We start from the raw sequence: 230686 nt of genomic DNA, 5'->3' as shown, positions 1-230686 counted from the left end.
GATGGTCGTCCTGGTCGACGAGCGTCCGGAAGAGGTCACCGACATGCAGCGGTCGGTGAAGGGCGAGGTCATCTCCTCGACCTTCGACCGTCCGGCCGAGGACCACACCACGGTCGCCGAGCTCGCCATCGAGCGCGCCAAGCGTCTCGTGGAGCTGGGTCACGACGTCGTCGTGCTGCTCGACTCGATCACGCGTCTGGGCCGTGCGTACAACCTCGCCGCCCCCGCCTCCGGCCGCATCCTGTCCGGTGGTGTCGACTCGACCGCGCTGTACCCGCCGAAGCGGTTCTTCGGCGCGGCGCGCAACATCGAGGACGGCGGTTCGCTGACGATCCTGGCCACCGCGCTCGTCGACACCGGCTCGCGCATGGACGAGGTCATCTTCGAGGAGTTCAAGGGCACCGGCAACGCCGAGCTCAAGCTCGACCGGAAGCTCGCCGACAAGCGCATCTTCCCGGCGGTGGACGTCGACGCGTCCGGTACCCGTAAGGAAGAGATCCTGCTCGGCAGCGACGAGCTCGCGATCACCTGGAAGCTGCGTCGCGTGCTGCACGCGCTCGACCAGCAGCAGGCGATCGAGCTGCTGCTCGACAAGATGAAGCAGACGAAGTCGAACGCGGAGTTCCTTCTGCAGATCCAGAAGACGACGCCGTCGCCGGGCAACGGCAACGACTGAGCCCCGCACGAACGGTTCACGCACGACTGAGGGCCGCCCCCGATCCGGGGGCGGCCCTTCGTGCCGTCCGGCTCCGGATCGGTCACCGGCGTCCGGCCCGGCGGTTCGCGAACGGATGCGTGCGATCGCGCGCGTACGGCCAACACGGCCCGCGAGGCGGCGACTTGAGCGGTCGGCAGGGTGTCCTGGGCGGCGCGCACACCCTCATGGGCACGGGAGCTCCCGGAGCACGCTCGGACGTGGGCGAGGCGCAACGCGTACGGGGGAGCGCCGGAGCACGTGACACGAGAGCGAGGGCGGACGGGCGGCGAGCGACCGGATGCGCGGGGACACCGGCGCGGGCACCGGGTGCGTGCGTGCGTACGCACTGGGCGTACACATAGGGCGGGCGTACGGCTTCCGGCCCCGTGAGGCCGCCCGGCGGAGCACCGCCCTCCTTCCCGGGGCACGGGCGGGGCACGGGCGGGGCACGGGCTTCGTACCCGGTGTAGCGGCCAAGGCCCGCGGCGAGACCTTCGCCACAAGGATCACGGTCCGTGCCGGTTTCGAGCGGTGCCGCGTCCTCGGCCGAAAGAGCAGGTGAGCGCGGTTCCGCCGGGCCCGCGCCGGGCGTCCCGGGCGGGCGTCGTGGCAGGTGGGGGGCGCGCCGCGCTGTGCAACCCTTTCCCGAGTTTCCCCGTCTGACGGTAGGGAGTGACCATGGAGAAGTACGTGTCACGACCGCGGACGGGCCTGGCCCTGACAGACAGGGGTAAGCGACAGCACGAGGACTGAGGGAGCACATGCCTGCCGAGAGCACGCCGGGACCCGGGACACCGGACGAGTCCGGCACGAGCCGCCGACGCCACCGCGCGAAGGGCACGCGTCGCAAGGCCCGGGGCACGCGTCGCAAGGCCCTGCTCATCACGGCGTGGACCGCCGCGGGCATCGTCGTGCTGGGGGGCACCGGCGTCGGGATCCTGTACTTCAAGCTCAACGACAACCTCAAGACCGTCGACATCAACCAGGCCCTCGGTTCGGACCGGCCCATGAAGACCGACAACGGTTCCGAGAACATCCTGGTACTGGGGTCCGACACGCGGTCCGGCGGCAACAAGAAGCTAGGTGGGGGCGTCGACGACGGCAGCGCCCGCTCGGACACGGCGATGGTCGTGCACGTGTACAAGGGCCACAAGAAGGCCAGCGTGGTCTCCATACCCCGCGACACCCTCGTCCGGCGCCCCTCCTGCACCGACGACAAGGGTGTCACCCACGACGCCGCGACCGGCGTGATGTTCAACTCCGCGTACTCCACCGGCGGCGCCACCTGCGCCGTGAAGACCGTCGAGTCCCTGTCCGGCATCCGCATGGACCACTACGTCGAGGTCGACTTCAGCGGCTTCCAGAAGCTCATCGACGATCTGGGCGGCGTCTCGGTCACCACGACCAAGGACATCAAGGACCCCGACAGCCATCTGGACCTCACGGCCGGCCCGCACAAGCTCGACGGACGGCAGGCGCTCGGCCTGGTCCGTACCCGGCACGGCGTCGGCGACGGCTCCGACCTCGGCCGCATCCAGCTCCAGCAGGCGTTCATCAAGGCCCTGGTCGACCAGGTCAAGCACCTCGGCGTGCTGACCAGCCCCGCGAAGCTCTACCGGCTCGCCGACACCGCCACCAAGACCGTGACCACCGACTCCGACATCGGATCGGTCAAGGACCTCGCGTCCTTCGCGAGCGGCCTCAAGGGTATCGGCTCGTCGCACATGAACATGGTGACGATGCCGGTCCAGTACGACACCGCGGACGCCAACCGCGTGCTGGTCGACGAGGCCAGGTCCGCACAGGTCTGGAACGCCCTCAAGGCCGACCGGGCGATCCCGCGGGCGGCCACCCAGGGCACCGCCACGGGCACCGCGAAAGGCGTCGTGAACGGCTCCTGAGCCCCGTACGCGGCCCCCGCGGCCGGCGTCGCAGCTCCCCTGCGCGAGCCCGAGCGCAACCCTGCACGAGGGCACCGGGCGGCCCGTACACACGCCCGGGAATAGACAGCCCGTCCCCCCGGTTTTGGGGGATGCGCCCAGTCCTGGCAGACTGGTACGTCGGCTCCGGTTCACGCTCCCGCATCCCGCGGCGGCGACCCGGCGCCCTCCCGAAACTAGGAGACACCTTGAAGCGCGAGATCCACCCCGAGTACGTCGAGACGCAGGTCAGCTGCACCTGTGGCGCGTCGTTCACCACCCGCAGCACGATCGAGTCCGGCACCATCCGGGCCGAGGTCTGCTCCGAGTGCCACCCGTTCTACACGGGCAAGCAGAAGATCCTCGACACCGGTGGCCGCGTGGCCCGCTTCGAGGCCCGCTTCGGCAAGGCCGCCGCTGCCAAGAAGTAGCGAGCCCACAGCGCCGGTCTCCGGCGTCCCCGGCACGGGGGCGCCGGGACCGGCGCTTTGCGGTGCAGCCCCTTCCCCCGGTCTCCCGGCCCCGTCCGGACCCGGGAGACCCCCACGCCGTACCTACGTCCCCGAGCCCGTCACGGAGCGGGGGACAGCCCATTGGAGCCGGAGATGTTCGAGGCGGTCGAGGAACTCATCGGTGAGCACGCCGATCTGGAGAAGAAGCTCGCTGACCCGTCGGTCCACGCCGACCAGGCCAACGCGCGCAAGCTGAACAAGCGCTACGCCGAGCTGACCCCGATCGTCGCGACGTACCGCTCCTGGAAGCAGACCGGGGACGACATCGGGACCGCGAAGGAGTTCGCGGCCGACGACCCCGACTTCGCCGCCGAGGTCAAGGAGCTGGAGAAGCAGCGCGAGGAGCTCACCGAGAAGCTCCGGCTGCTGCTGGTCCCGCGCGACCCCAGCGACGACAAGGACGTCATCCTGGAGATCAAGGCGGGCGCCGGCGGCGACGAGTCCGCCCTCTTCGCCGGCGACCTGCTGCGCATGTACCTGCGCTACGCGGAGCGCGTCGGCTGGAAGACCGAGATCATCGACTCCACCGAGTCCGAGCTCGGCGGCTACAAGGACGTCCAGGTCGCGGTGAAGACCAAGGGCGGCCAGGGTGCCACCGAGCCCGGGCAGGGCGTCTGGGCGCGCCTGAAGTACGAGGGAGGCGTGCACCGCGTGCAGCGCGTGCCGTCCACCGAGTCGCAGGGCCGCATCCACACCTCCGCGGCCGGCGTGCTGGTCACCCCGGAGGCCGAGGAGGTCGACGTCGAGATCCACGCGAACGACCTGCGCATCGACGTCTACCGCTCCTCGGGACCCGGCGGCCAGTCCGTGAACACGACCGACTCCGCGGTGCGCATCACGCACATTCCCACCGGAGTCGTCGCCTCCTGCCAGAACGAGAAGAGCCAGCTGCAGAACAAGGAGCAGGCGATGCGTATCCTGCGCTCCAGGCTCCTCGCGGCGGCGCAGGAGGAAGCGGAACGGGAGGCCGCGGACGCCCGCCGCAGCCAGGTCCGCACCGTCGACCGCTCCGAGAAGATCCGTACGTACAACTTCCCGGAGAACCGCATCTCGGACCACCGCGTCGGATTCAAGGCGTACAACTTGGACCAGGTCCTCGACGGCGACCTCGACGCGATGATCCAGGCCTGCGTCGACGCGGACTCGGCGGCCAAACTCGCCGCCGCGTAAGAAGCTCACGACACCAGCTCAGCCCCGGAGGACCAGCGTGCAGCAACATCTTGGGGGGCGACCCCCAAACCCCCGCGGCGTGCTGCTCGCGGAAGTGGCCCAGGCCACCCAGCGGCTGGCCGACGCCGGCGTGCCCTCACCGCGCAACGACGCGGAGGAGCTCGCCGCCTTCGTGCACGGCGTGAAGCGGGGCGAGCTGCACACCGTCAAGGACGCGGACTTCGACGCCCGCTACTGGGAGGTGATCGCGCGCCGGGAGGCCCGCGAGCCGCTCCAGCACATCACCGGGCACGCCTACTTCCGCTACCTGGAGCTCCAGGTCGGCCCCGGCGTCTTCGTGCCCCGCCCGGAGACCGAGTCCGTGGTCGGCTGGGCCATAGACGCCGTACGCGCCATGGATGTCGTCGAACCGCTGATCGTCGACCTCTGCACCGGCTCGGGCGCGATCGCGCTGGCCCTCGCGCAGGAGGTGCCGCGCTCCCGCGTGCACGCCGTGGAGCTGTCCGAGGACGCCCTGCGGTGGACGCGCAAGAACGTCGAGGGGTCCAGGGTCGACCTGCGCCAGGGAGACGCCCTGGAGGCCTTCCGCGACCTCGACGGACAGGTCGACCTGGTGATCTCCAACCCGCCGTACATCCCCCTCACCGAGTGGGAGTACGTGGCACCGGAGGCCCGGGACCACGATCCCGAACTCGCCCTGTTCTCCGGCGAGGACGGACTCGACCTCATCCGCGGCATCGAGCGCACCGCGCACCGGCTGCTGCGTCCCGGCGGCGTCGTCGTCGTCGAGCACGCGGACACCCAGGGCGGACAGGTGCCGTGGATCTTCACCGAGGAGCGGGGCTGGGCCGACGCGGCCGACCACCCGGACCTCAACAACCGGCCGCGGTTCGCGACCGCCCGCAAGGCGATGCCGTGATGACGCGCATCCCGTCCCCCAGCCAGCAGTACGTGTACGAGGAGGCCCGCTAAATGGCACGGCGATACGACACCAACGACGCGACCGACCGCACGACCGGTCTGCGTGAGGCCGCGTCCGCCGTCCGCCGTGGCGAGCTGGTGGTCCTCCCGACGGACACGGTCTACGGGATCGGTGCCGACGCGTTCACCTCGGAGGCCGTCGCCGATCTGCTCGACGCCAAGGGCCGCGGCCGCAACATGCCCACCCCTGTCCTCATCGGCTCCCCGAACACCCTGCACGGGCTCGTCACGGACTTCTCCGAGATGGCCTGGGAGCTCGTCGACGCGTTCTGGCCCGGCGCCCTGACGCTGGTCGCCCGTCACCAGCCGTCCCTCCAGTGGGACCTGGGGGACACCCGGGGCACGGTGGCCGTCCGCATGCCGCTGCACCCGGTCGCCATCGAACTGCTCACCGAGGTCGGCCCGATGGCCGTGTCCTCCGCGAACCTCACCGGCCACCCGGCGCCGGAGACGTGCGACGCCGCGCAGGACATGCTCGGCGACTCCGTCTCCGTCTACCTGGACGGCGGCCCGACCCCCGGCAACGTGCCCTCCTCGATCGTGGACGTGACCGGCAAGGTGCCCCTGCTGCTGCGCGCCGGGGCGCTGTCGGCCGAGGAGTTGCGGAAGGTCGTACCCGACCTCGAGGTGGCGAATTGACCGCCCCCGCCTCCTCCCGGCCCCCGGCCCCCCTCGACCAGGGGGCACCCCCATGCGTGGCATAGGCATGGGGAGCGCGGGGTCCAACGGTGTGCCCGGGGGGTCCTTCCGCATCCTCCACGTCAGCACCGGCAACGTGTGCCGCTCGCCGATCACCGAGCGGCTGACCCGCCATGCCCTCGCGCACCGCCTCGGCGACCCCCTGTGGGGCGGCCTGATCGTGGAGAGCGCGGGCACCTGGGGGCACGAGGGCGCGCCCATGGAGGCCAACGCCGAGACGGTCCTCGCGGACTTCGGCGCGGACGCCACCGGCTTCGTCGGCCGCGAGCTCCTCGACGACCACGTCATCAGGGCCGACCTGGTCCTGACGGCCACCCGCGACCACCGCGCCCAGGTCATCTCGATGGGCCACTCGGCCGGACTGCGCACCTTCACGCTGAAGGAGTTCACCCGGCTCGTGCGGGCCATAGACCCCGCGACGCTGCCCCCGCTGGAGGACGGCGTGGTCGAACGCGCCCGCGCCCTGGTGCGGGCCGCCGCGGCCCTGCGCGGCTGGCTGCTGGCCCCCACGGCGGAGGCGGACGAGGTGTACGACCCCTACGGCGCGCCGCTGCCGTTCTTCCGGTCCATCGGGGACGAGATCAACGAGGCGCTCGACCCGGTCGTGACGGCGCTGACGGGCGTACGGGCGAGCGCCTGACGACGGGTGCGGGACACGGGCCCGGCACACGGCCGGCCGCCCGGCCCGCGCGGGGGCCGCGGAGGCGGGGACGGGCCGAGACCGGGCGGTCCCCGGATCGCGGTTCTACATTGGACGTAGCGCATCTCGCCGCCCAGGACGTGGCGCACCCCTGCCGAGGTCCGGAGACCACCATGCCGGTCACACACACGCTGGAAGCGGATGTCCTGCGGCGCCAGGACCCGGAGCTCGCCGAGATCCTGCACGGGGAGCTGGTGCGGCAGTCGACGTCGCTGCAGCTGATCGCGGCCGAGAACTTCACCTCGCCGGCCGTGCTGGCCGCCCTCGGGTCGCCGCTCGCCAACAAGTACGCCGAGGGGTATCCCGGCGCCCGGCACCACGGCGGGTGCGAGATCGTGGACGTCGCCGAACGGGTGGCCGTAGAGCGTGCCAGGGCGCTTTTCGGCGCCGATCACGCGAACGTGCAGTCCCACTCCGGATCGTCCGCGGTGCTGGCCGCGTACGCCGCCCTGCTGCGCCCCGGGGACACCGTGCTCGCCATGGGGCTGCCCTTCGGCGGCCATCTCACGCACGGGTCGCCCGCGAACTTCTCCGGCCGCTGGTTCGACTTCGTCGGCTACGGAGTGGAGCCGGAGTCCGGGCGGATCGACTACGCGCAGGTGCGGGCGCTGGCGCGGGCGCACCGGCCCAAGGCCGTCGTCTGCGGCTCCATCTCGTATCCGCGGCACATCGACTACGCGCTCTTCCGGGAGATCGCCGACGAGGTGGGCGCCTATCTCATCGCCGACGCGGCCCATCCCATCGGGCTGGTCGCCGGGGGAGCGGCGCCGAGCCCCGTGCCGTACGCCGACGTGGTCTGCGCGACGACGCACAAGGTGCTGCGGGGGCCGCGCGGCGGCATGATCCTGTGCGGCGCGGAACTGGCCGAGCGCGTCGACCGTGCCGTGTTCCCGTTCACCCAGGGCGGCGCGCAGATGCACACGATCGCGGCCAAGGCCGTCGCGTTCGGCGAGGCCGGGACGCCCGCGTTCACGGCCTACGCCCATCAGGTGGTCGCCAACGCGCGGGCCCTGGCCGGGCGGCTGGCCGCGGAGGGTCTCGCCCTGACCACGGGCGGCACCGACACGCACATGCTGACCGCCGACCCTGCGCCGTTCGGCCTCGACGGACGCACCGCGCGCGGCAGGCTCGCCGCCGCCGGAATGGTCCTCGACACCTGCGCGCTGCCCTACGGGGAGACGCGCGGTCTGCGGCTCGGCACCGCGGCGATGACCACGCAGGGCATGGGCGAGGTGGAGATGGCGCAGGTCGCGGCGGTGCTCGCGGCGGTGCTGAGGGGTGGGAAGGACAGCAGGACCGCACGTGAAGAAGTACGGGAGCTCGCCGGAAGATTTCCGCCCTATCCGGACCTCTGAGGGGTACACGCACTCGTGTGCACAGCCGTTCGTGCAACCATCGTCGCTACCCGGAAGTCCCCAACCGTATGCGCGCATCGCTAGGGTGTGGGGCTGAGATGGCCTGCGAGACCTGTGGGGAAGCCCGTGCGTGAATATCTGCTGACGCTCTGTGTCACGGCCGCGGTGACGTATCTGCTGACCGGGCCGGTACGGAAGTTCGCGATCGTGGCCGGAGCCATGCCGCAGATCCGGGCGCGGGACGTGCACCGGGAACCCACGCCGCGGCTCGGCGGCATCGCGATGTTCTTCGGTCTGTGCGCCGGTCTGCTGGTCGCCGACCATCTGACGAACCTCAACGCGGTCTTCTCGAACTCCAACGAACCGCGGGCGCTGCTCTCCGGAGCGGCGCTGATCTGGCTGATCGGCGTACTGGACGACAAGTTCGAGATCGACGCCCTGATCAAGCTGGGCGGTCAGATGATCGCCGCGGGCGTGATGGTCATGCAGGGTCTGACGATCCTGTGGCTGCCGATCCCGGGTGTCGGCCTGGTGGCGCTCACCCAGTGGCAGGGCACCCTGCTGACGGTGGCGCTGGTGGTCATCACGATCAACGCCGTGAACTTCGTCGACGGCCTCGACGGTCTCGCCGCCGGCATGGTCTGCATCGCCTCCGCCGCGTTCTTCCTGTACGCCTACCGGATCTGGTACAGCTACGGCATCGAGGCCGCGGCCCCGGCCACGCTGTTCGCGGCGATCCTGATGGGCATGTGCCTGGGCTTCCTGCCGCACAACATGCACCCGGCGCGGATCTTCATGGGGGACTCCGGCTCGATGCTGATCGGCCTGGTGCTGGCGGCCGGCGCGATCTCCATCACCGGGCAGATCGACCCCGACGTGATGAACCTCTTCACCGGCTCACCGCGCAACACCGTGCACCAGACGGTGCCCGTCTTCATCCCGCTGCTGCTGCCGCTGACGATCATCGCCATCCCGGCCGCGGACCTCGTGCTCGCCATCGTGCGGCGCACCTGGCGCGGACAGTCGCCGTTCGCCGCCGACCGGGGGCACCTGCACCACCGTCTGCTGGAGGTCGGCCACTCGCACAGCAGGGCCGTGCTGATCATGTACTTCTGGTCGGCCCTCATCGCCTTCGGCGCCCTCGCCTACTCGGTGAACTCGGGAGCCATGTGGAGCGTGCTGGGGATCGCCGCGCTCAGCGCGGTCGGGCTGGTGCTGCTCCTGCTGCCGCGCTTCACCCCGCGCGCGCCGCGCTGGGCCGAGCACCTCGTGCCGCCGCGCTACCGGCGTCGTCGCGCCGCCGCCTCGGCACTCGCGGCCGAGGGGGCGGACGGGGTCGGCGAGCCCGCGGCGCCCGGCACCGAGGCCGCGCGGGAGGACATCGACCGGACGCAGCGCGCCCCGGTCGTCGTCGGAGTCTCAGGAGTCAACGGGGCGACCGCAATTGGCACCCGCGCGCGGGTCCTGGACCGGCCCGGAGCCGAAAGTTCACGCTGACGCAAAGTAAGAATTCGGCAAGAGCCGCCAATGGCAAACCGCGGCAATACCAGACAAGTTGCCCTTGTTTTTGCACAGACGCGCAGTTTCACTCTCATGTGTGACAGCGAGCACACCATCTAGGTAAAGACCGCATCAAATAGTTTGTGATACGGTTCACGAGAACCCGGGCTGGAGCTGAAGGGCCGCATTGAGACGGCCCCTTGGCGTGAGGATCTCTCTCGACCCGGGACTACGCTCGTCCATGACGACACCCTGCCCCCTGAGCCAGCGGAGCTGCCGCCATGCCGTCCAATGACGCCCGGATCCTCCTTCAGGCCGCCGTGCCCACCGTTGCCGTCGGCGCGATCGCCGCCGTGGTCAGCGGCGTGGTCGCGGGTGGCAAGGGAGCGCTCGGGGCGGTCGTCGCGACGCTGGTCGTGATCCTGTTCATGGGGATCGGGCTCTACGTTCTGCAGCGCACCGCGAAATCGCTTCCGCACCTGTTCCAGGCGATGGGCCTGCTGCTCTACACGGCACAGATTCTTCTGCTGTTCATCTTCGTCGCCGCGTTCAAGAACACGACGCTGTTCAACCCCAAGGCCTTCGCGATCACCCTGGTCGCCGCCACGCTCGCGTGGATCGGCGCACAGGCCCGTGCCCAGATGAAGGCCAGGATCCTCTACGTCGAACCCGACTCCGCGAAGGGCGACAAGCCCGAAAAAACGGGGCACTCGTCGTGAGGGGTAGGGCCGGGAAAAGTGCCTGTAGGAGATCCTGCTATCGTCCGGTGCCAACTGCGGCATCGCGGGCGCGGGCATCTGAGCTGACGCCTGCTCAATCGCGAGGCTTGATGCCCCACAGCCGCCCCCCCATCCGTAACACCAGTCCAGTGCCGAACCGCGGCTGTGCGCCGCGCCGACACAACGAGGTTGCCGTACCTATGCGCCACGCTGAAGGAGCCCGCGGTGAGTGCTGACCCGACGCAGGTGCTCGCCTTCGAGACCGACTGCCACATCTTCGACGGCTGTGGCTTCCCGGCTCCCGGCCTGCACTCGTTCCTGTTCAAGCCCCTCTTGGGCGACGGGGACAGCAACTTGTACTTCAACAAGACGATGCTGCTGGCGCTGCTCGGCTCGATCATCATCGTCGGCTTCTTCTGGGCGGCCTTCCGCAAGCCGAAGGTCGTCCCGGGCAAGCTCCAGATGGTCGCCGAGACGGGGTACGACTTCGTCCGGCGCGGCATCGTCTACGAGACCCTCGGCAAGAAGGAAGGCGAGAAGTACGTACCGCTCGTCGTCTCGCTCTTCTTCTTCGTCTGGATGATGAACCTCTGGTCGATCGTGCCGATCGCCCAGTTCCCGGTCACGTCGATCATCTCGTACCCCTTGGTACTCGCCCTGATCGTCTACGTCCTGTGGGTCTCGCTGACCTTCAAGCGGCACGGCTTCGTCGGCGCCTTCAAGAACTTCACGGGATACGACAAGTCGCTCGGCCCCGTGCTGCCGCTGGCCATGCTCATCGAGTTCTTCTCGAACCTGATCGTCAGGCCCTTCACGCACGCGGTGCGACTCTTCGCGAACATGTTCGCCGGCCACACGCTGCTGCTGCTGTTCACGATCGCGAGCTGGTACCTGCTCAACGGCATCGGGATCGCCTACGCGGGCGTCTCGTTCATCATGGTCCTCGTCATGACGGCCTTCGAGCTGTTCATCCAGGCCCTGCAGGCGTACGTGTTCGTGCTGCTGACCTGCTCCTTCATCCAGGGCGCGCTGGCCGAGCACCACTGAGCGCCTCCCCTCTCGACCCCGCAGTCGTCCGGTGGCCAACCCCCACCGGTCCGTAAAGAAAAGGAAGAACTGGCATGTCCCAGACCCTTGCCGCTGTCTCCGGCTCGCTCGGCTCGATCGGTTACGGCCTCGCGGCCATCGGCCCCGGCGTCGGCGTCGGCATCATCTTCGGTAACGGCACCCAGGCGCTCGCCCGTCAGCCTGAGGCCGCCGGTCTGATCCGCGCCAACCAGATCCTCGGCTTCGCCTTCTGTGAGGCGCTCGCCCTCATCGGTCTGGTCATGCCGTTCGTCTACGGCGTGTGACGTCGGATTCACGTCAGCCCACTAGACGAAAGGCACTGATATGAGCCAGCTGCTCATTCTGGCGGCCGAGCAGGAGAACCCGCTCATCCCGCCGATCCCTGAGCTTGTCATCGGCCTGATCGCCTTCGTCATCGTCTTCGGCTTCCTCGCCAAGAAGCTCCTTCCGAACATCAACAAGGTTCTGGACGAGCGCCGCGAGGCCATCGAGGGCGGTATCGAGAAGGCCGAGGCCGCTCAGACCGAGGCCCAGAGCGTGCTGGAGCAGTACAAGGCCCAGCTCGCCGAAGCCCGGCACGAGGCCGCGCGGCTGCGCCAGGAGGCGCAGGAGCAGGGCGCCACGCTCATCGCCGAGATGCGTGCGGAAGGCCAGCGGCAGCGTGAGGAGATCATCGCCGCCGGTCACTCGCAGATCGAGGCGGACCGCAAGGCCGCGTCGCAGGCGCTGCGTCAGGACGTGGGCAAGCTCGCCACCGACCTGGCCGGCAAGCTCGTCGGCGAGTCCCTCGAGGACCACGCCCGGCAGAGCCGCGTCATCGACCGCTTCCTCGACGGCCTCGACGAGGCCGCTGCGAAGGCCGAGGCGACTCGATGACAGCGCACGGAGCGAGCCGCGAGGCATTCGCTGCAGCCCGTGAGCGTCTCGACGCGCTGACGGACTCGACGTCCGTGGACGCGGCCCGGCTCGGCGACGAGCTGGCCGGTGTCACCGCACTGCTCGACCGCGAGGTGTCGCTGCGTCGGGTCCTGACCGACCCGGCGCAGCCCGGTGAGGCCAAGGCCGAGCTGGCCCAGCGCCTGCTGGGCGGGCAGGTCGGCGGCCCCGCCGCGGACCTGGTGGCCGGCCTGGTGCGCTCGCGCTGGTCGCAGTCGCGCAACCTGGTGGACACGCTGGAGGAGCTGGCGAACATCGCCGACCTCACGGCTGCCCAGCGGGCGAACAGGCTCGACGACGTCGAGGACGAGCTGTTCCGGTTCGGCCGGATCGTCTCCTCCAACACCGGGCTTCGTGCCGCGCTGACCGACCGCGCCGCGTCGAAGGCGGCCAAGAGCGAGCTGCTGCGCAGCCTGCTCGGCGGCCGTGCGGACGCGACCACCGAGCGTCTGGTGACGCGCCTTGTGACCGCGCCGCGTGGACGTAGCCTGGAGGCGGGACTCGAGTCCCTGTCCAAGCTCGCCGCCGAGCGCCGGGACCGCATGGTCGCCGTCGTCACCTCGGCGGTCCCGCTGAGCGACGGCCAGAAGCAGCGCCTCGGCGCCGCGCTGGCGAGGCTCTACGGGCACTCGATGCACCTCAACCTCGACGTGGACCCCGAGGTCCTCGGCGGGATCCGGGTGCAGGTCGGTGACGAGATCATCAACGGCGCGATCGCGGACCGGCTCGACGACGCCGGCCGCCGCATGGCCGGCTAGCAGCAACTCCATATACGCAACACGTTGTACTTACGGCCCTGGTTGGGCCGTGCAGAGGATTCCTGGGGGCTGACCCCAGACCCCCAAGAACACTTCGGGCCCAACAAGGAGAGCAGGGAACCCAGATGGCGGAGCTCACGATCCGGCCGGAGGAGATCCGGGACGCGCTGGAGAACTTTGTCCAGTCGTACCAGCCGGACGCGGCCTCGCGCGAGGAGGTCGGTACGGTCACCGTCGCCGGCGACGGTATCGCCAAGATCGAGGGTCTTCCCTCGGCCATGGCGAACGAGCTGCTGAAGTTCGAGGACGGGACCCTCGGTCTCGCGCTGAACCTGGAAGAGCGCGAGATCGGTGCGGTCGTCCTCGGCGAGTTCAGCGGCATCGAAGAGGGCCAGCCGGTGCACCGCACCGGTGAGGTGCTGTCCGTCGCCGTGGGCGAGGGCTACCTCGGCCGCGTCGTCGACCCGCTCGGCAACCCGATCGACGGCCTCGGCGAGATCGAGACCGTCGGCCGCCGCGCCCTCGAGCTGCAGGCCCCCACGGTCATGGACCGCAAGTCGGTCCACGAGCCGATGGAGACCGGCTACAAGGCCGTCGACGCGATGACCCCGGTCGGCCGCGGCCAGCGTCAGCTGATCATCGGCGACCGCCAGACCGGCAAGACCGCCCTGGCCGTCGACACGATCATCAACCAGCGCGACAACTGGCGCTCGGGCGACCCGAAGAAGCAGGTCCGCTGCATCTACGTCGCCATCGGTCAGAAGGGCTCCACCATCGCCTCCGTGCGAGGTGCCCTGGAAGAGGCCGGCGCGCTCGAGTACACGACCATCGTCGCCGCCCCGGCGTCCGACCCGGCCGGCTTCAAGTACCTGGCGCCGTACACCGGTTCGGCCATCGGCCAGCACTGGATGTACGACGGCAAGCACGTCCTCATCATCTTCGACGACCTCTCGAAGCAGGCCGACGCCTACCGCGCCGTGTCCCTGCTGCTGCGCCGCCCGCCGGGGCGCGAGGCCTACCCCGGCGACGTCTTCTACCTGCACTCCCGTCTCCTGGAGCGCTGCGCGAAGCTCTCCGACGAGATGGGCGCCGGTTCGATGACGGGCCTGCCGATCGTCGAGACCAAGGCGAACGACGTGTCGGCGTTCATCCCGACCAACGTCATCTCCATCACCGACGGCCAGTGCTTCCTGGAGTCCGACCTGTTCAACGCCGGTCAGCGTCCGGCCCTGAACGTCGGTATCTCGGTCTCCCGCGTCGGTGGCTCCGCCCAGCACAAGGCGATGAAGCAGGTCTCAGGCCGGCTCCGTCTCGACCTCGCCCAGTACCGCGAGCTGGAGGCGTTCGCCGCCTTCGGTTCCGACCTGGACGCCGCGTCGAAGTCGCAGCTGGAGCGCGGTCAGCGTCTGGTCGAGCTGCTCAAGCAGCCGCAGTACCAGCCGATGCCGACCGAGGACCAGGTCGTCTCCGTGTGGGCCGGTACCACCGGCAAGATGGACGACGTGCCGGTCACCGACGTCCGCCGCTTCGAGAAGGAGCTCCTGGAGTTCCTGCACCGCAAGGAGCAGGGCCTCATGACCTCCATCAAGGAGGGCGGCAAGATGTCGGACGACACGCTCACCGCCGTCGCCGACGCCATCGCGGACTTCAAGAAGCAGTTCGAGACCTCGGACGGGAAGCTTCTCGGCGAGGACGCTCCGGCCGCCGCCAAGTGACGTAAGGAAGGGACCTGACTCATGGGAGCCCAGCTCCGGGTCTACAAGCGTCGCATCCGATCCGTCACCGCGACCAAGAAGATCACCAAGGCGATGGAGATGATCGCCGCCTCGCGCGTCGTCAAGGCGCAGCGCAAGGTGGCGGCCTCCGCGCCGTACGCGACCGAGCTCACCCGCGCGGTCACGGCGGTCGGTACCGGGTCGAACACCAAACACCCGCTGACCACGGAGGCGGAGACGGCGACCCGTTCCGCGGTGCTGCTCCTCACGAGCGACCGCGGACTGGCCGGCGCCTTCAACTCCAACGCCATCAAGGCGGCGGAGCTGCTGACCGCCCGTCTCGAGGCCGAGGGCAAGCAGGTCGACACGTACATCGTCGGCCGCCGCGGTCTCGCCCACTACAACTTCCGCGAGCGCAAGGTCGCGGAGTCGTGGTCGGGATTCACCGACGAGCCCACCTACGCGGACGCGAAGAAGGTCGCGGGTCCGCTCATCGAGGCCATCGAGAAGGAGACGGCGGACGGCGGCGTGGACGAACTCCACATCGTCTACACCGAGTTCGTCTCGATGATGACGCAGACGGCGATCGACAGCCGGCTGCTTCCGCTGCGCCTCGAAGAGGTGGCGGAGGAGTCGTCCAGCACGGGCGAGATCCTTCCGCTGTACGAGTTCGAGCCATCGGCGGAGGACGTCCTCGACGCCCTGCTGCCGCGCTACGTCGAGAGCCGTATCTACAACGCGCTGCTCCAGTCGGCTGCCTCCAAGCACGCCGCCACGCGCCGCGCGATGAAGTCGGCGACCGACAACGCGGGAGACCTGATCACCACGCTCTCCCGCCTTGCCAATGCGGCCCGCCAGGCCGAAATCACCCAGGAAATCAGCGAGATCGTCGGCGGCTCCGCAGCCCTTGCCGACGCGACCGCGGGGAGTGACAAGTAATGACGACGACTTCTGAGACGGCCGTTGCCACGGGCCGCGTCGCCCGGGTCATCGGCCCGGTCGTCGACGTGGAGTTCCCCGTCGACGCGATGCCGGACATCTACAACGCCCTTCACGTCGAGGTGGCCGACCCGGCCAACGCCGGCGAGAAGAAGACGCTGACCCTCGAGGTCGCCCAGCACCTGGGCGACGGTCTGGTCCGCACGATCTCGATGCAGCCCACCGACGGTCTGGTCCGCCAGGCCCCGGTCACCGACAGCGGTACCGGCATCACGGTCCCGGTCGGCGACTTCACCAAGGGCAAGGTGTTCAACACCCTCGGTGAGGTGCTGAACGTCGACGAGAAGTACTCGGGCGAGCGCTGGTCCATCCACCGCAAGGCCCCGCGCTTCGACGAGCTCGAGTCGAAGACCGAGATGTTCGAGACCGGCGTCAAGGTCATCGACCTTCTCACCCCGTACGTCAAGGGTGGAAAGATCGGTCTGTTCGGTGGTGCCGGTGTCGGCAAGACGGTGCTCATCCAGGAGATGATCTACCGCGTCGCCAACAACCACGACGGTGTCTCCGTGTTCGCCGGTGTCGGCGAGCGCACCCGTGAGGGCAACGACCTCATCGAGGAGATGTCGGACTCGGGCGTCATCGACAAGACCGCCCTTGTCTTCGGCCAGATGGACGAGCCCCCGGGCACCCGTCTGCGCGTGGCCCTCGCGGGTCTGACCATGGCGGAGTACTTCCGCGATGTGCAGAAGCAGGACGTGCTGTTCTTCATCGACAACATCTTCCGCTTCACGCAGGCCGGTTCCGAGGTCTCGACCCTGCTCGGCCGCATGCCCTCCGCGGTGGGCTACCAGCCGAACCTGGCCGACGAGATGGGTCTCCTCCAGGAGCGCATCACCTCGACCCGCGGTCACTCGATCACCTCGATGCAGGCGATCTACGTCCCCGCGGACGACCTGACCGACCCGGCCCCGGCCACCACGTTCGCCCACCTCGACGCGACGACGGTTCTCTCCCGTCCGATCTCCGAGAAGGGCATCTACCCGGCCGTGGACCCGCTGGACTCCACGTCCCGCATCCTGGACCCGCGCTACATCGCGGCGGACCACTACGCCGCCGCCATGCGGGTGAAGTCGGTCCTCCAGAAGTACAAGGACCTCCAGGACATCATCGCGATCCTCGGTATCGACGAGCTGGGCGAGGAGGACAAGCTCACCGTCCACCGTGCCCGTCGCGTGGAGCGCTTCCTGTCCCAGAACACCCACGTCGCCAAGCAGTTCACCGGCGTCGACGGGTCGGACGTCCCGCTGGACGAGTCGATCGCGGCCTTCAACGCGATCATCGACGGTGAGTACGACCACTTCCCCGAGCAGGCGTTCTTCCTCTGCGGTGGTATCGAGGACCTGAAGGCCAACGCCAAGGAGCTCGGCGTCTCCTGAACCTCGTGTTCATGAGTGAGGGGGGCGGGGCCGCACCTCGCGGGGTGTGTCCCGTCCCCCTCCGTACGCCCATTAGACTTTGACCCAACACCCGGCGGCAACGGCCGGGTGGTGACCCGAGGAGCCCACCTTGGCTGCTGAGCTGCATGTCGAGCTCGTCGCCGCGGACCGCAGTGTCTGGTCCGGCGAGGCCACCCTGGTCGTCGCGCGTACCACGTCCGGCGACATCGGCGTCATGCCCGGTCACCAGCCGCTTCTCGGTGTGCTGGAGTCGGGCCCGGTGACCATCCGTACGAGTGAGGGTGGAACGGTCGTCGCCGCGGTGCACGGCGGTTTCATCTCGTTCGCGGACAACAAGCTGTCGCTGCTGGCCGAGATCGCCGAGCTGTCGGACGAGATCGACGTCCAGCGCGTGGAGCGGGAGCTCGAGCGCGCCAAGGCGGAGGGTGATGCCTCCGCCGAGCGTCGGGCGGATGTCCGACTCCGGGCGGTGTCGGCGCGCTGACCTGGCGGCACCTCCCGGGCCCTTAGGGTACTGGGGGAGTGTCGTGTGATGCTTTGCCTCAGCCGCGGCTGGGACCGGAATCTTCCGGCCCCGGCCGCGGCTGAGGCGAATGCGGAGGTTTTTTCTTTTCCGTTACCTAGGAGACGAGGAGGTCGGTGTCGATGGTCCTCGCTCTGACTGTGTGCGGATTGGTAGTGGCCCTCGTGGTGGTGGGGCTGTTCGTCTTCGGCCTCCGCCGCCGGCTCATCCAGCGTTCCGGCGGCACCTTCGACTGCAGCCTGCGCTGGGACGTGCCCGAGAAGAGCGACACCAGCGGCAAGGGCTGGGGCTACGGCGTCGCCCGCTACAACGGCGACCGCATCGAGTGGTACCGGGTCTTCTCGTACTCACCCCGCCCGCGCCGGACGCTGGAGCGTTCGGCGATCGAGGTGGCGGGCCGGCGCGCTCCGGACGGTGAGGAGGAGCTCGCGCTGCTCTCCGACGCGATCATCCTGGCCTGTGTGCACCGCGGCACCCGGCTGGAACTGGCGATGAGCGAGGACGCGCTGACCGGTTTCCTCGCGTGGCTGGAGGCAGCCCCGCCCGGTCAGCGCGTCAACGTCGCCTGAGTCCTTCGTAAGGGTTTACGACAGTCCGCCGCTGAGGGCGCTCACCAGCTCACCGTTGCTGGTGTCGCCGCTGAACTCCCAGAAGAACGCGCCGCCGAGGCCCTGGCCCTTGGCCCACGACATCTTCGAGCCGATGGTGGCCGGGGTGTCGTACGACCACCAGTTGTTGCCGCAGAAGGCGTACGCCGTGCCGGCGACGGTGCCGGTGGAGGGGCAGGACGTCTTGAGGACCTTGTAGTCCTCGATGCCCTGCTCATAGGTTCCCGCCGCGGGACCGGTCGCCGTGCCGCCCGGCGCGACCTGGGTGACACCCGTCCAGCCGCGGCCGTAGAAGCCGATACCGATGAGCAGCTTGCTCGCGGGCACGCCCTTCGCCTTGAACTTGGCGATCGCGTCGGCCGTGGTGAAGCCGGGCGTGGGAATGCCGCTGTACGAGGTGAGCGGGGAGTGCGGGGCGGTCGGCCCCTGGGCGTTGAACGCGCCGAAGAAGTCGTACGACATCACGTTGTACCAGTCGACGTACTGCGAGGCGCCCGCGTAGTCGGCGGCGTCGATCTTGCCGCCGGAGGTGCCGTCGGCGGTGGTGGCCGCGGTGACCAGGTTGCTCGTCCCGAACTTGGCGCGCAGGGCCTGCATCAGGTTCTTGTAGGCTGCGGCGCCGCTGGTGTCACAGGACAGACCGCAGGCGTTCGGGTACTCCCAGTCGATGTCGATGCCGTCGAAGACGTCGGCCCAGCGCGGGTCCTCGACCAGGTTGTAGCAGGAGTTCGCGAAGGCGGTCGGGTTGGCCGCCGCCTGGGCGAAGCCGCCGGACCAGGTCCAGCCGCCGAAGGACCACAGGATCTTGATGTTCGGGTACTTGGCCTTCAGCTCGCGCAGCTGGTTGAAGTTGCCGCGCAGCGGCTGGTCCCAGGTGTCGGCGACGCCGCTGACCGACTGGTCGGCGGTGAAGGCCTTGTCGTAGTCGGCGTAGGAGTCGCCGATCGCGCACTGCCCGTTGGTGACGTTGCCGAAGGCGTAGTTGATGTGTGTGATCTTGGCGGCCGAGCCGGACGTCACCAGGTTCTTGACGTTGTAGTTGCGGCCGTAGATGCCCCACTCGGTGAAGTAGCCGAGCTTGACGGCCTTGCCGGTGGGCGGCGGGGTGGTGGTGCCACCGGTGGTGTGCACCGAGACCGCGCCGCTGACCGGGCCGGTCTGGTCGGCGGTGTCACGGGCCTGGACGGTGTACGAGTAGTCGGTGCCGGCGGTCAGGCCGGTGTCCGTGTAGGTCGTACCGGTCACGGTGGCGACTTTGGCGCCGCCGCGCAGGACGTCGTAGTTCTTGACGCCGTTGTCGTCGGTGGCCGCGCTCCAGGACAGCTTCACCGAGGTGTCGGTGAGGGCGGAGGTGGTGGGGGTGCCGGGCGCCGAGGGCGGGTTGTCGCCGGGGACGGTGGTCCCTCCGTCACAACTGCCGCCGTTGAGGGTGCAGTTGGAGGGGGAGCCGGAGCCTGCACCGTTGAAGCCGAAGGTGACGGAGGCGCCCGCCGCGAGGGTGCCGTTGTACGACTTGTTCTTGGCGGTCCAGTGGGTGCCGGAGTTGGTGACGTCGGCGTCCCAGGCCGAGGTGACGGACGTGCCGGAGGGGAAGTCCCACTGGATCGTCCAGGAGCTCAGGGCCGTGGTGCCGGTGTTCTTGACGGTCCACTGGCCACCGAAGCCCGTACCCCAGTCCTGGGTCTTGGTGTAGGTGGCGGTGGCGGAGCCGGCCGCGGAGGCGGGGCTCGCGAGGCCGACGAGGGCGGCGAGGGGGAGGAGCAGGGTGGTGAGACCTGCCAGGGTTTTCTGTCGGGCTCTGTGCCGGAAGCGCATGATGCCTCTCCTCGGGGGTGTCGTGGGCATGACTGAGCGCAGTGCGGTGAGGATAGAAAGGTCTGGACCATAGGTCAATAGGTCTGGACCAGTGACCATGGTGTCGCGCCGGAGCCCAACTCCCGCCACGGAAAAGCGGCTTGGGCCCGGTGGTCAGCCACCGGGCCCAAGCCGCTTCGTCGGACCGGAGCGCGTCAGCGCTCCCCGCCGGGTACCCACAGGACGTCGCCGGTCGCCTTGTTGGCGGTCCGGGCCAGGATGAAGAGCAGGTCGGAGAGGCGGTTGAGGTAGGTGGCCGTCAGCGGGTTCATGAGGTCGCCGTGCACCTCCAGGGCGGCCCAGGTCGAGCGCTCGGCCCGCCGCACCACCGTGCACGCCTGGTGCAGCAGCGCCGCTCCGGGTGAGCCGCCGGGCAGGATGAAGGAGCGGAGCTTCTCCAGTTCGTCGTTGAAGCGGTCGCAGTCCGCCTCCAGCCGGTCGATGTAGAACTGCTCGACGCGCAGCGGCGGGTAGGCGGGGTTCTCGACGACGGGGGTCGACAGGTCGGCGCCGACGTCGAACAGGTCGTTCTGCACCCGGGTGAGGACGGTGACGACGTCCTCGCCGAGCCCGCCGAGCGCGATCGCCGTACCGAGCACCGCGTTCGCCTCGTTGGCGTCCGCGTACGCCGAGATCCGCAGATCCGTCTTGGGGACCCGGCTCATGTCCCCGAGGGCGGTGGTGCCCTGGTCGCCGGTCCTGGTGTAGATGCGCGTCAGATTGACCATGGGGTCAGCGTAGTTAGGCCCCGGCCCTGGGGAAGGCAGGTGTGCCCGTCGTCACGGAGGGCGCGGCGGGACCGTGCCGGCGAGGGGCGCGAGGCCACCGGGCGGCGCGGTGGGCCGAGGAGGCGCTCGCCGGACCCGCCGCCGGACCGTCCGGCGGGCGGTGGGCGGCGAGGTGAAGGCCGGCCGGAATGCGGACGAAGCGCTCCGCGGGACGGTCGTCCTTCCCCGCCGGAGCCGGGACCTGTTGGGCGGGAAGGCGCCCAACTGCGGGATGCGCGAGGCGGGGTGAGCCATCCGGTGTGATGTCCGTCAGATGAGACGTGACGCGCATTACTTACCGGTCACACGGGCCCTCACGGGCGCTAGGGTCCGCCCAGAGGCAGACATTTACAGCGCGTCAGGGGAGTCGCACAGTGGCACGTAAGCTCGCCGTCATCGGAGCCGGCCTGATGGGGTCCGGCATCGCCCAGGTGTCCGCGCAGGCGGGCTGGGACGTCGTTCTGCGCGACGTCACCGACGAGGCGCTGAAGCGTGGCACGGACGGTATCAAGGCCTCCTACGACAGGTTCGTGAGCAAGGGGAAGCTGGAGGCGCACGACGCCGACGCCGCGCTCGCCCGGATCACCCCGACGACCGACCTCGACGCCGCCGCCGACGCGGACGTCGTGGTCGAGGCGGTCTTCGAGAAGCTCGAGGTCAAGCACGAGATCTTCCGGACCCTGGACAAGATCGTCCGCCCGGACGCCGTCCTCGCCTCCAACACCTCCGCGATCCCGATCACCAAGATCGCGGCGGCCACCGAGCACCCGGAGCGGGTCGTCGGTGTCCACTTCTTCTCGCCGGTGCCGATGATGCAGCTGTGCGAACTGGTGCGCGGTTACAAGACGAGCGACGAGACCCTCGCCACCGCGAAGGAGTTCGCCAGAGTCCGTCGGCAAGACCTGCATCGTCGTCAACCGTGATGTGGCCGGCTTCGTGACGACCCGTCTGATCTCGGCTCTCGTGGTCGAGGCCACCAAGCTGTACGAGTCCGGCGTGGCGAGCGCCGAGGACATCGACCTCGCCTGCAAGCTGGGCTTCGGACACGCCATGGGTCCGCTCGCCACGGCCGATCTGACCGGCGTCGACATCCTGCTCCACGCCACCGGAAACATCTACACCGAGACCCAGGACGAGAAGTTCGCCCCGCCGGAGCTGATGCGCCGGATGGTTGACGCCGGTGACATCGGGCGCAAGAGCGGGCAGGGCTTCTACAAGCACTGAAACCGCGTGCGCCTCTGGAGCATCACCCCATGAGGTGAATTCGGTATCGGTTCGCTTACAGACGGCAACCTCTGAGCCCTCAGGGCAGTCAGACGGTGCACACGGAAGACGCAGGCTGACGCAGCGTACGAGACGCACTCCCGGGGAGCGCATATGTACATCAGGGGCGACCACGCCGAGGTGGTCGTCGGGGGCCGCCTCGACGTACGCAGCGCGGCGGACGCCCGTACGGTCCTGCACTCGGCCGTCGACGACGGAACCGGCGACCTGGTGCTGGACCTGTCCGGGCTGGACTCCTGGGACGCCACCGGACTCGGTGTCATCATGGGCGCCCACCGGCGGGCCGGGCGGTGCGGCCGCCGGCTCGTGCTGCGCGGCGTGCCACCGCAGATGCAGCGTCTGCTGGTGGCCACCCGGCTGCACCGGATCCTCGCGATCGAGGGCGGCATCGGGGTCGAGTCCCTGCCCCGGGTGTGACCGGCGGCGGTTCCCTCCGCGGCCCGGGCGCGCCCCGGCGTGCGGGCCCCCGCGCGCACGCCCCGGGCGACGTACCACCTGAGCGGCGTACGAAACGTACGACGCGCACAATCCTCATGAAGCTGTGACGTCTCGGGCCGCGCGGTACCCCGGCTGTTCCTGGATACTGTGCGAAGGTTTAGGGTTCGGCTGCCCGCCGCCCGAAACCCTGAGAGCGGGCACCGGACCAGAAGCGACAGCGCGGTGCACGGCCGGGAGGGGCTCGGCACACGACGCTTTTGGGGGGCTTGGAACATGGACCCGAACACCCGGGGACCCGAGGAGTACGTCCATGGCGACGACGGTCGGGCGCCTCGCCCGCGCCCGCCGCGCGACCCGCTCGCCGCGGACCTGAGCCAGCACACACCCGCACTGGTCCGTACGGTCCAGCTGGTCTCGGGCGACTTCCTGCTCACCGTCAATCCCGTCGACGGCAGCGAGATAAAGACCTGCCCGCCCGACGAGCGTCCGCAGCGCCCGGTCAAGTTCACCGCCGCGGAACGCGCCGAACTGGGCCGTGCGGCCCAGCCGCCCGTACCGGCGGGCCCGGCCCAGCCCCGGCTGCCTCTCCTGGAGCGCCAGGAGGAACGCGAAAAGCTGGTCCGCCTGCTGGCCCGCGGACGCTCCGTGCGCCTCACCGGCCCCGCCGGCTCCGGCCGCACCAGCCTGCTCGACGCCGTCGCCGAGGACTGCGCGGACCTCGCGCCCGACGGCGTCGTCCGCCTCTCCGGCTACCGGCGCGGTGCGAACGACCTCCTGCACGACCTCTTCGCCGCCGTGTACCGCGCGCCGCTGCACCGGCTGCCACAGGAAGAGCTCGGCGAACTCGTCCACACCATCGGCGCGGTCGTCGTCCTCGACGACGCGGAGATCGGCGGCGCCGCGCTGGAGGAGCTCCTCGACGCCACACCCGAGTGCGCCTTCCTCGTCGCCACCACCCCCGACGTCCCCGCGTCCTCCGCCGACTCCGTCCTCGAAGAGGTGGACCTCGGCGGTCTCGGGCGGGCCGGCGGTCTGGAACTGCTGGAGCGGGCCGTCGGACGCCCGCTCACCGAGGAGGAGTCGAACTGGGCGGGCGACCTCTGGTTCGAGTCCGAGGGACTTCCCCTGCGCTTCATGCAGGCCGGTGCCCTGCTGCGGCAGCGCGACCAGCTGAGCGCCGATCCGAGCGCCTTCGACGCGTACGGCTACTTCGAGGACACCCCGCCCGACGCGGCCCCGGACGGCGACGGCGACGGCGACGACGGCGGTACCGCGATACCGCTGCCCTCGCTCGGCGAGGGCGCCGCACCCGCCTCACTGCTCGCGTCCCGGCTCAGCGAGTCGGCCCGCGCCACCCTGCGCTTCGCCGTCGCCCTGGGGGGCGAGGTGCCGCACCAGGCGCACCTGCCCGCCCTCATGGGCGACACCCACGCCGACGCCGCGCTCGCCGAACTGGCGAGCTGCTCGCTGGTCTCCCCGGTCGGCCCCCGCTACCGGCTCGCCGCCGGTGTGCAGGCCCAGCTGGAGACCGCCGGATACGCCGACGACATCGACGAGCAGGCCCGTGCCGCGGCCCAGCACTACACCTGGTGGGCCGGCCACCCCTCGGTCACCCCGGAGCGGGTCTGCGCCGAGGCCGACGCCGTGCTCGCCGCGCTCGGGGTGCTGGTCCCGCTCAGCACGGCCCCGGCCGAAGAGGGGGACGAGAACCCCGCGGTGCTGCTGGCCCGTACGGCCGCGCCCGCGTTCGCCGCCGGGCTGCACTGGAGCGCCTGGGAGCGGGCCCTGCGAGCCGGTGCCGAAGCCGCCCAGCTCTCCGGAGAGGTCGGTGAACAAGCCTACTTCCACCACGAGTTGGGCATCCTCGCGCTCTGCGGCGGCCAGCTGGACCGGGCCCGCGCCGAGCTGGAGGCCTCCATCGGGCTGCGCGGCGTCCTCGCGGACAAGCGGGGCACCGTGGCGGGCCGCCGTGCCCTCGCCCTGGTCGCCGACCGCTCGGGCGAGGTGCTGCCCGTCCTGGGGGTGACGGCGGCCGAGGAGGTGCCCGACGCGCGCCACGAGGAGTCGCCCCGGCCGCCCGGCGGGGTGCCCGCCGCGTTCCCCGCGGTGGCGCTGTCCGATCCGTACGGCGATACCTCGACGCTGATCGGTCACCGGCCGCAGCCGGGTCCCGACAAGCGCGTCGGGCTCGGCGGCCGACTCGTGAGCGGTGCCCGGCGCAATCTGGTCGCGGCGGGCGCGGGCGCGCTCCTGGTGGCCGTGCTCGGCACGGTGGTGACCCTCGGCGCGACCTCGGACAACAACAGCGACACCCCGTCCGAGAAGGTCGGCGTGAACCCCTCGGTGACCCAGAGTTCCGACGACGACGCCGGCGCGGACACGGCGAAGAAGGGCGGCAACGACGGCGGGAGCGCTTCCGGCGCGGTGAGCACACCGACCGATCCCGGTCCCGACGGCACGTACGGGACCTCGGACGACCCGACGCCGCCGGCCGACGGGAAGCCGTCGGACGACCCGAGCGGCACGCACGGGTCGGGCGCCGGACCCTCGAAGTCGCCGTCCAAGTCACCCTCGAAATCGCCCACGACCAAGCCGCCGACGCACTCGTCGAAGCCGTCCGCGAGTTCTTCCCCGACGAAGTCGTCGACTCCGTCGGCCACGCCCTCGGACAGCACCTCCCCGTCGATGTCGCCGTCCACCTCGGACACCGCGAGCGGTCCCGCCTCCGGCGCCCCGGTGAGCAGCGCCACCGTCGGCGCCCCGGTGAGCGGTTCCGCGGGTGTGCCGGGGGACGGCGACGCCGGGTTCCCGAGCGGCGGGGTGATCTGAGGCAGGGAACGGCACGGAGGGCCGGGTCCGTCCGCGGACCCGGCCCTCCGTCGTTCGTCCGTGCGCGCCCTGCGGGCGTCGGCGGGCGTCAGAACAGGCGCAGTTTGTCGTCCTCGATGCCCCGCAGCGCGTCGTAGTCCAGGACGGTGCAGCCGATGCCGCGGTCGGTGGCGAGGACGCGGGCCTGCGGCTTGATCTCCTGGGCGGCGAAGATGCCGCGGACCGGCGCGAGGTGCGGGTCCCGGTTGAGGAGTTCGAGGTAGCGGGTGAGCTGCTCCACGCCGTCGATCTCACCGCGGCGCTTGATCTCGATGGCGACGGTGCCGCCCTCGGCGTCGCGGCACAGGATGTCGACGGGGCCGATGGCCGTCATGTACTCGCGGCGGATGAGCGTGTAGCCCTCGCCGAGGGTGTCGATGCGGTCCGCGAGGAGCTCCTGGAGGTGCGCTTCCACGCCGTCCTTGATCAGGCCGGGATCCACGCCGAGCTCGTGCGAGGAGTCGTGGAGGATTTCCTCCATCGTGATGATCAGTTTCTCGCCCGCCTTGTTGATGACGGTCCAGACGCCCTCCTCCTCGCCCGCGCCCTCCTTCAACGTGCAGGGCGGCGACATCCAGTTGAGGGGCTTGTAGGCGCGGTCGTCCGCGTGGATGGAGACGCTGCCGTCCGCCTTCACCAGGATGAGACGGGGTGCCGACGGGAGATGGGCGGTGAGCCGGCCCGCGTAGTCGACGGAGCAGCGGGCAATGACGAGACGCATGGTCGGCAACGCTACTCGACGGGCGTGGGTCCACGCGATTCGCCCTGGAAGACGCCTGTTCGGTGGTGGCTGATTGTGTGCCTAGAGGGAGTTCACTTTGTGCGCATTCTCCTGGTGCCGTCACCGCCCGTTGCTTACCGTATAAACGGGAGGTCGCGATGCGTGTACTCAGCGTGTTGGAGATCGCGAGTTCCCTCATCTGTCCGGCAACCCCCGCGCTCTGGGGGTGCGAGAGGAGAACCCATGTCGCTCGACGTCTCACCGGCCCTACTCGAAAAGGCCGAGCGAGGCGAGGTCGACGAAGCTGAATTCGTCGACTGCGTCCGGACCTCCCTGCCCTACGCATGGGAGATGATCAGCTCCCTGGTGGCTCAGCTGAAGGTGGACGGCGGCAACTTCGCCGACAACCAGACGCCTCCGCCGGACGAGCAGGCACGTGGCCAGCTGCTGCGTGCGCTCGCGAGTGACGCGATACGCGGCGCGCTGCAGCGGCACTTCGGTGTGCGGCTGGCCTTCCAGAACTGCCACCGGGTGGCGGTGTTCCCGCTGGACGCCTCAGTGGACGACACGCTGGCACGCTTCACCTCGGTGCGCAGTCAGGTGCTGAACCAGTCACCGGAGTTCCGCGACTGCTGACGCCTTGAAGCCGCACTGCTTGCCGCTCCGTACGCGGGAGGTGCATCTGTACCGGGGCGGCAAGCTTCCCGCGCGCGAGGTTCAGCCGAGGTGCGGGAGCACCTCGGCACCGAGCCTGCGCACGTTCTCCTCCGTGGCCGCCAGATCCCCCGACCCCTCGACGAGCAGGGCGAAGCGGGAGATGCCGGTCCGCTCCGCGGTCGCCGCGAGCCGGTCCGCGCACAGCCGGGGGGTGCCCACCGGGTGCAGCCCGCAGAGCAGTTCGGTGTACGCGTGCGGGTCCCGCATCGAGCGCGCGCGGCCGTCGACCGTCACATGGGCGTCCAGTCCCTGCTTCAGCCAGCCCGGCATCGCCTTCAGGAGCGTCTCCACGGCGTCGGTGCGGCGGTCCGCGATCTGGCAGACGCCGGCGGACACATGGGCCGCGGTCCGGATCTCGTCCGCGGGGCGTCCCGCCACACGCGCGTACTGCCGCCACAGGGTCACCATTTCGGCCTTCTCCTCGTCACCGATGTGCATGCCGAGGAGCATCGGCAGTCCCCGCTCGGCGGCCAGCCGCACGCTCGCCGGTGAGGTGCAGGCGACCACGACCTCGGGACCGGGGGAGCAGCTCAGTGCCTCCGAGGGCCGGGGGACGACGGGGACCTCGCGGAAGGAGAACCGCTCGCCGCGGGCCTCCACGGACGGCTCGCGCAACCAGCGCACCAGCAGATCGAGTGATTCGGGGAACCCCTTCTCGTACGCCTCCAGGCCCGCGCCGAAGACCTCCAGGTCGACCCAGGGACCGCCGCGGCCCACGCCCAGCGAGAAGCGGCCGCCGGAGGTCATGTGCAGCAGCGCGGCCTGCTCGCCGAGCGCCACCGGGTGGACGGTGGGCAGTACGCTCACCGCTGTGCCGACCCGGATACGGCTGGTGCGGCCGAGCAGCAGGGCGGCGAGGGTGACGGCCGACGGGCACGTCCCGTACGGCACGAAGTGGTGCTCGGCCAGCCACACCGCGTCGAGCCCGGCCGCCTCCGCGACCTCCGCCGTCCGTACCGCCCGGTGCAGCGCCTCTCCCTGGCCCTGTCCGGGGAACTGGGCCGCCAGTACAAAACTTCCCACGTGCATGGTGCTTCCTGCTTCCTCGGCTCCGACGCGGAGCTCCCCCGACCGGCATAACCGTCCGACACGTGCCGAGGACACGGCTTGTCGGAGAGATTTCAGGATTGTCTGCAGAATGCTCCGACGGGAGGGCGATCCGGGCCGGTTGGTGAGGTACGCCTACCCCCGTAGGCGCCGCGTAGGCTGGATGAGGTCCCTGCCCCCTGTACAGCTCCGTGAGGTGTCCTGTGTCCCCGCGTCGCAACCGCTCCAAGGGTTTTGACCCCTCCGGCCGGAGCGCGGAGGACGACCGTGCCGGGCGGTACGGCGGCTGGCAGGCCACGGAGAGCTGGCAGGGCGATGAGTGGTGCGTGCGTCATGTGGCGGGCGCCAGCGCGGAGGGCAAGACCTACCGCTGCCCGGGCTGCGACCAGATGATCCCCTCCGGGCTCCCGCACGTGGTGGCCTGGCCCGAGCACTCGGGCGTGGACGAGCGACGGCACTGGCACAAGGCCTGCTGGAACGCGAAGGACCGCCGCACCACACGCGTGCAGCGGTCCCGTAACTCGCCCAGGTTCTAGGCCGCGTCCGCAAAGTCGCGTCTGCCCGGCGACGCCTGGCACGTACTCTCGCCGCACCGGGCGAAGTCCCGAGTACGTCCAGTACGAGGGCCTGCGCCCGGCACGCCGAGAGCACGCACCAGACGCCGCCGGGCCCGCCCTCCGGGCGGACGACGCGACTTCGCGGACACGGCCTGGGCGACTTCACACGTCGCGGCGCTCCAGCAGGACGAACGCGGCGACGATCGCCGCCGCCGTCACCCCGACGAGCAGGCCGAGTTGCGCGCCGCCGGTGCCGTGGTCGCTGTCCAGCTCGAAGATCCTGGCGAGGGCGTTGGGAGCGTTGTACTCCTGCATCTTCTCGCCGATCGTGCGCATGCTGTCGGACATCATCAGGAACGCGGGCATGATCGCGGGCACCAGGACGACGCCGAGCATCGTGGTGATCGCCCCCGCCGAGTGCCGGAGCATCGAGCCCACCGCGAGCGCGAGGACGCCGAGCAGGGAGACGTAGAGCGCGCCCTTGAGGACCGTGCCGCCCCAGGGGACGTCCGAGGCGTCACTGTGCATCCCCGAGGTGATCAGGCCGACCAGGCCGATCGCGAAGGCCGAGACGGCGAAGGCCACGACGAAGAAGATGATCAGTTTGGCGGCGAGCACCCGGTGGCGCTGCGGCGAGGCCGTGAAGGTGGTCCGGATCATGCCCGTGCCGTACTCGGACGAGACCACCAGGACGCCGAGCGTGATCAGGCAGATCTGTCCGAGGATCAGGCCGAAGAAGGCCGGGATCGTGTACGGCACGTCGCCGAAGTCGGAGTCCCTGGTCTGGGCGGCGACCAGGAAGCCGATGCCGATGACCAGGAGCAGGAAGATGCCGAGCGTCCACAACGTGGAGCGCACCGACCTGATCTTCGTCCACTCGGAGGTGAGCGCGTGCCCGAGGTGGGTGCGGGTGACCGGGATCGGCGAGGTGTACGACGCGCCCGGCGCCCCCTGCCAGTGGGGGGCAGCGGCGGTCGGCTGCGGCATCGGCGGCTGGGGCGTGCTCATCGGGCGTCCTCGGGCTTGGTGAGGTCGGGGGCGGGCGCGGCGGGGGCCGCGGGCGGCTGCGCCGGGGCCTGCGGCGCGGGCTGGGCGTACGGATTGGCGTCCGCGCCGCCAGGGGCGGGCGGAGCGCCGTAGGGACCCTGGCCGGCGGCCGGGCCGCCGGGAGCGCCGTACGGGCCCGCCTGGGGCGCTCCGGGGGGCATCGCGAAGGGCTGCCCGCCCTGCTGGGGCGGCGGAGGCGCGTACCAGCCCGGCTGACCCTGGCCCGGAACCGGCAGCTGCGGCGGCGGCATCGCGCCGGGCGGCAGCTCCTGCTGGAGTCCGGCCCGCTGGTCGATCGTCGAGCGGTAGTCGACGGCGCCCTGCGTCATCCGCATGTACGCCTCCTCCAGCGAGGCCTGGTGCGGCGACAGCTCCCACAGGCGGACGTCGGCGGCGTGCGCGAGGTCGCTGATGCGGGGCAGCGGCAGCCCGGTGACCCGCAGGCCGCCGTCCTGCTCGGGCAGGACCTGGCCGCCCGCCTCGGTCAGCGCGGCCGTCAGCTTCTCGCGCTGCTGCGGCTCCGAGTCCGGGGTGCGGACCCGGGCGAAGTCGGCCGAGTTGTGGGAGATGAAGTCCTTGATGTTCTGGTCGGCGAGCAGTTGGCCGCGGCCGATCACGATCAGGTGGTCGGCGGTCAGCGCCATCTCGCTCATCAGGTGCGAGGAGACGAAGACCGTACGGCCCTCCGCCGCGAGCGCCTTCATGAGGTTGCGGACCCAGAGGATGCCCTCGGGGTCGAGGCCGTTGACGGGTTCGTCGAAGAGCAGCACCTGCGGGTCGCCGAGGAGCGCGGCGGCGATGCCGAGCCGCTGGCCCATGCCGAGCGAGAAGCCCTTGGAGCGCTTCCTGGCCACGTCCTGCAGACCGACCACGCCGAGCACCTCGTCCACCCGGCGGGCCGGGATGCCCGACAGCTGGGCGAGGCAGAGCAGGTGGTTGCGGGCGTGCCGGCCGCCGTGCACGGCCTTGGCGTCGAGGAGCGCGCCGACCTGGCGGGGCGCGTTGGGCAGCTTGCGGTACGGGAAGCCGCCGATCGTCACCTGGCCCGAGGAGGGGTTGTCGAGGCCGAGGATCATCCGCATCGTCGTCGACTTGCCGGAGCCGTTGGGCCCGAGGAAGCCGGTGACGGCGCCCGGCCGCACCTGGAAGGAAAGGTTGTACACGGCCGTCTTGGCGCCGTAGCGCTTCGTCAGGCCGACTGCCTCGATCATGCTCCGCACCCATCGAAAGGTTCAGGACGTCGGGGCGCACGCCCCCGTAAGGGTTAGGAGGATATCGGGGCGCTGACGGTTCCGCTCAAGAGAAAGTAAAACCGTGCAGGTCACGCGGGGGAGGGGCGGGGCGGGGACGACGGGGTGATCCACTTCCGGCCCGCGGCCATTGTCAGGTACCCGTCGTCCCAGGTCAGGCCGGAAACCGGCCGGGCGGTGAGGCGGGGACGGCGGCCGCGCGCCTCCGCTCCGGGGCGGGGCGCGACGGCCGGCGGACGGCGGAGGCGTCGGCCCCGGTGTTCCCGTGAGGCGTCAGCCCCGGGCCGGCAGCGAGTCGTCCAGGGGCGGCAGGTCGTCGTACAGGCGCAGTTCCGCCGCGTCGTCGACGTACGGGAGGAAGTCCGTCTGCGGCAGGACCCAGCCCTCCTCACCGAAGACGAGCGTGCCCCGCTCGCGCAGCGCGCGGTCGGCTCCGGCCCGTCGTACCCAGGAGGCCGGGTCGGGCCCGAGCAGGTCCCGCAGCCGGGCGGAGTCCGTGAGCAGCGCGGCGAGCAGCTCCGCCTGGTCGCCGCCGCCCTGCCGCGGCCGTCCGGTGACGGGGTCCGCCAGCACGCCGTGTGCGCTGAAGTAGATGTACGCGCCGCCGAGCCGCTCCCCGGACGGCATGGTCATCTCGAACGCGTCGCCCGGCAGTATCGCGCGCCGGTAGTCGGGGAACTCGGTGTCGTCGACCGCCTTGAGCTGCGTCGGGTCCAGCCAGGTGACGACCAGGGTGGTCGCCGCGCCCCGGTCGACGTACGGCGTCCCCGCCACGTAACCCGCCGGACTGATGTGCCCGGAGCACCCCACCCCGATGCCGCGCACCCGCACCGGCACCATCGGCACGGCCGCCGGGATGCCGAGCCGGGTGAGCTTGTGGGCGACCTGACCGGGGGAGGCGTTCGAACCGACCGCGATCACCGGATGGCGGTTGCCGGTGCCGGCCTGGCCGAGGTCGGCCAGCGCCTCGTCCAGCCGCTGCTGGGCCTCGCGCTCCTCCACGTACCACTCGCCGAGCCGCAGCGGCCGCACGTCGAGCTGGAGCAGCTCGCCGCCGGTCAGCAGGGAGGGCTCGGGGGTGGGCCGGCCCGGATAGGTGAGCGGCTGCTTGGCCGGCACGTCGTCCAGGCCCAGCGCCTGGAGGCTTCGGTCCTTCGTCGTCACGGTGACGCCCTTCGGGGGTGGTCGCGCGATACGGGCACAGCCTTTCACGCGAGATGTACCCGGGACGGAGCCCGCTCTCGCCCGCCGCGGCAGGGTTGGCCGGAACGGACACCGGGAATCATGCCGTCCCATTCTACGAGTGGGCGCGAAGTCGGTTACGGGGGCTGCGAGTTGAGGCGCACGAGGCAAGGGGCGGACAGCGGGGCGGCGGCAGGACGGGGCCGGACGCATCCGCGCTTCCGAACGTCCGTTCGCTGGTGGATCGCCGGACGGACCGTCCACGCGCTGCTGCTGATGACGCTGGGCGCGCTCGCCGGGCTCTCCGTCGTCATCGCGACGGCCTGGACCCTGACCGAGCACTCCGCGCGGTCGATGGCGGAGCGGTTCTCGAACGGGGAGCGGCTGCTCGATCTCAGCCTCGCGGTGCTGCGCGCCAGCGTCGGCACGGACAGTCTGTCGCCCGAACCCGACAGCACCGCACATCAACTGCTCGCCACGGTCGCCTCCGTCACCGGCGCCCTGGTGCCCGCGGTGCTGCTCGGCATCGTGCTGATCAAGATGTTCGCGCTGCGGCCCTTCGTCTGGCGGCAGCGGGCGAGCATCTCGCACGCCTGGACCGCCGACTTCCCGGGCTACTCGCGGCGCCACGCGGACAGCGAGGACGCGATCATCGCCGTCCGCTTCTACAACCGCTTCGACAACCTGTCCGTCGTGGATCTGCGCGCCCGTGCCCATCTGCGCTATCTGGAGCGCTCCCCGCACGACGGCAGTCTGGTCATCTACAAGCAGTGGCTGAAGGTCCTGGACGCCCAGGGGGAGCCCGCCGACGAGCGGTACTGGCTCGCGGTCGAGCGCGGGGCGCCGTTCACCGTGTGGATACCGGTCCAGGCGCCGGTGCCGGAACTGCCCTTCAGGAACATCCAGGGCAAGGACCTCACGGGTTCGCACGGGGTGAAGCTGCTGGTGCGGCTGACCGCGCGGACGGTGGGTCTGGGCACCGAGGTCGCCGACGAGCGCTGGTTCGACCTGGAGGCGGGCGACTTCGAACTGGGCCGCTTCGTGCCGCTCCAGCCCGACGCCGACAGGGACGTGTGGCGGTGGGAGGGCTGGACGGACTTCGACGGGCTGATCCCGGGGCCGTCGCCGTCGGGCGACGATGACGTCACACGCCCCGTCGCCTGACCGTCCGCGAGCCCGCCTCCCGGGCCGCCCCTGTCCGCCGGACCGCCCGCCCGTCCCGGACCGGCGGCGTGTCCGGCCGTGACCGCCCGCCCGTCCCGCCCGGCCTACGCGTCCCGCCTCTTGAGGACCGCGTAGCCGCCCAGGAGCGCCGCGGCCACCCACAGCACCATGATCGCGAGGCCGCCCCAGGGACCGTACGGGGTGTCGTCGCCGATCGGGGTGACCACCCGCATGATCTTGCTGCCGGCCTGGTCGGGCAGATAGCGGCCGATCTTCTTGGTCGCGGAGACCGCGCCGAGGATGTTGGAGATCAGGAAGAAGAACGGCATCAGGATGCCGAGCGAGAGCATCGGGCTGCGCAGCATCGTCGCGACGCCCATCGAGAACACCGCGATGAGCGTCATGTACAGCCCGCCGCCGATCACCGCGCGCAGCACCCCGTGGTCGCCGATCGACGCCCGGTGCGTGCCGAGCGTCGCCTGGCCGAGGAAGAACGCGACGAAGCTGGTGACGATGCCGACCACGAAGGCGAGCACGGTCGCCACCGCGACCTTGCTGACGAGGAACGTGGCGCGCTGCGGGACGGCCGCGAGCGAGGTGCGGATCATGCCGGTGCTGTACTCGTTGCCGACCACGAGCACGCCGAACACGATCATCGCGAGCTGACCGAGGCTCATCCCGGCGAAGCTGATGTAGGTCGGGTCGAAGGAGAGCCGGTCCTTCGTGTTCATCTTGTCGAACTCGTTCTTGGACAGCAGCGAGATCAGGATGCCGAGCGCGACCGTGACGACGGCGGCGAGACCGAGTGTCCAGACCGTGGACGCAACGGACCGGATCTTGGTCCACTCGGACCTGAGGACCTGGGAGGCCGCCATGCTCAGGATTCCTTCCGCCAGTCGCCGCCCCATTCGCGGGGCGGGGTGTCGGAGTGCGCGTGGTATTCCACCGACTCCGCGGTCAGCTGCATGAAGGCCTCCTCCAGGGAGGCCTGCTGGGGACTCAGCTCGTGCAGCACGAGCTGGTGACGCGCGGCCAGCTCACCGATCTGCTCGGACTTGCCGCCGTCCACCTCCAGGGCGCCGCTGCCGCTCTCCACGACGGTGATCCCGGCCTCGTGCAGCGCATCGAGCAGCCGTTCGCGCTGCGGGGTGCGGATCCTGACGTAAGACCGGGAGTTGCGCTGGATGAAGTCGGCCATGGACGTGTCGGCCAGCAGCCGGCCCTGTCCGATGACGACGAGATGGTCGGCGGTGAGCGCCATCTCGCTCATCAGGTGGCTGGACACGAAGACGGTCCGCCCCTGGGCGGCCAATGACTTCATCAGGTTGCGGATCCAGTGGATGCCCTCGGGGTCGAGGCCGTTGACCGGCTCGTCGAACATCAGGATGCGCGGGTCGCCGAGGAGCGCGCCCGCGATGCCGAGCCGCTGGCCCATGCCGAGCGAGAAACCCTTGGCCTTCTTCCGCGCCACCGCGGTGAGTCCCACCGTGTCGAGGACCTCGTCCACCCGGGCCCTCGGGATGCCGTTGCTCTGGGCCAGACAGAGCAGGTGGTTGAAGGCGCTGCGGCCCCCGTGCATGGCCTTGGCGTCGAGCAGGGCGCCGATGTACTTCAGCGGGTCCTTGAGATGGTCGTAGTGCTGTCCGTCGATCCGTACGTCACCCGCGGTGGGCCGGTCGAGCCCGAGCATCATCCGCATGGTGGTCGACTTGCCGGCGCCGTTGGGCCCGAGGAACCCCGTCACGATGCCCGGTCTGACGGTGAAGGACAGCTGATCGACCGCCACCTTCTCGCCGTACCGCTTGGTCAGCCCCTCGAGCTCGATCATGCGGCCACGGTAGGGCGGCGCCCAGGGCCGCGCTACTCGGGCGAGCGGGTCTTTGCCGCTTGTTCACCGGGGTTCACGGCGTCGCCGCCGGGGCGTGCGGCGCGGTTCGCCGAGCCCGGTGCGCCGTGCCCGAGCCGCCGCCTCCGATGCGCCGTGCCCGAGTCGCCGAGCCCGGTGCGCCGTGCGCGCGTCGCCGTGCCCGTGGCGCGCGCCGCACACGGCTGCGGCCCGCACCCGAGGAGGGCGCGGGCCGCAGCCGCGAGCGGGAACGGGTTACCGGGACTGCTGGGCCGGCACCCCGCGCGAGATCGGCTCGTCCTCGGCCGGCGTGCTCGCGGCGGCCACCGCGGCGCCCGTGAGCGTCGCGAGCATCTCGCGGACGTTCGTGAGCTGGGCGTTGATGGAGTCGCGACGGTTCGTCAGCGCCGCCAGCTCGCGCTCGGACTCCGAGCGGATCCGGTCGGCCTTGGCGTTCGCGTCGGCCACGATGTCCTCGGCCTGGCGCTGGGCCGTCTCCACCGTCTGGCGGGCGCGGCGCTCGGCGTCCGTGCGCAGCTTCTCGGCCTCCAGGCGGAGCTGCTCCGCGCGGTGCTCGATCTCCGCGAGACGCTTCTCTGCCTTGGCCTGACGCGAGGCCAGGTCCCGCTCGGACTGCTCGCGGCGCTTGGCGAGGTTCGTCTCGAAGTCGGCGGCGGCCTGCGCGGCCTTGGCGCGGGTCTCCTCGAAGAGGGCGTCGGCCTCCTCGCGCTTGGACTGGGCGTCCTTCTGCGCCTCCTGGCGCAGCTGAGAGGCGTCGCTCTTGGCCTTCTCGACGATCCGGACGCCTTCGTCCTCCGCCTTGGACTTGCGGTCCGCAGCGAACGATTCTGCATCGTTGCGGACCTGCTGGGCGGCCGACTCGGCGAGCTCACGGTGCTGCTCGGACGCGCGACGCGCCTCGTCGCGCAGATCCTTCGCCTCCTCCTCGGCGAGGCGGAGGATCTTCTCGACCCGCGCGCCGAGACCCGCGTACGACGGCTCGGCGTCGGTGACCTGGGCCTGGGCGTTCTGCGTTTCGAGGTGGAGCTCCTCGATGCGCTTCTCGAGAGCGGTGATACGGGCCAGAGCGCTGTCACGGTCGGAGACGAGCTTCGAAATGCGTTCGTCCACCTGAGCGCGGTCGTACCCACGCCGCACAAGCTCGAAGCCGTAGGGGGAAGTGTCGCTCATGGGGTTCCTGTCGAATGAGACCGGTGAGGTGATAGGGGGAATCCTAGGGGCCAAAGCGGTGTGTCATCGAGCGGATACGTGTTTGATCTGGAGAATGACACTCCTTTTGGGTGGCCGGCCGTCAGAGCGCTTGCCAGAGTCCGCACCAAAGGTCCGTAAAGGTGCGGAATGGGATCTTCTGGCCGGCGCCCGGCCGCTAACTCTCTGACGACTTGCCACCCGAACGGGTCCCTCCGGCGGTGGCGCCCGCCTTGACCCCACCGTCCTTGCCGCCCGACGGGGTCTCGAAGGACTCCAACGCCTCCAGGACGTCCTGGACACGCGAGATCTCGGCGTTGATGTCCGAGCGCCGGCGCACCAGCACCTCCAGCTCGTGCTTGCCCTCCTCGACCGCCTGCCGCGCCTCCCGGATCGCCTCGGCCTTGATCTCCGTCGCCTCGGCGACGAGCGAGGTCTTCTTCTGCTCGGCCTCCTTGAGGAGCCCCTCGGCCTTCTTGACGGCCGCGATGCGCACCTTGCTCGCCTCGGAGTTGGCCTCCGCGACCAGGTCCTTCGCCTTCGCCTCGGCCTCGGCGAGCTGGTCCTCGGCCGCCTTCACGAGCGCGTCGCAGCGCTCGCCGGCGTTCTTCATCGTCTCGGCCGACTCACGGCGGGCCCGCTCGTGCAGCTCCTCGATCTCGGAGGTGACCCGGTCCCGCAGCTCCTCCGCCCGCTCCCTTATGGCGGTCGCGTCCCGGCGCGCGCCGACCAGCAGCTCGTCCGCGTCCGTACGGGCCCGCTCCACAAGGGAGTTGCCCTCCACGGTCGCCTCGGAGACCAGCCGCTCGGCCTCGTTGCGGGCGGCGCCCACCATCGTGTCGGCCTGGCCCTCGGCGTCCGCCGTGGTCTTCTGCGCGCTCTGCTGGGCCTCCGCCAGCAGCTTGTCGGCCTCCGACGCCGTCTCCGAGATGAGCGTGTCGACCTGCTCGGCCGCCTCGGAGCGCCGCTTGTTGGCCTCCTGGCGCGCCGCGTCCAGCGTCCGGTCGGCCTCCTCGCGCGCGGCCGAGGTGAGCCGCTCCGCCTCCGCCTCCGCCTCGGACTTGACCCGCGCGGACTCGGTACGGATCCGCTCGGCGTGCTGCTGCGCGGAACCCACCGTGTCGGCGGCCTCCGCGCGCAGCCGCTCCGCGTCACCGGTCGCCTCGGAGACCAACTGGTCGGCCTTGGCGGTGGATTCGGCGCGGACCCGTTCGGCCTCCGCGTTCGTCTCGTTCGTCAGCCGCTCCGCCTCGGAACGCGCCTCGTTGATGAGGGTGTCCGCCTGCGTGGCAGCGTCCGAACGGATGCGGTTCGCGTCCTCCCGGGCCTCCGCGCGGGTGCGCGAGGCGTCCTGGTCGGCGCCCGCGAGGGCGTCCGACACCTCGGTGCGCACCCGCTGGGCGTGGTCGGAAGCCTCCGAGCGCAGCCGCTCGGACTCGGCGATCGCCTCCGAAACCGTGCGCTCCGCAAGGGACTTGGCGGCCTCCGTCTCCTCGGCCGCCTCCCGCCGCAGACGCCCGGCGTCCTCGGAGGCGCGCTCCCGCTCCGCGTACGCGTCGGCGCGGACCCGGTCCGCCTCCTCCTGCGCCTCGGTGCGGGTACGGTCCGCCGCGTGCTCGGCGGCGGAGCGCAGACCGGAGATTTCCTCCTGGGCCTGCTCGTGCAGCCCGGCCACGGCGTCGCGGACCTGCTGCGCGGTCTGTTCGGCGTTCGAGACCATCTCGGTCGCGCGCCGGTCGGCCTCCTCGACCAGCCGTACGGCCTCGGCCTGGGCCTCCTCCACACGGTTGCGCGCGGAGGCGAGGAGCTCCTCGCTCTGCTCGCGGGCCCGCTCGCGCTCCTGGTCGGCCTCCTGGCGTGCCGAACCGAGGAGTTCCTCGGCCTCACGGCGACGCCGGACGGCCTCCTCCTGGGCGGCGGCCAGGGTCTCGGCGCCCTCCGTCGCGAGCCGCTCGGCCGCGGCCTGGGCCTCCGCCCGCACCCGGTCGGCGCTGTCCTGGGCCTCCGACTTCAGCCGCTCGGCCTCCGCCGCGGCCTCCGAACGCAGCCGGACGGCGATGTTCTCGCCCTCGGCCCGCGAGGCCGACGCGTCCGCGGCGGCCTCGTCACGCAGCCGGACCGCCTCCGCCTCGGCCTGCGCCTGCAGCGTACGGATCCGCTCGGCGGCCTCGGCGCGCAGCCGCTCCGTCTCCTCGACGGCCTCGCGGCGGATCCGCTCGGCCTCCGCCCGCGCGTCGCTCAGCGCCTGCTCGGCCGAGGCGAGCCGCTGCTCGGCCTCGGTGTGCAGCCGGGTCAGCTCCTCGGCGGCCTCCGTCCGGCGGGCCGCGATGGCCAGCTCGGCGTCCTCGCGCGCCACCTCGGCGGCCCGCTCCGCCTCCGCCTTGATCGTCTCGGCCAGCTCGACGGCCTCGGCGCGGTTGTTCTCGGCCTCCTTGCGGGTGCGCTCCAGCGTCTCCTCGGCCTGCCGGCGCAGCGTCGTGGCGCGCTCGATGGCCTCGGTGCGCACGCGCTCGCTGTCGGTCGTCGCGGTCGTGCGGAGCTCGTCGGCGTCCGCCTTGGCCTTCGCGAGCAGTTCCTCGGCGGTCTTGGCCGCCTCCTCGATCTGCTGGACGGCCTCGCGCCGGGCCTCGCTGCGGATGCGTTCGCCCTCGGCGTTCGCGTCGGCACGCAGCTGCTCGGCCTCACCGCGCAGCCGGCGCGCCTCCTCCTGCAGCTCGACGGTCTTGGCGCGGTACTCCTTGGTGTCGTCCTTCGCGCTGCCCTTGAGCTGCTCGGCGATGTCGTGCGCCTCGCCGCGCAGCCGGTCCGCCTCGGCCTCGGCCTCGGTGCGGATCCGCTCCGCCTCGTCGGCCGCCGCCTTCGTGGTCTTCCGGGCGTCCTCGGACGCCTTGTTGAGTACGTCCTCGGCGGTACGGGCCGCCTTGGACAGCTGCGAGGCGGTCTCCTCGGCGGTGAGGCTGCGGGCGTTCTCCTCGGCCTCCGCGACGATCTTCTCGGCCTTGGCGCGGGCCTCCGCGACCACCTGCTCGGCCTCGGACCTGGTGGTCTCGGCCTCCTTGGTCGCCTCGCTGACCAGCCGGGCGACCTGCTCCTTCGCCGTACGGGTGCGCTGTTCGTTGGTCGACTCGGCGCCGGCCAGGGCCTTCGCCGCGGTGTCCTTCGCCTCGGCGACGACCTTGTCCGCCTCGGCCCGCGCCTCGCGCAGCGCCGTCTCGGCGGCCGTCATCCGCTGCTCGGCGGCCCGGCTCAACTCGGTGGCCTGACGGCGGGCGCTGTCCGACTCGGTCGCCGTGGAGCTGCGCAGCTGCTCGGCGTGCTCGGTGGCCTCCTGGGCCTGGGTGGACGCGGCGTTCAGCAGCCGTTCGGCGTCCGTGCGGGCCCGGCGCAGCAGCGCCTCGGCCTCGCCGCGGGCCGACTCGGCGTCGTTCGTCAGCCGCTGGCGGGCCTCGGCCGCGATCCGCTCCGCCTCCGCGCGGGCGGCGCTCAGCGCCTGGTCGGCCTCCACCCGCGACTCGTCGAGGAGGCGGCGGGCCTGCTGCTCGCTGCGGGCGCGCAACTGCTCGGCCCAGGCCACGTTCTCGTTGACGTGCGACTCGACGGTCTGGCGGCGCTCGGCCAGCTCCTGGTCGAGCTGCTGGCGGCGTGCGACGGCCTCGGCGTGCAGCTCGGCCTGCAGGCGGGCGGCCTGTTCGGCGTGCTCCTGGAGGATGCGCTGCGTCTGCGCCCGGGCCTGGCTCATCTCGCGCTCGGCATCGGCGCGCAGTTGATCAGCCTGGATCTGGGCATTACGGAGCAACTGCTCGGCCTGGTAGCCGAGGTCGCCGCCGCTGTCGTAGGCAGGCCGGGTCGCCAGACTGCGGCGCGCCTCGTGCAGCTTGGCGCGCAGCACCTCGACCTGATAGCCGAGGTCCTCGGCGTGCTGGACGGCCTTCTCCCGCTCGGTCTTCAGCCGTTCCATCTCGGCCTCGAACCGAGAGAGGTGGTCGACGTCAGCCGCCGGCTCTCGCTCCTGGCGTTCGTAGCCCCGCACTGCGCGGTCCCATCCGTCCCCTGGTCGCAAGTCTCTCCAAACGAGCCCCGTCCATCCGCCGAACGGTGCCCCCGGGGAATGGTGTCAGATCAACAGCGGAGCACGGGCTGCTGCCCCGACGCTCGTCCCCCGAAAACCTGGACCCCGGCCCTCGGCCGCGCCGTCGTCACGGCGGCACGACCTCGGAGCCCGTCGCCGGACGGGCCCCGGGCCGCCCCGAAACGGCGACGGCCGCCCCCAACCCTACCGGCCCAGATATACGGAGGTCAGTGCTCAGGTGACTCAACAGCCGCCGAAGTGACCAGTTCTGTCAGGACACCGTGGCAATCCTTGGGGTGCAGGAAGGTGATTCGTGACCCCATGGAGCCGCGTCGCGGCTCGTCGTAGAGGACGCGTACGCCTTTGTCCCTGATGTCGCCCGCGTCGGTGTCGACGTCCGCGGTGCCGAAGGCGATGTGATGGACGCCCTCGCCGTTCTTCGCCAGCCACTTCCCGACGGCCGAGTCCTCGCGGGTCGGCTCCAGCAGCTGGAGGTAGGAGGCGCCGCCGTCGGACGTCTCGTTGATCTTGAGCATGGCCTCGCGCACGCCCTGCTCCTCGTTGACCTCGGAGTGGAAGACTTCGAAGCCGTACGTCGCCCGGTAGAACTCGACGGTCTTGTCGAGGTCGAAACAGGCGATCCCGATGTGGTCGATTCGCGTCAGCATGGAGCCAGTGCAGCGCTCCCGCGGCGGTTACGCAACGTGCGCGCGATCACACCGACAGCCGGATGACGGGTGGCGTACCGCTCAGTACATTCAAGTAAACCCTCGTTCACTCCTCAGCTGTGCAAGCTGGAAGGGGATCGCACCTCATGTCTGGAACGAACAGCACGACCTCCGTGATCGTCGCGGGTGCCCGCACCCCGATGGGACGGTTGCTCGGCTCGCTGAAGTCCTTCTCCGGAGCCGACCTCGGAGGATTCGCGATCAAGGCCGCCCTCGACCGTGCGGGGATCGGCGGCGACCAGGTGCAGTACGTGATCATGGGCCAGGTGCTGCAGGCCGGGGCGGGGCAGATCCCGGCGCGGCAGGCGGCCGTCAAGGCGGGCATCCCGATGAGCGTCCCGGCGCTCACCATCAACAAGGTGTGTCTGTCCGGCCTGGACGCGATCGCCCTCGCGGACCAGCTGATCCGGGCCGGCGAGTTCGACGTCGTGGTCGCGGGCGGCCAGGAGTCGATGACCAACGCCCCCCACCTGCTCCCGAAGTCCCGCGAGGGCTTCAAGTACGGCGCCATCGAGATGCTCGACGCCATGGCGTACGACGGTCTGACGGACGCCTTCGAGAACATCGCCATGGGCGAGTCCACGGAGAAGCACAACACGCGCCTCGGCATCGCCCGTCCGGAGCAGGACGAGATCGCCGCCCTGTCGCACCAGCGCGCGGCCGCCGCCCAGAAGAACGGCGTCTTCGAGGCGGAGATCACCCCCGTGGAGATCCCGCAGCGCAAGGGCGAGCCCGTCGTCTTCAGCAAGGACGAGGGCATCCGCGCCGAGACCACGGCGGAGTCGCTCGGCAAGCTGCGTCCCGCGTTCACCCGGGACGGCACGATCACGGCCGGTTCGTCCTCGCAGATCTCGGACGGCGCGGCGGCCGTGGTCGTGATGAGCAAGGCGAAGGCGCAGGAGCTCGGCCTGGAGTGGATCGCCGAGATCGGCGCGCACGGGAACGTGGCCGGGCCGGACAACTCTTTGCAGTCGCAGCCGTCGAACGCGATCCTGCACGCCCTGAAGAAGGAGGGCCTGGACGTCTCGGACCTCGACCTGATCGAGATCAACGAGGCGTTCGCGGCGGTCGCCGTGCAGTCGATGAAGGACCTCGGGGTGTCCACGGAGAAGGTGAACGTCAACGGCGGCGCGATCGCCCTGGGCCACCCGATCGGCATGTCCGGCGCCCGTCTGGTGCTGCACCTGGCGCTGGAGCTCAAGCGGCGCGGCGGCGGCGTGGGAGCGGCGGCGCTGTGCGGCGGCGGCGGTCAGGGTGACGCGCTGATCGTGCGGGTACCCACGGCCTAGGACCTCGCCGCGCGGACGCGGCCGCGGTGTCTCGTACGACTCTGAACGGAGCTGTGATGCAGGACGTCTCCTCACTGGTGGCCCAGGCCAGGGAAGGCCGGCCGCGGGCCGTGGCCCGGCTGATCTCCCTGGTGGAGGGGGCGTCCCCGCAGCTGCGGGAGGTGATGGCGGCGCTGGCTCCGCTGGCCGGTGGAGCGTACGTGGTCGGGCTCACGGGATCGCCCGGTGTCGGCAAGTCGACGTCGACCTCCGCGCTGGTGACCGCCTACCGGCGGCAGGGCAGGCGGGTCGGCGTCCTGGCCGTCGACCCCTCGTCCCCGTTCTCCGGGGGCGCGCTTCTCGGCGACCGGGTCCGGATGTCCGAGCACGCCTCGGACCCCGGCGTGTACATCCGCTCGATGGCGACCCGCGGTCACCTCGGCGGACTGGCCTGGGCCGCCCCCCAGGCGATCCGCGTCCTCGACGCGGCGGGCTGCGACGTGATCCTGGTCGAGACCGTCGGGGTGGGGCAGTCGGAGGTGGAGATCGCGTCCCGGGCGGACACCTCGGTCGTCCTGCTCGCCCCGGGCATGGGGGACGGCATCCAGGCGGCGAAGGCCGGAATCCTGGAGATCGGCGACGTGTACGTGGTCAACAAGGCCGACCGGGACGGCGCCGACGCGACCGCGCGCGAGCTGAACCACATGCTCGGCCTGGGCGAGTCCCGCGGGCCGGGGGACTGGCGTCCGCCGATCGTCAAGACGGTCGCGGCGCGCGGCGAGGGCATCGACGAGGTCGTCGAGGCCCTGGAGAAGCACCGCGCCTGGATGGAGGAGCACGGCGTCCTCGCCGAGCGCCGGCTCGCGCGGGCCTCCCAGGAGGTCGAGACGATCGCGGTCACGGCCCTGCGCCGCCGCATCGGCGACCTGCACGGCGACCGCCGCCTCAGCGCGCTGGCGGAACGGATCGTCGCCGGCGAGCTCGACCCCTACCGGGCCGCCGACACCCTGGTCGAGGGCCTGACGGAGACCTGACGGGGCCTGGCGGAGGCCCGGCGGGGCTTGTCGGAGGCCCGAGGGGGTCCGGCGGAAGCCAGGGGCCCGTCGGCCCGGCGAGTTCCCCGACCCGGCGGGCCGTCCGTCTCGGCCCGTCCGGAGCACTGCGACCGGTCCGTCCCGTCGCGCTCGGGGCGGGTGGTTCCCGCTCTCGTGCACGCGTGACCGCTGCGTTCCGCGCGGGGGGCGCCTTGCTCCGGACGAGTGATCGCCGCACCCTTCCCTGACCGGGACCGGGACCGGGACCGGGACAGGAACCGGGACGGACGGCGGGGACGGAGGGCCGTACGGGCCCCCGTACGGAACCTCGCGGGGCCCGTACGGGGTGGTCCGTGGAGTCGGTCAGTCGTCGTCTCCGCGGCCCCGGTGCCCCGGCTCCGTGCGGGAGGAGACGACCTTTCCGTCGCCCGCGTCGACACGCACCTCGTACCAGGTGCCACCGTTCGAGAGGATCTCGACCTCCCACACCGGGGCGGAGCGGTCGTCGTCCAGGTCGGCGGAGGCGGCGGTGCCCGGTGTGTGGCGCAGCGCTGTGGCGAGGGCTCCGGCCGCCGTCACCCGGGCGGACCTCAGCCGTGCGGCGTCGTCGCCGTGATCGTCCGGGCCGGCGGTGTGCCGGCCCGTTCGGGTGCGGTCGTCCGGGTGAGGGTGGTCGTCCGTGCGGGCGGGAGCATCCGTCCGCGTCCGGTCGTCCGTCCGGGTGTCGCCGCCGTGGCGTACGTGGCCCGCGCCGTCGTCGTCCGCCGTGCGCGCCGGTGACCGGGGGACCCGCTCGGTGCCGTCGTCCGTGACGGCGAGGGCGGTGGCCGTGCCGCCGCCGATCAGAGCCGCGGCCGCCACGGCGGCGATGACGATGTTGCGCTTCATGTCGGTTCCTCCTGATGGTCCGGACCGCTCCGAGGGAGCTCGGAGCGGGATCCGAGCGAGACCGGCCCAAGTCGTGCGTCGCGTCGGTGCGTTGCCGGCGGGAACCACTGTCGGCGCGGGTCGCTGAACGCAGCCTGAAGCCACCTGAAGACTTCTTCAGGTTCGGTTTGGGACGCTGGGCGCATGCGCCTGTTGATCGTGGAGGACGAGAAGCGGCTCGCCCTGTCGCTCGCCAAGGGACTGACGGCCGAGGGGTACGCCGTGGACGTCGTCCACGACGGAGCCGAGGGACTGCACCGGGCGAGCGAGGGGGCCTACGACCTCGTCGTCCTCGACATCATGCTGCCCGGCATGAACGGCTATCGCGTCTGTGCCGCGCTGCGCGCCGCCGGGCACGACGTGCCGATCCTGATGCTCACGGCGAAGGACGGCGAGTACGACGAGGCGGAGGGGCTGGACACGGGCGCCGACGACTACCTGACCAAGCCGTTCTCGTACGTGGTGCTGGTGGCCCGGGTGAAGGCGCTGCTGCGGCGTGGGCGGGCCGCCCATCCCCCGGTGCGGGTCCTGGGCGAGCTGACGGTCGACACCGCGGCCCGGCGCGTCTTCCGCGGCGCGGACGAGGTCGCCCTCACGGCCAAGGAGTTCTCGGTCCTGGAGCAGCTGGTGCTGCGGGCCGGACAGGTCGTCTCGAAGGCCGAGATACTCGAACACGTCTGGGACTTCGCCTACGACGGGGACCCGAACATCGTCGAGGTGTACGTGAGCACCCTGCGGCGCAAGCTCGGGGCGGCGTTCATCCGGACCGTGCGCGGGGCCGGCTACCGGCTGGAGGCGCGATGAGCCGGCTCTTCGGATCCGTCCGGGCCAGGGCCACGCTCGCCGCGACCGTCGTGGTGGCCATCGCGCTCGTGGCGGCGGGCACCGCCGTCCTGCTGTCCCTGCGGTCCAACCTGAACGACCAGGCCGGCACGGAGGCCGAGCGCAGCGCCCGCGAGGTCGCGGCCGACCTGTCCGGCGGGGCGTCGTACGACCGGCTGCGGCTGGACGACGACCAGCGTCCCGTCCAGGTGGTGGACGCCGCGGGCGTCCTGGTCGCCGCCAGCGAGGATCTGCGGCGGATCAGCGGCACGGGCACCGACGTGGTGAAGCCGCGGCCGACGGACGCGGCCGGCGGCGGCGCCTCGGCGGACGACCACGGCGGCGACCGCGGTGACGACGACGGCGGTGACGACAAGGGCGGTGACGACAAGGGCGGTGACGACCGTGGGAAGGACGGCCGGGGCCGCGGCGGAGGTGAGGACGACGACTACGCGTCGCTCCGCCCCGGCCAGATCGGCGCCGAGGTGAGCTTCGCCGACGGCTCGGCCACGCTCGACGGGGACACCGCGGACTACCGGTTCGCCGCCGTCGAGGTGAGTGTGCAGAGCAAGGGCGCGCTGACCGTGTACGCGGGAGCCCCGCTGGCCGCCGAACAGGCCGCCGTGCGCACGGCCCTGACGGTCATGCTGACCGGACTCCCGCTGCTGCTCGCCGTGGTGGCCGCCGTGACCTGGCGGGTCACCCGGCGGGCGCTGCGGCCCGTCGAGGGGATCCGGAGCGAGATGGCCGCCATCACGGCCTCCGAGGACCTGGCACGGCGCGTTCCCGTGCCGGACACCCAGGACGAGGTCGCCGGCCTGGCACGGACCACCAACGAGACGCTGGCCGCCCTGGAGACGTCCGTCGAACGGCAGCGCCGGTTCGTCGCCGACGCCTCGCACGAACTGCGCAGCCCCATCGCCTCCCTGCGCACCCAGCTCGAAGTGGGCGCCGCCCACCCGGAGTTGCTGGACGTGACGGGGGCCGTCGAGGACACCGTGCGGCTGCAGCGGCTCGCGGCCGACCTGTTGCTGCTGGCCCGGCTGGACACGGGGGAGCGGCCCTCGGGCACCCGCTTCGACCTGGCGGCACTCGCCCGGGAGGAGGTGTCCCGGCGACCGGGGGCGACAGCGCACTGCGCGAGCGCCGAAGTTGTCGGCTCCCGCGGCCAGTTGGCGCGGCTGCTCGGCAATCTGCTGGACAACGCCCGGCGGCACGCCCGCAGCCGGGTCGCGGTCACCGTGCGGACCGACGGCCCGTGGGCCGTCCTGGAGGTCGCCGACGACGGAGCGGGCGTGCCCGCTGCCGAGCGCGAGCGGATCTTCGAGCGGTTCGTGCGGCTCGACGAGGCCCGCAGCCGGGACGACGGCGGGGCGGGTCTGGGCCTCGCCATCGCCCGTGACGTGGCGCGGCGCCACGGCGGCACGCTCACCGCGGGCGAGGCCGCGGAGGGCGGAGCACTCTTCACGCTCCGGCTCCCCGCACCCGCCTGACCCGCGGAGCGCCCGTCAGGGTTTGCCGCGTTGCCCCCGCAAGTGCTCGGCGATGGGCTGCAGCGACTTGTGCAGTTCCTCCAGCGCCTCGGGGGAGAGCAGGTCCATGAAGTGTCTGCGGACGGACGCCACGTGGTGCGGGGCGACCTTCTTCATCGTCTCCAGGCCGTGCTCCGTGAGGACGGCGTACAGACCCCGGCGGTCGGACTCGCAGTTCTCCCGCCTGACCAGGTCCGCGTTCTCCATGCGGGTGATCTGGTGCGAGAGGCGGCTCTTCGACTGGAGGGTGGCGGCGGCGAGGTCACTCATCCGCAGCCTCACGCCCTCCGACTCGGAGAGGTTCACCAGGATCTCGTAGTCGTTCATCGTCAGCCCGAACGGCTGAAGGTCCCTCTCGAGCTGGTACGTCAACAGCCTGTTGACCTCCAGGTGGGTGCGCCAGGCGCACTGCTCCGCATCGGTCAGCCAGCGCGTGGCCGTCTCGGTCTCCATGAATGAAGTCTACCTAAAATGTTGAAATGCGAACTAGTGAGGGTGGTGTGACGGTGCGCACGCGTTCGATGTCACACTCCGCAGACTACCGCTCACAGCCCGAAGCGACGCTGGAGGTCTCCGAGCTGTCCGGGAAGGCGCGGTGTGCCGGCCTGCTGGCCGTGCTGGCCGTGCTGACCGGGTGTCCCGCCGGCGCCGGGCACTCCCGGCTCGTGCGGAACGGCCCCGGTGGCCTGCTCGGCCATCAGGATCTCCGTGGACTGGAGCAGTACCGTGCCGGCTCCCACGAACTCGAACTGGTGCTCCTCCCCGGAGGCCCCGCCCAGGCCCGTCAGTGCACGTAGACCGCCCATGACGCCCGTCAGGTACCCGTGGTCGTAGTGATGACACGGGGACGGACAGTCGGCCCAGCCCACCAGCGCCTGCGGGTCCACCCGGATCGGGGGTTCCATGAACACCACCGGCCCGTTCGACGCGGCCACGAACTTTCCGGTTCCGATGAGCGTCAGAAAGCCCGGCACGATCGACTGCTTGAGTGCCAGACTTGGCTGAAAAGCGAGCAGGTTGCCGCTGCGAATGGTCAGGTTGCCGTCATCCAGGTCGTACGAATTCACGTCGAAGGCCCGGTCGGCGAGGAGCATCTTGCCCGAACCCTCGGCCACCACCCAGTCGCTCGCGTGCAGAGGCGAATGGAACGACGTACGGACGAGTCGGTCGAGCCGGCCGTGTCCGACGCCGTTGAACTCCATCGAGCCGTAGTAGGCGATCATCTTCCCCTTCTGCAGGAACCACTGGCTCCCCTTGAGCTCCACGCAGAAGGTGTACTTGTTGACGTTGTCGTCGACCGGCAGCGTCATGGGGTCGTGGACCGTGGGTCCGCCAGGAGTCCCGTACGCGCTCACAGCTTCTCCTCCGAGGCCTGGACGTACACCGCACCACTGCCGCTCAGCTCCAGCTGGAACGCCTCGCCCGAGCCGCGGCCCACCATGTCGCGCCAGCCGAGCGCCGTGGACAGCTTGTTGCGTACGTCACCGTGGTGCGCCACGTACGCCTGCGGGTCGACATGAACCGGGCGCTGCGGGGTGATCGGCACCTCGATGACCCCGCCGTGCGCCATCACGGCCACCGCGCCGTGTCCCTTGAGGGTCGTGGTGAACAGGCCCTGGCCCGTGACCTGGCCGCGGACCATGCCCATGACCCCGCCCTGCGAGCCGAGGAACATCGTGCCCTGCTGGAGCGTGCCGTCGAAGGCCAGCAGCCGGTCCGCCTCGACGTAGAGCGTGTCGCCGGCGAGGGTGATCACCTGGATGTGGTGGCCGCCGTGCCCGAACAGGACCGTGCCGCTGCCCTCGACGGTCATCAGCGGGGTGGCCTCGTTCGCGACCCGGCGGCCGATCATCGACATGACGCCGCCCTGACCGCCCTGGATGTTGGGGGTGAAGGAAACCTCGCCCTTGTAGGCGAGCATCGCGCCGCGCTGGCTGTACAGGCGCTGGCCCGGCAGGACCGTGGCCTCGATCATCTTGGAGTTCACTTCGCGGAACGGCATGTCAGAGGTCCCCCGCGATCGTGTTGCGCTCACTGGGCTGAACGTAGACCAGGCCGTCGCCCTCGAAGCGGATCTGGAAGGCCTCGCCGCCGCCCTCGCCCATGAACGTGCGGAACGTCACACCGGCCTGGAAGGACTGTCTGACGTTGCCCTGGTGCGCGATGTACGCCCCCGGGTCCACCGTCAGCGGGTACTGCGAGCTGACCCTCAGCACCACGGCCGGCCCGTCGGACATGATCGCCGCCTGCCCGTGCCCCTCGACGGTGGTGGTGAACAGACCGTTGCCCTGGGAGGCGCCGCGCAGTCCCGTGAAGGACGTGCCGGTGCGCAGCCCGGCGTCGGTCGCGAGGAGGTTGCTGGACTCGACGTACAGCTTGTCGCCCTGGAGGCTCACCAGGTTGATCTCGCTCGCCCGGTCCGCGAACCAGCAGGTCCCGTGCCCCTTCACCTCCATCATCGTCATCTGCTCACCGGTCAGGCGCCGCGTCACCATCCCGCGGATCCCCTCACCTCCACCGCTCAGCTTCTTGAAGGCCATCTGACCGTCGTACGCGACCATCGAGCCGTTCTTCGCCTTCACGGCGTCCCCGGTCATGTCGACGGCCAGCACCTTGCTGCCTTGAAGTCGGAACATCGCCACAGTTGTGACGGTAGCGGCAGGGTGCGGGGGCGGACAGGGTCCACGGGTGGATCTCACCCCTGAACGGTCCCCTGAGGGGTGGACGGGACCTCCCGCGGGGCGGCCGGGCGGGACGCCCCCGGGCGGACGGGAGGGGCGGACGCCGGGCGGGCCCGGGGCCCGCGGCCCGGCACCCCCCGGCCGGGGCGCGGGGCCCCGGATGCCACAATGGCGGAGGCCTTGTGCTTGCGTTCACAAAGCTCGGGGCCGGACGACCGACGACCCTCCCCCTGATCCCACCGAAGGTGACCCGTGGACATGAAGACCGCCACCGCCCTCCGCCGCCTGCGCCTGGTCTCGGCCCCCGAGGCCGTCTCCTTCCTGCTGCTGCTCGTCTGCTCGGTGCTGAAGCGGACCACGGACTTCAACGCCGTGCCCGTCATGGGCGCGATCCACGGGGTGCTCTTCATCCTCTACGTGATCTTCTGGGCGGACGCCTGGAACCGCGCCCGGTGGAGCGCCGGGACCGGGATCCTCTACTTCGTCCTCTCGGTGCTGCCCACCGGCGGCTTCTTCGCCGAGCGCAAGCTGCGGCGCGAGACCGAGGACGCGGTCATCGCCTCCCGCGCCCGCCGCGAGGGAGTCGTGGGGTCGTCATGATCGTCGCCTTCTCCGTGACACCGCTCGGCGTCGGCGAGGACGTGGGGGAGTACGTCGCCGAGGCCGTCCGGGTCGTCCGGGCGTCGGGACTGCCGAACCGCACCGACGCCATGTTCACCTCGCTGGAGGGGGAGTGGGACGAGGTGATGGACGTGGTCAAGCGCGCGGTCGCCGCCGTCGAGGCCCGGGCGCCGCGCGTCTCCGTCGTCCTCAAGGCGGACATCCGCCCCGGGGTGACCGACGGTCTGACGTCCAAGGTGGAGACGGTGGAGCGCCACCTGTCCGCCTGAGGGCGGCCCCCGACGGCGCCGAACACCCGGGAGCCCCGGTCCGGTCATCGGACCGGGGCTCCACGGTGTCGCCGTCCGCCAGGGCCCCGTCGCGGGCGGCCTCGCCGCACGGGAACGTGTGCGCGACCGAAAGGCGAGACGGGGCAGACCACGATATGACCGGCGGGTAAGGTCTCATGCCGTGCCGAAGCCGCTCAGCCTTGCCTTCGATCCCATCGCCCGCGCCGACGAACTCTGGAAACAACGCTGGGGATCGGTGCCGTCCATGGCCGCGATCACCTCGATCATGCGCGCGCACCAGATCCTGCTCGCCGAGGTCGACGCGGTCGTCAAGCCGTACGGGCTGACCTTCGCGCGCTACGAGGCACTGGTGCTGCTCACCTTCTCCAAGGCCGGCGAACTGCCGATGTCCAAGATCGGCGAGCGGCTGATGGTCCACCCCACCTCCGTCACGAACACCGTGGACCGCCTGGTGCGCTCCGGGCTCGTCGACAAGCGCCCCAACCCCAACGACGGGCGCGGCACGCTCGCCTCCATCACCGCGAAGGGCCGCGAGGTGTGCGACGCGGCGACCCGCGACCTGATGGAGATGGACTTCGGGCTCGGCGCGTACGACGCCGAGGAGTGCGGGGAGATCTTCGCGATGCTGCGGCCGCTGAGGGTCTCGGCGCACGACTTCGACGACGAGTAGGGGCGCGCGAAGATCGCGCAAAAGGGGCCGTTACGCTCGTAGCCATGAAGAAGAGCGTGCTGACCCGCTACCGCGTGATGGCCTACGTCACCGGTGTGCTGCTGGTCCTGCTGACCCTCGGTGTGATCGCCAAGTACGTGCTCGACATGAACGGTGCCGTGGACTTCACCCGCGTCGTCGCCATCGCGCACGGCTGGCTGTACGTCGTGTACCTCGTGTTCGCCTTCGACCTGGGCGCCAAGGCGAAGTGGCCCGTCGGCAAGCAGCTGTGGGTGCTGCTGGCCGGGACGATCCCGACGGCGGCGTTCTTCGTGGAGCGCAAGGTCAGCCGCGAGCTGGAGTCGAAGATCACGGACGACGCCCCCGTGGTCGCCAAGGCCTAGGACCCCCGCCCGTCACGCCGCCCGTGACGCCCGGGTCACCAGGGACCTCCGCCGCCACCGGCCCCCCGTACCGCCGTCGGGGTGGTCCGTGGCGGTTTCCCATCGACATTTACTAGGACGTCCTAGTAAATTTGTCCGCATGGACGCTGACGCCATCGAAGAGGGCCGCCGACGCTGGCAGGCCCGGTACGACGCCTCGCGCAAGCGCGACGCGGACTTCACCACGCTCTCCGGAGACCCCGTCGAGCCCGTGTACGGGCCCCGGCCCGGGGACACGTACGACGGCTTCGAGCGGATCGGATGGCCCGGCGAATACCCCTTCACCCGCGGGCTCCACCCGACCGGCTACCGGGGGCGTACGTGGACGATCCGCCAGTTCGCCGGATTCGGCAACGCGGAACAGACCAACGAGCGGTACAAGATGATCCTCGCCGCGGGCGGCGGCGGTCTCTCGGTCGCCTTCGACATGCCGACCCTCATGGGGCGCGACTCCGACGACCCCCGGGCCCTCGGCGAGGTCGGGCACTGCGGGGTCGCGATCGACTCCGCCGCCGACATGGAGGTCCTGTTCAAGGACATCCCGCTCGGTGACGTCACCACGTCGATGACGATCAGCGGGCCGGCCGTGCCCGTCTTCTGCATGTACCTGGTCGCCGCCGAGCGCCAGGGCGTGGACCCCGCCGTCCTGAACGGCACGCTCCAGACCGACATCTTCAAGGAGTACATCGCCCAGAAGGAGTGGCTCTTCGAGCCCGAGCCGCACCTGCGTCTCATCGGTGACCTGATGGAGCACTGCGCCTCGAAGATCCCCGCCTACAAGCCGCTCTCCGTCTCCGGGTACCACATCCGGGAAGCGGGTGCCACGGCCGCGCAGGAGCTCGCCTACACGCTGGCGGACGGCTTCGGATACGTGGAGCTCGGCCTCTCGCGCGGCCTGGACGTGGACGTCTTCGCCCCCGGCCTCTCCTTCTTCTTCGACGCGCATCTCGATTTCTTCGAGGAGATCGCCAAGTTCCGCGCGGCCCGGCGGATCTGGGCGCGGTGGATGCGGGACGTGTACGGCGCGAAGTCCGACAAGGCGCAGTGGCTGCGTTTCCACACCCAGACGGCCGGTGTCTCGCTGACGGCCCAGCAGCCGTACAACAACGTGGTCCGCACGGCGGTCGAGGCGCTCGCCGCGGTGCTGGGCGGCACGAACTCGCTCCACACCAACGCCCTGGACGAGACGCTCGCGCTGCCGTCCGAGCAGGCCGCGGAGATCGCGCTGCGGACCCAGCAGGTGCTGATGGAAGAGACCGGCGTCGCCAACGTCGCCGACCCGCTGGGCGGTTCCTGGTACATCGAGCAGCTCACGGACCGGATCGAGGCCGACGCGGAGAAGATCTTCGAGCAGATCAAGGAGCGGGGGCTGCGGGCGCACCCCGACGGCCGGCACCCGATCGGCCCGGTCACCTCCGGCATCCTGCGGGGGATCGAGGACGGCTGGTTCACCGGCGAGATCGCCGAGTCCGCGTTCCAGTACCAGCGATCCCTGGAGAAGGGTGACAAGCGGGTGGTCGGTGTCAACGTCCACCACGGCTCCGTGACCGGCGACCTGGAGATCCTGCGGGTCAGCCACGAGGTCGAGCGCGAGCAGGTACGCGAGTTGGGGTCGCGTCGCGGCACGCGGGACGACGCGCGGGTGCGGGGCGCGCTGGAGGCGATGCTCGCCGCCGCGCGGGACGGGTCCAACGTGATCGTGCCGATGCTGGAGGCGGTACGGGCGGAGGCGACGCTGGGTGAGATCTGCGGGGTCCTCCGGGACGAGTGGGGGGTGTACACGGAGCCGCCGGGCTTCTGAACCCGGTTTCCTCCCGCGCCCGTCGTCCGAAGGGCGCGTCCTCGAACGCCGGACGGGCTGACCTGCCCGGCCGGCGTTCGAGGACGAGGCCGTTCAGGCGGACGGGGGTCCGGGGGCGGAGCCCCCGGGAACGGACGGGTCGGGCAGGGGCGGCGGGGGCGAACCCCTCGGGTCAGGGCGCGTCCGTCGCGCCCGCCAGGCCCAGCAGCAGGACACGGGTGAACGCCCGCACCCACTCCTCGTCCGCCGGCTCCGCACTGACGAGCGTGCGATGCACCACCGCCCCCGCGACCACGTCGAAGATGAGGTCCGCGGTCCGCGCGTACGCCTCGGGATCGGACTCCGGCGGCAGTTCGCCGCGCGCGGTGGCCCGCGCCCTCCCCTCCAGCACGAGCCGCTTCTGCCGGTCGACGATGGACGTGCGGATCCGCTCCCGCAGGGGCTCGTCGCGGGTGGACTCCGCCACGACCGCCATCAGCGCGGTCTTCGTCTCGGGCCGGTCCAGGATCGCCGCGAACTGCAGCACCACGCCCTCGATGTCCGCCGCCAGGCTGCCGCGGTCGGGCAGCTCCAGCTCGTCGAAGAGCACGGCGACCGCGTCGACCACGAGCTCGTTCTTGCCCGCCCAGCGCCGGTAGAGGGTCGTCTTGGCGACCCCGGCCCGGGTCGCCACGTCCCCCAATGTCAGCTTGGACCAGCCCAGTTCGACCAGCGCCGCCCGCGTCGCCTCCAGGATCGCGGCGTCCGCGGCAGCGCTGCGCGGACGCCCCGTACGGGGGACGGAAGAGCGACTCTGCATGTCAGGACCATATCCGCCGTTGTGGGCGGGCAAATCCGGCGGTTGTGTGAAGCCGTGAGGGAGATCACCGGCGGAAGGGGGACGGATGCGCCCCCGGACAGTTACGCTACGACCCGTAGCGAAAGCTGCGGACGACGCTCGTACACCGTGACCCGTGCACGGGCGGCAACCACAGGCGCCGGGTGGGGACCCGGCGCGAGCGGCGGGGAGCAGGACGCCGGACGGCACGGAGCGGGGCGCCGTGAGTCCGGCTTTCACAGCGTTTTTCACACGTGCGCGAGGAAGGGGGAGGATGTACTCATGCAGCCACGGAACATGTCCATGAGCGGAGTCGTCGACCTCGCCGCGGTGAAGGCGGCCCAGGAGGCCAAGGTGAAGGCCGAGCAGGCGCGCGCCGAAGCGGCCAGGCAGGGCGGCGGAGGCGGGGCCGTGTCCCCCGCCAGTCTCGTCATCGATGTCGACGAGGCCGGATTCGAGCGTGATGTCCTGCAGCGGTCCACCGAGGTTCCGGTCGTCATCGACTTCTGGGCCGAGTGGTGCGAGCCCTGCAAGCAGTTGAGCCCGGTGCTGGAGCGGCTCGCCGTCGAGTACGCCGGCCGGTTCGTCCTCGCCAAGATCGACGTCGACGCCAACCAGATGCTGATGCAGCAGTTCGGGATCCAGGGGATCCCGGCCGTCTTCGCCGTGGTCGCGGGACAGGCACTGCCGCTCTTCCAGGGAGCCGCCGCCGAGGCGCAGATCCGGGGGACCCTGGACCAGCTCGTGCAGGTGGCCGAGGAGCGCTTCGGCCTCACCGGTCTCGTCGTCGACCAGGACGCCGCGCCCGGCGCCGACCCGGTGGAGCACGAGGAGCCGGCCGGACCGTACGACGCGCTCCTCGAAGCGGCCGTGCAGGCCCTGGACGCCGGTGACTTCGACGGCGCCGTGCGGGCCTACCGGAACGTGCTGAGCGACGACCCGGGCAACACGGAGGCCCGGCTGGGCCTAGCCCAGGCCGAGTTGCTGCAGCGCGTGCAGGGCGCCGACCCGGCGAAGGTGCGCGAGACCGCCGCGGAGAAGCCCAAGGACGCACAGGCGCAGATCGCCGCCGCCGACCTGGACCTCGTGGGCGGTCATGTCGAGGACGCGTTCGGGCGGCTCATCGACACGGTGCAGCGCACGGCGGGCGACGACCGCGACGCCGTACGGGTGCGGTTGCTTGAGCTCTTCGAGGTCGTGGGCGCCGACGACCCGCGCGTGATCGCGGCGCGCCGGGCTCTGGCCAGGGCCCTGTTCTGACCTGTTCCTAAACGCCGGGCCTTGTGATGCCCAGGTGAAAGATTGGCCAGTAAGGCCTACAAGCGGCCGCGTTTTACCAAAACTTGGTAAACGCGGCCGCTGTTACTTGGAGTAAGTCGGGGGCGTTGATCTGTCGGATTCCGTCCGTGGATCAACCTTTTTGTCATCCACCTCAGTGCCACCCTGAGTCGCCGATCGATGCCGACGGGTCGTTGTTCGGTTATCCGGCCGTTACTAGCGAGTAACGAACCCCCTTGTGCGGGCGGCGAGAATGCACCACGATCGGCGACGCTCGGTCCATTCCCCTCCTCCGACAACCAGTCGGGTCAAGGGGTTTTGTGGGTCCCCACCGGGTAGGGGCGGCGACAGTGGCGCCGCCTCTTGGGCAGGGGGGTCTTCGCCGGTCGGCGGAGCCTGTCCAGCAGGTTGTGCGTGATGTGTGTCAGGCGCGACCAGTGGTTGTCGCTCGGGGGTGATCGCCGGTGTGATCGGGCGCGGTTGGCGCCCGGTGAGTACGGGCGCTCTCCTTTCCGAGGACGTAGCACTTCTCCCATCCCTGCCCGGCTGAGCCGCCGACATGGGTGTCAGTGAGGGCCAGGAGATGTACGTCCGAGAAGGAGGAAATATGGAGTCCCAGGTGCGTGGCGGGACCAGATGGAAGCGGTTCGCCGTCGTGATGGTGCCCAGCGTGGCCGCCACGGCAGCGATAGGTGTGGCCCTCGCGCAGGGCGCTCTCGCCGCGTCGTTCAGCGTCTCCGGCCAGTCGTTCAAGGTGACGGCGGACCGGCTCGACGGTACGGGCTTCGCGCAGTACGGGGCGATTGACTCGGGTTACACCCTCGACGGCCAGAAGACGGCTCACCCCGTCGCGGTCTCGGCGTTCAAGTCCGCGTCGATCACCAACATGTGCCAGTCCGTGGTCACCCCGAACATCCCGCTGCTCGGGTCCGTCAGCCTGATCCTGAAGGCGGGCGGCGGCGACAAGCCGGTCGAGGCCGAGAACCTGTACATCGACGTCGAGGACCTCTCGGCCGATGCCACGTTCCGCGGTATCGACATCGGCGTCGCCGCCAAGGACGCCAGCAAGGGTCCGGGCATCGCCAAGGGCGACCAGGCGAACCCGTACGGATTCGCGCAGCAGGCCGACTCGGCCACGCTGACCAACGTGAAGCAGACGGCGTGGGCGACCACCGCCGGCACGTTCAAGCTCAGTGGCCTGAAGATGTCGCTGTCGACGGGTACCAAGGAGTGCTACTAGGCACTCGGGGGGCGGGCGGGGGAGCCGGCAGCTGCCCCGCCCGCCCCACCCCTTTCCGCAGTATGTGAATTTTCACAGCAAGCAGTTCCAGGGAGCCGTTTTCCATGAGCGCCGAGTCACCCGGGCAGAGCGAGCACTATCTCCAAGTCTTCCGGCGGAACTTCCGGTCCTGGAGGGGCGAACGCCCGTTCTGGGCCGGCCTGTTCGTCCTGCTCGGCGGTTTCCCCATCGCCTACTTCCCGTACGCGAACCTCCAGATAGGCCATCTGACGCTGGCCATGGCCACCACGGCCGGGGCCGGCTCCCTGATCATCGGTGTGCTGCTCGGCGTGCTGGGCGTCAGCCTCTGGTTCCAGCGGCACGTACGGACCTTCGCCGGTGTCGCCGCGATCCTGCTGGCGCTGGTTTCCATCCCGGTGGCCAACCTCGGCGGCTTCCTCATCGGCTTCCTGCTCGCGATGGTCGGCGGAGCGATGGCGGTCTCCTGGGCGCCGGGCGACTCCGGCGAGGAGAAGCGCCGGTCCACGTACAAGAGCGAGGGCGGCGCCCCGGGCGCCTCCGACACCCCGAACACCCCGCACGCGCCGCAGGCCCCGGAAACCACCGGCACCCCGGACGGCGCGGACAGCGCGGGCCCCGCGGCAGCCGACGAGACGGGCGGCGAGCCGAGGGGCCTGTCAGGAATGAGCTCCGCCTACGGGGCGAACGGGAGGCACAGTGCCGGCTGACGAGGCGACCCGAGGGACGGAAGCGGACGAGTCCCGGGTGAGAACCGGACCGCGCCACGCGGCCCCCAGGAAGCCCCTGTTCACCAGATTCCATGTTCCCGCGGGCAAAGCCGTGGCCATCGCGGCCATGCCGACCGCCGTCCTCATGGGCATGGGCTTCACCCCCACCCTGGCACAGGCGGACGACCACGCGTCGTCCAAGAGCCTGACGGTGGACGAATACCAGAAGTGCGTCGAGGCCGTCGGCGGTTCCACGGACGGCAAGGACGGCAAGGACGCCTCGGCCACGCCGACGCCCTCCGCCTCCTCCTCGGCGAGCTCGACCCCGTCGCCCGGCAAGACGGAACCCGCCCCCTCGGCGAGCACGTCGCCGGACAAGACCTCTTCGTCGGATTCAGGTTCCGACGACAAGGCCGGGTCCGACCCGACGCCCTCGGCGAGCAAGTCGGCGCAGAGCGGCGGTGACAGCGCCGGTGGTGACGACAAGGCCGCCGCGGCCCCGTCGGCCTCGGCGGACGACGGTGGGCTCCTGGGCGCCGTCGGCGACGCGATCAAGGGCGTCCTCACCGGCGGCAGCGGCGGCTCCACCGCGAGCTCCACCCCCACGCCGTCCGCCACCCCGTCCGCGTCCGCCTCGACGGCTCCGGCCGGGGGGAGCACGGACAAGGGCGCGTCCGGCACCGTCAAGGACACCGCGGGCAAGGTCACCGACACGGTCAAGAAGGCCGTGAAGGACACCAAGGACATCACGGACACGGCGACCAAGGCGGCCGGCGACACCACGAAGGCGGTCGAGGACGCCGCCGACGCGGCCACCTCGTCCCCGAGCCCGTCCGCGAGTTCCACCACGGACCCCTCGGACTGTCCGGTCGCCACGGACGCGGAGGGCGGTGTCGACAACCCCGTGACGCTGCCCGACGATCCCTGGTACCTGAGCGCCAGCTCCCTGCTGCTCAAGGGCGCCGACTACCAGGGCGTGGTCAAGGTGAAGACCGCCGACGGCACGGTCAAGCGGGTCCTCAAGTACGTGATCTCCGACGGTACGGACATCGGCGACCTGCACCAGACGGTCGACGACAAGCAGTCCGGCAAGACGTACCACGTGCAGGCGGGCAAGGGGACGACGTCCACCATCCGTGACGGCAAGACGGTCATGTACACGGAGAGCATCTCCGGGAACCTGCTCGGCCTGATACCGATCACGTTCGACCCGGACAACCCGCCGCCGCTGAACATCCCGCTGATCTACTTCACCAAGGTGAAGGTCGTGCAGGCAGGGCAGTTCGGCGGAACGCTGACCATCCCCGGGCTGCACCAGTACACCAGCTGAACCGCCCCGGCGCGCGGGTCCCCGGACCCGCCCACGAACCCTTCCGGGAGCCGCACACACCGAGGGCGCCCCCTGTCACAGGAGGCGCCCTCGGTGGTGTACGCAAGCCGTGGGTCAGGCGGTGCGGCCGCTCTCGCCCAGGTGGTGCACGCGGACCATGTTGGTGGTGCCGGGGACGCCGGGGGGCGAGCCTGCGGTCATCACGACGATGTCGCCCTCGTTGAACCGCTTGAGCTTCTGCAGCTCGTGGTCGACCAGGTCCACCATCTCGTCGGTGCTGTTGACGAACGGCACCACGTGGGACTCGACGCCCCAGCTGAGCGTGAGCTGGTTGCGGGTGCCCTCGTCGGTGGTGAAGGCCAGGATCGGCTGGGACGCGCGGTAGCGGGAGAGCCGGCGCGCGGTGTCACCGGACTTCGTGAAGGCGACCAGACCCCTGCCGCCGAGGAAGTCGGCGATCTCGCAGGCGGCACGGGCGACCGAACCACCCTGCGTGCGCGGCTTCTTGCCGGGGACCAGGGGCTGCAGGCCCTTGGAGAGCAGCTCCTCCTCCGCCGCCACGACGATCTTCGACATCGTCTTGACCGTCTCGATCGGGTACGCGCCCACGGACGACTCGGCGGACAGCATGACCGCGTCGGCGCCGTCGAGGATCGCGTTGGCCACGTCGGACGCCTCGGCGCGGGTCGGACGGGAGTTGGTGATCATCGACTCCATCATCTGGGTCGCGACGATCACCGGCTTGGCGTTGCGGCGGCAGAGTTCCACCAGGCGCTTCTGCACCATCGGGACCTTCTCCAGCGGGTATTCGACCGCCAGGTCGCCACGGGCCACCATGACGGCGTCGAACGCCGCGACGACCGCCTCCATGTTGGCGACCGCCTGCGGCTTCTCCACCTTGGCGATGACGGGGACGCGGCGGCCCTCCTCGTCCATCACCTTGTGGACGTCGTTCACGTCGTCGGCGTCGCGCACGAACGAGAGGGCGACCATGTCGCAGCCCATCCGCAGGGCGAAGCGCAGGTCCTCGACGTCCTTCTCGGACAGTGCCGGCACGTTCACGGCGGTGCCGGGCAGGTTGATGCCCTTGTGGTCCGAGATGACGCCGCCCTCGATGACGACCGTCTTGACCCGGGGGCCCTCGACCTCGACGACCTTCAGCTCGACGTTGCCGTCGTTGATGAGGATCTGGTCGCCCTTGGCGACGTCGCCGGGCAGGCCCTTGTAGGTCGTGCCGCAGATCTGCCTGTCGCCGGGCACGTCCTCGGTGGTGATGGTGAACTCGTCACCGCGCACCAGCTCGACGGGTCCCTCGGCGAAGGTCTCCAGGCGGATCTTCGGGCCCTGGAGGTCGGCGAGGACGCCGATCGCCCTGCCGGTCTCGGCCGAGGCCGCCCGGACGCGGTCGTAGCGGCCCTGGTGCTCGGCGTGCGAGCCGTGGCTGAAGTTGAAGCGGGCCACGTTCATGCCGGCTTCGATCAGCGCGACGAGCTGCTCGTGGGAGTCGACCGCGGGGCCGAGAGTACAGACGATTTTCGAACGGCGCATGGGGCGATCCTATCGGTTTGTTTCGCTACGGAATATTCCGTCTGGCGGAAGATACAAAGGGGCGCGATGCCGCTCAGGTGAGGTCGTGGGGCGCGCCCACGAGTGCGTAGGTCTGCGTGGCGATCTCCAGTTCCTCGTCGGTCGGCACCACGGCGACCGCGACCCGTGCGCCCTCGGGCGAGATGATTCTGGCCTCGTCCCCTCGAGCCGCGTTCAGGTCGGCGTCGACCGCCGGGCCGAGCCCCTCCAGACCGGCGACCGCGGCCTCCCGCACCGCGGCGGCGTTCTCGCCGACCCCCGCGGTGAAGGCGATCGCGTCCACCCGGCCCAGTACCGCGTAGTAGGCGCCGATGTACTTCTTCAGACGGTGGATGTAGATGTCGAAGGCGAGCCGCGCCCGCTCGTCCCCCTCGTCGACACGGCGTCGGATCTCCCGCATGTCGTTGTCGCCGCACAGGCCGGTCAGACCGCTCCTCTTGTTGAGCAAAGTGTCGATCTCGTCCGTGGACATTCCCCCAACGCGCGCCAAATGGAGGATGACCGCGGGATCCACGTCGCCGGACCGGGTCCCCATCACGAGCCCCTCCAGCGGAGTGAGCCCCATGGAGGTGTCCACGCAGCGTCCGCCGCGCACCGCGGAGGCGGAGGCCCCGTTGCCCAGGTGGAGCACGATGACGTTCACGTCCTCGGGCGCCCTGCCGAGGAGCTTCGCGGTCTGCCGGGACACGTAGGCGTGCGAGGTGCCGTGGAAGCCGTAGCGCCGGATGCGGTACTCGTCGGCGGTCCGCACGTCGATCGCGTAGCGCGCGGCCGACTCCGGCATCGTGGTGTGGAAGGCGGTGTCGAAGACGGCGACCTGGGGAAGGTCGGGGCGCAGCGCCCGTGCCGTACGGATACCGGTCAGGTTGGCCGGGTTGTGCAGCGGGGCGAGCGGGACCAGCCGCTCGATCTCCGCGAGCACGGCGTCGTCGACGACCGCCGGTTCGGTGAAGGAGCTCCCGCCGTGCACCACCCGGTGGCCGATCGCGGCCAGCTCGGGGGAGTCCAGGCCGAGTCCGTCCCGGCCGAGCTCCTCGGCGACGGCCTTCAGCGCGGCGGCGTGATCGGCCACGGGGCCGGTCGTCTCCCGGGTCCCGCCCGTGAGGACCGTGTGCTTCAGCCGGGACGTCCGCTCGCCGATGCGCTCGACGAGGCCCGTGGCGAGACGGCTGCTGTCCCGCATGTCGAGGAGCTGGTACTTCAGCGACGAGGAGCCGGAGTTGAGGACGAGGACTCGGGTGGCGGTCACTGCGGGGATGCCTTCTGGGTCGGGGGCGTTGGCGGGTCGGGTGCCGGCTCCGCGGTCGTCGCCGGGGCCGGGGGCCGGGCCGCCGCGGGCGGGCCGGCCCGGCCCGCCCGGTGCGGCGGTCATCCGCCGGCCGGGGTCTGGGCCTGGATCGCCGTGATGGCGACCGTGTTGACGATGTCCTGCACGAGCGCGCCGCGCGAGAGGTCGTTGACGGGCTTGCGCAGGCCCTGCAGGACCGGGCCGACCGCGATCGCGCCGGCCGAGCGCTGCACGGCCTTGTAGGTGTTGTTGCCGGTGTTGAGGTCGGGGAAGATCAGTACGGAGGCCTGTCCGGCGACGTCGGACTCGGGCAGCTTGGTCGCGGCGACGGAGGGCTCGACGGCGGCGTCGTACTGGATCGGCCCCTCGATCTTCAGGTCGTCGCGCCGCAGCCGGACCAGGTCCGTGGCCTCGCGCACCTTGTCGACGTCGGCGCCCGAACCGGAGGTGCCCGTCGAGTAGGACAGCATCGCGATCCGGGGTTCGACACCGAACCGCTCGGCGGTGGCCGCCGACTGGATGGCGATGTCGCACAGCTGCTCGGCGTCCGGGTCGGGGTTGACCGCGCAGTCGCCGTACACGAGGACCTTGTCGGCGAGACACATGAAGAAGACCGACGAGACGATCTTCGTGTCCGCCCGGGTCTTGATGATCTCGAAGGCGGGCCGGATGGTGGCGGCGGTGGAGTGCACGGAGCCGGACACCATGCCGTCGGCGAGTCCCTCCTCCACCATCAGCGTCCCGAAGTAGTTGACGTCGGCGACGACGTCGTGGGCCAGCTCGACCGTGACGCCCCGGTGGGCGCGCAGGGCGGCGTACCGCTCGGCGAAGCGGCCGCGCAGCTCGGAGGTGGCCGGGTCGACGAGCCGGCAGCCGGTCAGGTCGATGCCCAGGTCGGCGGCCTTCTTGCGGATCTGGTCGACCGGTCCGAGCAGGGTCAGGTCGCACACGCGCCGGCGCAGCAGCACCTCGGCCGCGTGCAGGACGCGGGTCTCCGTCCCCTCGGGAAGGACCACCCGCCGCCGGTCGGCGCGGGCCTGTTCGAGGAGCTTGTGCTCGAACATCATCGGGGTCACGCGGTCGCTGCTCGGGGCCGAGACCCGCCTGAGCAGATCGGCGGTGTCCACGTACCGCTCGAAGAGGCCGAGCGCCGTCTCCGCCTTGCGGGGCGTGGCGGCGTTCAGCTTCCCCTCCAGGGAGAAGAGCTCGGCCGCGGTGGGGAAGGAGGTCCCGGCGACCGAGATCACCGGGGTGCCGGGGGCGAGACGGGCGGCGAGCGTGAGGACCTCGTCGCTGGGCCGCTCGTTCAGGGTCAGCAGGACCCCGGCTATCGGCGGAGTGCCCGCGCTGTGCGCGGCGAGCGCGCCGACGACCAGGTCGGCACGGTCGCCGGGGGTGACCACGAGACAGCCCGGGGTGAGGGCGTTGAGGAAGTTCGGCAGCATGGCGCCGCCGAAGACGAAGTCGAGCGCGTCACGGGAGAGCCCGGCGTCGTCGCCGAGGAGCACCGTGCCGCCGAGGGTGTGGGTGATCTGGGCGAGGGTCGGTGCGGAGAGGGCGGGCTCGTCCGGGAGGACGTAACACGGCACGGGGAGGCGGGAGTCGAGCCGTTCGCCGAGCGCGGCGCGGTCGGCCGGGGCCACCCGGTTCACGACCATGGCGAGCACGTCGCAGCCGAGGCCGTCGTAGGCGCGGTACGCGTTGCGGGTCTCGGCGCGCACGGACTCGGCGGTCTGGCCGCGGCCGCCGACGACGGGGATCACGGAGGCGCCGAACTCGTTGGCGAGCCGGGCGTTCAGTGCGAGCTCGTCCGGGAACTGGGTGTCGGCGTAGTCGGTGCCCAGCACCAGGACGACGTCGTAGTCGCGCGCGACCAGGTGGAAGCGGTCGACGAGGGTGGAGACCAGTTCGTCCGTGCCCTGCTCGGCCTGGAGCGCGGACGCCTCGTGGTAGTCCATGCCGTAGACGGTCGCCGGGTCCTGGGCGAGCCGGTAGCGGGCCCGCAGCAGTTCGAAGAGCCGGTCGGGGCCGTCGTGGACGAGGGGGCGGAAGACGCCCACCCGGTCGACCTGGCGGGTCAGGAGCTCCATGACGCCCAGCTCGACCACCTGGCGTCCGTCGCCGCGGTCGATCCCGGTCACGTAGACACTGCGGGTCACGCGTGCTCTCCATCCATGGCGTGGGGTGTTCGGTGCCGTGAGGTGTTCTGGCGGGGGCTCGTGGCTCGGGGTGCCGTTTTCGGGCTCGGTGAGAAGCCCACCTGGGTGGGCGGAGCCTTCTTGACAATACCCCCGCGGGTGGATAAGGCGCCCGTCAGGGCGGACTTCCTGACGAGGACCGACGGAGGCCTGACCGAGCCTGACCTGGCGCTGACCGGGGCCTGACCGAGCCTGACCGAGCCTGACTGAGGTCCGACCCGCGCTGACCGGGAACGGGGCGAGAATGGGACGCGGGGTGCCGAGGGGGGACACCGGGCGGAATCGGCGACGGTCCGGGGGTCGTGAAACAATCGGACCGGCTCACACGAACCAGCAGCGAGCAGGAGACACAGCACGATGCGTATCGGAGTTCTCACCGCAGGCGGCGACTGCCCGGGCCTGAACGCAGTGATCCGGTCGGTCGTGCACCGAGCGGTCACCACCTTCGGCGACGAGGTCATCGGATTCGAGGACGGGTACGCGGGGCTGCTCGACGGCCGCTACCGCTCCCTCGACCTGAACGACGTCAACGGCATCCTCGCCCTCGGCGGCACCATTCTCGGCTCCTCCCGGCTGCAGCGCGACCGGCTCCGCGAGGCCTGCGAGAACGCGCAGGACATGGCGCGCGAGTTCGGTATCGACGTGCTGATCCCGATCGGCGGCGAGGGCACGCTGACGGCGGCGCGGATGCTGTCGGACGCGGGTCTGCCGGTGGTCGGCGTCCCGAAGACGATCGACAACGACATCTCCTCCACGGACCGCACCTTCGGTTTCGACACCGCGGTGGGCGTCGCCACCGAGGCCATGGACCGCCTGAAGACGACCGCCGAGTCGCACCAGCGGGTGATGGTCGTCGAGGTCATGGGCCGGCACGCGGGCTGGATCGCCCTGGAGTCCGGCATGGCCGCCGGGGCCCACGGGATCTGCCTGCCCGAGCGCCCCTTCGACCCGGCCGCCGTCGTCGCGATGGTCGAGGAGCGCTTCGCCCGCGGCAAGAAGTTCGCGGTCATCTGCGTCGCCGAGGGTGCCCACCCCGTCGAGGGCAGCATGGACTACGGGCACGGCGCGATCGACCAGTTCGGCCACGAGCGGTTCCAGGGCATCGGCACGGCGCTGGCGTACGAGCTGGAGCGGCGCCTCGGCAAGGAGTCCAAGCCGGTCATCCTCGGCCATGTGCAGCGCGGCGGCACCCCGACCGCCTACGACCGGGTCCTCGCGACGCGGTTCGGCTGGCACGCGGTGGAGGCCGCCCACCGGGGCGACTTCGGCCGGATGACGGCGCTGCGCGGCACCGACGTGCTCATGGTGCCGCTCGCGGAGGCCGTGACGGAGCTGAAGACGGTCCCGAAGGACCGGATGGACGAGGCGGAGTCGGTCTTCTAGAGGCGGCGCGTCCGCGCCGGGGTGCCGGACACACCCCCGTCCGCGCCCGTCACCCTGGGCCCGGACACTCCCCACCGTCCGCGCCCGGCACCCCGGGCCCACGGCTTCCGGCCCGGCGTCCGCGGGTCCGGCGCGTTCCGGTGCGCCGGCCGCACCGGCACCCGAGGGGCGGCACCCCAGGGGGTCGCGCCCGCCCGCGGGGACGAGCCGGGCGCACCTCGGCCGTCGGCCCGAGTGACCGGTCCGCTCCCCGGCCGGACGACCGGGTGCGCCGATGCACTGATGGGCAGATGGCCCGGTCGGGGGGCGCGGGCCTGGAGCCGCCGCGTCGGCAGCCCGCCGCGGAGCCGTCGACGCGTCGGTCGAGCCGACAGCCCGACCGGTGCGCGGTGCGCGGTGCGCGGCAGCCGGCTCTCCGTGGACGCGACGGTCCGGGCGGCCGGGCCGTGCGCAGGACCGTCCGTCCCGGCATCGCCGTCGCACCGGGTCCACCCCCGGAGGGCTCAGTACGCGGCTCTCTGGACCGTCGACCAGAAGTGGTCGACGATCCGGTCGAGGAAGTCCTGGCCCACGTCCTCGGCCTCCGCCGCGGCCGTGCCCGCCGCCCAGCTCAGGGTGGCGGTCATCTGCCCCTGGTACTCCTGGAACAGTTCCTGGAGGACGTCCTCCAGGAGGCGCCGGTCGAGCGGGACCGTCTTCCCCACCGGACGGGAGTACGCCTGCCAGCGGGTCGTCACCGCGCTCCGCAGCAGCTCGGCGAGCCTGTCGTCGCGCCCCGTGACGGTGACGAAGTCCCGCAGGGACAGTTCGAGCACGTCGGCGAGGGCGGCGGACTGCCGTTCGTTGCCGCGCCACTCACCGCTCTCCTCCATCCCCTGGTAGGCGAGGAGCTCGACCCCGACGGCACGGGCCATGTCCTCCTGCGCGAGACCGCGCGCGACGCGGTGTTCGCGCAGGGTCCGGGGCGCGCCGATGATCTCTCCCGGTGAGCACCACAACACCCCGGCGAGCGCGGTGAGTTCCGGCCCGCTCGGGGTGGTGGTCCCGCGTTCCCAGGCGGCGACGAGATCGGGTGTGACGTACGGCATCCCGTACGAGGCCCGCATTCCGTAGGCGACGTGCTCGGGCCTCATGCCGAGTGCCGTCCTCAGCCTGCGGGCGGCCTGGGCGTCGAAGGGCGGTGTGGGCTGTTGGGCCTGCGGTCGCTGCACGGGCACAAACTAGGCGGGCCGGGGCAGCGCTGACTACATTCCGTCCAGCCACAATCACACATTGTAGGAACCTACGGTTTCGCCCGGCATATACCGTGAGGGCTTGACGTGGCACCGGTCCCGGGGCGTCCGCTCAGCCCTTCACCGCCCCGCCCAGCGCGAACCCTCCTCCCAGTCGCCGCGCCACCAGGACGTACAGCAGGATCACCGGCGTCGAGTAGATGACCGAGAACGCCGCGAGCTGTCCGTAGACCACCGTCCCCCGGTTCCCGAAGAAGTCGTTGATGCTGACCGACGCGGGCATCTGGTCCGGTGTCAGCAGCAGCATGAACGGGACGAAGAAGTTCCCCCACATCATCACGAACGAGAAGACCGTCACCACCGCCACCCCGGGACCCATCAGCGGCAGCACGATCCGGACCAGGGACTGCAGCGACGACGCGCCGTCCGTCCACGCCGCCTCCTCGAGCTCCTTCGGCACCCCGTCCATGAAGTTCTTCATCAGCCATATGGCGAAGGGGAGTTGGGAGGCGGCGAAGAAGAAGACGGTGCCCTGCACGGTGTCGATGAGGTTCACCCGCACGAACAGCGCGTAGACCGGAACCATGATCGCCGTGATGGGCAGGCAGGTCGCGAACAGGATGGTCAGCAGGAAGGGGCGGTTGAGGCGGGACCGGAACCGTGAGAGCGGATACGCCGCCAGAGCCGCGCAGACCACCGTCAGTGCGGTGCCCCCGCCGCACAGGACCAGGCTGTTCAGCAGTGGCGTGAAGGTGATGTCCGGCTTCAGCACCGCGTCGAAGTTGTCCAGGGTGAGGCCGTCCGGCACCCGCACCCGCAGGTCCGCGTGCGCGTCCAGCGACGACAGCACCACCCAGGCCAGCGGCAGGACGAACGCCGCGGCCACGAAGAGGAGTCCCGCGTCCGCCGCCAGCCGCCTCCCCGCCCGGCGGGACCTGAGCCCGGTCCCCGTCAGCAGAGCCATCTCAGACCTCCGTCCGCAGGAGCCGCATGTAGACCACGGAGAACAGCGCCCCGACCACCAGCAGCAGCAACGCGACCGCCGTCCCGTACCCGATCATGCTCTTCTGGAACGCCTGCTCGTACATGAACAGGGGAAGGGTCTGGCTCCGGTTGCCCGGGCCGCCCCGGGTCATCACCCAGATCAGCCCGAACACCGAGAGCGTCTGGAGGGTGTTGAGCATCAGGTTCGTGCCGATCGACCGGCGGATCATCGGGAGCGTGATGTGCCACATCCGGCGCCAGCCGCCCGCACCGTCGACCTCCGCCGCCTCCGTGATCTCCTTCGGGATCTCGTTCAGGGCAGCCGAGTAGACCAGCATCGAGAAGGCCGTGCCCCGCCACACGTTGGCGAACGACACCGCGAGGATCGGCAGGGTGAACAGCCAGTTCTGGGTGGGGAGATGCAACCAGTCCAGGATCGCGTTCAGGGTGCCCTCCCGCCGGAAGAACGCGTACAGCAGGAACCCCGCCACCACCTCCGGCAGCACCCACGCCGTGATCACGATCCCGCCCACCAGCGTCCGTACCGGCTTGGACGCGCGCTGCATCAGCGCGGCCAGTGTCAGTCCGAGCGTGTTCTGGCCGACGAGCGACGACAGCACGGTGAACACCAGCGTCAGCCACACCGCGTTCAGGAACGCCTCGTCCTTGAACGCCGCCCGGAAGTTGTCGAAACCGACGAACGAGGAGTGCGCCTGCCCCGTCAACTGGAGGTCGGTGAAGGCGATGTACGCGCAGTAGACGATCGGCCCCGCGAGGAAGAGGAGCAGCAGGACCACGGCCGGTACGACGGGCAGCCCACGGGCCAGGAGCCGGGCGCGCCCCGGGCGCCGCGACGAGACCGCCGTCGCGGCGACCGGGGTGGCGGGTGCCGCCCTCGTGCCCACACTCACTTGCGCACCACCTGGCCGTCGGTGGCCGTCTTCAGCTCCTCGTCGTAGCCGCTCGCCGCCTTGTCCACCGAGCTGTCACCGGTGGTCACGCCCTCCATGGCCTCCTGGACGGCGGTCGAGACCTTGGGGTACGCGGGGTACGCCGGGCGGTAGTGCGTGCTCGCGACCAGGTCCGTGAAGAACTTGATGCCGGGCTGCGCCTGTACGTACGCCGGGTCGGACGCCACGTCCTTGCGCACCGCGATACCGGAGTTGGCGATGTACCACTTCTGCGCGTTCGCCTTGGTCTGCATCGTCTCGACGAACTTGAAGGCGAGGTCGGGGTTGCCGGCCTTGGACGGGATGGCCCAGGTCCAGCCGCCCGACATGCTCACCTTGCCGGGCGCCTGGCCGTGCTGGGTCGGCATGTAGGCGAGGCCGAGCTTCTGCGACCACTCGGGCCACTCGTGTCCCGCGCCCTGCTGCCAGTCCTGCGGGAGCCAGCTGCCGTCCAGGTTGATGCCGATCTTGCCCTTGGGCAGCAGTTCACCGCGGACGGTGGTGCCGTAGTTCGGGTCGAGGGCGTCCGAGACGTCGGGGCCCAGCTTCTCCTTGTAGACCGTCTCCACGAAGGTGAGCGCGTCCTTGAAGGCCTGGCTGCCCGTGATCCACTTCTTCGATCCCGCGTCGTACATCGGGTCGGTCTTCCCGTCGCCCGTGCCGTAGAGCAGCATCTCGAAGCCCTGCATGGTGGCCGCCTCGCCCGCGGGTTTGCCCGTGTAGACGTTGAGCGGGACGACGCCCGGGACCTTCCGCTTGATGGTGCGGGCCGCGCTCAGCACCTCGTCCCAGCTCTTCGGCTGCCAGTCGGCCGGCAGCCCCGCCTTCTGGAAGACGCCCTTGTCGAACCAGAGTCCGCGGGTGTCCGTGCCGTCCGGGACGCCGTACGTCTTCCCGTCCTGCGCCTTGGCCGCGGACTTCGCCGTGTCGATGAACTGGTCCCAGTCCGGCCATTTGTCGAGGTAGGCGTCCAGGGGCTTCAAGTACCCGCTGGTGATGTCGGAGTTGATGAGGAAGGTGTCCTCGTAGACCAGGTCGGGCGCCGTCTTCGGCGACCTCAGCATCTGCTGGAGCTTGGTGTAGTACTCGGAGTCGGGCGCCTTGATCGGGACGAGCTCCACCTTCTTGCCGGGGTTCGCCTTCTCGAACTCCTTCTTCATCTGGCCCAGATAGGTGTCCATGACGCGGATCGAGTTGTCCGTGGACTGCTTGAAGGAGATCCTCACGGTGTCCGGACTGCTTCCGGAGCCCGAACCGCAGGCGCTGAGCGCGGTCGCGGTGAGCAGAGTGGCGAGGAGAAGTGGGGTGGCGGTAGGGCGCACGGGCACGACCTCCTACTGGCCGACGTCGTCGGTGGCCGGGGTTGTCTGCCCGGTGAACCTAAGAGCGTGGACTAGTCCAGGTCAATGACCTTGCACCGCCTTGCGACCGAACCCGCCCCGGGAAAAACCCTGTTGAAGACCGCATACGGAACTATCCCTTCACCCAGCGGTACTGCAGCTCGGGCCGGCCGACCTGTCCGTACTGCGGGGCGCGGGCCGCGCGTCCGGCGTCCACCAGGTGCTCCAGATAGCGCCGCGCGGTGATCCGCGAGATGCCCACGACCTCGGCGACGCCGGCCGCGGTGAGGCCTCCGGCGCAGTCCCGCAGGGTGCGGGTGACGCGCTCCAGGGTCGGCGCGCTCAGTCCCTTGGGCAGCGCCGCCGGACCCGGGGCGCGCAGGGTGGCGAGCGCGCGGTCCACCTCGTCCTGGCCGCTCGCCTCGCCCGCCGCGGCGCGGAACTCGGCGTAGCGGACGAGGCGGTCGCGCAACGTCGCGAAGGTGAAGGGTTTCAGGACGTACTGGACGACCCCGAGCGAGACCCCCTCCCTGACGACCGTGAGATCCCGCGCGGAGGTCACCGCGATCACGTCCGCGTGATGGCCGGCCGCGCGCAGCGAGCGGGCGAGCTGCAGACCGTGCACGTCGGGCAGGTGCAGATCGAGGAGCAGCAGGTCCACCGGCGTGCGGTCCAGGGCGCGGCGTGCCTCGGCGCCGGTGTGGGCCCTGCCGACCGCCGTGAAGCCGGGGACGCGCCCGACGTACATGACGTGCGCGTCGGCGGCCACCGGGTCGTCCTCGACGACGAGGACGCGGATGGGCTGGGGGTCGGTCATGCGTCGCCTCCGGGCAGGGCGTGCTGGACGGGTGCCGGGGTGTGGTCTCCGGGGGCGGCGGACCCGGACGCGGCCGTCCCGTCGCCGGCGGCCGGGGCGGTCGGGGTGGTCAGGGCGGTCGTGGGCAGCGGCAGCCGGACCTCGAACTCCGCCCCGCCGCCCGCCGCCTCGGTCACCGTCAGGGTGCCGTCGTGGCGGCCCACCGCCTGGCGTACGAGGGCCAGGCCCAGCCCGCGGCCGGCGGGTCCCGCCGGTTTCGTCGACCAGCCGCGCCGGAAGACGGCCTCCGCGTGGGCCGGATCCACCCCGGCCCCGGTATCCGCGACCCGCAGCACCAGGCCGGAGCCGTCGGTGAAGGCGGTGACGGTCACCCGGGCCCGCACCGTGCCCTGGGCCGCGTCCATCGCGTTGTCGATCAGGTTGCCGAGGACCGTCACCAGGTCGCGGGCGGGCAGGCCGGCCGGCAGCAGACCGTCGTCGATGCCGCTCTGCTCCGAGATCACCAGCTCCACGCCGCGCTCGTTGGCCTGGGCCGCCTTGCCCAGCAACAGGGCCGCGAGCACCGGTTCGCTGACCGCCGAGATCACCTCGTCGGTGAGCGTCTGGGCCAGCTCCAGTTCGGCCGTGGCGAAGTCGACGGCCTCCTCGGAGCGCCCCAGCTCGATCAGCGAGACCACCGTGTGCAGACGGTTGGCGGCCTCGTGGGCCTGCGAGCGCAGGGCCTGGGTGAAGCCGCGCTCGGAGTCGAGTTCGCCGGTCAGCGCCTGGAGTTCGGTGACGTCGCGCAGGGTGACCACGCTGCCGCGGCGCTCGCCGCCGGTGACCGGGGAGGTGTTGACGACCAGCACCCGGGAGTCCGTGAGGTGCACCTCGTCCACCCGGGGCTCGGCCGACAGCAGGGCACCGGTCAGGGGGGCGGGGAGACCGAGGTCGGCCACGGACCGGCCGACCGCCTCGTCCCCCACGCCCAGCAGTTCCCGCCCGCCGTCGTTCATCAGCGCCACCCGGTACTGGCCGTCCAGCATCAGCAGTCCCTCGCGCACGGCGTGCAGCGCCGCCTGGTGGTAGTCGTGCATACGGCTCAGTTCGGCCGCGTTCAGGCCGTGCGTCGAGCGGCGCAGCCGGGCGTTGATGACATGGGTGCCGATGCCGCCGAGGACGAGGGCGCCGCCCGCGACGCCGAGCAGGGCGGTCACCTGGTCCTGGACGCGCTGGGTGATCGCCTCGACCTTGATGCCCGCGCTGACCAGGCCGACGAGGTGGCCGTTGTCCAGGACCGGGGTGACGGCGCGTACCGACGGGCCGAGGGTGCCCGTGTAGGTCTCGGTGAAGGACTTGCCGCGCAGGGCGGGGCCGATGTGACCGAGGAAGTGCTGCCCTATCAGCCCCTCGTCGGGGTGCGTCCAGCGGATGCCCCGCGGGTTCATGATCGTCACGAAGTCCACCCCGGTGTCGCGCTGCACCTGGAGGGCGTACGGCTGCAGGGGCCCCGTCGGATCGGTGGTGCGGATCGCCTCGCGCACGGAGGGGGCGTCGGCGACCGAGCGCGCCACGGCCATCGCGTGGCGGCCCGCGGCCTCCTCGGCCTGGCTGCGGTCGCTGACGTAGCTGAACAGCGCGTATCCGGCCACGAGCACCGCGATGAGCACGGCCTGCATGGCGAAGAGCTGGCCGGCCAGGCTGCGGGGTCTCGGGACGCGGGGGAGGCGCATGGCGTCAGTCTGCCTCGCCGGATAAGCGTGAACTAAATGAACGGAAGGGTGACCGCCCTCACACACCGGGAGATAGTCACCGCATCCCCCGGGCGCGCGCCCCCCGGTTCTCCCGGAAGGCGTGTCTCCCGATTCCCCGGACGTGAGCCGCACGCCGGATGATGCCGACGACGTCGTCAAGGAGGGCAGCCGTGGCCAGCACCCCAACGGCACCTGCCGCACCCGCCGCCAAGCGGGACCGCACCCACTATCTCTACATCGCGGTGATCATCGCGGTCGCCCTCGGAATCGCGGTCGGGTTCGCCGCGCCGGACTTCGCCAAGGAGCTCAAGCCGATCGGCACGGGCTTCGTCGCCCTGATCAAGATGATGATCTCGCCGATCATCTTCTGCACGATCGTGCTCGGGGTCGGCTCGGTGCGGAAGGCGGCCAAGGTCGGCAAGGTCGGCGGTCTCGCGCTCGGCTACTTCGTCTGCATGTCGTTCGTGGCCCTCGCCATCGGCCTGGTGGTCGGCAACATCATCCACCCCGGCAGCGGAATGCATCTGACCGAGGCCGTGAAGGGGGTCGGGCACACGCAGGCCGAGGCCGCCGCCGAGGGCCCGGTCGACTTCATCCTCGGCATCATCCCGACCACCTTCGTCTCGGCCTTCACCGAGGGCCAGGTCCTCCAGACGCTGCTGATCGCGCTGCTCGCGGGCTTCGCGCTGCAGGCCATGGGACGCGCCGGCCAGCCCGTGCTGCGCGGTGTCGAGCACATCCAGAAGCTCGTCTTCCGCATCCTCGGCATGATCATGTGGGCCGCGCCCGTGGGTGCCTTCGGCGCCATGGCGGCCGTCATCGGCGAGACCGGCATGGACGCGCTGAAGGCGCTGGGCACGATCATGCTCGGCTTCTACATCACCTGCGCCCTCTTCGTGGTGATCGTCCTCGGCACGCTGACGAAGCTGGTGGCCGGGATCAACGTCTTCCAGCTGCTGAAGTACCTGGGCCGGGAGTTCCTGCTGATCGTCTCCACCTCGTCCTCCGAGTCCGCGCTGCCGCGGCTGATCGCGAAGATGGAGCACCTGGGCGTCAGCCGCCCGGTCGTCGGCATCACCGTGCCGACCGGCTACTCCTTCAACCTCGACGGCACGATGATCTACCTGACGATGGCCTCGCTGTTCATCGCCGACGCGATGGACCAGCCGATGAGCATCGGCCAGCAGATCGGGCTGCTGCTCTTCATGATGGTCGCCTCGAAGGGCGCGGCGGGTGTCTCCGGTTCCGGTATCGCCGTACTGGCCAGCGGTCTGCAGTCGCACAAGCCGGCGCTGGTGGACGGTGTCGGCCTGATCATCGGCATCGACCGCTTCATGAGCGAGGCGCGCGCCGTCACCAACTTCGCGGGCAACGCGGTGGCCACCCTGCTGATCGGCACCTGGACCGGCGAGGTCGACAAGGAGCGCGTGACCCGGGTCCTCGCCGGGGAGCTGCCCTTCGACGAGCGGACGCTGCTGGACGACTCCGGTGAGGACGCGGACACCGCCGCGGGACTGCCCGAGCAGGGCGGCGACAAGGAGCTGGCCAAGGCCTGACACGGCCGTGCGCCGCACGCGCCGGCGCCGGTCTCCCCACGACGGGGCGCTCCACCCCGCGGGACGCTCGCCCTGACCGGGCGTCTCCCGGCCGGAACGGCGCCCTCAGGCCGCCGGGCGGCCGGGTCCTTCCCCCTGTAGACCCGGCCGGCCGGTGCCCCCGGCGAGGCAGCCCTCGGGCTGCCTCGCTCGCGTTCCCGGGTCCCGTCCGCGCACACGGACCGCCGTTCCCGCGCTCCGGCCCATGCCCCGGGCCGCCGCTTCCGTTCCCGTCCCCTTTCTCACCCCCGCCGCGCGCCGCCCCTCTTCACACGTCCACGCTCCCCGTTCGCTCCGCCGGACGCGCCTCCCGGGCGTCGCTCAGCTTCGCCACCAGGGTGGTGGCGCGGGCGGCGGGTACACCCGCCGTGGTCAGTACGGTGACGGCGGCGGAGCGGCCCGCCTCCGCCGGCCCGAGCAGGCCGTCGTTCACCGCCTCCATCAGCGCGAACAGCATCTGTTCGTGCACGTACGCCAGGGCCGGGGCGGGCAGCGGGGACTCGAACACGCCCTGTTCCAGACCGCGTCGGAGCACCTCCGCGCATGCCTCGCGCACCGGGGTGAGCCGCTCGCGGATGCCCTGCACCGTGACGCTGCGCTGGGCCAGCGCGACCAGCAGCCGGTAACGGTCGGCGATCTCCCAGACGGCGAGCGTCGAGCGGACCAGCGACTCCGCCGGGTCCTCGACGCCCTCCCGGCCCTCCGCGTGCGCGGCGGCCACCGCCTCCACGGCGCCGTCGGTCAGGGTGCTGACGAGTACCTCGCGGCTCGGGAAGTGCCCGTACACCGTGCGCCGTACGACGCCCGCGGCCCGTGCGATCTGGTCCATGGAGGCGTCCGGGTCGCGCAGCAGCTCGGCCAGCGCGACGTCGAGGATGCGGCGGCGGTTCGCGTCCGCCCGGCTGGCACTACCCGTGGTCATGGCTGTCATTCTGCACGCCTCGCGCGGTGCCCCGCCGCTCCTGCGCCGAAGGCGCCGGACGCCCCCGGCCCACTGATTTGCACAGTGGTGTGCATCGCCGTACATTGCACACTGTCGTGCATTTGCACGGCACTGTGCAAGTCGAGTGAGGAGAGGGCGGCCGTACCCATGCGTCTCGTCATCCATGAACCGGTCGAGCGGATGGACCGGCCCTACGCCCGGCGCTGGTGGGCGCTGCTGGTGCTCTGCCTGAGCCTGCTGATCATCGTGATGGCCAACACCGCCCTCACCGTCGCGGCCCCCGACATGACCCGGGACCTGGGTCTGTCCAGCGCCGACCTGCAGTGGGTCATCGACGGCTACACCGTCCCGTACGCCGCGCTGATGCTGCTGCTCGGCGCGATCGGCGACAAGTACAGCCGGCGCGGCGCGCTCGTGCTCGGGTTGATGGTGTTCGGCGGCGGCGCGGTGGCGGGCTCGCTCGTGGACAGCTCCGCGGGGGTCATCGCGGCCCGTGCCGTGATGGGGGTCGGCGCCGCGCTGATCATGCCCGCGACGCTCTCCCTGCTCGCCGCGACCTTCCCGCGCGCGGAGCGTGCCAAGGCGATCACCCTGTGGACGGCCACGGCCGGACTCGCCATCGCGGCCGGCCCCCTGGTCGCGGGCGCGCTGCTGCAGCACCACGGCTGGTCCGCCACCTTCCTGATCAACGTGCCGGTCGCCGTCGTCGCGATCGTCGGCGCCCTCGTCCTCGTACCGCCCTCCAGCGCCGCGCACCGGCACCGCGTCGACCACGTCGGCGGTCTGCTCTCGGTGGTCTGGATCGGCTCGCTGGTCTACATGATCATCGAGGGGCCGCACTTCGGATGGGGCGTCAGGGCCGTGACCGCCGCGGTCGTCGCGGGGCTCGGGCTGGTCGCGTTCGTGGTGTGGGAACTGCGTCATCCCCGCCCGGTCGTCGACGTGCGCCGGTTCGCCCACCGCCGGTTCGCGGGCTCGAACCTCGCCGTGGCGCTCTTCTTCCTCGCCGTCTTCGGGGCCTTCTACTACCTCACCCAGCACCTGCAGTTCGTGCTCGGGTACGACGCGCTGGACACCGGCGTCCGGATGCTGCCGCTCGCCGGCGCGGTCTTCGCCGGGTCGGCGCTGACCGGCTACCTCACCCCGCGCGTCGGCATGAGGGTCACGGTGACCGCGGGCATGGTCGGCGGTACGGCGGCCCTCGCGCTGCTCACCCGGGTGGACGCGGCATCGTCGTACGGCGACTTCGTCCTTCCTCTCGTCGTCCTCGGCCTCGCCATCGGGCTCGCGCTCTCGCCCTGCACGGACGCCATCATGGGCGCCTTCCCCGAGTCCGAACTCGGGGTCGGCGGCGCGGTCAACGACACCTCGCTGGAGCTCGGCGGTTCACTCGGCATCGCCCTCCTCGGTTCGGTGCTGGCCGGTTCGTACTCCTCGCACCTCGCGGAGGCGACCAAGGGCGGCGGGCTGCCGGCGGGCGCGCTGTCCACGGCGCAGGACTCGGTCGGCGCGGGATACGCGGTCGCCCGGGGCATCGGTGACAAGGCCCGGCAGCTCGGTGAGCAGGCGGCGCGGGCCGGGCATGCCGGGAACACCGAGAAGGCCGCGCAGCTGAAGGGGCAGTCCGACCAACTCGCCCATGGAGCACGGCAGATGGCGGACGCCGTCGGCTCGTCCTTCTCGGACGCCGTAGCGCACACCAGCCTGGTCGGCGCGGTGATCCTGGGCGTGGGGACGGTGCTGGTGGCGGTCCTGCTGCCGTGGAAGGAGCGCGTGACGGCGACGGGGACGGGGACGGACGAGGAGGACGCGGCGGCCGGGACCGATGCCGGGGCCCGGGCCGGGTCCGGGTCCGGGTCCGGGTCCCGCACCGGCTCCGGGGCCGGGACGGGCGTCGAGGGCGGGAGGAGTGCCGTCGCGCGCTGACCGCGGGCCACGACGGTGCCCGCGCAACCGTGACCCCCGGGCCTTCGTCTCGTAGAACATGCACTACCGTGCCGTGCCGGACCTACCGGCACGGCACGTGATGTTCTGCATGTTCTGCGGAGGGCACGGAGTATGAAGATCGACTGGGACCGGCGGACGTGCGCGCGTCGCGGCCATGCGACGTACGCGCCGGACGAGCCGGGGCTGCGCGAGCGGCTGCGCGCCGGGACCAGCCTCGGGGAGGCCTGGCGCTGTCTGCGCTGCGGCGACTTCGTGCTCGGCGCGCCGCACGGTGCGGGACCCGCGGAGGACGCGCCGCTCGTACCGCGCGGCAAGGTGCTGCGGGACCTGTTCATCCTGCGCTTCCTGGCCGTCGAACGGGCCGTGCGCGGGGTGTTCATCGTGCTGGTCGCGGTGGCGGTGTGGCGGTTCAGCAACAGCCAGGACTCGGTGCGCCGTCTCTTCGACGAGTACCTGAACGTCTTCCGGCCGGTCTTCAAGCACTTCCACTACGACCTCGACCACTCGCCGGTCGTCGGCACCATCCAGAAGACCTTCGGCTACAAGCACTCCACGCTGGTCCTGGTGGCCGCGCTGCTGCTGGCCTACGCGCTGATCGAGCTGGTCGAGGCGGGCGGCCTCTGGTACGCGAAGCGCTGGGCGGAGTACCTGACGGTGGTCGCCACCGCGGCCTTCCTCCCCCTGGAGGTCTACGAGCTCACCGAGCACGTGAGCTGGTTGAAGATCACCACTCTGGTCCTGAACGTCCTCGCGGTCCTCTACATCGCCCTCGCCAAACGGCTCTTCGGACTGCGCGGCGGACGCGCGGCGTTCGACGAGGAGCGGCAGAGCGCCTCGCTGCTGGAGGTCGAGGAGTCGGCGGGCGTGACCACGCCCGCGTGACGAGGCACGCCCGACGAGGCACGCCCGACGAGGCGCGTCCGGCCAGGCGCGTCCGGCCGTGCCCCCCTCGCGGTCACCGCCGGCCTTGCCTTGACGCCCGCGTCAAGGACTACGTTCGGGGCATGCGAATCGGCGAGCTGGCGGCGAGGGCCGGGACCACCACGCGCACTCTGCGGTACTACGAGTCGCGGGGGCTGCTGCCCGCGCGGCGCGCCGGCAACGGTTACCGCACCTACGACGAGGACGACCTCAAGCTGCTGCGGCAGATCAGGACGCTGCAGGACTTCGGGTTCGACCTGGAGGAGACGCGGCCGTTCGTGGAGTGCCTGCGGGCCGGGCATCCGGAGGGGGACTCCTGTCCCGCCTCGCTCGCGGTCTACCGCCGCAAGCTGGATGAACTCGACGCACTGATCGGTGAGTTGCGGGCGGTGCGGAGCGAGGTCGGCGCGCAGCTGGCGCGGGCCGAGCGGGCGCGCGACGAGCTGGCCGCCGACGCGGAGGCTCCGGGAGGCCCGGAGCCGGTGTGCGAACTGGGAGGGCGGACAAGGTGATCGATCTGGCCGGTGTGACGTCGGTGACGGACGCGGACTTCGAGGCGGAGGTGATCGGCGCGGAGCTGCCCGTGCTGGTGGAGTTCACCGCCGACTGGTGTCCGCCGTGCCGGCAGATGGGGCCGGTGCTGAGCGCTCTCGCGGCCGAGGAGGAGGGGCGGCTCAAGGTCGTCCAGTTGGACGTCGACATGAATCCGGAGACGACCAACGCCTACCGGGTGCTCTCGATGCCCACGTTCCTGGTGTTCCGCGACGGCGAGCCGGTGAAGTCGATGGTGGGCGCCCGGCCCCGGCGACGGCTGTCGGAGGAGCTGTCCGACGTGCTCTGAGCGGGCGTCCCGGACGCGGACGGCACAAAGAAAACCCCCGGGGAAATTGCACCCGGGGGTTTTCTTTGCGTATATTGAATGATTCGCGACTTGAATTTGTCGAGTCACGGAGAAGTTCACTGGGCACAGTATATCCGGGCGGGAGTGGAATTGTCAAACAGGGGCTCAAACGCAGAATTTCCCGATGTTGAATTGCAGCAGGAGCAGGAATTCATCGACGGGCTGTACGCGCGCGTCGACGTGCTGCGGGGCGACACCGAGGCCTCGGTCGGCGACGCGCTCGCGCAGGGGAACACGCCCATGCAGGCCAGGCTCGAACGCGATGTGCTCGTCGCCGAGCGTTCGGGGCTGCTGGCGGCACTCAACGCCGTCGACGGCTCGCTGTGCTTCGGCCGGATCGACCTGACCTCCGGCGTCAGCCACCACATCGGGCGCATCGGTGTCCGCGCCGACGACACCGAGCACACCCCCCTCCTCATCGACTGGCGGGCACCGGTCGCCCGCCCCTTCTACCTCGCCACCGGGCACACCCCGATGGACCTGCGCCGCCGCCGGCACATCAGTACCGAGGGGCGCCGGGTGACCGACGTGCACGACGAGATCCTCGACCTCGGGGACCACCGGCGCACCGGGCACGAGGACCCGACCGGCGACGCCGTCCTGCTCGCCGCGCTCAACTCGGCCCGCACCGGCCGGATGAGCGACATCGTGCAGACCATCCAGGCCGAGCAGGACCGGATCATCCGCGCTCCGCACCGGGGCGTCCTGGTGGTGGAGGGCGGACCGGGCACCGGCAAGACGGCCGTCGCGCTGCACCGGGCGGCCTTCCTGCTGTACGAGTACCGCGAGCTGCTCGCCAAGCGCGCCGTGCTGATCGTCGGCCCGAACCCGGCGTTCCTCGGCTACATCGGCGAGGTGCTGCCCTCGCTCGGCGAGACGGGCGTCCTGCTCGCGACCGTCGGTGAACTGTTCCCCGGGGTGAAGGCGACGGCCGCGGACACCCCGCGGGCCGCGGCCGTCAAGGGCCGGGCCGACATGGCCGAGGTGCTGGCCTCGGTGGTCCGCGACCGCCAGGAGCTGCCCGACCCCGTGATCGCGATCGAGCACGACCGCGACGTCCTGATGCTCGACGCCGGGCTCGTCGGGGTCGCCCGGGAGCGCACCCGTGAGGCCGGGCTGCCGCACAACGTGGCCCGCGAGTACTTCGAGGGCCACATCCTCAACACGCTCACCGACATGCTCGCCGAGCGCATCGGCACCGACCCCTTCGACGGGTCCAACCTGCTCGACCCGAGCGACATCACCCAGATCCGTGACGAACTCGCGGAGAACCCGGAGGTCTGGTCGGCCATCGACCAGCTGTGGCCGCGGCTGACCCCGCAGCGGCTGGTCGCCGACTTCCTCGCCGCGCCGGAGGGCCACGTCGGCGAGGAGGACGCCGAGGCGATCCGCCGTCCGGTCACCGGCGCGTGGACCGTCGCCGACGTCCCCCTTCTCGACGAGGCCGCCGAACTGCTGGGCGAGGACGACCGGGTCGCGCGGGCCGCGGCCGACCAGGAGCGCCGGACCCAGGTCGCCTACGCGCAGGGCGTGCTCGACGTGTCGTACGCCTCGCGGACGTACGAGTTCGAGGACAAGGACGAGGAGGACTCCGAGATCCTGTCCGCGCACAACATCATCGACGCCGAGCGGATGGCCGAGCGGCACGAGGAGGAGGACCACCGCAGCGCCGCCGAGCGGGCGGCGGCCGACCGGACCTGGGCGTTCGGCCACATCATCGTCGACGAGGCGCAGGAGCTCTCGCCGATGGCCTGGCGGCTGCTGATGCGGCGCAGTCCCACCCGGTCGATGACGCTGGTCGGCGACCCGGCGCAGACCGCCGAGGCGGCCGGGGTCGGGTCGTGGGAGCGGATCCTCGCGCCCTATGTCGAGGACCGCTGGGAGCACACCCGGCTCGCCGTCAACTACCGCACCCCGTCCGAGATCATGGAGGTCGCGGCGGCGGTGGTCCGCGCGGAGCACCCCGCCTTCGAACCGCCGAGTTCGGTGCGGACGACGGGTGTACGCCCCTGGGTCCGCGCCACCGACGACCTGCCCGGCGCGGTGGCGAAGGCGGTGGAGGAACTGACCCCGGCGGAGGGCCGCCTCGCGGTCGTCGCCCCGCGCGACCTGCACCCGGAACTGGCCGCCGGGCTGGAGGGCGTGAGCGTGGGCGGCGAGCCCGACCTGACCCGCACGGTGGTCCTGCTCGACCCCCGCCAGTCCAAGGGCCTGGAGTTCGACTCCGTGCTGGTGGTGGAGCCGGGACGGTACGGCACGAGCGACCTGTACGTGGCCCTGACCCGGGCCACGCAGCGCCTGGGCGTCCTGCACACCGGGGACCTCCCGGAGGCGCTGGCGAAGGCGTTCGGGTAGGCACGGTCCCGGTCCGGGGCCTGGAGGCGCGGGACGGCGGTCCCCTCCCGCCGCGCCGCCCCGCGCGGTGGAAGCGTCCGGTCTCCGGCCGCGCACGGCGGAGCCCTCCGGTCTCCGGTCCCGCGCCCGGCGGGAGCGGAGACCGGAGGGCCGGGCCGGGGCGGCTCCGTGCTCCGGAGACACGGCGTGCCGCGCCGGAGGGCGGGGCTCAGGCCGGCCGCAGCCAGACGGTGGCCAGCGGGGGGAGGGTCAGACGGATGCTGCCCGGGCGGCCGTGCCAGGGCTGCAGGTCCGGTTTGACGACGTCCGGGTTGGTGACGTCACTGCCGCCGTACCGGGCGCTGTCGGTGTTGAGGGTCTCCTGCCAGGCGGGCACGGAGTCGGGCACACCGAGGCGGTAGCCGTGACGGACGACCGGCGAGAGGTTGGAGACGGCGAGCACCGGGGTGCCCTCGGCGTCGAGCCGCAGGAACGCGAAGACGTTGTCCTCGGCCGCGTCGCCGACCACCCACTGGAAGCCGGACGGGTCGGTGTCCCGCTGCCAGAGCGCCGGTGTCCCCCGGTAGACGGCGTTGAGGTCGCGGACCAGGTCCCGGACGCCCCGGTGGTCGGCCTCGGCCGGGTAGGCGGGGTCGAGGAGCCACCAGTCCGGTCCGTGGGTCTCGGACCATTCGGCGCCCTGGGCGAACTCCTGTCCCATGAAGAGGAGTTGTTTGCCGGGGTGGGCCCACATGAAGCCGAGGTAGGCGCGGGTGGTGGCGCGTTGCTGCCACCAGTCGCCGGGCATCTTCGAGACGAGGGACTTCTTGCCGTGGACGACCTCGTCGTGGGAGATGGGCAGGACGTAGTTCTCGCTGTAGGCGTAGACCATCGAGAACGTCATCTCGTGGTGGTGGTACTTGCGGTGGACCGGCTCGTGCTGGACGTAGTCCAGTGAGTCGTGCATCCACCCCATGTTCCACTTCAGTCCGAAGCCGAGTCCGCCGAAGCCGCCGGGGCCGGAGTGGTGGGTGGCGCGGGTGACGCCGTCCCAGGCGGTGGATTCCTCGGCGATGGTGACGATGCCGGGGTTGCGGCGGTAGACGGTGGCGTTCATCTCCTGGAGGAAGGCGACGGCGTCGAGGTTCTCCCGGCCGCCGTGTTCGTTGGGGGTCCATCGGCCGGGTTCGCGGGAGTAGTCGAGGTAGAGCATGGAGGCGACGGCGTCGACGCGGAGTCCGTCGATGTGGAATTCCTGGCACCAGTAGACGGCGTTGGCGACGAGGAAGTTGCGGACCTCGCGGCGGCCGTAGTCGAATTCGAGGGTGCCCCAGTCGGGGTGGGCGGCGCGCTGGGGGTCGGCGTGTTCGTAGAGGGGGCGTCCGTCGAAGGCGGCGAGGGCCCATTCGTCGCGGGGGAAGTGGGCGGGGACCCAGTCCATGAGGACGCCGATGCCGGCCTGGTGGAGGGCGTCGACGAGGTGTTTGAAGTCGTCGGGGGTGCCGAGGCGGGCGGTGGGGGCGTAGAAGCCGGTGACCTGGTAGCCCCAGGAGCCGCCGAAGGGGTGTTCGGCGACGGGCATGAGTTCGACGTGGGTGAAGCCGAGGTCGGCGACGTAGGCGGGGAGCTGCTGAGCAAGTTGACGATACGTCAGGCCCGGTCGCCAGGACGCGAGATGCACCTCGTAGACGGAGAACGGCGCCTCGTGGGCAGGACGCCCGCCCCGCTCCGCCATCCACTCCTCGTCGTGCCAGGTGTGGTGCGAGGTGTGGACGATCGAGGAGGTCGCCGGGGGCACCTCGGTGCGCCGGGCCATGGGGTCGGCGCGCACGGTGCGGGTGCCGTCGGGGCGGGTGATCTCGAACTTGTAGAGCTCGCCCTCACCGATGCCGGGCACGAACAGCTCCCAGACGCCCGTGGCGCCGAGCGAGCGCATCGGAAACCCCGTGCCGTCCCAGAAGTTGAAGGTGCCGGCGAGCCTGACGCCCCGCGCGTTCGGCGCCCAGACGGTGAAGCGGGTGCCCGCCACGCCCTGGTGGACCATCGGCTCGGCGCCCAGCGCGCGCCAGAGCTGTTCGTGACGGCCCTCACCCAGCAGATGGAGGTCGAGCTCGCCGAGCGCCGGCAGGAAGCGGTAGGCGTCCTCGGTGTCCTGGACCGTCCCCTCGTACGCCACGAGGAGGCGGTAGGCGTCCGGGACCGCGCGCAGCGGCAGCAAGGCCGAGAAGAAGCCGTCACCGTCGTCGTGCAGCTCGGCACGCAGATCGTCGGTCACGACCGTCACGCCCAGGGCGTACGGCCGGAAGGCCAGGAACGCCACGCCGCCCGGCACCGGATGGGCGCCCAGCACCCCGTGCGGATCGTGGTGCGTGCCGGAGAGCAGCCGTTCCCGGTCGCCCGGACCGATCCCCGTGAACGCCGGGACGGCGGCGGTCCCGGACGCACCGTCAGGAGAACCGCCGTGCGCGGGAAGGGAACCGAGCGGGTCGTCAGCCGGCGTGACGGTGCCGGCGGGATCGGTGACGGGAGGGGCGTCGGCGGAGGCGGCGGCGGGAGCGGGGACGGGGGCGGTGAGGGGAGGGGCGTCGGTGGAGGCGGCGGGCGGGGCGCCGGTGGGCGCGGAGGCGGCCACGACGGGTGCCGGCGGCCGGTCGGCGGCGGCCGGCCGGGGATTCCCCCCGGCGGACTTCGGGCCCTTGCCCCCGGTGGGCTTCCGGTCGGCGGGCCTCTCGGAGACCTCGGGTGCCGGTTTCCCCTCGGCCGCCTTCCGGGCGGCCTTCCCGGCCGCCTTCTGCTGGGCCGCGGTCTTCTGGACCGCCGCCTTCTTGCCGCTGACCGGCTTCTTGGCACCGTTCTTCTTCGGACTGTCGTCGGACGGGGGGCGGGGCGTCACGGGCAGGGCCTCCTCGGCGAGGGTGATCGGGAAACGTCAGGGGGACGCGGCGAGCCGGCCCACCGCCGCCATCGGCACGGGCAGCCAGTCGGGCCGGTGCCGGGCCTCGTAGACGACCTCGTAGACCGCCTTGTCCGTCTCGTACGCGCGCAGCAGGACGGGGTCGGTGCGCGGATCGCGTCCGGCGGCCTCCGCGTAACCGGCGCAGAAGGCGGCCCGGCAGATGTCCGCCCAGTCGGAGACGGTGGGGGCGGGGCCGGCGGTCCGGGGATTAGAGCGGGCCGCGTAGTCGAAGGAGCGGAGCATCCCGGCCACGTCCCGCAGCGGTGGCTGCGGCATCCGGCGTTCGGCCAGCGGCTTGGACGGCTCGCCCTCGAAGTCTATGAGCGACCACTCGCCGGTGGGGGACCGCAGGCACTGGCCGAGGTGCAGATCCCCGTGGACGCGCTGCGCGGTCCAGGTCCGTCCCTCGGCGGCCAGGTCCCCCAGCGCCTCGAAGGCGGTCCGCAGACCGGGCGCGTAGGGGCGCAGCGCGGGCACCGCCTGGGCCGCCGCGGCCAGCCGCTCGGTCATCCCGTCGACAAGCAACTCCATCTGTACATGGCCCAGGGTGGTCGTGGGCAGCGCGCGGGCGAGCGCGGTGTGCACCTCGGCCGTGGCCCGGCCCAGGGCCCGCGCCTCGGCGCCGAAGTCCTCGCCCTTGGCCAGTCCGTGCAGCGCCAGCTCCCAGCCGTCCGTCGCGCCCCGGACGAAGGGCTGCAGCACGCCGAGGACGTAGGTCTCACCGGCCGCCGGATTCCGGGCGTCTCTGAGGTCCGCGGTCATCCACGCCGTGGGCGCGGGGACCCGGGGGCAGTTCTCCCGCGCGAGTACGCGCGGCAGTTCCAGGTCGGGGTTGACGCCGGGCACGATGCGGCGCAACAGCTTGAGGATGAACGTATCTCCATAGACGAGGGAGGAGTTGGACTGCTCGGAGGTCACCAGCCGGGGCGTCAGCCCGCTCGGGATCTGCTGACGGTGGTCGCGCTCGAAGCGGAGTTCGCCGATCCGGGCCCGGGTGCGCAGCGCCTCCAGGAGCACGTCGGCCGGGCGGGGGTCGTGCAGCGCCTCGTAGACGGTGCGCCCGGCCAGCGGGCCTTCCTCCACGTGCCCGATCAGCGCGGGCGCGAGATGCGGGGGCAGGGCCTCGCGCACGCCGATCAGCAACTGGTAGCAGTCGCCCTGCCGGGGGGTGGAGCCCTGGGCGGGGGTGGCCGGCTGGTGCGCCCGTACCAGGAGGTGGAGCAGGCCCAGCTGACCGGACGTCGGCAGTAACTCATTGGCCGTCACCAGGGAGAATCCGGTGACCGGGCGTCCCTTGCCCGCGAACCAGCGCTGGCGTGGCAGCCACTCCCGCAGCAGCGGGTCGAGCGACGCGAGCAGCTCGGGGCGTGCGACGGGTTCCGTGGCAGGGTGCGTGGCGGCTTCCGACATGGCGTCGCGTCCTTTCCCCAGGGACCGGGGGACGGGAGACCCGAGGACCCAGGGACCCGGAGTCCGGGCGAGTCGGGGGTGTTACTGATGGGTGCCCAGGGCGGGACGGGGGAAACCGCCCCGCCCCGCTTCTACACGGCGTCCTTGCGGAGCCGGAACCAGTAGAAGCCGTGACCTGCGAGGGTGAGGAGATAGGGGAGTTCACCGATGGCGGGGAAGCGGACGCCGCCGATGAGCTCGACGGGGTGGCGGCCGTTGAAGGCGCGGAGGTCGAGTTCGGTGGGCTGGGCGAAGCGCGAGAAGTTGTGCACGCACAGGACCAGGTCGTCCTCGTCGTCCTCCGTGGAGGGGGCCTCCCGCAGGAAGGCGAGGACGGCGGGGTTGGAGGAGGGGAGTTCGGTGTAGGAGCCGAGGCCGAAGGCCTTGTTCTGTTTGCGGATCTCGATCATGCGGCGGGTCCAGTGCAGCAGTGACGAGGGGGAGGACATGGACGCTTCGACGTTGGTGACCTGGTAGCCGTAGACGGGGTCCATGATCGTGGGGAGGAAGAGGCGGCCGGGGTCGCTGGAGGAGAATCCGGCGTTGCGGTCGGGGGTCCACTGCATGGGGGTGCGGACGGCGTCGCGGTCGCCGAGCCAGATGTTGTCGCCCATGCCGATCTCGTCGCCGTAGTAGAGGATCGGGCTGCCGGGCAGGGACAGGAGCAGGGCGGTGAAGAGTTCGATCTGGTTGCGGTCGTTGTCGAGGAGGGGGGCCAGGCGGCGGCGGATGCCGATGTTGGCGCGCATGCGCGGGTCCTTGGCGTACTCCGCGTACATGTAGTCGCGTTCTTCGTCGGTGACCATTTCGAGGGTGAGCTCGTCGTGGTTGCGCAGGAAGATGCCCCACTGGCAGTTGCTGGGGATCGCGGGGGTCTTGGCGAGGATCTCGGAGACGGGGTAGCGGGACTCGCGGCGTACGGCCATGAAGATGCGGGGCATGACGGGGAAGTGGAACGCCATGTGGCATTCGTCGCCGCCGGAGGGGAAGTCGCCGAAGTAGTCGACGACGTCCTCGGGCCACTGGTTCGCCTCGGCCAGCAGCACCGTGTCCGGGTAGTGCGTGTCGATCTCCTTGCGGACCCGCTTCAGGAACTCGTGCGTGGCAGGAAGGTTTTCGCAGTTCGTTCCCTCGACCTGGTACAGGTACGGGACCGCGTCCAGCCGGAAGCCGTCGATCCCCAGATCCAGCCAGAACCGCAGCGCGGAGACGATCTCTTCCTGCACGGCGGGGTTCTCGTAGTTGAGGTCGGGCTGGTGGGAGAAGAAGCGGTGCCAGTAGTACTGCTTGCGGACCGGGTCGAAGGTCCAGTTGGAGGCCTCGGTGTCGACGAAGATGATCCGGGCGTCCTGGTACTGCTTGTCGTCGTCGGCCCAGACGTAGTAGTCGCCGTAGGGTCCGTCGGGGTGGGCGCGGGACTCCTGGAACCACGGGTGCTGGTCGCTGGTGTGGTTCATGACGAAGTCGATGATGACGCGCATGCCGCGTTGGTGGGCGGCGTCGACGAACTCGACGAAGTCGGCGAGGTCGCCGAACTCGGGCAGGACGGCGGTGTAGTCGGAGACGTCGTAGCCGCCGTCGCGCAGGGGGGACTTGAAGAACGGGGGCAGCCAGAGGCAGTCGACGCCGAGCCATTGCAGGTAGTCGAGCTTGGCGGTGAGGCCCTTGAGGTCACCGACGCCGTCGCCGTTGCTGTCCTGGAAGGAGCGGACCAGGACCTCGTAGAAGACGGCGCGTTTGAACCATTCGGGGTCGCGGTCCTTGGCCGGAGTGTCCTCGAAGGTGTCCGGTACGGGCTCGTTGATGATCATGTGGTGGGTGACCCTCCGATGTGCGGTGAGGACGGTCGCAGGACGGTGAGGATGTGCGCGGGCCTGTGTCCCGGCTCGAGACGCACATAGTTGGCCCTGCCCCAGTGGTAGGTCTCGCCGGTGAGCTCGTCGCGCACCGGCACGGACTCGTGCCATTCCAGGCCGAGTTGCGGCATGTCCAACGAGACCGTGGCCTCCTGGGTGTGGTGGGGGTCGAGGTTGACCACCACCACAACCGTGTTCGATCCGCGGGTGTCCGTGACGGACTTCGAGTAGGCGATCACCGCCTCCTTGTCCGTGTGGTGGAAGTGCAGGTCGCGCAGTTGCCGCAGCGCCGGACTGCTCCGCCTGATCGCGTTGAGCGCACCCAGCAACGGCGCGATGCTATGTCCGTCACGCTCCGCCGACTCCCAGTCACGCGGACGCAGTTGGTACTTCTCCGAGTTCAGGTATTCTTCGCTCCCCTTGCGCAGCGGGGTGCTCTCGCACAGCTCGAAACCGCTGTAGACGCCCCAGGTCGGCGACAGCGTGGCGGCGAGCACCGCCCGCAGTTCGAAGGCCGGACGCCCGCCGAGCTGAAGGAACTCGTGCAGGATGTCGGGGGTGTTGACGAACAGGTTGGGCCGCATGGACGCGGCCGACTCGCCGGACAGCTCGGTGAGGTAGTCGGTCAGCTCCTGCTTGGTGTTGCGCCAGGTGAAGTACGTGTACGACTGCTGGAAGCCGATCGCCCCGAGGGTGCGCATCATCGCGGGCCGGGTGAACGCCTCGGCGAGGAAGATCACGTCCGGGTCCCCGCGGTTGATCTCGGCGATGACCTCCTCCCAGAAGGCGACCGGCTTGGTGTGCGGGTTGTCCACGCGGAAGATCCGGACCCCGTGGTCCATCCAGAAACGCAGCACCCGCAGCGTCTCCCGGACCAGTCCCGGCATGTCCTCGTCGAAGGCGATGGGGTAGATGTCCTGGTACTTCTTCGGCGGGTTCTCCGCGTACGCGATCGTGCCGTCGGCGCGGTGCCGGAACCACTCCGGGTGCTTCTCCACCCACGGATGGTCGGGGGAGCACTGGAGCGCGAAGTCGAGGGCGATCTCCAGGCGCAGGTCCGCCGCCCGGCGGACGAACGCGTCGAAGTCGTCGATGGTCCCGAGGTCGGGGTGGACCGCGTCGTGGCCGCCCTCGGGCGAGCCGATCGCCCAGGGCACCCCGACGTCCTGACGGCTCGCCGAGAGACTGTTGTCGGGTCCCTTGCGGAAGGTCGTCCCGATGGGATGGATCGGTGGCAGGTAGACGACGTCGAAGCCCATCTCCGCGATGGCGGGCAGGCGTTCGGCGGCGGTGCGGAAGGTGCCGTGCACCGGCGGGTCCAGCTGCCCGCTCTCCGAGCGCGGGAAGAACTCGTACCAGGACCCGAACAGCGCCCGCTCGCGCTCCACGAGCAGCGGCAACGGCTCGGAGGACGTCAGGAGTTCGCGCAGCGGATGGCGGGCGAGCAGCCGGTCCACCTCGGGGGTGCGGGCGGCGGCGAGGCGGGCCGCGGCGGACCTGCCGGTGTCACGCAGCGCGTCCGCCGCGGCGAGCACGACGTCTCTTCCGGCCCGGCCCGCGGGCACGTCGGCGGCCGCCCGCTCGTACAGTCGCGCGCCCTCCTCCAGCACCAGTTCGGTGTCGATGCCGGCGGGGATCTTGATTCCGGCGTGGTGGCGCCAGGTGGAGACCGGATCGCTCCACGCCTCCACGGTGTACGTCCAGCGGCCCGTCCGGTCCGCGGACACCGTGGCGCCCCAGCGGTCGGTGCCCGGGGCCAGCTCGCGCATCGGGGTCCAGGGCCCGGTCCGGCCGCGGGGATCCTTCAGGACGACGTTGGCGGCGACCGCGTCGTGGCCCTCGCGGAAGACCGTGGCGGAGATCTCGACGGCCTCGCCGACCACCGCCTTGGCCGGCCGACGGCCCTGGAGGACCAGGGGACGTACGTCGAGGACGGGGATGCGTCCGACGCCGGTACGGAGGTCCGCGGAGGGTTTCTCCGGGACACCGGGAACGGTGTCGGCCGCGCGTGGGGGTGATGTGTCGGAGTGGGTCGTCGAGGGTGGCGACGTGTGGTGCGTGGCGGGCATGACCGCTCCTGTCCGCGTCAACGTGGGTGGGCGGATGAGGGTGTGGGGAGGTGGGGCCTGCGGGCTGTACCGCAGGAGCCTTCCCACCCTGTTCGGGTGGGCAATCCGACGCTTTGTTAACTCCTTACGCCTGTGTCCGCGTACAGAACCGGCCGCGTCCGGCGTGGACGGGGCGGGTTCCCGTCTCCCCGGACGGGTCCCTAGGGACCGTCTACCCGCAGGAGCCTGTTGGGCGACCCCGGTCCTGCGCCGGCGACCTTTCCGGACACCGCGCGGCGCACGAGAGCCCTGCCCACCTGGGCCGGTGTCGCCCGGCGGTGGTCGGCCAGATAGAGCGCCGCGGCGCCCGCGACGTGCGGACTCGCCATCGACGTGCCGGAGAGGGTCGCCCTCCCGGTGTCGCTCCGGTAGGAGGCGGAGGTGATCGCCACGCCGGGGGCGAAGAGGTCGAGCGAGGCGCCGTAGTCGGAGAAACGCGCCCGGGTGTCGGTCCGGTCGACCGCGCCGACGGTGAGGGCCTGGGGGACGCGGGCGGGCGAACGCAGATCGGCCGGTTGTCCGCCGTTGCCCGCGGCGACCGCATAGGTCACACCGGAGGCGATGGAGTTGCGTACGGCCGCGTCCAGTTGGGCGTTGGCCTTTCCGCCCAGGCTCAGATTGGCGACCGCGGGCCGGTGCGCGTGCCGGGTCACCCAGTCGACACCCGCGATCACCTGCGCGGTGGTGCCGGAGCCGTCGTCGCCGAGCACCCGGACGGCGACGACCCGGGCCTTTCGCGCGACGCCGTACGCCGCCCCGGCGACGGTGGCCGCGACATGCGTGCCGTGCCCGTTGCCGTCGCCCGCGCTCCGGTCGTCCCCCACGAAGTCCCAGCCGTAGCGGGCCCGGCCGCCGAAGTCCCGGTGCGTGATCCGGACACCGGTGTCGATGACGTAGACGGTCACGCCCGCGCCGGCCGACGCCGGTGCGGCGTACCTGCGGTCGAGCGGCAGGCCGGACTGGTCGATCCGGTCCAGGCCCCAGGACGGCGGGTTCGTCCCGGCCCGGTCGAGCCGCACCCGGGTGTCCGGGACGACCGAGGCCACCCGGGGGTCCGCCGCGAGCCGGCGGGCCTGCCGTGCACCGGCCCGTACGGCGTAGCCGTTGAGCGCGGTGCCGTACGTGTGGCTGATTCTCGCTCCGTATTTCTCGGCGATCCCCTTCCCCTCGGGGGACGGAGCCCGGGTACTCACCCTGAGCGTCACGATGTAGCTTCCGGCGGCGGCACCGGAGGCGCCGACGCCGTCCGGCCGGTCCTCCGCCGCGGCGTGCGCCGGCGGTGCGACGGCCGGAAGCACCGCTGCCGTCACGGCCGCGACCAGGCCCCCGGCCCGGTGCGGACGCCGCTGTCTGGTCCGTGCCATGACGTGGGTTCCCCTCCTCGACTCGGTGTGCGCGGACCGGGCCGACCGCTGTGGGCCGCGGTCCGCCGCACGCCACCTGGCAGCCTCTCGTGCGGTGTGAAGCACCACAAGGCCGCCCATGAGTGCGGAATCGGCCATATCAGTCGTGGGGTACAGGTGAAGGTTGCGGAGAGTTCCCGCCGAATCCACCGGGATGCCCAAGGCCTTGTCAAGAGGACGTCCGGAGCCGGACCCCCGGGCCGTCCACGCCGGAGTTCCCCCCGTGCGCCGTAGTTGCGGAGGTGCTCTCGCCGCTAACGTCGTGGATGACGAAGGGCGCACAAGGACGTGCGTCCCTCGGCCGCGTACGTCCTGCCGTTTACGTCCTTCGTGAAGGTGGAACTCGTGAAGGCAATCCGCAGATTCACCGTCCGGCCCGTACTGCCCGAAGCCCTCCATCCGCTCAGCGACCTGGCGCGCAATCTGCGCTGGTCCTGGCATGCCGAGACCCGCGACCTCTTCCAGTCCGTCGACCCCGAGCACTGGTCCGCGTCGGACGGCGACCCCGTACGGCTGCTGGGTGGCGTGCCGCCCCGGCGGCTGGCGGAACTCGCGGAGGACCGCCGCTTCCTGCGCCGGCTCGCCGCGGTCGCCGACGACCTGCGGGACTATCTGACCGGAGAGCGCTGGTACCAGACCCAGTCGTCCGAACTCCCCGCCGCCATCGCCTACTTCTCACCCGAGTTCGGTATCACCGCCGCGCTCCCGCAGTACTCCGGGGGCCTCGGCATCCTCGCCGGCGACCATCTGAAGGCCGCGAGCGACCTCGGCGTACCCCTGATCGGGGTCGGACTGCTCTACCGGCACGGCTACTTCCGGCAGTCGCTGTCCCGGGACGGCTGGCAGCAGGAGCACTATCCGCTGCTGGACCCGAACGAACTCCCGCTGGTCCCGCTGCGCGAGACCGACGGCACCCCCGCCCAGGTGGCGCTGGCCCTTCCCGGCGGGCGGGCGCTGCGGGCGCGGATCTGGCTGGCCCAGGTCGGCCGGGTGCCCCTGCTGATGCTGGACTCCGACGTCGAGGAGAACGACTTCGGCGAGCGCGGGGTCACCGACCGGCTGTACGGCGGCGGCAGCGAACACCGCCTGCTCCAAGAGATGCTGCTCGGCATAGGCGGCGTGCGCGCCGTGCGGACGTACTGTCGCCTCACCGGCCACGCGGAGCCCGAGGTGTTCCACACCAACGAGGGCCACGCGGGCTTCCTCGGCCTGGAGCGGATCGCCGAACTCGCCGAGACCGGACTCGACTTCGACGCCTCGCTGGAGGCGGTGCGGGCCGGAACGGTCTTCACCACCCACACCCCCGTCCCGGCCGGCATAGACCGCTTCGACCGCGAACTGGTGGCGCACCACTTCGGCCCCGACGCCGAACTCCCCGGCATCGACGTCGAGCGGATCCTCGGCCTCGGCATGGAGACCTATCCGGGGGGCGAGCCGAACCTCTTCAACATGGCGGTGATGGGCCTCAGGCTGGGACAGCGCGCCAACGGCGTCTCCCTGCTGCACGGTCACGTCAGCCGGGAGATGTTCTCCGGTCTGTGGCCGGGATTCGACCCGGACGAGGTCCCGATCACCTCGGTGACCAACGGTGTGCACGCCCCGACCTGGGTGGCGCCGGAGGTCTTCAGGCTCGGCGCCCGGCAGATCGGCGCGCAGCGCACCGAGGACGCGCTCACGGTCGGCGGCTCGGACCGGTGGGACGCGGTGGCGGACATCGCCGACCAGGAGATCTGGGACCTTCGCCGGGTGCTGCGGGAACAACTGGTGGCCGAGGTCCGTGAACGGCTGCACGCCTCCTGGCGCCAGCGCGGCGCCGGGACCGCCGAACTCGGGTGGATCGACGGGGTGCTGGACCCCGACGTGCTGACCGTCGGCTTCGCGCGCCGCGTCCCCTCCTACAAACGGCTCACGCTGATGCTGCGGGACCGGGACCGGCTGATGGACCTGCTGCTGCACGCCGAGCGGCCGGTCCAGATCGTGGTGGCGGGCAAGGCGCACCCCGCGGACGACGGCGGCAAGCGCCTGGTGCAGGAACTGGTCCGGTTCGCGGACGACCCGCGGGTGCGCCACCGGATCGTGTTCCTGCCGGACTACGGCATGGCGATGGCGCAGAAGCTCTACCCGGGCTGCGACATCTGGCTCAACAACCCGCTGCGCCCGCTGGAGGCGTGCGGGACGAGCGGGATGAAGGCGGCGCTCAACGGCTGCCTCAACCTCTCGGTCCTGGACGGCTGGTGGGACGAGTGGTTCCGCCCGGACTTCGGCTGGGCGATCCCGACCGCCGACGGCACGGCGACCGACGACGACCGGCGCGACGACCTGGAGGCGGCCGCGCTCTACGACCTGCTGGAGAAGCGCGTCGCCCCCCGCTTCTACGAGCGGGGCCGGGGCGGTCTGCCGGACCGCTGGATCGAGATGGTCCGCCAGACGCTGACCCACCTCGGCCCGAAGGTCCTGGCCGGGCGGATGGTGCGCGAGTACGTGGAGCGCCTTTACACCCCCGCGGCCCGCTCGCACCGCGCGCTCTCCGCGGAGGCGGCGCGTGAGCTGGCGGCCTGGAAGGCCCGGGTCCGGGCCGCCTGGCCCCGGGTCGCGGTCGACCACGTGGAGGCATCCGCCGCCACGACCAGCGCCGAACTCGGCACCACCCTCACCCTGCGGGTCCGGGTCGCGCTCGCCGACCTGGCCCCCGACGACGTCGAGGTGCAGGCGGTCTCCGGGCGCGTCGACTCGCAGGACCGGATCGCGGACGCGACCTGTGTCCCGCTCAAGCCGGCGGGCGGCCCCGACCTGGAGGGGCGGTGGGTGTACGAGGGCCCGCTCTCGCTCGACCGCACGGGACCCTTCGGCTACACGGTCCGCATCCTGCCCACGCACCGGCTGCTCGCGTCGGGCGCCGAGGTGGGCGTCGTGGCGGTGCCCGCGGAGGAGGCGGGGGAGGCGGCCGGGGTCCTGATGCGCTGAGCCCGCGCGCACCGGGACCCGGGTCTCCGCGCCGCCGTCAGACCGGGTCGAGCCCCGCGCACAGGCGGCGCAGGGCCTGACCGCAGCGGCGCGCGTACGCGTGCTGGAGGCCGCGGGCCGCCGGCCCGGCCGCGCGGGTGTACCACTTGGCCGCACGGCTGAAGGCGGTCACGGTCAGCCAGACCGTGCCGTCGCCGGTGCGGTCGACCACGAAGGCCTCCTCGCCGCACTCGGGGTGGCCGGGCAGGGTGCCGTACGCCCAGCCGGCGCGGCGGTACTCCTCGACCGTCCAGACCACCCGGCAGGGGGCCTTGATCGGGCCGAGGCCGACGGTGACGTCGGTGCCGACGGCCGCCCGGTCGGTGGTGGCGGATATCGCCGCGCCGATCGCCCGGTGCATCGCCCAGGTCATGACGGCTTCGGAGGCGGCGCGGAAGACGTCCTCGCCCTCGCCGATACGGGTGCGGAGGTGGAGGGGCCGGAACCCCGGCGGGCAGCGGCCGTCGCGCGTCGCGCCCACGTCCTCGTAGGTGAAGGGAGTGTCCGGGGAGACCATGGGGGACAGCGTAGGGCGGTACCCGGAGCCGATCACTCCCCGGGTACCGCCCTGGCGTCTAACGGATCACTAGCTCACGTTGACCGCGGACCAGGCCGCGGCCACCGTCGCGTACTCCGTGCTGCCGGAGCCGTACAGCGCGGACGCCGCGGAGAGCGTCGCGGTGCGGGCCGCCTTGTAGTTCGTCGTCGAGGTCATGTACGTGGTCAGCGCCTTGTACCAGATCTGCAGCGCCTTGGCGCGGCCGATGCCGGTGACCGTGGAGCCGTTGGACGTCGGCGAGTTGTACGAGACGCCGTTGATGGTCTTGGCGCCGCTGCCCTCCGCGAGGAGGTAGAAGAAGTGGTTCGCGACGCCGGACGAGTAGTGCACGTCCTTGTTGCCGACCGTGGAGGACCAGGAGTCCGCCGAGCCGCCGTCCTTGCTGGGCTTGTCCATGTAGCGCAGCGGGGTGCCGTCGCCGTTGATGTTGATCTTCTCGCCGATGAGGTAGTCACCGGGGTCGGAGGCGTTGGCCGCGTAGAACTCGACGCCGGTGCCGAAGATGTCGGAGGTCGCCTCGTTCAGGCCGCCGGACTCGCCGGAGTAGTTGAGGCCCGCGGTGTTGGAGGTGACACCGTGGCTCATCTCGTGTCCGGCCACGTCCAGCGAGGTCAGCGGGTGGGTGTTCCCGGAGCCGTCGCCGTACGTCATGCAGAAGCAGCTGTCGTCCCAGAACGCGTTGACGTACGAGCTGCCGTAGTGGACCCGGGAGTAGGCGCCCACGCCGTTGTTCTTGATGCCGTTGCGGCCGAAGGTGTTCTTGTAGAAGTCCCAGGTCTCCTGGGCTCCGTACGCGGCGTCGGCGGCGGCCGTCTGGTCCGTGGTGGAGCTGGAGGCGGTGCCGGTGCCCCACACGTCGTCGGCGTCGGTGAACAGGGTGCCGGTGCCCGACGTGCCGTGCTTGAGGTTGTACGTCTTGTGGCCGCCGCGCGTGCCGTCCGTCAGGTTGTAGGTCGTGCCCGACTTGGTGGTGCTGAGCGTGACCGTGCCCGAGTAGAGGCTCTTGCCGGTGCCGGTCTCGATGCCCTGGTACTCGTAGAGCTTCTTGCCGGTGGCCGCGTCGGTGATGACGTGCAGCTCGTTCGGGGTGCCGTCGTCCTGGAGACCGCCGACGACCGTCTCGTAGGCGAGGGTCGGCCTGCCGGAGGCGGCCCAGATCACCTTGCGGGGGGCGCGGTCGGCGGTGGTCTGCGCGGAGCCGGCCGACTTCGCGGCGGTCAGCGCCTGCTTCTCCGCCTTCGCGGTGGTGACCTGCGGCTTCAGCGAGGCGACCTTGATGGCTGTCTGCACGGCCCGGGTGACGCCCTCGGTCCGGCCGGCCTTGGACTCGTGGACGACCAGGTCGCCGCCGAGGACCGGAAGGCCGTTGTACGTGCGCTCGTAGCGGGTGTGCACCGTGCCGTCGACGTCCTTGACGACGTCTCTGACGACCAGTTTCTCCTTGGCACCGAGGCCTATCTGCTGGGCGGTCTCGGGCGCGGCGGCGTCGGCCCGCTTGATCAGGCTGGTGCGCGCGGCGTCGGACAGCTGGACCGTGGCGCCGGGGAGGTTCGCCCGGCCGGCCGCGGCGAGCGGCTCGGACTGGGCGGAGGCACCGGTGGTCAGACCGGTGGTGAGCAGGGCTCCGGCGGCGACAGCGGTGGCGATGGCCAGGGTGGTGCGCTTGTGACGCGCGTAGAGGGGAGTCACGCAAGCTCCTTCTGTGGGGGCGTCCGGACGCCGTGGGGTGGCCTTCCGGACGATGGGAAGTTGCGGTGCGGGTGAGCCGTGCGGTGGAAGAGTGACATCCAGGGCGCGTACATGTCAGGAGTGCAAGCTCAGGTTGGCCGAAAAGCGTCCGTTGGATGAAGATCGCTGTACGTAATACGGACCCGATCACGGGTAAAGGGCGGGGCAACGCAAACTCCGGGCACCGTAAAGGGGGCGCCGCCCCGGGGGAGTTGATCCACCGGAGCGGCGCCCGTGGTTCGGTGCGTGTCCACCCGCGGTCTACGGGAAGGTCAGCTTCCAGCTGTTGATGTAGCCGGTGTCCTGCGCCGCCTGGTCCTGGACCTTCAACTTCCACGTACCGTTGGCGACTTCGGAGGACGCGTTGACCGTGTAGGTGGCCACCACGTTGTCCGCCGAGTCCGACGAGCTGAAGTTCTTCAGCCGGTACGTCGAGCCGTCCGGGGCCACCAGGTCGATGACCAGGTCACCGCGCCAGGTGTGCACGATGTTCACGTCGACCTGGAGGTTCGAGGGGGCGTTGCCGGTGCGGCCGGTGACGGCGATCGAGGAGGTGACCGCCGCTCCGTTGTCCGGAATTGATACGTCGGCCGTGTTCTCGAACGACGTACCGCCGCCACCGCCGCCGCCGGGGCGCGTGCCGACCTTCACGGCCGCCCAGGCGTTCGCGACCGCCGTGTACTCGGCGCTGGTGGTGCCGTACAGCTCACCGGCCGCCGCGAGCGTGCCGGTGCGGGCCGCCGCGTAGTTGGTGGTCGAGGTGAACTTGGTGGTGAGCGCCCGGTACCAGATCTGCAGGGCCTTGTCGCGGCCGATGCCGGTGACGGGCAGGCCGTCGCCGGTCGGCGAGTTGTAGCTGACGCCGTTGATCACCTTCGCGCCACTGCCCTCGGACAGCAGGTAGAAGAAGTGGTTGGCGACGCCCGAGGAGTAGTGGACGTCCAGGCCGCCGACGCTGGAGGACCAGTTGTCCGCCGAGCCGCCGTCCTTGCTGGGCTTGTCCATGTAGCGCAGCGGGGTGCCGTCGCCGTTGATGTCGATCTTCTCGCCGATGAGGTAGTCACCGGGGTCGGAGGCGTTGTTGGCGTAGAACTCGACGCCGGTGCCGAAGATGTCGGAGGTCGCCTCGTTCAGGCCGCCCGACTCACCGGTGTAGTTGAGGCCCGCGGTGTTGGAGGTGACGCCGTGGCTCATCTCGTGGCCCGCCACGTCCAGCGCCGTCAGCGGGTCCGCGTTGCCGGAGCCGTCGCCGTACGTCATGCAGAAGCAGCTGTCGTCCCAGAACGCGTTGACGTACGAGTTGCCGTAGTGGACCCGGGAGTAGGCGCCCACGCCGTTGTTCTTGATGCCGCTGCGGTTGAACGTGTTCTTGTAGAAGTCCCAGGTCTCCGCGGCGCCGTAGTGCGCGTCGGCGCCCGCCGTCGCGGCGTTGGAGATGGTGCCGTTGCCCCAGGTGTCGCTGGTCTGCGAGAACAGCGTGCCGGTGCCGGACGTACCCCGGTTCAGGTTGTACGTCTTGTGGCCGCCGCGCGCGCCGTCCGTCAGCGTGAAGTTGGAGCCCGACTGCGTCGTCGTCAGGGTCACCTGGCCGCTGTACTGGGTGTTGCCGACGCCGGTCTCGATGCCCTGGTACTCGTAGAGCTTCTTGCCGGTGGCCGCGTCGGTGATGACGTGCAGCTGGTTCGGGGTGCCGTCGTCCTGGAAGCCGCCGACGACCGTCTCGTAGGCGAGGGTCGGCCTGCCGTCCGCCGCCCAGATCACCTTGCGGGGCGCGCGATCGGCGGCGGTCTTCTTCGACCCGTCGGCCTTGGCGGCGGAGAGGGCCTGCCGCTCCGCGGTGCCGGCCGCGACCGAGGGGGTGAGGGAGGCGACCTTGATCGTGGCCGCCGTCGCCTTGATGACGCGCTCCGTCCGGCCGGACTTGGCGGTGTCGACGACCAGGTCGCCGCCGAGGACCGGGAGGCCGTCGTAGGTGCGCTCGTAGCGCGTGTGCACCGTGCCGTCCGCGTCCTTGATGACGTCACGGGCGACCAGCGACTCCTTGGCGCCGAGGCCGAGATCCTTGGCGGTGGTCACCCGGGCGGCGTCGGCGTCGCGGATCAGCTCGGCGCGCTGCGAGGGGGTGAGCTTCAGGGCGACGGCCCCGGGGTCGATCCGGCCCGGAACCGGCTTCTGGGGCGCGGCGTTCGCGGCGCCCGACTGGACCGCGGCGGCCAGCAGGGCGGAGACGCCGACGAGGGCGACGGCGGCGACACGGCGACGGGCGGTGTGGGAGGTGCGTCTGTGCGAGGACATGCTGCTCAACACTGACTCCTTCTGCGTGGCCACGGCTCGCGCGGCCAGTGGGGATCCGGGCGGTGGGTACCCGTCCGGGCAGAACAGGGCAGAACAGGGAAGAACGCAGAACCAGTTGCACGATGGACTTCGGTCGCGGCACGGCGAGGTCACTGTGAGGTTGCTGTGGAGCGACCGTGGGAAGAGTGGCAGGAGATCTCGCCCTCTGTCAGGACCGCATCAAGAACTTGGCCGGAATCGTCTCGTTCTCCGGTTGGTCATGTTCGGTATACGAACCCGTGCCCCGCCGTGCACCCGGACCGGCTCCGACCGCGCCGGAACGCCGGCCGGCGTGATCGCGTGCGAGGCCGTGGGGAACGTGGTGAACGGTCCCGTCCTGAGAGGGATTGGCGCGTTCGTGAAGCCGCTCCCCGTCAGACCGTGACGACGACCTTCGCGCGGGCGTGCTCCCCCTCCACGTAGCGGATCGCGTCGGGCACCTCGCCGAGCGACCCGTACGTCCGGTCGACGACCGGGGTCACCTTCCCGGATTCGACGAACTCCCGCAGCACGGCCAGGTTCGCCCCGCTCGGTGCCGCGAAGAACGTGAGCACCCGCTGGCCGACGAAGCGTGACAGCGCCCGCCCCTTGAGGATGAGACGCATCGGCCCGAGCAGACTGCCGCCCGCGGAGACACCCCCGCCGGACAGCAGGAGCGTGCCCGTGGGCGTGAGCGCGCGCCGCAGGTCCGTCAGCGAGCGGTTCGCGACCAGGTCGAACACGACGTCGTGACGCGTCCCCACGCGGGCGAAGTCCTCCCGGGTGTAGTCGACGACGCGGTCCGCGCCGAGCGAGCGGACCAGGTCCACGTTCCGTGTGCTGCACACGGCGGTCACGTCCGCGCCGTACGCCTTGGCGATCTGTACGGCGAAGGTCCCGACCCCGCCCGACGCGCCGTTGACCAGGACACGTTGTCCCGCCGTCACCCGTCCCAGGTCCCGCAGGCCGACGAGCGCCGTGTTCCCGGCGAGCGGCAGCGCGGCGGCCTGCTCGAAGCTCAGCCCGTCCGGTTTCACGGCCACCGCGTCCTGGTGGGCCACCACGTACTGGGCGAACGCGCCGTCGGTCTCCCCGAACACCTCGTCCCCGGGGCGCAGTCGCCGCACGTCCGCGCCGACCGCCTCCACCCGTCCGGCGAAGTCCCGGCCACGCACCGGGGTCCGCGGACGGCGGACACCGAAGGTCAGCCGCGCCAGATAGGGGTCGCCGCGCATGAGGTGCCAGTCGTAGGCGTTGACCGACACCGCGCTCACCCGGACGAGAACCTCGGCCGGGGCGGGCGCCGGTCTGTCCAGCTCCCGCAGCTCCAGCACGTCGGGGGAGCCGTACCGGTCCTGGGCGATCGCCTTCATCGGGCCTCCGTGACACACGGGAACGCGCGGAGTCGGTGCGAGGGGTCCGCCGGGCGGCCGGGCGCCCCCGCCCACGACGGTAGCCGAGCGGGAGGGGCAGGGGAATCGGGGTGGAGCCCGGGGCACCGGACGCCGGGGCCTCAGAGCAGGCCGAGCTCGCGGCGCCACCGCCACGCCAGCGTCAGACAGGCCCGGCCCGCGGGCAGGGTCGAGGCGTGTCCGGCGTAGCCGAGCACGTTCCCGGCGGTGAAGGGGACACCGCGGTACCCGTCGCCCGCCCGGGCGCCGACCACCAGCACGCCCTCCTCGTTGTGCTCGCCCATCCCCGCGAAGATCTCGTCGAAGGCCGCGGCGTCCCACACGCACACCAGGCAGATCTCCGGCTTCCAGGACAGCGGATCGAGACCGAGGCCGAGGAAGCGCACCCGGACGCGGCCGTCCCGCACCGCGCGTGCGAAGTGCGCGTACGGCAGGTCATGGGCGTAGTCCAGGGTGACCCCGCCGCCGCCGGTGGCGTCCGGGGCGGCCAGGAACTCCTCGGCGTACTCCCGCATGGTGTTGTGCCACAGGTCGAGGTCCGAGTGCCAGACCGGCAGGACGTCGGCGTGCGGCTGGAACTCACCGGCCGGGGCGACGTGGGTGGTGTCCATGGCCACGGCGACCCTGCCGGCGTCGCGCCGGTGCATGAAGAAGTAGGCCCCGCCGGTGCCGTCGCTCCCGCCGTCCGCGGCTCCGTCCGTGCCGCCGCTCCCGCCGTTCTCGACCCTGATCGTGAGGGTGCTCACCCCGGGCAGCGCCGCCCGGCCGTGCAGGGCGAAGGGACTGCCGAGCCCGCGCCGGAACGGGCCCCGCAACGGCGCGGAGGCGCCCTTGAGATGGCGCAGCGCCTCCTCGTAGGCGAGGGGTTCGGTGGTGTCGAGGCCGTCGAAGTAGCGGCCGAGCGCGAAGGCGAGGTCGAGTCCGTCCCCGGGCAGGCCCGCGGGCGGGGGCGTCACGTCGAGCAGCCGGTAGGACGTCCCGTTGAACCAGACGCCGGGCCGGTCGTACGCCTCGATCGCGGCCGAGTAGGTCGCCGCGCGGCGCGCCCCGGGCACCTGTGGCCAGTAGCGGACCAGGTCCGCGCGGCAGGAGCCGAGTTGCTCGTCCGGCCGGGACTCGCGGAGCGTCATCCGCACGGCGTCCAGGGGCAGCGGACGGTCCGGGATCCATCCGGGCCGGGTCAGCAGCACCAGTTCCCGGTCGGCGCGGTGAGCGGTCTGGGCCTCGGCGCACGCGGTGCTCAACTCGGCTCGGTGGCCTTTGAGATGACCGCGCACCCGGACGAACAGAGCGATGCCCTGCTCGCGGCCGGCCTGGCGCCGGGGCGCCCAGGCCAACCCCGCCGCGACGATTCCCACCAGCAGCCCCGCCACGGCGACGCCCGTCTCCAGTCCCATCTCTCCCCCTCCTGGTGCGGGCCGGTCATTCAACCAGGCCCGGACCGGCGGCCGTTGGGGAACGGCCCGGCCCCGGGGGTCCGGTGGTGCCGGTTCCGGTGGCGGTACGGGCGGCGACGGCGGGGTCGCTGTCGAGGCCCGCCGGGTCCGACGCCCGGCCGCCCGGCCGCCCGGCGGGTCCGGCGCCCGGCGGGTCCGGCGCCCGGCCGTCCAGCGGGTTCGGTCGTCCCGCCGTCCTGCCGGTCCCCGCCCTCTCACACGAGGCTGTCCCGCCACGCCCGGTGCAGGTCCGCGAACCGGCCCGTGGACGCCACGAGTTCGGCCGGAGTGCCGTCCTCGACGATCCGTCCGTGCTCCATGACCAGTACCCGATCGGCGATCTCCACCGTGGACAACCGGTGGGCGATGACCACCGCCGTCCGGCCGCGCAGGACCGTGAGCATCGCGCGCTGCACGGCCCGCTCGCCGGGGACGTCCAGCGAGCTGGTCGCCTCGTCGAGGATCAGGACGGCCGGATCGGCGAGCAACGCCCTTGCGAAAGCGACAAGTTGGCGCTGACCGGCGGAGATGCGGCCGCCCCGCTTGCGGACGTCCGTGTCGTATCCCTCGGGCAGCGCGCTGATGAAGTCGTGGGCGCCGATCGCCTTGGCGGCCCGCTCGATCTCCTCCCGGCTCGCGTCGGAGCGGCCGATCGCGATGTTCTCGGCGACCGTCCCGGAGAAGAGGAAGGCCTCCTGGGTCACCATCACCACTCCGCGCCGCAGCTCCGGCACGGACAGCTCGCGCAGGTCCACACCGTCGAGCAGCACCCGGCCGTCCGACGGGTCGTAGAAGCGGGCGAGCAGCTTGGCGAGCGTGGACTTGCCCGCGCCGGTCGAGCCGACGACGGCCACGGTCTGCCCCGCGGGGAGCGCCAGCGAGAAGGCGGGCAGCACCTCGCCGCCGGTCCGGTACGCGAAGCGGACGTCCTCGAAGGCGACCCCGCGGCCCGGCTGTCCGGAGGCGAGGGCGGGCAGCTGCCGCGGGGCGGCGGGTTCCGGCACGGAGGGCGTCTGCGCCAGCAGGCCCGCGATCTTCTCCAGGGAGGCCGCCGCGGACTGGTACGAGTTGAGGAACATGCCCAGCCGGTCGATCGGGTCGTAGAGGCGGCGCAGATACAGGACCGCTGCGGCCAGCACACCCAGCGCCAGCGACCCGGAGGCCACCCGGTACGCGCCCCACAGCACGATCGCCGCGACCGCCGTGTTGGCGACCAGACGCGAGCCGACGACATAGCGGGCCATCTCCAGCAGGGCGTCGCCGTTCGTGTGCTCGTGGCGCTTGTTCAGAACCCGGAACTCCGCGTCGTTGACCGCCTCGCGGCGGAACGCGCGGACCGGCCTGATGCCGTTCATCGTCTCCGCGAACTTCACGATGACGGCGGCGATCGCGGTCGAGCGGAGCCGGTAGATGCGGCCCGCCCGGCGCCGGTAGACCCGTACGAGGAGGTAGAGCGGGACGAAGGAGGCCACCGCCACCGCGCCGAGCCCGAGGTCCAGCCAGAGCAGCATCGCCGAGATGTAGACGAAGGACAGGATGACCGTGATCAGTTCCTGCAGGCCCTCGCTGAGCAGCTCACGCAGTGACTCGACGTCCGTCGTGGAGCGGGAGATCAGCCGGCCCGAGGTGTACCGCTCGTGGAAGTCGACACTGAGCGCCTGCGCGTGCCGGAAGATCCGGCCGCGCAGATCCAGCAGCACGTCCTGGTTGACGCGGGCGGAGGCGCCGATGAAGGCGTACTGGAGGCCGCCGGCGACCAGCGCGCACAGCAGGTACGCGGCACCCACCGCGACCAGCGGACCGTGGTCGCCCCGGCGCAGCGCCGGTACGGCCCGGTCGATGGCGTACGCGACGAGCAGCGGCCCCGCCTGCACGGCCGCCTGCTGGAGCAGCAGCAGGACGGCCGTCACCACGACGCGGGTGCGCAGCGGGGCGAGCAGGGAGCGCAGCAGGCCGGCGGTGGCGCCCGGGGGAGTGGGCAGGGTGTCCCGGTCGAAGGGGTCCTGGTGCGGTTCGGCCCGCCCCGCCGGGCCGCCGCTGCCGGGGTCCGTGCCGGATCCGGTGGCGGGTTCCTCGCGGGAGTCCCCGCCGGGTTCCCGGTCCGGCGCGGTGGTCGTGGGCGCCGTCATCGCTCGGTCTCCTCGTCGCCGGACATCAGATGGGCGTACTCGGCGTTCGTACGCAGCAGTTCGTGGTGGGTGCCGACCGCGGTGATGCGGCCGCCGGAGAGCAGGGCGACGCGGTCGGCGAGCAGCACCGTGGACGGGCGGTGGGCCACGATCAGGGCGGTCGTCTCGGCCAGGACGCGACGCAGCGCGGCCTCCACCGCGGCCTCGGTGTGGACGTCCAGCGCCGACAGGGGATCGTCCAGGACGAGGAACCGGGGGCGGCCGACCACCGCTCTCGCGAGGGCGAGGCGCTGGCGCTGGCCGCCGGACAGGCTCAGCCCCTGCTCGCCGACCTGTGTCGACGTGCCCTGCGGGAGGGCGTGCGCGAAGTCGGCCTGGGCGACGGCCAGGGCCCGCTCCAGATCGGCCACGCCGGCGGTGTCCTCCGCGCCCATCAGCACGTTCTCGCCGACACTCGCCGAGAAGAGCGTGGGTTCCTCGAAGGCGACCGCCACCCGGGTGCGGAGTTCCTCGCGGGGCATCGCGGTGATGTCCTCGCCGTCCAGCGTGATCCGCCCGGACGTCACCTCGTGCAGCCGGGGGACGAGCGCGGTGAGGGTGGTCTTGCCGGTACCGGTCGCGCCGACCAGGGCCATGGACTCGCCGGACCGGATGTGCAGGTCGACGCGGTCGAGGACGGGCGGGGAGTCCGCGGGGGCGTCCGGGTAGCGGAACCGGACGCCGTGGAACCGGAGTCCGCCGTCGCCCGGGGCCGTGTCCGCGCGGGCGAGGGCCTCCGGGTCCGCGCCCGCATCGGAAGCCGTGCCGGAAGCCGCATCGGAAGCCGTGCCGGAAGCCGCGTCCCGTCCGGTGGCGACGGCCGTGGCGGTGGCGGAGCGCTCGGCGGACTCGGAGTCCTCCGAGTCCGCCGAGTCCTCGGAGCACGCGGACGACTTCGGGGGTTTCGAGGACTCCGCCTCCGCGTCCATCACCTCGAAGTACCGCTCCGTGGCCGTCGCCGCCTCCTGGCTCATCGCGAGGAGGAAGCCGATGGAGTCGACGGGCCAGCGCAGGGCGAGGGCCGTGGAGAGGAAGGCGACCAGCGTGCCCGCGGAGAGACGGTCGTCGGCGACCTGCGTGGTGCCGAGGATCAGGGCGGCACCGATGGCGAGTTCGGGCAGGGTGACGATGACGGCCCAGATGGAGGCCAGCAGCCGGGCCTTGGCCAGCTCGGTGCCGCGCAGGGTGCGGGACAGCTCACGGAAGGCGCGGGCCTGGCTGCGATGACGCCCGAAGCCCTTGATGATGCGGATGCCGAGCACGCTCTCCTCGACGACCGTCGTCAGGTCGCCCACCTGGTCCTGGGCCCGCCGCGCGACCAGTGAGTAACGCCGCTCGAAGATCCAGCAGACGATCATGACGGGCAGCGCGGGGGCGAGCAGCACCAGCCCCAGGGTCCACTCCTGGTCGAGCATGATGAGGACGCCGACCAGGATGGTGACGCCGTTGACCAGGAGGAACGTCAGAGGGAAGGCGAGGAACTGGCGCAGCAGCATCAGGTCGGTGGTGCCCCGGGACAGCAACTGGCCGGACGCCCAGCGGTCGTGGAAGGCGACCGGGAGACGCTGCAGATGCCGGTAGAGGTCCGCCCGCATGTCCGCCTCGACCCCCGCCAGCGGGCGGGCCACCAGCCATCGCCGCAATCCGAACAGGACGGCCTCGGCGATCCCGAGCAGCAGGAGGTACAGCGCGCCTAGCCAGACGCCCGCCGGGTCGTGGTCGGTCACGGGACCGTCCACCATCCACTTCAGGACGAGCGGGATCACCAGCCCCGTACAGGACGCCACGACCGCGACCACGGCCGCGCCGAACAGCCGCGCACGCACCGGCCGTACGTACGGCCACAGGCGCAGCAGGCTGCTGACGGTCGAGTGTTCCCTGGTTCCGGCACGGTCCGTGGTCACTGCATCTGAAGTGGACATCAGGACCGAGCGTACGGACCGGCACTGACAGTGCCCACCGAGTTTTGGCCGGAGCTGAATCGTTCCACGGGGCGCGCGGGGTCGTAGGGCAGCATCGACCGATCGGCTGATGCCCCTTCGAGCGCGATGGACGATGTGGCCGTCCCGGCCCCGGCGGGATGCTCGGAGCATGTCAGTCATCGAAGTCAGCGCACTGCGCAAGTCCTACGGCGGGCGGGCCGTCGTCGACGGGGTCTCCTTCGCCGTCGAAGAGGGCGAGATCTTCGGGATCCTCGGCCCCAACGGTGCCGGCAAGACCACCACCGTCGAGTGCGTCGAGGGTCTGCGGATCCCCGACGCGGGCCGGGTGAGGGTCACCGGGCTCGACCCCGTCGCCGACCACGAGGCCGTCAGCCGGGTCCTGGGCGCCCAGCTCCAGGAGAGCGAACTGCAGGCCAAGCTCACGGTGCGCGAGGCGCTGGAGCTCTACGCCGCCTTCTACCCGCGCCCGGCCGACTGGCGTCCGCTCGCCGAGCGGCTCGGACTGACCGAGCGGCTCGGCGAGCGGTTCGGGAAACTCAGCGGGGGCCAGAAACAGCGGCTGTTCATCGCGCTCGCGCTGGTCGGCGACCCGCGGGTGGTCGTGCTGGACGAGCTGACCACCGGGCTGGACCCGCGGGCCCGTCGTGACACCTGGGAGCTCATCGAGGACGTCCGGGCCGGCGGAGTCACGGTCCTGCTGGTCACCCACTTCATGGAGGAGGCCCAGCGGCTGTGCGACCGGATCGCGGTCGTCGACCGGGGGCGGGTGGCCGCGCTCGACACCCCGGCCGGACTGATCCGGCGCGCGTCGCGTTCCACCGTCATCAGTTTCACTCCTTCGACGCCCCTGGACGAGCGGGAGGTCGCCGCACTGCCCCATCTCGCCTCCGTCGCGCACCAGGACGGCCGGATCACGCTCGGGGGCACCGACGAGACCGTCGACGCCGTCCTCACCCTGCTCGCCCGCCGTCACATCACCGCCCATCAACTCCGCGTCACCGACGCCACGTTGGACGACGCCTTCCTCGATCTGACGGGAGCGGAATCATGAGCAGGACGAGCAGGACGAGCAGGACGAGCAGGACGAGCAGGACGAGCAGGACGAGCGGAACGAGCGGAACGAGCGGGGGGAACGCGACGGGCGCCGGGAACCCGACGAGCCCGGGGAACACCACAGTCGACTCGACCGCCACGACCCTGACCAACGCCACGACAGCGGCGACCGTGACCGCCGCCACGACCGCCACGACCACGCGGCGTACGACCGCCGTGGCGGTGCTGCGGGCCGAGGCCCGCCTCTTCCGCCGCGAACCGGGCTCCCTCTTCTGGGTGATGGCCTTTCCCACCCTGCTCCTGGTGATCCTCGGCTCGATCCCCTCCTTCCGGACGGCGGACGACTCGCTGGGCGGCATCCGGCTGGTCGACGCGTACGTCCCGGTGACGGTGCTGATCGCGATGCTCATGGCGGGGGTGCAGTCCATGCCACCGGTGATCACCGGCTATCGCGAACGCGGCGTCCTGCGGCGGATGTCGACCACCCCCGTCCGCCCCGCCGCGCTCCTGTCGGCACAGATGGGCCTGCACGGGGCGGCGGCCCTGCTCTCCGCGCTGCTCTCGCTCGCGGTCGGGCGGCTGGCGTTCGAGGTCACCCTGCCGCGCCAGGAACTCGGCTACGCCGCGGCCCTGCTGCTCGCCGTCGCGAGCTCCCTCGCCCTCGGCGCCGTCGTCTCGGCGCTCTCCGCCACCTCCAAGATCGCGAACGCGGTGGGCTCCGCGGTGTTCTTCCCGATGATGTTCTGCGCGGGTGTCTGGCTGCCGGTGCAGTCCATGCCCCACGCGCTCGCCCGGGTCGTCGAGGCCACACCGTTCGGCGCCGCGGCCCGGGCGCTGGGCCGGGCCGCGGCGGGCGACTGGCCGGGCTGGTCCCACCTCGGCGTCCTCGCGGCGTGGACCGTGCTGCTGTCCGGCGCCGCCGCGCGCTGGTTCCGCTGGGAGTAGGGGAGAGGCCGTGCAGACTGGGGACATGAACGCCGCGGACCGCCAACTCGAACGCTGGCAGGACCAGTTCCACACCTGGGGTCCCTACGGCCTGCTCGGTGTGGGCACCCTCCTCGCGGTCACGACCAGCGACCTGACCGGGGGAACGGCCGCGTGGTGCACGGCCGGCGCGCTGGTCGCCGCCGCGCTGGTGCTCCAGGTGTGGCACGGTCCCCGGCGGGGCCGCCGCGTCCCGTCCCGCCGGGGGACCGTCTACTACGCCCTGCGCTGGGCGATCGCCTTCGCCCTCACCTGGCTGAACCCGTTCTTCGCCTTCTACGCCGTCGCCGGTTACTTCGACGCCGACGAGGTGATCCCCGGAACGCGCCGGCAGCGGCTCGGTCTGGTCGCCACGTCCGTCATGGTCGCGGGCTCGCAGTCCGGCGGCATGCCGATCCGCGGCGCGACCCAGTGGGCGGTGTTCGCCGGACTCCTGGTCGCCAACAACGTGTTGCTCATGATGGGCACCCGGATCGCCCAGCAGGAGGAGCAGCGCTCCCGGGACCGCGCCGTCACCATCACCGAACTGGAGCGCACCAACACCGCGTTGCAGCAGGCCCTCGACGAGAACGCCGCCCTGCACGCCCAACTCCTGCTGCAGGCGCGGGAGGCGGGCGTCGCCGACGAACGGCGCAGGCTGGCGGCCGAGATCCACGACACCATCGCCCAGGGCCTGACCGGCATCATCGCCCAGCTCCAGGTCGTCGCGAACACCCCCGACCCCGCGACGGCCCGCGAACACGTGGGGCGGGCCTCGGACCTGGCCCGCCAGAGCCTCGGCGAGGCGCGCCGCTCCGTGCACAATCTCGCCCCGGTCGCCCTGGAGCACGACGGACTCCCGGAGGCGCTGGACAAGACGGTCGCGGAATGGGGCCGACGTAACGGCGTACGTTCGGAGTTCACGCTCACCGGCACGGCGGAGCACCTGCACGGGGAGGTGTCGGCGACCCTGCTGCGCATCGCCCAGGAGGCCTTGTCGAACGCCTCGCGCCACGCCTGCGCGGGCCGCCTCGGCGTGACCCTCTCCTTCATGGGGGACGAGGTGACCCTGGACGTACGCGACGACGGCCGCGGCTTCGACCCGGTGGCCGTCCCCGCACGCACCGGCGGCGGCGGCTTCGGCCTCGACGGCATGCGGGCCCGCGCCGAGCGCATCGCCGGCTCGCTCACCGTCGAGTCGGAGCCCGGGCAGGGTACGGCGGTGTCGGCTCGCGTACCGTTGGTCCGCCATGAGTGACGACGCGATCACCCTTCTCATCGTCGACGACCATCCCGTCGTACGCGACGGGCTGCGCGGCATGTTCGAGTCCGCTCCGGGGTTCGCGGTCCTCGGTGAGGCGGCCGACGGGGTGGCGGCGCTCGCGCTGGCGCGGGACCTGGACCCGGACGTCGTCCTGATGGACCTGCGCATGCCGGGCGGTGACGGTGTCGCGGCCATCGCGGAGCTCACCCGCCGCGGTGCCCGCGCCAGGGTCCTCGTGCTGACCACGTACGACACCGACTCCGACACGCTGCCCGCGATCGAGGCGGGCGCGACGGGTTATCTGCTCAAGGACGCCCCGCGGGACGAGCTCTTCACCGCGGTGCGCGCGGCGGCGGAGGGCCGCACGGTGCTCTCCCCCGCGGTGGCCTCCCGGCTGGTCTCGGCGGTACGCGCCCCCACGGCCGCGCAGGGCCCCCTCTCGGCGCGCGAGCGCGAGGTGCTGGCGCTGGTCGCCAAGGGCACGCCGAACCGCGAGATCGCCCGCGCCCTGTTCATCAGCGAGGCCACGGTCAAGACCCATCTCACCCACCTGTACGCCAAACTGGGCGTCAACGACCGGGCGGCCGCGGTGGCGGTGGGTTACGACCGGGGCATCCTCGGCTGACCGCGCTCCGGCGGACGCCCCGCTCACGCCCCCCCGCGTCAGGCCACCACCCGCAGCAGCAGCACCGACCGGGCGGGCACCGTGATCGTCGCGCCCGCCCGGTGGATCACACCGGGAGAGGCGGCCTGCTCCTCCGCCGAGGTGTCGACCACGACCTCGTAGCGCCGTGCCCAGGGCGGTCCGGGCAGCACGAAGGACGCGGGCCGGTCCCCGGCGTGCAGCACCGCGAGGAAGCTGTCGTCCACCACGGGCGCCCCGCGTGCGTCCCGTCCGGGGATGTCCCGCCCCGACAGGTACATCCCCAGCGTCCCGGCCGGCGCGTACCAGTCGCGTTCCGTCATCTCCGTCCCGCGCGCGGTGAACCACGCCAGGTCCCGCAGCCCGTCCGCCGAGTGCGCCCGGCCGGAGAAGAACGCCCGCCGCCGCAGCACCGGATGCCGGTGCCGCAGCGCGATCAGCCGGGACGTCAGATCGAACAGGGCCCGCCAGCCCGGCTCCTCCAGCAGGCTCCAGTCCACCCAGCTGATCTCGTTGTCCTGGCAGTACGCGTTGTTGCTGCCGCGCTGGGTCCGCCCGAACTCGTCCCCGGCGACCAGCATGGGCACCCCGGTGGACAGCAGCAGCGTGGTCAGCAGGTTCCGCAGCTGGCGCCGCCGCAGCGCCCGTACGCGTTCCTCGTCCGTCTCCCCCTCCACCCCGCAGTTCCAGGCGCGGTTGTCGTCCGTGCCGTCCCGGTTCCCCTCCCCGTTGGCCTCGTTGTGCTTGCGCTCGTAGGAGACGAGGTCCCGCAGGGTGAAACCGTCGTGCGCGGTCACGAAGTTGACGGACGCGTACGGCCGCCGGCCGCCCCACGCGTACAGATCGCTCGACCCCGACAGCCGGTAACCGAGATCCCGCACGTCCGGCAGCGCCCCCCGCCAGAAGTCCCGGACCGCGTTGCGGTAGCGGTCGTTCCACTCCGTCCACAGCGGCGGGAAGGCCCCCACCTGGTAGCCGCCGGATCCGACGTCCCACGGCTCCGCGATGAGCTTCACCCGCCGCAGGACCGGGTCCTGCGCGATGACGGCCAGGAACGGCGACAGCATGTCCACGTCGTGCATGGAACGGGCCAGCGCCGCCGCCAGATCGAAACGGAAGCCGTCCACCCCCATCTCCGTCACCCAGTACCGCAGCGAGTCGGTGATCAGCCGCAGCACATGGGGCTGCACCACGTGCAGGGTGTTCCCGCAACCCGTGTAGTCCGCGTACCGGCGGGCGTCCGACTGGAGCCGGTAGTACCCCCGGTTGTCGATACCGCGCAGCGACAGCATCGGCCCCAGCTCGCCCGCCTCGGCGGTGTGGTTGTAGACCACGTCGAGGATCACCTCGATGCCGGCGGCGTGCAGCGCCCGCACCATCCGCTTGAACTCGCCGACCTGCCCGCCCGTCGTCCCGGAGGCGGCGTAGCCCGCGTGCGGCGCGAAGTAGCCGATCGAGTTGTAGCCCCAGTAGTTCTTCAGTCCCCGGCGCAGCAGATGGTCCTCGTGCGCGAACTGGTGCACCGGCAGCAGCTCCACGGCTGTGACCCCGAGCGCGACCAGGTGCTCGATCGCCGCCGGGTGCGCCAGCCCGGCGTAGGTGCCGCGCAGTTCCTCCGGGATCCCCGGGTGCAGACGGGTGAACCCCCGTACATGCAGCTCGTAGATGACCGAGTCCGCCCAGGGGGTCTTCGGGCGGTGGTCGTCCGACCAGTCGTCGTCGTCCTGGACGACGACGCCCTTGGGGACGTACGGCGCCGAGTCCCGGTCGTCCCGCACGGTGTCCGCGACCTGCTGCTGCGGCCAGTCGCGCACATGCCCGTAGACCTCGGGCGGCAGGCTGAAGTCGCCGTCCACGGCGCGGGCGTACGGGTCCAGGAGCAGCTTCGCCGGGTTCCAGCGGGCGCCGGTCCACGGGTCCCACCGGCCGTGCACGCGGTAGCCGTAGCGGCGGCCGGGCAGCACTCCGGGGACGAAGCCGTGCCAGATCTCGTGCGTCAGCTCGGTGAGCGGGACACGGGACTCGTGGGTCACGCCGTCCCGCTCGTCGAAGAGACAGAGGTCGACGGCCTCCGCCCCGCCCGCCCACAGCGCGAAATTGGTGCCCGCCACCCCGTCCGGTCCCACCCGGAAGCGGGCCCCGAGCGGGGTCGGCGCCCCGGGCCACACGGCCACGGCGGGGGCCGGACGCCGGGACCCGTTCAGCAGGGGCGCGGGCAGCACACCGTCGGGCAGCCGTCTCTCCCGCACCCCGCTCTCCGGCGCTGGTCCCCCGCGCACCTCGGTCCCGGACGCGTGCCCGTCCCGCACACCGCCCTCGGGCGCGCCTCCCTCCCGCGCTTCGCCGTCGGGCGCGCGCCCCTCCTGCACTGCCTCCTGCTCGGCTGCGCTCGACACCGTTCAGCCTCCCGCGGCTCGGTGGGCGGCCCGAAGAGGAGCGCACGGCGTCCCGGCCGCGGCTCCTCGTCGCGTCGTCCTCCCCACTGTTCTGCCCAGAGCTTGGCTCGCACTCACGTTTCCCCGGAGGTGCGCGGTCGTTGGGCCCGATGTACCGCACTCTCCGGGGGCGATCCGCTGCCCCCGGCCGGAAGGACACGAGGTTCGCGTGAGGCATACGACACTGGGCCCCTGGCGCGCGGGGGCCGCGCTGGCCGCCGCACTGACCTGGGCCGCACTGCTGGCCGGAGTCGCCGGCTGCACCTCCGGCACGATGGACGAGGTGCTCGGCAAGCCCCCCGCCGCCGAGGACGTCATCCAGGTGTCCCCGGCCGACGACAGCAAGAACGTACGACCGCGGCAGGAGCTGCGGGTACGGGTGGAGGACGGCCGGCTCGACTCCGTGCGGGTCGTCAAGGACCAGGACGCACAGCGGACCGCCGTCCCCGGACACCTCTCCGCGGACGGCCTGACCTGGCGGCCCGACGCGCCCCGGCTCGCGCTGGGCGCGCGGTACTCGGTGGACGCGGTGGCCCTCGACGGGCACGGGCGGCGTACGGCGCGGCACACGACCTTCACCACGTACGTCCCCGAGGAGCGGTTCATCGGCTATCTCACGCCCGAGAACCGGTCCACCGTCGGCACCGGAATGATCGTCTCGCTGGAGTTCAACCGGGAGATCCGCGACCGGGCCGCGGTCGAGCGCGCGATCCACGTACAGGCCAGCCCGGCCGTCGACATCCGCCCGCACTGGTTCGGCCGGGACCGCCTCGACTTCCGGCCCGAGACGTACTGGAAACCGGGCACGGAGGTGACGGTCGACCTGCGGCTGCGCGACGTGGAAGTGGCGCCGGGCGTCTACGGGCTCCAGTCGAGGACCTCCACGTTCACCGTCGGCCGCAGCCAGGTCTCGCTCGTCGACGCCGCCGACCACACCATGGAGGTCCGCCGCGACGGCGACCTCCTCACCACCGTGCCGATCACCGCGGGGTCGCCCGAGACCACCACCTACAACGGGAAGATGGTGGTCATGGAGATGCTGGAGACGACCCGGATGAACAGCCGCACGGTCGGGTTCGGCGGCGAGTACGACATCCCCGACGTCCCGCACGCGATGCGGCTCACCGACTCCGGGACCTTCCTGCACGGCAACTACTGGTCGGGCGACGTCTTCGGCTCCACCAACGTCAGTCACGGCTGCGTCGGTCTGCGGGACGTGAAGGGCGGCGGCTCGGACACCCCCGCGGGCTGGTTCTTCGACCGCAGCCTGATCGGCGACGTCGTCGAGGTCGTGCACAGCAAGGACAAGAAGGTCGCTCCGGACAACGGGCTCGGCGGCTGGAACATGGCCTGGACGCAGTGGAAGGCGGGCGGCGCGGCGAAGTAGCCGCCACGGGCGGCCGGCGGCCGGCGAGTCCCCGGCGGCCGGCGGGGCGCGGGTGCCCGGCGGGGGACGGCGGGACGCCGGAGCGTGAGCGGGTGGGGACAGTGGTGGCAGACGGGGACCCAGCGCGCCTTCGCTCGGGCGAAGTTGGGACTGAACAGTGACAATCCCAGGGATCCATCGCTTCTGACCGTGTGATTAATTAGCGCGATACGCGCGGGGAAGCGCTGGGGTGCGGGCCTGATCAGGCCGTGCGAGGGGAGAACGAACGTGAACGGGCGACCGATATCGGGGACGTCGGTTGGAGCGCGGTCCCGGGGGAGCAAGGGAGTCCTGGCGCTGCTGCTGGGCGTACTGCTGCTCGCCGTGACCGCCTGCGGCGGGGGAGGCTCGGACTCCGGGTCCGGCGACGGCAAGGGCAAGAGCACCGGCAGCTCCGGCAAGGCGGACACCAAGGCCTCGCAGGCCGTGGTGACCATCGCGCCGAAGGACGGCAGCGACGGGGTGGCCACCAGTGGGGCCCTCAAGGTGACCGCGGCCAAGGGCAAGCTGACCGACGTGAAGGTCGAGGACAGCAAGGGCAAGGCGGTGGACGGGGCGATCACCGGCGGCGGGACCACCTGGACGCCCGCGACCCACCTCGCCGCCGCGACCAAGTACAAGGTCCACGCGGTGGCCAAGGACACCGACGGCCGTGAGGCCGCCGAGGAGTCCGCGTTCACCACGCTGACTCCGAAGAACACCTTCGTGGGGCTCTTCACCCCCGAGGACGGCTCCAAGGTCGGCGTCGGGATGCCCTTCTCGGTCCGCTTCACCCGGGGCATCACGCACCCCGAGGACGTCGAGAAGGCGATCACCGTCAAGACCGAGCCGGCCGTGGACGTCCAGGGTCACTGGTTCGGCAACGACCGCCTCGACTTCCGTCCCGAGCAGTACTGGAAGGCCGGCACGAAGGTCACCGTCACGCTGAACCTCGACGGCGTCGAGGGCCGCCCCGGCGTCTACGGCAAGCAGGCCAAGACGGTGTCGTTCACGATCGGCCGGAGCCAGGTCTCCACCGTCGACGCGAAGACCCACAAGATGGTCGTCAAGCGCGACGGCAAGGTCATCAAGACCATCCCGATCACCACGGGCAAGCCGGGCTACGACACCTGGAACGGCCAGATGGTGATCAGCGAGCAGCTCCGGGTGACCCGGATGAACGGCGAGACGGTCGGCTACGGCGGCGAGTACGACATCAAGGACGTGCCGGACGCCCAGCGCCTGACCGACTCCGGCACCTTCATCCACGGCAACTACTGGGGCGGCGACGCCTTCGGCAACTACAACGCCAGCCACGGCTGCGTGGGCCTGCGCGACGTCCGCGGGGGCGGCGACCGCAACGCTCCCGCCGCCTGGTTCTTCGACCACTCGATCATCGGTGACGTGGTCGTCGTCAAGCGGTCCCACGACCGTACGGTCGCTCCGGACAACGGCCTCAACGGCTGGAACATGTCCTGGGAGAAGTGGACGGCCTGACGGTCCCCGTGGCCCTCGGCACGGGCCCGGTGCGCTGTGACCCAGCACACCGGGCCCGTTGTCGTTAGCGCGCGTTAACCTGCCTGCATGACTGTGCATCTCGAAGTGGCCGAAGGCGTCGGCACCCTCCGCCTGGACCGCCCTCCCATGAACGCGCTGGACGTCGCGACGCAGGACCGTCTCAAGGAGCTCGCCGAGGAGGTCACACGGCGTACGGACGTCCGCGCCGTGGTCATCCACGGCGGGGAGAAGGTGTTCGCGGCGGGCGCGGACATCAAGGAGATGCAGGCCATGGACCACGTGGCGATGATCGTCAGGTCCCGGGCCCTGCAGGACTCCTTCAGCGCCGTCGCCCGCATCCCCAAGCCCGTCGTCGCGGCGATCACCGGGTACGCGCTCGGCGGCGGCTGCGAGTTGGCGCTCTGCGCGGACTTCCGCATCGCCGCGGACGACGCGAAGCTCGGACAGCCGGAGATCCTGCTCGGGCTGATCCCGGGCGCCGGCGGCACCCAGCGTCTCTCCCGGCTGATCGGCCCCTCCAAGGCGAAGGACCTCATCTTCACCGGCCGGATGGTGAAGGCCGAGGAGGCGCTCTCGCTCGGGCTGGTGGACCGGATCGTCCCCGCCGCCGAGGTGTACACCGCCGCGCACACATGGGCCGCGAAGCTCGCGCAGGGGCCCGCGATCGCGCTGCGCGCCGCGAAGGAGTCCATCGACACGGGCCTGGAGACGGACCTGGAGACCGGACTCGCGGTCGAACGGAACTGGTTCGCAGGCCTGTTCGCGACGGAGGACCGTGAGCGCGGGATGCGCAGCTTCGTCGAGGAGGGGCCGGGCAAGGCGAAGTTCCTCTGACCGGACGCGTCCGGCCGCGCGGAGAATCACCCGTCGAATTCCGCTGATCCACTTGCAGTTGACTCGGTGTCTTACCCGGTGTCCCCCGAAGGGCTGGATTATGCGGTCCTTAAGCCAGCCTTAAGGCTGGCTTGCGGGGGGCCTGGGGAGATTGCCCCTCAGGGGTGAGTCGTAGCAGGTGGGGCGGGCTGTGGTGAACCCCGAACTGCCCCTGGCATATGCCGATCGGATGGTGCGGAACGAGCGCTTCCGGGGGGCGTATTCCTCCGGAACGGCCCCCGGGAGCGGCCTGGGCGGCCATGATGGGGGGCATGGCGGGGCTGGAGGGTATGGAACAGCCGCGGCGGCACGTGAGTGCGACCGCGGCGCGCTGGTCGCCTGCGGTCGAGGACGAACGGGCGCTGAAGGCGCTCGAGTTGTTCGGCAACCCGACGGAGGCGGAGGTGCCGCTGCCGTCCCGCCCCGAGTCCGCGGCCACCGCGCGCCGGCTCACCCAGGTCGTCGTCCTGCGCCACTGGGGACTCTCCCCGAAGATGACCGAGGACGCCGTCCTGCTCGTCTCCGAACTCGTCGGCAACGCCGTGCGGCACACCGGCGCCCGCGTCTTCGGACTGCGGATGCGACGGCGCCGCGGCTGGATCCGCATCGAGGTCCGCGACCCCTCCCGCGGGCTGCCCTGTCTGATGCCGGTCCAGGAGATGGACCTGAGCGGCCGGGGTCTCTTCCTCGTCGACAAGCTCTCCGACCGCTGGGGCGTCGACCTCCTGCCCCGCGGCAAGACGACCTGGTTCGAGATGCGCGTCGCCGACCGCTGACCGCACCCTCGCGACCCGCACCGCGTCCCGGTTCGGGGCGAGGGCCCGGTACGCGGTGCGCCCGGCCCCGTACTCCGTCGCGACCCGCACCCCGCCCATCGGTCCAATCGCCCGATTTCGCCCCGACACGCCCTTAAATGGTGCGAGTGACCACGCCCGACCGTCCCCCTCAGCACTCCACCGACGAGAGCGTCACGCGCACCGCGCCGGATCGGCGTGCGGCGCTGCGTTCGGGGGTCGCGCTCGCCGCCGGGACCCTCGCCGCCGGGAGTCTCACCGCGGCCTGCGCCACGTCCGGTGCCGCCGCCCACCCGCTCGCCGCGTCCCCTGCGTCCGGCACACCGTCGGCCGCCCACCCGGCCGCACGGCCCGCCGCCGCGGCGCCCCGGCGGTTCCCCGGCCAGCCCGCCGAGATCAGCCACGGCCCCCGCGACCGTCCCCGGGTCGCCCTCACCTTCCACGGTCAGGGCGATCCGGCCGTCGCCAGGACCCTGCTCGGCGAGGCCGAGAAGAACGGGGCCCGCGTCACGGTGCTCGCGGTCGGGACCTGGCTGGACGAACACCCGGACCTGGCCCGGCGCATCCTCGACGGCGGCCACGACCTCGGCAACCACACCCTGCGCCATCTCGACATCAACGCGATGTCCGAGAAGGAGGCCGACGCGGAGATCCGGGGCTGCGCGGAGCGCCTGCGCCGGCTGACCGGCTCGATCGGCACCTGGTTCCGTCCCTCCCGTACACCGCGTGCCTCCCCGGCCGTCGAACGGCTGGCCCGCGCCGCGGGCTACCCGCACGTCCTCTCGTACGACCTCGACTCGCTCGACTACACCTCGCCGGGCGCCGCCGCCGTCACCCGCCAGGTTCTCGGCGGCATCCGCAACGGATCCGTGGTGAGCCTGCACTTCGGATACGCGGACACGGTCGCCGCGCTTCCCGCCGTCCTGGAAGAACTCGGCCGTCGCGGTCTGCGCGCGGTCACCACCACGGAGCTGCTGAGCTGATGCACCGCAACCGCAACCACCTCCGGAGCGTCCTGATCGCGGGCGCCGTGCTCGCCGCCCTCGCGGGCTGCGGCGGCGGGTCCAGGGACCACGCGCACCCGGCCACCGGCACCCAGGCCGCCGTCCGTCCCGCCCAGCCGAAGAAGGCGGACGGCCTGCCCGGCATGCCGCCCGTGCTCGACCCGAAGGACGTGTACGCCGCCGACCGCGCGAACCAGCTGTCGCCGGCGGTCAAGGACTTCCCGTCCCGCGTCTACGTGCCCAACACCAACTCGAACACGGTCTCCGTCATCGACCCGGCGACCTACAAGGTCGTCAGGACGATCCGGGTCGGGGTGCAGCCCCAGCACGTCGTGCCGTCCTGGGACATGAAGACGCTCTGGGTCAACAACGACCGGGGCAACTCCCTCACCCCCATCGACCCGAAGACCGGCAGGGCCGGCAAGTCCGTCGCCGTGCACGACCCCTACAACCTGTACTTCACCCCGAACGGCAAGTACGCGATCGTCATGGCCTCCCTCGATCGCGAGCTGGTCTTCCGCGACGCGCACACCATGGAGGTCAAGAAGTCCGTACCGGTCAGCTGCTACGGCGTCAACCACGCCGACTTCTCGCCCGACGGCCGCTACTTCATCGTGTCGTGCGAGTTCAGCGGTGAACTGCTCAAGGTCGACACCGAGAGGATGAAGGTCGTCGCGCAGCAGAAGCTCCCCTACCGCGGCGCCATGCCGCAGGACGTGAAGATCTCCCCGGACGGCAAGAAGTTCTACATCGCCGACATGGTCGCCGACGGGGTGTGGGTGCTGGACGGGGACACGTTCGGCAAGCCGACGCTGCTGCACACCGGGAAGGGCTGCCACGGTCTGTACGTCAGCCGCGACTCCCGGGAGATGTACATCTCCAACCGGGGCGAGGGGACGATCTCCGTCTTCGACTTCGCCCAGGACAGACTGATCAGGAAGTGGCGTCTGCCCGGCGGTGGCAGCCCCGACATGGGCGGCGTCTCGGCCGACGGAAAGGTCCTGTGGCTGTCCGGGCGTTACAACTCCGAGGTGTACGCCATCGACACCGGCTCCGGGAAGCAGCTGGCCCGTATCCGGGTCGGCAGCGGACCGCACGGCCTGGCCGTCTACCCGCAGCCGGGCCGCTACTCGCTCGGTCACACCGGCATCTTCCGCTGACCCCGGCACCGCGGTGCCGGGCCCGCGCCGGGAGTTGCTCCTCCAGGCGCGGGCCAGGGATCCCGCCCGCACACCGCGCGGAGTCCGCGTGGGTGGTCGCCGCACTGCGCGGCCTGCGCGCCCGTTAATCTGACCTCCGTACACACGGCAGTAATGCACTACGAAGGGGCGGATCGGTGGCGGACATCGAGGAAGCACGCAAGCAGTTCGAGCGGATCGATACGGACGGTGACGGTTTCATCACCGCGGCCGAGTTCAAGAGCGCCCTCGCCCAGGGCGGTGACTGGAACGTCACCGAGTCGGTGGCGGAGGCCGTCATCGCCACCCGCGACCTCAACGGCGACAAGGTCCTCTCGTTCGACGAGTTCTGGACCCACCTGAACAAGTGACGCGCGCCGAGGGGCGCCCGCCGGTGATCCGGCGGGCGCCCCTTCGTCATGCCGCCCGGGCGATGCGCACGCTCCAGCGTCCGTCCCGCCGCTCCAGCGCCAGCGGCAGACCGAAGCAGGCGCCGAGCAGATCGCCGGTCAGTACGGAGTCGACCGGGCCCCGGGCGAGCTCGCGGCCGTCCCGCAGCAGGAGCGCGTGCGTGGTGCCCGCGGGCAGTTCCTCCAGGTGGTGGGTCACCAGGACCGTCGCCAGCCGCGGGTGGTCGCGGCGCAGGGCGTCCAGCGCTTCGAGCAGGCGCTCACGGCCCGGCAGGTCCAGGCCCGTCGCCGGTTCGTCGAGCAGCAGGAGACGGGGGTCGGGCATCAGCGCCCGCGCGATCAGGGCGCGGCCGCGTTCCCCCTGGGAGAGCGTGGGCCAGCGCGCCCCGGTGCGGCCCGCGAGCCCGAGCGTGTCGATGAGCCGGTCGGCACGGTGTCCCTGTTCCGGTGTCGGCGCCCAGCGCGGCTGCCGTTCTACGGAGTTCGTCAGACCGGTCAGGACGACATCGCGTACGGACAGGGGCGAGCGCAGCGGATGGCGGGGGTTGACATGACCGACGTACGCGCGCAGTTCCCGCAGGTCGACCGTGCCCAGCCGGCGGCCGAGCACCTCCACGCGGCCGCGGGTCGGATGGGCGACCGCGCCGAGCAGGCCGAGCAGTGTGGTCTTGCCGGCTCCGTTGGCTCCGAGCAGGGCCCAGTGCTCCCCGGCGCGGACGCTCAGCGACACCTCCTGGAGGAGGGGCACCCCCTCGCGGACCACGTGGACCTCGTGGGCGCGCAGCACCTCCGTCATCGGGCCTCCGCCCGGTGGGTCCCGCGGGTGATCCCCGGGCAGGCCGGCGGAGTCGGGAAGGGCATTTCCATGGCCCGTACACTAGTCACGGCTCCACTCCTCGGACAAGTACTCCTCAGACAAGTGAGCCTGAGGCGGGTGGGGTCCGGGTGCGCGCTGCCGTACGCTTCCGATCCCGTGCGGTCCCTTCGTCCCGGCAGGTGAATCACGGATGCCCCTCGACGCCGTCCGTCCCAGCCCCCTCGTCGAGCAGGCCGCGGCGCGGCTGCGCGAGCAGATCACAGGCGGGCACTGGCCCGTCGGCACGAAGCTGCCCGGGGAGACCACGCTCGCCGCCGAACTCGGGGTGGGCCGCTCCACGGTCCGTGAGGCGCTGCGCGCGCTGGCCGGCGCGGGACTCGTCCGGCCCCGGCAGGGCGCCGGTGTCTTCGTCATCGCCGCCGAGGCCGCGGAGGACTGGCCCACCCGGCTGCGCCGGGCCGCGGTGACGGACCTGTACGAGGTACGGATGCTGGTCGAGGTGCAGGCGGCCCGGCTGGCCGCGGAACGCCGTACCCCCGAGGACGTCACCGCGCTGGAGGACGCGCTGGCCGGCCGCCGGGCGGCGGCCGCGGGGGGCGACGCGGCCTTCGTCGACGCGGACATCGCCCTGCACGCGGCCGTGGTCGCCGCCGCCCACAACCCCGTACTCACCGATCTCTTCGCGGAGTTCACGCCCTCGTTGCGGGAGGGGCTGATCGAGATGCTGGCCCTGGCCGGGGTGCGCGCACACGACCCCGGCACCGGGGACGCGGCACACGCGGCGCTGGTACGGGCGGTCGCGGACGGGGACGGCGCGGCCGCGGGGGAGGTGCTCCGGGGAGATCTGGAGCGGACGTGGACCCTGCTGCGTGAGGGCGGCCGGGCCTAGCGGCTCGTCCGTGCCGCACGGGTGGGACCGCGGGGAACACTCACCCGGGTGCCGTACGTCTCCGGAATAGCCTCTCCCGATCCGGAGTTGATGCTCGCCATCAGGAGTATCAACCACTGAAGGGCCTGGCACTCATGAAGATCGGCATCATCGGCGCGGGCAACATCGGCGGCAACCTCACCCGGCGGCTCACCGCCCTCGGACACGACGTCTCCGTGGCCAACTCCCGCGGTCCCGAGACCCTGACCGCGCTGGCCGAGGAGACCGGGGCGACGCCCGTCACGGTCGGGGAGGCGGCGCGCGGTGCCGAGGTGGTCGTGGTCACGGTGCCGCTGAAGGCGGTGCCCGACCTGCCGTCCGGTGTGCTGGACGGCGCCGCCGACGGCGTGGCCGTCATCGACACCGGCAACTACTACCCGCAGCAGCGGGACGGCAGGATCGCCGAGATCGAGGACGGCGGACTGACCGAGAGCCGCTGGACGTCCCGGCACATCGGCCACCCCGTGGTGAAGGCGTTCAACGGTACCTACGCGCAGGACATCCTGGACCGGCACCGTCCGGCGGGCGACCCCGACCGCATGGCTCTCCCGGTGGCCGGCGACGACGAGGCCGCCAAGCGGGTCGTACGCGACCTCATCGACGAGCTCGGCTTCGACACGGTCGACGCGGGGAGCATCGACGAATCCTGGCGCCAGCAGCCCGGCACCCCGGTCTACGGCCTCCAGAAGGGCCTGAAGGCGGTGACCGAGGCACTGGCGGAGGCGTCCGCGGAGCGTCCGGCGGACTTCCGCGGCTGACGTACGCGCCCGTCCGCCGTCCGGTGCCGGTCCTCCGGTGCCGGGCGGCGCGCGGTGCCCGGACCGGGCGGGCACCCGCCGGTCAGTCGACGGTCGCCCACTCGCGCAGCGCCGTCCTGCTGGAGAACTGCGCGACGTCCTTGTCCACGGGGTCGTCGGTGTACTGGTGGAAACGCCACTTCGCCTTGATGCGGGGCTCGCCCGCGGTCACGTAGTCGGCGATCCACAGACCGTCTCCCGCGTACGAGGTGGTGTCCACGTTGAGCCAGAAGTTGCGGTTCGTGTAGAGCAGGACCCGGTGGTTCGGCCTCAACTCCTTGACCTTGCGCACGAAACGGTCCTTCTCCGCGTTGCTGGCGTGGGTGCCGTCGCCGGTGGTCTCCCAGTCGACGGCGAGCAGATCACCGGCCTTCTCGGGGGCTTTGGCGACGAAGTACTCGGCCTGGGCGGTGAGATCGCCGGGCCACAGGAAGTGGTAGAAGCCGACGACGCATCCGGCGTCACGGGCGGTCTTCACCTGGGCGGTCAGCTTGGGATTGACGTACGAACGGCCCTCGGTCGCCTTGACGAAGACGAAGGAGAGCCCGTCGGTGGAGTAGGCGGACGACTGATAGGCGCTGACGTCGATGCCGCGGAGCATGGAGCGACTCCTCCGTGCGTGGGGGGACGGTGCGAGCGATTGTGCCCCTGGGCGGGGGGTGGATTCCGGGTTTCACGGGTCTTGCGACCTCTCCGGGTGACGTTCCCCCACATCCCCGGTCCCACCCTCGAACGACCGGTCGACCCCCGCCGCGCGCCACCTGCGGGAGTCGGTCCGGACCGCCGGCGTGCACACCTGAACGGTGCACGGCGGCGGTCCGGCGACACTCCGTGGACCCGGGACCGGAACACCCGCGGGCCCCCACGCCCGCACCGGACGACCGGCCCTCACGTCGTGTCATGATCCTGCAACCCACCGCCATACGTGTCAACTGTTGTAGCCGTGTACGGCTGACGATGTGTCCGGTGCTCTGGCTGCCCGGTCCCCGCAAGGGCTAGGGTCTCGGACGTCGATCCGTAGCCAACGCCCCCACCCGAGCCCAGGAGACCTGCTGGTGAGTGAAGCGCGCCGGGGGCTCGCCGAAACCCTGAGCCACATCGATTCCCTCCTCGGGGACGGGCGGAGCCGTGAGGACGTGCTCGACGTCGGACGGCTCTCCCTCGACAGCGGTGTCCCGCGAGATGTCGTCGAGGCGCTCCTGGAGGGCGGGGAACCGCCGGCGGAGGACATCACCGACCGGATCGTCCGTCGCTTCGGTCATCTGCGGGAGACGCGACTCCGGCCGGACGGCTCGCGGCACTCCTACGAGGAGATCGCCGCCGCCTTCGGAGCCTCCCGGGCGTCCCTCTCGAACCTCGTCAACAGCCGCCGGAGGACGGCCGGACGGGGAGCGGAGCAGCGGCCGGGGCGCTCCGGCGGCCCACTGGCGTCCACCCAGGCGGGCATCGAGAAGTTCTATTTCGGGCAGCCCAACGGCTGGCTCTCCGCGGAGCCGGAGACCGCGCTCGACGACGCCCTCCAGCCCGTGCTGCGCGGCCTGGAGGAACAGGCCGCCGATCCGATGGCCCGCCTGCGCCACGCGCACGGTCTGCGCAGGCTCGCCGCGCGTGCACCCCAACTGGCCGAGGAGGAGATCCAGTTGGTGACCGACTGGATCGACACCATCCTGGAACGCAGAAGGGCACAGGACGCACAGGACGCACAGGGTGGGCAGGGCGTGCGGGGGCGGGGCGTGCAACGCGCGCAGGAGCAGGGCGCGCCGACGCCGGAGGCCGACGCGCCGCCCCGCGACGTGCGCTGACCGGCGGGCCCCAGGGGGGTGATCCACCGCGCAAGGGACGGCCAGACCGGCGCAAGTCCTCTTTGATCGGCACTTCGGGCCCAGCAACTTGTTGCGCCGGACAGAGCCTGATCTGGCCGCGGGGGCGGCTGGTTTGGCATATTTGCGTGCAGGGCGGCGGACTCCGGGCCCGGACGTGCACGCAGAGGTTCGCGGGGAGGACAGTGCGTACAGGCAGAGCCAGGGAGATGCGGCACCTGATCCGGCGGCTGACCGGCGGACTGGCCCTGCCCGTCCCCGCGGACCCCGACGCGCTCTTCGCCGCGCTGACGGCCAGGGTCGCCGAGATGAGAGGCCGTCAGATCGTGCTCCTCAAGGAGGAGTTCCCGCACGGCACGGCCACGGGCCTGTGGCTCGAACTGCCCGAGCAGGACGTCGTCGTGGTCGACCGGCGGGCCGCTCCCGTCCACCAGCTGGCGATCCTGTGCCACGAGATCTGGCACATGACCCAGGGCGACTGCGGGCACCACACGTCGGGGTCCCGGGTCGCCGCGCGGGTGCTGAGCGACCGGGCCGATCTGCCGCGGGCGGTGGGGGCCGTGGCCGCGCGCACCGAGTTCAACGAGCGTTCGGAACAGGACGCGGAGACCTTCGCCCTGCGGGCGGTGACGCGGCTGCGGGTCTGGCTCGAGGGAGAGGCCGACGGCCTCGCCACGGACCGGACCCGGATCGCCGGCCGGATCACCGCGTCCCTGGGACACCACCGGTCCAAGGGCTGAGCCGTGGGCGCCTCGACCTACTACATACCCGCGCTCGCCCTGTGGGCCGGACTCGCCTCCAAGCTGCCCGACCTGGTGAGGTCCTGGCGCGACCCGCTGGTCCGCTGGGTCTGCTGGGTGATCTTCCTCGGAGGCGCCGGCTTCGCCTTCGCCGCCCCGCCCACCGTCGCCGCCGTGAACAGGACGAGCGGCGTCCCGAACCTGGCCGCCCTCCTGGTCTACGCCGTCGTCAGCGCCTACAGCGCCTCCTGCCTCGTGCTCATCCTGCACTGGCGGGGTGGTCCGGCCGACCACGTGCGCCGGCTCGCGCGGCGCTGGCAGACCGGCTACGCCCTGGTGATCGTCCTGCTGGCCCTCCTCTTCGTGCGGGGCGGCGCCCCCGTCGAGCGGCGGACGGATTTCGACACCTACTACGCGACCACGCCGTGGACCGGGCAGATGATCGTGCTGTATCTGCTCGGCCACATGACCGCCGCGGTCGCCACCACGGTGCTGTGCTGGCGCTGGGCGATCCAGGTGCACGGATGGCTGCGGGCCGGCCTGTGGCTGCTCGTGGCCGGCTGGCTGCTGAACCTGTCCTTCAGCACGCTGAAGCTGACCGCGGTGGTGGCCCGGTGGGCGGGCCGGGACCTGGACGTGTTGAGCACCGTCCTGGCACCCGGCCTCGTGGGCCTCGCCGCCACCGTCGCCACCGTCGGCTTCACGCTGCCGCTGTACGGCCCGCGACTGGTCGCCGCCGGGCGGGCGGTGGTGACCCTGAGACGGCTCGGACCGCTGTGGCGCGAACTCAGCAGCGCCTCCCCCAGGCCGCTCGCCGCGCCGATCCCCTGGTACTCGTCCTGCGCCGTACGCCTCACCCGGCGTGAGGCGGGCATCCAGGACGGTCTGAACCTGGTCCGCCCGCACCTCGACGGGCGGGTCCGGGCCGACGCGCAGAGCACGGCCCGCGCCGCGGGGTACGGGGCGGAGGACGCCTTCCGCATCGGCCTCGCGGCGATGATCGCCGCCGCGGTCCGCGCCCATGTCGACCGCGCGCCCGCGGGCCGGACGGCCGGCGCCCAGGACAGCGCGGGCTTCGCGTCGCGTGCCACCCTGGTGGGCGTGGCGCGCGCGTTGCGCACGTCCCCGGTCGTCGGGGCGGCCCGCACCGCCGCCCCGGCGCCCGTGACGGCGGACGACGAGAGAACCCCCCGGTGACCCCCCGGCCCGTCACGTCCCCGCGGGGGTTGCCGCCCGCGGTGCCGCGGCCCGCGTCGCGGCCGCCCGGCGGCCGCCCGGAAGGCGGGCGGGGCTAGTGGACAGCGGTGTCGTCTTCTACGTCCCCGGCGTGCTGTTGCTGCTGGCCGGTGTGCTGAAGCTGTCGGGCGGCGACGGGGTCTGGCGCGATCCGCTGGTCGCCTCCAGCGCCGGCATCCTGCTCGTCGGCTCCGCGGTGTGCGTTCTGTCCGCCCCGCCCACGATCCGGTTCGTCAACGACGCGACGGGTGTCGCGAACTTCAGCGCTCCCCTGGTGTACACGGGGATGACGGCGCTCAGCGCGGGCTATCTGGTCCTGATGACCCGGTGGAGGGGCGGCCCGCCGGAGCGCCGGCGGCGTGCCGACCGCCTCGTGCTCGGGCTCTACGGGCCGGCCGTCGTCGGGATCTGGGTGCTGTTCGCCCTGGCCGACGTTCCGGTGGAACGGGCCCGGGACCTGGACACGTACTACGCGAACACGCCCTACATGCGCGAAATGATCCTGCTCTACCTGGTCGCGCACACGGCCGCCACCGGCGCCCTCGCGTCCATGGGCGTGGGCTGGCTGCGGGAGGTGCGCGGGGTGACCCGCACCGGACTGGTCCTGATCGTCGTCGGGCTGGCTTTCGACGCCTGCTACCAGATCGCCAAGTACACCGCCATGGCCGCCCGTTGGCAGGGCGTCGACTGGGATTTCCTGTCCACCGACGTCTCGCCCCCGCTGGTCATGCTCGCCGGGATCACCGTGGCCTGCGGCTTCGCCGTCCCCCGGGTCGCCCCGCCGGCGGCGGCCAATCTGCGCGCCTGGCGGCGCCACCGGCTCCTCAGGCCTCTGTGGACGGAGCTGCACGCGTTGCGCGGGCCGGCGGAGGGGGTCGTCCGCTGGTGGGATCCGCCCGTCGTGCGGCTGGCCCGTCAGGAGATCGCCATCTGGGACGGTGTGCTGGCCTGTTCGCCGTACCTCGACGATCACGTGCGCACGACCGCGTACGCCGAGGCCCTGGCCCAGCTCACCGCGGCCGGGCCCGCCGCCGGGAGAGCCCTCCCGGCGGCGTTCGCCCGAGCGGTCGGCGGCCGCTTCCGTACGGCACCGCGGGCGCCGTCGGCGGACGCGGACGCGGGGCCGCCCCCGCACGTCGTGGACCGGGCCGCGGTCGTGGCCGACGCGGCGATGCTGGCCGCCGGCGTACAGGCGTCCCGCGCGGGTGGCGCCGGGCCCCCGGCGCGGGTCGGGACGCTGCGGTCCGCGGAGACGCCGCATCAGATGGTCCGTCTGTCGGACGCGCTCTCGACGTCGCCGATCGTGGCGGAGGCCCGCCGGCGGGCGGGCGCCCGGACGGCCGCCGCCCATGACTGACGTGCGCGAGGGCGCCGCCGCACCCGGGGCGCCGCCCCGGCCGGTACCTCCCCGGGCCGGGTCCGCCCTACGGCTCCACCCGCCGAGGGCCACGGGACAGCACCCGGGCGGACCACCCCCGGGCGGACCGGCGCACCGCGCCGCCCGGCGGTGACCCCCGGCATCTCCGCCCACGGAAGATCGAAACGCCCCTCGGCGGGGAAGCCTTCGGCCGGACCTGTCCGCCGCACCGGTGCGGCTGGACCCGTCACACCCCGGTGAGCGGCCGGCCCCGGACCACTCCGCTCGCAGCCGCGACAGGGTGTCGCGCATGATGCGGGGTGGTGTGCGGCGGGCGAGGTCCGCCGTCCGCTCCGGCCCCGCGACAGAAGAGAGATCCGTACATGCCCGACAGCGCCGCTTCCCGCCGTACCGCCGTGGTCATCGGAGGGGGCATGACGGGCATGCTCGCGGCGGCCGTCCTCGCCGAGCACGCCGACGTCACCCTGGTCGAACGCGACGTCCTGCCGGACGGTCCGCACCCGCGCAAGGGGCTGCCGCAGGCCCGGCACGCCCACGTGCTGTGGTCCGGCGGGGTCAAGGCACTGGAGGAACTGCTGCCGGGGGTCGTCGACGAACTCGTCGGCCGGGGCGCCCGGCGAAGCCGGATCATGACCGACCTGGTCTCCAAGGCGCCGTCGGGCCAGTGGTTCCGCCGCTTCCACCACGCCCGCCACATCAGCCTCCTCTGCAGCCGGGATCTGCTCGACTCCGTGGTCCGTGCCCGGGTGCTGGCGGACCGGCGCGTCTCACTGCGGCAGCGCACCGAAGTCCTGTCCCTGGAGGGCGACTCCGGGCGGGTGTCCGGAGTCCGCATACGCACGGGGGACACCCATGCCACCCTCGCCGCCGATCTGGTCGTCGACGCCGGCGGCCGCGGCAGCCGGGCCCCCGCCTGGCTGCGGAGCCTGGGCCTCCCGCCCGTGGCCGAACGCACAGTCGACGCGGGCGTCGGCTACGCCAGCCGGATCTACCGAGCTCCGGGCACCACCGCCGACGGGTTCCCGATCGTCAACGTCCAGGCCGATCCGCGCCGGAACCCCGGCAGGGGCGGCATCATCACGCCCATCGAGGGCGGCCGCTGGCTGGTCACCCTCGCGGGGACCCGCGGCGGCCGGCCCAGCGCGAAGAACGAGGAGTTCGTCCCCTTCGCGCTCGGGCTGCCGCACCCCGTCATCGGCGAACTCCTCGCGGGGGCCGAGCCCGAGACGGACGTCGTCACCACCCGCAGCACGGCCAACAAGCGGCGCTACTACGAGAAGGCCGCCCGCTGGCCCGACGGGTTCGCCGTCCTCGGCGAGGCGGTCGCCGGTTACAACCCGGTCTACGGTCACGGACTGAGTGCCGCGGCGCAGAGCGTCGTCGCCCTGCGCGACGTCCTGCGACGCCACGGCCTTCTCGCTCCCGGCACGTCCCGGCGCATCCAGCGAGCCGCGGCCCGCCCGGTCGAGAACGCGTGGAACCTGGCGGTGGGCCAGGACGTGTTCTACCCGGGCGCCAGCGATCAGCCCCCCACCCGGCTGGAGAAGAACCTCGCGGCCTTCGTGGACAGGGCCGTCGACGCCGGCTCGCGCAACCCGCACGCCCTGCGCATCCTGCTGGACGTGATGAGCATGGAGAAACCCCCTGCCCGGCTGCTCATGCCCGACATGCTGGCCCTGGTCTACCTCGGCCGGAAGAAGCCCCCGCTGGACGGGCCGCCCCTGACCGAGCGCGAGCGCGCGGCCGCCACCGCCTGAGTCCGCCTTCCCGAGCGGCGCGGGACATCAGCCGACGGCCGGATTCCGGGGGGACCCTCTCAGCACTCGATGATGTTGACCGCGAGCCCGCCCCGCGCCGTCTCCTTGTACTTGACGCTCATGTCCGCGCCGGTCTCCTTCATGGTCTTGATGACCTTGTCGAGGGAGACCTTGTGGGAACCGTCCCCGCGCATCGCCATCTTCGCCGCGGTGACCGCCTTGACCGCGGCCATGCCGTTGCGCTCGATGCAGGGGATCTGGACCAGGCCGCCGACCGGGTCGCAGGTGAGGCCGAGGTTGTGCTCCATACCGATCTCGGCGGCGTTCTCGACCTGCTCGGGGGAGCCGCCCAGCACCTCGGCGAGGGCGCCCGCCGCCATCGAGCAGGCGGAGCCGACCTCGCCCTGGCAGCCGACCTCGGCGCCCGAGATGGACGCGTTCTCCTTGAAGAGCATGCCGATCGCGCCCGCGGCGAGCAGGAAGCGGACCACGCCGTCCTCGTCCGCGCCGGGGACGAAGTTGATGTAGTAGTGCAGCACCGCGGGGATGATGCCCGCGGCCCCGTTGGTGGGGGCGGTGACGACCCGGCCGCCGGCCGCGTTCTCCTCGTTGACCGCCATCGCGTAGAGGGTGATCCACTCCATGGCGTGGGCCAGCGGGTCGCCCTCGGCGCGCAGCTGGCGGGCCGAGACGGCGGCCCGGCGCCGTACCCGCAGACCGCCGGGGAGGATGCCCTCGCGGGACATGCCGCGCGAGACGCACGCCTGCATCACGCGCCAGATGGCGAGGAGGCCCTCGCGGATCTCCTCCTCGGTGCGCCAGGCCCGCTCGTTCTCCAGCATCAGGGCCGAGATCGACAGCCCGGTCTCCCGGGTCAGCCGCAGCAGCTCGTCGCCGGTGCGGAAGGGGTATTTCAGGACGGTGTCGTCCAGCTTGATGCGGTCCTCGCCCACCGCGTCCTCGTCGACCACGAAGCCGCCGCCGACGGAGTAGTACGTCTTCTCCAGCACGAGGTCGCCGGTGGCGCCGTACGCGAAGATCGTCATCCCGTTCGCGTGGTACGGGAGCGCCTTGCGCCGGTGCAGGACCAGGTCGTCGTCGAAGGAGAAGGGGATCTCGTGCTCGCCGAGCAGGCTGATGCGGCCCGAGGACCTGATCTCCTCGACGCGCTCGTCGGCGCCCTCGACGTCCACCGTCCGCGGCGAGGCGCCCTCCAGGCCGAGCAGCACCGCCTTCGGGGTGCCGTGACCGTGTCCGGTGGCGCCCAGCGAGCCGTACAGCTCCGCCCGGACCGAGGCCACGGCGGGCAGCAGGTCCTCGTTGCGCAGCCGGTGGGCGAACATACGTGCCGCGCGCATCGGGCCCACCGTGTGGGAGCTGGACGGGCCGATGCCGATCGAGAACAGGTCGAAGACCGAGATGGCCACGGGAACTCCTCGCAAACGGGGTGGTGCATGGGGTGGGCGCCGCACACACCTGTGATTCCAGTGTGCGCGGCGCCCCGGTGAATCGTACGTTCCGTGCGAACTACTTCAGGCCGGGGTACAGCGGGTGCTTGTCGGCCAGAGCGGACACCCGGGCCTTGAGGGCGTCCGCGTCGTAGACCGGCTTCAGCGCCTCGGCGATGATGTCCGCGACCTCGGCGAAGTCCTCGGCCTGGAAGCCGCGGGTGGCCAGGGCGGGCGTGCCGATGCGCAGACCCGAGGTCACCATCGGGGGCCGCGGGTCGTTCGGGATCGCGTTCCGGTTGACCGTGATGCCGAGCTCGTGCAGCCGGTCCTCGGCCTGCTGCCCGTCCAGCGCGGAGTTGCGCAGGTCGACCAGGACCAGGTGCACCTCCGTGCCGCCCGACAGGACCGAGACGCCGTGCTCGGTGACGTCGGCCCGCACCAGACGTTCGGCGAGGATCCGCGCACCGTCGAGCGTACGCTGCTGGCGCTCCTTGAAGTCGTCGGTGGCGGCGACCTTGAAGGAGACCGCCTTCGCGGCGATCACATGCTCCAGCGGACCGCCCTGCTGACCGGGGAAGACCGCGGAGTTGATCTTCTTGGCCAGTTCGGCGGTGGAGAGGATCACACCGCCGCGCGGGCCGCCCAGCGTCTTGTGGGTGGTCGTGGTGACGACGTGGGCGTGCGGCACCGGGTTCGGGTGCAGCCCCGCGGCCACCAGGCCGGCGAAGTGCGCCATGTCGACCATGAGGTACGCGCCGACCTCGTCGGCGATGCGGCGGAACTCGGCGAAGTCCAGCTGCCGCGGGTAGGCGGACCAGCCGGCCACGATCAGCTTCGGCCGGGACTCCTTGGCGAGGCGCTCGACCTCGGCCATGTCGACCTGACCCGACTCCTCGTCCACGTGGTACGCGACCACGTCGTAGAGCTTGCCGGAGAAGTTGATCTTCATGCCGTGGGTCAGGTGCCCGCCGTGCGCGAGGTTCAGGCCCATGATCGTGTCGCCCGGCTTGAGCAGCGCGAACATCGCGGCCGCGTTGGCCTGGGCGCCCGAGTGCGGCTGCACGTTCGCGTGCTCGGCGCCGAACAGCGCCTTGACCCGGTCGATGGCGATCTGCTCGACGACGTCCACGTGCTCGCAGCCGCCGTAGTAACGGCGGCCCGGGTAGCCCTCGGCGTACTTGTTGGTCAGGACCGAGCCCTGGGCCTCCATGACCGCGACCGGAGCGAAGTTCTCCGAGGCGATCATCTCCAGCGTGGACTGCTGGCGGTGCAGCTCGGCGTCGAGGGCGGCCGCGACGTCCGGGTCCAGCTCGTGCAGGGGCGTGTTCAGAAGCGACATGCGGTGGCTCCTCAGCCGGCGGTGAAGGCGGTGTACTCGTCGGCGGACATCAGGTCGTCCGGCTCGTCCGTGACGCGTACCTTGAACAGCCAGCCGCCCTCGAAGGGCGCGGAGTTGACCAGCGACGGGTCGTCCACGACGTCCTGGTTGGCCTCCACGATCTCGCCGGTGACCGGCGCGTACAGGTCGCTGACCGACTTGGTCGACTCCAGCTCGCCGCAGGACTCGCCCGCGGTCACCGTGTCACCGACCTCCGGAAGCTGGGCGTAGACGACATCGCCGAGCGCGTTGGCCGCGAACTCGGTGATGCCGACCGTCGAGACGCCGTCCTCGGCGGCCGACAGCCATTCGTGCTCCTTGCTGTAGCGCAGCTGCTGGGGGTTGCTCATGGCCTGAATTCTCCTGTACGCGGGGGAGTGCTGATGAACGGGTACGGACGGGGTGCGGGGTGTCCCGGGACGAGGGACGGCCAAGGGACAGGGGACAGGCCGCGACGGGGTACGTCACGCCGACGCGCCCGGACCCCGGCGGACCTACTTCTGACGCTTGTAGAACGGCAGGGCCACGACCTCGTACGGTTCGTGGCTGCCCCGGATGTCCACGCCGACACCGGACGTGCCCGGTGCGGCGTGCGCGGCGTCGACGTAGGCCATGGCGATCGGCCGGCCCAGCGTCGGGGAGGGAGCGCCGGACGTGACCTCGCCGACGGCCACGCCGTCCGCGACGACGGCGAACCCGGCGCGCGGGACCCGGCGGCCCTCGGCGACGAGCCCGACGAGCACCCGCGGGGGGTTCGCGGCGGCGCGTGCGGCGGCGGCCTCCAGGGCCTCACGGCCCACGAAGTCGCCCTCCTTCTCGAACTTGACGACCCGTCCGAGCCCCGCGTCGAAGGGGGTGAGCGAGGTGGTCAGCTCGTGCCCGTACAGCGGCATGCCCGCCTCCAGGCGCAGCGTGTCGCGGCAGGACAGACCGCACGGAACCAGCCCGGCGGGCGCGCCCGCCTCGGTCAGCGCCTGCCACAGCTTCTCGGCGTCGGACGGCGCCACGAAGAGCTCGAAGCCGTCCTCGCCCGTGTAGCCGGTGCGCGCGATCAGCGCCGGGACGCCCGCGACCGTCCCCGGCAGGCCCGCGTAGTACTTCAGGCCGTCCAGGTCGGCGTCGGTGAGCGACTTGAGGATGCCGGGGGACACGGGACCCTGGATCGCGAGCAGCGCGTAGGCGTCCCGGTCGTCGCGGACCTCGGCGTCGAATCCGGCGGCGCGCTCGGCCAGCGCGTCGAGGACGACCTGCGCGTTGGAGGCGTTGGCGACGACCATGTACTCGGTCTCGGCCAGCCGGTAGACGATCAGGTCGTCGAGGATGCCGCCGTCCGCCCGGCAGATCATGGTGTAGCGGGCGCGGCCCACGCCGACCGAGGCGATGTTGCCGACCAGCGCGTGGTTCAGCAGCGCGGCCGCCTGCGGGCCGGTGACCGTGATCTCGCCCATGTGCGAGAGGTCGAAGAGACCGGCCCGGGTACGGACGGCGACGTGCTCGTCGCGTTCCGAGCCGTACCGCAGGGGCATGTCCCAGCCCGCGAAGTCGGTCATCGTCGCGCCCAGCGAGCGATGCAGGGCATCGAGCGCGGTACGACGGGGTGCGTTACTGCTCATCGGTAGGGCTCCCAAGGCATGACGGCGAGGTCGTTCCTCCCCATCTGTCATCGGAACCTGAGAGGTTCATCACGACCCCGCGAACGGAGGTCACGACTTGCACCTTGGGTGGAGCCACCGGTCAGCGGCCCGCTTTTCAGATGTGCCTCGCCCGCGCGGTAACGGGGCCTGAGAGATTCAAGGGAGGGACTTGCTCCTTCGGCGTCCCGGCGGAACGTGCGTCACACGGAGGTGTGCACGTCACCGGGAACTCTCCCGCGCGGATTCAAGCGGCCGGTATGCAGTTGGCGGGCACATCATTGCACGCGCCGTCCGATGACGGCAGTCCGGATCTGTGACCGGCCTGTGGCAGTCCGAACACGGAAAACGGAACCACCGCGCATTACCTTCTCTTTACACTCGACGGGGATGGGACTCCACACCCAAGGGGAGGACGATCACGGTGAACAGGACCAGGGCGTACGCGGCGACCTCGGCGCTCGCGCTGCCGCGCCGGCCGGGAACCGCGGCGCGGGAGGCGTGCGGCGCGCTTCCGGCGGCCGTCGTGCGCGACCTCAGGGAGCGGGCCGGACACAGCCCGCACGGCCTGTACTTCGGCACGGCGGACCTGGTGGTGGTCACCGGACTGCCGGGCAGCGGCAAATCCACCCTGATGCGCCGCGCGGTCGCGGGCCGGCGCGTGGACTCCCAGGACACCCGCGACCGCTGGGAAGCCCGGCTGGCCCGCCGCCTCCCGTACGCGGTCTACCGCCCCCTCGTCCGTCTCGCGCACTACGCGGGCCTGCGCCGCACGCTGCGCTCCGGCACCGGCGTGGTCGTGCACGACTGCGGCACACAGGCCTGGGTGCGCCGCTGGCTCGCCAGGGAGGCCCGCCGTCGCGGCGGCACCCTGCACCTGCTGCTCCTCGACGTCACGCCCGGCACGGCGCTGGAGGGCCAGCGCGAGCGCGGCCGGGGCGTCTCGCGGTACGCGTTCGCGCGTCACCGGGGCGCGCTGAGCCGGCTCCTGCGCTCGGTCGAGCGGGGCGAACTGCCGGAAGGCTGCGGCTCGGCGGTGCTCCTCGACCGCACGGCTGCGAACGTGCTGCGCCGGATCGACTTCGGCGGCTGAGGGCCCGGCGGTGAGGGGGCGCGGCAGGCCGCGGACGCGTCGCGCCGGGGCGGCTCGTACGGGCGCGCGGGCCACCCCGGCGCAAGGGCGTACCGAAGCTCGTGCAGGAGAACGGGACATCGTCGTACGAGAGGGTCGTAGGCGCCCACTAACCTTTCCAGCCGGAACACCACAGCGGAACAGCGCACCAGCACACCAGGACACCGGAACACCGGAACACCGGATCAGCGGTTCACAGCAGGCGGTAGACAGATGGACTTCCCCGACTTCCCGGCACCAGCACACCCGCACCCCCACCCGCACGGCGGCTGGCCGGGCAACGAACTCGAGGAGGTGCTCTCCGCCTCCCTCGGGGTGCCCTCGGCGGGCGGCCGCATCGTCGAGGTCCTCGGCCGCAGCTTCGTCTGGGTGCCGCTGCCCAACGGCGGCGGTCCGCACGCCGGCCCCCTCGACCTGCCCACGCTGGAGATCGAGGGCCAGGCCTACGTGCCGGTCTTCAGCTCCGAGGAGCAGTTCCGCCAGGTCGTCGGCAGCCATCTGTCGTTCACCATCGCGCCCGCCGTCGAGTTCGCCCGCGGGCTCCCCCCGCAGGTCGGCGTCGCGATCAACCCGGGCGGCGTGGTGGGGGTCCCGCTGCCGCCCCTGGCGGTGGCCGAACTGTGCCGCGCCGGGCGCACCGCGCTGGACGGCCCGGCGAGCGGCGGCCGGGTGAAACTCTTCGAACCCGACTGGCAGGACGACCCGGTGGACTTCCTCGCCGCGGCCTCGGCGGAGTTCGCCGCGACCGGCGTGGTGCTGACCGCGCGCCGCTGTCTGGCCAGCATCGAGGGCGACGACCCGCTGATGTTCATCGGGGTCGAGGTGGTCGGCTGGGAGGGCGACGCGCAGACGCCGCCGCTGGAGGCGCTCGGCCGCGCCCTCGGCCGGGTGCCGGTGGACCGGCCGGTGAACATGGTGTTCCTCGACGTCGCGCAGGACCCGGTGGGGGAGTGGATGCGCGCGAACGTGCGCCCGTTCTACCAACAGGGCTACTGACGCGGCGGAGACCTCCCGTGCCGTGCGTCAAGTCGCTGTCAGGATCGCCGCTTAAGCTGGTTTCATGGCTCGGTCGGGGTGTGGACGCGGTGTCGACGGACCCCGGCCACCGGTGTCGGTGGCGTAATGAGTGAGTTCATCGTGATTTCTTCGCGAAGGGGCGATTGAGGGTGAGTGCGTCGGGCACGGCCGCGGCCGGGCAGGTCGAGCACATGCTGCGCCAGGTGACGCCCGGGCGTTTCGACGCCTACGAGGCGCTCCTTCGCGCGCTCGCGACCCCGTCGTCCGGCCAGGTGTGGATGCTCCTCTGGCACGGCCAGGGCGGCTCCCCCGACGCCCAGTACGGGAACATGGAGGTGGGCGGCTTCGGTTACGCGCCGTGCGTCACCTCCGCCCAGGAGCTCTCGGCCAGCGGCTGGAACAGGTCGTACGAGGTCGTCGACGGTCTCGACGTGGCCCGCACCCTCTACCCCGACCACTTCGGCCTGTGGCTCAATCCGCACGCCCCGGGCGGCGGGGTCGGCATCCCCTGGCTGGATCTGCGCCGAATCGCCGCCGGCCTGGAGCGACAGCCCGCGGGCCCGCTCAGACTCTCCGAACCCGGCATCGAGATCCCGCAGTTCTACGCCCTGCTCACGCAGAACGCGCATCGCACGCCCGCCGTCCGGTCGTTGCGGCGGACCTGGGTGCAGCCCGCGTTCGGGGCGCCTTATCTGGCCATCGGGCTCGACGTCTACGACACCTCGCCGGCCGCGGTCGACTCGGTGCGGGCGATGATGCAGCAGTCGATCGGCGCGGTCCCGGACGGGCTGCCCGTGTCGACCGTCGCGATGTCCGACGAGTACGACCCGGTGGCGATGTGGCTGCGCGCCAACGCGCGCCCGTTCTACGACCGCGAGGCCCACGCGGGCCAGGCGCAGGCGCCGGTGGCCGGCGGCTACGGGTACCCGCCGGCGCGGGGTGCCTACTGAGGACGTCTTCGGACGGACAGTGAAGGACTGTCACGGGTTCTTCACCGGAGATTCGGCATGTCTTCGCGCGTAGATGGCAAGGGATCGTCCGGTTAGCGCCCGTATTCGCCGGGACCGCACCAACTGCCCCGTGTCCGACACCCGTTACCCACCGTCCGGATAACGGAACACCTCGAATGGCATCACGTTTAGGCATCCATTCACCGTCAGGTCTGGCTACAGATCGCCGACGCGTTGAAGACTCCCGCTCCAGGGGGTTTAGCCCCTGTGTACGACGGACTGATCACGCCGCTACGAGCGGCACGTGTGGGCCGGCTACCGCCGGTTGAGAGGGGTCCCTGCCAGATGACGGCACCATTGCACGAGCCGACCGCGGAGGCGGCCCCGAGTGCGACCGAGGAAGCGGCGGCTGCCACCGCCGGCGAGAAGGTCGTGCAGGGACGTTCCCTGGGCCGGATCGCCTGGGAACGCCTGAAGAGGGACAAGCTCGCCCTGACCGGCGGCATCGTCGTGCTCGTCCTCATCGTGGTCGCCCTGCTCGCGCCAGTGATCACCCACTTGCTCGGCCAGGACCCGGACACCTTCAACGAGAAGCTGATCGACCCTCTGTTCGGCACTCCCACCGGGTCGTTGGGAGGTATCAGCGGTGACCACCTGCTGGGCGTCGAGCCCGTCAACGGCCGCGACATCCTCGCCCGCATCCTCTACGGTGCCCGCGTCTCGCTCCTCGTGGGCTTCCTCTCCGCGGTCGTCGCCGTCGTCCTCGGCACCGTCCTCGGCATCCTCGCGGGCTTCTTCGGCGGCTGGGTCGACTCGCTCATCAGCCGCGTGATGGACGGCCTCCTGGCCTTCCCGCAGCTGCTGTTCACGATCGCCCTCGTCTCGGTGATGCCGAACAACATGCTGGGCCTGTCGGGCTCCAACGTGCGTGTGTTCGTGATGATCCTGGTCATCGGGTTCTTCGGCTGGCCCTACATCGGACGCGTGGTGCGCGGCCAGACGCTCTCGATGCGCGAGCGCGAGTACGTCGAGGCCGCCCGATCGCTGGGCGCCGGGCGCTTCTACATCCTGTTCAAGGAACTGCTGCCCAACCTGGTCGCACCGATCATCGTCTACACCACGATGATGATCCCCACGAACATCCTGACCGAGGCGGCACTCAGCTTCCTGGGCGTGGGCGTCAAGCCGCCCACCTCGTCCTGGGGACAGATGCTGTCCAGCGCGATCGACTACTACGAGTCCGACCCCATGTACATGGTGGTCCCCGGTGTGGCGATCTTCATCACCGTCCTTGCCTTCAACCTCTTCGGCGACGGCGTGCGTGACGCGCTGGACCCGAAGGCTTCCCGCTGAGCCGCCACACCCCAAGCGTCCCGTGGCACTGACACGGGGTCTCTCATCAAATCCGGAGGATCCGAGATCGTGACTACCCAACGCACCTCAGGGCGGCGTAAGCAGGCCTTTGCCGCCGCTGCTGCGGTCGCCGCACTGCTGACCACGGCGGCGTGCGGCGGCAGTGGCAGCGACGACAACGGTGGTTCGAAGGCCGGCGCCGCCGGCTTCGACGCCGCGAACAACAAGGTCGCCCAGGCTTCCCTGGCCAAGAAGGGCGGCACGCTGCGCTTCGGCGGTGCCCAGGACGCGGACTCGTGGGACACCACGCGCGGCTACTACGGCTTCATGTGGAACTTCGCGCGCTACTACAGCCGTCAGCTGGTCACGGGCAAGACGGAGCCGGGCAAGGCCGGCGCCGAGCTGACCCCGGACCTCGCCACCGGTCTCGCGAAGGTCACGGACGACGGCAAGACCTACACGTACACCCTGCGTGACGGCGTCACGTGGGAGGACGGCAAGCCGATCACGTCCAAGGACGTCAAGTACGGCATCGAGCGCGTCTGGGCGCAGGACGTCCTCTCCGGCGGCCCGACGTACCTGAAGGACTTCCTGGACCCGAAGGGCGAGTACAAGGGCCCCTACAAGGACAAGTCCGCGGACAAGCTCGGTCTGAAGGCGATCACCACGCCGGACGACAAGACGGTCGTCTTCCACCTGCCGAAGGCCAACTCGGACTTCGAGGAGGTGCTGGGTCTGGTCTCGGCCTCCCCGGTCCGCCAGGACATGGACACCAAGTCCAAGTACGGCCTGAAGCCGTTCTCCTCCGGCCCGTACAAGTTCGCGTCCTACAGCCCCGGCAAGAGCCTGACGCTGGAGCGCAACGCCCAGTGGAAGCAGTCCTCGGACCCGATCCGCAAGGCGTACCCGGACAAGATCACCGTTCAGTTCTTCTCGGACGCCAACCAGCTCGACCAGCGTCTGCTCAACGGTGACCTGGACCTGGACATCAACCAGACCGGCATGTCGCCGCAGGGCCGCACCACCGCCCTGAAGCAGCACAAGGCCAACCTGGACAACCCGGTCTCCGGCTACATCCGTTACGCGACCTTCCCGCAGAGCGTGAAGCCGTTCGACAACGCCGACTGCCGCAAGGCCGTCATCCTCGGCGCGGACCACGTCTCGCTGCAGACCGCCCGTGGTGGCCCGGTCGCCGGTGGTGACATCGGCACCAACATGCTCCCGCCGTCCGTCCCGGGCTCCGAGGGCCAGAAGTACGACCCGTACAAGATCGCCGGCGCGAACAAGAACGGCAACGTCGAGGAGGCCAAGGCGGCTCTGAAGGCGTGCGGCAAGCCGAACGGCTTCTCCACCACCATCGCGGTGCGCAACAACAAGCCGGTCGAGGTGGCCACGGCCCAGTCGCTCCAGGCGTCGCTGAAGAAGATCGGCATCAACGCCCAGATCGACCAGTTCGACGGCGCGCAGACCACCGGCATCATCGGCAGCCCCTCGAACGTCCAGAAGAAGGGCTACGGCATCATCATCATGGGCTGGGGCCCGGACTTCCCGACCGTCCAGGGCTTCGGTCTGCCGCTGTGGGACAGCAAGTACATCGTTCCGAGCGGTAACAACAACTTCGCCCTGATCAAGGACAAGGCCATCGACGGCCTGTTCTCGAAGTACGTCACCACGCTGGACAACGCCGGCAAGACCCAGATCTCGACCGAGATCAACCACAAGGTCATGGAGGGCGCGTACTACCTGCCCTTCACCTTCGAGAAGTTCATCAACTGGCGCAGCGACAACCTCGCGAACGTCTACACGTCGGACAACTACAGCGGCATGTACGACTTCGTGAACCTCGGTCTGAAGTCCGCGAAGTAATCCCGGCACACCCGCCGTACGGCACGAAAGGCAGGTGAAGGCCGGCGCGGCGTGGTCGCGGGCCACCGGATGATCTCCGGTGGCCCGCGGCCCCGCGGCGGGCCGTAAGCTGTGCTCGCTTACCTGATCAGGCGGCTGTTCGCCGCCGCAGTGATGCTGGTGGTCATCGTCATGGTGGTCTTCGGCATCTTCTTCCTCGTCCCCAAGTGGGCGGGCGTGGACATCGCCTCGAGCTTCGTGGGCAAGCAGGCCGACCCGGCCGCTGTCGAGGCCGTACGGCAGAAGCTGGGCCTGAGCGACCCGATCTACTCCCAGGTCTGGGAGTTCTTCAAGGGCATCTTCGCCGGACGCACCTACTCGGGCGGCGGCGACGTCACCCACTGCGCCGCGCCCTGCTTCGGCTACTCCTTCCGCAGCGAGCAGGCCGTCTGGCCGGTGCTCACCGACCGCTTCCCGGTGACCCTGGGGCTCGCCCTCGGTGCCGCCGTGCTGTGGCTCGTCTTCGGTGTCGCGGCCGGTGTGCTCTCCGCGCTCAAGCGGGGCACCATCTGGGACCGCGGCGCGATGGTCGTCGCCCTGGCGGGTGTCTCCCTCCCGATCTACTTCACCGGTCTGCTCAGCCTGGCGATCTTCGCCTTCGGGCTGAAATGGATCAACGCGCAGTACGTGCCGTTCGACCAGAGCATCGGCGGCTGGTTCGGCGGCATGATCCTGCCCTGGATCACCCTCGCGTTCCTCTACGCCGCGATGTACGCCCGGATCACCCGCGCCACCATGCTGGAGATCCTCGGTGAGGACTACATCCGCACGGCACGCGCCAAGGGCCTCAAGGAGCAGGTCGTCATCGGCAAGCACGCCATGCGCTCCACGATGACCCCCATCCTCACCATGCTCGGCATGGACCTCGGCGCCCTCATCGGCGGCGCCATCCTGACGGAGTCGACGTTCAACCTGCCCGGCCTCGGCCGCGCGGTGCTCGACGCCATCCGGAACCAGGACCTGCCGATCATCCTGGGCGTCACTCTGATCACCTCTCTCGCGGTGCTCCTCGCCAACCTCGTGGTGGACGTCCTGTACGCCGTGATCGACCCCCGAGTGAGGCTGTCATGACCGAACTCAGCAAGAGCGGAGCGGTGGCCGAGCCCGTCATGGACTCGCCCGCGCCCTCCGCCTTCCTCGAAGTGCGCGACCTGAAGGTGCACTTCCCGACCGACGACGGCCTGGTCAAGTCCGTCGACGGGCTCAGCTTCCAGCTGGAGAAGGGCAAGACCCTCGGCATCGTGGGCGAGTCGGGCTCCGGCAAGTCGGTGACCTCGCTCGGCATCATGGGTCTGCACACCGCCGGCCAGTACGGCAAGCGCAAGGCGCAGATCTCCGGCGAGATCTGGCTGAACGGCACCGAGCTGCTGTCCGCCGACCCGGACCACGTGCGCAAGCTGCGGGGCCGCGAGATGGCGATGATCTTCCAGGATCCGCTGTCGGCGCTGCACCCGTACTACACGATCGGCCAGCAGATCGTGGAGGCGTACCGCATCCACCACAAGGTGGACAAGAAGACGGCGAAGCGCCGCGCGGTCGAGATGCTCGACCGCGTGGGCATCCCGCAGCCGGACAAGCGTGTGGACAGCTACCCGCACGAGTTCTCCGGCGGTATGCGCCAGCGCGCGATGATCGCGATGTCGCTCGTCAACAACCCCGAACTGCTGATCGCGGACGAGCCGACGACCGCCCTGGACGTGACCGTCCAGGCGCAGATCCTCGACCTGATCCGGGACCTGCAGAAGGAGTTCGGCTCCGCGGTCATCGTCATCACCCACGACCTGGGCGTCGTCGCCGAACTCGCCGACGACATCCTGGTGATGTACGGCGGCCGGTGCATCGAGCGTGGCCCCGCCGAGAAGGTGTTCTACGAGCCCCGGCACCCCTACACCTGGGGACTGCTCGGCTCGATGCCGCGCCTCGACCGTGAGCAGACCGAACGCCTCATCCCGGTGAAGGGCTCCCCGCCCTCGCTGATCAACATCCCGTCCGGGTGCGCCTTCAACCCGCGCTGCCCGTACGCGGACGTTCCCAAGGACAACGTGACCCGCACGGTCCGTCCCGAGCTGACCGAGGTCGGCGGACGGCACTGGGCCGCCTGCCACATGACCCAGGAGCAGCGGGAACGCATCTGGATCGAAGAGATTGCGCCGAAGCTGTGAGCGAGAAAGCCAAGGACGCGGAAGTGACCATTCCCGCACAGGCACAGGACGAAGGCGGCGCCACCCTCACCAAGGACGCCGCTCCCGGCGACGTCCTGCTGAAGGTGACCGGACTGCAGAAGCACTTCCCCATCCGCAAGGGCCTGCTGCAGCGTCAGGTGGGTGCCGTGCGCGCCGTCGACGGCCTCGACTTCGAGGTCCGTTCCGGGGAGACCCTGGGCGTCGTGGGCGAGTCCGGCTGTGGCAAGTCGACGATGGGCCGGCTCATCACCCGGCTGCTCGAACCGACCGCCGGCACGGTCGAGTTCGAGGGCAAGGACATCACGCACCTCGGTGTGGGCGGCATGCGCCCGATGCGCCGTGACGTCCAGATGATCTTCCAGGACCCGTACTCGTCGCTCAACCCCCGCCACACGATCGGCACGATCATCAGCGCGCCGTTCAAGCTGCAGGGTGTGACCCCCGAGGGTGGTGTCCGGAAGGAGGTCCAGCGACTGCTGTCGGTCGTCGGCCTCAACCCCGAGCACTACAACCGCTACCCGCACGAGTTCTCCGGCGGCCAGCGCCAGCGCATCGGCATCGCCCGCGCGCTCGCGCTCAACCCGAAGCTGGTCGTCGCGGACGAGCCGGTGTCGGCGCTGGACGTGTCCATCCAGGCGCAGGTCGTCAACCTCCTCGACGATCTGCAGCAGGAGCTCGGCCTCACGTACGTGATCATCGCGCACGACCTGTCGGTCGTCCGGCACGTCTCGGACCGGATCGCGGTGATGTACCTCGGCAAGATCGTGGAACTCGCCGACCGCGACTCGCTCTACTCGGCGCCGATGCACCCGTACACCAAGGCCCTGATGTCCGCGGTGCCGATCCCGGACCCGAAGCGCCGGAACGCCAAGAGCGAGCGGATCCTGCTCACGGGCGACGTGCCCTCGCCGATCGCGCCGCCGACCGGCTGCCGCTTCCACACGCGGTGCTGGAAGGCCACGGAGATCTGCAAGACGACCGAGCCGCCGCTCCTGGAGCTGAAGCCCGGCCAGCGGGTCGCCTGCCACCATCCGGAGAACTTCGAGGACCAGGCGCCGCAGGACACGGTGCTGCTGACCGTCGCGAAGCGCGCCGCCGAGTTCGTGGCCGACGAGGTGCTGGCGGAGTCGGCGGAGACGTCGGCGGCGGTGGCCGCGGAACTGCAGCCCACCGAGACCCCCGCCGCGGCCCCGGCCGAGGAGTCCGCGGAGGAGACCACGGAGGCCGCCGCCGAGGAGTCCGCCGAGGCCCCGGCCGAGGAGTCTGCAGCGGTCGTGTCCGAGGAGTCCGCCGCGGTCGTGTCCGAGGAGCGCTCCGAGACGGCCGCCGCCGAGGAGCCGGACGCGCCGAAGGCATCGGGAGCCGACACCGAGAAGTAGTCGGACCCCGCGCCCGGAGCGGCGCCCGTACGCCGAGAACCGTGCCCCGGTGACCAGAGATCTGGTGACCGGGGCACGGTTCTTCCGTCGCGGGAGGTCCTCCGGGATCCGGAAGCCGGCCGTCAGGAGTCAACCGGCGAGTGGGCCGTGACGATTTAGCAAAGTCATGAACATGACCGGAGGGGAGCGTGCAGAGTCTCGCGTGTCCTTCTGATCAGGAGCGATCAGAACACGTACGAAAGGGACGCTCATGGCACTCTCCCGTTCGGCACGTTTAGGAGCCCTCGCGACCGCGGCGGCGTCCTTCCTCGTCATCGCCGCCTCCTCCGCCCCGAAACCCGGCGCCGACGGCATCGGTGACACCTACTTCCCCCAGCTCGGCAACGGCGGTTTCGACGCCCGCCACTACGACCTGGACGTGGCGTACAACCCGGACACCGACCGTCTCGACGGGCGTACGACGCTCACGGCCCGCGCCACCCAGAACCTCTCCTCCTTCGACCTGGACCTGCAGAAGCTGGAGGTCACGAAGGTCGAGGTGAACGGCAGACGGGCCGGTTTCACCCGCACGGGAGACGAGATCCGCGTCACCCCGCACGGCCCGCTGTCCAAGGGCCGGACCTTCACGGTGACCGTCACCTACGGCGGCGTCCCCGAGGCGCTGAACGGTCCCATCGTCTTCGGTTCGGACTACGGATGGATGAAGACCGCCGACGGCGTCTTCGTCGCCTGTGAGCCGAACGCCGCCTCCACCTGGTTCCCGTCCAGCGACCACCCCTCCGACAAGGCCACGTACGACATCCGTATCAAGGCTCCCAAGGGCCTCACCGGTGTCTCCAACGGGCGCCTGGTCTCGACGTACGACAAGGGCGGCAGCACCGTCACGCACTGGCGCGAGAGCCGGCCCATGGCGACCTACCTCGCCACCGCGACGATCGGGAAGTTCGACGTGAGGTCGGGGAGGACCCCGGCCGGCACGCCGATCTACGTCGCGATCGACCCGGTGCTCGCCAACAGCAACAGTGTCGACGTGTACGCGGTGACGGCCGCGGCGACCGACTACTGGTCGCAGATCTTCGGTCCGTATCCCTTCGAGGAGACCGGCGCGATCGTCGACGACATGCCGGAGGCCGGGTTCTCGCTGGAGGTGCAGTCCAAGCCCGCGTACTCCGCCGTCCGCTCCGAGTCGACCATCGTGCACGAGCTGGCGCACCAGTGGTTCGGGGACTCGGTCTCGGTCGAGCGCTGGAAGGACATCTGGCTCAACGAGGGCTTCGCGACCTACGCCCAGTGGCTGTGGTCCGAGCACCAGGGCGTCCGCTCGGCGCACGACTCGTTCCTCGCCGGGTACGACTCGCGGCCCGCGGACTCGTCCTTCTGGCAGACGGTCGTCGCCGATCCGCAGCGGGACACCATGTTCGCCTCGGCGGTCTACCAGCGCGGCGCGATGACGCTCCAGATGCTGCGCGAGCGGATCGGCGACACCGCGTTCTTCAAGCTGCTGCCCGCCTGGACCAAGCAGCACCGCTACGGCAACGCGAACACGGCCGACTTCATCCGGCTCGCGGAGAAGATCTCCGGGAAGCAGCTCGACGATCTCTTCCAGACCTGGCTCTTCACCCCCGGGAAACCTTCTCTCTAGGCCTCCGTTTGCTGTTTAGGCCTTTCTTTGTAAGGTGCAGTCCCTGCGGCAGGTAAGAATGTAGGGGTGCTTCAGCAACTTTTCAGTCCCTCCGTCCAGCACACGCTCGACCTGATCGGCATCTTCGTCTTCGCGATCTCGGGTGCCCTGCTGGCCGTACGCAAGAACTTCGACGTGTTCGGCATCGCCGTCCTCGCCGAGGTCACCGCGCTGGGCGGAGGGCTGTTGCGCGACGTCGTCATCGGAGCCGTGCCGCCGGCCGCGTTCACCGACCTCGGCTACTTCCTCACCCCGCTGCTGGCCGCGCTGCTGGTCTTCTTCCTGCACCCCGAGGTGGAGCGCATCCAGGTCGCGGTGAACGTGTTCGACGCGGCCGGACTCGGTCTGTTCTGCGTCGCGGGCACGACGAAGGCGTACGAGTACGGTCTCGGCCTGACCTCGTCCGCCGCCCTCGGGCTGGCCACCGCGGTCGGCGGCGGTGTGCTGCGTGACGTGCTCGCCAACGAGGTGCCCTCGCTGCTGCGCTGGGACCGCGATCTCTACGCGGTCCCCGCCATCGTGGGCGCCACCATGGTCGCCCTGTGCATCCGCTACGACGCGCTGACCCCCTTCACCAGCGGGCTCGCGGTGGTCACGGCCTTCGTGCTGCGGCTTCTCGCGATGCGGTACCACTGGCGAGCTCCGCGCGCCTGGAACCGCCGTTCGACGGCGACGGAGGCGGAGACCCCTTAGCCCGGACGCCGGGGTCGATCTGCCGGGTCAGCCAGCGGAAGACCTCGGTCACCTGCGGGCGCCACAGGGCCATGTTGTGGCCTCCGGCGCTGCGCGGCAGCAGTACCACCTCCACGGTGGTCGGCGGTTTCGCGATCCGCCGGAGCGCGGCACCCGCCTCGTAGCCGTCGTGCACCTCGCCCGAGTAGTAGAGCGCGACGCGGGGCGGGACGCGGTGGGCGCGCAGCAGCAGGAGGGGGTTGTTGCGGCGGCGCAGACCCGCGTCGTGCGCGGGCAGCGAGTCGCGTTCGCCGATCGGGTCGTTGTACCCGGACATGCTGACCGCCGCCCGGTAGCGGTCGGGGTGGGCGACGGCGAGCTTGGTCGCGCAGTGCGCCCCGGCCGAGTAGCCGGCGACGCCCCAGCCGTCCGGCGCGGCCTCGGCGCGGAAGTTGTCCGTCACCATCTTCGGCACGTCGATGCTGAGCCAGGTGTCGGCGTTCACCCTGCCGGGGACGTTCGCGCAGCCGGTGTCGGCCTTGGCCAGCAGGGTCGTCCGCGGCGCCACCAGGATGAAGGGCGCGACCCGCCCGTCCCGCATCAGCGGCAGCAGTTGTTCGTGGACCTTCAGTGAGCCGAACCAGGCCTTGGCCGAGCCCGGATAGCCGGGCAGGAGTTCGACGACGGGGAACCTGCGGTCGCGGTACGCGGGCTCGTCGTACTGCGGCGGCAGCCAGACGTAGACCTCGGCGTTCACCCCCGACACCTGGCCGTGCAGCTGGGTGACGCGCACCCCGCCCGCCCGGTGCATGGCGGGGCCGTCCGCCGCCGTGAACGTCTGGCGGATCCTGGGCAGGTCCCGCACCGAGATACCGCCGGTGCCGTCGGCGCCCAGGTCGGCGGCCGCCTGCACGTGGTTGCCCGTGCCGAGGAGGTCGGACCAGTTGTCGTAGAGGCTGTTGGCGTTGTTCACGAGCACGAAGACGAGGGTGACGGCGGTGCCCTGGGCGAACAGCAGCATCAGCATGCGGGCCGTGCTGCGCAGGAAGGCGGGGCCGGGGACGCGCGACCACAGGACGAGGGGGAGGGCGAGGGCGACCACGACCAGGGCGATCGCGGTGAGGAGGAACGACGTTCCGGTGAGGTTCACGGTCTGTGCGGCTCTTCCTGTGACGGCCAAGACGGGCGTGACGGGCGTGACGGGCTGGATCGGGCTCGGCGGCTGCATCGGGTTGTATGTCCCTGAAGAGGGGGTTCCGAAGCCGTTGGTCACGGACGAGTGGCGGACACTTACCAAGAAATTGCCTGAATCTCACCCTGGGTGGGGCGTGTGACATGGTCGAAACAGCAAAAGCTACCGCTTAGTAATGCCCTGTTGTACCGTTCAGGCATGTCAGAAGCAGCCTCGGCACAGGCCGTGCGAGCCACGATCGGCGACAGTGAGTTCGACCGCGACACCGCGGTCACCCCGCGTGCACCCGGCGTCTACGACGTCGATCTGTCCCCCGGATGGACGATCATCAGCGCCGTCAACGGCGGGTACCTGCTGGCCGTCCTGGGCCGCGCCCTCGCGGACGCCCTGCCGCACGACGACCCGTTCACCGTCTCGGCGCACTATCTGACCGCCTCCCAGCCGGGACCCGCGGTCGTCCGCACCGAGGTCGTCCGCGCCGGCCGCACCCTGTCGACCGGCCAGGCCTCGCTCTTCCAGTACGACGACGAGGGCCGGGAGGTCGAACGCATCCGCGTGCTCGCCTCCTACGGCGATCTGGGCGCCCTGCCCGACGACGTCCGCACCACGGCGACGCCGCCCGCGATCCCGCCGATGGAGCACTGCTTCGGACCCGAGGACGGCCCGGCCCCCATCGACGGCAGCTCCGCCATCACCGAGCGGCTGATGCTCAAGCTCGACCCCGCGACGCTGGGATGGGCCCTCGGGGCGCCGTCCGGCCGGGGCGAGATGCGGGCCTGGTTCGGGCTGGCCGACGGCCGCGACGCCGACCCGCTCTCGCTGCTCCTCGCGGTCGACGCGCTGCCGCCGACCGCCTTCGAGATCGGACTGTCGGGCTGGGTGCCGACGGTCGAGCTCACGGTGCACGTGCGCTGCCGGCCCGCGCCCGGCCCGCTGCGCGTCTCCATCACCACGCGGAACCTGGCCGGCGGCTTCCTGGAGGAGGACGCGGAGGTGTGGGACAGCGCGGACCGCCTGGTCGCGCAGTCCCGGCAGCTCGCGAGGGTCAGGCTCGGCTAGCGGACGGCCGCGGCCCCTCGGGCGGGGCGTGTTCGAGGGGTCCGGGCGGCACGCCCGGTGAACGGGCGTGCCGCCCCGGGCCCGTTGCCGGTCCGCCCCGGGCCCGTTGCCGGTCCGCCCCGGGCCCGTTGCCGGTCCGCCCCGGGCCCGTTGCCGGTCCGCCCCGGGCCCGTTGCCGGTCCAGGGCGTCAGCCCAGCCAGTTGCGGCGGCCGATGGCGATCAGCCGCATCCGGCGGGCCGCGACCCGGGCCACCCGCTCGCGTTCCTCCTCCGGCGCCTCCAGCGCCTCCAGGTAGAGCGAGGCCGTCATCAGCATCTGGTCGACGTACAGACCCGCCAGCATCAGCAGGTCGTCGTCGCTCCACCCCCGCGACTCCGGGTGCTTGGCCAGCTCTCCCCGCACCTCCTCGGCGAACCTGGACAGCTGGTCACTGATCGCCTGCCGCACCGGCTGGACGCCGCCGTGCCGCTCGCGGGCGATGAAGCGGACGTGGGCGGGATGGGTCTCGACATGACGGGCGATCAGTTCGACGGCGCGCCCGATGCGTTCACCGCTGTCACCGGCGGCCGACACGGTGTCCCCGATCATCGGATGCAGGCTGCCCAGGGCCTCCTCGACCAGCGCCACCCCGAGATCCGCCGTCGAGTGGAAATGCCGGTAGAAGGCGGTCGGGGCCACGCCCACGGCGCGGGTGACCTCACGCAGGCCCAGGCTGCTCAGGCTCTGTTCCTCCAGCAGCTCCAACGCCGCGTCCAGGAGCGCCTGTCGCGTCTTCTGCTTCTGTGCCTGCCGGATGCCGAGCGTGTGACCCATGCCATGCAGTTAACAACTGTTCTCCGTAATTGGAAAGCCGGGCGACGCGCTAGACTTCATAGTCAGTGAACAACTGTTACCACAAACGTTCACTGGAACGTCAGGTCCCCGAAACACCCGGGCCTCACCGTCGAGGCGGGACCGCGGGGACCGGACCCAGAGACTCACGAGAGGCACTCACATGCTGTTCCTCGTCGCCGCACTCCTGCTGATGGGCGTCGTCATGGGCTCCGTGGCCCATGCCCCGCTGCCCGTCTCCCTCGTCGCCGCCGCCGTCATCGGCGTCTGGCTGACCGTCTTCGCGGTCCGCGAGCGCACCGCCCGTCGGCGCCACACCTCCGCCCACTGAGCCGGGAGCTGACCCACGCCATGGAACTCACCGCCACACCCACCCGCCGCACCGGCACCCGGGACGCCGACGGCATGGCCGTCGCCTCCTTCATCCTCGGGCTGCTCGGTCTGCTGGTCCTGAACGTCTTCCTGGGCCCGATCGCCGTCGTCCTCGCCTCCGTCGCCCTCTGGCGCGGCACCGCCCGTCGTGGCCGCGCCTTCCTCGGTCTCGGCCTGGGCGTCGCCGACCTCGTGGTGCTGGTGGCGTTCATGCACTTCGACAGCACGGTCTCCTGGAACTTCTGAGCCGCGCTGTCCCGGACCTCCGCACCACGGAGTCCGGCAAGCTGCCGGACCGCATCCGGACCGCATCCGGAAGGCCCGGGAGTCCCGGACCGGTACCGGGCGAAGGGTCTGCCGGGGGTGACCCCCGACGGGGGCCGCGAGCGGCGGACGAGGGGCCCGTAGAATCGGGGCCACCATGGCTTACCTCGACCACGCCGCGACCACGCCGATGCTCCCGGAGGCGGTAGAGGCACTGACCGCCCACCTGAGCGTCACGGGCAACGCCTCCTCCCTCCACGCCGCCGGCCGCAGGGCCCGCCGTACCGTCGAGGAGGCCCGCGAGAGCCTCGCGGAAGCCCTCGGCGCCCGCCCCAGCGAGGTGGTCCTCACCTCCGGCGGCACCGAGGCCGACAACCTCGCCGTGAAGGGCCTGTACTGGGCCCGCCGCGACGCCGACCCGGCCCGCACCCGGGTGCTCGCGAGCCCCGTGGAGCACCACGCCGTCCTCGACGCCGTCCACTGGCTCGGCGAACACGAGGGCGCCACCGTCGAGTACCTGCCCGTCGACGGATACGGCCGCGTCCACCCGGACGCCCTGCGCGAGGCCATCGCCCGCAACCCCGACGACGTCGCCCTCGCCACCGTGATGTGGGCCAACAACGAGATCGGCACCCTGCTGCCGGTCCGCGAACTGGCCGACGTCGCGGCCGAGTTCGGCGTCCCGCTGCACTCCGACGCCGTCCAGGCCTTCGGACAGGTCCCCGTCGACTTCGCGTCCTCCGGCCTCGCCGCGATGACCGTCTCCGCCCACAAGATCGGCGGCCCGTACGGCATCGGCGCGCTGCTGCTCGGCCGCGAGTACACCCCCGTACCGGTCCTGCACGGCGGTGGTCAGGAACGCCATGTGCGCTCCGGCACCCTGGACGTGCCCGCCGTCGCGTCCTTCGCGGTCGCGGGCCGGCTCGCCACCGAACAGCGCGCGTGGTTCGCCCGGGAGATCGGCGCGCTCCGCGACGACCTGGTCGACGCCGTACGCGCCGCCGTGCCCGACGCCCTCCTCGGCGGCGACCCCGACCCCGCGGGCCGACTGCCCGCCAACGCGCACTTCACCTTCCCGGGCTGCGAGGGCGACTCCCTGCTGCTGCTCCTGGACGCGCAGGGCATCGAGTGCTCCACCGGCTCCGCGTGCACGGCGGGCGTCGCCCAGCCCAGCCACGTCCTGCTGGCCACCGGCACCGATCCGGACCTGGCCCGCGGAACCCTGCGCTTCTCCCTCGGCCACACCTCCACGGAGGCGGACGTCGAGGCACTCGCGAAGGCCATCGGCCCGGCCGTGGAGCGGGCGCGGACGGCGGGCCTGACCTGACCGCGCCGGGGCCGCTCCCGCGCTGTCCGGTGGGGGTCAGGTCCGCGTGCCGCCCGCCGACGGGGTGGCGGCGGCCGACGGCACCGCGGTGCGCGCCCGCCGCACCAGCCGCAGGTACCGGTCCCAGTCCCAGTAGCGTCCGGGGTCGGTGTGGTCGGTGCCCGGCACCTCCACGTGCCCGATGATGTGCTCGCGGTCGACGGGGATGTCGTAACGGGCGCAGATCCCGGCCGTCAGCCGCGCCGACGCGGCGTACATGGCCTCGGTGAACGACGAGGCGTTCTCCACGAAGCCCTCGTGCTCGATGCCGACGCTCCGCTCGTTGTACTCGCGGTTGCCCGCGTGGAAGGCCACGTCCAGTTCGCGGATCATCTGGGTGACGCGGCCGTCCCTGCGGACGATGTAGTGCGCGGCGGCGCCGTGCCCCGGGTCCTGGAAGACCTTGACCGCGCTGCGGTAGCTGCCCTGGGTGACATGGATGACCACCCGGTCTATGGCGTAGTCGTCGGGACGGTCCGCGCGCCGCCAGTTCGCACTCGACGCCGCGATCCAGCGGGCGCCCCGGAAGTCGACCACCCCCTCCTCGCGGGGCTTCTCCACGCCCGGCAGCCGCCACCACAGGTGCCCCAGCTCGCCCCGCGCGAGCACCGCGGTGCCCACCGCGGCCGCAACTCCGCCGATGAGCAGCGTGCGCCGCCCGACCCGCCGGTCGCCGTCCGTGCCCACCCGCCGCTTCCCCTCCGGTGTCCCAGCAGCCGGCGCGTCCCGGCGCGGCATGACCGGATCCGGCGACTCCGGGTCCGGGGCCGCCGGGTCCGGCGTCTCCCGTGTATCCGGCGCCTCCTGCGCGGCTCCGCTCATCGTGCCCGTCTCCTGTCGCTGTCTGTCGCGATCCTCAACGCATACTCGCGGGAATCCGTTCCCCGTCGCCCCGTACCCTGGAGGGGCTATGACTGAGACCTCGCCGCGCCCCCGCCCCCTCCGCGTCCTCGCCGCCATGTCCGGCGGCGTGGACTCCGCCGTCGCCGCCGCCCGCGCGGCGGAAGCGGGCCACGACGTGACGGGCGTGCACCTCGCGCTCTCCGCCAACCCGCAGTCGTTCCGCACCGGCGCGCGCGGCTGTTGCACCATCGAGGACTCCCGGGACGCCCGTCGCGCCGCGGACGTCATCGGCATCCCGTTCTACGTCTGGGACCTCGCCGAGCGCTTCCGCGAGGACGTGGTCGAGGACTTCGTCGCCGAGTACGAGGCGGGGCGCACCCCGAACCCGTGCCTGCGCTGCAACGAGAAGATCAAGTTCGCGGCCCTGCTCGACAAGGCGCTCGCGCTCGGCTTCGACGCCGTCTGCACGGGCCACTACGCGAAGGTGCTGGTGAACGAGGACGGCACCCGCGAGCTGCACCGCGCCTCCGACATGGCCAAGGACCAGTCGTACGTCCTCGGGGTCCTCGACGACCGCCAGCTCGCGCACGCGCTCTTCCCGCTCGGCGACACCCTCACCACCAAGGACGAGATCCGCGCCGAGGCCGAGCTGCGCGGCCTCGCGGTCGCCAAGAAGCCCGACTCGCACGACATCTGCTTCATCGCCGACGGCGACACCCAGGGCTTCCTCGCGAACCGTCTGGGCAGGTCCGAGGGCGACATCGTGGACGAGTCCGGCGCGGTCGTCGGCACCCACGAGGGCGCGTTCGGCTTCACCATCGGCCAGCGCAAGGGCCTGCGCATCGGCACCCCCGCCGCCGACGGCAAGCCGCGCTACGTCCTGGACATCTCGCCGGTGGACAACCGGGTGACGGTCGGCCCGGCGGCGTCCCTGGACGTCTCCGCGCTCACGGCGATCAAGCCGCGCTGGTGCGGCGCCGCCCCGGCCGGCCCCGGTACCTACACCGCCCAGCTCCGCGCCCACGGCGGCGAGACCACGGTCACCGCCGAACTCGTCGACGGCGGCCTGGAGGTGGCGTTCACCGAACCGGTGCGCGGGGTCGCCCCCGGCCAGGCGATCGTCCTGTACGACGGCACCCGCGTGGTGGGGTCGGCGACGATCGCGACGACCACCCGCGCGAAGGCGTCCGTCTAGCCGGTCCCGTCGCCGCGGAGGGCCTCACGGGCGGCTTCCGCGGTGGTCGAAGAACTCGGCCAGGAGCGGCGCGAGGACCGCGGCCTCCACGGCGTGGGTCTGCCCCTCCAGCACCCGGTACGTCCCCCGGGGCGCCGCGTCCGCGACCGCCCGCGCGCTCTCGCGCATCCAGGCGGGACTCGCGCCGCCCGCGACGGAGAGCACCGGCATGGGCAGCGAGGCCGGCAGCTCCCGGGGCAGCAGACCGTCGCCCATGACGGCGTCGTCGTACGCGAGGGTCGGGGCGATCGCCTCCATCCCGGCCCAGCCGGGGGACCGCCGGGCGCCGGCGATCATCTCCGGCGACATCCCGGTGAGCGTCATGAAGAGCTCCAGGGCGTCCCCGCGCCGGTCCCGCGCCAGCAGTTCGGCGAGCCGGCCGGTGTACTCCCGGCGCCGCCCGCCGTCCTCGTGGAGGGTGAACGGCGTCTCGTAGACGGCCACCGCGTCCACCGGCAGCCCGCTCGCCGCCGCGCGCAGGGCCAGCGCACCGCCCGACGAGACGCCGTACAGCGCCGCGCCGCCCCCGCAGGCCCCGATCAGCGCCGCGATGTCCTCGACCTCGCGGGCGACCGTGCAGGGCGACGCGGTGTCCCCGCTGGCGCCGCGGCCCCGGCGGTCGTAGGTGACGGCGCCGAAGCGGTCCGACAGCGCCCGTGCGAGGGGCGCCAGCGTGACGCCCGTGCACAGCGCTCCGCCCACCAGCACCACGGCCGGACCGTCACCGTGACGCTCGTACGCCAGGGGCGTCCCGTCGCGGGAGAGAACCTTCTTGTCCATGCCCGTGCAGACCGTCCGGCGGGACGGAACTCATCGGTGCGGGGACGGCGGCCGGGGCGTTGGGGGGGGGAGTACCTCCTTAAGGGAGTACCTCCACCTCGTAGAAGCACAGGTGGTCCTTGATCTGCGCGACGTCCGGCTTCGGCTCGGGGTAGTACCAGACGAGGTCGGGGGCGTCGGGCAGGGACCAGTAGGAGGCGTCGCCCTTGAAGGGGCAGTGCGTGTGGGTGCCGGAGGCCGTCAGCAGGTCCAGACGGACGTCCTGCGGGGGGATGTAGTAGCGCACCGGACAGCCCGTCTCGCGCAGCAGCAGCGGCCGGTCGCTCTCCGCGAGGACCTGGTCGCCGTGCACGACGCGTACGCGCTGGGTGCCCTGCTCGATGGTGATCGTGTGTCCTTGGGTCATGACGGGAAAGCGCTCGCGGAGCCCTGGTTCTTCCCGCGTACGGTGAACGCATGAACATCTGCGTCTTCCTCTCCGCCGCCGACCTCGACGACCGCTACACGGGCCCCGCGCGCGAGTTCGCGGAACTGCTCGGCAAGGGCGGCCACACCCTGGTCTGGGGCGGTTCGGACGTCGGGCTCATGAAGGTGGTCGCCGACGGCGTCCAGGCGGCGGGCGGACGCCTCGTGGGCGTCTCCGTGGACTTCCTGGCGGCCGGGGCGCGCACGGACGCCGACGAGATGGTGATCGCCCGGGACCTCGCCGAGCGCAAGGCACTGCTCCTGGAGAAGGCCGACGCGGTGGTCGTGATGGTGGGCGGCACGGGGACGCTCGACGAGGCGACCGAGATCCTGGAGCTGAAGAAGCACGGGCGCACGGACAAGCCGGTGGTCCTGCTGAACACGGCGGGCTTCTACGACGGCCTGAAGGAGCAGTTCCGGCGCATGGAGGCCGAGGGGTTCCTGCCGCGGCCCCTCATCGACCTGGTGTTCTTCGCCGAGGAGCCGGCGGGCGCGCTGGCCTACCTGGAGGAGAGCGCCGGCACCCGGTGATGCGAGCATGGCGTCCATGGCTACACATCTGATCACCGGGGCCGGTTCCGGCATCGGCGCGGCCGTCGCCCGCCGTCTGCACGCGCGCGGGGACGACCTCGTGCTGCACGCGCGCGACGCGGGTCGCGCGAAGGAACTCGGCGCGGCGTACCCGGGGGCGAGGACCCTGGTCGGCGACCTCGCGGACCCGGACAAGCTCTCCTGGGCGTTCTCGCACCAGTCCCTGCCCGACCGCCTCGACTCGCTCCTGCACATCGCGGGAGTGGTGGACCTCGGCCCGGTCGGCGAGCTGACCCCCAAGTCCTGGCGCCACCAGCTCAACGTCAACCTGATCGCCCCCGCCGAGCTCACCCGGCACTTCCTGACCCAACTCCGCCTCGCGCAGGGGCACGTGCTGTTCGTGAACTCCGGCGCGGGCCTCAGCGCGGGCGCCGACTGGTCCGCGTACGCCGCCTCCAAGCACGGTCTGAAGGCCCTCGCGGACTCGCTGCGCCACGAGGAGCACGGCAACGGGGTCCGGGTCACCTCGGTCTACCCCGGCCGCACCGCGAGCCCCATGCAGGCCAAGGTCCACCAGCAGGAGGGCAAGCCGTACGACGCCTCGAAGTGGATCGACCCGGAGTCCGTCGCGACGACCATCCTGACCGCCCTCGACCTGCCGCGCGACGCGGAGGTCAACGACCTGACGGTCCGGCCGGGACGCTGACGGGGCCCGCTGACGGGGCCCGCCGTCGGCGCGCGCCGACGCGGCGGCACGCGGTGCGGGACCGGCGGGCGGGGCGGCGCGGACGGGCTCGCCCGCGTCGCGCCCCGCGGGGTTACGTACGCTTCGCGGGTGAGCGAAAACAGCGAGTTCGGGTTCGGTGCCGCCACCGGTGTCGGGTCCATGCCGGGTGGTGACGCGCGGGAGACCGCCAAGACCGTTACCGGGTCCTTCGAGGACTTCCCCCATCTGCCGGAGTTGCCCGCGCGCGGCCCCGGCGCCGACATGATCGGGCGGACGGCCGGGATGCTGGTCGACCTCTACGCGCGCGTGGAGCCCAGCGGCTGGCGGCTCGGGGACCGGCCGGGGCGGGACACCCGGCGCGCCAGGTCGTGGCTGGGCGAGGACCTCGACGCGCTGGAGGAGTACACCCAGGGGTACGAGGGGCCGCTGAAGGTGCAGGCCGTGGGGCCCTGGACCCTGGCCGCCGCGCTGGAGCTGCGGAACGGCGAGGCCGCCCTGTCCGACCTCGGTGCCTGCCGCGACCTGGCCGGCTCGCTCGCCGAGGGCCTGCGGACCCATCTCGACGAGGTGCGGCGCCGGGTGCCGGGGGCCCGGGTCGTGCTGCAGCTCGACGAGCCCTCGCTCGTCGCCGTGCTGCTCGGCCGGGTGAAGTCCGCGAGCGGGTACCGCACCCATCGCGCCGTCGACCGGCAGATCGCCGAGTCGGCGCTGCGCGACGTCGTGGGGGTTCACGCGGACGGCCCGGTCGTGGTGCACTCGTGCGCGCCCGAGGTGCCGTTCGGTCTGCTGCGCAGGGCGGGCGCCGCGGGCATCTCCTTCGACCTCGCCCTGCTCACCGAACGTGACGACGACGCGATCGGCGAGGCGGTGGAGGGCGGCACCCAGCTCCTCGCCGGTGTCGTGCCCGGCACCGACGGCCCGTTGTCGGACCCTGCCGGTAGCGTCATGGGTGTCAGGACGTTGTGGCGCAGGCTGGGGCTGCATCCGGGGCTTCTCGCCCAGGCCGTCACGGTGACTCCGTCGTGCGGACTCGCGGGCGCTTCCCCCGAGTACGCGCGCCGGGCGCTCGCCCACTGCGTCCGGGCGGCGAGATCCCTCGCGGAAAACCCAGAGTAACGGGAGGACGACACGGTGGCCGGCGACAAGGACGCACAGCCCAACCCCCTGCCCGCCGAGGCGCGCGAGCAGCACGCGCGGCTGGCCGAGCAGATCGAGGAGCACCGCTTCCGGTACTACGTGAAGGACCAGCCGGTCGTCAGCGACACGGAGTTCGACAGGCTCCTGCGCTCACTGGAGGAGCTGGAGGAGCGGTATCCCGAGCTGCGCACCCCCGACTCCCCGACCCAGAAGGTCGCGGGCGCCTACGAGACCGAGTTCACGTCCGTGCAGCACCGCGAGCGCATGCTGTCGCTGGACAACGCCTTCAGCGACCTGGAGCTCGCCGCCTGGGCGGAGCGGGTCGCGAAGGACGTCGGCGCCTCCCCGTACCACTTCCTGTGCGAGCTGAAGGTCGACGGCCTCGCCGTCAACCTCACCTACGAGCACGGCAGGCTGACCCGAGCGGCCACCCGCGGCGACGGCCGCACGGGCGAGGACATCACCCCGAACGTGCGGACGATCGCGGAGATCCCGGACCGCCTCCGGGGCGACCGCTTCCCGGACCTGGTGGAGATCCGGGGCGAGGTCTACTTCCCGATGGACAAGTTCGCGGAGCTCAACTCCCGCCTGCTGGAGGCCGGTGACAAGCCCTTCGCCAACCCCCGCAACGCCGCGGCCGGTTCGCTGCGCCAGAAGGACCCCCGCGTCACCGCGAGCCGCCCGCTGCACATGGTGGTCCACGGCATCGGCGCCCTGGAGGGCTTCGAGGGACTGAACCGCCTGTCCGAGGCCTACGAGCTCCTGCACTCCTGGGGCCTGCCGACCACCCGGTACGCCAGGGTGGTCGACGACCTGGACGGCGTACGGGAGTTCATCGCGTTCTACGGGGAGAACCGGCACTCCGTGGAGCACGAGATCGACGGGGTCGTCGTCAAGCTCGACGAGATCCGTCTCCAGGGCCGCCTCGGCTCCACGGCCCGCGCGCCACGCTGGGCCATCGCCTGGAAGTACGCGCCGGAAGAGGTCAACACCAAGCTGGTCGACATCAAGGTCGGTGTCGGCCGCACGGGGCGTGTCACCCCGTACGCGCAGGTCGAGCCGGTCACGGTCGCGGGCTCGGAGGTCGAGTTCGCCACCCTGCACAACCAGGACGTCGTGAAGGCCAAGGGCGTCCTGATCGGGGACACGGTCGTGCTGCGCAAGGCCGGTGACGTGATCCCGGAGATCCTCGGCCCGGTCGTGGACCTCCGGGACGGCACCGAGCGGGAGTTCGTGATGCCCGCCGAGTGTCCCGAGTGCGGGACGCCGCTGCGCGCCATGAAGGAAGGCGACATCGACCTGCGCTGCCCGAACGCGCGTGCCTGCCCGGCCCAGTTGCGGGAACGGCTCTTCTATCTCGCGGGCCGCAAGGCGCTGGACATCGACCACTTCGGGTACGTCTCCGCCGCGGCCCTCACCAAGCCCCTGGAGCCGGACGAGGCGCCGCTGAGGGACGAGGGCGACCTCTTCGACCTCACGGTCGAGCAGCTGCTGCCGATCAAGGCGTACGTCCTCGACCAGGACAGCGGTCTGCCCAAGCGGGACCCGAAGACGGGCGAGGAGAAGGTCGCCACGGTCTTCGCCAACCAGCTGGGCGAGCCGAAGAAGAACGCGCTGGCGATGCTGGAGACCATCGCGGCGGCCAAGGACCGCCCCCTCGCCCGCATCCTGACCGGTCTGTCGATCCGTCACGTCGGGCCGGTCGCGGCGGAGGCGCTGGCCCGCGAGTTCCGCTCCGTCGACCGCATCGAGCAGGCCACCGAGGAGGAACTCGCCGCGGTCGACGGGGTCGGCGGGATCATCGCGTCCTCCGTCAAGGAGTGGTTCGCCGAGGAGTGGCACCGGGAGATCGTCCGCAAGTGGCGGGCGGCGGGCGTCCGTATGGAGGACGAGGGCTCCGGCGAGGACGAGGGCCCCCGCCCGCTCGAAGGACTCACCGTCGTCGTCACCGGCACCCTCGAACACCACACACGGGACGGCGCGAAGGACGCCCTGCAGAGCCGGGGAGCGAAAGTGACCGGTTCTGTCTCGAAGAAGACCTCTTTTGTCGTGGTGGGAGAGAATCCCGGATCGAAGTACGACAAGGCCATGCAGCTCAAAGTCCCCGTCCTGAACGAGGACGGCTTCGCCGTTCTGCTCGAACAGGGACCGGAAGCGGCCGCGGAAGTCGCGCTTCCGACCGAGGAGTAGCGGTTGAAGGCCACCCGTTCGGCGCATATCAGATGCATACGGGTGGCCGGGTCGCATTCGGGCAACCGTCGTCGACCGCTGCCCGTGGAAGCCTTCTGCGGCCTACTGTTGAGGTGTGCGCCTGCCGTGCCCGGCTACGGCTGGGGCATCCCCTGCTCCTGAGGAGTCGGGGGACGAGTGCGTGAGACGCGGTGCCGTCGGCGGTGTTCGACGGCAACGGGCCGCGTGGCGTGGGCACCGCCGGCTGTGAGAGGGACGGGAATGGAACCGACCGAGAGCGCCGCCCCGGACGTACGGCTGCGCCTGCGCCGGACGACCGGCGCGTGGATGGCGGGCCTCCGGACGGGACGGTCGTCGACGCGCCCCGGCGCGGGCGAGCGGGACCACACACCCTTCACGGTCACCACCGCCGCGGGCCGGTACAGCACCGGACGCGGTCCGGGCCTGCCCGGCCACGACCCCGAACGGCCCACCGCCTGGCCCGCGCTGCCCGCGACGGTCGTCGCGGTGGCCGCGTTCGTCCTCGGCGGCGGCTTCTTCCGGGCGTTCAGCGACCACCACGCCCTCTTCCCGTCCGGCGCGGTCGGCTGGTCGCTGGCCGTGCTGACCGGTGTCATCGTCGGTCATCTGGTCGCCCTCGGCCGGGCCCGGTGGTGGGGCGGCACCGGATCCGGCGCCGCCCTGACCCTCGCGGTCCTGCTGCTCTACGGGTGGGTGGCCGCCGGGATGGTCAGCCTGACCGTCGTCGTCCTGGTCGGTGCCGCGCGCCGGGGCCGTTGGCGCCAGGGGGTGTTGCACGGAGCGGTCGACATCCTCGGCATCGGCGCCGGCGCGCTGGTCCTCGCCGTGTTCGGGCGCGTGCCGTCGGTCGAGGCCCCCTGGAACCCGCAGAGCTGGGACTTCTACGCGGCGCCCCAGGTGGTGCTGGTCGCCACCGCGTATCTCGCCGTCACCCGCGTCCTGCTCTGGCGCCTGCACGTGCCGGGCACCGGAGGTCTGCCGACCGCCGCCCGTACGGCCCTCGTCCGGCAGGGCCTCGTCGCGGTCGCCCTGCTCGGCATCGCGCCGCTGATCTGCGTGGTCGCCGTCGCCCAGCCCATGCTGCTGCCCCTGTTCTCGATCCCCCTCATCGCCCTCGACTCCACGCTGTGGATCGCGCGGGTCCGGGCCGAGGAGCAACTGCGTGATCCGCTGACCGGCCTGCCCAACCGGCAGTGGCTGCTCGAACGCACCTGGGCGGCCCTGGACGACGCCGAACGCATAGGCGCGCGTTCGGCGTTGATGCTGATCGACCTCGACCGCTTCCGGTCCGTCAACGACACGCTGGGGCATCTCGCCGGTGACCGGCTGCTGCTCCAGATAGCCGAACGGCTGCGGCTGGCGCTGCCGCGCGGGGCGGAGGCCGCGCGGCTCGGCGGTGACGAGTTCGCCGTGTTACTGCCCGTCGCCGACTCCACCACGTCGGCCACCCGGGTGGCCCGCAATCTCGTCGCCGCGCTCGGCTCGCCGCTCGACCTCGACGGGCTCACCCTCGTCCTCGAGGCCAGCGCCGGACTCGCCGTCTTCCCCGACCACGCGCTCGACGCGGAGGGGCTGCTGCGCCGGGCGGACGTGGCGATGTACCAGGCGAAGCGGGACCGTACGGGGGTGGAGGTCTACGAGTCCAAGCGGGACTCGAACACCCCGGACCGGCTCGGGCTGCTGGGGGACCTGCGGCGGGCCCTCGACGCCGGGGACGTCGAACTGCACTACCAGCCGAAGGTCCGCTTCGACGGACAGGTGGCCGGTCTGGAGGCGCTCGTCCGCTGGGTCCATCCCGAGCGGGGCAGGGTGGCGCCGGACGAGTTCATCGCGATCGCCGAGTCGTCCGGACTGATGCCCCACCTCACGGAGTACGTGCTGGAGACGGCGCTCGCGCAGGTCGCGCGGTGGCGGGCGCAGGGGCTGCGGGTGCCGGTCGCGGTGAACGTCTCCCCGCGTGACGTGCACACCCCGGGCTTCGCGGGCGCGGTCGCCGCACGGCTCGCCCGGCACGGGGTTCCCGCGGGGGCCCTCCAACTGGAGATCACGGAACACGTGCTGCTGGAGGACCCGCAGCGCGCCGCGGACACCCTCGCCGGGCTGACCGGGCACGGGGTCAAGATGTCACTGGACGACTTCGGCACGGGCTACTCCTCGCTGGTCCACCTGCGCCGGCTGCCCGTCAGCGAACTGAAGATCGACCGGTCCTTCGTCGCACGGCTCGCGATCGACAACGAGGACGCGGAGATCGTGCGCTGCACGGTGGACCTCGCGCACTCGCTGGGCCTGCTCGTCGTCGCGGAGGGCGTCGAGGACGACGAGACGTGGGAACGCCTGCGGGACCTGGGCTGCGACGCGGTGCAGGGCTGGCTGGTCGCCGCCGCGATGCCACCGGACGAGGCCACGGCATGGCTGCTGGCACGGGGTTCACGAGGCTGGCAACGCCCACGAGCCGCCCTGCCCGCCGCGGAGTAGCCGCCGCCGAGCCGCGTACGGCGCGCGGGAACGGCACGCTCAGCTCCCCTGGGCCCGCGGTGGGTCCCCGGCGTCCGTGGCGCCCCCGTCAGGGGCGCGGGGAACGGCGCGCCCGGCCCCCACCGGCCCGCAGGCCGGCCACGGCGGCCACAGCGCACCTCGCACCGCGCACCTCGTCCCCCCGGAGGGGCCCATGCGCTCAGGCACCCGGCGGCCCGCAGGCTCGTCACGGCGGCCACCACACCCCCCTCCCACCCGCCCGGAGGACCCCCGCGGGCAAACCCGGGCGCGGGCATCGGCCCCGGCCCCATAGGATTGGGCCAAACCACACACTCTCACCCAGAGGATCGCTGCATGCCTGGCATCACGCGCGAGGAGGTCGCCCACCTCGCACGGCTGGCGCGTCTGGAGCTGAAGGCCGAAGAGCTCGACCACTTCGCCGGCCAGCTCGACGACATCATCGGCGCGGTCGCCCGCGTCAGCGAGGTCGCCGACCAAGACGTACCGCCGACCTCTCACCCGCTGCCGCTGACGAACGTCATGCGCGCGGACGAGGTCCGCCCGTCGCTCACCCCCGAGCAGGCGCTCTCCGGCGCCCCGGCCCAGGAGCAGCAGCGTTTCAAGGTGCCGCAGATCCTGGGGGAGGACTAATCACCATGACGGACACCAACGTCAACATCATCAGGCTGACGGCCGCCGAGATCGCCGCGCGGATCGCCGCCGGCGAGCTCACGGCCGTCGAGGTCACCGAAGCCCACCTCGCCCGTATCGAGGCCGTCGACGAGAAGGTGCACGCCTTCCTGCACGTCGACCGGGAGGGCGCCCTGGCCCAGGCCCGCGCCGTCGACGCGAAGCGGGAGCGCGGCGAGAAGCTCGGCCCGCTCGCGGGCGTCCCCCTCGCGCTCAAGGACATCTTCACCACCGAGGGGATCCCGACCACCGTCGGTTCCAAGATCCTCGAAGGCTGGATCCCGCCCTACGACGCGACGGTGACCAAGCGGCTGAAGGACGCCGACGTCGTCATCCTCGGCAAGACCAACATGGACGAGTTCGCCATGGGGTCCTCCACCGAGAACAGCGCGTACGGCCCCACGGGCAACCCCTGGGACCTCAGCCGCGTCCCCGGCGGCTCGGGCGGCGGCTCCTCCGCCGCGCTCGCCTCCTTCGAGGCGCCGCTCGCCATCGGCACCGACACGGGCGGCTCCATCCGCCAGCCCGCGGCCGTCACCGGCACGGTCGGCGTCAAGCCCACGTACGGCGGGGTCTCCCGCTACGGCATGGTGGCGTTCTCCTCCTCCCTCGACCAGGGCGGCCCCTGCGCCCGTACGGTCCTGGACGCGGCCCTGCTGCACGAGGTCATCGCCGGGCACGACCCGCTCGACTCCACGTCCATCGACGCCCCGGTCCCCCCGGTCGTCGAGGCCGCCCGCAACGGCTCCGTCACGGGCATGCGCGTCGGCGTCGTCAAGCAGTTCCGCGGCGAGGGCTACCAGGCCGGAGTCGTGCAGCGCTTCGACGAGGCCGTCGCCGTGCTCAAGGAGCTCGGCGCCGAGATCGTCGAGCTGGACTGCCCGTCCTTCGACCTGGCGCTATCCGCGTACTACCTGATCGCGCCGTCCGAGTGCTCGTCCAACCTGGCCCGCTTCGACGCCATGCGCTACGGCCTGCGCGTCGGCGACGACGGCACGCGTTCCGCCGAGGAGGTCACCTCGCTCACCCGCGAGGCCGGCTTCGGCGACGAGGTCAAGCGCCGCATCATGCTCGGCACGTACGCCCTCAGCTCCGGCTACTACGACGCGTACTACGGCTCGGCGCAGAAGGTCCGTACGCTCATCACCCGCGACTTCGAGAAGTCGTTCGAGCAGGTGGACGTGATCGTCTCGCCGACCACGCCCACCACCGCCTTCGCGATCGGCGAGCGTGCCGACGACCCGATGGCGATGTACCTCGCCGACCTGTGCACCATCCCGACCAACCTGGCGGGCAACGCGGCCATGTCGCTGCCCTGTGGTCTCGCGCCGGAGGACAACCTCCCCGTCGGGCTGCAGATCATCGCCCCGGCGATGAAGGACGACCGGCTCTACAGGGTCGGCGCCGCCGTCGAGGCCGCCTTCGTGGAAAAGTGGGGGCACCCGCTGATCGAGGAGGCTCCGTCGTTGTGAGTAAGGCTCTGACCAAGGCCAAGGGCTTCAAGAAGTCCAAGTCCGGCACGTACCTGTCCATCGCGACCACCGCGTTCGGGGCCCTCGGCGTCGCCAAGCAGGCCAAGAAGGCCCGCACGGAGCACGACACGCTGCGCCTGATCGACGCGGCCGTGTCCGCCGCCGCCATCGTCACCGGCCTCGCCATCCTCTACCGGGAGCTCAGGCGCCTGGGCGACGACGACGTCCTGCTGGGCTGAGAGGGAAGTTTTCACCGTGACCACCACGACCGACGAGCTGGTGTCGTACGAGGACGCCCTGGCGACGTACGACCCCGTCATGGGCCTCGAGGTCCATGTCGAACTCGGCACCAAGACCAAGATGTTCTGCGGGTGCTCCACCGAGCTGGGCGCCGAGCCCAACTCGCAGACCTGCCCCACCTGCCTCGGCATGCCGGGCTCGCTGCCCGTCGTCAACGCGATCGGCGTCGAGTCCGCCATCAAGATCGGTCTCGCGCTGCACTGCGAGATCGCCGAGTGGTGCCGCTTCGCCCGGAAGAACTACTTCTATCCGGACATGCCGAAGAACTTCCAGACCTCCCAGTACGACGAGCCGATCGCCTTCAACGGCTACCTCGACGTCCAGCTGGAGGACGGCGAGGTCTTCCGCGTGGAGATCGAACGCGCCCACATGGAGGAGGACACCGGCAAGTCGACGCACGTCGGCGGAGCGACCGGCCGTATCCACGGCGCCTCGCACTCCCTGCTCGACTACAACCGCGCCGGCATCCCCCTCATCGAGATCGTCACCAAGCCGATCGAGGGCGCGGGCGCGCGTGCTCCCGAGGTCGCCAAGGCGTACGTCGCCGAGCTGCGCGAGCTGATCAAGGCGCTCGGCGTCTCGGAAGCCCGCATGGAGATGGGGCAGATGCGCTGCGACGTGAACCTGTCGCTGCGCCCGCACGGCCGCGAGAAGTTCGGCACGCGCTCCGAGACGAAGAACGTCAACTCGCTGCGCTCGGTGGAGCGCGCGGCCCGTTTCGAGATCCAGCGGCACGCCGCGGTCCTCGACGGCGGCGGCACGATCGTCCAGGAGACGCGTCACTTCCACGAGGACACCGGGTCCACGACCTCGGGCCGCGTGAAGGAGGAGGCCGAGGACTACCGGTACTTCCCGGAGCCCGACCTCGTCCCCGTCGCCCCGTCCCGCGAGTGGGTCGAGGAGCTGCGCGCGGGCCTGCCCGAGCAGCCGCTGGCCCGCCGCAACCGGCTGCGCGAGGAGTGGGGCGTCAGCGCCCACGACATGCAGTCGATCCTCAACGCCGGTGCCATCGACGCGATCGTCGCCACCATCGAGGCCGGCGCGGACGCCGCGTCCGCCCGCAAGTGGTGGATGGGCGAACTGGCCCGCAGCGCCAACGAGTCGGGCAAGGCCCTGGAGGACCTTCCCATCACCCCGGCGCAGGTCGCCCGGGTGGCGGGGCTCGTGGCCGCCGGGGACCTCAACGACAAGCTCGCCCGTCAGGTCATCGAGGGCGTGCTCGCGGGCGAGGGCACCCCGGACGAGGTCGTCGACAAGCGCGGGCTCAAGGTCGTCTCGGACGAGGGCGCGCTGACCGCCGCGGTCGACGAGGCCATCGCGGGCAACCCGGGCGTCGCGGACAAGATCCGCGGCGGCAAGGTGGCCGCGGCCGGCGCCCTGGTCGGCGCGGTCATGAAGGCCACCCGCGGTCAGGCCGACGCGGCCCGCGTCAAGGAGCTCATCCTGGAGAAGCTGGGCGTCAGCGAGGGCTGACCGTCCCCGCATCGTCCGGCCCGGGGGGACGCACCAGTCGTGGTGCGTCCCCTCAGGCCTGTCGTGAGCACACCGGCACGGGAAGCCCACGGGCGCCCGCCGGCCGGGCCGACGCTCACGCGTCCGACCGGCTGCGGGGCGCCGGAACACCCCGGCACCGCGACCGGAACACCGCCGGAGTGCCGCCCCGGCTCCACGCCGCGTGCGCACCACCCACGAGACCCCGGCCGCCGTGCCGCATGCGGAACCGGCGGACGCGACGGAAGAACGGAAGAAGGAGCAGCAGCACGATGTACGCGATATCGCTGGGCGACGACGGCGCGGAGCTGCGCCCCCTGGAGCCCTGGCACGCGGAGGAGTTCCTCGCCCATCTGGACCGGGGACGCGAGTTCATCGGCCAGTACATCCCGTTCGGCTCGGGCGCCACGGACGTGGCCTCCGCGCGGGAACTGCTCCAGCGCTACGCCGACCAGCGTGCCGCCGACACCGGGTCCCTGCACGGCCTGTGGCTGGAGGGACGGCTGGTGGGCGGAGTGCTCTTCCTCAACTTCGACGCGGCACGCGGCAACTGCGAGGTCGGCTGCTGGCTGGAACCCGCCGGCACCGGGCGGGGCCTGGTCACGCGCGCGATGCGGCTGCTCATCGACTGGGCCGTCGAGGAACGCGGGATCCACCGGGTGGAGTGGATCGCCGCCTCGGCGAACGAGCCGAGTGTGAACGGCGCCCGGCGGCTGGGAATGACCCGGGACGCGGTGCTGCGGGAGAGCTTCCCCCACCGGGGAGTACGCCTCGACATGGAGGTCTGGTCGGTGCTCGCGCCCGACTGGCGGGCGGCCCGCGCGGGGACCGGCGGCTGAGCGCCGCCCGGCGGTCACCGACGCGTACGCCGATCGTTACCGGACAGCACAGGGATCATTAAGACACTTCTCAGACTCCGTCCGTACGGTGCGGGACATGGGAACGAAGACAGTTGACGAAGCCGTGGACGCGAACGGCACCGAGGCGAAGAGCGACAAGGAGACCCCGCAGGTCACCGGTACCGAGGAGACGCCGGACGGCGCGGCCGTGACCGGGGCGGAGGCACCGGCCGAGACCGAGCACGAGGCCGAGGCCGAGGCCGAGGAGCAGGACGGCACCGAGGACGGTGCCCCGGCGGACGAGGACCTCCTCGTGGCCGCGGAGAAGGAGGCCACCGGCGTCGGCCAGGGCGCCGCCGCCGTCGTCTCGGCCGGACTCGGCATCGTGTCGCTCACCGGCAGCTGGGTCGCCACCGTGGCCGCCGCCCGGGAGACCCTCGTCGGACAGCTCCAGACCTCGTCGTCCGCGAGCGTCGCCACGCAGGTCAAGGAGGTCTACGGCGATGCCTGGGCGACCACCGCGCTCGTCGGCGGCCTCTTCGCGCTCGCCGCGCTGATCGGCGGCGTCGTGGTCCTCGTCCGGCCCGCCTTCGGAGCGCCCGGCAGGCCGCAGGCCCCGTGGATCAAGTCGGTCGCCTGGGCGGGCGTCTCGCTCGGCGTCGTCGGCCTCGTGCTCGCGGTCGCCAAGTACTCCGACCTCCTGCTGGGACTGCCCTCCACCAAGTGAACCCCCGTACGTCTGAGGGGCCTTAGGGCCGGCGCGGCTCATCTGCCGCCGCCCTAAGGCCCTTCGCGCGTCGAAGATGCGGCACTCTCCCGATGTGACGCACCCCCCTGGGGGACGAAGGTTGAGGCATCGCACGGAGCGATGCGGAAACCGGCTTCTTCACGAGGGGTACGAGATGTTCGAGTACGAGATCCACCAGATCCGATCGGCCGAGCTGATCCGCGAGGCGCAGAACCACCGGCTGGTGACGGAGGCCCTGCGCGGCCGTCGTGCCGACCGACGCGGCGCCGGCCACCGGTCCGGCCGGAACGACACCGAGGGGCAGGCGCATAGCCGGGGTCCTCGCCGGCACCGGTTCGCCCGCGCCGCGTGAACGCCGGGCCCAGGGGGGCCGCCCGTACCGAGGGCGGCCCCCCTCCCACACCCGGGGAGGCCGGCCGTACAGGGGTCGGCCGGCCTCCCGGAAGAGCGCTCGCCCCTCTCCCGGCACCCGGGTCCGCGCCGACGGCCGGCCACCCGATAACCGGTGCCGCTCCGTCGGACCGTTGTGCGATGCTCGGGCCCGTGGAGACCAGATCCGTCAGCCCCGTGTTCGTCGGCCGCGCGGACGAACTGGGCGTCCTGCGCGAGGCGCTCGCCCGTGCCGCCGGCGGCAGCGGTGCCCGGACGCCGGGAACCGGGGAACCGCAGGCGCTGCTCCTCGGTGGCGAGGCCGGGGTCGGGAAGACCCGGCTGATCGAGGAGTTCGCCACCGTCGCCGACCGCGAGGGCGCCGTCTTCGCGGTCGGCGGCTGCGTCGAGATCGGTGCCGACGGGCTGCCCTTCGCCCCGTTCTCCACCGCCCTGCGCGCCCTGCGCCGCCTGCTCCCCGACGAGCTCGCCGCGGCCGCCGCCGGACAGGAGGACGAGCTGGCCCGGCTGCTGCCCGAGCTCGGCGAGACGGACCGCGGCCGGCGCCCCGACGAGGAGGGCATGGCCCGCCTCTTCGAACTCACCGCCCGGCTCCTGGAACGCGTCGCCGCCGACCGCACCGTCGTCCTGGCCCTGGAGGACCTGCACTGGGCCGACGCCTCCACCCGCCACCTGCTGGCCTACCTCTTCCGCACGCTGCGCAGCGGGCGCCTGGTCGTCGTGGCCACCTACCGCGCCGACGACATCCACCGCCGCCACCCGCTGCGCCCCCTGCTCGCCGAACTGGACCGGCTGCGCACCGTCCGCCGCATCGAACTCGGCCGCCTCACGCGCGCCGAGGTCGGCCGCCAGATCGCCGGCATCCTCGCCCACGAACCCGACCCGGCGCAGGTCGACGAGATCTTCGAACGCTCCGACGGCAACGCCTTCTTCGTCGAGGAACTCGCCGTCGCCGCCCACCAGGGCTGCCGCACCGGCCTCACGGACACACTGCGCGACCTGCTCCTCGTACGCGTCGAAGGGCTGCCCGAGAGCGCCCAGCGCATCGCCCGGATCGTCGCCGAGGGCGGCTCCACCGTCGAGTACCGGCTGCTCGCCGCCGTGGCCCGGCTCGCCGAGGACGACCTCATCGACGCACTGCGCGCCGCCGTCGGCGCCAACATCCTGCTCGCCTCACCCGGCGGCGACGGCTACCGCTTCCGCCACTCCCTGGTCAGGGAGGCCGTCAGCGACGACCTGCTGCCCGGCGAACGCTCCCGCTTCAGCCGCCGCTACGCCGAGGCACTGGAGGCCGACCCCACCCTCGTCCCCGCCGACGAGCGCGCCACCCGCCTGGCCAGCTACTGGTACCACGCGCACGACGCCGCCAAGGCCCTGCCCGCCGTCCTGGACGCCTCCGTCGAGGCCCGCTGCCGGCACGCCCACTCCGAACAACTCCGGCTCCTGGAGCGGGCCATGGAGCTGTGGGAGGCGGCCCCGGAAGCCGTACGGGCCGCCCTGCGCCCCGTCGACTACGTGGAGGTGTTCCCGCCGTGCGGCCACGACCCGGCCGCCCCGGACCTCCCCGCACCCCTGCGCTATCTCGACCTGATGGCCGAGGCCGCCGTCGCGGGACGGCTGTCGGGGGAGCGCGAACGGGCCCTGAAGATCACCAAACGGGCGCTGCACGTCCTGGAGGACGGGTGCGATCCGCTGCGCGCCGCCTGGTTCTGGGTCCAGCGCTCCCGTCTCGTCACCGCCCAGGCGCGCGGCGACGGGTGGCAGGAACTCGCCACCGCCCGGGACCTGGTGCGCGGTCTGCCCCCGTCGGAGGTGCACGCCGAGGTGCTCTCCCTGGTCGCCGCCTGGTGCATGCTCCACGAACCGGGCCCCGGAGCCCTGTTCGCCGCAGAACGGGCCGTGGAGTACGCCCGTATGGTCGGCGCCCGGGACATCGAACTGAACGCCCGGCTCACCCTCGGCGGCCTCATGGTCGACGCGGGCGACATCGAGGCCGGCATCACCGAGATGTACCGGGTCAAGGAGCAGGTGCCGACGCACGGCGCCTCCCTCGTGGCGGGCCGCCTGCACATCAACCTGCCGTCCCACCTGGAGTCGGTCGGCCGCTCCCGCGAAGCCGTCCCGATCCTCCGCCAGGGCACCGAACTCGCCCGGCGGAACGGACTGGTGGACACCGAGGCCTGGGTGTGGGGCAACCTCGCCGAGTCGCTCTGCTCACTCGGCCGCTGGGACGAAGCCGCCGAGGCGGCCCGGAACGCACTGGGCGTGGGAGTCAGCGGAAAGCCGTCCGGCAGCGGCGCCCTGCGCCTCGCCGACCTCGCCGTGGAGCGCGGTGACCTCGCCGAGGCGGCCCGCCGGCTGGAGGCCGCCCGCGCCCACTTCGGCACCCACGACCCCATGCCGCAGCACGCCCTGCCGCTGGCGCGCAGCACGATCCGCGTCGCCACGGAACAGGGCCGGCTCCTCGACGCCCGGACCACCCTGGAACAGGCACTGGAGGGGGGCTTCCCGCCCGGCACCCAGCGCTACGGGTGGCCCCTGCTGCTCGCCGCCGCCACCGCGGAGGCCGACGCGCGCGGACTGCCCGCCGCCGAGGCGGGGCGCGACAAGACCGTGGGCGGCGTGCGGGAGGCCGCCAGGACACTGGCCACCGGAGCACCGGTCTGGCACGCGTACGAGCGGTGGGTGCGCGCCGAACTCCGGCGCGCCGAGGGCCTGTCCGACCCGCACGACTGGACCGAGGTCGTGTCGGCCTTCGAATGCCTGGAACGCCCCTACGACCTCGCCCGCGTCCGTCGCCGCCTCGCCGGCTCGCTGCTGGCCGCGGGCGCGGGCGAGGAGGAGCGGGCCCGTGCCACCGAGCTCCTGAGGCTGGCCCGGGCCGCGGCCGACCACCTCGGCGCCCGGCCGCTCGTCGACGCCGTCGAGCTGCTCGCCCAGCGGGCCCGGCTCGCCCTGGGCAAGGCCCCCGGTCCCTGCGCCCCGGACCCCGTCGACCCGGCCCGGGCCCTCGGGCTCACCGGCCGGGAACGCGACGTGCTGCGTCTGGTCGCGGCCGGCCGCAGCAACCGGCAGATCGCCGAGGAGCTCTTCATCTCCCCGAAGACCGCCAGCGTCCATGTGTCGAACATCCTGGCCAAGCTCGGCGTCTCGGGCCGGGGCGAGGCGGCGGCCCTGGCCCACCGGCTCCGGCTGTTCCCCCAGGAGACCCCCACTGCCCGGACGGCGGGCTGAGGCATACGCTGGCGGGGACCCGCGCCGAGGGAGTCGCCGTGTTCAACATGTTCGACGAGATCTTCGCACCAGGACGCAAGCACACCGAGGACGAACGCAAACGGCTCGAACTGACCCGCGTGGACCTGAACGACGGCGACCCGGGCCGCGGTCCCATAGACCTCTCCTCGGGCAAGGTGGTCGTACGGCCTCCGGAACGGGAACGCGATGAGCCGCCCGGGCCGACGGAGCCCGCGTCGTCCGACCCGCATCGACCCCTCCCCGAGCCGGAGGGACCCGCGCCCGACCCGGAAGAAGCCTCCAGCGGTCCGGACGGCCCGCGAGACCGCTGAGCTACTTCACCTCCAGCTCCAGGACGCGGTCGTCCCCCTTGCCGGGGCTGCCCCGGCCGTCCGTCTCGCTCGTGACCAGCCAGAGCCTGTCCCCGCCCGCCGGAACCACCGTGCGCAGCCGCCCGTACCTGCCCTTCAGGAAGGACTGCGGAGCGGCGGCGGCCCGGGTGCCCGCCAGCGGGATCCGCCACAGCCGCTCGCCCTTGAGCCCCGCCATCCAGAGGGAACCCCCGGCATAGGCGATGCCGCTGGGGGAGGCGTCGTCCGTGTGCCACTGGGCGACCGGGTCGTGGTACTTCGGATCGCCGCTCCTGCCCTCGACGACCGGCCAGCCGTAGTTGTCCCCGGGCTTGATCTGGTTCAGCTCGTCCCAGGTGTCCTGCCCGAACTCCGAGGCCCACAGCCGCTGCCTGTCGTCCCAGGCGAGACCCTGGACGTTGCGGTGTCCGTACGAGTACACGACGGAACCGACGAACGGGTTGCCCGGCGCCGGATCCCCGTCCGGCGTCATCCGCAGGATCTTGCCGCCCAGCGCCTTCCTGTCCTGGGCCAGCCCCCGGGTGCCCGTCTCACCCGCCCCCGCGTACAGCATCCCGTCCGGGCCGAAGGCGATCCGGCCGCCGTTGTGGATCATTCCCTTGGGAATGCCCTTGAAGATCGTGTCCGGTGCGCCCAACTGCCCGCCGGGGGGCTTCCGGGGGTCGTACAGCATACGGACGATCCGGTTGTCCGAAGCCGTCGTCAGGTACGCGTAGACCATGTGGTCCGAGGCGTAGTCGGGGGAGAGCGCGATACCGAGCAGGCCGCCCTCCCCGGCGGGGGCCACCCCCGGCACCTGGCCCAGCTCCGTTGTCCTGCCGGTCTTCTCGTCCACCCGGGTGATGGTCCCCTCGTCCCGCGAGGAGACGAGAAGACCGCCTTCCGGCAGCGGCGCGAGACCCCAGGGCGACTTGAGGCCCTCGGCGACCGTGCGCACCACCTTCACCGAGCCCTTGGCGGGCGCGGCCGTGCCGGTCGGCCGCGGCGAGGACGCCGAACCCGTGACCGGACCGCTCACGGACGGGTCAGGACCGCCCGTCGCCGATCCGCCTCCCGAGCCGCCCGAGGAACAGCCGGCCGTCACCACCAGCGCGGCCGCGGCCAACGCGGCCTTCACCACTCGACGTTGCACGATCAGAGGTCCCTTCGACGTGGCGGTCCTACTGTTCATACACCGCTCACGTCCCGCGGGTTCCCGATCGGGAACACCCGACGCGCGGGAGGCCGGAGAGACGGCCGGAGGCGGTCGCCGCGCGAGCGGGCCGCGGGCCGGGGGACAGTCAGTCCCACGACCCCTGCGCTCCGGGCAGCCCGGCCACCTCCGCCAGATCCTCCGCCGTCAGCCGCAGCCCGGCCGCCCCCGCGTTCTCCGCCGCCCAGCGCGCCCGCTTGGCCCCGGGCACCGGAACCACCTGCCGGCCCCGGGAGAGCACCCAGGCCAGCGCCACCTGGGCCGGGGTGACCCCGTCCCCGTGCCGTCGGGCGACCCGCCGCAGCCCGGCGACGATCGGCTGGTTGGCGGCCATCATCTCGGCCGTGAAGCGGGGATGACGGGCCCTCACGTCATCGGGCTCGAAGCCCCCGCCCGGTGTCAGCGTCCCGGTCAGGAAACCGTTGCCGAGCGGCATCGCCGCCAGGAAGCCCACACCGCGCGCGGCGCACCACGGCAGCAGCGCGTCCAGCGCCTCCGTCGACCAGACGGACAGCTCGGCCTCCACCGCGCTCACCGGGAAGACCTGCTGCAGCCGCTCCAGCTGCCGGATCGTTCCGTCGTGCGGCCGCCCGTCGTGCGGCCGTCCGGCAGGCGACCGCCCGTCGTGCGGACGCGCCCCCGGACGCCGGGCGGACCGCGCGCCGACCGCGCACAGCCCGAGCGAGCGCACCTTTCCGGCCGCCACGAGATCCGCCATCGCACCCCAGGTCTCCTCGACCGGAACCTCGGGGTCCGCGCGGTGCAGCTGGTAGAGGTCGATCACGTCCGTCTGCAGCCGGCGCAACGACGCGTCGCAGGCCCGCCGCACATAACCCGGACGCCCATTGGCCACGAGGTGCTGCTCACCCACCAGCAGCCCCACCTTCGTCGACACGAAGGCCTCGGCACGCCGTTCCCGCAGCGCCCGCCCCACCAGCAGCTCATTGGTGAAGGGCCCGTACATGTCGGCCGTGTCCAGCAACGTCGTCCCGAGGTCGAGCGCCGCGTGCACCGTGCGCAGCGACTCCTCACCGCGCTGCCGCGAACCGGTGTACGCCCAGCTCATCGGCATGCACCCGAGGCCGACCGCCCCCACCTCCAGCGTCGCCGCGCCGATCGTCCTGCGCTCCACCTGGCCGTGACCCTCCCTCTCCTGCCACCCCAACCTAACGTCTGCGCGTCCCACCCCCTGACATAGCCTCCTGAGCATGACTTCCGATGTGTGGCTTCCCTTTCACGCCGACGATCTCAAGGGCCTGCCCGAAGGCCTCGACTACCGCTTCTGGAACGGCGGTCAGGAGTTCCCCGCGGACCCGGCCGACTGCGTCTTCTACGTGGTGCCCTACATGAAGCCGCCCGCCGTGGGCCGGCGGCCGATGGCCGAAATGACCTCCGTACAGGCCGTGCAGACCCTCTCCGCCGGGGTCGACCACGTCCTGGAGGGCGTCAAGTCCCTGCGGCCCGGGGTGCAGTTGTGCAACGCCAAGGGGGTGCACGAGGCGAGCACCGGCGAGCTCGCCCTCACCCTGATCCTCGCCTCGCTGCGGGGCATCCCCGACTTCGTACGGGCCCAGGACAAGGGGGAGTGGCGCACCGGGTTCCGTCCCGCGCTCGCCGACAAGTCCGTGCTGATCGTGGGATACGGGTCGATCGGGTCCGCGATCGAGGACCGGCTCGTGCCCTTCGAGGTGGCGCGGGTGGCGCGCGTCGCGCGCTCCGAGCGCACCACGGCGCGCGGTCCGGTGCACCCACTCACGGAACTTCCCGCGCTGCTCCCCGAGGCCGACGTCGTGGTGCTCTCCACCCCCCTCACCGACAGCACGCGCGGACTGGTGGACGCCGAGTTCCTGGCCCGTATGAAGGACGGCGCGCTGCTGGTCAACGTCGCCCGCGGCGCGGTCGTCGACACCAAGGCCCTGCTCGCGGAGCTGGAGAGCGGACGCCTCACCGCCGCCCTGGACGTCACCGACCCCGAGCCGCTGCCCCTGGGGCACCCTCTGTGGCAGGCGCCCGGCGTGCTCGTCAGCCCGCACGTCGGCGGCCCCACGTCGGCGTTCCTGCCGCGCGCCGAGCGGTTGCTGGTCGGTCAGTTGACGCGGTTCGTGAACCGGGAACCGCTCGCCAACGTGGTCCTCACCACGGGCACGTAGTCGCCGCCGGCCGCGGCTCCGCCCGGACAGTGGGCACCCTCCGCGTTCCCCCGGATGCGGCTCGTGTCCGCATACCCGCTGGTCGTCACAGAGCGTAGAGGAACTATGTCCCTGAGTGACGAGACTGGTGTATCGTCCGGACAGGGGCTGCGCCGCGCACCGTTCGGCGCCGGGGATGGACATTCGGACTGCGAGGGGGGCGACGGGCGATGCACGGCCTATGGACGAACGATCCGACGCGGCGGGGCCGCCGACGACCCTGGCGCGCGGCCGAGCGCGGACGGGCCCACTGCGGCCACGGCGGCCATCACCACCGCAGGCACGGCGCCCGCAGGAGGCACGCACACCCAGCGTGCCCGGAGCAGCGGGACCCCGCTGTGCGGACCGGGTGGGACCGGTGAGTTCCCCCGGGGCGCTGCTGGCCCGCCGTCCGGTACCCGGCGGCGGCACGGGTCTGGTCTCCCAGCTCGTGCTGGCCCTGGTGTGCGCGGGATACGCCGTCGGCTCCGCCCTCGGCTGGGGCTCGCCGGATCTGGCCCTGATCATGGGCGACTTCGGACTGAGCGCGGCCGCGGGCGCCGCGGCCGTCTCCTGCTTCCTCTACGCCCACCACCGGCGCAGCCGCTTCCGGCCCGCCTGGCTGCTCTTCGGACTCTCCTCCGCCATGGCCTCGCTGGGCAACGGCGTCTGGGGGTGGTACGAGATCGTCCTGGAGCGGCAGGTCCCGACCCCCAGTTTCGCCGACATCTTCTTCCTGTGCTTCGCCCCGCCGGCCATCGTGGGGCTGCTCGTGCTCGCCAAGAGGCCGGTGACCAGAGCCGGTTGGATCTGTCTGGCGCTCGACGCGTGGCTGATCGGCGGTTCCCTGATCACGCTCTCCTGGAGCCTCGCGCTCGCCCAGGCCGCGAAGTTCGACGGGCCGAGCGTCGCGCACACCGCGCTCTCCCTGGCGTACCCCCTGCTGGACATCGCCCTGGTGAGCATGGTGCTGGCGCTGCACTTCCGGCGCTCCTCGCTGAACCGCTCGGCGGTGAACACCGCGATCGGGGCGCTCGCCCTGACCGTGATGTGCGACGCCCTGTTCACCTCGCCCCTGCTGCACAACAACTACCACTCCGGGCAGCTTCTCGACGCCGGCTGGTTCGCCGGCTCGCTGCTCCTCGCCTACGCCCCCTGGGCCGGCGCCCGGCACGGACAGCCGGACCCCGACGAGCACGGCGGGACCGGGCCGCGCGGGACCGGGCGCGGAAGGACGGGCCCCGAAGCGGGCGGACCCGGCGAGGACGGCCCCGGAGGACGTGGACACCGCGAGGACGGGCACGCGCGCGCGGCGCACGGACACCTCCCGGGCCGGCGTCCCGACGGCGCGCACCCCGTGGGGCACCCCGACCCGCAGGAGGCGGGCCACCACCGGTTCGCGGCCCCCCGCCCGATCGCCGGATCGCTGGGCGCGCTCACGCCCTACCTGGCCGCGGCCGTCTGCACCCTGGGGATCCTCTACAACGTCCTCAACGGCCACAGCGTCGACCGCGTGGTCCTCCTCACCGCCGGTCTGGTCGTGCTCGCCCTCGTGGTGCGCCAGGGCATCATGCTGCTCGACAACATCACCCTCACCCAGGAACTGGCCCAGAAGGAGAACCACTTCCGCTCCCTGGTGCAGGGCTCCAGCGACGTCATCATGATCGCGGCGCCGAACGGCATCCTGAAGTACGTCAGCCCCGCGGCCGCCGGGGTCTACGGCCGGGGCGCCGAGGAACTCGTCGGCTCCGAGCTCGCCTCGCTGATCCACCCCGAGGACCTCGGCTGCGTGGTGCACGAGGTACGCCGCTTCCTTGCCGCCAGCCACCTGGACGAGCCCACCACGCGGATCGAGTGCCGCTTCAAGTCCGGCGGGGGCGGCTGGCTCAACGTGGAGTCCACCGTCAACCGCCACCACGGCGGCCTCATCTTCAACAGCCGTGACGTGACGGAACGGGTCCGGCTGCAGGCGCAGCTGCAGCACAACGCCGAGCACGATCCGCTCACCGACCTGCCCAACCGCGCCCTGTTCACCCGGCGCGTCCAGCAGGCGCTGTCCGGCCGCCGCTCCACCGACCGCGGCACGGCCGTCCTCTTCATCGACCTCGACGGCTTCAAGGCGGTCAACGACACGATCGGGCACCAGGCGGGCGACGAGCTCCTCGTCCAGGCCGCCCGCAGACTCCAGGACTCGGTGCGGCACGGCGACACCGCCGCCCGCCTCGGCGGCGACGAGTTCGCCGCCCTGATCGTGGGTGACGGCAGCCGGGACCGGGCCGGCCGGGAGCAACAGATCATGGAACTCGCCGACCGGCTGCGGATCAGGCTCTCGCAGCCCTACGCCATCGAGGGCAACGATGTCCGGGTGGCCGCGTCCATCGGCGTCGGTTTCGCCGAACCGGGACTGGGCGCCGGCGAGCTGCTGCGCAACGCCGACCTGGCCATGTACCGCGCCAAGGCGGCGGGCAAGGGGCGCGTCGAGCTCTACGCGCCCCAGATGCAGCAGGACGTCGTCCGGAAGGCGGAGCTGGCGACCAGACTGCGCTCCGCGCTCCAGGACGGCGAGTTCGCGCTGCTGCACCAGCCGGTGGTCTGCCTGGAGAACGGCCGGATCGCGACGGTCACCGCCCAGGCCCGCTGGCGTTCCTCCCAAGGAGTGCTCTTCACCCCCGCCGAGTTCCTGCGGGTCGCCGAGGACAGCGACCGGACCGCCGAGCTGGGCCGCTGGATGCTGGAGGAGGCGGTCGAGCAGGCCGCCGAGCGGGCCGCGGCGGGGGTCACCGTCCCCGTGGCCGTCCGGGTGAGCGCCCGGCGGCTGCTGGACCGCTCCATGCCCCTCGGCTCCGTGGAGGCCCTGCTGACCCGGCACGGGCTCTCCTCGGGCGCCCTGGTCGTCGAGCTGTCCGACACCGATCCACGGGTCGGCCTGGACGAGCTGGAGCGCCGGCTGAACGCGTTGCGCAGAGTCGGGGTCCGGATCGCCCTGGACGGCTTCGGGGGCGGCTGCGCCGCCATCACGGCCCTCAGAAGGCTCCCCGTGGACGTCCTCAGGCTCGACCGGGGCCTGGTCGAGGGCGTCGTCGAGTCCGCGCGGCTGCACAAGATCACCAGCGGGCTGCTGCGGATCGCCACCGACCTCGGGCTACAGTCCGTGGCCGACGGCGTGGACCTCCCCGAGCAGGTCGTGGCGCTGCGCGCGATGGGCTGTACGCACGGGCAGGGGATGGCCTTCTCCGGCCCCCTCGACGAGTACCGGCTGCGCAGAGCGCTGTCCTCCGGTCACTACCCGGTTCCGCACGGGCCCGCCGAGCCGGTGTTCGCCGGCGGTGGCGCGGGGGTGTATACGAGTGGTGTGCCCGCTGTTCTCGGGGGCGGCACCGCCCTCCGTTCACATAATGAGACTCCCGTCCCACCCACTTGACAGTCGATGCGTGCCGGGGGGAGGGTCAATGCCATGCGCACCCGAATTCTCGTACTTGGAAAGCGCGTCGGCTGAAGCTGGTGATCACCGGACGGACCCGGAACACCCAGCGACCGCACCCGGCGCGCTCCCCTCGCTTGCCTCATGGCACGAGGGGTTTTTTGTTGCACAGGTGCCTGTGACCAACAACCGCACACCGCACAAACCTCGCAAAAATCCTCAGCATCGAGAAGAGAATGACGATGACCGAGCAGGCCACCGGGGCCCACCATCCGCAGCCGCGGCCCCGTTCCGGAGGACAGCCGTCCGCGCCCGAACAGGTGACGGGTGCCAAGTCCCTCATCCGTTCTCTCGAGGAGGTAGGGGCCGACACGGTGTTCGGCATCCCGGGCGGCGCGATCCTTCCGGCCTACGACCCGCTGATGGATTCCCGGCGCGTGCGGCACGTGCTCGTCCGTCATGAGCAGGGCGCGGGTCACGCGGCCACCGGTTACGCACAGGCCACCGGCAAGGTCGGCGTCTGCATGGCCACCAGCGGCCCGGGTGCCACCAACCTCGTGACCCCGATCGCCGACGCGCACATGGACTCGGTGCCGCTCGTGGCGATCACCGGACAGGTCGCGTCCAAGGCGATCGGCACGGACGCCTTCCAGGAGGCGGACATCGTCGGCATCACCATGCCGGTCACCAAGCACAACTTCCTGGTGACCCGCGCCGAGGACATCCCGAAGACGATCGCGGAGGCCTTCCACATCGCCTCCACCGGCCGTCCCGGCCCGGTCCTCGTCGACATCGCCAAGGACGCCCTGCAGGCGCAGACCACCTTCCAGTGGCCGCCCGTCATGGACCTCCCCGGCTACCGGCCGGTGACCAAGCCGCACGCCAAGCAGATCCGCGAGGCCGCCAAGCTGATCACCCAGGCGAAGCGGCCCATCCTCTACGTCGGCGGCGGCGTCATCAAGGCGCACGCCACGGCCGAGCTGAAGGTCCTCGCCGAACTCACCGGAGCGCCCGTCACCACCACCCTGATGGCGCTCGGCGCGTTCCCCGACAGTCACGAACTGCACGTGGGAATGCCGGGCATGCACGGTGCGGTCACCGCCGTCACCGCGCTGCAGAAGGCCGACCTGATCGTCGCCCTCGGAGCCCGCTTCGACGACCGCGTCACCGGCAAGCTGGACAGCTTCGCCCCGTACGCCAAGATCGTCCACGCCGACATCGACCCGGCCGAGATCGGCAAGAACCGCGCGGCCGACGTGCCGATCGTCGGAGACGCCCGCGAGGTCATCGCCGATCTGGTCCAGGCCGTGCAGAAGGAGCACAGCGAAGGACACCGCGGCGACTACAGCGCCTGGTGGAAGGACCTCAGCCGCTGGCGCGAGACGTACCCGCTGGGGTACGAGCAGCCCGACAACGGCTCGCTGTCGCCCCAGCAGGTCATCGAGCGCATCGGACAGCTCGCGCCGGAGGGCACGATCTTCGCCGCGGGCGTCGGCCAGCACCAGATGTGGGCCGCGCACTACATCCAGTACGAGAACCCCGCGACCTGGCTGAACTCCGGCGGCGCCGGGACCATGGGCTACGCGGTGCCGGCCGCGATGGGCGCCAAGGCGGGCATGCCGGACCGCACGGTCTGGGCGGTCGACGGCGACGGCTGCTTCCAGATGACCAACCAGGAGCTCACCACCTGTGCCCTGAACAACATCCCGATCAAGGTCGCCATCATCAACAACGGCGCCCTCGGGATGGTCCGCCAGTGGCAGACCCTCTTCTACAACCAGCGGTACTCCAACACCGTGCTGCACAGCGGTCCGGCCGCCGACGGCAAGCAGCCGAGCGCGGGCACCCGCGTCCCGGACTTCGTGAAGTTGTCGGAGGCGATGGGCTGCTACGCCATCCGCTGCGAGTCCCCGGACGACCTCGACAAGGTCATCGAAGAGGCGAACTCGATCAACGACCGCCCCGTCGTGGTCGACTTCATCGTCCACGAGGACGCCATGGTGTGGCCGATGGTCGCCGCCGGCACCTCGAACGACGAGATCATGGCAGCCCGGGACGTCCGCCCCGACTTCGGCGACAACGAAGACGACTGAGAGAGAGCCGAGTCCCCACCATGAGCACCAAGCACACCCTCTCCGTCCTCGTCGAGAACAAGCCCGGTGTCCTCGCCCGGATCACCGCCCTGTTCTCGCGTCGCGGCTTCAACATCGACTCGCTCGCCGTCGGCATCACCGAGCACCCCGACATCTCCCGCATCACCATCGTGGTGAACGTGATCGAGGCGCTGCCGCTCGAACAGGTCACCAAGCAGCTCAACAAGCTCGTCAACGTCCTGAAGATCGTCGAGCTGGAGCCGGGCGCGGCGGTGCAGCGCGAACTCGTCCTGGTGAAGGTGCGCGCCGACAACGAGACGCGCTCCCAGATCGTCGAGATCGTCCAGCTGTTCCGCGCCAAGACCGTGGACGTCTCCCCGGAGGCCGTCACCATCGAGGCCACCGGCGGCAGCGACAAGCTGGAGGCCATGCTCAAGATGCTGGAGCCGTTCGGCATCAAGGAGCTCGTCCAGTCCGGCACGATCGCGATCGGACGCGGGGCGCGTTCGATCACGGACCGGTCGCTGCGCGCGCTCGACCGTTCAGCCTGAGTCCCGGAACGGGCGGTCGGTCCGCGCCGACCGCCCGTATGCCGAGACCCGGAAACTTTCCTCCCCCCGCCCGCCGTACGGTGGGACGCGACACCGCACACCAAGGAGAACCCCAGTGGCCGAGCTGTTCTACGACGACGACGCCGACCTGTCCATCATCCAGGGCCGCAAGGTCGCGGTCATCGGCTACGGCAGCCAGGGCCACGCCCACGCGCTGTCGCTGCGCGACTCGGGTGTCGACGTCCGCGTCGGTCTGCACGAGGGCTCCAAGTCCAAGGCGAAGGCCGAGGAGCAGGGCCTTCGCGTGGTGACGCCGTCGGAGGCCGCCGCCGAGGCCGACGTCATCATGATCCTGGTGCCGGACCCGATCCAGGCCCAGGTCTACGAGGAGTCCATCAAGGACAACCTCAACGACGGCGACGCGCTGTTCTTCGGCCACGGCCTGAACATCCGCTTCGACTTCATCAAGCCGCCGGCCGGCGTCGACGTCTGCATGGTCGCCCCGAAGGGCCCCGGCCACCTGGTCCGCCGCCAGTACGAGGAAGGCCGCGGCGTGCCGTGCATCGCGGCCGTCGAGCAGGACGCGACCGGCAACGGCTTCGAGCTGGCGCTGTCGTACGCGAAGGGCATCGGCGGCACCCGCGCCGGCGTCATCAAGACGACCTTCACCGAGGAGACCGAGACCGACCTGTTCGGTGAGCAGGCCGTCCTCTGCGGTGGTACCGCGGCGCTGGTCAAGGCGGGCTTCGAGACGCTGACCGAGGCCGGCTACCAGCCGGAGATCGCGTACTTCGAGTGCCTCCACGAGCTGAAGCTGATCGTCGACCTCATGTACGAGGGCGGCCTGGAGAAGATGCGCTGGTCGATCTCCGAGACCGCCGAGTGGGGCGACTACGTCACCGGCCCGCGCATCATCACCGACGCCACCAAGGCCGAGATGAAGCAGATCCTCGCCGAGATCCAGGACGGCACCTTCGCCCGGAACTGGATGGAGGAGTACCACTCCGGTCTGAAGAAGTACAACGAGTACAAGACCCAGGACCAGAACCACCTCCTGGAGACCACGGGCAAGGAGCTGCGCAAGCTCATGTCGTGGGTCAACGACGAGGCGTGAGCCGAACGGCCCAGGGGCCCGGGCGGACCGCTCCGGCCCCTGGGCCCGACCCTGGGTGATGCCCGTGCGCGCGACGTTGTACACACCGTCCAGCCACGGACGAGTGATCCTTCCACAGCGGCGCAAGAAGACCCCTGTTGCGGCACTACACTGCTGCACAACATACGCGTCAGGCCCACAGCGTCGTGCGTCTTCCACGCGGCTCGAGCGACCCCGAAGATCTGCAGGCACGCCCCCGCGCCGCCCGGCACGCAGTCTCGCCGCACCGGATCACAGGCCCGAGTAGCCTCCGCTACGAGAGCCCCGTCCGGCAGACCGAGAGCAGCGTCACCGGACGACGCGAGAACGCACCGGCACCTCCCCGAGGCCGCTGCATCCCTCCACTCGCCCGCGGCCGTCGGGACGGCCGTCCGCATTGGACTTGTGAGGACTCACGTGAGCTCGAAACCTGTCGTACTCATCGCTGAAGAGCTGTCGCCCGCGACTGTCGACGCCCTGGGCCCGGACTTCGAGATCCGGCACTGCAACGGCGCGGACCGCGCCGAGCTGCTGCCCGCGATCGCCGACGTCGACGCGGTCCTGATCCGTTCGGCCACCAAGGTCGACGCCGAGGCGGTCGCCGCCGCGAAGAAGCTGAAGGTCGTCGCACGAGCCGGCGTCGGCCTGGACAACGTCGACGTCTCCGCCGCCACCAAGGCCGGCGTGATGGTGGTCAACGCGCCCACCTCGAACATCGTGACCGCCGCCGAGCTCGCCTGCGGTCTGCTGCTGGCCACCGCGCGGCACATCCCGCAGGCCAACTCGGCGCTGAAGAACGGCGAGTGGAAGCGCTCGAAGTACACGGGCGTCGAGCTGGCCGAGAAGACCCTCGGTGTCGTCGGCCTCGGCCGCATCGGCGCGCTGGTCGCCCAGCGCATGTCGGCGTTCGGCATGAAGGTCGTCGCCTACGACCCCTACGTCCAGCCCGCCCGCGCCGCCCAGATGGGCGTCAAGGTCCTCTCGCTGGACGAGCTGCTGGAGGTCGCGGACTTCATCACCGTGCACCTGCCCAAGACCCCCGAGACGGTCGGTCTCATCGGCGACGAGGCGCTCCACAAGGTCAAGCCCTCGGTGCGGATCGTCAACGCCGCGCGCGGCGGGATCGTCGACGAGGCGGCGCTGTACTCGGCGCTCAAGGAGGGCCGTGTCGCGGGCGCGGGCCTGGACGTGTACGCGAAGGAGCCCTGCACGGACTCCCCCCTCTTCGAGCTCGACGAGGTCGTCTGCACCCCGCACCTCGGCGCCTCCACGGACGAGGCGCAGGAGAAGGCCGGTGTCTCCGTCGCCCGTTCGGTGCGGCTGGCGCTCGCCGGTGAGCTGGTCCCGGACGCGGTGAACGTCCAGGGCGGTGTCATCGCCGAGGACGTCAAGCCCGGTCTGCCGCTCGCCGAGAAGCTCGGCCGCATCTTCACCGCGCTGGCGGGCGAGGTCGCGGTCCGCCTGGACGTCGAGGTGTACGGCGAGATCACCCAGCACGACGTGAAGGTGCTCGAACTCTCCGCGCTCAAGGGTGTGTTCGAGGACGTCGTCGCGGAGACGGTGTCGTACGTCAACGCGCCCCTCTTCGCCCAGGAGCGCGGTGTCGAGGTGCGTCTGACGACCAGCTCGGAGTCCCCGGACCACCGCAACGTCGTCACCGTGCGCGGCACGCTCGGCGACGGCCAGGAGGTCGCGGTCTCCGGCACGCTGGCCGGCCCGAAGCACCTGCAGAAGATCGTCGCCGTCGGCGAGTACGACGTGGACCTCGCCCTCGCCGACCACATGGTCGTGCTGCGCTACGAGGACCGCCCCGGTGTCGTCGGCACCGTCGGCCGGGTCTTCGGCGAGGCGGGCATCAACATCGCGGGCATGCAGGTGTCCCGGGCGGCCGCAGGCGGCGAGGCCCTCGCGGTCCTCACCGTCGACGACACGGTCCCGCAGGGTGTTCTCAACGAGGTGGCCGAGGAGATCGGCGCCACGTCGGCCCGTTCGGTGAACCTGGTCTGACATCCGCCGCCGGGGGCCGGGTCACCTTCGGGGGCCCGGCCCCCGGTCGTGCGTGCCCCGGTCGTGCGTGCCCCGGCCGGTCCGTGCCCGCCGGGGCCCCGGGCGCGCGGGGCGACGGACTCCTCATGCGGACGCGGTGGGCTCCGGCTCGATCAGGCCCTCGCGGTAGGCGATGGCCACCGCCTCGGTCCGGCCCGCGGCGCCCAGCTTGGCGAGGATGTTGGAGACATGGACGCTCGCCGTCTTGCCGCTGATGAACAGCTCCTCCCCGATCTGCCGGTTGGTGCGGCCGCGGGCGAGCAGTCGCAGGACGTCGCTCTCCCGGGCGGTGAGGGCCGCGACCCGGTCCGCGGCGGACGCCGGCCCGGTCAGACGGCCCCGGCGGATCAGGGCGTCCACCTCCTCGCGCAGGGGCACGGCACCGAGCCGGTCCGCCGCGTCACGGGCGGCGCGGGCCTGGTCGGCGGCCTCCTCGCGCCGGCCCGCGGTGAGCAGCGCCTCGGCGAACCGCCTTCTGGAGCGCGCCAGTTCGTACGGATCGCCGTAGCCGAACGCGCTGACGGTCCGCTCCCACGCGGCGACGGCCCGCTCCTCGGCGGTGCCGTCCGCCGGGGGGCACGCGCGCGACCACTCCGCCTCGGCACGGGCCAGCCAGGCCAGGCCTTCCGGGCCCTGCCGCGTCCCGTCCTCGCCCTTGGCCGCGGTGGTCCGGGCCAGCTCCACCAGTTCGGTGGCGGTGGCCGCCCAGCGGAGGGCGCCGGACGCGTCGCCGGCCGAACGCAGCCGTACGGCCGTGTCGGCGACGGGGGAGAGGGCGAGCGCGGCGAGCCGCACACCGATGTCGGGCCGCTCGCTGCCGGTGACGTCGCTGAGTCCGGCGAGGCTCTCGCGCAGGGCCGCGACGGCGCCCTCCGGGTCGCCGCGCAGCGCCGCGGCGTCGGTCAGCACGATGCCCGCGACGAGTGAGGCCATCCAGTCGAACGGCCCGTCGAGCAGGGCACGGGCGCGCTCGACCGTCCCGTCCTCGCCGCGCGCGAGGGCGACGTACAGCGCGGGGCCGACGGCGAACCCGCCCGCCGGCGGCAGCCGTTCGGCGTCGGAGGCGGCCGCCCGCGCGCACTCGTCCCAACGGCCCAGGGTGTAGAGGATCAGGGACTGGAGATAGCGCAGCTCCAGCGCGTACGGCGAGGACAGCAGCCCCGAGCGGTCCGCTCGCTCCAGTCCCTCGGAGAGCCAGGTCAGGCACTCGTCCAGCGTTCCGGACTCGTAGCATCCGATGGCCAGGTTGAAGAGGGCGCGCATCTCGACGGAGACGTTGCCCGCCTCGCGGGCCAGGTCGCGGGCGCGCCGCAGCCGCTCCCGGCCGCGCGGGGTCCGCCGGTTGCCGCCGTCCAGACCGACCAGGGAGATGATCAGATCGGCCTGGGCGTCGGGCAGCCGCAGCTCCTCGGCGGTACGCAGGGCCTGCCGGGCGACCCGGTGGGCGTCCTCGTCGTGGCCCATGTACCGCGCGGCCATGACGTGGGTGGCGGCGGCCCACACCCAGGTGTGCGAGGCGGGTTCGGCCGGGATCATGGCCAGTGCCTCGCTGCTGTAGGTGTACGCGGCCTTCGTGCTGTCGACGCGCATCAGATGGCCCGCGAGGGTGTAGCGGACCCGGGCGGCGAGCTCGGAGTCGGCGTCCGAACCCGCCCGGGCGAGCGCGGCGCGGGTGAGGGCGACCGCCCGGTGGGCGTCACCGGCGCGGGCGGCGGCCGCGGAGGCGCGCAGTGTGAGCGTCACGGGACCGGCGGTCCGGGGACGGGCACCGGGGTCCACGGCGGACCACAGTTCGAGTACGGCCTCCAGATGGCGCAGCTCCTCGGCGGGCGCGCCGAGGAGCTGGGCGTGGTCGGCGGCTTCCAGGGACGCGGTGAGCGCGTCGGCCAGGTCGTGGCTCTCCCGCGAGTGGTGGGCCCGTTCGGCGGAACGGGCCCGGCCGGTGAGGAGTCCCGCGAAGGTGCGGTGCAGCCGGACCCGTTCACCGGGCAGCAGGTCGGCATAGACGGCCTCGCGGGTCAGGGCGTGCCGGAAGGAGTACGTGCCGTCCTCGCCGGGGACCAGCAACTGCCGTCCGACGGCCTCGCGCAGCGCCGACTCCAGCGTGTCCTGCGGCAGTTGTACGGCGTCGTGCAACAGACCGTGCTCCACGCGCCGTCCGGCGACCGCGGCCGTGCGGAGCACCTGCTGGGCGGTGTCGGACAGTTGCTCGATCCGGATGAGGAGTACGTCGGCGAGGCCGCTCGGCATCGCGGGGGCGGACGGGTCGACGTCGCCGGGCAGCGCGGCGAGCAGCTCCTCCGCGTAGAAGGCGTTGCCCTCGGCGCGTTCCACGATCCGGCGGACGGTGGTGTCGGAGAGGACCTCCGCCCGCAGGGCGCGCACCAGACGGGCCACTTCGGCGTCGGCCATCGGGCGGAGTTCGAGGCGGTCCACGGAGGGGAGCCGGACCAGTTCGGCGAGCAGGGGGCGCAGGGGATGGCGGCGGTGCAGGTCGTCCGCGCGGTAGGAGGCGAAGACGGCCAGGCGGTGGGCCGGGGCACCGGGCGCCGCGGGCTGCAGGAGCCCGCGGCTGAGAAGGAAGCGGAGGAGGTCGCGGGAGGACTGGTCGGCCCAGTGGAGGTCTTCGAGGACCAGGAGGAGGGGGGTGATCTCGGCGACGGCGGCCAGCAGGGCGGCGACGCCCTCGAAGAGGCGGAGCCGGGTGCCGGGGTCGGTCCCGGGGGTGCCGCCGGAGTCGGTGCCGGTGCCGGTGTCCGTGCGGGTCCCGGTGTCCGGGCCGGTTCCGGTCCCGGTGTCCGTGCCCGTGCCCGTGCGGGGCGCGCCCGTCCTCGCGCCGAGCAGGCGGTCGACCGCCGGGTGGGCGGCGAACGCGGCCGCGAACCGGTCGTCCGCGGCGAGGGTGCCGAGGATCTCCGTGAACGGCAGGTAGGGCAGGCCCACGTCACCGAGGTCCACGCAGTGGCCCGTCAGGACCGTCATCTCCGTGCGCGCGGCGTGGGCGGCGGCCTCCGTCAGGAGGCGGGTCTTGCCGACACCGGCGTCACCGGAGACGAGTACGGAGCGGGGGGTGCCGGTGCGGGCTCGGGCCAGGACGTCGGTGAGACGGGTGAGTTCGCCGGCGCGGCCGATGAGGGGCGTGCCGAATGTCTGTGCCACGACAGCCATCCTGGCACGGGTCGCCGGGGTGTTCCTCGTCTGCTCCGCCTCCTGGACGCCCGCCAGGGGCGCTGCGCCCTTGGACCCCCGCCTTCGCCCGAAGGGCTCGTCCTCAAGCGCCGGACGGGCTGATGATGCAGGCCCGCGTTCACAGGTCGCGGACGGGCTGGAGATGCGCGCCCGCGCTCGAAGGCCGAGGGCCAGGTCAGGTATGTCAGCCCGTCCGGCGTTCGAGGACGAGGCCGTTCAGGCCGACGCGGGGTCCGGGGCGGCAGCCGCGCGTACGGGTCAGGCCGGTGACTGTTCGGTGCGGGGGGCTTCATCCACCCCCTCGGACAACCCCACCCGCACCTTCCGCAGCGTCGCGGACGCCAGTGCCGCCGCCCCCAGCAACAGCACCGCACCCGCGATCGCCGCCGCGTGCATCCCGTCGGTGAAGGCCTCACGGGCCGCGCGGACCAGGGCGTCGCCGGTGTCGCCCGGCAGGCGGTGGGCCACCGCCAGGGCGCCGCCCAGGGTCTCGCGGGCCGCGTCCGGGGCGCCGGACGGAATCCCGTGGCGGTAGACCGCCGTGCCGATCGAGCCGAGGACGGCCATGCCCAGCGCGCCCCCGAACTCGGCGCCCGTCTCCAGCAGGGAGGACGCGGCGCCCGCGTTCCCGACCGGGACGGTGCTCAGCGCCAGGTCCATCATCTGGGACATGACGACGACGATGCCCGCGGCGAGCACACCCGCTCCGGCGAGTGCCCACCACAGCGCGTCGGTACCGGTGAGGGCCAGCAGCCCGTAGCCGCAGGCGCCGAGGACGAATCCGCCGGAGACGACGTGGGCGCGGTGGACGCCCTTCTGGACCGACTGCGCGGCCACCGGCGCGGCGACGCCGACCAGAACGGTCGGGAGCAGCGCCCACAGCGCGGCGTGCATGGAGCTCTTGCCCAGGACCGACTGCAGGTACTGGGTGGTGAAGTACGCCGATCCCATCATCCCGAACGAGGAGACGAGGTTGAGGACGACCGCGGGTGCGAAGCCGCGGCCGCGGAACAACTCGGGGGAGATCAGCGGGGATCGGGCGGTGCGCTGCCGCCGGACGAAGAGTGCGGTGAAGACGAGGCCGACGAGGATCGAGAGGACGTACCACGGCTTCCAGCCCTCGGAGGGGATTTCCTTGACGCCGTAGATGACGGGCAGCACGGCCGCCAGCGACAGCGGGACGCTCGGCAGGTCGAAGCGGCCCGGCCGGGGGTTCCTCGACTCGGGGAGCAGGACCGGGCCGAGGACCAGGAGCAGCGCCATCGCGGGCAGGTTGACCAGGAAGACGGAGCCCCACCAGAAGTACTGCACCAGGATTCCGCTCATGACCGAGCCGAGGGCGACGCCCGCGGTCATGACGCCGGACCACAGACCGATCGCCTTCGCGCGCTGTCCGGGGTCGATGAACAGGGTGCGGATGATCGCCATCGTCGAGGGCATCAGGGTGGCGCCGCCGACGCCGAGGAGGGCGCGGGCCGCGATCAGTGTCTCCGCGCTGTCGGCGTAGGCGGCGAGGGCGGACGCCGCACCGAAGGCGGCGGCGCCGCACAGCAGGAGCCGGCGGCGGCCGATGCGATCGCCGAGCGATCCCATCGTCATCAGCAGGCCGGCGAGCACGAACGCGTAGATGTCGAAGATCCACAGCTGCTGGGTGCCGCTCGGCTCCAGGTCCGCGCTGATCGCGGGGATCGCAAAGTAGAGGACCGAGACGTCCATGGAGACGAGGAGCAGCGGAAGCATCAGGACACCGAGGGCGGTCCATTCGCGGCGGCCGGCGCGGGCGCCGGGTGCGGGGGTCGTGCGCGTCGGGTTCGTCATGTCCGGGACTGTACGGACGTATTAAACAGTTGTCTAGTACAAGCGTATAATACGTGCGTCTGTGACGACCGTATGGGACGTTTGTATTAATCGGGGTAGGGTGTCCCGCATGGGACACCGTGAGGATCTGCTCGAAGGCGCCAAGCGCTGCCTGCTGGCGAAGGGATTCGTGCGCACGACCGCGCGCGACATCGTGAAGGAGTCGGGGACGAACCTGGCGTCCATCGGCTACCACTACGGTTCGAAGGACGCGCTGCTCACCCAGGCGTTCGTGGAACTGGTGCAGGAGTGGGGCGAGAAGTCGGGTCATCACCCGGAGCGGGAGGACGCGCCGGGGGGTTCCGTGGAGCGCTTCCACAGCGTGTGGGCGCGGATGCTGGACTCCTTCGAGGAGTACCGGCCCGTGTGGGCGGCCAGCATGGAGGTCGTGACGCAGGGGGAGCGGGTGCCGGAGCTGCGCGGCCTGATGGCCGAGGCGCAGACCGAGGGGCGGGCCGGGCTGGCCTCGATGCTGCTGGGCCTGGACGAGGAGACGCTCGACGAGCGGACCGTGAAGTCCGTCGGCGGTTTCTACCAGGCGCTCCTCAACGGGCTGATGGTGCAGTGGCTGTTCGACCCGGCGAGCGCGTCGACCGCGGACGACCTGACCGAGGGGCTGCGCCGGGTGATCGAGGCGGCGGGTGCCGCGCGACGGGACGACGCGGTGTCTCCGTGACGGTCCCCGGCGCGCCGTCCCCCCGGGCCGCCCCGGCCGGACGGGACGGGGGGCGTCCCGTGTTCCTCACAACCGTGCCGTCTTGAGCGCCATGTGCAGCAGCAGGCGGTCCTCGCCGTCGTCCAGGTCGAGGCCCGTCAGCTGCTCGACGCGGGAGAGGCGGTAGTAGAGCGTCTGCCGGTGGATGCCCAGTTCGGCCGCGGTGCGCCCGGCCTGGCCCGCACAGTCGAGGAACACCTCGGCGGTGCGGGCGAGTTCGTGGTGGGCGGGGGAGAGGAGGGTGCGCACGGCGGGGTCCAGGGCGGCCTCCGGCGGGAGCGTGGTGAGGAGGCGGTACGGGCCGATCGCCGCCCACTCGGCGACCGGGCCCAGGCGGGGCTCGGCGAGGACCGCGTGGGCGGCCGAGGACGCCTCCTGCCAGCCGGCCCCCAGCTCCGCGAGCCCCACCCGTGCTCCGGCGACCCCGGCCGCCGCCCGTATCCCCGGGGTTTTGTCGCCCGCGCGGTCCCCCTCGGCCTCCCGGACGAACCGGGCGGCCGCCGCCAGGGCCGGGGCGAGCACCTCGGGTGAGCGCAGCCGGATCAGCAGGGCCAGACTCCGGAGGGCCGGACCCCGCCCGGGCTCCGCCCCGTCGCCGGACACCGGGGCGCCGCCGCTCCACGGCACCGTGCAGAGCGCGGTGGCCCCCGGCACCGTACGGGCCGAGGGCGCGTCGTCCGGGCCCGCCGAGGGCCAGGGCGCGACGCACACCAGCGTGTGCAGGCCCTCGCCGCGCGGGCCGAGGGCCGTGCGCAGTTCGGCCACGGCCATGTCCCGCTGCCAGCCCCGTTCGGCGGTGAGCACGGCCCGCAGTTCGCGGGTCAGGTCCGCCCCCGCCTGGGCCTCGTCCGCGAGCAGCGCGCCGATGCGGGAGGCGACCTCCATGGCGGCGGCCAGCCGTTCCGGCGGCGGCCCCGGATCGTCGTCCAGGAGCCACACGTACCCGAGCACGACACCCCGATGGCGTACGGGCAGGCAGACGCGCCCCCGGTAGACGCCCGCCGCCGGGGTCGGCGGGATGCGCACCGGGCCGGTGGCCCGGGCGATGCCGAAGCCCTCGAACCAGGCCCGGACCGCGGGGGTGGAACGGCGGGTGAGGATCGAGCGGGTCCGGACGGGGTCGAGGGCGGCCGCGTCGAAGTCGTCGTCGCCGTCACTGCCGTACGCGGCGAAGGCGATCAGCTCGAAGTCGCGGTTCTCCAGGGTCGCGGGGGCGTCGAGCAGCGCGGAGATCTCGTCGACCAGCTCCTGGTACTCACCGCCGCCGGCCGTTCGGCCTGCCTTGAAATCGCCCGTCACACGGGCATTCTCCCCCATCCCCCGGGTGCCTTCATACAGATGTCTGAGATCCAGTGCACGGATGCGTGACAGCTGTCGATGGCCGAGGATCGGGGGGATCCTTAGGTTTCACGGTGGTTCCCCGTGCCGTCCCCGCCCGTCGTGCGCGGGGGTGGCCGTCCGTACTTTCCGTGGAGGTGCCCGTGCTGGGTCCCGTGATTCTCGCCGCGTCGCGCAGCGACCGCATGCGCCGTTTCGTCTCGGCGGCCCCCGGCACCAAGCAGGTGGTCGCCCGCTTCATCGCCGGTGAGAGCGTCGACCAGGTCGTCCCGGTCGTCCGGGACGCCGTCGCCAAGGGCCTCTCGGTCACCCTGGACGTCGTCGGCGAGGACATCACCACGCGCGAACAGGCCTTCGCCGCCCGCGACGCCTACCTGGAGCTCATCGAGCACCTGAAGGAACTGGACCTCGGCACCGCGGCCGAGATGTCCGTGAAGCTCTCGATGTTCGGCCAGGCGCTGGAGGGCGGTCACGAGCTGGCTCTCGCCAACGTCCGCCCGGTCGTCGAGGCGGCGGCCGCCATCGGCACCACGGTCACGCTGGACGCCGAGGACCACACCACCCTCGACTCGATGTTCGCCATCCACGAGGAGCTGCGGAAGGACTTCCCCGCCACCGGCTGCGTCATCCAGGCCTACCTGTTCCGCACCGAGGCCGACGCCCGCCGCCTCGCCGCGAACGGCAGCCGCGTACGCCTCGTGAAGGGCGCCTACAAGGAGCCCGCCGAGGTCGCGTACCAGGACAAGGCGGAGACCGACAAGGCGTACGTCCGCGTCCTGCGCGTCCTGATGGAGGGCGAGGGCTACCCGATGATCGGGTCCCACGACCCGCGCCTGATCTCCATCGCCCAGGAACTGGCCCGCAAGGCCGGCCGCAAGCTCGACGAGTACGAGTTCCAGATGCTCTACGGCATCCGCGGCGAGGAGCACCTGCGGCTCGCCGCCGAGGGCCACCGCATGCGCGTCTACACCGCGTACGGCACCGACTGGTACGGCTACTTCATGCGCCGACTCGCGGAGAAGCCCGCCAACCTGCTCTTCTTCGCCCGCTCCATCCTCACCAAGGGCTGAGTCCGAACCACCGCTCACTAAGGAGTTACGGAACCCATGGACGCTGTGACCCAGGTCCCCACCCCCGTCAACGAGCCGGTGCACGGCTACGCCCCCGGCTCGCCCGAGCGTGCTCGCCTGGAGGCCAGGCTCAAGGAGCTGGCCGAGAACCCGATCGACCTGCCCATGACCATCGGCGGCGAGAAGCGGCTCGGTGGCGGTGAGCGCTTCGAGGTCGTGCAGCCGCACAACCACAAGGCCGTCATCGGTACCGGCGCGCACGCCACCCGGGCCGACGCCCAGGACGCCATCGACGCGGCCCTCGCCGCCGCGCCCGCCTGGCGCGCGATGTCCTTCGACGACCGCGCCGCGATCATCCTGCGCGCGGCCGAGCTGCTGGCCGGCCCCTGGCGCGAGACCCTCGCGGCCTCCACCATGCTCGGCCAGTCGAAGACGGCGCAGCAGGCCGAGATCGACTGCCCCTGCGAGCTGGTCGACTTCTGGCGCTTCAACGTCGCCTACGCCCGGCAGATCCTGGCCGAGCAGCCCCCGGCCAACTCGCCGGGCGTCTGGAACCGCCTCGACCACCGTCCGCTGGAGGGCTTCGTCTACGCGATCACGCCGTTCAACTTCACGGCGATCGCGGGCAACCTGCCGACGGCCCCCGCGCTGATGGGCAACGTCGTGGTCTGGAAGCCGTCCCCGACCCAGACCCACGCCGCCGTGCTGCTGATGCGCCTCCTGGAGGAGGCGGGCCTGCCCAAGGGCGTCATCAACCTCGTCACCGGCGACGGCATCGAGGTCTCCGAGGTGGCGCTGGAGCACCGCGACCTCGCGGGCATCCACTTCACCGGATCGACCAAGACCTTCCAGTACCTGTGGAAGACGGTCGGCGGCAACATCGAGAAGTACCGCTCGTACCCGCGCCTGGTGGGCGAGACCGGCGGCAAGGACTTCGTCGTCGCCCACCCGTCGGCCGACCGCGCGATCCTCAAGACGGCCCTGACCCGCGGTGCCTTCGAGTACCAGGGCCAGAAGTGCTCCGCGACCTCCCGCGCCTACATCCCGGCGTCGATCTGGAACTCCGGGTTCAAGGAGGAGTTCGCGGCCGAGATCGACGGCCTGACCATGGGTGACGTCACCGACCTGTCGAACTTCATCGGCGCCGTCATCGACGAGCGGTCGTTCGCCAAGAACAAGGCGGCGATCGACCGGGCGAAGTCCGACCCGGCCTGCACGGTCGTCGCGGGCGGCTCGTACGACGACTCCGTCGGCTACTTCGTGCGTCCCACGGTCGTCGAGTGCTCGGACCCGGAGAACGAGGTCTTCAAGACGGAGTACTTCGGCCCGTTCCTCGCGGTGTACGTCTACGAGGACGACGCGTACGACGCGATGCTGACGCAGATGGAGTCGGCCTCCGACTACGCGCTGACCGGCTCGGTCGTCTCGGGCGACCGCGCGGCCGCCGCGTACACGATGGAGAAGCTCCGCTACGCCGCGGGCAACTTCTACATCAACGACAAGTCGACCGGCGCCGTCGTCGGCCAGCAGCCCTTCGGCGGCGGCCGTGCCTCCGGCACCAACGACAAGGCGGGCGCCCCGCAGAACCTGATGCGCTGGACGCTGACCCGCGCCATCAAGGAGACGCTGGTCCCGCCGACCGACTACACCTACCCCCACATGGGCTGACACCCTCGGGACGTCCGACGCGGGCCGGGCGGTCGCCGATGAAGGCGGCCGCCCGGCCCGCGGGTGTACCCGGCGCCGTCACCGCACCGGCCCCCGCGGCGCCCGCACCGACCGCACCGGCCCCCGCGCCGGCCTCCTCCCGGCGACGCCCGCACCGCGGTGCCGCCCCGGCCGGCGGTCCGCCGTGCGAGGCGATCGACGGGTGTCGCGGACGCCGGGATACTGGGCGGATGGCCATCCGACTGCGGACCGCCCACACCGCGGACCTGGCGCCCGCCGAACTCCACGCGGTCCGCGCCTTCCTGGACGACGCCTTCGGCGGGGACTTCGGCGACGAGGACTGGGACCACGGCCTCGGGGGCATCCACGCCCTCGTGCACGACGACAAGGGCCTCGCGGGCCACGGCTCCGTGATCCAGCGCCGGGTGCTGCACCGCGGGCGGTCGCTGCGGGTCGGGTACGTGGAGGCGGTGGGCGTACGCGCCGACGTCCGCAGACGCGGGTTCGGCGGCCGGGTCATGGCGGCCCTGGAGCGGGTGATCGAGGGCTCGTACGCGTTCGGGGCGCTCTCCGCGAGCGAGGACGGCGGCCCCCTGTACGCGGCCCGCGGCTGGCAGCTCTGGCCGGGCCGGATCTGCGCCCTGGCACCCGAGGGCGTCGTCCGTCTGCCGGACGAGGAGGGCAGCACCTTCGTACGCCCCGTCGCCGCGCCCGGCGGGTCCGGCCGCGCCCGGCACGGCGCCCTGGACCCGGCCCACGAGCTGGTCTTCGACTGGCGGGAGGGGGACGTGCTGTGACGCGGGCTCCCGCCGTACGTCCCGCGCCGCGCGTCGGCGCAGGTCAGGCTGGGGTCACCCGATCGGCCGTCTCAGATAGTAGGAAGTCCGAGTAATTGTGGAGACAGATGCTCGGTCCTCGCTTAGCTTTGTAGAAGCCGAACGTATCGCTAGACCAAGCGAACGGCGGTAGTGAGCCGGCGCCCCTGGCAGGCAACCCCTGCGGCACCGCTCCCCGCCCCTTCCGGCGTCTCGTAATCCCTCACCGCACTTCCGGCCGCCCGTCGCGGGTCCTCCGGAGGTTAAGGAGTCGATTCATCATGGCCGAGACGACCGTCCGCCGAGTCCGTCACGTTTCCCGTTCGAGCGAGTCCGACCGCAAGAACGCGGCCGCAGCCCTCCAGCGCGCCCTCGACCGCAGGGACAACGGCGGTGAGACGGGCCACTGAGGCCCGCCCCCCGCCTCCGTCCTCCGGCCCTCCGCCCTTCAGCGCGAGGCCCGCGGCACAGCCCGGGTCCCGCGCGGGCCGACGATCCGTCCGTCCCCCGATCCGGGAGCCGCGCCCGAACGAGGCGCGGCGCGGGGTCACGCTCCGCGCCGCACCTCGAAGTGGTCGATCCGCCGGCCGTCCTGGGCCAGCGCCGACACCTTGAGCCGCGGCGTCGCGCCGGTCTCCGCCTCCACCGAGAGGAAGGAGTACCCGGTGTAGCGCACGCGCGACCACTCCACGGTGTCCGGCTGCCGGTGTCCCGACCTCGTCCAGTGGAAGGTCTCGACCGGCTCGTGGCGCGTGGTCCTCCCCTCGTGACTGTCCTTCACCCCCTCGGGGAACCGGTACAGGCTCTTGCCCGCCCCGCCCGCCGTGACGTACACGATCCCGTCCCGGGTCGGGTCGGTCGACGCCCCGACCGGCACCGGCCTGCCCACCCGGCCGTCCTTCACGGCGTCGGTGCGCTCGTACACGTGGTTGTGCCCGTTGATCACCAGGTCCACCTGGTGCTTGGCGAACAGCGGCAGCCACGCGTCCCGCACACCTCCGTCGGAGGCGTGGGTCGAGGTCGAGTACGCGCAGTGGTGGAAGAAGACCACCACGAAGTCGACGCTGCCGCGCAGCTCCCCGAGCCGCCTGTCGAGCCAGGCCGTCTGGCGTCCGTCCGTGTACCCCCTGTTCGCGGGGATCTCGTACGACACGTCGTTCGCGTCCAGCGCCACGACCCCGACGTTGCCGTACGTGAAGGAGTACGCGCCCGGCGCACGGCGCGGGTCGAAGCCGTTGTCCGGGAGGGACCAGCGTGCCGACTGGCCGCCGTACCCGTTCGGCGAGTACCAGGCCTCCATGTCGTGGTTGCCGGTCGTCACCATCCACGGCACGGACTTCGCCACCGACTCGGTCTGCTTGAGGAACAGGTCCCAGGCGGCGGGCTCGTAGACGTCCGACTTCGCGCCCGTTCCCACCGAGTCCGCGTAGCAGATGTCGCCCGCGTGCAGATGGAAGGCCGGATGCCGGCCGAGCAGCACCTTGTCGTTGGCGAGCGCGTCGGGGGTGACGCCCTGGTCGCCGAAGGCGGTGAAGACGAACTTCTCCGGACGCGCGGGCGCCGTACGGAAGGAGCCGACCGTGGAGTGCCGCTCCCGTGACGCGGGGTCGAACCCCTCGTGACCGACTCCGTAGTAGTACGTCGTGCCGGGCCGCAGGTTGTCCAGTGCCGCGTGCAGGTAGTACTGGTCCAGCGCGAACCGCTGCCCGGCGAGGCCCGGCGTGTGCAGGTCACGGACCTCCGCCTCGATCCGGCGGCTCAGCCCCCACGGCGTCAGCCCCACCCGCACATACGGCTTCCGGACCGCCAGGGGCACCTGCCAGGAGATCCGCATCTGGGTCTTCGGGTCCGCGCCGAAGGCGAGATGACGGCCGAAGGGCGTGACGGCGGAACCGTGCGCCTGCCCGGTGGCGGAGGCCGCCCGCGGGACCGACGTGTGCGCCGGGCTCTTCGGGCCGGACGCGCAGCCGGCCAGCAGCCCGCCGCCGGCGAACGCCCCCGCCGCGGTCAGGGCGCGGCGCCGGGTGAGCTTCGTCCGCAGGTACTCGTGCTGCTCGGCCATGCTCATCCGGCGCGCGAGCCGCTCGGGGATGCCGACGTCGGGTGTGTCCATGTTCGAGAACTTCCCAGCGAGGCCCAACGGGAGCCATACGTACGGGTGAACGCAGGGCGACGGGTTGGCGTGCGGCGACAGCGGATCGTCCGTATGGCGGACACATCGTGTCATCCCATGGGACAGGGAGTACGGTGCCCTCATGTCTCGCAGCATCAATCTCGCAGTGATCCCCGGTGACGGCATCGGCCAGGAGGTCGTGGCCCAGGGGCTGAAGGTGCTCTCCGCCGTCCTTCCGCAGGATGTGAAGCTGGAGACCAAGGACTTCGACTTCGGTGCCCGGCGGTACCACGCCACCGGTGAGACCCTCACCGACGCCGACCTCGACGCCCTGAAGCGGCACGACGCGATCCTGCTCGGCGCGATCGGCGACCCCTCGGTCCCGTCCGGCGTCCTGGAGCGGGGCTTCCTGCTCAAGCTGCGCTTCGCCTTCGACCACCACGTCAACCTGCGTCCCTCGAAGCTCCTTCCGGGGGTGGCCACCCCGCTCGCCGGTCAGCCCGAGATCGACTTCGTGGTGGTCCGCGAGGGCACCGAGGGCCCCTACACCGGCAACGGCGGCACCATCCGCAAGGGCACCGAGCACGAGGTCGCCACCGAGGTCTCCGTCAACACGGCCTTCGGCGTCGAGCGGGTCGTCCGCGACGCCTTCGCCCGTGCCCAGGCCCGCCCGCGCAAGAAGCTGGCGCTCATCCACAAGAACAACGTGCTGACCTTCGCCGGTCACCTGTGGACGGACGTCTTCAACCGGGTGGCCGAGGAGTTCCCCGAGGTCACCACCGAGTACATGCACGTGGACGCGGCGACGATCTATCTCGTCACCCAGCCCGAACGCTTCGACGTGATCGTCACCGACAACCTGTTCGGCGACATCATCACCGACCTCGCCGCGGCCGTCTCCGGCGGCATCGGCGTCGCCGCCTCCGGCAACATCAACCCGAGCGGCGAGTTCCCGTCGATGTTCGAGCCGGTGCACGGCTCGGCGCCCGACATCGCGGGCCAGGGCAAGGCCGACCCCAGCGCCACCGTCCTGTCCGTCGCCCTCCTGCTGCGCCACCTCGGCTACGAGCCCGAGGCCGCCCGCATCGAGGACGCTGTCTCCGCCGACCTCGCCGAGCGCGTCGGGCAGCCCGCCCGCAGCACCGAGGAGATCGGCGACGCGCTCGCCGTACGAGTAGCCGGCTGACCCCGCGCGCTCACCGCAACGAATCAGCCGCCGGGTCGCAACAGCGCCCGGCGGCTTTTCTTCTGCCCTCGCCGGGTGCCACCATCAACCCCTGGGCAACCCCCCATGGGCCGCATTCACCCCGTTTTCGTCCACGGCCCCGACCGCGCGATACTCACATCGCGCGATAATCGAACGCGGAGCCGCTGAATGAGGGAATGCTCGGACGTCCTAGCACTGGCCACTGGCAGTACAGGCGTGAGCGCGGCCCGTCACACACAACCGGTGAAGGACAACCACTCATGACGACGCCCACGATCGAGCTCAAGCCCTCCTCGCAGCCCCGCTCGGATGCGGAGCGCGAGGCGCTTCTGACCAGCCCCGGGTTCGGCCGCCACTTCACCGACCACATGGTGACGATCAAGTGGACCGAGGGCCGCGGCTGGCACGACGGCCAGCTCGTTCCGTACGGCCCGCTCTCCCTGGACCCGGCGAACATGACCCTGCACTACGCGCAGGAGATCTTCGAGGGACTCAAGGCCTACCGTCAGCCCGACGGCTCCGTCGCCACCTTCCGCCCGGACAAGAACGCCCGCCGCTTCCAGGCCTCCGCGCGCCGCCTCGGCATGCCGGAGCTTCCGGTGGAGACGTTCATCGAGGCCTGTGACGTGCTGGTCCAGCAGGACAGTGCCTGGGTCCCGGCGCACGGCGGCGAGGAGTCCCTCTACCTCCGCCCGTTCATGATCGCGACCGAGGTCGGGCTCGGGGTGAAGCCCGCCAACGAGTACCTGTTCCTGGTCATCGCCTCCCCGGCCGGCGCCTACTTCCCGGGCGGTGTGAAGCCGGTCTCCATCTGGCTCTCCGAGGACCGGGTGCGCGCGGTTCCCGGCGGCATGGGCGACGCCAAGACCGGCGGCAACTACGCCGCCTCCCTGCTCGCGCAGGCCGAGGCCGCCGCCAAGGGCTGCGACCAGGTCTGCTACCTCGACGCGGCCGAGCACCGGTGGATCGAGGAGCTCGGCGGCATGAACCTGTACTTCGTGTACGGCGGTGCCGCCGGTGAGAAGCCGGTGATCGTCACCCCCTCGCTCTCCGGGTCCATCCTGGAGGGCGTCACCCGCGACTCCCTGCTCACCGTGGCCCGCGACCTCGGCTACGAGTCCCGCGAGGACCGCGTCTCCATCGACCAGTGGCAGCGTGACGCCGAGAACGGCACGCTGACCGAGGTCTTCGCCTGCGGCACCGCGGCGGTCATCACCCCCGTCGGCACGGTCAAGCGCACCGGCGCCGAGTGGAAGCAGTCCGGCGGTGAGCCCGGCGAGGTCACCATGAAGCTGCGCGAGGCGCTCCTCGACATCCAGCGCGGCGTCACCGCGGACCGGCACGGCTGGATGCACCCGCTCGGCTAGACCGGGCGGCCGGAGCGCGCCCGTCGTGCGCACGGGTCGGGGTGTCCGGACCGCCGGCCGCACGGGTCCCGGTGATCCGGACACCCGGACCACCGGTCCGGGTGTCCGGCCGGGGCCGGGGTGTGCGCGCGGAGGACGACTGGAGCGGACGGACGGGCGCGGCCCTCAGCGCCCGCTCTCGGCACGCACCGGTTCCGGTCCGGTCCCGACCGGGTCCGGCACCCGCTCGGCCGGAAGGCTCAGGTACGCGAGGCCGCCGACCAGGCCCGACAGGACGAAGCTGCAGTCCACCCCGCCGGTGAGGGACAGCAGCGGTCCCTCGTACGAGGGCAGCGACACGGCGAGCAGACCGACACACGCGCCGAGCGCCCAGGAGACCGTCGCCGGGATGTTCCAGCCGGCCCGGTACCAGTAGATCCCGCCGCGGGAACGGCGGTTGAAGACCTGGAGGGCGTCGGGGTCGTAGTTCCCGCGGCTGCGGGCGAAGCCGATGAGGGTGATGACCGCCCACGGGGTGCCGATGGCCGTCAGGAGAAGGACGAAGGACGTCATCGCGGACTGCGCGTTCCAGGCGTAGTGGCCGACGAAGACACAGACGGTGGCGACGACGGCGACCGTGAGGGTGGCCCGGGCGCGCGAGGCCCGCGGCAGGATCGCGTCCAGGTCCAGGCCCATCGAGTAGAGCATCAGTCCCGCGTTGCCGACCGAGCCCGCCGAGGCGGCCAGCAGGAGCGGCACCAGGTACCAGGCGGGGGAGGCGGAGACCAGCGGTCCCGCGTAGTCGAGGGCGGCGCGGGCGCCGTACGCCGTGAAGGTCCCGAACAGCTGGGGGACGAGCAGGCCCGCGATCAGGCCCAGCCAGGTGGCGTGCAGGACCTTGCGCGAGGAGTGCCGGGACGGGGAGATGTACCGGGTGTAGTCACCGAGCAGGGTGATGAACGCGATGGGTCCGGACAGGCCCGCCGCGACCGCGGCCAGCAGCCAGGTCGGCCAGAACGAGCCGAGCAGGTAGCCGCCGGCCTCCGGGAGCGCGGCCGTGGTGAAGTGCGGTGCGTAGGCGAGGACGCCGAGGGCGAGCAGGGCGGTCATGCCGACGGCGAGGACCCGGGACATGGCGAGCAGCACCCGGTAGCCGTAGACCGCGCCCGCGACGGTGGCGGCGGCGAGCAGCGCGTAGACGACGGCGTAGGAGAGACCGTCCACCGGCAGCCCGAGCAGCCGGTGCAGGACACCGATCATCACGTCGCCGCCGATCCACACCGTCAGCGCGGTGTAGCCGAGGGCCAGCAGCAGCCCGACGACCGAGCCGACCAGCCGCCCGCGCACGCCGAACTGGGCGCCGGAGGAGGTGGACAGGTTGGTCGCCGTGCGCAGGGAGACCAGCGCGAGCGGAGCGGTGAGCGCCGTGCCGATCACCGTGCCGGCCACGATCGAGCTCACCGAGGACCACCAGTCCAGCCCGAAGGACGGCGGCAGCCAGCCGAAGATGATCACACCGAGACAGAGATTCGAGCCGAGCAGGATCGACACGAGATCGCGCGGGCCGCTGGTCCGCTCCTCGTCCGGGATGGTGTCGACTCCGCGCTGTTCTATCGGCATGGATGGTCTCCTTCGATCCGCCGCCCGGTTGTTTAGAGCGACGTTCAATGTGGCGCGTCCCGGGCGCGCCCGTCAATGCCCCTCCGCCTGTCAATGTTCCCCTCTTGCCCATCGCCTGTTTAGAGTGATGTTCTAATTCATGGAAGGCAAGGAGGTGCCGCGTCGTGAGACTGACCCCCACGGAACGTGACCGGCTGCTGCTCTTCGGCGCGGCCGAGCTGGCCCGGGCGCGCCGGGCCCGCGGTCTCCGGCTCAACGTCCCCGAGGCGACCGCGCTCATCGCGGACACCGTGTGCGAGGCGGCCCGGGACGGGCTCCGTCTCGCGGAGGCCGTCGAGGCCGCGCGGTCCGTGCTCGGCCCGGACGACGTGCTGCCCGGCGTCGCCGACATCGTCACCGAGGTGCACGTCGAGGCGGTCTTCGACGACGGGTCCCGGCTCGCCGTGGTGAGCGACCCCCTCGGCCCGGGGCTGGGGGAGGACGGGCCGGGCGCCCTGCTGCCGGGGCCCGCGCACAGCGAGCCCGAGGCCGTCGTACGGCTGACGGTGACCAACACCGCCTCCGTCCCGGTCTCGGTCACCTCGCACTTCCACTTCTTCGAGGCCAACCCGCGGCTCGACTTCCCGCGGGCGACGGCCTACGGGATGCGGCTCGCCGTCCCCGCCGGTTCGTCGGTCCGCTTCGGCCCGGGGGAGAGCGCCGAGGTCGGCCTCCGCCCGATCGGCGGCGCACGCGTCGCGATCGGTTTCGCCGGTCTCGTGGACGGCCCGCTGGACGCGCCCGGAGCGCGGGAGGAGGCCCTGCGCAGAGCGGCCGCCTGCGGATACCTCGGCGCCGGCGCCGGCGCCGACTCCGGGACGGACTCCGGTGCCGGCTCCGGGGCGGATTCCGATGCCCGTGCCGATGCCGGAGCGGACCCGCATGCCGGTGCCGGGGAAGCCGAAGGGAACGAACGATGAATCCGTACGAGTACGCCGCCACGCACGGCCCCCGCGCGGGCGACCGCGTCCGCCTGGGCGACTCGGGGCTGACCGTCCGCGTCGAGTCGGACTCCCAGCGGCACGGCGACGAGTTCCTGGCCGGCTTCGGCAAGACCGCCCGGGACGGACTGCACCTCAAGGCCGCCGCCGTCCGTGACACCTGTGACGTCGTGATCAGCAACGTGGTGGTCATCGACGCGGCACAGGGCATCCGGAAGGTCTCCATCGGCATCCGCGAGGGGCGGATCTGCTCGATCGGCCGGGCCGGGAACCCCGACACCCTCGACGGGGTCGACGTCGTCGTGGGCACGGGCACGTCGATCGTCTCCGGCGAGGGGCTGATCGCCACCGCCGGAGCCGTCGACACCCACGTCCACCTGCTGTCGCCGCGCATCATGGAGGCCTCCCTCGCCTCCGGCGTCACCACCGTCATCGGCCAGGAGTTCGGACCGGTGTGGGGGGTCGGCGTCAACTCGCCCTGGGCGCTGCGCCACGCCTTCGCCGCGTTCGACGCGTGGCCCGTCAACATCGGTTTCCTGGGCCGGGGTTCGTCCTCCGACGCCGCGCCCCTGGTCGAAGCCCTCGCCGAGGGCGGCGCGAGCGGCTTCAAGGTCCACGAGGACATGGGCGCCCACACCCGGGCCCTGGACACCGCGCTGCGCGTCGCCGAGGAGCACGACGTCCAGGTGGCCCTGCACAGCGACGGCCTGAACGAGTGCCTCTCGGTGGAGGACACCCTGCGGGTGCTGGACGGCCGGACCATCCACGCCTTCCACATCGAGGGCTGCGGCGGCGGGCACGTCCCGAACGTCCTCAAGATGGCCGGCGTCCCGAACGTCATCGGCTCCTCCACCAATCCGACCCTGCCCTTCGGCCGGGACGCGGTCGCCGAGCACTACGGCATGATCGTCTCCGTCCACGACCTCAAGACCGACCTGCCCGGCGACGCCGCCATGGCCCGTGACCGGATCCGCGCCGGGACCATGGGCGCCGAGGACGTGCTGCACGACCTGGGCGCGATCGGCATCACCTCGTCGGACGCGCAGGGCATGGGCCGCGCGGGGGAGACCGTGCGGCGCACCTTCGCGATGGCCGGAAAGATGAAGAGCGAGTTCGGCGCCCCGGAGGACCACGACAACGAACGCGTCCTGCGCTACATGGCCAAACTCACCATCAACCCGGCCATCGCCCACGGGCTCGCGCACGAGGTCGGTTCCCTGGAGGTCGGCAAACTCGCCGACATCGTGCTGTGGCGCCCCGAGTTCTTCGGCGCCAAGCCCCAACTCGTCCTGAAGTCGGGCTTCCCGGCGTACGGCGTCGTCGGCGACCCGAACGCGGCCACCGACACCTGCGAACCCCTCGTCCTGGGACCGCAGTTCGGCGCCCACGGGGCGACACCGGCGGAGATCTCGGTGGCCTTCGTCGCGCGGGCGGCCCTGGACCAGGGCAACGACCGGATGCCGACACGCCGGCGCCGGGTCGCCGTGCGCGGCACCCGCGGGATCGGCCCCGCCGACCTGCGCCTCAACTCCCGTACCGGAGCCGTCGACGTCGACCAGCGCACCGGCCTGGTCACCCTCGACGGAGAACCGCTGCGCTCCGAGGCCGCCGACTCCGTCTCCCTCAACCGCCTCTACTTCCTGTGAAGGTGCACGCCATGACCCCTGCCTCCGACGGTTTCCGGATGCCCGCCGAGTGGGACGCGCACGAGCGCACCTGGATGGCGTGGCCGGGCCCGAACCCCACCTTCGACGACCCGGAGGGCCTCGCGCGGGCGCGGGCCGCCTGGGCGTCGGTGGCGCGCGCGGTCCGCCGTTTCGAACCCGTCACCGTCGTGTGCGGGCCGGGTCAGTCCCAGGAAGCCGCCGAACTGCTCGGCCCCGGCGTCGACACCGTCGAACGGGAACTCGACGACGCCTGGATGCGGGACATCGGCCCCACCTTCCTCACCGACGGGAAGGGCGGACTGGCCGCCGTGGACTGGACGTTCAACGGCTGGGGCGCGCAGGAGTGGGCGCGCTGGGGGCACGACGCCAAGATCGGCGCGTTCGTCTCGGACCTGGCGGGCGCGCGGACGTACGCCTCGCGGCTGGTCAACGAGGGCGGCGCGATCCACGTGGACGGCGAGGGGACCGTTCTGCTCACCGAGACCGTCCAGCTGGGTGCCGAGCGCAACCCGGAGTGGACGCGCGAGCTCGTCGAGGCGGAGATCCACGCCCATCTCGGCACCCGCAAGGCGATCTGGCTGCCGCGCGGACTGACCGGCGACTACCCCCCGCACGGCTTCGGCACGCTCGGACACGTCGACATCGTGGCCGCCTTCGCCCGCCCCGGCGTCGTCGTCGCGCACCACCAGCCGGACCCCGCGCACCCCGACCACGAGGTGACGAAGGAGGTCATCGGGCTGCTCAAGGCGCAGACCGACGCGCGCGGACGCCGTCTCCAGGTCGTGGAGGTCCCGGCCCCGACCGTCCTGGAGGCCGACGGGCACTGGGCGGACTACTCCTACATCAACCACTACCTCTGCAACGGCGGCGTCGTGCTCTGCGGCTTCGACGACCCGCGGGACGAGACCGCGGCCGGGATCTTCCGCGGGCTGTTCCCCGACCGGACGGTCTCCCTGGTGGACGCCCGCGCGGTCTTCGCCGGCGGCGGCGGCATCCACTGCATCACCCAGCAGCAGCCGAAGGTCTGAGCACCGCGCGGGGCCCGGGAACCCCCGCGGGCGGGGGTCGGGTAGAACGTACGGGTGAATGTACTGCTCTGTGCCGTGCGCCGGCGCCGTCCCCGCCGGGCCGGAGTGATCACCGGGACCGGCCTGGCCCCGGAAGGTACGGAGACCGTGGAGGCCGCCCCGTGACCCGTCGCCGCAACACCGCACCGCCCCGCGAGGAGGTCCTCGGGGTGGCCATGGGCATGATCGCGGAGCGCGGACTGGAGAAGCTCACCATGGCGGCGCTCGGCCGCGAGGTCGGGATGAGCAGCGGGCACCTCCTCTACTACTTCGGCTCCAAGGACGAACTGCTGCTGCAGACGCTGGAGTGGAGCGAGGGCCGGCTCGGTGCCGAGCGCGGCCGGCTCCTCGCCGCGCCGGGCACCGCGCGCGGCCGCCTCGACGCGTACGTCGCCCTGTACGTGCCCGAGGGTCACCGCGACCCGCACTGGACGCTCTGGCTGGAGGTCTGGAACCACTCGCAGAACGCCGGCGAGGAAGCCCGTGAGCGGCAGGTCGCCATCGAGGGGGCCTGGCACCGGGACCTCGTGGCGCTGATCGCCGAGGGCGTGTCGCGCGGCGAGTTCCGGCAGGTCGACCCGGACCGCCTCGCCGCCCGGCTGCGGGCCCTGCTGGACGGTTTCTCCATCCACGTCGCGATCGGACTGCGCGGCACCGACCGGGAGCGGACCCTCGGCCATGTCAAGGAGTTCCTGGACGAGGCGCTCGGCTGAGACCCGGCCGGACCGGCCGGGTGCCCGTCCGGTCCGGCCGCGGCCGCCCCGGTGCGGTGCGGGTGCGGCGCGGCGCGGGGCACGGGCGGTGGCCGGAAGGCGCCGCCGGAAACGGACGAACCGCTCGCATCCTGAGACGATCTGGGCCCGGGGGCGGCGCTGTGCCAGACTGCCTCCGTGCTCTCGTTCGCCACGATTATTGGCAGCAGGCGCGCCGGTCCGCAGTGACCGCCACGTACCACCACGTACGGGCGGGCACCGTCGTCCTCGACCCGCGCGCAGACCTCTCGCACCCGCGAGAGGTTTTTCGTTTTCCTGGCCCACCACAAGCCGGGAAGGGAGCGCGAGGGATCATGGGGGGACGGTGGAGCCGGTCATTCCGGTACAGACCGAGATCCAACACAGGAGCCAGACACCATGACCGAAACCAGCGAGCTCGACGATTCGTTCCACGTCTTCGACACGACGCTGCGCGACGGCGCGCAGCGTGAGGGCATCAACCTCACCGTGGCGGACAAGCTGGCCATCGCACGGCACCTGGACGACTTCGGGGTGGGCTTCATCGAGGGCGGCTGGCCCGGCGCCAACCCGCGCGACACCGAGTTCTTCGCCCGCGCCCGGCAGGAGATCGACTTCAGGCACGCCCAGCTCGTCGCCTTCGGCGCCACCCGTCGGCCGGGGGCCAGGGCGAGCGAGGACCAGCAGGTCAAGGCACTCCTGGACTCCGGCGCCCCGGTGATCACGCTGGTCGCCAAGTCCCACGACCGGCATGTCGAGCTCGCGCTGCGCACGACCCTGGACGAGAACCTGGAGATGATCCGGGACACCGTCTCCCATCTGCGCGCGCAGGGCCGGCGCGTCTTCGTCGACTGCGAGCACTTCTTCGACGGCTACCGCGCGAACCCCGCCTACGCGAAGGCGGTCGTCCGGGCCGCCGCCGAGGCGGGCGCCGACGTGGTCGTGCTCTGCGACACCAACGGCGGCATGCTCCCCGCCCAGGTACAGGCGGTCGTGGCGACCGTCCTCGCCGACACCGGGGCCCGGCTCGGCATCCATGCCCAGGACGACACCGGCTGCGCGGTCGCCAACACGCTGGCCGCCGTCGACGCGGGCGCGACCCACGTCCAGTGCACCGCGAACGGCTACGGCGAGCGGGTCGGCAACTCGAACCTGTTCCCGGTCGTGGCGGCCCTGGAACTGAAGTACGGGAAGCGGGTGCTGCCCGAGGGCGCGCTGCGCGAGATGACGAGGATCTCCCACGCGATCGCCGAGGTCGTCAACCTGACGCCCTCGACCCACCAGCCGTACGTGGGTGTCTCCGCGTTCGCCCACAAGGCCGGTCTGCACGCTTCCGCGATCAAGGTCGATCCGGACCTCTACCAGCACATCGACCCCGAGCAGGTCGGCAACACCATGCGGATGCTCGTCTCCGACATGGCGGGCCGCGCGTCGATCGAGCTCAAGGGCAAGGAGCTCGGCATCGACCTCGGCGGTGACCGCGAGCTGGTCGGCCGGGTCGTCGAGCGGGTCAAGGAACGCGAGCTCCGGGGCTACACCTACGAGGCGGCCGACGCGTCCTTCGAACTGCTGCTGCGCGCGGAGGCCGAGGGCAGGGCCCGCAAGTACTTCGAGGTCGAGTCCTGGCGGGCCATCGTCGAGGACCGCCCCGACGGCACCCACGCCAACGAGGCCACGGTCAAGCTCTTCGCCAAGGGCGAGCGGATCGTCGCCACGGCCGAGGGCAACGGTCCCGTCAACGCCCTCGACCGCGCGCTGCGGGTCGCGCTCGAGAAGATCTACCCCCAGCTCGCCACGCTGGAGCTGGTGGACTACAAGGTCCGCATCCTGGAGGGCAAGCACGGCACCTCGTCCACGACCCGGGTGCTCATCTCCACCTCGGACGGTGCGGGCGAGTGGTCCACGGTCGGCGTCGCCGAGAACGTCATCGCGGCGTCCTGGCAGGCACTGGAGGACGCGTGCACGTACGGGCTGCTGCGGGCCGGGGTCGAGCCGGCCGCGTAGCGCGGGCCGTCCGGTACGGGTCCCGCGGCGAGGCGTGCGGACCTCGCCGCGGGACCCGTACCGGGACTCCGCCGTCTACTGCAGGTGCCACTTCTGGTTGGCCGCGCCCGTGCACGTCCAGATCTGCGCCCGGGCCCCGTTCGCCGAGGAGTTGTCGGTCACGTCGAGGCACTTGTCGGCCGCGGCGTTGACCACGTCACCCGTCGAGGCGTTGTACGACCACCGCTGGGCGCCGCTGCCGTTGCAGTCGTACAGCTGGACCTTGGCGCCGTTCGCCGTCGAGGCCGAGGTCACGTCCAGGCACTTGCCGAGCGTCTGCACCGAGCCGTCCGCCTGCACCGCCCACTTCTGGGCCGCGCTCCCGTTGCAGTCGTAGAGCTGCACCGCCGTGCCGTTGGTGCTCGAACCGCCCGCCACGTCCAGGCACTTGCCCGCGAGCCCGACGAAGGAGCCCGACTGGCCGCCGCCCCCGCCCGACTGCGTGCCGGACCAGGTGAAGGTGGCCGAGGTCTTGCCCGGCAGCGAGTAGGTGGCGTGCTGCGAGCCCCAGTTGACGGTGACCGTCTTCGCGGCGGACGCGTCGTTGTACGCGATCAGCGCCTTCGACCCGTCGGGGTTGCGCCACGCCACGTTCGGCACCGACGCGGACGCCGTCGACGCGATCCGCTGGGCACCCGGCCGGACGAACTTCGTCAGGTGGCCCATCGTGTAGTACTCGACCGTGTAGTCGACGCTCCCGCTCGCACCGTCGCCGTTGTGCACGGTGATCAGTCCGCTGCAGGTGCCGCAACCGCCGTTGTGCGGACCCCGGTTCTGGTCGACGGCCAGCGACCACTTCGTCACCGACTTCGCCCAGTTGCGGGTGTAGTCGACGATGTTGAGCATGTCCTCGCGCTGCTGGTTGGCGATCCAGGTGCCGCCGGAGTGCTCCGTGCCGAAGGCGTCCAGGCCCGGGTACTGGTTGTGCACGCTCGTCTGCTTGTTCACGTCCCCGCCGTAGCCGTGCCAGGCGATCCCGCCGAAGTTCGGGTGGGAGCGCACCGCCGCGTCGTCGACGGTCTGGGCGGCGTACGAGTCGTAGACGTCCCAGTTCCAGTCGTGGGCGAGGACCTTCGTGGACAGGCCGGCGGCCTGGAGCTTCGGCAGCAGCTCGCTCTTGGTGAAGTAGGCGAGCCCGGAGGCGTTCCAGCTCATCGAGGGGTAGCCCGAGCAGCAGGTCGGCTCGTTCTGCGCGGTGACGTACGAGACCGGCACGCCCTGGTCCCGGTAGGCCTGGAGGTACTTCACGAAGTACGAGGCGTACGCGCCGTAGTCCTCGGACTTCAGCCAGCCCCCGTTCAGCGATCCGCTGTCCTTCATCCAGGCCGGCGCCGTCCACGGCGAGGCCATCACCGTCAGGGCGGGGTTGAGCTGGAGCGCCTGCTTCGTCAGCGGCACCACGTCGGCCAGGTCGTGCGCGATCGAGAACCGGGTCAGGTCCGGGTCGGTCTGCCCGGCCGGCACGTCGTCGTAGCTGTAGCCGAACCGTGCGAGGTCGGAGGCCCCCATGGGATTGCGCAGGAAGGACAGGCCGATGCCGTCCGTCGGCGAGAACAGCTTGCGCATCGTGGCGTCCCGCGTCGACTGCGACAGCGCCCCGCTGCTGTTCATCAGCCAGGCGGCGGTGTCGGTGAAGGAGGCGCCGCCACCGGTGAAGGTCTGGTAGCGGGTGTTCTCGTCGACGGTGATGTTCTCGCCACCGCCGCCGGAGCCGGACTGGAAGGCGAACGGCGCCTGGGCCTGGAGTCCGCGTACGACATGGCGGCCGCCGGTGTCGTCGGTCGTGGTCAGCCAGGCGGTGACCTGTTCGCCCGCGGCGTGCGCGGGCGCGGCGGCCGTGAATCCGGCCGCGGTGAGCAGTCCGGCGAGAATCAGCCGGGCCGCCCGAGTGGATCCCCTCATGGGGCGCCGCCCTTCTGGAGGTGGGGGTGGGGAGGCGTGCGAGGCGTGAGTAAATGACGGCTCGCAGGGCGCGTCAAGGGGGCGCGCGTTCACACTTTGAAGGAACAACGGCCCTGATCCGGACGGGAGTTGAGTCTGTACCGGTTCTGACGTGAAGCCTTGACGGCCCCCCGAGGTCTCAGTTAACTCACGCCGTGATCTAAGTCATAAGTGAACCAAGAGAGCCGAGGGAAGGTACATGCGAAGAACCGCCCTGCTCGCCTCCGCCGCCCTGCTTGTCGGGCTGCTGCCCCTGGCCGCGGCCGGCTCGGTCGCCGCGGCCGACGACCCCGCGCCCGTCCCGGTGGACCGCTTCGAGGGGGAAGTGCCCTTCGCGAGCCAGCCCGCCGAGGGCCTCTTCACCTGGGGTGGCGACACCGACGACCCGCCCGCACTCGCCCTGACCGCGCGCCCCGACGCGCCCGAGGGCGCGAAGGTCCTCACGGGTGACTACGACATCAGCGGCTACGGCGGCTTCACCCATGACTTCGCCGCCGGCCTGCCCGGCCACGACTGGTCCGCCCACCGGGGCATCCGGTTCTGGTGGGACGGTCAGAACAACGCCAAGAAGGTCAGCTTCGAGATCAAGGACGGCGGCGCCAACGGCGAGGCCTCCGAGCTGTGGACGACGTCCTTCACCGACGACTTCAGCGGCTGGAAACAGATCGAGATCCCCTTCACCGACTTCGTCTACCGCACGGACTACCAGCCCGTCGGCGGTATCGACCAGGTCCTCGGACTCACCGAGATGTGGGGGTACGCGCTCACCCTCCCGGTCGGCGTCAAGGGCCACTTCGCCATGGACGGCGTGGAGTTGTACGGCAAGGCAGACCAGTCCCTGCGGGCCTCCGTCACCACCGACTCCGCCGTGTACCCGGTCAAGGAGGGCGCCACGGCGACGGTGCGGCTCTCCGTCGCCACCACCGGGTCGGCCCCGCTCGACGAGCCCGTGACCGTCGCCTACGAGGGCGCGGGCGGCACCGCCGAGTCCGGCCGGGACTACGCGCCGGTCAAGGGCGAGGTCACCTTCCCGGCCGGCACCGCCTCCGGGAGCTCCCGCACCGTCCGGGTGTCCACCCTGAAGGACAGGTCCGCCGAGGCCGCCGAGACGATCCCGCTCAAGCTGACCGTCACCGGCGCGAAGGCCCCCGCGGAGACCCCGCAGGTGGTCATCGACGCCCACGGGCTGCCGTACCTGGACCCGAAGCTGCCCGTGCGCAAGCGGGTCGCCGACCTCCTCTCCCGGATGTCCCTGGCGGAGAAGGCCGGGCAGATGACCCAGGCCGAGCGCGGCGCGATCGGCGCGGGCGGCGACATCGCCGCCTACGACCTCGGGTCGCTGCTCTCCGGCGGCGGCTCCACGCCGACGCCCAACACCCCCGCCGCCTGGGCGAAGATGATCGACGGCTACCAGCTCCGGACGCGGGCCACCCGGCTGCAGATCCCGCTGATCTACGGTGTGGACGCGGTCCACGGGCACAACAACCTGACCGGCGCGACGATCATGCCCCACAACATCGGCATCGGAGCGACCCGCGACCCGGGCCTGGCCGAGAAGGCGGGCGCGGTGACGGCCGCCGAGGTCCGCGCGACCGGCATCCCGTGGGACTTCGCCCCCTGCCTGTGCGTGACGCGCGACGAACGGTGGGGCCGCTCCTACGAGTCCTTCGGTGAGGACCCGGCGCTGGTGAAGTCCATGGAGACGGTCATCCAGGGCCTCCAGGGCGCCCGCGACGGCAGGGACCTGAAGGACGGCGACAAGGTGCTGGCGACCGCGAAGCACTTCGTGGGCGACGGCGGCACGGAGTACGGCTCCTCCACGACCGGCTCCTACACGATCGACCAGGGCGTCACCAAGGTCACCCGGCAGCAGCTGGAGGCGGTGCACCTCGCCCCGTACCAGACGGCCGTCGACCGCGGTATCGGCACGGTCATGCCCTCGTACTCCTCGCTCGACGTCCTGGGCGACGGCCAGGGCCCGGTGAAGATGCACGCCCGCGCAGACATGATCAACGGCGTGCTCAAGGGCCGGATGGGCTTCGACGGCTTCGTGATCAGCGACTGGAACGCCATCGACCAGCTCCCCGGCGACTACGCCTCGCACGTCCGCACCTCGGTCAACGCGGGCGTCGACATGATGATGGTGCCTTACTCGTACAAGGACTTCCGTACGACGCTCGTGGACGAGACGAACGCCGGCCGCGTCACCACGAAGCGGATCGACGACGCCGTGTCGCGCATCCTGACGCAGAAGTTCAGGCTCGGCCTCTTCGAGAAGCCGTACGCCGACACGAGCGGCGCGTCGCGGATCGGCTCGACCGCGCACCGGGCGGTGGCCCGCGAGGCCGCGGCCGAGTCGCAGGTGCTGCTGAAGAACTCGGCGGGGGTCCTGCCCCTGAAGAAGTCCCAGAAGGTCTACGTCGCCGGTTCGAACGCCGACGACCTCGGCAACCAGACCGGCGGCTGGACCATCACCTGGCAGGGTTCCTCCGGCAAGAACACGGTCGGCACCACGATCCTGGAGGGGATGAAGCGGGCGGGCGGTGACGTCACCTACTCCAAGGACGCCTCCGCGCCCACCGGCGGATACGACGTGGGTGTGGTCGTCGTCGGCGAGACCCCGTACGCCGAGGGCGTCGGTGACGTCGGCAACGGCAACGACCTGGAGCTGACCGCCGCGGACAAGGCCGCCGTGGACAAGGTGTGCGCCGCCATGAAGTGCGCGGTCCTGATCGTCTCCGGCCGGCCGCAGCTCGTCGGCGACCGCCTCGGTGACATCGACGCGCTCGTGGCCTCCTGGCTCCCCGGCACCGAGGGTGACGGTGTCGCGGACGTCCTCTACGGCAAGCGGGCCTTCACCGGACAGCTCCCCGTCACCTGGCCGAAGTCGGAGGCGCAGCTGCCGATCAACGTCGGTGACACGGCCTACGATCCCCAGTTCCCCTACGGCTGGGGGCTGACCACGCTCACCAAGGTCCCCGAAGGCGGCTCCGCGACTCTCAAGGCACTCGCCCTCGTGGCCGCGGCCGCGGACCGGACCGGCGCCGACACCCGAGGCCGCGCCGCGGTCGCCAAGGCCCGGCTGCTGGTCCAGCAGAGACTGTCCTCGACGCTGACGCCGGCCACCACCAAGCCCTTCGCCGACGCCGACCACCTCCTCCTGACGGGGCACTACGCCGAGGCGGTGAAGAAGCTGACGGAGGCGTACCGCGCCGCGTGAGACCCCCTCGTGGTCCGCGCGCGACAAGGCGGGCCACGAGGGGGCGGGAGCGGGCGGGCCGGTGCGGTGGGGGTGATTCCCCGCCGACACCGCCCCACCCGCTCCGAATGCCCCATTGCGCCCGAATGTGAGGTTGGGTGCCTGTTGGTCCAGGTTTCGGGTAGCTTCGGAGGTATGAAGGCCGCACTGATCCGGGGGTTCCCCGGGCTGCTGATCGCGCTGATCCTCGCCGCCTTCGCGGTGCTCCCTCCCGGCGTGTCTCCCGCGCACGCGGCCACCGACGTCGGAACGGTGGCCGCTGCCCTGCGCGAGAGCCCGGTCTACGTCGACCCCGCGGCGTCCGCCCAGCTGTCCTCGGCGGACGCGCACGCTCTCGCCGCGAAGATCAAGAAGGCGGACAAGCCCGTCTTCGTGGCGGTCCTTCCCGACGGCTTCCCGACCCAGAACCTCTTCCAGAACCTCCGCACCGACACCGGCGTCACCGGCCTGTACGCAGTCAGGCTCGGCACCCGTTTCGACGCCCGCGCGGACTCCGCCGTGCTGACCCGCACCGGCGTGCAGAACCTCGTCACCAGCGTCCAGGGCGAACCTGCCAGGACCCAGCTGAACGACTTCACGGACCGCGCGCTCGTCAGCGTCAAGGGATCGGCGCCCGGCAGCTGGGGGCCGGGGTCCGGCGGCGGCACCTCCACGGCCGGGCTGATCGTCGTCGGCGCGGTGATCGTGGCCGGCGGCGCGGGCGCGCTGGCGCTCGTACGGCGCGGCCGCCGCCGCAGGTCGCTGGAGCAGCGGGCCGCGCTGGAAAAGCTCCGTGTCGTCGTCGACGAGGACATCACGGCCTTCGGCGAGGAACTCGACCGGCTGGACTTCCATCCGGCGGAGGCGGGCGCGGACGACGCGATGCGCGCCGACTACGAACGCGCCCTCGACGCCTACGAACAGGCGAAGGCCTCCATGGCCGCCGCACGGCGCCCGGAGGACGTACGCGGTGTCACCGCGGCACTGGAGGACGGCCGCTTCTCCCTCGCGCTGCTGGCCGCCCGCCGGGAGGGCCGCCCGCTGCCGGAGCGCCGCGCCCCCTGCTTCTTCGATCCGCGGCACGGTCCCTCGGTGGCCGACGCGACCTGGACACCGGCCGGGGGCGCGGCCCGCGAGGTCCCCGTCTGCGCGGCGGACCGTGCCCGGCTGGCCGACGGCGACGATCCGGCGGTCCGCGAGGTCGACACCGACCACGGCCGCCGACCGTACTGGGACGCGGGTCCGGCCTACGGTCCCTGGGCGGGCGGCTACTTCGGCGGCGGCCTGCTCCCGGGTCTCCTCGTCGGCACCCTGCTCGGCGGCGCGATGGCCACCCCCTCCTACGCGTCGGACTACGGCACCGGCTACGGGGACTTCGGCGGGTACGACGGCGGCGACGTCTCGGGTGCGTCCTTCGACCCGGGGGACTTCGGCGGCGGATTCGGAGACGGCGGGGACGGCGGGGGCGGCGGCGACTTCGGCGGCGGTGGAGATTTCGGCGGCGGCTTCTGAGCTCCGGCGCCGCTTCCGGTGAGCCGGTCCGTCAGGTGCCGGCGCCGGTGCGGGCGTCCGCGTCGGGCAGGGAGAGCCACTCGCGCCACGACAGATCGCGGCCGATGAACCGGGGCCGCACGAAGGGCCAGTCCTCGGCGATCCACCGGGGCACCAGCGCGTCGAGCTCACGCTCCAGGCCGGTACCGGCCCGGTCGTCCGTCACCCACCAGCAGATCTCGGCGTCGGCCCCGGCCTTCGCCGGCGGATCGACGTAGACGCAGCCCGACTCGACGGTCCCGCTCGCGTCGAGCAGCACGTAGTTGAAGGACTCGTGGGCGGCGATCTCGGCCTCGTGCCGTTCCAGGTCCCGCCGGTTCGCCTCGTAGGTCATGGTCGGGGCGGGCCACCCCCAGGCCTCGCCGAAGAGGGACCAGAGCCGCTCGCGCGACCCCATGACCACGGGGTAGTCCATGTCCGCGTCGGCACCCGTGATGGGCCTGAGGTGGTGTCCTCCGGAGAGTTCGACACGGAGGGGATGCGTGAAGCCGGCGGGCAACCAGGTCATGCCCGGAGGCTAGCGGCCGCCGCACGGGCGGCGCACCGGGGTTTCGCCGGGGTCCGCCGGAGCGGGCCGGTGCGGAAACACCGGAGCGCCCGCCCTCCCGGTACGGGGGGAGTAGAGGACGGGCGCGCTCAGGGTGCCGTGCGGCGGGCGGGTCAGGCGTTCTTGATCGCCGAGATGTCGAAGTTCAGCTTGATCTTGTCGGAGACGAGGACGCCACCGGTCTCCAGGGCCGCGTTCCAGGTGAGGCCCCACTCGGAGCGCAGGATCTCCGCCTTGCCCTCGAAGCCGACGCGCTCGTTGCCGAACGGGTCCTTCGCGGAGCCGTTGAACTCGAGGTCGATGCTGAGCGGCTTGGTCGTGCCGAGGATCGACAGCTCACCGGTGATCCGGTAGTCGTCGCCGCCCAGGGCCTCCGCCTTGGTGGAACGGAAGGTCATGGCCGGGAACTCGTCGGTCTTGAAGAAGTCCGAGCTCTTCAGGTGGGTGTCGCGGTCCGCCGAGCCCGTGTCGATGCTGTCCATCTTGACGTCGAGCGTGGCGGTGGAGCGGGACGGGTCGGAGCCGTCCAGGTGCAGCGAGCCCTCGAAGTCCTTGAAGGAACCCTTGACGTTCGTGACCATGGCGTGGCGGGCGACGAAGCCGATCGTCGAGTGCGCCGGGTCGATCGTGTACTCGCCGGTGAGCGCCGCGAGGTCGGGGTTCACGGCGGCGGCTGCCGCGTCGCTGGCGGGGGTGTCGGTGGTCTTGCGGCCGAAGATGCCCATGACGTGCTCCTCAGGGGGGACGGGGTCGCGGATCGGGGAAGCGGAACCGCGAGGATCATTTTGTTAAACATTCAACGAGGTGAACAGGAGTGACGGTAGACCTATTCCATTCAAGTTTCAACATCATCCGCTGTGTGTTGCCGACGTTACTGTGCGTCCCGGCGCCACGCTTCCCGGCGCCACGCCCTCGGTCCGGCCCGGCCGCGGGTCTTCCCGCTGGTGGGGGCCGGGTACCGGCCGCCGGCGCGCGGTCGCCCCGGACGTCGTGGGCCGTGGTGCCCGGCCGTCGCCGGGTCCGGGTCCGGGTGCCGTGCCGCGGTGTCCGTGTCCCACGGCGCCGCGTCCTCGCCGCTAACCTGTAGGTCGTCCGCGAGTGACGGCGGACGACCGCCGGTCGACGGCGGCCGGTGCGACGGGCGCGTACGGGCGGATCCCCGGCGGACGGCCGCGCATCCGGGTGGATCCGGCGGCCGGGATGTCGGGCCGGGGCCGCCGTCCGAGGGGCCGTGTCACTCCGGGGACGGTATGGGCCACCCGTGAATGTGAGGTGACTCTCAGCTGACGGCTTTGTGTGACCTCTACAAGCCGCAGGCCCTCTGAGCAGTCAGATCGCCTGCATGCGGTCGAGGTTCTGTTCAGGGGTACCAGGAAAACAGGCTGGAGACTGTACGGAGTCGACGGCTCGCTTTTCTTGTTCGACTTCGTAAGGTCGCTACATGACCGTTTTGGACGAGGCCGCACCCTCAGGCGAACCCACGGACGCACGCGGGCGCGTGGCCGAACTGCACGCGATTCGTGCGGAGGCACTGCGCGGCCCCAGCGAGAGGGCGACCGAGGCCCAGCACGCCAAGGGCAAGCTGACCGCCCGCGAGCGGATCGAGCTGCTCCTCGACCCCGGGTCCTTCCAGGAGGTCGAGCAGTTGCGGCGGCACCGGGCGACCGGGTTCGGCCTGGAGGCCAAGAAGCCGTACACGGACGGTGTGATCACCGGCTGGGGCACGGTGGAGGGCCGCACGGTCTTCGTCTACGCGCACGACTTCCGTATCTTCGGCGGGGCGCTGGGCGAGGCGCACGCCACGAAGATCCACAAGATCATGGACATGGCCATCGCGGCGGGTGCGCCGCTGGTCTCCCTCAACGACGGTGCGGGTGCCCGGATCCAGGAGGGTGTCTCGGCGCTGGCCGGCTACGGCGGCATCTTCCAGCGCAACACGAAGGCCTCGGGTGTCATCCCGCAGATCTCGGTGATGCTCGGCCCGTGCGCGGGCGGCGCGGCGTACTCGCCGGCGCTGACCGACTTCGTGTTCATGGTCCGTGAGACCTCGCAGATGTTCATCACCGGCCCGGACGTGGTCAAGGCCGTCACCGGTGAGGAGATCAGCCAGAACGGGCTGGGCGGCGCCGACGTGCACGCCGAGACCAGCGGTGTCTGTCACTTCGCGTACGACGACGAGGAGACCTGCATCGCCGAGGTCCGCTACCTCCTGTCGATGCTCCCGCAGAACAACCGCGAGAACCCGCCGAGGGTCGCCTCGGAGGACCCCGCGGACCGCCGTGGCGACGTTCTCCTGGACCTGGTGCCCGCGGACGGCAACCGGCCCTACGACATGACCAAGGTCATCGAGGAACTCGTCGACGACGGCGACTACCTGGAGGTCCACGAACGCTGGGCCCGCAACATCATCTGCGCGCTGGCCCGCCTCGACGGCCAGGTCGTCGGCATCGTCGCCAACCAGCCGCAGACCCTCGCCGGCGTCCTGGACATCGAGGCCTCCGAAAAAGCTGCGCGCTTTGTCCAGATGTGTGACGCTTTTAACGTCCCGATCATCACCCTCCTGGACGTGCCGGGCTTCCTACCCGGCGTCGACCAGGAGCACGGTGGGATCATCCGGCACGGCGCGAAGCTCCTGTACGCGTACTGCAACGCGACGGTGCCGAGGATCTCGCTGATCCTGCGCAAGGCCTACGGCGGCGCGTACATCGTGATGGACAGCCAGTCCATCGGTGCGGACCTCACGTACGCGTGGCCCACCAACGAGATCGCCGTGATGGGCGCCGAGGGCGCCGCCAACGTCATCTTCCGCCGCCAGATCGCCGACGCCGCCGACCCCGAGGGCATGCGTCTGCGCATGGTCAAGGAGTACAAGGCCGAGCTCATGCACCCCTACTACGCGGCCGAGCGCGGTCTGGTCGACGACGTCATCGACCCCGCCGAGACCCGCGAGGTCCTCATCCGCTCGCTGGCGATGCTGCAGACGAAGCACGCGGACCTGCCCTCGCGCAAGCACGGCAACCCCCCGCAGTAACCCTGCGGCTCCTCCGCGGCAGCGCCGCGGAAACCTCTCTCACGGAGACTGACACCTATGAACGACCCTGAGATCCGCGTCGAGAAGGGCCACGCCGAGCCCGAGGAAGTCGCCGCCATCACGGCCATCCTCCTGGCCCGGGCCGCCGCCCAGCCTGACACCACTCCCACCCACCGAGGCCGCGCGAAGGCCGGCTGGCGCCGTCTGGAGCGCGAGCCCGGCTTCCGTGCCCCGCACAGCTGGCACGGCTAGCCTGCGGCGCTCACCCGGCGACGAGGGCCCGCTCCGTACCCGGAGCGGGCCCTTCGCCGTCCCCGGGCGCCCCGGGACCCGCCCCGCGCCGCCCGCGACGGCGGGGGCCGGACCCCGCGTCACGCCGCGTGCCGACACCCCCTGGCCCCGGCGCCACCCGTCGCGGCGCGCGGCACGGGGACGCCCCGGAGACAGGGGGATTCCGCCGCGCCGGGCGCGTACGCCAGGGGAGGGGGCGCCGGTCGGTGTGAGTCTCGTGCGGGGGCGGGGCCTCTGGTGGGAGGGAGGCCCGTGTGCCGGGTGGGCGGATGCCTGGGAGGGGCGATGGCCGGTGGGAGTCTCCTGTCGGTGCCGGGCCCTGCCTGGAAGGAGACGCATCTGCCGGGTGCGTACGTCTGGGGCGGAGGTGTCGGTCGGGGTCCTGGGCGAACGTCCTGGGAGGGAACGTGGGTCAGGGCGGGGTCCCTCGCCGGGTGGGCGCCTCCGGGCAAGGAGGCGTCCCGGGGGAGGAACCGGCACTGAGGGCGGGGCGGCTGGGCTCCGGGGACGGACCTCCTGCTGGGAGGAACGACCCCGGGTCGAGGCCTCCCAGCGGGGAGAAGCGTTCGAGGAGCGGCCCCCAGCCGTGAGAAGCGGCCCGGCGCGTGGCTTCCCGCCCGGAGGGAAGCACCTCCACCAGGACCCCACGCCTGACCGCACCGTGTCGCCGCGCCGCGGGTCTGCCCGCGTCCCAGGCGTGCCTGCGGCGAAAAGGCGCCGCGCTGAATCCGTGCCGCAGGGAAAGCACGGCGCCGCGGAAGGCATGCCCCCGTGAAAGTCCTGGCGCCGTGGAAATTCCGGCGGCCGTGAGGTCCCGGTGGCCGGGAGGTCCGGCGTCGCGGGAGGTCCGGACGGCCGCGGAGCGCCAGCGGTCGTGGAGTCCCCGCGGTCGGAAGGTCCGGTCGGTTCGGAAGTCGCGGTGGCCGTGACGTCCGGTGCCGCGGGAGGTCCGGACCGCCGTAGAGCGCCGGCGGCCATGAGGTCCGGTCGGTTCGGAAGCCCCGGCGGGGGGGACCCCCGGGGAGAGGGGGCGGGAAGGGCCGGAGGCTCACCGTGCGGGCCCCGGGACATGACGGAGGGCGTCTCTCCCGCTCGTGGGGGAAAGACGCCCTCCGTCGGCGTTCGTCGCGCGGAGCGGCTACCGCAGGCGGGCCATGAGGGCGTGCTCGACCAGGGTGATGAGCGCGCTCTTGGCGTCCGCGCGGTGCCGGGCGTCCGTCGTGATGATCGGGGCGTCCGGGCCGATCTGCAGCGCCTCGCGGACCTCGTCCGGGTTGTACGGCTGATTGCCGTCGAACCCGTTGAGGGCGATGACGAAGGGCAGTCCGGAGTTCTCGAAGTAGTCGACCGCGGGGAAGCAGTCGGCGAGGCGGCGGGTGTCGACCAGGACGATCGCGCCGATGGCGCCGCGGACCAGGTCGTCCCACATGAACCAGAAGCGGTCCTGACCGGGCGTACCGAAGAGGTACAGGATCAGGTCCTGGTCCAGGGTGATGCGGCCGAAGTCCATGGCGACGGTGGTGGTCGTCTTGTCTCCGGTGTGCGTGAGGTCGTCGATGCCCGCGGACGCGGACGTCATGACGGCCTCGGTGCGCAGCGGGTTGATCTCCGAGACGGCGCCGACGAACGTGGTCTTGCCCACGCCGAAGCCGCCCGCCACCACGATCTTCGCGGACGTGGTGGAGCGGGAAGGCCCTCCGCTAGAGCTTGCGAAGTCCACTGAGCACCCTTTCGAGCAAAGTCACGTCTGGCTGGCCGCCGGCGTTTTCGTCGCCGCCCGGCTGATGGATGGCGACCAGGCCCGCCTCCGCCAAGTCGGCGACGAGAATCCTGGCCACGCCGAGAGGGATGGTCAGCAGGGCCGAGATCTCGGCCACCGACTTGATCTCCCGGCAGAGATTGCAGATCCGCTGATGCTCGGGCAACTGGCCCTGCATCTGGTGCGGTTGTGCGGTGGTGTGCACCAGCGCCTCGATGGCGAGCTGGTAACGAGGCCTGGTGCGGCCGCCCGTCATGGCGTAGGGGCGGACCAGAGGATTGTTCGACGAACCCGCGGGCGCCGCCTCCGGTGTGCGTCGCTGCGGCTGCACGGGCTGGATGCGCGGCGCCGGGGGCTGGTCGTACGGCGAGGGGCCGGGGCCCTGCGGCGTGTACGGCTGCTGGCGCCGGTGGCTCGGTGCGGAGGGGAAGTTGTAGCGGTTCGGGTTCTGCGAACCCTCACCCTGGCCCTGCCCCTGGCCGGGGCCGTACGACCAGTTGCCCGAAGACGAACCGCCTGGGGGTGTTACCACTTTCTCCTCCTCCGACTGTGCCTGGCACCCATCCGTGTGGGACCGCGTCCCGAAACCTTACGGCCCCGGGACGCCAAAACGCACGGTCTGACTGTTAGTTGAGAAGGCTCCCTTGGAGCTCCGCTCGCAGATCCGGTGTCAGGACCGTACCCGCTCGGTCCACCAGAAGGGCCATCTCGTACCCGATGAGACCGATGTCCGCTTCGGGATGTGCAAGGACCGCGAGCGACGAACCATCGGAAACGGACATGATGAAGAGGAATCCTCGCTCCATCTCCACAACCGTCTGGTTCACGCTGCCACCCTCGAAGATGCGGGACGCGCCCGCGGTCAGCGAGGTCAGACCGGACGCGACAGCCGCCAGCTGGTCGGCGCGGTCACGGGGAAAGCCTTCGGACATCGCCAGAAGGAGTCCGTCGGCGGAGACCACCACCGTGTGGGACACCCCGGGGGTGTTGTCCACGAAGTTGGTGATCAACCAGTTCAGGTTCTGCGCCGCCTGGCTCATCGGGCTCACACTAACGCTCCTGGTTGTAGGTGCTGTCAGAACCGAAGCCCTGACCGTTCGTGTCACTACTGGCATTGCGCCCCTGCTGCACGCCGCGGCGCAGGTTGCTGAGCCTGCCCCGGATGTCCTCGGGAGCGCGGGAGACCTGGGGGCCACCCTGCGGGGTCGATTCCGCGGTTCCCTCGACCAGGTTGGCCTTGGGGACCCGACGCGGCAGCCCGGACGAGGTGACCCCGCCCGCCTTGGGCTTCTTGAGCTGCTCGGCACGCTGCCAGCGGTCGTCGTTGGACGAACGCCAGTCGTCGCCCTCGCCGTTGCCCGCGGTGGCCGCGGGCGGTGTCTGACCACCCTGGGCGCCCGGGTCCGCAGGGCGCCGGCCGTTCGCCCCGCTCGCGGCGGCTCCGCGTCGCGGCAGTCCGGCGTCGGTCAGCTGGTGAGCGGACGAAGGGGCAGGTCCCGGACGTCCGAAGCCTACGCGCTCCTGCTCACCCGCGTCAGCGACCTGCGCGGATTCCGCCTCCGGAGCGTACCCGGACCCGTAGTCGTTGCGGTACGTGTCCGGCTGCGGCCAGTCGTCCTGGTAGGACGGCTCCTCGAACCCGGCGAAGGTCTCCGGGGCGGCGCCGCGCGCCTCCGCGGGCTCCTCCCGGGTCTGCTCCGGGTATCCGGGCTCCGGGTAGCCGCCGTTCGCCGGGAAGTACGTCTCGTCGTACGCCGGCTGCTGCGGTGCCGCGTACGACGACTGCTGGTCGTACGCGGCCGGCTGCTCCTCGTAGCCGCTCTGCCCGTCGCCGTACGCGGGCCGGCCGCCCTCGAAGGACGGCTCGGCGCCGTCGTAGCCGGGCTGCGCGGCGTTGAACTCCTCCGGGTACTGCCCGGTTTCCAGGGCGTCCGGCTGGCCCGTCGTCTGGGCCTCCAGGGCGGCGCGGCGCTCCTCACGGACGAGGGAACGGCCGACCGGGTCCAACTCGCGTATGTCGTCCGGGACTTCGGTGTAGCGGCTGTCGTCGAAGCCGAGTTCCGCGGCGGTCCGCGAGGACTGTGCCTGGAAGGACTCCGCCTGGAAGGACTGCTGCTCCGGGATGATCTGCGAGACGGTGAACTCGTCGCGCTGCACCTGCTGTTCGCCTCCACCACCGTGGGTGATGGCGTCGGGGAGCATGACCAGGGAGGTCGTTCCGGCCTGCTCGCCGGAGGGACGCAGCTGGACGCGGATGCCGTGCCGGTCGGAGAGCCGGCCGACCACGAACAGGCCCATGCGCTGGGAGATCGCGGCGTCCACGGTCGGCGGGTTGGCCAGCTTGTGGTTGATGTCCGCGAAGTCCTCGGCGGTGAGGCCGATGCCCTTGTCGTGGATCTCGACCATCACACGGCCGTCCGGGAGACGGGTCGCGGTGACACGCACCTTGGTCTGCGGGGAGGAGAACGTGGTGGCGTTCTCCAGCAGCTCGGCGAGCAGGTGCACGAGGTCGGTCACGGCGCGGCCGTGGATCTCGGCCTCCGGGACGCCGGAGAGCTCGATGCGCTCGTACTGCTCCACCTCGGAGGAGGCGGCGCGCAGGACGTCCACGAGGGGCACCGGCTGGTCCCAGCGGCGGCCGGGCTCCTCGCCGGCGAGGACGAGGAGGTTCTCGCCGTTGCGGCGCATACGGGTGGCGAGGTGGTCCAGGCGGAAGAGGTTCTCCAGCTGGTCCGGGTCGGCCTCGTTGTTCTCCAGGTCGGTGATCAGGGTCAGCTGGCCCTCGATCAGCGACTGGTTGCGGCGCGACAGGTTGGTGAAGATCGCGTTGATGTTGCCGCGGAGGAGGGCCTGCTCGGCGGCGAGCCGGACGGCCTCGCGGTGGACCTGGTCGAAGGCGCGGGCGACCTCGCCGATCTCGTCCGTGGTGGTGATCGGGATGGGCTGCACGCGGGTGTCGACGCGGCCCGGGTCGGTGCGCGAGAGCTGGTCGACCAGCATCGGCAGCCGCTGCTCGGCGACTCCGAACGCCGCGTTGCGCAGCTGGCGCATCGAGCGGCTCATCTGGCGGGCCACCATGCCGGCCAGGATGAACGCGAAGAGCAGGGCGAGCACGACGGCGCCACCGGTGATGAGCGCGTCGGTCTTGGCGTTGTCGGCGATGTCGGCGGCCTCGGCCACCGCCTTGTCGGCGAGGTCCGACTCGATCTGCCGGTAGCCGTTGTACTTGGCGGTGTTGACCGCCCACCAGTTCTGCGGGGTGACGCCGGCCGCGGCCAGCGCGGCGCGGTCGGAGTCGAGCGGCGACTTCAGGCTGACGACCCGCGCGAGCATGTCACCCGGCGGGGGGACGTACTTCTCACCCTGGGCCGCGGCGGCGGTCGCGGCCTCGGTGGCCTGGCTCTTCAGCTCGGCCGGGATCTGCTTCTTCAGCGCGTCCAGCTTGGCGGCGTCGGCCTCGGTGCCACCGCCGAGGTACTCCTCGACGGCGATGCCCTCCAGGTACGCGAACGAGGAGAGAGCGGTGCGCTGGGTGGTGAGAGTGCCCAGGCCCGGCCCTGGCTTGACCAGGAGGTGCATGCCGATGGACCGCTCGAGGGACAGGGCGGCCTTGGAGAGCGAGATCGCGTAGACCGTACGGCCGTAACTGGTGATGTTTCCGGTGCCCAGACCGAGCTCGTTGGCGAACTCCATCAGCGGGTGCTGGATATTGAGGTAACCCTGCTCGGTCTGCACGCCCGGGTTCGGTCCGGTCTCGGCCTTGGCCGTGTAGGCGACCTTGCGCAGAGTGGCCAGTCCGGGCTCCACCTTGCGGAAGTTGGCGAGCCGACGCTCCAGTCCCGGCGTCTTCGGCATGTTCTGGGCGGCCTGGTCGAAGACGACGGCGGCCTGGTCCGTCTCCTTGTAGGCCTTGACGACCACGGGGTCGCTGGCGCCCTTGCCGTTCTTGTTCTCCAGCAGCGGCTGGGCGGTGACGTCACGCTCGACGAAGAGCTTGTCGCCGTAGGCCAGCGCGGCCTGCACCAGACGGGCCGTCTTCTCCGCGTCCTGGGCCTGCTGCCAGGTGTTGATCGAGCTCTTCACCTGGAAGCCGCCCATCACGAGGCCGACGACCACGGGTATGAGCAGGATCGCGTTCAGCCTGGTGGGTACGCGCCAGTTGCGGGGGGACAGACGACCGCCGCTCGGCGCGGGCGCCGGCACGGGCTCCGGAACAGGCACCTGTGCGGGCGCCGCTCCGCGCGGCGGCGGGGTGAAGTTGCCCCGTGCCGACGGCTCGGGACCGTTCTTGCTTCGCCTCACTCGACCAACAACCTCTCGGCGTCGGCACCTACGTTGTGCCGCGGTGTCTCCAGCGCCCTTGACTACTGGGCAGTTCAGCGCATTCCAGCACGTCAGGCAGCGCCCTTCCAAACACTCGGAACCGATGGTTCCGAGTGATGCATCCCCCAGATAAAACGGTCATAAAGAGCGAGCCCCGTCAAAAGACGGGGCTTTTATGAGCGCAGCGGCACCGGGTGACCGCGATGCGTGTTGGTGCCCATCGAATTCCATGTCGAAACGTTATGAACACTGTGGCCGGCCGTGTCAAACGACACAGCCGGCTCCCATATGCCTACGACAACTTCCTTATGGGCCTGTCGACTTGGGTATCAGCGCAGGCGGGCCATGAGGGCGTGCTCGACCAGGGTGATGAGCGCGCTCTTGGCGTCCGCGCGGTGCCGGGCGTCCGTCGTGATGATCGGGGCGTCCGGGCCGATCTGCAGCGCCTCGCGCACTTCCTCGGGGTTGTAGGGCTGGTGTCCGTCGAAGCCGTTGAGGGCGATGACGAAAGGCAGCCCGGAGTTCTCGAAGTAGTCGACCGCGGGGAAGCAGTCGGCGAGGCGGCGGGTGTCCACCAGCACCACGGCGCCGATGGCGCCGCGGACCAGGTCGTCCCACATGAACCAGAAGCGGTCCTGACCGGGCGTACCGAAGAGGTACAGGATCAGGTCCTGGTCCAGGGTGATGCGGCCGAAGTCCATGGCGACGGTGGTGGTCGTCTTGTCTCCGGTGTGCGTGAGGTCGTCGATGCCCGCGGACGCGGACGTCATGACGGCCTCGGTGCGCAGCGGGTTGATCTCCGAGACGGCGCCGACGAACGTGGTCTTGCCCACGCCGAAGCCGCCCGCCACCACGATCTTCGCGGAGGTGGTCGCCCGACCTCCGTCAGAGCTTGCGAAGTCCACTGAGCACCCTTTCGAGCAAAGTCACGTCCGGCGCGCCGCCGTTGTTCTCATCGCCGCCAGGCTGGTGGATGGCGACGAGTCCGGCCTCCGCGAGGTCCGCGACGAGGATCCTGGCCACGCCGAGCGGCATGGACAGGAGGGCCGACACCTCGGCCACCGACTTGACCTCACGGCACAGGTGGCAGATCCGCTGGTGCTCCGGGAGCAGCCCCATCAGCTGCGTGGGGTCGGCCGTCGTGCTGATCAGTGCCTCGATGGCGAGTTGGTACCGCGGCCGGGTCCGGCCGCCGGTCATCGCGTACGGACGTACCAGCGGCTGGTCGCCCTCGTCCCCGTACGGCTCAGCGTACGGATCATGAGAGGCGGTGGGCGGGGTCATGAATCCTCCGGGCGGGACAGCAGGTCGGTCAGTCGAGCCGTCTGTTGGGGCCGGTGGGGGGATTGTGGCGGCCGGACGGTGATTTCGTGCAGTCGGTAGAACCAGGACCCGTCAGTGGAGCAGACTTCCCTGGAGTTCGGCGCGCAGGTCCGGAGTGAGTACGGCACCCGCCCGGTCGACGAGCAGTGCCATCTCGTAGCCGACGAGGCCGATGTCGCACTCGGGGTGGGAGAGGACTGCCAGGGACGATCCGTCCGAGACGGACATGAGGAAGAGGAAGCCGCGCTCCATCTCGACGACCGTCTGGGCCACCGTGCCGCCCTCGAAGATCCGGGAGGCCCCGGCGGTCAGTGAGGTCAGCCCGGAGGCGACGGCCGCCAGCTGGTCGGCGCGGTCGCGCGGGAATCCTTCGGACATCGCCAGAAGGAGCCCGTCGGCGGACACGACGACGGTGTGGGACACCCCGGGGGTGTTGTCCACGAAGTTGGTGATCAACCAGTTCAGATTCTGTGCGGCCTGGCTCATCGGGCTCAACTAACGCTCCTGCTGGTGAGTGGGGCTGGGGAAGCTGCCGGTCTGGCCGGTACCGGCCTGGCGACCCTGCTGAATGCCCCGACGGAGATTGGTCAGCCGGCCGCGTACGTCATCGGGCGCACGGGAGACCTGCGGACCTGTTTGGTGCTGTTGCTGCTGTGCCGTACCCGCGACGAGGTTGGCACGCGGTACCCGGCGCGGCAGGCCGGAGGTGGTGACCCCGCCCGCCGACGGTTGACGGACGCGCTCGGCCTGTCGGCCGAGATCGTCGTTCGGAGAGGTCCGCCAGGAGGCGGAGGCCTGTGGGGTGGCGGCCCGCTGGGGGGCGACGGGAGCCTGGGGCTGCTGCTGGGGAGGCTGCGAGCCGTTGGTGTACGCGCCGTTCTGGACGCCGTTCTGGCCCGAGTTCTGGCCGTTGTTCTGAACGCCGTTCGGAACGCCGTTGTGCGCTCCGTTCTGGGAGCCGTTCGCCTGACCGTGGAACCAGTTGGTCTCCAGCGTGTCGTACAGCGGCGTACGTCCGTCACCGGGACCGGAGGCCGGCGGCAGCGCCTCCGGCTCCTGAGTACGCGCGGGCCGCTGCTGCGGTCGCTCGTACTGGCCGGTGGACGAGGGATCCTGGCCGTTGCCGTAGCCCGGGGCGGCGAACTGGCCGGTGGACGAAGGGTCCTGGCCGTTGCCGTAACCGGGCCGCGCGAACTGGCCGGTGGACGAGGGGTCCTGCGGGTTGCCGTAACCGGGGGCGGCGAACTGGCCGGTGGACGCGGGGCCCTGGCCGTTGCCGTAACCCTGGTTCGCGAACTGACCCGTGGAGGCGGGGTTCGCGGTCGCGTTGCCGTAGACGTCCGGTCGCACGAACTGGCCGGTGTTCTGGCCGGTGTTCTGGCCGTAGGCCTGGCCGCCGTTCTGCGGCGCACCCGCACCGGGGCGCGGGGCGTCGAAGTCGGGACGGGCGAACTCGGAGGTCGAGGCGGGGCCGTGACGGTCGTCGATGCGGGGCATCTCCGAGGTCGAGGCCGGGCCCTGCCGGTCGTCGACGCGCGGCATGCGCGAGGTGACGTCCGTCTCCTCGTGACCGCGCGGGGAGTCCAGCGAGGCGCGCGGCACGGGCGGCTGCGCGTTCTCGTCGCTCCAGCTCGGCCGGGACTGCTGCGGGCTGCCGCCGGGCAGCTCGGCACGCGGACCACCGCGTCCCGGCAGCTGCGGGCGGCGACGTCCGCCGCCCTTGTTGCCCTGGGGCTGCTGCTGCGGAGGAGTCGCCGCGGGGGCGCTGTCACCGAAGTTGAAGCCCTGGCGGGTGCCGGGTCCGTCGCCGAAGCCCTGGGGGGCACCGGCCGCGGGGCCCTGCGAGGCGGCGGGAGGGTTCTGGCCGAAGACATTCGCGCCGGCACCGGCCGGGGCCGGCCTGCCCTGCTGGGGGCTGCCCGGACCCTGCGGCCCGCGGGCTCCTCCCGGAGCACCCGGCTGACCGCTGCCGGGAAGCGCGGCCCGCGGACCCTGTCCGGCGCCTACCTGGCCGCGCTGCGGAGCGCCGCCGAGCAGACCGCCGCCGGCGGCGGGCGCACCCGCACCGAGGGACGGACCGCCCTGGCCACCCGAGCGGCGGGCCGCGGCCACACCGGCCGAGGCCTGCGCGGCGGCCGGACCGCCGGACGACGGAGCGCCCTGGCCCGGCTTGCCCGGAGCCTTCTTGCCGCCCTGGGCGACATCGACGGGGAGCATGACGAGCGCGGTGGTGCCGCCGGAGTCCGAGGGACGCAGCTGGATGCGGATGCCGTGACGCTGGGACAGACGACCGACCACGAAGAGGCCCATGCGCCGGGAGACGGAGACGTCCACGGTGGGCGGCGAGGCGAGCCGCTCGTTGATCGCGGCGAGGTCCTCGGGGGACAGGCCGATACCGGTGTCGTGGATCTCGATCAGCACCCGGCCGTCGGGCAGGGCGTGACCGGTGACCTTGACCTTGGTCTGCGGGGAGGAGAACGAGGTGGCGTTCTCGAGGAGCTCGGCGAGCAGGTGCACGAGGTCGTTGACGACCCGGCCGGCGACCTGGGTCGTGGGGACCGAGGCCAGCTCGATGCGCTCGTACTGCTCCACCTCGGAGGCCGCGGCGCGGAGCACGTCGACCAGCGGGACCGGACGGGTCCAGCGGCGGCCGGGCTCTTCACCGGCGAGAACGAGGAGGTTCTCACCGTTACGGCGCATGCGGGTCGCGAGGTGGTCGAGCTTGAAGAGCGAGGACAGCTGGTCCGGGTCGGCCTCGCGGGACTCCAGTTCGGAGATGAGCGAGAGCTGACGCTGGATGAGGCCCTGGGAACGGCGCGAGAGGTTGGTGAACATCGCGTTGACGTTGCCTCGCAGAAGGGCCTGCTCGGCGGCGAGGCGGACGGCCTCGCGGTGTACGTCGTCGAAGGCCGCGGCCACCTTGCCGATCTCGTCCCGGGAGTGCACACCGACCGACTCGACGGAGGTGTCGACGTCCTGCGGGTCCGACTCCGAGAGCTGCTTGACCAGCTCGGGCAGGCGGTCCTGGGCGACCCGGGTCGCGGTGTCCTGCAGACGGCGCAGCGAGCGGATCATGGACCGGGCCACGACGAAGGCGCCGACGAGGGAGACACCGAGGACGAGGAGGATCAGCGCACCCGAGATGATCGCTTCCTGCTGGGAGGCGTTCTTCAGCTCACGGGACTTCTGCGTCATCTCGCCGAGCAGCGTGATCTCGATCCTCGACATCGTGTCGATCTTGGTGGTGTCGGCGTCGAACCAGTCCTTGGACGACTTCTTGTCCTGGGTGCTCAGACCGCCCGTCGAGTCCAGTACGCGCTTGGAGTACTGGTCCGCCGCCTGGATGGTCGGGTTGCCCTGGTCGATCGTCTCGGTGAGCTTCTCGGCGCCGGCGCCGTAGATGCTCGCGAAGCTGGTGCGCTCCGAGGCCTCGCTGTCCTGCGCCGAGGTCGCGTACAGCCGGTCGTTCTCGGAGAGCTTGCCGAACCGGTCGGGCTTGGCCGGCAGCGCGGCGGCGATGATCGCGCGCTGGATGGAGGCGTACTCCTTGGCCGAGGAGAAGGCCGACAGGGCGCGGGTGCGCTGGATCATCTCCGGGTTGCTGGTCGCCTCCGCCATGTCCTGGGAGAGGTTGATCAGTTCGGTGATGAGCCGGTGGTAACCGTCGACCGTCTGCGAGGAGTTCAGCGGGTCGCTGTAGGCCGAGTTGCGGATGGTGCCGAGCTTGTTCAGCTCGCCGGCGATGGCGACGAGGCTGTCGCGGACACCGGAGAGCTGGCCGCTCGCGCTGGCGTCGTCTATCTCCTGGGTACCGGAGAGGAACTGCGCCTTGGCGCGGTCCGTGGCGCTGCGGACCGACGTGATCTCGTACTTGTCGGGCTTGACCCCCTGCGACAGCGGACCCGCCGACCCGTCGCGCTCCTGCTGGAGCGCCACGGCGAGCTCGGTCGCCTGCTTGGTCATGTCCGTCAGCAGCTTCATGTTGTCGAGCTGCTGGATGTCGTCCATGGACTGGTTGATGCGCAGCGCGCCCAGCGTGGTCGCGGCGACCACGGGGAGAGCGAGCAGCGACACCAGGCGCGTGGAGATGCGCCAGTTGCGCAGTGCCACGCGGGAGCCGGGGCCCGGAGGGGCCTTCGGCTTCACCGGTGGGGTCTCGGGAGCCGCGGCACCGGGGCGCGCGGAGCGCTCACCACCGCCGAGCTCTGATTGTCCCGGGTTCTGGGCGTGCTGGGGCGAGGAACCGCGGTCGGTCCCGCCGTGCGGCTCCGGCTCCGCCGGAGCGCTGCCATCCCTCTTGAAACGTCCCTGCACTAGCGTCGCAACCTCTGGACCAGGCGCCCCTCCGCGCAAACGGCGGGACGGTGTCGGCGTCGTTCAGGGGCGCAGACGCGCCCCCTGGTGTGGTCGTGAGTGACCGGCGCTGCTCCCCCTCCCCGCCGCCACTCGGCGCTGAGTCGCGCCTCCTGCGCGCCGGTTCGATCCCGCGGCGGTCCGTGGAATTCCAGCACAGTGCAGGATCTCCAACAAGGCCCATGTACCAGGCTGTGACCACCGTGACAGCTTGTGAGGGAAAGGTCACGACACGTAGAAAGTGATCTCGTACATTCCGGTCTTATCCCTACGATCCAGTGAGGTCGACGGGGTGTCCCAGTCGCCATGATCAGGAGCGGAATGTTGGGTTCAGTGGAGCAATGTCCGATTCGAAGCGACGGACGGGCGGCCTGAATTGACCGGTTTGCCAGCCGCCTAGTGAGCAAACTCACACGCCGATCATGAGGTCTTCACGGCTTCTACCGGGAATCGCATGTTTAGCCTGGCGCTTTACAGGGATGGCAAATCCGACAACCCGCGCCGACGCGGCGGCTCTTGAGTCCCCCCGGCGCCCGCTCTGACGAGGTCGAACACCACAGTGAAGACGACGATGATGTTCCGCAACATAGCCAACCCGCGACGCACCACGCTGGCGCACCTCGAGGACGCCGACGCGCTGCAGGCGCAGGAGCAGCCGGAGCACTCGATCGACCTCCCCGCCCAGACCGCCAACCCGCGTCGCACCATCCTCATGGAGGCCCCGGTCGCCGCCTCTGTCGCCGAGTAGTACGGCCGCCGGCCGCCGCCCGCTCACCGCGCCGACGTATATGCGCGGGGCGCGGCCCCCTCCCCGCGTTAGCCTGGGGCGTCAGACTCCAGCCAGCTCAGTGAGGGGCGCAAGGATCCCGTGCGCATCGCCAGGTTCTCCATCGACGGCAACGTCGCGTTCGGCGCGGTCGAGGGCGACAAGCCGGACGAGCTCGTCCTCGACATCATCAAGGGCATCCCGTTCGCGGACTTCGAGCTCTCCGGCACGAAGGTCCCGCTCGGCAAGGTCCGGCTCCTGCCGCCGGTGCTCCCGAACAAGGTCGTGGCCTTCGGCCGCAACTACGCGGAGCACGCGAAGGAGCTGGGCAACGAGGTGCCCGACGCCCCGTTCGCCTTCTTCAAGCCCTCGACCTCGGTGATCGGCCCCGGCGACGACATCCACTACCCCTCCTTCTCCAGCGAGCTGCACCACGAGGCCGAGCTCGCCGTGGTCATCGGCCGGATGTGCCGCGAGGTCCCGCGCGAGCGGGTGAAGGACGTCATCCTCGGCTACACCTGCGCCAACGACATCACCGCGCGCGACGTCCAGAAGCGCGAGAAGCAGTGGGCACGGGCCAAGGGCTTCGACAACTCCTGTCCGCTCGGCCCCTGGGTGGAGACGGACCTGGATCTCGCCGCCGTCTCCGAGGGCCTCACCATCCAGTGCACGGTCAACGGGCAGCAGCGCCAGCTCGGCCGCACCAGTGAGATGACCCACTCCGTCGAGGACCTCATCGTCAACATCACCGAGGCCATGACGCTGCTCCCCGGCGACGTGATCCTCACCGGCACCCCGGCCGGCGTCGGCCCCCTGAACGTCGGCGACGAGGTCGCCGTCACCATCGAAGGCATCGGCACTCTCACCAACAAGGTGATCAAGCGTGGCTAACGTCCGTGTACGTTTCTGTCCCTCCCCGACCGGCAACCCCCATGTCGGGCTGGTTCGCACCGCCCTGTTCAACTGGGCGTTCGCCCGGCACAACGAGGGCACCCTGGTCTTCCGCATCGAGGACACCGACGCGGCCCGCGACTCCGAGGAGTCGTACGGCCAGCTGCTCGACGCGATGCGCTGGCTGGGCTTCGACTGGGACGAGGGCCCCGAGGTCGGCGGACCGCACGCGCCCTACCGCCAGTCGCAGCGGATGGACCTCTACAAGGACGTCGCCCGGAAGCTGCTGGACGCCGGCCACGCGTACCACTGCTACTGCTCCACCGAGGAACTCGACGCCCGGCGCGACGCCGCCCGCGCCGCGGGCAAGCCCTCCGGTTACGACGGCCACTGCCGTGACCTCTCCGCCGAGCGGAAGGCCGCGTACGAGGCGGAGGGCCGCACGCCGATCGTCCGCTTCCGGATGCCCGACGAGACGATCACCTTCACGGACCTGGTCCGCGGCGAGATCACGTACCTCCCGGAGAACGTGCCCGACTACGGGATCGTGCGAGCCAACGGCGCGCCCCTGTACACGCTCGTCAACCCCGTCGACGACGCCCTGATGGAGATCACCCACGTCCTGCGCGGCGAGGACCTGCTCTCCTCCACCCCGCGGCAGATCGCCCTCTACAAGGCGCTGACCGAGCTGGGCATCGCCAAGACGACCCCCGCCTTCGGCCACCTCCCGTACGTCATGGGCGAGGGCAACAAGAAGCTGTCCAAGCGCGACCCGGAGTCCTCGCTCAACCTCTACCGGGAGCGCGGCTTCCTGCCCGAGGGACTGCTCAACTACCTCTCCCTGCTTGGCTGGTCGCTCGCCGCGGACCGCGACATCTTCTCCGTCGACGAGATGGTCGCCGCCTTCGACGTCACGGACGTG

186 protein-coding genes, 2 pseudogenes and 2 riboswitches (2 of these 190 cut by a window edge) are annotated in these 230686 nt (G+C 71.5%); of the genes and pseudogenes, 118 read left to right on the top strand and 70 right to left on the bottom strand.

The genetic code is table 11. The features are described 5' to 3' along the window. From rho to OG776_RS15585, 19 genes are all read left to right on the top strand, one after another. A protein-coding gene (rho, locus tag OG776_RS15675; protein ID WP_329321205.1) for a transcription termination factor Rho crosses the window boundary here: on the top strand, positions 1-676 show its end. 1403 nt of this gene lie to the left of the window's left edge; 676 of the gene's 2079 nt are visible here — the last part of the coding sequence; the start codon falls outside the window, past its left edge; it ends in the stop codon at positions 674-676. Between the two features lie 782 nt (positions 677-1458). Beyond that, on the top strand, positions 1459-2598 hold the full coding sequence (locus OG776_RS15670) for an LCP family protein (RefSeq protein ID WP_148010472.1): 1140 nt from the start codon (positions 1459-1461) through the stop codon (positions 2596-2598). Between the two features lie 227 nt (positions 2599-2825). After that, positions 2826-3047: a 50S ribosomal protein L31 gene (gene rpmE / locus OG776_RS15665; protein WP_148010473.1), complete on the top strand. Its 222-nt coding sequence runs from the start codon at positions 2826-2828 to the stop codon at positions 3045-3047. Positions 3048-3221: 174 nt separating this feature from the next. Then, positions 3222-4298, top strand: coding sequence for a peptide chain release factor 1 (gene prfA, locus OG776_RS15660; RefSeq protein WP_054233261.1), 1077 nt, complete (start codon positions 3222-3224; stop codon positions 4296-4298). A 79-nt stretch (positions 4299-4377) separates the two neighbouring features. Next, positions 4378-5217: a peptide chain release factor N(5)-glutamine methyltransferase gene (gene prmC, locus OG776_RS15655; protein WP_148010474.1), complete on the top strand. Its 840-nt coding sequence runs from the start codon at positions 4378-4380 to the stop codon at positions 5215-5217. Positions 5218-5270: 53 nt separating this feature from the next. Beyond that, positions 5271-5918, top strand: coding sequence for an L-threonylcarbamoyladenylate synthase (locus tag OG776_RS15650; protein ID WP_148010475.1), 648 nt, complete (start codon positions 5271-5273; stop codon positions 5916-5918). Between the two features lie 52 nt (positions 5919-5970). Then, on the top strand, positions 5971-6618 hold the full coding sequence (locus OG776_RS15645) for an arsenate reductase/protein-tyrosine-phosphatase family protein (RefSeq protein WP_148010476.1): 648 nt from the start codon (positions 5971-5973) through the stop codon (positions 6616-6618). A 173-nt stretch (positions 6619-6791) separates the two neighbouring features. Beyond that, positions 6792-8033, top strand: coding sequence for a serine hydroxymethyltransferase (gene glyA, locus OG776_RS15640; RefSeq protein WP_148010477.1), 1242 nt, complete (start codon positions 6792-6794; stop codon positions 8031-8033). Positions 8034-8159: 126 nt separating this feature from the next. Then, positions 8160-9530, top strand: a complete 1371-nt coding sequence (locus OG776_RS15635; RefSeq protein WP_148010478.1) for an MraY family glycosyltransferase — start codon at positions 8160-8162, stop codon at positions 9528-9530. A 284-nt stretch (positions 9531-9814) separates the two neighbouring features. Further along, positions 9815-10252, top strand: coding sequence for a hypothetical protein (locus OG776_RS15630; RefSeq protein WP_148010479.1), 438 nt, complete (start codon positions 9815-9817; stop codon positions 10250-10252). A 225-nt stretch (positions 10253-10477) separates the two neighbouring features. Then, a complete protein-coding gene (atpB, locus tag OG776_RS15625; RefSeq protein ID WP_148010480.1) occupies positions 10478-11299 on the top strand; it encodes a F0F1 ATP synthase subunit A in 822 nt (273 codons plus the stop codon). Between the two features lie 74 nt (positions 11300-11373). After that, entirely contained in the window at positions 11374-11604 is a 231-nt protein-coding gene (gene atpE / locus OG776_RS15620) for an ATP synthase F0 subunit C (RefSeq protein WP_031039373.1), read from the top strand. Between the two features lie 40 nt (positions 11605-11644). Continuing rightward, entirely contained in the window at positions 11645-12196 is a 552-nt protein-coding gene (locus OG776_RS15615; RefSeq protein WP_148010481.1) for a F0F1 ATP synthase subunit B, read from the top strand. Further along, entirely contained in the window at positions 12193-13014 is an 822-nt protein-coding gene (locus OG776_RS15610; protein WP_148010482.1) for a F0F1 ATP synthase subunit delta, read from the top strand. The genes OG776_RS15615 and OG776_RS15610 overlap by 4 nt, the downstream gene beginning before the upstream one ends. Before the next feature lie 125 nt (positions 13015-13139). Then, positions 13140-14729, top strand: a complete 1590-nt coding sequence (gene atpA / locus OG776_RS15605) for a F0F1 ATP synthase subunit alpha (RefSeq protein WP_148010483.1) — start codon at positions 13140-13142, stop codon at positions 14727-14729. A 21-nt stretch (positions 14730-14750) separates the two neighbouring features. Next, complete coding sequence (locus OG776_RS15600) at positions 14751-15668, top strand: F0F1 ATP synthase subunit gamma (RefSeq protein WP_148010484.1); 918 nt, start codon at positions 14751-14753, stop codon at positions 15666-15668. Further along, positions 15668-17104 carry a F0F1 ATP synthase subunit beta gene (gene atpD / locus OG776_RS15595; RefSeq protein ID WP_148010485.1) on the top strand — a complete coding sequence of 479 codons (1437 nt, stop codon included), beginning with the start codon at positions 15668-15670 and terminating at the stop codon, positions 17102-17104. The genes OG776_RS15600 and atpD overlap by 1 nt, the downstream gene beginning before the upstream one ends. 130 nt (positions 17105-17234) lie before the next feature. Beyond that, a complete protein-coding gene (locus OG776_RS15590; RefSeq protein WP_148010486.1) occupies positions 17235-17609 on the top strand; it encodes a F0F1 ATP synthase subunit epsilon in 375 nt (124 codons plus the stop codon). Between the two features lie 161 nt (positions 17610-17770). Further along, positions 17771-18217: a DUF2550 domain-containing protein gene (locus OG776_RS15585; RefSeq protein WP_148010487.1), complete on the top strand. Its 447-nt coding sequence runs from the start codon at positions 17771-17773 to the stop codon at positions 18215-18217. Between the two features lie 15 nt (positions 18218-18232). Here the strand turns inward: OG776_RS15585 and OG776_RS15580 are convergent, their stop codons facing one another. Then, positions 18233-20071 (bottom strand): glycoside hydrolase family 18 chitinase, encoded by a 1839-nt coding sequence (locus tag OG776_RS15580; protein ID WP_148010488.1) that lies wholly within the window; start codon positions 20069-20071, stop codon positions 18233-18235. A gap of 194 nt (positions 20072-20265) precedes the next feature. After that, positions 20266-20838 carry a cob(I)yrinic acid a,c-diamide adenosyltransferase gene (locus OG776_RS15575; protein WP_148010489.1) on the bottom strand — a complete coding sequence of 191 codons (573 nt, stop codon included), beginning with the start codon at positions 20836-20838 and terminating at the stop codon, positions 20266-20268. Between the two features lie 413 nt (positions 20839-21251). On the opposite strand from OG776_RS15575, the pseudogene OG776_RS15570 reads away from it, so the two are divergent. From OG776_RS15570 to OG776_RS15560, 3 genes and pseudogenes are all read left to right on the top strand, one after another. Continuing rightward, positions 21252-22101, top strand: a pseudogene (locus OG776_RS15570) (3-hydroxyacyl-CoA dehydrogenase family protein). Positions 22102-22254: 153 nt separating this feature from the next. Continuing rightward, complete coding sequence (locus tag OG776_RS15565; protein WP_148010491.1) at positions 22255-22578, top strand: STAS domain-containing protein; 324 nt, start codon at positions 22255-22257, stop codon at positions 22576-22578. Between the two features lie 294 nt (positions 22579-22872). Then, positions 22873-25428, top strand: a complete 2556-nt coding sequence (locus tag OG776_RS15560) for an ATP-binding protein (protein ID WP_329326424.1) — start codon at positions 22873-22875, stop codon at positions 25426-25428. An 88-nt stretch (positions 25429-25516) separates the two neighbouring features. On the opposite strand, the gene nucS is transcribed toward OG776_RS15560, so the two are convergent. Continuing rightward, positions 25517-26188, bottom strand: coding sequence for an endonuclease NucS (gene nucS / locus OG776_RS15555; protein ID WP_187285696.1), 672 nt, complete (start codon positions 26186-26188; stop codon positions 25517-25519). 243 nt (positions 26189-26431) lie between these two features. Between nucS and OG776_RS15550 the strand changes: the two genes are divergently transcribed. Next, entirely contained in the window at positions 26432-26824 is a 393-nt protein-coding gene (locus OG776_RS15550) for an SCO5389 family protein (protein ID WP_148010494.1), read from the top strand. An 81-nt stretch (positions 26825-26905) separates the two neighbouring features. On the opposite strand, the gene OG776_RS15545 is transcribed toward OG776_RS15550, so the two are convergent. Next, a complete protein-coding gene (locus tag OG776_RS15545; protein ID WP_329321190.1) occupies positions 26906-27934 on the bottom strand; it encodes an LLM class flavin-dependent oxidoreductase in 1029 nt (342 codons plus the stop codon). 221 nt (positions 27935-28155) lie between these two features. Between OG776_RS15545 and OG776_RS15540 the strand changes: the two genes are divergently transcribed. Then, a complete protein-coding gene (locus tag OG776_RS15540) occupies positions 28156-28488 on the top strand; it encodes an ATP/GTP-binding protein (RefSeq protein ID WP_148010496.1) in 333 nt (110 codons plus the stop codon). Positions 28489-28671: 183 nt separating this feature from the next. Here OG776_RS15540 and OG776_RS15535 read toward each other — a convergent pair whose 3' ends face one another. From OG776_RS15535 to OG776_RS15525, 3 genes are all read right to left on the bottom strand, one after another. Further along, a complete protein-coding gene (locus OG776_RS15535; protein WP_148011058.1) occupies positions 28672-29517 on the bottom strand; it encodes an ABC transporter permease subunit in 846 nt (281 codons plus the stop codon). Then, entirely contained in the window at positions 29514-30767 is a 1254-nt protein-coding gene (locus OG776_RS15530; RefSeq protein WP_329321188.1) for an ABC transporter ATP-binding protein, read from the bottom strand. The genes OG776_RS15535 and OG776_RS15530 overlap by 4 nt, the downstream gene beginning before the upstream one ends. Positions 30768-31079: 312 nt before the next feature. Next, a complete protein-coding gene (locus tag OG776_RS15525; RefSeq protein WP_329321186.1) occupies positions 31080-31970 on the bottom strand; it encodes a hypothetical protein in 891 nt (296 codons plus the stop codon). 294 nt (positions 31971-32264) lie between these two features. Here OG776_RS15525 and OG776_RS15520 point away from each other — a divergent pair, with 294 nt between their 5' ends. Continuing rightward, entirely contained in the window at positions 32265-33152 is an 888-nt protein-coding gene (locus OG776_RS15520) for a hypothetical protein (protein WP_329321184.1), read from the top strand. Positions 33153-33256: 104 nt separating this feature from the next. Here the strand turns inward: OG776_RS15520 and OG776_RS15515 are convergent, their stop codons facing one another. From OG776_RS15515 to mce, 5 genes are all read right to left on the bottom strand, one after another. Further along, positions 33257-34027 carry an ABC transporter permease gene (locus OG776_RS15515; RefSeq protein WP_148010498.1) on the bottom strand — a complete coding sequence of 257 codons (771 nt, stop codon included), beginning with the start codon at positions 34025-34027 and terminating at the stop codon, positions 33257-33259. A gap of 2 nt (positions 34028-34029) precedes the next feature. Continuing rightward, on the bottom strand, positions 34030-34980 hold the full coding sequence (locus OG776_RS15510) for an ABC transporter ATP-binding protein (RefSeq protein WP_329321181.1): 951 nt from the start codon (positions 34978-34980) through the stop codon (positions 34030-34032). A gap of 273 nt (positions 34981-35253) precedes the next feature. After that, on the bottom strand, positions 35254-36189 hold the full coding sequence (locus OG776_RS15505) for a cellulose-binding protein (protein WP_148010500.1): 936 nt from the start codon (positions 36187-36189) through the stop codon (positions 35254-35256). A gap of 196 nt (positions 36190-36385) precedes the next feature. Next, the gene (scy, locus tag OG776_RS15500; RefSeq protein ID WP_329321179.1) at positions 36386-40237 is read right to left on the bottom strand and encodes a polarized growth protein Scy; all 3852 of its coding nucleotides are present in this window, start codon (positions 40235-40237) and stop codon (positions 36386-36388) included. A gap of 266 nt (positions 40238-40503) precedes the next feature. Then, positions 40504-40944 carry a methylmalonyl-CoA epimerase gene (mce, locus tag OG776_RS15495; protein WP_148010502.1) on the bottom strand — a complete coding sequence of 147 codons (441 nt, stop codon included), beginning with the start codon at positions 40942-40944 and terminating at the stop codon, positions 40504-40506. Positions 40945-41090: 146 nt separating this feature from the next. On the opposite strand from mce, the gene OG776_RS15490 reads away from it, so the two are divergent. Beyond that, complete coding sequence (locus OG776_RS15490) at positions 41091-42293, top strand: acetyl-CoA C-acetyltransferase (RefSeq protein WP_148010503.1); 1203 nt, start codon at positions 41091-41093, stop codon at positions 42291-42293. 56 nt (positions 42294-42349) lie between these two features. Beyond that, the gene (gene meaB / locus OG776_RS15485; RefSeq protein WP_148010504.1) at positions 42350-43306 is read left to right on the top strand and encodes a methylmalonyl Co-A mutase-associated GTPase MeaB; all 957 of its coding nucleotides are present in this window, start codon (positions 42350-42352) and stop codon (positions 43304-43306) included. Between the two features lie 363 nt (positions 43307-43669). On the opposite strand, the gene OG776_RS15480 is transcribed toward meaB, so the two are convergent. Continuing rightward, positions 43670-44194: a PepSY domain-containing protein gene (locus OG776_RS15480; protein ID WP_148010505.1), complete on the bottom strand. Its 525-nt coding sequence runs from the start codon at positions 44192-44194 to the stop codon at positions 43670-43672. Between the two features lie 183 nt (positions 44195-44377). Between OG776_RS15480 and OG776_RS15475 the strand changes: the two genes are divergently transcribed. Together OG776_RS15475 and OG776_RS15470 are read left to right on the top strand one after the other, a co-directional pair. After that, complete coding sequence (locus tag OG776_RS15475) at positions 44378-45037, top strand: response regulator transcription factor (protein ID WP_148010506.1); 660 nt, start codon at positions 44378-44380, stop codon at positions 45035-45037. Further along, positions 45034-46548 carry a sensor histidine kinase gene (locus OG776_RS15470; protein ID WP_148010507.1) on the top strand — a complete coding sequence of 505 codons (1515 nt, stop codon included), beginning with the start codon at positions 45034-45036 and terminating at the stop codon, positions 46546-46548. The genes OG776_RS15475 and OG776_RS15470 overlap by 4 nt, the downstream gene beginning before the upstream one ends. A gap of 15 nt (positions 46549-46563) precedes the next feature. On the opposite strand, the gene OG776_RS15465 is transcribed toward OG776_RS15470, so the two are convergent. The 4 genes from OG776_RS15465 to OG776_RS15450 all read right to left on the bottom strand — a co-directional run bounded on the left by OG776_RS15465 (position 46564) and on the right by OG776_RS15450 (position 49223). Then, positions 46564-47040, bottom strand: a complete 477-nt coding sequence (locus OG776_RS15465) for a MarR family winged helix-turn-helix transcriptional regulator (RefSeq protein WP_148010508.1) — start codon at positions 47038-47040, stop codon at positions 46564-46566. Positions 47041-47132: 92 nt separating this feature from the next. After that, the gene (locus OG776_RS15460; RefSeq protein ID WP_148010509.1) at positions 47133-47942 is read right to left on the bottom strand and encodes an AIM24 family protein; all 810 of its coding nucleotides are present in this window, start codon (positions 47940-47942) and stop codon (positions 47133-47135) included. After that, a complete protein-coding gene (locus tag OG776_RS15455; RefSeq protein WP_148010510.1) occupies positions 47939-48589 on the bottom strand; it encodes an AIM24 family protein in 651 nt (216 codons plus the stop codon). The genes OG776_RS15460 and OG776_RS15455 overlap by 4 nt, the downstream gene beginning before the upstream one ends. Before the next feature lies 1 nt (position 48590). Next, entirely contained in the window at positions 48591-49223 is a 633-nt protein-coding gene (locus tag OG776_RS15450; RefSeq protein ID WP_148010511.1) for an AIM24 family protein, read from the bottom strand. 297 nt (positions 49224-49520) lie between these two features. Here OG776_RS15450 and OG776_RS15445 point away from each other — a divergent pair, with 297 nt between their 5' ends. From OG776_RS15445 to OG776_RS15425, 5 genes are all read left to right on the top strand, one after another. Further along, the gene (locus OG776_RS15445) at positions 49521-49868 is read left to right on the top strand and encodes a DUF3817 domain-containing protein (protein WP_148010512.1); all 348 of its coding nucleotides are present in this window, start codon (positions 49521-49523) and stop codon (positions 49866-49868) included. After that, on the top strand, positions 49865-50158 hold the full coding sequence (locus tag OG776_RS15440; protein ID WP_148010513.1) for an MTH1187 family thiamine-binding protein: 294 nt from the start codon (positions 49865-49867) through the stop codon (positions 50156-50158). Before OG776_RS15445 ends, OG776_RS15440 begins: the two co-directional genes overlap by 4 nt. A 181-nt stretch (positions 50159-50339) precedes the next feature. Then, complete coding sequence (locus OG776_RS15435) at positions 50340-50849, top strand: MarR family winged helix-turn-helix transcriptional regulator (protein WP_148010514.1); 510 nt, start codon at positions 50340-50342, stop codon at positions 50847-50849. A gap of 44 nt (positions 50850-50893) precedes the next feature. Next, positions 50894-51232: a DUF3817 domain-containing protein gene (locus OG776_RS15430; protein ID WP_148010515.1), complete on the top strand. Its 339-nt coding sequence runs from the start codon at positions 50894-50896 to the stop codon at positions 51230-51232. A 139-nt stretch (positions 51233-51371) separates the two neighbouring features. Continuing rightward, positions 51372-53072 carry an acyl-CoA mutase large subunit family protein gene (locus OG776_RS15425; RefSeq protein ID WP_329321170.1) on the top strand — a complete coding sequence of 567 codons (1701 nt, stop codon included), beginning with the start codon at positions 51372-51374 and terminating at the stop codon, positions 53070-53072. A gap of 172 nt (positions 53073-53244) precedes the next feature. Here the strand turns inward: OG776_RS15425 and OG776_RS15420 are convergent, their stop codons facing one another. Continuing rightward, complete coding sequence (locus OG776_RS15420) at positions 53245-53871, bottom strand: TetR/AcrR family transcriptional regulator (protein WP_329321168.1); 627 nt, start codon at positions 53869-53871, stop codon at positions 53245-53247. A 300-nt stretch (positions 53872-54171) separates the two neighbouring features. Here OG776_RS15420 and OG776_RS15415 point away from each other — a divergent pair, with 300 nt between their 5' ends. The 4 genes from OG776_RS15415 (at position 54172) to OG776_RS15400 (ending at position 58465) form a co-directional block, all read left to right on the top strand. After that, entirely contained in the window at positions 54172-55149 is a 978-nt protein-coding gene (locus OG776_RS15415) for a tetratricopeptide repeat protein (protein WP_148010518.1), read from the top strand. A gap of 625 nt (positions 55150-55774) precedes the next feature. Further along, positions 55775-56407 (top strand): DUF6230 family protein, encoded by a 633-nt coding sequence (locus tag OG776_RS15410; protein WP_148010519.1) that lies wholly within the window; start codon positions 55775-55777, stop codon positions 56405-56407. Between the two features lie 104 nt (positions 56408-56511). Further along, entirely contained in the window at positions 56512-57135 is a 624-nt protein-coding gene (locus OG776_RS15405; protein ID WP_148010520.1) for a DUF6114 domain-containing protein, read from the top strand. After that, entirely contained in the window at positions 57125-58465 is a 1341-nt protein-coding gene (locus OG776_RS15400; protein WP_148010521.1) for a hypothetical protein, read from the top strand. The genes OG776_RS15405 and OG776_RS15400 overlap by 11 nt, the downstream gene beginning before the upstream one ends. 114 nt (positions 58466-58579) lie before the next feature. Here OG776_RS15400 and pyk read toward each other — a convergent pair whose 3' ends face one another. From pyk to pta, 3 genes are all read right to left on the bottom strand, one after another. Further along, the gene (gene pyk, locus OG776_RS15395; RefSeq protein WP_148010522.1) at positions 58580-60013 is read right to left on the bottom strand and encodes a pyruvate kinase; all 1434 of its coding nucleotides are present in this window, start codon (positions 60011-60013) and stop codon (positions 58580-58582) included. Between the two features lie 73 nt (positions 60014-60086). Then, positions 60087-61301, bottom strand: coding sequence for an acetate kinase (locus OG776_RS15390; RefSeq protein ID WP_148010523.1), 1215 nt, complete (start codon positions 61299-61301; stop codon positions 60087-60089). Positions 61302-61420: 119 nt separating this feature from the next. Then, the gene (gene pta / locus OG776_RS15385; RefSeq protein WP_148010524.1) at positions 61421-63499 is read right to left on the bottom strand and encodes a phosphate acetyltransferase; all 2079 of its coding nucleotides are present in this window, start codon (positions 63497-63499) and stop codon (positions 61421-61423) included. 396 nt (positions 63500-63895) lie between these two features. Here pta and OG776_RS15380 point away from each other — a divergent pair, with 396 nt between their 5' ends. After that, positions 63896-64921, top strand: coding sequence for an ATP-dependent 6-phosphofructokinase (locus OG776_RS15380; RefSeq protein ID WP_329321163.1), 1026 nt, complete (start codon positions 63896-63898; stop codon positions 64919-64921). A 503-nt stretch (positions 64922-65424) separates the two neighbouring features. On the opposite strand, the gene OG776_RS15375 is transcribed toward OG776_RS15380, so the two are convergent. The 6 genes from OG776_RS15375 to OG776_RS15350 form a co-directional block, all read right to left on the bottom strand. Further along, positions 65425-66138 carry a helix-turn-helix domain-containing protein gene (locus OG776_RS15375; protein WP_148010526.1) on the bottom strand — a complete coding sequence of 238 codons (714 nt, stop codon included), beginning with the start codon at positions 66136-66138 and terminating at the stop codon, positions 65425-65427. Positions 66139-66265: 127 nt separating this feature from the next. After that, positions 66266-67117 (bottom strand): carbohydrate ABC transporter permease, encoded by an 852-nt coding sequence (locus OG776_RS15370; protein WP_148010527.1) that lies wholly within the window; start codon positions 67115-67117, stop codon positions 66266-66268. Between the two features lies 1 nt (position 67118). Next, positions 67119-68048 (bottom strand): carbohydrate ABC transporter permease, encoded by a 930-nt coding sequence (locus OG776_RS15365; RefSeq protein ID WP_148010528.1) that lies wholly within the window; start codon positions 68046-68048, stop codon positions 67119-67121. Next, positions 68045-69409, bottom strand: coding sequence for an extracellular solute-binding protein (locus OG776_RS15360; RefSeq protein ID WP_410093205.1), 1365 nt, complete (start codon positions 69407-69409; stop codon positions 68045-68047). The genes OG776_RS15365 and OG776_RS15360 overlap by 4 nt, the downstream gene beginning before the upstream one ends. A gap of 151 nt (positions 69410-69560) precedes the next feature. Continuing rightward, a complete protein-coding gene (locus OG776_RS15355; RefSeq protein WP_148010530.1) occupies positions 69561-70244 on the bottom strand; it encodes a response regulator in 684 nt (227 codons plus the stop codon). Continuing rightward, positions 70241-71956, bottom strand: coding sequence for a sensor histidine kinase (locus OG776_RS15350; RefSeq protein ID WP_329321157.1), 1716 nt, complete (start codon positions 71954-71956; stop codon positions 70241-70243). The genes OG776_RS15355 and OG776_RS15350 overlap by 4 nt, the downstream gene beginning before the upstream one ends. 158 nt (positions 71957-72114) lie before the next feature. On the opposite strand from OG776_RS15350, the gene OG776_RS15345 reads away from it, so the two are divergent. Then, positions 72115-73533: a cation:dicarboxylate symporter family transporter gene (locus tag OG776_RS15345; protein WP_148010532.1), complete on the top strand. Its 1419-nt coding sequence runs from the start codon at positions 72115-72117 to the stop codon at positions 73531-73533. Positions 73534-73840: 307 nt separating this feature from the next. Here the strand turns inward: OG776_RS15345 and OG776_RS15340 are convergent, their stop codons facing one another. Next, positions 73841-74503 (bottom strand): TetR/AcrR family transcriptional regulator, encoded by a 663-nt coding sequence (locus OG776_RS15340; protein ID WP_148010533.1) that lies wholly within the window; start codon positions 74501-74503, stop codon positions 73841-73843. Positions 74504-74662: 159 nt separating this feature from the next. Here OG776_RS15340 and OG776_RS15335 point away from each other — a divergent pair, with 159 nt between their 5' ends. The 5 genes from OG776_RS15335 (at position 74663) to OG776_RS15315 (ending at position 80639) form a co-directional block, all read left to right on the top strand. Beyond that, positions 74663-76441: an MFS transporter gene (locus tag OG776_RS15335; protein WP_261994647.1), complete on the top strand. Its 1779-nt coding sequence runs from the start codon at positions 74663-74665 to the stop codon at positions 76439-76441. Positions 76442-76573: 132 nt separating this feature from the next. Further along, positions 76574-77344 (top strand): DUF2127 domain-containing protein, encoded by a 771-nt coding sequence (locus OG776_RS15330; protein ID WP_329321154.1) that lies wholly within the window; start codon positions 76574-76576, stop codon positions 77342-77344. 122 nt (positions 77345-77466) lie between these two features. Further along, positions 77467-77895: a MerR family transcriptional regulator gene (locus tag OG776_RS15325; protein WP_148010535.1), complete on the top strand. Its 429-nt coding sequence runs from the start codon at positions 77467-77469 to the stop codon at positions 77893-77895. Then, positions 77892-78224, top strand: coding sequence for a thioredoxin family protein (locus OG776_RS15320; protein WP_148010536.1), 333 nt, complete (start codon positions 77892-77894; stop codon positions 78222-78224). The genes OG776_RS15325 and OG776_RS15320 overlap by 4 nt, the downstream gene beginning before the upstream one ends. 192 nt (positions 78225-78416) lie before the next feature. Further along, on the top strand, positions 78417-80639 hold the full coding sequence (locus OG776_RS15315; protein WP_329321151.1) for a HelD family protein: 2223 nt from the start codon (positions 78417-78419) through the stop codon (positions 80637-80639). A gap of 208 nt (positions 80640-80847) precedes the next feature. On the opposite strand, the gene glgB is transcribed toward OG776_RS15315, so the two are convergent. The 5 genes from glgB to OG776_RS15290 form a co-directional block, all read right to left on the bottom strand. Further along, positions 80848-83511, bottom strand: coding sequence for a 1,4-alpha-glucan branching enzyme (gene glgB, locus OG776_RS15310; RefSeq protein WP_329321150.1), 2664 nt, complete (start codon positions 83509-83511; stop codon positions 80848-80850). Positions 83512-83547: 36 nt separating this feature from the next. Further along, positions 83548-84984: a maltokinase N-terminal cap-like domain-containing protein gene (locus tag OG776_RS15305; RefSeq protein WP_329321148.1), complete on the bottom strand. Its 1437-nt coding sequence runs from the start codon at positions 84982-84984 to the stop codon at positions 83548-83550. A 131-nt stretch (positions 84985-85115) separates the two neighbouring features. Then, on the bottom strand, positions 85116-86834 hold the full coding sequence (gene treS, locus OG776_RS15300) for a maltose alpha-D-glucosyltransferase (protein ID WP_329321145.1): 1719 nt from the start codon (positions 86832-86834) through the stop codon (positions 85116-85118). After that, positions 86831-88948, bottom strand: coding sequence for an alpha-1,4-glucan--maltose-1-phosphate maltosyltransferase (locus OG776_RS15295; RefSeq protein ID WP_329321143.1), 2118 nt, complete (start codon positions 88946-88948; stop codon positions 86831-86833). The genes treS and OG776_RS15295 overlap by 4 nt, the downstream gene beginning before the upstream one ends. 200 nt (positions 88949-89148) lie before the next feature. Next, positions 89149-90351: a S8 family peptidase gene (locus OG776_RS15290; protein ID WP_148010538.1), complete on the bottom strand. Its 1203-nt coding sequence runs from the start codon at positions 90349-90351 to the stop codon at positions 89149-89151. 384 nt (positions 90352-90735) lie between these two features. On the opposite strand from OG776_RS15290, the gene OG776_RS15285 reads away from it, so the two are divergent. After that, the gene (locus OG776_RS15285; protein WP_329321140.1) at positions 90736-93354 is read left to right on the top strand and encodes a glycosyltransferase family 1 protein; all 2619 of its coding nucleotides are present in this window, start codon (positions 90736-90738) and stop codon (positions 93352-93354) included. Between the two features lie 37 nt (positions 93355-93391). Here the strand turns inward: OG776_RS15285 and OG776_RS15280 are convergent, their stop codons facing one another. From OG776_RS15280 to OG776_RS15250, 7 genes are all read right to left on the bottom strand, one after another. After that, positions 93392-93910, bottom strand: coding sequence for a DUF1990 family protein (locus tag OG776_RS15280; RefSeq protein ID WP_148010542.1), 519 nt, complete (start codon positions 93908-93910; stop codon positions 93392-93394). A 69-nt stretch (positions 93911-93979) separates the two neighbouring features. Further along, the gene (locus OG776_RS15275; RefSeq protein ID WP_329321138.1) at positions 93980-95641 is read right to left on the bottom strand and encodes a M4 family metallopeptidase; all 1662 of its coding nucleotides are present in this window, start codon (positions 95639-95641) and stop codon (positions 93980-93982) included. 300 nt (positions 95642-95941) lie between these two features. Beyond that, on the bottom strand, positions 95942-97984 hold the full coding sequence (locus tag OG776_RS15270; protein WP_187285701.1) for a M4 family metallopeptidase: 2043 nt from the start codon (positions 97982-97984) through the stop codon (positions 95942-95944). A gap of 404 nt (positions 97985-98388) precedes the next feature. Beyond that, on the bottom strand, positions 98389-99366 hold the full coding sequence (locus tag OG776_RS15265; protein WP_329321136.1) for an NAD(P)-dependent alcohol dehydrogenase: 978 nt from the start codon (positions 99364-99366) through the stop codon (positions 98389-98391). Between the two features lie 140 nt (positions 99367-99506). After that, a complete protein-coding gene (locus tag OG776_RS15260; RefSeq protein WP_329321134.1) occupies positions 99507-100802 on the bottom strand; it encodes a hypothetical protein in 1296 nt (431 codons plus the stop codon). A gap of 254 nt (positions 100803-101056) precedes the next feature. Then, positions 101057-102970: an ABC transporter ATP-binding protein gene (locus OG776_RS15255; RefSeq protein WP_148010546.1), complete on the bottom strand. Its 1914-nt coding sequence runs from the start codon at positions 102968-102970 to the stop codon at positions 101057-101059. Next, positions 102967-104931 carry an ABC transporter ATP-binding protein gene (locus OG776_RS15250; protein ID WP_329321132.1) on the bottom strand — a complete coding sequence of 655 codons (1965 nt, stop codon included), beginning with the start codon at positions 104929-104931 and terminating at the stop codon, positions 102967-102969. The genes OG776_RS15255 and OG776_RS15250 overlap by 4 nt, the downstream gene beginning before the upstream one ends. 169 nt (positions 104932-105100) lie before the next feature. Here OG776_RS15250 and OG776_RS15245 point away from each other — a divergent pair, with 169 nt between their 5' ends. From OG776_RS15245 to OG776_RS15230, 4 genes are all read left to right on the top strand, one after another. Continuing rightward, positions 105101-106003 (top strand): ABC transporter ATP-binding protein, encoded by a 903-nt coding sequence (locus OG776_RS15245; RefSeq protein ID WP_329321130.1) that lies wholly within the window; start codon positions 105101-105103, stop codon positions 106001-106003. Between the two features lie 173 nt (positions 106004-106176). Continuing rightward, a complete protein-coding gene (locus OG776_RS15240) occupies positions 106177-106950 on the top strand; it encodes an ABC transporter permease (RefSeq protein ID WP_261994679.1) in 774 nt (257 codons plus the stop codon). A gap of 25 nt (positions 106951-106975) precedes the next feature. Continuing rightward, the gene (locus OG776_RS15235) at positions 106976-108226 is read left to right on the top strand and encodes a sensor histidine kinase (protein ID WP_329321129.1); all 1251 of its coding nucleotides are present in this window, start codon (positions 106976-106978) and stop codon (positions 108224-108226) included. Then, a complete protein-coding gene (locus OG776_RS15230; RefSeq protein WP_329321127.1) occupies positions 108219-108857 on the top strand; it encodes a response regulator transcription factor in 639 nt (212 codons plus the stop codon). Before OG776_RS15235 ends, OG776_RS15230 begins: the two co-directional genes overlap by 8 nt. 38 nt (positions 108858-108895) lie before the next feature. On the opposite strand, the gene glgX is transcribed toward OG776_RS15230, so the two are convergent. After that, positions 108896-111271, bottom strand: coding sequence for a glycogen debranching protein GlgX (glgX, locus tag OG776_RS15225; protein ID WP_443077268.1), 2376 nt, complete (start codon positions 111269-111271; stop codon positions 108896-108898). Positions 111272-111479: 208 nt separating this feature from the next. Here glgX and OG776_RS15220 point away from each other — a divergent pair, with 208 nt between their 5' ends. From OG776_RS15220 to OG776_RS15190, 7 genes are all read left to right on the top strand, one after another. Next, positions 111480-112697 carry a L,D-transpeptidase gene (locus tag OG776_RS15220; RefSeq protein WP_329321125.1) on the top strand — a complete coding sequence of 406 codons (1218 nt, stop codon included), beginning with the start codon at positions 111480-111482 and terminating at the stop codon, positions 112695-112697. 267 nt (positions 112698-112964) lie between these two features. Next, entirely contained in the window at positions 112965-114212 is a 1248-nt protein-coding gene (locus OG776_RS15215) for a L,D-transpeptidase (protein WP_148010551.1), read from the top strand. Positions 114213-114299: 87 nt separating this feature from the next. Then, positions 114300-115067, top strand: a complete 768-nt coding sequence (locus OG776_RS15210; RefSeq protein WP_329321123.1) for an enoyl-CoA hydratase/isomerase family protein — start codon at positions 114300-114302, stop codon at positions 115065-115067. A gap of 311 nt (positions 115068-115378) precedes the next feature. After that, entirely contained in the window at positions 115379-115882 is a 504-nt protein-coding gene (locus OG776_RS15205) for an ATP-binding protein (RefSeq protein WP_148010553.1), read from the top strand. Between the two features lie 137 nt (positions 115883-116019). Further along, complete coding sequence (locus OG776_RS15200) at positions 116020-116883, top strand: polysaccharide deacetylase family protein (RefSeq protein WP_329321121.1); 864 nt, start codon at positions 116020-116022, stop codon at positions 116881-116883. Then, entirely contained in the window at positions 116883-118064 is a 1182-nt protein-coding gene (locus OG776_RS15195; RefSeq protein WP_148010555.1) for a YncE family protein, read from the top strand. Before OG776_RS15200 ends, OG776_RS15195 begins: the two co-directional genes overlap by 1 nt. Positions 118065-118240: 176 nt before the next feature. After that, entirely contained in the window at positions 118241-118453 is a 213-nt protein-coding gene (locus OG776_RS15190; RefSeq protein ID WP_148010556.1) for an EF-hand domain-containing protein, read from the top strand. A 46-nt stretch (positions 118454-118499) separates the two neighbouring features. Here the strand turns inward: OG776_RS15190 and OG776_RS15185 are convergent, their stop codons facing one another. After that, positions 118500-119288 (bottom strand): ABC transporter ATP-binding protein, encoded by a 789-nt coding sequence (locus OG776_RS15185; RefSeq protein WP_329321118.1) that lies wholly within the window; start codon positions 119286-119288, stop codon positions 118500-118502. A gap of 211 nt (positions 119289-119499) precedes the next feature. Here OG776_RS15185 and OG776_RS15180 point away from each other — a divergent pair, with 211 nt between their 5' ends. Together OG776_RS15180 and OG776_RS15175 are read left to right on the top strand one after the other, a co-directional pair. After that, a complete protein-coding gene (locus tag OG776_RS15180; protein WP_148010558.1) occupies positions 119500-120198 on the top strand; it encodes a FadR/GntR family transcriptional regulator in 699 nt (232 codons plus the stop codon). Positions 120199-120305: 107 nt separating this feature from the next. Next, positions 120306-120995 (top strand): annotated as a pseudogene (locus OG776_RS15175) (NADPH-dependent F420 reductase); the annotation flags it as partial. An 82-nt stretch (positions 120996-121077) separates the two neighbouring features. Here OG776_RS15175 and OG776_RS15170 read toward each other — a convergent pair. Then, positions 121078-121635, bottom strand: coding sequence for a glycoside hydrolase family 25 protein (locus OG776_RS15170; protein ID WP_148010560.1), 558 nt, complete (start codon positions 121633-121635; stop codon positions 121078-121080). 454 nt (positions 121636-122089) lie between these two features. On the opposite strand from OG776_RS15170, the gene OG776_RS15165 reads away from it, so the two are divergent. From OG776_RS15165 to OG776_RS15145, 5 genes are all read left to right on the top strand, one after another. Beyond that, complete coding sequence (locus OG776_RS15165) at positions 122090-122836, top strand: hypothetical protein (RefSeq protein ID WP_329321115.1); 747 nt, start codon at positions 122090-122092, stop codon at positions 122834-122836. A 203-nt stretch (positions 122837-123039) separates the two neighbouring features. Next, a complete protein-coding gene (locus OG776_RS15160) occupies positions 123040-123594 on the top strand; it encodes a toxin-antitoxin system, toxin component (protein WP_329321113.1) in 555 nt (184 codons plus the stop codon). A 3-nt stretch (positions 123595-123597) separates the two neighbouring features. Further along, on the top strand, positions 123598-124791 hold the full coding sequence (locus tag OG776_RS15155) for an MAB_1171c family putative transporter (RefSeq protein WP_148010563.1): 1194 nt from the start codon (positions 123598-123600) through the stop codon (positions 124789-124791). 97 nt (positions 124792-124888) lie between these two features. Continuing rightward, positions 124889-126187: a DUF6545 domain-containing protein gene (locus OG776_RS15150; protein WP_148010564.1), complete on the top strand. Its 1299-nt coding sequence runs from the start codon at positions 124889-124891 to the stop codon at positions 126185-126187. Positions 126188-126570: 383 nt separating this feature from the next. Beyond that, on the top strand, positions 126571-127965 hold the full coding sequence (locus OG776_RS15145) for an FAD-dependent oxidoreductase (protein WP_329321110.1): 1395 nt from the start codon (positions 126571-126573) through the stop codon (positions 127963-127965). Positions 127966-128024: 59 nt separating this feature from the next. Here the strand turns inward: OG776_RS15145 and OG776_RS15140 are convergent, their stop codons facing one another. The 4 genes from OG776_RS15140 to gcvT all read right to left on the bottom strand — a co-directional run bounded on the left by OG776_RS15140 (position 128025) and on the right by gcvT (position 132407). Beyond that, positions 128025-129392 carry an L-serine ammonia-lyase gene (locus tag OG776_RS15140; protein WP_148010566.1) on the bottom strand — a complete coding sequence of 456 codons (1368 nt, stop codon included), beginning with the start codon at positions 129390-129392 and terminating at the stop codon, positions 128025-128027. 100 nt (positions 129393-129492) lie between these two features. After that, a complete protein-coding gene (gene glyA / locus OG776_RS15135) occupies positions 129493-130755 on the bottom strand; it encodes a serine hydroxymethyltransferase (protein ID WP_148010567.1) in 1263 nt (420 codons plus the stop codon). Between the two features lie 11 nt (positions 130756-130766). Further along, positions 130767-131144 carry a glycine cleavage system protein GcvH gene (gene gcvH / locus OG776_RS15130; protein WP_148010568.1) on the bottom strand — a complete coding sequence of 126 codons (378 nt, stop codon included), beginning with the start codon at positions 131142-131144 and terminating at the stop codon, positions 130767-130769. A 144-nt stretch (positions 131145-131288) separates the two neighbouring features. Continuing rightward, complete coding sequence (gcvT, locus tag OG776_RS15125; protein WP_329321106.1) at positions 131289-132407, bottom strand: glycine cleavage system aminomethyltransferase GcvT; 1119 nt, start codon at positions 132405-132407, stop codon at positions 131289-131291. Positions 132408-132441: 34 nt separating this feature from the next. Next, positions 132442-132553: riboswitch (glycine riboswitch) on the bottom strand. Continuing rightward, positions 132554-132675, bottom strand: a riboswitch (glycine riboswitch). A 174-nt stretch (positions 132676-132849) separates the two neighbouring features. Here gcvT and OG776_RS15120 point away from each other — a divergent pair. The 10 genes from OG776_RS15120 (at position 132850) to OG776_RS15075 (ending at position 144718) form a co-directional block, all read left to right on the top strand. Further along, positions 132850-133518, top strand: a complete 669-nt coding sequence (locus OG776_RS15120; RefSeq protein ID WP_384962257.1) for an AAA family ATPase — start codon at positions 132850-132852, stop codon at positions 133516-133518. A 252-nt stretch (positions 133519-133770) separates the two neighbouring features. Continuing rightward, positions 133771-134553 (top strand): enhanced serine sensitivity protein SseB, encoded by a 783-nt coding sequence (locus tag OG776_RS15115; RefSeq protein ID WP_148010570.1) that lies wholly within the window; start codon positions 133771-133773, stop codon positions 134551-134553. 170 nt (positions 134554-134723) lie between these two features. Beyond that, the gene (locus OG776_RS15110) at positions 134724-135524 is read left to right on the top strand and encodes an enhanced serine sensitivity protein SseB C-terminal domain-containing protein (RefSeq protein WP_148010571.1); all 801 of its coding nucleotides are present in this window, start codon (positions 134724-134726) and stop codon (positions 135522-135524) included. Positions 135525-135869: 345 nt separating this feature from the next. Then, positions 135870-136877, top strand: a complete 1008-nt coding sequence (locus OG776_RS15105) for an ABC transporter permease (RefSeq protein ID WP_148010572.1) — start codon at positions 135870-135872, stop codon at positions 136875-136877. 69 nt (positions 136878-136946) lie between these two features. After that, positions 136947-138743, top strand: a complete 1797-nt coding sequence (locus tag OG776_RS15100; protein ID WP_148010573.1) for an ABC transporter substrate-binding protein — start codon at positions 136947-136949, stop codon at positions 138741-138743. A 111-nt stretch (positions 138744-138854) separates the two neighbouring features. Then, on the top strand, positions 138855-139853 hold the full coding sequence (locus tag OG776_RS15095; protein ID WP_148010574.1) for an ABC transporter permease: 999 nt from the start codon (positions 138855-138857) through the stop codon (positions 139851-139853). Then, entirely contained in the window at positions 139850-140944 is a 1095-nt protein-coding gene (locus OG776_RS15090) for an ABC transporter ATP-binding protein (RefSeq protein WP_148010575.1), read from the top strand. Before OG776_RS15095 ends, OG776_RS15090 begins: the two co-directional genes overlap by 4 nt. Before the next feature lie 23 nt (positions 140945-140967). Then, complete coding sequence (locus tag OG776_RS15085; protein ID WP_329321103.1) at positions 140968-142344, top strand: ABC transporter ATP-binding protein; 1377 nt, start codon at positions 140968-140970, stop codon at positions 142342-142344. A 250-nt stretch (positions 142345-142594) separates the two neighbouring features. Then, entirely contained in the window at positions 142595-143986 is a 1392-nt protein-coding gene (locus tag OG776_RS15080; protein WP_148010576.1) for a M1 family metallopeptidase, read from the top strand. A 66-nt stretch (positions 143987-144052) separates the two neighbouring features. Further along, a complete protein-coding gene (locus OG776_RS15075; protein WP_148010577.1) occupies positions 144053-144718 on the top strand; it encodes a trimeric intracellular cation channel family protein in 666 nt (221 codons plus the stop codon). Here OG776_RS15075 and OG776_RS15070 read toward each other — a convergent pair. Beyond that, positions 144618-145847, bottom strand: coding sequence for an alpha/beta hydrolase (locus tag OG776_RS15070; protein ID WP_329321098.1), 1230 nt, complete (start codon positions 145845-145847; stop codon positions 144618-144620). The two genes, OG776_RS15075 and OG776_RS15070, sit on opposite strands and share 101 nt — an antisense overlap. Before the next feature lie 240 nt (positions 145848-146087). Here OG776_RS15070 and OG776_RS15065 point away from each other — a divergent pair, with 240 nt between their 5' ends. Then, a complete protein-coding gene (locus OG776_RS15065; protein ID WP_148010578.1) occupies positions 146088-146948 on the top strand; it encodes a thioesterase family protein in 861 nt (286 codons plus the stop codon). Positions 146949-147136: 188 nt separating this feature from the next. On the opposite strand, the gene OG776_RS15060 is transcribed toward OG776_RS15065, so the two are convergent. Continuing rightward, positions 147137-147763 (bottom strand): TetR family transcriptional regulator, encoded by a 627-nt coding sequence (locus OG776_RS15060; RefSeq protein ID WP_148010579.1) that lies wholly within the window; start codon positions 147761-147763, stop codon positions 147137-147139. A 181-nt stretch (positions 147764-147944) separates the two neighbouring features. On the opposite strand from OG776_RS15060, the gene OG776_RS15055 reads away from it, so the two are divergent. From OG776_RS15055 to OG776_RS15045, 3 genes are all read left to right on the top strand, one after another. Beyond that, complete coding sequence (locus OG776_RS15055; protein WP_187285704.1) at positions 147945-148112, top strand: hypothetical protein; 168 nt, start codon at positions 147945-147947, stop codon at positions 148110-148112. A 20-nt stretch (positions 148113-148132) separates the two neighbouring features. Further along, positions 148133-148399 (top strand): DUF4190 domain-containing protein, encoded by a 267-nt coding sequence (locus OG776_RS15050; RefSeq protein WP_148010580.1) that lies wholly within the window; start codon positions 148133-148135, stop codon positions 148397-148399. Between the two features lie 175 nt (positions 148400-148574). Continuing rightward, positions 148575-149744 (top strand): cysteine desulfurase family protein, encoded by a 1170-nt coding sequence (locus tag OG776_RS15045; RefSeq protein ID WP_148010581.1) that lies wholly within the window; start codon positions 148575-148577, stop codon positions 149742-149744. Positions 149745-149780: 36 nt separating this feature from the next. On the opposite strand, the gene OG776_RS15040 is transcribed toward OG776_RS15045, so the two are convergent. Continuing rightward, positions 149781-150521, bottom strand: a complete 741-nt coding sequence (locus tag OG776_RS15040; RefSeq protein ID WP_148011065.1) for an N-acetylmuramoyl-L-alanine amidase — start codon at positions 150519-150521, stop codon at positions 149781-149783. Between the two features lie 172 nt (positions 150522-150693). Here OG776_RS15040 and mnmA point away from each other — a divergent pair, with 172 nt between their 5' ends. Next, positions 150694-151821: a tRNA 2-thiouridine(34) synthase MnmA gene (gene mnmA, locus OG776_RS15035; protein ID WP_148010582.1), complete on the top strand. Its 1128-nt coding sequence runs from the start codon at positions 150694-150696 to the stop codon at positions 151819-151821. A gap of 24 nt (positions 151822-151845) precedes the next feature. Here the strand turns inward: mnmA and OG776_RS15030 are convergent, their stop codons facing one another. Both OG776_RS15030 and OG776_RS15025 read right to left on the bottom strand, forming a co-directional pair. Next, positions 151846-152640 carry an alpha/beta fold hydrolase gene (locus OG776_RS15030; RefSeq protein ID WP_329321079.1) on the bottom strand — a complete coding sequence of 265 codons (795 nt, stop codon included), beginning with the start codon at positions 152638-152640 and terminating at the stop codon, positions 151846-151848. Positions 152641-152719: 79 nt separating this feature from the next. Next, positions 152720-153046 (bottom strand): DUF427 domain-containing protein, encoded by a 327-nt coding sequence (locus OG776_RS15025; RefSeq protein WP_148010584.1) that lies wholly within the window; start codon positions 153044-153046, stop codon positions 152720-152722. Between the two features lie 50 nt (positions 153047-153096). On the opposite strand from OG776_RS15025, the gene OG776_RS15020 reads away from it, so the two are divergent. From OG776_RS15020 to OG776_RS14955, 14 genes are all read left to right on the top strand, one after another. Further along, positions 153097-153636 carry a TIGR00730 family Rossman fold protein gene (locus tag OG776_RS15020; protein ID WP_148010585.1) on the top strand — a complete coding sequence of 180 codons (540 nt, stop codon included), beginning with the start codon at positions 153097-153099 and terminating at the stop codon, positions 153634-153636. Positions 153637-153643: 7 nt separating this feature from the next. After that, entirely contained in the window at positions 153644-154342 is a 699-nt protein-coding gene (locus OG776_RS15015) for an SDR family oxidoreductase (RefSeq protein WP_148010586.1), read from the top strand. 129 nt (positions 154343-154471) lie between these two features. After that, positions 154472-155479: a methionine synthase gene (locus OG776_RS15010; protein ID WP_329321075.1), complete on the top strand. Its 1008-nt coding sequence runs from the start codon at positions 154472-154474 to the stop codon at positions 155477-155479. A 15-nt stretch (positions 155480-155494) separates the two neighbouring features. Continuing rightward, a complete protein-coding gene (gene ligA / locus OG776_RS15005) occupies positions 155495-157690 on the top strand; it encodes an NAD-dependent DNA ligase LigA (RefSeq protein ID WP_148010588.1) in 2196 nt (731 codons plus the stop codon). A gap of 261 nt (positions 157691-157951) precedes the next feature. Beyond that, a complete protein-coding gene (locus tag OG776_RS15000; RefSeq protein WP_148010589.1) occupies positions 157952-160186 on the top strand; it encodes a putative bifunctional diguanylate cyclase/phosphodiesterase in 2235 nt (744 codons plus the stop codon). A gap of 354 nt (positions 160187-160540) precedes the next feature. Then, the gene (gatC, locus tag OG776_RS14995; protein ID WP_010984178.1) at positions 160541-160837 is read left to right on the top strand and encodes an Asp-tRNA(Asn)/Glu-tRNA(Gln) amidotransferase subunit GatC; all 297 of its coding nucleotides are present in this window, start codon (positions 160541-160543) and stop codon (positions 160835-160837) included. 5 nt (positions 160838-160842) lie between these two features. After that, positions 160843-162348 (top strand): Asp-tRNA(Asn)/Glu-tRNA(Gln) amidotransferase subunit GatA, encoded by a 1506-nt coding sequence (gene gatA, locus OG776_RS14990; RefSeq protein ID WP_148010590.1) that lies wholly within the window; start codon positions 160843-160845, stop codon positions 162346-162348. Continuing rightward, complete coding sequence (locus OG776_RS14985; RefSeq protein ID WP_148010591.1) at positions 162345-162587, top strand: hypothetical protein; 243 nt, start codon at positions 162345-162347, stop codon at positions 162585-162587. The genes gatA and OG776_RS14985 overlap by 4 nt, the downstream gene beginning before the upstream one ends. 16 nt (positions 162588-162603) lie before the next feature. After that, the gene (gene gatB / locus OG776_RS14980) at positions 162604-164121 is read left to right on the top strand and encodes an Asp-tRNA(Asn)/Glu-tRNA(Gln) amidotransferase subunit GatB (RefSeq protein WP_148010592.1); all 1518 of its coding nucleotides are present in this window, start codon (positions 162604-162606) and stop codon (positions 164119-164121) included. A gap of 290 nt (positions 164122-164411) precedes the next feature. Then, positions 164412-164978 (top strand): GNAT family N-acetyltransferase, encoded by a 567-nt coding sequence (locus tag OG776_RS14975; protein ID WP_329321070.1) that lies wholly within the window; start codon positions 164412-164414, stop codon positions 164976-164978. 97 nt (positions 164979-165075) lie between these two features. Further along, positions 165076-165705, top strand: a complete 630-nt coding sequence (locus OG776_RS14970) for a hypothetical protein (protein ID WP_148010594.1) — start codon at positions 165076-165078, stop codon at positions 165703-165705. Between the two features lie 175 nt (positions 165706-165880). After that, positions 165881-166078: a hypothetical protein gene (locus OG776_RS14965; protein ID WP_148010595.1), complete on the top strand. Its 198-nt coding sequence runs from the start codon at positions 165881-165883 to the stop codon at positions 166076-166078. A gap of 179 nt (positions 166079-166257) precedes the next feature. Then, positions 166258-169350: a helix-turn-helix transcriptional regulator gene (locus OG776_RS14960; protein WP_148010596.1), complete on the top strand. Its 3093-nt coding sequence runs from the start codon at positions 166258-166260 to the stop codon at positions 169348-169350. 47 nt (positions 169351-169397) lie between these two features. After that, the gene (locus tag OG776_RS14955; protein ID WP_443077362.1) at positions 169398-169682 is read left to right on the top strand and encodes a DUF6191 domain-containing protein; all 285 of its coding nucleotides are present in this window, start codon (positions 169398-169400) and stop codon (positions 169680-169682) included. 1 nt (position 169683) lies between these two features. On the opposite strand, the gene OG776_RS14950 is transcribed toward OG776_RS14955, so the two are convergent. Further along, complete coding sequence (locus OG776_RS14950) at positions 169684-170892, bottom strand: PQQ-dependent sugar dehydrogenase (protein WP_329321065.1); 1209 nt, start codon at positions 170890-170892, stop codon at positions 169684-169686. A 109-nt stretch (positions 170893-171001) separates the two neighbouring features. Next, positions 171002-172045 (bottom strand): aldo/keto reductase, encoded by a 1044-nt coding sequence (locus tag OG776_RS14945; protein WP_329321063.1) that lies wholly within the window; start codon positions 172043-172045, stop codon positions 171002-171004. A 76-nt stretch (positions 172046-172121) separates the two neighbouring features. On the opposite strand from OG776_RS14945, the gene OG776_RS14940 reads away from it, so the two are divergent. From OG776_RS14940 to serA, 6 genes are all read left to right on the top strand, one after another. Further along, a complete protein-coding gene (locus tag OG776_RS14940) occupies positions 172122-173063 on the top strand; it encodes a 2-hydroxyacid dehydrogenase (protein ID WP_148010600.1) in 942 nt (313 codons plus the stop codon). 397 nt (positions 173064-173460) lie between these two features. After that, positions 173461-176502: a putative bifunctional diguanylate cyclase/phosphodiesterase gene (locus OG776_RS14935; RefSeq protein WP_187285705.1), complete on the top strand. Its 3042-nt coding sequence runs from the start codon at positions 173461-173463 to the stop codon at positions 176500-176502. A 236-nt stretch (positions 176503-176738) separates the two neighbouring features. Continuing rightward, a complete protein-coding gene (locus OG776_RS14930) occupies positions 176739-178595 on the top strand; it encodes an acetolactate synthase large subunit (RefSeq protein ID WP_148010602.1) in 1857 nt (618 codons plus the stop codon). Positions 178596-178615: 20 nt separating this feature from the next. Then, positions 178616-179146, top strand: coding sequence for an acetolactate synthase small subunit (gene ilvN, locus OG776_RS14925; protein ID WP_148010603.1), 531 nt, complete (start codon positions 178616-178618; stop codon positions 179144-179146). A 115-nt stretch (positions 179147-179261) separates the two neighbouring features. Continuing rightward, positions 179262-180260, top strand: a complete 999-nt coding sequence (gene ilvC / locus OG776_RS14920) for a ketol-acid reductoisomerase (RefSeq protein WP_148010604.1) — start codon at positions 179262-179264, stop codon at positions 180258-180260. Between the two features lie 435 nt (positions 180261-180695). Next, positions 180696-182285: a phosphoglycerate dehydrogenase gene (gene serA, locus OG776_RS14915; RefSeq protein ID WP_148010605.1), complete on the top strand. Its 1590-nt coding sequence runs from the start codon at positions 180696-180698 to the stop codon at positions 182283-182285. Between the two features lie 123 nt (positions 182286-182408). Here the strand turns inward: serA and OG776_RS14910 are convergent, their stop codons facing one another. Then, a complete protein-coding gene (locus OG776_RS14910) occupies positions 182409-185492 on the bottom strand; it encodes a helix-turn-helix transcriptional regulator (protein WP_443077267.1) in 3084 nt (1027 codons plus the stop codon). A 279-nt stretch (positions 185493-185771) separates the two neighbouring features. After that, entirely contained in the window at positions 185772-187331 is a 1560-nt protein-coding gene (locus OG776_RS14905; RefSeq protein ID WP_329321054.1) for an MFS transporter, read from the bottom strand. 109 nt (positions 187332-187440) lie between these two features. Here OG776_RS14905 and OG776_RS14900 point away from each other — a divergent pair, with 109 nt between their 5' ends. After that, complete coding sequence (locus tag OG776_RS14900; RefSeq protein WP_148010608.1) at positions 187441-188046, top strand: TetR/AcrR family transcriptional regulator; 606 nt, start codon at positions 187441-187443, stop codon at positions 188044-188046. A gap of 66 nt (positions 188047-188112) precedes the next feature. Here OG776_RS14900 and OG776_RS14895 read toward each other — a convergent pair whose 3' ends face one another. Then, positions 188113-189402, bottom strand: a complete 1290-nt coding sequence (locus tag OG776_RS14895; RefSeq protein WP_148010609.1) for a PucR family transcriptional regulator — start codon at positions 189400-189402, stop codon at positions 188113-188115. A gap of 164 nt (positions 189403-189566) precedes the next feature. Between OG776_RS14895 and OG776_RS14890 the strand changes: the two genes are divergently transcribed. From OG776_RS14890 to OG776_RS14875, 4 genes are all read left to right on the top strand, one after another. Next, on the top strand, positions 189567-190493 hold the full coding sequence (locus OG776_RS14890) for a proline dehydrogenase family protein (RefSeq protein ID WP_148010610.1): 927 nt from the start codon (positions 189567-189569) through the stop codon (positions 190491-190493). Positions 190494-190529: 36 nt separating this feature from the next. After that, entirely contained in the window at positions 190530-192161 is a 1632-nt protein-coding gene (gene pruA / locus OG776_RS14885) for an L-glutamate gamma-semialdehyde dehydrogenase (protein WP_329321053.1), read from the top strand. Between the two features lie 230 nt (positions 192162-192391). Further along, the gene (locus OG776_RS14880) at positions 192392-192958 is read left to right on the top strand and encodes a GNAT family N-acetyltransferase (RefSeq protein WP_148010612.1); all 567 of its coding nucleotides are present in this window, start codon (positions 192392-192394) and stop codon (positions 192956-192958) included. 299 nt (positions 192959-193257) lie between these two features. Further along, on the top strand, positions 193258-193386 hold the full coding sequence (locus OG776_RS14875; RefSeq protein WP_095852449.1) for a hypothetical protein: 129 nt from the start codon (positions 193258-193260) through the stop codon (positions 193384-193386). A gap of 137 nt (positions 193387-193523) precedes the next feature. Here the strand turns inward: OG776_RS14875 and OG776_RS14870 are convergent, their stop codons facing one another. After that, positions 193524-195089 (bottom strand): purple acid phosphatase family protein, encoded by a 1566-nt coding sequence (locus OG776_RS14870; RefSeq protein WP_148010613.1) that lies wholly within the window; start codon positions 195087-195089, stop codon positions 193524-193526. A 142-nt stretch (positions 195090-195231) separates the two neighbouring features. Here OG776_RS14870 and OG776_RS14865 point away from each other — a divergent pair, with 142 nt between their 5' ends. Next, entirely contained in the window at positions 195232-196275 is a 1044-nt protein-coding gene (locus OG776_RS14865) for a 3-isopropylmalate dehydrogenase (protein ID WP_148010615.1), read from the top strand. Positions 196276-196556: 281 nt separating this feature from the next. After that, complete coding sequence (locus OG776_RS14860) at positions 196557-197663, top strand: branched-chain amino acid aminotransferase (protein WP_329321049.1); 1107 nt, start codon at positions 196557-196559, stop codon at positions 197661-197663. Positions 197664-197828: 165 nt separating this feature from the next. On the opposite strand, the gene OG776_RS14855 is transcribed toward OG776_RS14860, so the two are convergent. Further along, positions 197829-199262, bottom strand: a complete 1434-nt coding sequence (locus OG776_RS14855) for a cytosine permease (RefSeq protein WP_329321047.1) — start codon at positions 199260-199262, stop codon at positions 197829-197831. 164 nt (positions 199263-199426) lie between these two features. On the opposite strand from OG776_RS14855, the gene ureA reads away from it, so the two are divergent. The 5 genes from ureA (at position 199427) to cimA (ending at position 205711) form a co-directional block, all read left to right on the top strand. Next, a complete protein-coding gene (ureA, locus tag OG776_RS14850) occupies positions 199427-200221 on the top strand; it encodes an urease subunit gamma (protein ID WP_329321045.1) in 795 nt (264 codons plus the stop codon). After that, entirely contained in the window at positions 200218-201888 is a 1671-nt protein-coding gene (locus OG776_RS14845) for an urease subunit alpha (protein ID WP_148010618.1), read from the top strand. The genes ureA and OG776_RS14845 overlap by 4 nt, the downstream gene beginning before the upstream one ends. Before the next feature lie 11 nt (positions 201889-201899). Continuing rightward, positions 201900-202937: an agmatine deiminase family protein gene (locus OG776_RS14840; RefSeq protein ID WP_329321043.1), complete on the top strand. Its 1038-nt coding sequence runs from the start codon at positions 201900-201902 to the stop codon at positions 202935-202937. A 215-nt stretch (positions 202938-203152) separates the two neighbouring features. After that, entirely contained in the window at positions 203153-203689 is a 537-nt protein-coding gene (locus OG776_RS14835) for a TetR/AcrR family transcriptional regulator (RefSeq protein ID WP_148011066.1), read from the top strand. Between the two features lie 417 nt (positions 203690-204106). Continuing rightward, on the top strand, positions 204107-205711 hold the full coding sequence (gene cimA / locus OG776_RS14830; protein WP_148010620.1) for a citramalate synthase: 1605 nt from the start codon (positions 204107-204109) through the stop codon (positions 205709-205711). Between the two features lie 75 nt (positions 205712-205786). Here the strand turns inward: cimA and OG776_RS14825 are convergent, their stop codons facing one another. Next, a complete protein-coding gene (locus OG776_RS14825; RefSeq protein WP_148010621.1) occupies positions 205787-207652 on the bottom strand; it encodes a ricin-type beta-trefoil lectin domain protein in 1866 nt (621 codons plus the stop codon). Positions 207653-207890: 238 nt separating this feature from the next. On the opposite strand from OG776_RS14825, the gene OG776_RS14820 reads away from it, so the two are divergent. Together OG776_RS14820 and OG776_RS14815 are read left to right on the top strand one after the other, a co-directional pair. Then, the gene (locus tag OG776_RS14820) at positions 207891-210911 is read left to right on the top strand and encodes a glycoside hydrolase family 3 protein (protein WP_329321040.1); all 3021 of its coding nucleotides are present in this window, start codon (positions 207891-207893) and stop codon (positions 210909-210911) included. A 174-nt stretch (positions 210912-211085) separates the two neighbouring features. Continuing rightward, positions 211086-212441, top strand: a complete 1356-nt coding sequence (locus OG776_RS14815) for a hypothetical protein (RefSeq protein ID WP_329321038.1) — start codon at positions 211086-211088, stop codon at positions 212439-212441. A gap of 31 nt (positions 212442-212472) precedes the next feature. Here OG776_RS14815 and OG776_RS14810 read toward each other — a convergent pair whose 3' ends face one another. Both OG776_RS14810 and OG776_RS14805 read right to left on the bottom strand, forming a co-directional pair. Next, on the bottom strand, positions 212473-212988 hold the full coding sequence (locus tag OG776_RS14810) for an N-acetyltransferase (protein WP_148010625.1): 516 nt from the start codon (positions 212986-212988) through the stop codon (positions 212473-212475). A gap of 152 nt (positions 212989-213140) precedes the next feature. Beyond that, the gene (locus OG776_RS14805; protein WP_148010626.1) at positions 213141-213752 is read right to left on the bottom strand and encodes a YceI family protein; all 612 of its coding nucleotides are present in this window, start codon (positions 213750-213752) and stop codon (positions 213141-213143) included. Between the two features lie 716 nt (positions 213753-214468). On the opposite strand from OG776_RS14805, the gene OG776_RS14800 reads away from it, so the two are divergent. Beyond that, positions 214469-216058, top strand: coding sequence for an acyl-CoA carboxylase subunit beta (locus OG776_RS14800; protein WP_329321036.1), 1590 nt, complete (start codon positions 214469-214471; stop codon positions 216056-216058). 57 nt (positions 216059-216115) lie between these two features. Next, on the top strand, positions 216116-216310 hold the full coding sequence (locus tag OG776_RS14795; protein WP_148014275.1) for an acyl-CoA carboxylase subunit epsilon: 195 nt from the start codon (positions 216116-216118) through the stop codon (positions 216308-216310). A gap of 1177 nt (positions 216311-217487) precedes the next feature. Here OG776_RS14795 and OG776_RS14790 read toward each other — a convergent pair. From OG776_RS14790 to OG776_RS14755, 8 genes are all read right to left on the bottom strand, one after another. Continuing rightward, positions 217488-218069, bottom strand: coding sequence for a GTP-binding protein (locus OG776_RS14790; RefSeq protein WP_030793786.1), 582 nt, complete (start codon positions 218067-218069; stop codon positions 217488-217490). Next, on the bottom strand, positions 218050-218640 hold the full coding sequence (locus OG776_RS14785; protein ID WP_148010628.1) for a DUF742 domain-containing protein: 591 nt from the start codon (positions 218638-218640) through the stop codon (positions 218050-218052). Before OG776_RS14785 ends, OG776_RS14790 begins: the two co-directional genes overlap by 20 nt. 94 nt (positions 218641-218734) lie before the next feature. After that, positions 218735-219148, bottom strand: a complete 414-nt coding sequence (locus OG776_RS14780) for a roadblock/LC7 domain-containing protein (RefSeq protein ID WP_005479603.1) — start codon at positions 219146-219148, stop codon at positions 218735-218737. A 10-nt stretch (positions 219149-219158) separates the two neighbouring features. Further along, on the bottom strand, positions 219159-222410 hold the full coding sequence (locus OG776_RS14775) for a sensor histidine kinase (protein WP_148010629.1): 3252 nt from the start codon (positions 222408-222410) through the stop codon (positions 219159-219161). Between the two features lie 350 nt (positions 222411-222760). After that, positions 222761-223336 (bottom strand): GTP-binding protein, encoded by a 576-nt coding sequence (locus OG776_RS14770; protein WP_028802395.1) that lies wholly within the window; start codon positions 223334-223336, stop codon positions 222761-222763. Then, complete coding sequence (locus OG776_RS14765; protein WP_148010631.1) at positions 223317-223715, bottom strand: DUF742 domain-containing protein; 399 nt, start codon at positions 223713-223715, stop codon at positions 223317-223319. The genes OG776_RS14770 and OG776_RS14765 overlap by 20 nt, the downstream gene beginning before the upstream one ends. Positions 223716-223826: 111 nt before the next feature. Beyond that, positions 223827-224240, bottom strand: coding sequence for a roadblock/LC7 domain-containing protein (locus tag OG776_RS14760; protein WP_010984127.1), 414 nt, complete (start codon positions 224238-224240; stop codon positions 223827-223829). Positions 224241-224249: 9 nt separating this feature from the next. Next, on the bottom strand, positions 224250-228068 hold the full coding sequence (locus tag OG776_RS14755) for a nitrate- and nitrite sensing domain-containing protein (RefSeq protein ID WP_329321030.1): 3819 nt from the start codon (positions 228066-228068) through the stop codon (positions 224250-224252). A 598-nt stretch (positions 228069-228666) separates the two neighbouring features. Between OG776_RS14755 and OG776_RS14750 the strand changes: the two genes are divergently transcribed. The 3 genes from OG776_RS14750 to gltX form a co-directional block, all read left to right on the top strand. Beyond that, a complete protein-coding gene (locus tag OG776_RS14750; protein WP_187285707.1) occupies positions 228667-228855 on the top strand; it encodes a hypothetical protein in 189 nt (62 codons plus the stop codon). 120 nt (positions 228856-228975) lie between these two features. Then, entirely contained in the window at positions 228976-229764 is a 789-nt protein-coding gene (locus tag OG776_RS14745) for a fumarylacetoacetate hydrolase family protein (protein ID WP_148010633.1), read from the top strand. Continuing rightward, a protein-coding gene (gene gltX, locus OG776_RS14740) for a glutamate--tRNA ligase (protein ID WP_329321027.1) crosses the window boundary here: on the top strand, positions 229757-230686 show its 5' portion. 543 nt of this gene lie beyond the right edge of the window; only the first 930 of its 1473 coding nucleotides appear in the window; it begins with the start codon at positions 229757-229759; its stop codon lies off the right edge, out of view. Before OG776_RS14745 ends, gltX begins: the two co-directional genes overlap by 8 nt.

The organism is Streptomyces sp. NBC_01689 (genome assembly GCF_036250675.1).
Lineage (GTDB): Bacteria > Actinomycetota > Actinomycetes > Streptomycetales > Streptomycetaceae > Streptomyces.
The sequence above is the reverse complement of the archived record's forward strand: the minus strand, read 5'-3'. Positions and strand labels throughout refer to the sequence as shown.

Bases quoted from the DNA above. Each gene is read 5' to 3' on its own strand.
- OG776_RS15670 (WP_148010472.1), top strand. From the start codon at position 1,459: ATGCCTGCCGAGAGCACGCCGGGACCCGGGACACCGGACGAGTCCGGC.
- prfA (WP_054233261.1), top strand. From the start codon at position 3,222: ATGTTCGAGGCGGTCGAGGAACTCATCGGTGAGCACGCCGATCTGGAG.
- OG776_RS15650 (WP_148010475.1), top strand. From the start codon at position 5,271: ATGGCACGGCGATACGACACCAACGACGCGACCGACCGCACGACCGGT.
- OG776_RS15645 (WP_148010476.1), top strand. From the start codon at position 5,971: ATGCGTGGCATAGGCATGGGGAGCGCGGGGTCCAACGGTGTGCCCGGG.
- glyA (WP_148010477.1), top strand. From the start codon at position 6,792: ATGCCGGTCACACACACGCTGGAAGCGGATGTCCTGCGGCGCCAGGAC.
- OG776_RS15630 (WP_148010479.1), top strand. From the start codon at position 9,815: ATGCCGTCCAATGACGCCCGGATCCTCCTTCAGGCCGCCGTGCCCACC.
- atpE (WP_031039373.1), top strand. From the start codon at position 11,374: ATGTCCCAGACCCTTGCCGCTGTCTCCGGCTCGCTCGGCTCGATCGGT.
- OG776_RS15615 (WP_148010481.1), top strand. From the start codon at position 11,645: ATGAGCCAGCTGCTCATTCTGGCGGCCGAGCAGGAGAACCCGCTCATC.
- OG776_RS15610 (WP_148010482.1), top strand. From the start codon at position 12,193: ATGACAGCGCACGGAGCGAGCCGCGAGGCATTCGCTGCAGCCCGTGAG.
- atpA (WP_148010483.1), top strand. From the start codon at position 13,140: ATGGCGGAGCTCACGATCCGGCCGGAGGAGATCCGGGACGCGCTGGAG.
- OG776_RS15600 (WP_148010484.1), top strand. From the start codon at position 14,751: ATGGGAGCCCAGCTCCGGGTCTACAAGCGTCGCATCCGATCCGTCACC.
- atpD (WP_148010485.1), top strand. From the start codon at position 15,668: ATGACGACGACTTCTGAGACGGCCGTTGCCACGGGCCGCGTCGCCCGG.
- OG776_RS15585 (WP_148010487.1), top strand. From the start codon at position 17,771: ATGGTCCTCGCTCTGACTGTGTGCGGATTGGTAGTGGCCCTCGTGGTG.
- OG776_RS15580 (WP_148010488.1), bottom strand. From the start codon at position 20,071: ATGCGCTTCCGGCACAGAGCCCGACAGAAAACCCTGGCAGGTCTCACC.
- OG776_RS15575 (WP_148010489.1), bottom strand. From the start codon at position 20,838: ATGGTCAATCTGACGCGCATCTACACCAGGACCGGCGACCAGGGCACC.
- OG776_RS15565 (WP_148010491.1), top strand. From the start codon at position 22,255: ATGTACATCAGGGGCGACCACGCCGAGGTGGTCGTCGGGGGCCGCCTC.
- OG776_RS15560 (WP_329326424.1), top strand. From the start codon at position 22,873: ATGGACCCGAACACCCGGGGACCCGAGGAGTACGTCCATGGCGACGAC.
- nucS (WP_187285696.1), bottom strand. From the start codon at position 26,188: ATGCGTCTCGTCATTGCCCGCTGCTCCGTCGACTACGCGGGCCGGCTC.
- OG776_RS15550 (WP_148010494.1), top strand. From the start codon at position 26,432: ATGTCGCTCGACGTCTCACCGGCCCTACTCGAAAAGGCCGAGCGAGGC.
- OG776_RS15545 (WP_329321190.1), bottom strand. From the start codon at position 27,934: ATGCACGTGGGAAGTTTTGTACTGGCGGCCCAGTTCCCCGGACAGGGC.
- OG776_RS15535 (WP_148011058.1), bottom strand. From the start codon at position 29,517: ATGAGCACGCCCCAGCCGCCGATGCCGCAGCCGACCGCCGCTGCCCCC.
- OG776_RS15530 (WP_329321188.1), bottom strand. From the start codon at position 30,767: ATGATCGAGGCAGTCGGCCTGACGAAGCGCTACGGCGCCAAGACGGCC.
- OG776_RS15520 (WP_329321184.1), top strand. From the start codon at position 32,265: ATGACGCTGGGCGCGCTCGCCGGGCTCTCCGTCGTCATCGCGACGGCC.
- OG776_RS15515 (WP_148010498.1), bottom strand. From the start codon at position 34,027: ATGGCGGCCTCCCAGGTCCTCAGGTCCGAGTGGACCAAGATCCGGTCC.
- OG776_RS15510 (WP_329321181.1), bottom strand. From the start codon at position 34,980: ATGATCGAGCTCGAGGGGCTGACCAAGCGGTACGGCGAGAAGGTGGCG.
- OG776_RS15505 (WP_148010500.1), bottom strand. From the start codon at position 36,189: ATGAGCGACACTTCCCCCTACGGCTTCGAGCTTGTGCGGCGTGGGTAC.
- mce (WP_148010502.1), bottom strand. From the start codon at position 40,944: ATGCTGACGCGAATCGACCACATCGGGATCGCCTGTTTCGACCTCGAC.
- OG776_RS15490 (WP_148010503.1), top strand. From the start codon at position 41,091: ATGTCTGGAACGAACAGCACGACCTCCGTGATCGTCGCGGGTGCCCGC.
- meaB (WP_148010504.1), top strand. From the start codon at position 42,350: ATGCAGGACGTCTCCTCACTGGTGGCCCAGGCCAGGGAAGGCCGGCCG.
- OG776_RS15480 (WP_148010505.1), bottom strand. From the start codon at position 44,194: ATGAAGCGCAACATCGTCATCGCCGCCGTGGCGGCCGCGGCTCTGATC.
- OG776_RS15475 (WP_148010506.1), top strand. From the start codon at position 44,378: ATGCGCCTGTTGATCGTGGAGGACGAGAAGCGGCTCGCCCTGTCGCTC.
- OG776_RS15470 (WP_148010507.1), top strand. From the start codon at position 45,034: ATGAGCCGGCTCTTCGGATCCGTCCGGGCCAGGGCCACGCTCGCCGCG.
- OG776_RS15465 (WP_148010508.1), bottom strand. From the start codon at position 47,040: ATGGAGACCGAGACGGCCACGCGCTGGCTGACCGATGCGGAGCAGTGC.
- OG776_RS15455 (WP_148010510.1), bottom strand. From the start codon at position 48,589: ATGCCGTTCCGCGAAGTGAACTCCAAGATGATCGAGGCCACGGTCCTG.
- OG776_RS15450 (WP_148010511.1), bottom strand. From the start codon at position 49,223: ATGTTCCGACTTCAAGGCAGCAAGGTGCTGGCCGTCGACATGACCGGG.
- OG776_RS15440 (WP_148010513.1), top strand. From the start codon at position 49,865: ATGATCGTCGCCTTCTCCGTGACACCGCTCGGCGTCGGCGAGGACGTG.
- OG776_RS15430 (WP_148010515.1), top strand. From the start codon at position 50,894: ATGAAGAAGAGCGTGCTGACCCGCTACCGCGTGATGGCCTACGTCACC.
- OG776_RS15425 (WP_329321170.1), top strand. From the start codon at position 51,372: ATGGACGCTGACGCCATCGAAGAGGGCCGCCGACGCTGGCAGGCCCGG.
- OG776_RS15420 (WP_329321168.1), bottom strand. From the start codon at position 53,871: ATGCAGAGTCGCTCTTCCGTCCCCCGTACGGGGCGTCCGCGCAGCGCT.
- OG776_RS15415 (WP_148010518.1), top strand. From the start codon at position 54,172: ATGCAGCCACGGAACATGTCCATGAGCGGAGTCGTCGACCTCGCCGCG.
- OG776_RS15410 (WP_148010519.1), top strand. From the start codon at position 55,775: ATGGAGTCCCAGGTGCGTGGCGGGACCAGATGGAAGCGGTTCGCCGTC.
- OG776_RS15405 (WP_148010520.1), top strand. From the start codon at position 56,512: ATGAGCGCCGAGTCACCCGGGCAGAGCGAGCACTATCTCCAAGTCTTC.
- pyk (WP_148010522.1), bottom strand. From the start codon at position 60,013: ATGCGCCGTTCGAAAATCGTCTGTACTCTCGGCCCCGCGGTCGACTCC.
- OG776_RS15380 (WP_329321163.1), top strand. From the start codon at position 63,896: ATGCGTATCGGAGTTCTCACCGCAGGCGGCGACTGCCCGGGCCTGAAC.
- OG776_RS15370 (WP_148010527.1), bottom strand. From the start codon at position 67,117: ATGGCTCTGCTGACGGGGACCGGGCTCAGGTCCCGCCGGGCGGGGAGG.
- OG776_RS15355 (WP_148010530.1), bottom strand. From the start codon at position 70,244: ATGACCGACCCCCAGCCCATCCGCGTCCTCGTCGTCGAGGACGACCCG.
- OG776_RS15350 (WP_329321157.1), bottom strand. From the start codon at position 71,956: ATGCGCCTCCCCCGCGTCCCGAGACCCCGCAGCCTGGCCGGCCAGCTC.
- OG776_RS15345 (WP_148010532.1), top strand. From the start codon at position 72,115: ATGATGCCGACGACGTCGTCAAGGAGGGCAGCCGTGGCCAGCACCCCA.
- OG776_RS15340 (WP_148010533.1), bottom strand. From the start codon at position 74,503: ATGACAGCCATGACCACGGGTAGTGCCAGCCGGGCGGACGCGAACCGC.
- OG776_RS15335 (WP_261994647.1), top strand. From the start codon at position 74,663: ATGCGTCTCGTCATCCATGAACCGGTCGAGCGGATGGACCGGCCCTAC.
- OG776_RS15330 (WP_329321154.1), top strand. From the start codon at position 76,574: ATGAAGATCGACTGGGACCGGCGGACGTGCGCGCGTCGCGGCCATGCG.
- OG776_RS15325 (WP_148010535.1), top strand. From the start codon at position 77,467: ATGCGAATCGGCGAGCTGGCGGCGAGGGCCGGGACCACCACGCGCACT.
- OG776_RS15305 (WP_329321148.1), bottom strand. From the start codon at position 84,984: ATGTCGGAAGCCGCCACGCACCCTGCCACGGAACCCGTCGCACGCCCC.
- treS (WP_329321145.1), bottom strand. From the start codon at position 86,834: ATGATCATCAACGAGCCCGTACCGGACACCTTCGAGGACACTCCGGCC.
- OG776_RS15295 (WP_329321143.1), bottom strand. From the start codon at position 88,948: ATGCCCGCCACGCACCACACGTCGCCACCCTCGACGACCCACTCCGAC.
- OG776_RS15290 (WP_148010538.1), bottom strand. From the start codon at position 90,351: ATGGCACGGACCAGACAGCGGCGTCCGCACCGGGCCGGGGGCCTGGTC.
- OG776_RS15280 (WP_148010542.1), bottom strand. From the start codon at position 93,910: ATGGTCTCCCCGGACACTCCCTTCACCTACGAGGACGTGGGCGCGACG.
- OG776_RS15265 (WP_329321136.1), bottom strand. From the start codon at position 99,366: ATGAAGGCGATCGCCCAGGACCGGTACGGCTCCCCCGACGTGCTGGAG.
- OG776_RS15260 (WP_329321134.1), bottom strand. From the start codon at position 100,802: ATGGGACTGGAGACGGGCGTCGCCGTGGCGGGGCTGCTGGTGGGAATC.
- OG776_RS15255 (WP_148010546.1), bottom strand. From the start codon at position 102,970: ATGACGGCGCCCACGACCACCGCGCCGGACCGGGAACCCGGCGGGGAC.
- OG776_RS15250 (WP_329321132.1), bottom strand. From the start codon at position 104,931: ATGTCCACTTCAGATGCAGTGACCACGGACCGTGCCGGAACCAGGGAA.
- OG776_RS15245 (WP_329321130.1), top strand. From the start codon at position 105,101: ATGTCAGTCATCGAAGTCAGCGCACTGCGCAAGTCCTACGGCGGGCGG.
- OG776_RS15235 (WP_329321129.1), top strand. From the start codon at position 106,976: ATGAACGCCGCGGACCGCCAACTCGAACGCTGGCAGGACCAGTTCCAC.
- OG776_RS15230 (WP_329321127.1), top strand. From the start codon at position 108,219: ATGAGTGACGACGCGATCACCCTTCTCATCGTCGACGACCATCCCGTC.
- OG776_RS15210 (WP_329321123.1), top strand. From the start codon at position 114,300: ATGACTGTGCATCTCGAAGTGGCCGAAGGCGTCGGCACCCTCCGCCTG.
- OG776_RS15205 (WP_148010553.1), top strand. From the start codon at position 115,379: ATGGCGGGGCTGGAGGGTATGGAACAGCCGCGGCGGCACGTGAGTGCG.
- OG776_RS15200 (WP_329321121.1), top strand. From the start codon at position 116,020: ATGGTGCGAGTGACCACGCCCGACCGTCCCCCTCAGCACTCCACCGAC.
- OG776_RS15195 (WP_148010555.1), top strand. From the start codon at position 116,883: ATGCACCGCAACCGCAACCACCTCCGGAGCGTCCTGATCGCGGGCGCC.
- OG776_RS15185 (WP_329321118.1), bottom strand. From the start codon at position 119,288: ATGACGGAGGTGCTGCGCGCCCACGAGGTCCACGTGGTCCGCGAGGGG.
- OG776_RS15180 (WP_148010558.1), top strand. From the start codon at position 119,500: ATGCCCCTCGACGCCGTCCGTCCCAGCCCCCTCGTCGAGCAGGCCGCG.
- OG776_RS15170 (WP_148010560.1), bottom strand. From the start codon at position 121,635: ATGCTCCGCGGCATCGACGTCAGCGCCTATCAGTCGTCCGCCTACTCC.
- OG776_RS15145 (WP_329321110.1), top strand. From the start codon at position 126,571: ATGCCCGACAGCGCCGCTTCCCGCCGTACCGCCGTGGTCATCGGAGGG.
- glyA (WP_148010567.1), bottom strand. From the start codon at position 130,755: ATGTCGCTTCTGAACACGCCCCTGCACGAGCTGGACCCGGACGTCGCG.
- gcvH (WP_148010568.1), bottom strand. From the start codon at position 131,144: ATGAGCAACCCCCAGCAGCTGCGCTACAGCAAGGAGCACGAATGGCTG.
- gcvT (WP_329321106.1), bottom strand. From the start codon at position 132,407: ATGAGCAGTAACGCACCCCGTCGTACCGCGCTCGATGCCCTGCATCGC.
- OG776_RS15115 (WP_148010570.1), top strand. From the start codon at position 133,771: ATGGACTTCCCCGACTTCCCGGCACCAGCACACCCGCACCCCCACCCG.
- OG776_RS15105 (WP_148010572.1), top strand. From the start codon at position 135,870: ATGACGGCACCATTGCACGAGCCGACCGCGGAGGCGGCCCCGAGTGCG.
- OG776_RS15090 (WP_148010575.1), top strand. From the start codon at position 139,850: ATGACCGAACTCAGCAAGAGCGGAGCGGTGGCCGAGCCCGTCATGGAC.
- OG776_RS15080 (WP_148010576.1), top strand. From the start codon at position 142,595: ATGGCACTCTCCCGTTCGGCACGTTTAGGAGCCCTCGCGACCGCGGCG.
- OG776_RS15065 (WP_148010578.1), top strand. From the start codon at position 146,088: ATGTCAGAAGCAGCCTCGGCACAGGCCGTGCGAGCCACGATCGGCGAC.
- OG776_RS15060 (WP_148010579.1), bottom strand. From the start codon at position 147,763: ATGGGTCACACGCTCGGCATCCGGCAGGCACAGAAGCAGAAGACGCGA.
- OG776_RS15055 (WP_187285704.1), top strand. From the start codon at position 147,945: ATGCTGTTCCTCGTCGCCGCACTCCTGCTGATGGGCGTCGTCATGGGC.
- OG776_RS15050 (WP_148010580.1), top strand. From the start codon at position 148,133: ATGGAACTCACCGCCACACCCACCCGCCGCACCGGCACCCGGGACGCC.
- OG776_RS15045 (WP_148010581.1), top strand. From the start codon at position 148,575: ATGGCTTACCTCGACCACGCCGCGACCACGCCGATGCTCCCGGAGGCG.
- OG776_RS15040 (WP_148011065.1), bottom strand. From the start codon at position 150,521: ATGCCGCGCCGGGACGCGCCGGCTGCTGGGACACCGGAGGGGAAGCGG.
- mnmA (WP_148010582.1), top strand. From the start codon at position 150,694: ATGACTGAGACCTCGCCGCGCCCCCGCCCCCTCCGCGTCCTCGCCGCC.
- OG776_RS15030 (WP_329321079.1), bottom strand. From the start codon at position 152,640: ATGGACAAGAAGGTTCTCTCCCGCGACGGGACGCCCCTGGCGTACGAG.
- OG776_RS15025 (WP_148010584.1), bottom strand. From the start codon at position 153,046: ATGACCCAAGGACACACGATCACCATCGAGCAGGGCACCCAGCGCGTA.
- OG776_RS15020 (WP_148010585.1), top strand. From the start codon at position 153,097: ATGAACATCTGCGTCTTCCTCTCCGCCGCCGACCTCGACGACCGCTAC.
- OG776_RS15015 (WP_148010586.1), top strand. From the start codon at position 153,644: ATGGCGTCCATGGCTACACATCTGATCACCGGGGCCGGTTCCGGCATC.
- OG776_RS15000 (WP_148010589.1), top strand. From the start codon at position 157,952: ATGGAACCGACCGAGAGCGCCGCCCCGGACGTACGGCTGCGCCTGCGC.
- gatC (WP_010984178.1), top strand. From the start codon at position 160,541: ATGCCTGGCATCACGCGCGAGGAGGTCGCCCACCTCGCACGGCTGGCG.
- gatA (WP_148010590.1), top strand. From the start codon at position 160,843: ATGACGGACACCAACGTCAACATCATCAGGCTGACGGCCGCCGAGATC.
- OG776_RS14975 (WP_329321070.1), top strand. From the start codon at position 164,412: ATGTACGCGATATCGCTGGGCGACGACGGCGCGGAGCTGCGCCCCCTG.
- OG776_RS14970 (WP_148010594.1), top strand. From the start codon at position 165,076: ATGGGAACGAAGACAGTTGACGAAGCCGTGGACGCGAACGGCACCGAG.
- OG776_RS14965 (WP_148010595.1), top strand. From the start codon at position 165,881: ATGTTCGAGTACGAGATCCACCAGATCCGATCGGCCGAGCTGATCCGC.
- OG776_RS14960 (WP_148010596.1), top strand. From the start codon at position 166,258: ATGCTCGGGCCCGTGGAGACCAGATCCGTCAGCCCCGTGTTCGTCGGC.
- OG776_RS14955 (WP_443077362.1), top strand. From the start codon at position 169,398: ATGTTCGACGAGATCTTCGCACCAGGACGCAAGCACACCGAGGACGAA.
- OG776_RS14950 (WP_329321065.1), bottom strand. From the start codon at position 170,892: ATGAACAGTAGGACCGCCACGTCGAAGGGACCTCTGATCGTGCAACGT.
- OG776_RS14940 (WP_148010600.1), top strand. From the start codon at position 172,122: ATGACTTCCGATGTGTGGCTTCCCTTTCACGCCGACGATCTCAAGGGC.
- OG776_RS14930 (WP_148010602.1), top strand. From the start codon at position 176,739: ATGACGATGACCGAGCAGGCCACCGGGGCCCACCATCCGCAGCCGCGG.
- ilvN (WP_148010603.1), top strand. From the start codon at position 178,616: ATGAGCACCAAGCACACCCTCTCCGTCCTCGTCGAGAACAAGCCCGGT.
- OG776_RS14910 (WP_443077267.1), bottom strand. From the start codon at position 185,492: ATGGCTGTCGTGGCACAGACATTCGGCACGCCCCTCATCGGCCGCGCC.
- OG776_RS14905 (WP_329321054.1), bottom strand. From the start codon at position 187,331: ATGACGAACCCGACGCGCACGACCCCCGCACCCGGCGCCCGCGCCGGC.
- OG776_RS14900 (WP_148010608.1), top strand. From the start codon at position 187,441: ATGGGACACCGTGAGGATCTGCTCGAAGGCGCCAAGCGCTGCCTGCTG.
- OG776_RS14895 (WP_148010609.1), bottom strand. From the start codon at position 189,402: ATGGGGGAGAATGCCCGTGTGACGGGCGATTTCAAGGCAGGCCGAACG.
- pruA (WP_329321053.1), top strand. From the start codon at position 190,530: ATGGACGCTGTGACCCAGGTCCCCACCCCCGTCAACGAGCCGGTGCAC.
- OG776_RS14880 (WP_148010612.1), top strand. From the start codon at position 192,392: ATGGCCATCCGACTGCGGACCGCCCACACCGCGGACCTGGCGCCCGCC.
- OG776_RS14875 (WP_095852449.1), top strand. From the start codon at position 193,258: ATGGCCGAGACGACCGTCCGCCGAGTCCGTCACGTTTCCCGTTCGAGC.
- OG776_RS14870 (WP_148010613.1), bottom strand. From the start codon at position 195,089: ATGGACACACCCGACGTCGGCATCCCCGAGCGGCTCGCGCGCCGGATG.
- OG776_RS14865 (WP_148010615.1), top strand. From the start codon at position 195,232: ATGTCTCGCAGCATCAATCTCGCAGTGATCCCCGGTGACGGCATCGGC.
- OG776_RS14860 (WP_329321049.1), top strand. From the start codon at position 196,557: ATGACGACGCCCACGATCGAGCTCAAGCCCTCCTCGCAGCCCCGCTCG.
- OG776_RS14855 (WP_329321047.1), bottom strand. From the start codon at position 199,262: ATGCCGATAGAACAGCGCGGAGTCGACACCATCCCGGACGAGGAGCGG.
- OG776_RS14845 (WP_148010618.1), top strand. From the start codon at position 200,218: ATGAATCCGTACGAGTACGCCGCCACGCACGGCCCCCGCGCGGGCGAC.
- OG776_RS14840 (WP_329321043.1), top strand. From the start codon at position 201,900: ATGACCCCTGCCTCCGACGGTTTCCGGATGCCCGCCGAGTGGGACGCG.
- OG776_RS14835 (WP_148011066.1), top strand. From the start codon at position 203,153: ATGGGCATGATCGCGGAGCGCGGACTGGAGAAGCTCACCATGGCGGCG.
- cimA (WP_148010620.1), top strand. From the start codon at position 204,107: ATGACCGAAACCAGCGAGCTCGACGATTCGTTCCACGTCTTCGACACG.
- OG776_RS14825 (WP_148010621.1), bottom strand. From the start codon at position 207,652: ATGAGGGGATCCACTCGGGCGGCCCGGCTGATTCTCGCCGGACTGCTC.
- OG776_RS14820 (WP_329321040.1), top strand. From the start codon at position 207,891: ATGCGAAGAACCGCCCTGCTCGCCTCCGCCGCCCTGCTTGTCGGGCTG.
- OG776_RS14815 (WP_329321038.1), top strand. From the start codon at position 211,086: ATGAAGGCCGCACTGATCCGGGGGTTCCCCGGGCTGCTGATCGCGCTG.
- OG776_RS14810 (WP_148010625.1), bottom strand. From the start codon at position 212,988: ATGACCTGGTTGCCCGCCGGCTTCACGCATCCCCTCCGTGTCGAACTC.
- OG776_RS14805 (WP_148010626.1), bottom strand. From the start codon at position 213,752: ATGGGCATCTTCGGCCGCAAGACCACCGACACCCCCGCCAGCGACGCG.
- OG776_RS14800 (WP_329321036.1), top strand. From the start codon at position 214,469: ATGACCGTTTTGGACGAGGCCGCACCCTCAGGCGAACCCACGGACGCA.
- OG776_RS14795 (WP_148014275.1), top strand. From the start codon at position 216,116: ATGAACGACCCTGAGATCCGCGTCGAGAAGGGCCACGCCGAGCCCGAG.
- OG776_RS14780 (WP_005479603.1), bottom strand. From the start codon at position 219,148: ATGAGCCAGGCGGCGCAGAACCTGAACTGGTTGATCACCAACTTCGTG.
- OG776_RS14765 (WP_148010631.1), bottom strand. From the start codon at position 223,715: ATGACCCCGCCCACCGCCTCTCATGATCCGTACGCTGAGCCGTACGGG.
- OG776_RS14760 (WP_010984127.1), bottom strand. From the start codon at position 224,240: ATGAGCCAGGCCGCACAGAATCTGAACTGGTTGATCACCAACTTCGTG.